Genomic DNA, 192,865 nt, shown 5'->3' on the forward strand with positions numbered 1-192,865 from the left:
GCGCACCCTGCTGGTCAACAACGCCGTGACCCAGAACCTGTCGATCCTGAAAAAACGGATCAATGAGCTCGGCATCGTCGAGGCATCGGTGGTGCGTCAGGGGCAGGATGGTATCCGTATCGAACTGCCCGGGGTGCACAACCCCAAGCAGGCGAAAGAGGTGATCGGGGCCACCGCCTCGCTGGCCTTCTACGAGGCCAAAGCCGACAGCCACTTCTATATCGCCGATCGCAACGGCCAGGCCGTCGGCATGGCACGCAAGCCGGTACTCACCGGCGAGCACATCGTCGATGCCCGCGCCAACATGGGCGAAATGGGTCAACCCCAGGTCAATATCGTGCTCGACACTCTGGGTGGCAGCAAGATGAACCAATTCAGCCGCCAGCATGTGGGCAAGCCGATGGCAACCGTCTTCACCGAGTACAAGACCAACGCCCAGGGCAAACTGCGCGCCCAGAGCGAGGTGATCAACGTCGCCACCATCCAGACAGCCCTTGGCAACCAGTTCCGCATCACCGGCATTGGCAGTCTGCCGGAAGCGCAAGAGCTGGCCATGCTGCTGCGTGCCGGCGCCCTCACCGCCCCTCTCAAGATCCTGGAAGAGCGCAGTATTGGCCCGACGCTGGGGATGCAGAATATCGAGGCGGGCTTCACCGCGCTGGCCTTCGGCATGGCGGGCATGATGCTGTTCATGATGGCCTGGTACCGCAAATTCGGCTGGGTTGCCATCACGGCGCTGGTCGCCAACCTGTTGATGCAGGTCGGCATGCTGGCGGTGCTGCCGGGCGCCGTGCTGACCCTGCCGGGGATCGCCGGTCTGGTGCTGACGGTGGGCATGGCGGTGGATACCCATGTGCTGATCTTCGAGCGGATCAGGGACCGTCTGCGAGAAGGGGGCTCACTGGCCAACGCCATCGACTTTGGCTATCGCTCCGCCTTCCACACCATTTTTGATGCCAATATCACTACGCTCATCTGCGCCGTGGTGCTCTATTCCATTGGCTCCGGGCCGCTGCAGGGCTTCTCCATCACCCTCATTCTGGGTCTGCTCTCCAGCATGATCACCGGGATCTGGGGGACGCGCGCCATCATCAACCCCCTCTGGGGACGCAGTAGCGAGCGCACGCTGAAGGTGTAACGGGACAACAGTCCCTCTGATGAGCGGCTTTGGCTGCGCCATCGGCCATGGATATGGCCGGAGCGGCCAAAGCAGAACACTATTTTCCCGGCGTGTCGCGACACGTCGTGATGGGCCAACAGCCTGATGCTGGCTGGCCAAGGAGAGAATTATGTTGAGAATGATCGTTGCCATGGGGCTGACCCGTTGGCGCTATATCGGCCTGTGGGCTTCCATCCTGCTGACCGTGGCCAGCGTCGCCATCTTGCTGGTGAACGGCCTGACATTGGGGCTCGATTTTACCGGCGGGATCCTGCTGGAGTTTCATATCCAGACCCTGAAAGAGGCCCATGAGCTCAATGCCATGCTGGTCTCCCCGCTGGCGGGAGCCGTTGAGCTGAGCTCGGCCGGTATTCCCGGCGAGTGGCTGATCAAATTGCCTCCCCACGAACTGCCCTGGCCCGCGGCAGATCTCGCCACCATGCTGACCCAACAGCTGGGGATGCCGGTCGAGTTGCTGCGCACCACCATCGTTGGCCCTCAGGTGGGTGCCGAGCTGTTCCAGCAGGGGATGCTGGCGGTGCTGGTCGCTTCGCTGGCGATGTCGGCCTATCTGGCGTTTCGCTTCGAGTGGCGTCAGGCCATCGGCATCCTGCTCTCGGTGGTCCATGACGCCATCGTGGCGCTGGGGCTGCTGTCACTCTTTCAGATCGAATTCGATCTGAACATCATCGCCGGTTTGATGGCGGTGATCGGCTACTCCCTCAACGACAGCATCGTCATCTCGGACAGGTTGCGGGATCTGCTGAGCTCGCGTACCCAGATGGGGATCCACGAGTGCTCCGATGTGGCCATCAAGGCAACCTTCAGTCGCACCATGATCACCTCGGGCACCACCCTGTTTACCGTGGGCGCCCTGCTGCTGTTTGGTGGTGACGCCCTCTACGGCTTCTCCTTCACCCTGTTTGCCGGGATCCTGGTGGGCACCGTCTCTTCCATCACCGTCGCCTCGACCGTGCAGGAGCTGCTTGGGCTCACCCCTCAGGCCTACCAGAAGAAAAGCGAGGAGCCACTGGCCAACGCGGCCTGAACCTTGTTAATCAGGCCCGGCTTACCGGGTCTCAACAAACCGGGCCCCCTGCCAACCATTGGCAGGGGCTTTTTCCATCCCTCCTCTCGGTCTCTCGCCGCCCCTTTTGTTGCTCGGCTCGCTTCAATTGACAACTGACCATTTTGAAAGCAATGACGGATCAACCCGTCATTTTTAATAACAAAAAGGTCATTTTATTACGTCGCAAACCATAAAATGTGACTGAAAGCACTTTCTTGAGGGCTCAAAGGAGGCAACATTGTAGTGATTTATCTACAAAGGGATATGAGATGTTGTTACAACCTGCCAATACAGCAAAATCCAGACAGTTGCTGAACGAGACCATGGCTTTGGTACTCGCAGGAGGGCGGGGTAGTCGCCTCAAACAGTTAACCGACAACCGTGCAAAACCTGCCGTTCATTTCGGCGGCAAATTCCGCATCATCGATTTCGTGCTCTCCAACTGCATCAACTCCGGCATCCGTCGGGTCGGTGTCGTGACCCAGTACAAATCCCACAGCCTGTTGCGCCATCTTCAATCGGGCTGGTCTTTCCTGCGCTACCAGATGAACGAGTTTATCGATCTGCTCCCTGCCCAGCAGCGGGTGGATGAGGTGAACTGGTATCGGGGGACCGCCGATGCGGTCTACCAGAATCTGGATATCATCCGCGATCACGCCCCCAAATATGTGGTGGTACTGGCAGGCGACCACATCTACAAGATGGATTACGCCGCCATGCTGCTCGACCACGTCAATATGGGCGCCAAGGTGACCGTTGCCTGCATCGAGGTGCCACGCAGTGAAGCAAGCGCCTTCGGGGTAATGGCGGTGGATGATGATCGCAAGATCAATGCCTTCGTCGAAAAGCCTGCCAACCCGCCCGCCATGCCGGGCAAGGCCGACACCGCGCTGGCCTCCATGGGCGTCTATATCTTCGATGCGGAGTATCTCTATCAGCTGCTGGAAGAGGACATTGCCAACGAGCAGTCCCATCACGATTTCGGCATGGACGTGATCCCCCGCGTGGTGAAAGAGGGCACCGCATTCGCTCACCCGTTTGGCATGTCCTGTGTCGGCTGCTGTCCGGATCGCCGCCCCTACTGGCGCGATGTGGGCACCGTGGACTCCTTCTGGGAGGCCAATATGGATCTCGCTTCCGTCACGCCTGAGCTCGATATCTACGATCAGGACTGGCCCATCTGGACCAGTCAGAACATGACTCCTCCCGCCAAGTTCGTGCAGGACCGAAACGGCCAGCACGGCATGACCATCAACTCCATGTTTGCCGGGGGCACCATCGTCAGTGGCTCTTTCATCCTGAGTTCGGTGCTCTTTACCAATGTGCGGGTCGACTCCTTCTGCACTCTGGATCAGGCCGTTATCTTCCCGGGTGTGGAGATTGGTGCCGGTTGCCGACTGCGCCGGGTGGTGATCGACAAGGGGTGCAAACTGCCGGAAGGCACGGTGATAGGTGAAAACGCCGATGAAGATGCACGTCGCTTCCACCGCTCCGAGCAGGGCATCGTGCTGGTCACCCAGGGGATGCTCACTCGCCTGAACAAAGAGCTGCAGGGAAAACAAAAGCGCTGATCCGCAGCCAGACGGGATCCCCCTTCCTACCGCAAAGGGAGCCACTATGGCTCCCTCTTTCTATGGCTGACCAGATAGCCACCTCACACCATCATTGCCATCGCGTAGCTGTGCAGCAGAGATGACATTCACTGTGCTCGAACAGCTGAACAATGCAGCCTTTACGCCTCAAACTGTAAACATTAAATTACGAAATGACCATAAACCCTCCGAAAACCTCTCTGTATTATTCCTGTTCGCACTATATAGCAGCTCCTTTATCTGACTTTTTAGCGGTAAACCCACTGGTTTCACTTGATTGTTTGTTTTTCCTTGGTAAGGTGATGGCGGTTGCGTAACAAAGCAGGTACCAGTGTAAACATATCGGCACACCTGCTTTTGGCTTAATACAGCAGAGAGAATGAAATCATGCAAAGAGACCCCCTGAACAACATCCATATCCAGTCCGAACAAGTGATGATCACGCCTGCCCAGCTCAAGGAGAAGTTACCCATCTCCGACAAGGCGCTGGCATTCGTGCAAGGGGCCCGTAATACCATCGCCGACATCATTCACCGCCGCGATCACCGGCTGCTGGTGATCTGTGGTCCCTGCTCCATCCACGATATGGATGCCGCCAAAGAGTACGCAACCAGACTCAAAGCGCTGCATGATGCCTATCAGGACTCTCTCTACATTGTCATGCGGGTCTACTTTGAGAAGCCGCGCACCACGGTCGGCTGGAAAGGCTTTATCAACGACCCCAATCTGGATGGCACCTTCGATGTGGAGCTGGGGCTGCACCGTGCCCGCGAGCTGCTCTGCTGGCTGGCGGAGCTGGAGTTGCCGCTGGCCACCGAAGCGCTCGACCCCATCAGCCCGCAATACCTGGCGGAGCTCTTCTCCTGGTCAGCCATCGGCGCCCGCACCACCGAATCCCAGACCCACAGGGAGATGGCGTCAGGTCTCTCCATGCCGGTCGGCTTCAAGAACGGCACCGACGGCAACTTGGGGACTGCCATTAATGCGTTGCAGGCGGCCTCCTCCCCTCACGCCTTTATGGGGATCAACCAGCAGGGCCAGGTTGCGCTGCTGCAGACCCAGGGCAACCCGGATAGCCACGTGATCCTGCGCGGCGGCAAACATCCCAACTACGACTCGGTCAACGTATCACTGGCGGAAGAGGCGTTGGAAAAAGCGGGCCTGCTGCCGAGCCTTGTGGTGGATTGCAGCCACGGCAACTCCAGCAAGGATCACCGTTTGCAACCCAAGGTGGCTGATAACGTCATCCATCAGATCCAGGAGGGCAACCGCTCCATCATCGGGGTGATGCTCGAATCCAACCTGTTCGAAGGAAACCAGTCCAGCGAGCAGCCCAAGGAGCAGATGCACTACGGGGTCTCCATCACAGATGCCTGTATCGACTGGGACACCACCGCCACCCTGCTGGCCCGCTGCCACAACCAGCTGGCTGACCCCCTCAAGGGCAGAACTGCACGGTAAGCCGTGGTATCTTGTCGTAACCTATTGAACAATCTGGGTATCACCGCAGGTGGCATCTGGCAGCTCATGCCGTGATACCTTGTTGCATCTTGAATTTCAGGGCGCCGCCGCTCGCGGCGCCAGCAGGGACTGGATATGGCTGAAGAGTTGAATGTACTCAGGGACAAGATAGATGCGGTGGACAAGCAGCTGATCGATCTGCTGGCCGCCCGTCTGGCCCTGGTGGGAGAAGTGGGTGAGGTAAAGAGCCGCCACGGCCTGCCCATCTATGCACCGGATCGGGAAGCGAGCATGCTGGCCCGCCGCCGCGCCGAGGCTGAGCAGTTGGGGGTGCCCGGCGATCTCATCGAAGACGTGCTGCGCCGGGTCATGCGTGAATCTTATGCCAGCGAGAAAGATACAGGCTTCAAATGCATAAAGCCGGATCTTGGCAAGGTGGCCATCATCGGCGGTCAGGGCCAGCTTGGTCGGCTGTTCGGTCATATGTTCAGCCTCTCAGGCTATCGGGTCGAGACGCTGGAACAAGCCGACTGGCCGCACGCTGACGAGATCCTCGCCGGAGCCGGTCTGGTGATGGTGGCGGTGCCCATCGATATCACCTGCCAGATCATCGACCGCCTCGGCAACCTGCCCGCCCACTGCCTGCTGGTCGATGTCACCAGCGTGAAAGCGGCGCCGCTCGAACATATGCTGGCGGTGCACCAAGGGCCGGTACTGGGACTGCACCCCATGTTCGGGCCGGATGTGGCGAGTCTCGCCAAGCAGGTGATCGTCTGCTGCCAGGGTCGTGACCCCGCCGCCAGCCAATGGCTGCTGGATCAGATGACCATCTGGGGCGCCCGCTTGCAACAGGTGGAAGCCAAGGCCCACGATGAGGCGATGACCCTCATTCAGGCACTGCGTCACTTCGCCACCTTTGCCTATGGCTGGCACCTCTCCCGGGAGCAGGCCAATCTGGATCGCCTGCTGAGTTTGAGCTCCCCCATCTACCGGCTGGAGCTCGCAATGGTGGGGCGGCTGTTCGCTCAGGATCCCCACCTCTATGCCGATATCATTTTGTCGTCACCGCAGAATCTGGCGATGATCCGTCGCTACTACCAGAACTTCGGTGAAGCGCTGGGGCTGCTGGAGCGGGGGGACAGGGACGGTTTCATCGAGGCCTTCTCGCAAGTCTCCGGTTTCTTCGGCGAGCATGCCGACCAGTTCCTGCGTGAAAGCCGCATGCTACTCGCCCAGGCCAACGACCGCCGCCAACACGGCTGATCCTGCAAAAGCCGCTACCTCATATCGCCAGAAAAGGAAGATAGCTGGGCATCTTCCTTTTTGGGTAATGCCTCCAATCAGTTGAGATGGTGCCTTTCGATAAAAGCACCAATTACTTTCTCGTGGAGCTCAATGGAACGAGAGAAGCAGATGGTTTTGCGAGCCAATCGCTTGATGCGCGTTCTGAGCGTCAGGTTGTTACGCTCGATACGCTGGGTGAATATCTTCCCGGTCAGATGCATCTCGCTCGGTACCTCTCTGGCATAGCTTCCCCAGTCATCGCTGGTGATAAAACCAATCTGGAACGGAGATAGTAGGCTCAGCAAGCGGCGGCATGTCTCATCGTTGCGCGGGCCAAAGGTATATGCCACGACTCGTTTTCTCTTGGTATCAAAGGCATACCAAAGCCAATGTCGATGCTGTTTATTGCCGATCTTGTCATTGAACACCTCAGGTCATGGTGGCGACTGTACCACCTAAAATGGTGTCCGGGATGATTAGACCACTACATGTTGAGCAGGCTTAACCCAGCTGAACCCGAGTGCCCATCTCATCGGCTCAGCGCGGGGACTTTCCCAGATAGCGCTCCACGATCACTTTCACCCCGTCACGTTTTTTGAGCTGATAGAGCTCCTTGTCAAACTGGTCGATAAAGGCCTGTTTGTAGGGGTACTCCCCCTTGCGGCTGTAGCCGAGAAACCCCTGCTCCTTGCTGAGCACCGGCCCCTGTTTGAGCAGGGACATATCGGCCACCGCCAGCTGATCGGCCTTTATCATGTTGAGTAACTCATAGAGCAGGGAGAGGCGATCATTGATGGTGCAATCGACCCGGCCGCGGACAATCTTGAGCAGGTTCTCCCGATTGCTTTTCACCTCCTCCACGTCGATCTGCTTCTCTTTTACCGCCTGCCAAAAGGCATCGCCGCCGACGGCAAAACCGGCGTTCATGCCAAAGCGTAAACCGTGATAGTCGAGCGGAAACCTGGCCTGCGGGGTATTGGCCGCCACACTGGCACCGCACATCACCACCAGCTCTTCATCCAGCATCGGCTGGGAGTAGGGCCACATGTAAGGGCGGGTATCGGGCATGTAGTAAGGTGGAAAAATGGCGAAGGCAGCCCCCTGCTCCACCATGCTCAGACCGCGCCGCCACGGCATGGGCTTGAGCACCACCTCATAGTCAGGCATGGCAGAGGTTACCTCTCGGATAATGTCGGCATAGATCCCCCTGACCTCCTCCCCCTCCTGCCAGGAGTAGGGGGGATAGGCGGCATCCGCCAGGATCTCGACCCGGGTCTTGGCGTGCGCCATCATGCACAACCCCAGCAACAAGCAACACCAGACGCGCATAAGCCAGCACCTCCTGAAAAAGCCTGCATCAAGCATAGCCATCCAGCGCGCCTTCCTCTGCTGCCGCGCCATAATTCATGCCATCTCTTCGTTGGCAGAAAAATGTTAATGTATTATTAAAGCCATCCTTTATGCTGGAGAGCAATTGCTCTGAATGGATGGCCGCATATGGATGTGCAACTGCTTCTGCTCTACCTCTCCCCGATTTTTCTGGCCTTTATCGGCTGGGAGATGCTCTACCTGCGCAAACATGGCGCGGCCTTTCCAACCGCCACCTACCAGTGGCGGGATCTGTTCGCCAACGCCGCCCTGGCCCTGATGCACCAAGGGGGCGATGCGCTGGCGGCCATCGCCATTGCTTATCTGTATGACACCCTCTGGGGCTGGCGACTGTTCGATATCGAGCTCACCTTCTGGAGCGTATTGCTGCTGTTCCTGTTGCAGGATCTCTGTTACTGGCTGTTCCACTTCACCAGCCACCATGTCCGCTGGCTGTGGGCCTCCCACGTGGTGCACCACAGCTCGGAGCGGCTCAACCTCTCCACCGCTTTTCGCCAGAGCCTGATGTATCCGATCTCCGGCATGTGGCTGTTCTGGATCCCGATGATTGTCATCGGCTTCCCGCCCGAGGCGGTGGTCGCCACCGTGCTATTGAGTCTGGGTTTCCAGTTCTTCGTCCATACCCAGGTGGTGGGCAAGCTCGGCTGGCTTGAGTGGATCTTCAACACCCCCTCCCACCACAGGGTGCACCACGCCAGCAACGCCAAATACATAGACCGCAACTTCGCCGGGGTGCTGATTATCTGGGATCGACTGTTCGGCACCTTTGTCGAGGAGGATCCTGCCGAGCCGTGTCGCTTTGGCATCACCAAGCCGCTCCACAGCTTCAATCCCCTCACCCTCACCTTCCACGAGTGGCGCGACATGCTGCGCGACGCCCGTGGCCTACCCTGGCGACAAAAACTCGCAGTGCTGTTTGGCAAACCGGCCGGACCTGCCAGCCGCTGAGCCTTCGCCCCGAATAGCAAGCCCCTGATAACCAGTCCCTGATAACAAGAGAGCGCCACGGTAGCGCTCTCTTTTATGGTCAGCCATATCTTCGGTGTCAGAGATGGGTGAACGACCAGACGGCGGGGATCAGGCTCAGCAAGGTCACTCCGGCCAACAGCCGCTCGCGACCACTCAGGCAAAGATCTGCGCCCAGCTGACGACGGCTGTAGAGAAACAGCAGCAGACCCGGCCCGTAGAGCAACAACGACAGCAGCAGATACTCCACCCCGGCAGCATAGAGCAGCCAGAAACCGTAACAACTCGATACCAGCGCTACCGCCCGCATCAGACCGCGGCCCTGCCCGCCCTCACCCTTCTTGCTGAACGAGAGCTTGAGCAAGAACAGGCCGATCAGCAGGTAGGGCACCAAAATCATCGAGGTAGAGATAAGCAGCAGGCTGGTGTAGCCCTTGCCGAGCAGCCACACCAGCAGCAGGCAAGTCTGCACCGTCAGGCTGGTGAGCCAGAGCGATGCGATAGGCGTCCCGTTGCGGTTCTGGCGCCGGAAGATGGCGGGAAACGCGCCGTGGCGGGCCGCGCTGAACGGCACCTCGGCCGAGAAGAGGGTCCAGCTCACGTAGGAGGCGAGCACCGAGACGATAAGGCCGACGCTGATGAGCAGCTTGCCCCAGGATCCGGTCATCTGGGCCATCAGCCCTGCCATGGAGGGGTTGGGCAGCGCCGCCAGCTCGGGTCGGCTCAATATTCCGAGCGCCAGCACCGAGATAAGCACATAGAGCAGCAGCGCCAATAGCACCCCAAGCACGGTGGCGGTGCCCACATCCCGTCGGTTTCGGGCGCGGGCCGACAGCACCGCTGCCCCCTCGATACCGGTGAAGACCCAGAGGGTGATCAGCATGGTGTTGCGCACCTGCTCGGAAACCGGCACCGCCAGGGTGCTGCCCTGCTGATCCGCCGCGAAGGTGACCGGATCGAACAAGTAGCAGGCGAACAGGATAAACAGCAGCAGCGGCAGGCTCTTGGCCAGGGTCGCCACCAGATTGAACAGCGCCGCCTGCTGCACGCCGCGGGCCACCAGCAGGTGCACCGCCCAAAGGATGCAGGACTCGCCGACAAACGCTGCCAGCGTGTTGCCCTCACCAAACCAGACCTGCTCCGGCGTATCGACGAAGCTGCCCAGCGCCGCAAAGGCAATGACCAGATAACCCACCACGCCGATGGTGGCGCAGAGCCAATAACCCCAGGCGGAGAAGAAGCCCACCAGATCGCCAAAACCGGCGCGGGCGTAGCTGTAGATGCCGCCGTCGAGATCCGGCCTGAGTCGCGACAGATAGAGAAAACTCATGGCGAGCGCCAGGATGCCCACACCCGTCACGCCCCAGCCGATCAGCACGGCGCGGGCGCCTGCCACCTCGGCCATGTTCTGGGGCAGGCTGAAAATCCCCGCCCCCACCATGGAGCTGAATACCAGCGCGGTGAGGGACCAGAGCCCAATCTTGTTCTCTTTCATGGGTGCTCCTTAGCGCAACCGGCTGCTCAGCGCCTGAATATGCTCGGGGCCGATACCGCAGCAACCGCCGATCAAGTTCGCCCCAGCCCCGCGCCAGCGCTCGGCCCAGCCGAGATAATCCAGCGGCCCCAGATCGGCGCGGATCTCGTCCAGTCCGTCGTTGGCGGTGGCCTCTTTGGGCTGCGGCGGGAAAGCGTTGGCATAGGCTCCGAGGCGGATGTCGCTGCGACCCTCTGCCTGCAACGCAGCACTTGCCACCTTGAGCGCTCCCTCGATCACCTCGGGCTGACAGCAGTTGAACAGGATGGCATCGACTCCAGCCGCCACCAGCGCGGTCACCGCATCGGCGACTCGCTCGCCGGAGCGCAGTCGCGGCTCGTTGCCCGGCGCCTCATCTTCCAGCGTGAAGGAGACCCAGAACGGCTTGCCATCGTCAGGCAACAGCGCTTTCAGGGTCAGTGGCTCGGCAATCAGGCTCATGGTCTCGGCCAGCCAGATATCCACATAAGGGGATAGCGCCCGAATAAGCGGCGTTGCCAGCTCGCTCACCCTGTCCGCCTTGAACAAGTCGGCACGGTAGGAGCCAAACAACGGTGGCAGAGAACCCGCCACCTGCACGGCGCCCTTCTGCTCGTCAGCCACCTCACGGGCCAGCTGACCAGCCAGGGCTGCCAGCCCCTCCCCGTCGGCAAAGAAACGCTCATCGCCGATATGAAACGGCACCAGCGCATAGCTGTTGGTGGTGATGACCCGGGCCCCGCTCGCCACATAGGCCTGATGCACATCACGCACCGTCTCTGGCGCCTCCATCAAGGCCAGCGCCGACCACTCGGGTTGACGAAACGGTGCCCCCCGCCGTGCCAACTCGCGCCCCATGCCCCCATCCAGCACCCACAATTCCCTGGTTTCCATCTGTCGTGTCTCTTTGTTATGTGCGTTGTTTATTTGCGTATTTATCTGTTTGTTTTGTTGATCTGCGGCTTCACATCGAATCGCTGCAGATCGTCCTGCTTCATCTTGGGAAGCCCTTTTATTATGCAGCCATAAAAACATATAGATGTTTAGATGGCCAAAACAAGATAAAACAAAGTGCCACGGGCGGCAATCAGTATCAGCAGAAATCAGCGTGCAAACGGCGAGGCAAACGCAGAAATGCAAGAGGCCACCCGAAGGTGGCCTCATCACTATCTTGATCCTCTGGCGACTTAACGCCCGGCCAGCACTCGCTTGATCTGTTTGACCCAGTCGGAGATCCGACCCTGCTGCGGCAAACCGCGCCAGATCTGCTCCCACTGGGCAGGGCTGAGCGGACGACCGAGGCGACGCTGTACGCCTGCATAAAGGTAGTCATGGGCCGTGGTGGCCGCATGCTCGGAGGTGAGGAATTTGGAGACCGGATCGGTCAACCGCACATCCCGCATGCCGAGCAGCGGATAGTCGTTGTGCACCGCCGCCAGCATGGTCTCGCGCATGGCGGACTCGATGTAGCCACGGGCAAACAGGGCGGTCACCGACTCCAGCGAGCCCTGATCCGGGCCGTGGTACTGCTCGTCAAAGACCGGGCTCGGCTCGGCAATGCCGCTTTGCACCACCGCATCGGGATCCGGCTGCGGCACGACCACGGCAGGCTTGGGGGTTACCGGCTTGGCTACCACTGTGGCTTTGCGCGGCGCACTCTGACTACAGGCACCCAGTGCCAGGGCGAGCGCGACACAGGCCAGCGCACGGGAATGAGACTGCATCTTCATGACTCTTATGTCGCTCCTTTTACGATTCCTGAGCTGGCTTCTCGGCCACAGCCGGTTCGACCCGGGTAACCAGCAGCTGATCAATCTTGTAACTGTCGATATCGACCACTTCGAACTTGTAACCGGCGTATTTGACCGAGTCAGTGCGCTTGGGGATCTTGCGCAGCATGTACATGATAAAGCCGGCGATGGTCTCGTAGTTCTGGTTCTCGGGGAACTCTTCGATATCGAAGGCGCGCATCACGTCGGAGATGGGGGTGACCCCGTCCACCAGCCAGGAGTTCTCGTCGCGCTGGACGATCTGCTCTTCCACCACGTGGGTGGCCCACTCGCCCATGACGGTACTCATCAGGTCGTTCATGGTGACAATCCCCACCACCAGCGCGTACTCGTTCATCACCACGGCAAAGTCGCCACGATGATTCTTGAAGTACTCCATCGCCTCATAGAGGTTCAAGGTATCGGGGATGATGATGACGTTCTGCACCAGGTTGCCACCGATCAGGTCGATGCTCTGGCCGCCGATAACGCGGATCAGCAGCTCTTTGGCATCGACAAAGCCCTTGATGCTGTCGAGGTTGTGGTCACAGACCAGAAACTTGTTGTGGGGATGCTCGGCGATCTTCGCCTTGATGCTCTCTTCACTCTCTTGCAGGGTGAAGTAGATGAGGCTCTCGCGGGCCGTCATGGCAGAGGTGACACCAAGGGACTGCAACTCGAACACGTTCTCGATGAGCTGATGCTCCTCGCGCTGGATAACCCCCGCCTCGGCACCGGCATCCATCACCGCATAGATATCGTCGGAGGTGATCTCGTCGTTACGCACCGTGGAGACGCGCATCAGACGGAACAGGGAGTTGGCCAATCCGTTGAAGACCCACACCAGCGGCATCAACACGGTGACGAAGAAGAGCATGGGGCGCACCACCACCACGGCAATCTGCTCGGGCATGGTCATGGCCAGACGCTTGGGCATCAGGTCGGCGATCAGGATAAACATGCCGGTGACGAACACGAAGGAGGCACCGGAGCTGATCTCGCCAAGCCAGGGTCCCTGGTAGAACTGGGAGACAATCCCCTTGATGGCGGGGTTGAGGGCTGACTCACCCAGGATACCGCCCAGAATGGCGACGGTATTGAGGCCAATCTGCACCACGGTGAAAAAGTTGCCCGGTTGGGCCTGCAGGGCCAGCACCTTTTCGGCCTGGCGATTACCTTCATCCGCCATCACCTGCAATTTGATTTTGCGAGACGCGGCGAGAGAGATCTCGGAGAGGGAGAAGAACACACTGCCGCCAACCAGCAGCATTAAAAAGAACAAACTATCGGCAAAACTCATGATTAACCTATTGCTACACCCGCCTTAGCACAAGACGGCAAACTGGGCCCGGGAGACCGGACCGTGAGCCCATCCGGGACTCACACAGGGGGAGTATTCTATCAGAAAACAGCCAGTTGGGGGCTTTATCTTACTCCGACCAGTTATGCAACAAAAAAGGCGCTTCACGCGCCTTTTTATTCACTTCCGGTTAGCCCTTGCCCAGCAGGGTGCCCAGATCGTCCGCCTTGGTGTGGCGCACATCCTTGCCTTTCACGTAGTAGACGATGTACTCGCAGATGTGCTGGCAGCGATCGCCGACCCGCTCGATGGCTCGCGCCGCCCACAGGACGTTGAGAACCTGGGGGATAGTGCGGGGATCTTCCATCATATAGGTCATCAGCTCGCGAATGATGGACTCGTACTCGCGGTCTACCTTGTCATCTTCCTTGTAGACCGCCAGCGCCGCATCCAGATCCATGCGGGCGAAGGCGTCGAGCACATCGTGCAGCATCTTGATGGTGCGACGGCCCATGTTCTCCAGCGACACCAACGGCGGCTGCGGCTTGTTGGCGTTGTCGGTCAGCATGCGGGCGATCTTGTCGGCCACATCGCCAATGCGCTCCAGATCGGTGATTGTCTTGATGATGGCCATCACCAGTCGCAGGTCGGATGCTGTCGGCTGACGCTTGGCGATGATGCGGGTGCACTCCTCGTCGATCGCCACTTCCATCGCGTTGACCTTGTGGTCGTTGGCCACGATTTTGCGGGCCGCATCGAGATCCTGATCGTGGATCGCCGCGATGGCGTCAGTGAGTTGCTGCTCCACCAGACCGCCCATCACCAGCACCTGGTTGCGCACGCTCTCTAGCTCGGCATTGAACTGACCGGAGATGTGTTTATTGAGGTTCATATTGTCCATACAAATAATCCTTGATTGCTCCGATTATGCCTTAGCCGTTGAACCGACTGCCAATCTGTTTGCTGAGATTCATCCTCTCCTCTCCTTAGCCGTAACGACCGGTAATGTAATCTTCGGTCTTTTTCTTGGCCGGGGTGGTGAAAATGGTGTTGGTATCCGAGTACTCGATAAGCTCGCCCATGTACATGAAGGCGGTCTGATCCGACACGCGCGCAGCCTGTTGCATGTTGTGGGTCACGATCACCACGGTGAACTGGCTCTTGAGCTCGTTGATCAGCTCCTCGATGGTGAGGGTGGAGATGGGGTCGAGCGCCGAGGTCGGTTCATCGAGCAGCAACACTTCCGGCTCGATGGCAATGGCACGGGCAATCACCAAACGCTGCTGCTGACCACCGGAGAGACCGAAGGCGTTGTCGTGCAGACGATCCTTCACCTCGTCCCACAGGGCCGCACCACGCAGGGAGCGCTCGGCCGCTTCATCCAGAGTGCGACGATCGTTGATCCCCTGCAGGCGCAGACCATAGACCACGTTTTCGTAGATGGACTTGGGGAAGGGGTTCGGGCGCTGGAACACCATGCCCACCTGACGGCGCAGGGCGGAAACATCGACGCTCTTGTCATAGATGTTGTGGCCGTGCAGCTGGATCTCCCCCTCGATGCGGCAGATCTCCACCAGATCGTTCATCCGGTTGATGCAGCGCAGCAGGGTCGATTTGCCACAGCCTGACGGGCCGATAAAGGCGGTCACCTGCCCTTTGGGGATCTTCATGTTGACGTTGAACAACGCCTGCTTGCTGCCGTAGTACAGGTTGAGATCCTTCACCTCCAGCGCGGTCTGCTCCGGGGTCAGGTTGAGCAGGTCCAGCGCGGTGTGCTGGGTAGACGTGGTCGTTACGTTGATCATCTGTTACCTCAAAATCTATCTGGAGTGGCCGGACAGCTGCCGGCGCCCCTCACGTATTGGTGCAGAGAGATGGCGGCTCGCGCTCGGTCGCCCCTCTGTTATCTCACTCTTGTATCACTCAAGCGGCGCCGAATTAATGCTCCAGCGACCGGAATTTCTCGCGCAAGTGGTTACGAATACCGATAGCTGTCAGGTTCAGACCCACGATCACCGTCACCAGCAGGAAGGAGGTGGCGTAGACCAGCGGGCGGGCCGCCTCGACGTTGGGGCTCTGGAAGCCGACGTCATAGATGTGGAAGCCCAGGTGCATGAACTTGCGCTCCACATGCAGATACGGGAAGTTACCATCCATCGGCAGGGTCGGTGCCAGTTTCACCACCCCCACCAGCATCAGCGGCGCCACTTCACCGGCTGCACGGGCAATCGCCAGAATAAGACCGGTCATGATGGCCGGGCTCGCCATCGGCAGCACGATTCGCCACAGGGTCTCGGCCTGGGTCGCGCCCAGTGCCAGCGAGCCCTGACGGATGGTGCTCGGGATCCGTGCCAGCCCCTCTTCTGTGGAGACAATCACCACCGGCAGGGTCAGGATAGCCAGGGTCAGCGCCGACCAGATCACGCCGGGTGAACCAAAGGTCGGGCTCGGCAGCGCTTCCGGGTAAAACAGCTGATCCAGCGAACCACCGAGCGTGTAGACGAAGAAGCCCAGGCCAAATACGCCGTAAACGATGGAGGGCACGCCCGCCAGGTTGATCACCGCAATGCGGATGATCTTGGTCAGGCTGTTCTTGCCCGCATATTCGTGCAGGTAGACTGCCGCCACCACCCCCAGCGGGGTCACGATGATCGCCATCAGGAACACCATGAACACAGTACCGAAGATGGCCGGGAACACCCCGCCCTCGGTGTTGGCTTCACGGGGATCGTCAGAGACGAACTTGCCGATCTGGTGGAACCAGTGACCCACCTTGGCCAGCAGGCTCATGTCGTTGGGCCATACCACGTCCAGTACCTTGGACATCGGCATGGTCACCAGCTCGCCACGCATATCCTTGACGGTGATGGCGTCGCGATCGGCTTGGCTACGCAGGGAGAAGAGCTCTTTTTCCAGCACCTGATAACGATCGTTGAGGGCCTGACGCTCGCTGGCCAGTTCGGCTTTGAGCTGATCGGTCAGCTTGTCATCCAGCTCTGCCTTGCGCTCTTTCAGGCGCAGCCGCTCCAGTTGATAGTTGATGCTGCCGATGTCCCCTTTTTGCAGATCGTTGGCCTGTTCGGAGAGGGCATTGGCTCGCGCCAGCACCCGCTGCAGGGCAGGATGCAGATCAGAGGTGAGCTCGCGGCCATCCTCTTTCACCCCGACGATATAGCCGTAGAAGTTGCCGTTGGTGGCACGCTCAACCATGGCCAGCTCAGCCGGCTGGCTCTGGGACTTGATGTCCGTCTCCAGCACCCAGCGAAAATCGAGGTCAACGAACTCGCGGTTGCCGGTCTTGACCAGATAGCGGGTCAGCAGCTCGCGCTCTTCCCCTTCCAGTGGCAGACCTGCAGCGCGCAGTCGCTCTACCGGTACCTGCTCGCGATCGTTGATCTCGCCGATCAGAACGCTCTTGTTGCCACTGGCGTCTTCCAGCTGCCACTCATAGATGGGGTGCGGCCAGAAGTAGACCAGACCACGCCAGCCGATCAGCAGCAGCAGACCCAGTACCGCCACCAGACTCAGGCTGACGGCACCGCCGGTCATCCAGATCCAGGGGGCCCCTGATTTAAACCACTTACCCATTGTCGATTCCTTGTCCATTACAGAGTCGCCCCTTACATCGAGCTGTATTTTTCACGCAACCGCTGACGGACAAACTCGGCCAGGGTGTTGAACAAAAAGGTGAACACAAACAGGACGAAGGCCGCGAGGAACAGTACCCGATAGTGGGAGCTGCCCACTTCCGATTCCGGCATCTCCACCGCGATGTTGGCGGCGAGGGTGCGCAGCCCCTGGAACATGGAGAAGTCCATGATGGGGGTGTTGCCGGTAGCCATCAGCACGATCATGGTCTCGCCCACGGCGCGGCCAAGGCCCATCATCACCGCCGAGAAGATGCCCGGGCTGGCAGTGAGGATCACCACCCGGCTCAGGGTCTGCCACGGGGTGGCCCCCAGTGCCAGCGAGCCCTGGGTCAGATGCTTGGGCACCGAGAAGACCGCATCTTCAGCAATGGAGAAGATGGTGGGGATGACCGCAAAGCCCATGGCGATACCGACCACCAGCGAGTTGCGCTGGTCAAACTTGATGCCCATTTCGTGAGTCAGCCAGATGCGCGAATCGCCGTGCATAAAGGCATTCTCGATGAGCGGGCTCAGGGCGAAGGCCCCCCAGCCAATCAGCAGCAGCACCGGGATCAGCAGGATGGCGTGCCACCCCTCCGGCAGCAAGGACTTGCCGCGCTCCGGCAGATAGTTCCAGAGCAATGCAGTCAGCAACATCCCCATCGGCAGCAATATCAGCAGCAGGATCACCCCGGGCAACGCACCCTCGATGATCGGCGCCAGCCACAGACCCGCCAGGAAGCCCAGGATAACAGTCGGCAGCGCCGCCATGATCTCGACCGTCGGCTTGACGTATTTGCGCAGCCCCGCCGACATGAAGTAGGCGGTATAGATGGCACCGGCCACGCCGAGCGGCACAGCAAACACCATGGCGTAGAAAGAGGCTTTCAGCGTACCGAATACCAGCGGCACCAAACTCAGCTTGGCTTCAAAGTCGTTGCTTGCGGAGGTGGATTGCCACACATACTGGGGCTCCGGATACCCTTCGTACCACACCTGTTGCCAGAGGGCAGACCAGGTCACTTCGGGGTGCTCGTTCTCCACCGAGAAGAGCTTGAAGCTGTTCCCTTGCTGCATCAGCAACAGGTTGTGACGGGGGGAGATGGCCAGAGCAGAGAGTTCACCCCCTTCCACCGTCTCGGTCAGCAGCTTGGTCTCGCCGGTGGCGTGGAAGAAGCTGATGATGCCGTCCTTGTCGGCACTGATGAAGCCTTTGCGAAAGTGCTCGGGAGTCAGCAGATCTACCGCGCCATCGCCCTTGAAGTCACGAATTTGGGTGAACTGGCGTTTGCCATCCTTCGCCACTTCGAACCACTGGGAGATGACGCCGTTATCATTACCCACCAGCAGTGAAGAGGCGCCGGAGAGTAGCTGAACCCGGGTCACATTGGCGTTGGGGGCATTGATCTCCAGCACGTTGCGCAGGGAGATTTCGCTCAGGTTATGAATGTCATAGACGGAGAGGCGATTGCCCTCGCGCACGAACAGGATCCGCAGATTGGGGGTCAGCAACATCTGATCCACATGGCGCGGCAGGGAGGGAATCGTGTAGTTTTCACTGCTCCACTCAATCTCCCCGGAGATGAAGTTCTCCTCACCGCTCATCACCGTCATCACACCACGACCATCTTCGGTCACGGCGGCGGTCGCCATCTTGTCCTTGGTGGCTTCGAACACCATCAGTTGCAGTGCCTTCCCTTGCGGGTCGATCACCACAGGCTCTTCGCCGAAGGGATATTGCAGGCTGGGTTCAATCACCCGCACATCGTTGGGATAGGAGACCTTGAACGCTGGCTGGACGACCTGCGCCTTACCATCGGCAAAGCCGTAGGCGATCAGCCGCTGGCCAGGTGCCGGGGTCGCTACCGTGGTGATGTCACCAGCAACCTGGGCCTGACCCAGTGACTGGCCGACCTTGATCTTCTCATCTCCCTGCACCGCAAAGAAGTTGACCTGCCCTTTATCGCTGAAGCGATAGCCGATCTCGTTCTGCTCTTCCACGCCGAGCCAGGCGGTCTTCCCTGCGGCAGGCAGGGTAAACGAGGCTGTCGGCTCCATAGAGGCGCCATTGAAGATGGGTTTCACCACATAGAGCAGATAAAAGAAGATGAGCAGCAGCGCCACCAGTACCAGGGCTCCGCCTGTGGTGACGCCATATTTGGCCAATTTATCCTTGATCCGGCGTTTTCTACTGCCCGCCATGACCAGGTTTAACGATTCCGATGACATGCAAGACCTCAATGTAAGCTAGGCTTCGCGGCATTATATGGCGGTTGCATGACAGTTTTGTTACATCGAGAACGCTTTAACAGAGGTTGTTAGCGGAAAAATGGGCGGGGATTCCTCCGAAGGCGGGCGAGCGTAATATATTGTTTATAAAGGGATATTTATGCAGATAATCAGCAAGGGCAGCCTGCGCTGCCCCCGAATGATTCAGGAAAGGGTATCGTTTGATTGTTGCAGCGCCAGTTTGGCCGCCTTTTTCTCGGCTCGACGGCGCTTGAAGAAGGCCGACAACTGAGCCGAGCAGGCATCGGCCAGCACACCACCGGTCAGCTCGACACTGTGGTTGTGGCGCGGGTCCTGCAAGATCTCGAACACCGACCCCGCGGCACCGGTCTTGAGATCTCGGGCGCCGTAAACCACCCGCTTGACCCGGCTATGGATCAGCGCACCGGCACACATACAGCAGGGCTCCAGCGTCACATAAAGAGTGGTGTCGAGCAGGCGGTAGTTCGCCAGCTGCTTACCCGCCGCCCGGATCGCCATCACCTCGGCATGGGCACAGGCATCGTGTTCGCTGATGGAGCGGTTCCACCCCTCTCCCACCACCTGACCATCAAGCACCAGTAAGGCACCGACCGGGATCTCGCCAATCCCTTCGGCCCGGGCGGCCAATGCCATGGCATGGCGCATCCACTGTTCGTCCTGCTCGGTCTGACTCGGTATTTCTGGGACCTCTGATGGTTTCACGCCCATCCCCTCTTTATATTGTTCAATTGTGCTGTTTGCATTCTCGCTATTCATACCTGTCAGGTGAATCTATAGATAGCAGGCATGATCGCTCGCAGTGACAGGGCGGCGATTATGCCAAATCTGCACGTCAGACCCAAGTCGCATCCCGACTGAGCAATAAAGAAGCAATCGGCATCTCTATGATAAAAAAGGAGTTGCACCCGTTTGGCCATGCTATTAGACTTCCTCCCCGTCAGCCGAGTCTGACTCCGTCGGTGTGTAGCGCAGCCAGGTAGCGCATCTGCATGGGGTGTAGAGGGTCGGAGGTTCGAATCCTCTCACACCGACCATTTTCCCCGAGAATAGCCCAGTCAAACGACTGGGCTATTTTTTTGGCTCCGATTTATCCTCCTGACGACCCCCGCCTATCAAGCGCAAAAAACACTCAGAACCACTTGAATCTTTTTACCGAACTCATTAAGATGCGCAAATTTCCGCCGGTAGACAACACAGGGAGGTGGAAACACGAGTGAAGGGATCACTGTCCGGCTTGCGTGCAACACAGGACCAGGCATGAACCAGAACACCGATTTCGCACCCGCCATTACGCTTTATTCCGTTCCTCACGACACCCCTTGCCACACCGAAAGCGAAAATGAACAGGTCATCCAGCTGGATGTGATCGATCTGGCCGAACCGGATGATGACTATTGAGCCCGGCCAGATGGCCGCTCAATCACTGGGGCATCGCCTGTTCAACACACTCAGTTTCACACCCTTGGCGAGAAATCTGCAAAAAACGACAAACTGCTAATTCTATCAAGGATGGCAGTATTATTGACTGATGCGTCTCCCTCTTCCCTCCCCGGCATCCCCCCCGACAATTGATACAAACCTACGTTATTGCGCTTCACTTTCCATCGTTGCAACCGCTGGTGCCAACAGAGCCTGCATCACCACGCCAAGTTTAAAACGCACGTTCACCAACTAGGTCTAGCAATAGCAAAACATTCATTGCCACATTCAAACGCACTTTATACGGCTGTTTTGGCAAAGCCTGGAGTTAGGTCGGGATTTGTTTTTGCATTTGTAATTTTATTACGTAATAACTTACAAAGCGAGGGGCAGGGTAACGGCCCAAATTAGCCGTTGTCCGATGGGAAAAAGCAGGAGCATAACCATCTGCGTAGAGCTTTTATACCAACCCAATAAAGCAATAAAAAACATCAACTTAACCATATCCAAAAAACAAGCGTTTAAAAAAAACTGTTGACGTACTCAACAATATTTCGCACCTTATCAATCGTGTTACCCCGTTGTTGCGGGAACGTTTCAGGAACAGGGATTCGACTTTAGTCGTAGTTAGTAAGTTCAAAATGTAATTCTCAAAGGAGTGAACCTTATGTCGGCACCGGCTCAGACCCACTGCAGCGCCCGCCTTCGCATCCAGGGCGAGATGCTACCCGAATACGCGCAAATTCTGACGCCGGACGCGGTGGCTCTGGTCTCCGAACTGGTGGAACGTTTTGCTCCCCAAAGAGGGGAATTGCTGAAACAACGTGTGGCACGCCAGGCCCGTATCGATGGCGGCGAGCTGCCGGACTTCCTGCCGGAAACCGCCCACATCCGTGAAGGTGACTGGACCATTCGCGGCATTCCCGCCGACCTGCAAGACCGCCGTGTGGAGATCACCGGCCCGGTCGAGCGCAAGATGGTGATCAACGCCCTCAACGCCAACGTCAAGGTGTTCATGGCAGATTTCGAGGATTCACTGGCTCCCGCCTGGAATAAGGTGATCGAGGGCCAAATCAACCTGCGAGATGCGGTCAACGGCACCATCTCTTACACCAGTCCGGAAGGAAAGGCCTACACCCTGACCCCCAATCCGGCGGTGCTCATCTGCCGGGTGCGCGGTCTGCACCTGCCGGAAAAACATGTCACCTTCGATGGCGAGCCCATCCCCGGCGGTCTGTTCGATTTTGCCCTCTACTTCCTGCACAACTACCAGGCGCTGCTGGCCAAAGGCTCGGGCCCCTACTTCTACGTGCCCAAGTTGCAGAGCCATCTGGAAGGGCGTTGGTGGAGCGAGGTGTTCGCCTGGACCGAGGACAAGTTCGGTCTGCCCCGTGGCACCATCAAGGCCACCGTGCTGATTGAAACCCTGCCAGCCGTATTCGAGATGGATGAGCTGCTCTATCAGATGAAGGATCACATCGTTGCGCTGAACTGCGGCCGTTGGGACTACATCTTCAGCTATATCAAAACCTTGAAGAACCATCCGGATCGGGTACTGCCTGATCGTCAGATGGTGACCATGGACAAGCCGTTCCTCTCCGCCTACTCGCGGCTGTTGATCAAGACCTGCCACAAGCGCGGTGCGCTGGCGATGGGCGGTATGGCCGCCTTTATTCCGGCCAAGGATGCCGCTGTCAACGAGCAGGTCTTCGCCAAGGTCAAGGCCGACAAGGAGCGCGAAGCCAACAACGGCCACGACGGTACCTGGGTCGCCCACCCTGGCCTTGCCGATACCGCCATGGCGGTGTTCAACGCCACCATTGCTGCTGGTGCCAAGAACCAGATCGGCGTGCTGCGCGAGCAGGATGCCCCCATCACTGCCGCCGACCTGCTGGCACCCTGTGAGGGCGAGCGCACCGAGGCGGGGATGCGCACCAATATCCGGGTCGCCCTGCAATATCTGGAAGCCTGGATCAACGGCAACGGCTGCGTGCCCATCTACGGTCTGATGGAAGATGCCGCCACCGCCGAGATCTCCCGCACCTCCATCTGGCAGTGGATCCGCCACGGCAAGAGCCTGTCGAACGGCAAGGTGGTGACCAAAGAGCTGTTCCGCCAGATGCTGGCCGAGGAGCTGGAGGTGGTCAAAGCCGAGGTGGGCACAGCACGCTGGCAGGCAGGACGCTTTGCCGAGGCGAGCGAACTAATGGAAGAGATCACCTGCGCCGACACCCTGATCGATTTTCTGACGCTGCCCGGTTACGAGCGGCTCTGAATCACGGGCCCCAGCGGGGCTCGCCAATAACAAGTCAATGGAAACGTGAAATCAATGAAAGAGGGAACTGATATGGCACTGACCCGTGAGCAACAGATCCAGGCTATCGAGAAAGACTGGGCGGAAAACCCCCGCTGGAAAGGGATCAAGCGCGGCTACAGCGCCGAAGACGTGGTAAACCTGCGCGGCAGCTTGCAGCCGGTGCACACCCTGGCCCAGCGTGGTGCCGACAAGCTGTGGGGTCTGATCCACGGCGACGCCAAAAAAGGCTATGTCAACTGCCTCGGCGCCCTGACCGGTGGTCAGGCGGTACAGCAGGCCAAGGCGGGGATCGAGGCGATCTACCTCTCCGGCTGGCAGGTGGCGGCGGACAACAACTTGTCCTCCACCATGTATCCGGATCAGTCCCTCTACCCGGCCAACTCCGTACCGTCCGTGGTGGAGCGCATCAACAACTCCTTTGCCCGTGCCGACCAGATCCAGTGGGCCAACAAGGTAGGACCTCAGGATGAGGGCTTTATCGACTACTTCCTGCCGATCGTGGCCGATGCTGAAGCCGGTTTCGGCGGCGTGCTGAACGCCTTCGAACTGATGAAGGGGATGATTGAAGCGGGCGCCGCTGGCGTGCACTTCGAAGATCAGCTGGCATCAGTCAAGAAGTGCGGTCATATGGGCGGCAAGGTGCTGGTACCGACTCAGGAAGCGGTGCAGAAGCTGGTTGCTGCCCGTCTGGCAGCTGATGTGTGCGGCACCACCACCCTGGTGATCGCCCGTACCGACGCCAACGCCGCTGACCTGTTAACCACCGACGCCGACCCGTACGATGCAGACTTCCTGACTGGCGAGCGCACTGCCGAAGGGTTCTACAAGGTGCGTGCCGGTATCGATCAGGCCATCGCTCGCGGTCTGGCTTACGCCCCCTACGCCGACATGGTGTGGTGTGAAACCGCCAAGCCGGATCTGGACGAAGCGCGTAAATTTGCCGAAGCAATCAAGGCCAAGTTCCCGGATCGCATCCTGGCCTACAACTGCTCCCCGAGCTTCAACTGGAAGAAAAATCTGGACGATGCCACCATCGCCCGCTTCCAGCAGGAGCTCTCCGACATGGGCTACAAGTACCAGTTCATCACCCTCGCGGGTATCCACAACATGTGGTTCCACATGTACGAACTGGCCTACCAGTACGCCCGTGGCGAAGGGATGAAGCACTACGTCGAGATGGTGCAGGAGCCGGAATTTGCTGCCGCCAGCCGTGGCTACACCTTCGTGGCCCACCAGCAGGAGGTCGGTACCGGTTACTTCGACAAGGTGACCACCGTCATTCAGGGTGGCCAATCCTCGGTGACCGCACTGACCGGCTCCACCGAAGAAGATCAGTTCCACTGATAGGCAGAACTCTTTGAGAGAGTCCTTGAGATAGCAAAACCCCGGCTTGATGCCGGGGTTTCTTTTTGAAAGGCCCTTCTCCCGAAGGGAGAAGGAACAAAGCTATAGAACCGGTTCACGGTCTGTGACGAGAGGTCGTCAGCGAGGTGAAGCGCAGCTCAGGAACCGGAGTGTATATGGATACATGAGGATTCCGAGCAGCACATGAGCCTTGCTCACGGCCTCGCAGTAAGAACGTGGCCAGGTTCTCAGAGCTCGAGGATCTCTTTGACAAAGGGAATGGTCAGCTTGCGCTTGGCGCGAAATGAGGCGTTGTCGAGCTGATTGAGAGTGGTGAGCAGGGTGCGCATATCGCGGGAGAGTCGGTTGAGCAGGAAGCGGCCCACATCGATGGGCAATTTGAAGCCCCGCAGCTCGGCACGCAGCTGCAGGGCACTGAGCTTGCCTTCATCATCCAGCTCTTCGAGATGGAAACTCACCCCCCAATCTAGGCGCGAGGCGAGATCCGGCAGTTGCAGCCCCAGTTTGCGCGGTGCGCTGCAGCCGGTGACCACCAGCGTCCCCTCGCCCTTCTCCTGCCAGCGGTTGTAGAAATCGAACAGCGCCCGCTCCCACACGGCATTGCCGGCGATCGCCTCAAGGCTGTCGAGACAGACCAGCGGCAGGCTTTCGAGGGCATCGAGCATGCTGGGATCGAGCTGTTCAAATTGATCGAGGGAGAGATAGGCCGCCGCCGCATCGCGGGCGTTGACCTCGGCACAGGTGGCGTGGAGCAGATGAGAGCGTCCGGATCCCTTGGCTCCCCAGAAATAGAGGAAAGGCGATCCCTGACCGATGGCCGCATTCTTGAGGGCGGTGATCAGATGAGCATTGGTGCCGGGATAAAAACTGACGAAGGTTTCATCATCCGGTAGTTGTACGGCTAAAGACAGTTGGGCCGGTTGCTTCACTCGTTGGGCTTTGACTGTGACATTTGTGGCTAAGTGTATCATCGCAAAGGCTGATAGAGAACCGCCCGGACAAGCCGGGCGGTCTACAAAAGCCTTATAAAATCAGGGCTGCGACCATTGGTAACGCAAACCGCTGCCATTATCGTCAACCTTGCGCAAACGACTCTCGAGCTGCAGTGCCCGCACCAGTTCTGCCTGATCCCCTTGCAGGGTAAAGTTGAAGGTGACCTGGTCCCCCTCCAGCTTGCCGATCGCCACCTTGCTGACGTTGGCCATCCCCTGCAGCATCTTCTGCACGGCGATCATGCTGTCCACTTCGGAGAGGCCATCTACCACCAGGGTCTGGCTGGTTGCCGGACCAGAAATGCGGGCACCGTAGTTTTTCACTAGCCAGGCCGCCAAGGTATCGGCAAACCCTTGCGCCACTTCGGCCTGAGTGCCGGTGCTATTGCCACGGGTCAGCTCGGTCACTTCACCGGCCGCTTTGGGGCCGTAGAGTCCCCATTCGATGCTCCACTTGTCACCTTCCGGTGTCAGCTTGCCCAACACCACCATCTCGGCGCCATAGCGCTGGCTTGCCTGCAAAATCGGGTCGGCAAAGCGTCCCCAGACGTCGGTGGCACTGACCGCCATGTTGTCATCGAGATCCATCAGCGGAATGCTGATGGGTAGCCCCAGCGTCTGGGCCTGCTCGCGCAAGGCTTGCGCCCAACCATCGCTGGATTGATCCGCCAGCAGGCGACGCTCACCCTGATCCACCACCAGCCAGATGGCCATTTGGGGACGAGCCGGGCCAAGCAGGGCAAACTGGCTCTCGGAAACCAGGCTGTTGACCTTGTCACTCTTGAACTCGGCTTTCAGATACTTGACGGAGTCCTGATCCTGATAACCATAGCTTTTGACATAGTCGCCCGGGGCCGCCAGCGCCTTGACCACCACCGGCTGGGTGAGGATGTCGCGCTTGCCGGTCACCTTGATCAGCACCTGACCCAGTGCCTGCCCCTGAGCGGCCACCATGTCACCACTGGTCGGGGCCTTGCCCTGATAGAGGTCGGTCACCTGAGCGGCCGAGGCCATGAATGACAAGCCGCAGCAGAGGGCGGTCACAACACGTTTGAACATGAACAGAGTCTCGAAATGGGAGAGTGTGCTTATGGTAGCGGCAAGGCGCGTCCTGCGGCAAGGCTGGCACAAGCGGCCACAAACAGCAGAGCCGGCGATGCGCCGGCTCCGATCACCCCTTCCACATGGGAAGCAGGTCAAGGCATAAACTTATTTGGTACCGAAGATCTTGTCGCCTGCATCGCCCAGACCCGGCACGATGTAGCCTTTCTCGTTCAGCCCCTGATCGACAGAAGCACAGTAGAGCTCTACGTCAGGGTGAGCGGCTTCCAGCGCCTTGATCCCTTCCGGCGCGGCAACCAGTACCAGCACCTTGATGGATTGGCAGCCTTTCTTCTTCAGCAGATCGATAGTGGCGATCATGGAACCACCGGTGGCCAGCATCGGATCGATGACCAGCGCCAGACGCTCTTCGATGTTGCTGACGATCTTTTCGAAATAGGGAACCGGTTGCAGGGTCTCTTCATCACGGTAGATACCGACCACGCTGACGCGGGCGCTCGGCATGTGCTCCAGCACGCCATCCATCATGCCAAGGCCGGCACGCAGGATAGGTACGACGGTTACCTTCTTGCCTTTGATCTGGTCAACTTCTACTGGCCCATTCCAGCCATCGATGATAACCTTCTCGGTTTCGAAGTCAGAGGTCGCTTCATAGGTCAACAAACTGCCCACTTCTTTGGCCAGTTCACGGAAACGCTTGGTGCTGATATCGCCTTCACGCATCAGACCGATCTTGTGTTTGACCAGGGGGTGTTTGACTTCAACGACTTTCATTATTATCTCCTCTAACCTGCCGCAAAAAAATCGCGGAATCATACAACAAAAGCCACCGCTTGTAGAGCATTTCCGCGCAAAAACGCGCAAACGATTTCCTTTCTGGTTTTTCACCGCCACTGTTAGAATACGCCCCGAATTTTACCCTCCACTTCTTTACATGACGGGGAATACTCGTGACTGACAAAACCTCACTGAGCTACAAGGATGCTGGCGTAGATATCGATGCCGGCAATGCACTGGTTGAACGTATCAAGGGCGTGTCAAAGCGCACTCGTCGTCCTGAAGTCCTTGGTGGTCTTGGCGGCTTTGGGGCCTTGTGTCAAATCCCTGCGGGCTACAAGGAGCCGGTACTGGTCTCCGGTACCGATGGTGTGGGCACCAAGCTGCGGCTGGCCATCGACCTGAAGAAGCACGACACCGTGGGCATCGATCTGGTGGCCATGTGCGTCAATGACCTGATCGTACAAGGCGCAGAGCCGCTGTTCTTCCTCGACTACTATGCAACCGGCAAGCTGGACGTGGACACCGCAGCCGCGGTAGTCACCGGGATCGGTGCCGGTTGCGAGCAATCAGGCTGTGCCCTGGTGGGCGGCGAGACCGCCGAGATGCCGGGTATGTATGAAGGGGAAGACTACGACATCGCCGGTTTCTGCGTCGGTGTGGTGGAGAAGAGCGAAATCATCGACGGCAGCAAGGTCGGTGAAGGGGATGCCCTGATCGCGCTGGCTGCCAGCGGCCCTCACTCCAACGGTTTCTCCCTGATCCGTAAAATTCTGGAAGTCTCCAAAGCCGACGTGCATCAGCCGCTGGGTGACCGCACCCTCGCAGATGCCTTGCTGGAGCCGACCCGCATCTATGTGAAACCTGTGCTCAAGCTCATCAAGGAGTGCGAGATCCACGCCCTCTCCCACATCACCGGCGGTGGCTTCTGGGAGAACATCCCCCGTGTCCTGCCCGCCAACACCCAAGCGGTGATCGACGAGCAGAGCTGGCAGTGGCCGGCAGTGTTCAGCTGGCTGCAGCAGGCTGGCAACGTCACCCGTCACGAGATGTATCGCACCTTCAACTGTGGTGTCGGCATGATCATCGCCCTGCCCGCCAACCAGCTGGAGAAGGCGCTGACCCTGCTCAAGGCGGAAGGCGAGAACGCATGGCACATCGGTCATATCGCCAAGGCAGCAGACGGTGAGGAGCAGGTCGTCATTCAATGAATGACCGGATCAACAACCAAATGACCTCCCCTATGAAACGCATCCTGGTGCTGATCTCCGGCAGCGGCAGCAACCTGCAGGCGATCCTCGACCACTGCGCCAGCGGCAAGATTGCCGGTGAAGTGGTCGGCGTCATCAGCAACAAGGCCGATGCCTATGGTCTGGTTCGCGCCAAAGAAGCTGGCGTGGCGACCTCCATTCTGGCCCAGCAGCAGTTTGCCAGCCGGGAGGAGTATGACGCCGCCCTGCTGGCACTGATGGCAGACTATCAGCCGGATCTGGTGGTGCTGGCGGGGTTTATGCGGATATTGAGCGGCGATCTGGTGCGCCATTTCGCCGGGCGGATGATCAATATCCACCCCTCCCTGCTGCCCAAGTATCAGGGACTGCACACCCACCAGCGCGCTATCGACGATGGGGAGCGCGAGCATGGCGCCAGTGTCCACTTTGTCACCGAAGAGCTGGATGGTGGCCCGGTTATCCTGCAGGCCCGCGTGCCCATCTTTGAAGGGGACACGGCGGAGGAGGTAGCGGCACGGGTACAGGCGCAGGAACACAGCATCTACCCGCTGGTGGTACGCTGGTTCTGCGAAGGCAGGCTGCAGATGGTAGATGGCGCCGTGCAACTGGATGGCGCCCTGCTGGGCCCTGCTGGTTACGCCTGCGAGTAACCGCTAACAACTGCATGTCAGATACAACAAGGGAGGCTTAAGCCTCCCTTGTCATTTCTACCTACCGCGCGATGGCTTAAGTCAGGTCCGATGACGCCGCTACGCGGCCAAGCGACCCTACACCGGATTGTCGATATCAATAAAGGTCACATCTAGCCCGTGCACGGTCGCCAGCCACTCCCCCAGCGCCTTGACGCCGTAACGCTCGGTGGCGTGATGGCCCGCGGCGTAGAAGTGCATCCCCATCTCGCGAGCGGTGTGAATGGTCTGCTCGGAGGCTTCGCCGGAGATAAAGGCATCGATGCCCTGCTCCGCCGCCAGATTGATGTAGCTCTGACCGCCGCCGGTGCACCAGGCCACGGAACGGATAAGCTCGGGGCCGGTATCGCCACAATAGAGTGGTTCACGGCCAAGGTGCTCGGCAATCAGCTTGGCAAAATCGCTACCGCTCATCGGCTCTTCCAGCTTGCCCACCATGGCGACGCTCTTGCTGTTCCACGGCTCCAGACCGCGACGCACCTTGATGTCAAGCAGCTTGGCGAGCTGGGCGTTGTTACCCACCTCGGGATGGACATCCAGCGGCAAATGGTAGGCAAACAGGTTGATATCGTGGGTCAGCAGGGTCTTGAGACGACGCTGCTTCATGCCGGTGATCTGGGCCGGTTCACCGCTCCAGAAGTAGCCGTGATGGACCAGAATGGCATCGGCTTCGGCAGCCACCGCCGCGTCGATAAGCGCCTGACTGGCGGTGACACCGGTCACCACCTTGCGAATGCGCTCGCGCCCCTCCACTTGCAAGCCGTTAGGGCAGTAATCCTTGATGGCGTGCGGTTCGAGCAGATGATTCAGTACGGTTTCGAGTTTTCGATGAGAGATCATAGGGGTCCCTTATTAAGGCTCGGTCCCCTGCTTTACCAATAAAAACAGGGCCCAGGCTCAAAGCGCCAAGGGCCCCATGATAATCGAGCCGGGCCGTCAAGACCATGACAGCCCCCACACAGTGTGGTTTCCCTCCCGGCCTCAGGCTGGCAGATCGATCCCCGCCTCCCGCATCTGGGCCAGCTTGTAGCGCAGGGTGCGCGGGCTGATGCCGAGTCGGTCGGCCACCGCCTTGCGGCTGCCGTTACAATCTTGCAGGGTGTCGAGGATGATCTGGTGCTCCTGCTGCTTGAGCTCGCTGCCGAGGCGATCGCCGCCATAGCTGCGCTCCACGCTGACAAACTCCATCTCCTGCTCGTCCAGCTCCTCCAGAATGAGGTGGTCACAATCAATGATCCCGTCGGGGCTGAGGATCAGGGCACGCTGTACCACGTTGTCCAGCTCCCGCACATTGCCGGGCCAGGGGTGGGCCAGCAGTCGCTCCCGCGAGGCATCCGTCAGCTGTGGTGTCGGCAGCCCCTGCTGACTGGCATGGAGGGCCAGCAGGTGCTCCGCTAGCGGCAGAATATCCCCAGGCCGCTCACACAGGGCAGACCAGCGCAGCGGAAAGACGTTGAGGCGATAGTAGAGATCTTCGCGAAACAGGCCATCCTGCACCGCTTTTTTCAAATCCCGGTTGCTGGTAGCGATGACCCGCACATCCAGCGGGATCATCTTGCGACTGCCGAGCCGCTCCACCTCTTTCTCCTGCAACACCCGCAGCAACTTGGCTTGCAGCCCCTGATCCATCTCGGTGATCTCGTCAAGCAGCAGGGTGCCCCCCTGTGCCTGCTCGAACTTGCCCGGGCACCCCTGTACCGCGCCGGTAAACGCCCCCTTCTCGTAGCCAAACAGGGTCGCCTCCAGCATGTTTTCCGGAATGGCGGCGCAGTTGATGGCGACGAAAGGCTGCTCGGCGCGGCTGGAGTTATCGTGAATGTAACGGGCCAGCACCTCTTTCCCCGTCCCGCTCGGGCCGGTCACCATCACGGTCGCTTCGCTTCTGGCCACCCGGGTCGCCAGCTGGAACAGCTCGGCAGTTTTGGGATCCCCGTAGACCACGGCGCGTTTCTCTACCTTCTGGGCGGGCACATAGCGGCTGACCTGATTAAGCAGCACCTCCGGCGAGAACGGCTTGGCCAGATAGTCGATGGCCCCTTCCCGCATGGCGCGCACCGCACCATCGATGTTGGCGTAGGCGGTCATCAGCAGCACAGGTATCTGCGGATATTGCTGGCGGATGGTAGCCAACAGGGTGAGACCGTCCATTCCCCCCATCTGGATATCGGAGATCACCATGTCAAACGGCTGACGGGAGAGGGCCAGCAAAGCCCGCTCGCCGCTGTCCGCTTCACGGCACTCATAACCGCCGAGCAAAAGGGTATCCACCAGCGCTTCGCGCAGGCCATTGTCATCTTCAACTACCAGGATCCTGGCCTGTGTCATGCTACACCTCCAAGCTGCACCGGTTGCTGGTGCAGGGGGAACGACAGAGTAAAGCAGGTGCCTTCACCGGGAACCGAGGCCACACCGACCTCCCCCTGATGGGCACGCACTACAGATTGCACCACCGCCAGTCCGAGACCAGTGCCTTGGGAGCGAGTGGTAAAGAAGGGTTCGAATACCTGACCGAGCTGATGGGAAGGGATCCCCTTGCCATTATCGATGACCCGCATCTCCACCCGAGCTCCGCTGCGCACCGCGCTGACCAAGAGTGACGTGGCCCCCGCCTGCTGGGCATTGGCAATCAGATTGTTGATGGCTCCCGCCAACGCGCTGCTGTTGGCCAGCAGACAGAGATCGGGCTCCGGCGCCTCCATGTGCAGCTCGCAGCCCTGTTGCTGGCAGAAGGCCTCGGCACCGGCCTGCACTTCGGCCAGCAGCCCTTGTACCGAGATGGGGGTGACCACCTGATTGTCACCGTTGCGGGCAAACAGCAGGATGTCGTTGATCTGCTTCTCCAGATCCTGCAAACGGGCCATCAGCTTTTGCTGAAACTGAGTGCGAGATTCCGGCTTGAGGGTGCGGTTCGCCAGATTGGCGGCATAGAGCATGGCAGCGGAGAGCGGTGTGCGGATCTGGTGGGCGAGCGAGGCCGCCATATTGCCCAGCGCCGACAGCCGCTTCATATGGTTGATGCGGTCTTGCAGTTTACGGGTTTCGGTCAGGTCATTGATAAAGACCAGCTGGCCGGGCTGATCCGGCAGCGGTTGGGTCGAGAGCTGGACCCGGCGCCCGTCGCGCAGGGAGATCTCGTGGCCATCATCCTCGCGCGGCTCGAAGCAGCGGGCAATGATGTGACGCCAGAGCTCCCCTTCCAGCGGCTCCCCCAGCAGGGAGATGGCCGCCGGGTTCGCGCGGGTGACCACCCCTGCCCCGTCAAGCAGCAACACCCCGGTGGGGAGCGCCTTGAAGATGGCATAGAGCTGGCTCACTTCGTGGGACTGGAGTGGCATGTCCTGCTGCTGGATTGTCATAAACCTGACCTCAAACTGGCTATTGGGTCAGGTTATTCAATTTCCATGCCACTAAATTATATGAATTAAAACAATGAATTGCGCATTAGCGTCAAGGCTTTGACCCTCAGACGTCCTTGCTCATCCCGTACTTTTTCATCTTCTCCACCAGGGTGGTACGGCGCATGCCGAGCAGATCGGCGGCGCGGGCCACCACCCCATCCTGAGACTCCAGCGCCTGACGGATCAGCTCCACTTCAAGGTCGGCCAGCATCTCTTTGAGGTTGACCCCCTCCTCCGGCAACTGCATGGTGCGGGCCGAGGCGAGGGCGTGATCCAGCTCGGGCGGATCCTGAAACACCGCCGCCAGCGCATCCCGCTCATCCATCTCGGTCAGCCGCTCATCCCGCGGCTCGCTCGGCAGCAGGCGATAACGGCTCGGCAGATCGGCCACATCGACGATCTGGTGCGGGTAGAGGATCAACAGCCGCTCCAGCAGGTTGGAGAGCTCGCGCACGTTACCGGGCCAGGGGTACTGCATCAGCGACTCCAGCGCACGCTGGGTCAACCGGATAAAGCCATGGTGCTGCTCGGCATGGCGGTTGAGCAGCTCCTGCAGCAGCAGCGGGATGTCATCGATGCGATCCCGCAGCGGCGGCGTCTCTATGGGGAAAACGTTGAGGCGGTAGTAGAGATCTTCGCGGAAACCCTGGGTGCGGATCATAGCCTCCAGATCCCGGTGGGTTGCTGCGATGATGCGCACATCGGCCTGAATGGGCTTGCCGCCACCAACCCTGTCGAACAGCCGCTCCTGCAATACCCGCAGCAATTTGACCTGCATCGGCATCGGCATGTCGCCGATCTCGTCGAGGAACAGGGTGCCCCCCTGCGCCAGCTCGAAGCGACCGCGACGAGCCGCGATGGCGCCGGTAAACGCCCCCTTCTCATGGCCAAACAGTTCGCTCTCCAGCAATTCGGCCGGAATAGCGCCGCAGTTGATGGGCACGAAGGGGCCACTGCTGCGGGAAGAGAGTTCGTGGATAGCGCGCGCCACCACCTCTTTACCGGTGCCGGACTCCCCGAGGATCAGCACGTTGGCATCGGTCTCGGCCACTTGGCTGATGAGGCGGCGTACCTCCTGGATCCCCTTCCCTTTACCCACCAGCAAACGCAGCAGGGCCTGCCCCTTGTCATGGGTCTGCTGACGGGGATGCAAGGATACAAAGGCCTGACAGAAGTGCAGATGACGGGTGAGGGATTCATAGGTAAAAGGCGAGAGCGCGACCCCGATAAAGTTACTGTTGGGCAGATCGGCCTCAACCAGCGAGAGGAAGGGGGTACGGGGGAAGGCAGCCAGCAGCTCTGACAAGGGACGGTCGGTCAGCTCACCCACCAGCACCCCTTGCAGCGGACCGGAGGATTCGATGGCCACATCCAGATCGCTTTGTGCCACCTCCTGCCACGGGATCCCCATAAACGAGAGCACGGTTCCCAACTGTTGGCGCCGCTGCGCATCGGCATCAACAATCAACACGCCCATCTCCACCATATCCATTCCTCGCGATGTCCTGAACTAACTTATTGTTTTATTTAATGATAAAACAGCTACCGACTGTCTTTTTGCTGGCACACAAAGTGCCAAAATTCCGACACATTGTCAAAAATTGTCGTATTCAGGCTAAGTGTATCGACAGAAACGGGAGATTAGATAAATTTTGCCGAGGAATTTTCTGCATTGGCGCCGTTAACAAACGCCGCCAATGGCGGAAAGAAAACTGCCCTCGTCAGAGGGCAGCATGCAACACGGTGAAGCGCACTCAGTGGCGATTATGGTGGTGCGGCGCCGCGTAACGGCACTCGGGAAAACGGCTGCAAGCCAGAAAGAGTCGACCGGCGTGGGGGCCTTTTTTCGCCTCCCGCTCCACCAGCGGCGCATCACAACGAGGGCAGTGGTGTACCTCGTGCTCTTCATCATCTTCCACATCGGCGAACAAGCCATCGACCAGCTCCCCCTCACTCTGTGGCGTCTCCACCACCCCCTTGGCCTGGATGGTGGGCTCGCGGAGCGACGCAGGCGAGATCGCCTCGGCATGGGCAGTGCGACCACGCATCCCGGCACCGACATCCACGCCGTCCAGCAGCAGAGGGTTGAATGTGGGCTCGCGGCGCGCTCCGTGCGGCAGATCGTCGATCAACGGTTCGCTGGTTTTGACCAGCAGCGGCAGGATCTGTTCGCGCAGCTCTTCCACCAGATAGCTGGCACTTGCCGGGATCTGCAGCAACGGCAGACCGGCGCTGTCGCAGGCGGTTTTCAGAAAGAAATCCCGCGCCTTGCGCTTCTGGTGACGATGGGAGCTGTCATCGAGTTCGATGGCGCAGATAAAGGAGAGATCCGCGGGGTGGCAAAGCAGATAGTCGAAATGCTTGGCGCTGATCTTGTTGAAGTACTGCTGCCATTTGCTTTTGCCGATCCCGGCCTGCGGCGTCAGCACATCGGCCACCCGCACCTTGGCAAAGACCCGGGCCTTGTCACCCACCGCCAGATCCAGCACCCCGAGGAAGGATCGCTCGGCGGGACTGAACAGGGTCTCCTGCATATCATAGGGCAGGCGCTTTTGCTGTCTGCCTCTGCTCCAGAAGATCGCCAGCACAAGCAGCGCCAGCAACAACAATCCCGATAGGACAAGGGTATTCATGAGAGCACGATCCAGTTCACGACACGAAAGGGGAATTACTTTACCACAGCCGCCACGGAGCAAGGCAGCAGACCCGTGTATAGAAAGTGAAAAGTCCCGTCTTTTTATCTATTTGTCAGCAGGCGGGGGTTCATATGACCAGCCCCAGCAGGCACAATAGGGATAGAGCACAAAATCCCATTTCAAGGAGAGCAGGATGCAAAAGCAATTGGTGGTCACCGTGATCGGTGCAGACAAACCCGGGATTGTCGAGAGTCTGGCTGCAGTCATCAGCCGCGAGCAGGGTAACTGGCTGGGCAGCGCCATGAGCGAACTGGCGGGCCAGTTTGCCGGTATCCTCCATGTCTCTGTCCCCGATGAGCACTATCGGAGCCTGTGCGAAGCACTGGCCCTGCTACCGGGTCTGACCATCAGCTTTGCCGAAGGGACACCTACCGCCGAGCCAGCTCATCAAGTCATGATGACAGTGACCGGCAACGACCGCCCCGGCATCGTCCATGAAGTAGCCAGTATCCTGCGCCAGCTCGAGATCAACGTGGCCGATCTCACCACCGGCTGTGAACCGGCTCCCCACTCCGGCGCCCCGCTCTTCTATGCCCATGCGCTGGTTGCCCTGCCCGACGGGCTCGCGATGGATACGCTTATCACCGCGCTGGAATCCCTCTCCGACGATCTGGTGGTCGACATCGACGAAGGGTTCAGCGAGCAGTAACAATACTGTCATTTATTTGTCATATATTAACGCCATAACTGCCGCGCAGACGCGACCTGAAACAGAGGCACAAGATGAGCACCGACAAGCAGTATGAAGAGAAAGAGCTGAGCTGGCTCTCATTCAATGAACGGGTGTTGCAAGAGGCAATGGACAAGACGGTGCCCCTCATCGAGCGGGTTCGTTTTCTGGGGATCTTCTCCTCCAACCAGGATGAGTTCTTCAAGGTACGGGTATCGGACGTCAAGCGTCGCATCCTCATCAATGAAGTACATGGTGGCGACGATGAAGCGAAAGTGCTGCTGCGCGCCATCCAGCAGAAGGTGATGGCGCTCGGTGAAGCGTTCGACAACACCTATAAGGAGCTGTTGATTGCGCTCGCTCGCCACAACATCTTCCTGGTAAACGAGAACCAGCTCTCCGATGCCATTCAGAAGTGGCTGCGGGTCTTCTTCAAGGAGAAGGTGCTGCGTCACATCATCCCGATCCTGCTCAACAAAGAGGTCAATCCGGTCAAATTCCTCAAGGATGAGTACACCTATCTGGCCATCGAGATGAAGAAGAACGGTCAGGTGATCCAGTACGCCCTGGTGGAAGTGCCGACCGACGACCTGCCCCGCTTCTTCCAGCTGCCGCCGGAAGGGACCCGCCGCAAGAAGCAGATCATCATTCTGGATAACGTCATCCGCTTCTGTCTCGACGAGATTTTCAAAGGCTTCTTCGACTACGACGAGATTGCCGCCTATGCGGTGAAGCTGACCCGGGATGCCGAATACGATCTCTCCGACCAGCTGGACTTGAGCCTGGTGGACAAGATGAGTGATGGCTTGAAGCAGCGCCTCACCGCCATGCCGGTGCGCTTCGTCTACGAGCGGGAGATGCCCGCTGCCATGATAAGCTTCCTGAAGCTCAAGCTGCAGATCAGCTCCTACGATGCCATCATGCCGGGTGGGCGTTACCACAACTTCAAGGATTTCATTGGCTTCCCCAACGTGGGCCGTGACTATCTGGAAAACCCCAAGCTGCCGGCGCTGGATTGCCGCGATTTTGACGGCTTCGTCAACGCCTTCGATGCGATTACCAAGCAGGATATCCTGCTCTACTACCCGTACCACAAGTTCCACCACTTCACCGAGCTGGTGCGCCAGGCGGCGTTCGATCCGGCGGTCAGCGCCATTCGCATCAACATTTATCGGGTGGCCAAGAAGTCGCGGATCATCCACTCCCTCATCGATGCCGCCAACAACGGCAAGAAGGTGACCGTGGTGGTCGAGTTGCGCGCCCGTTTCGACGAAGCGGCCAACATCGACTGGGCCAATATTCTCACCGATGCCGGGGTCAAGGTGGTGTTCGGGGTGCCGAGCCTCAAGATCCACTCCAAGCTCTGCCTCATCACCCGCCACGAAAATGGCGAGGCGGTGCGCTATGCCCATATCGGTACCGGCAACTTCAACGAGAAGACCGCCAAGATCTACACCGACTTCTCACTGCTGACCCGCAATCCGGATATCACCGCCGAAGTGGAAGGGGTGTTTGAATACATCGAGTACCCCTATAAGCGATACAAATTCAACCACCTGCTGGTCTCCCCCATCAACAGCCGCCGTCAGCTCTATCGTCTCATCGACAACGAGCTCTCCAACGCCAAGGCGGGTCAGCCGAGCGGCATCATCCTCAAGATCAACAATCTGGTGGACAAGGATCTCATCAACCGCCTCTATGCCGCCGGGCAGGCGGGAGTACCGATCCAGATGATCATCCGTGGCATGTGCGCCCTGCGTCCGGGCGTACCGGGCCTCAGTGACAACATCAAGGTGATCAGCATCATAGACCGCTTCCTCGAGCACCCGCGGGTGATGGTATTCCACAACAAGGGCAACCCCCAGCTCTATATCTCCAGCGCCGACTGGATGAGCCGCAATATCGACGGCCGGATCGAGGTGGGCACTCCCATTTATGATGAGCGCCTCAAGCAGCGCATCATGGATATTCTCGAACTACAACTGAGTGATACCTGCAAGGCGCGGGTCATTGATGCCGACCAGCAGAACGAATATGTGAAGCGGGGTAACCGCCGCAAGATCCGCTCTCAGGTGGCGATTTACGACTATCTCAAACGTATCGAGTCAAACAATGGACAATAGTCTCTATGCCGCCGTGGATCTCGGCTCCAACAGTTTTCATATGGTGATCGCCCATCTGAGCGAAGGGCGTTTTCGCATCGTCGATCGCATCAAGGAGCGAGTACGGCTGGCGGAAGGGATGGATGAGCAGAAGCGGATGAGCCCGGAGGCGATGGAACGCGGCCTCGCCTGCCTGTCACTGTTTGCCGAGCGGCTCACCAACATCAAACCGGACCAGATCCGCATCGCAGGTACCTATACCCTGCGCCGTGCCAGCAACGCGCGCGAGTTCGTCAGCGAAGCGGCCAAGGTGCTCAACCACCCCATCGAGATCATCAGCGGGCAGGAAGAAGCACGGCTCATCTATCAGGGGGTCGCCCATACCCAGCATATCGAGGGCCAGGTACTGGTGATCGATATCGGCGGCGGCAGCACTGAGCTCATCATCGGTGAAGGGTTTGAACACAAGGCCCTCACCAGTCGCAAGATGGGCTGCGTCAGCTTTACCCAGAGCTTCTTTGCCAGCGGCAAGCTGAGCGACAAGCACTTCACCAATGCCGTGCTGGAGGCGCAGCACCAGCTCGCCCCCATCGTCAACCAGTACCGCAAGCTGGGCTGGCAGAGCTGCCTTGGCAGCTCAGGCTCCATTCGTACGGTACGGGATGTACTGCAAGGCGAAGGGCTGACTGACGGCAGCATCACGCTGGAGGGGCTGGAGCGGCTCAAGGCGCTGATGATTGAGCGCAAGCGAGTCGATAACCTCAAGCTGACAGGGCTTACCGAGGAGCGCCAGGAGGTGTTTGCCGCCGCGGTCGCCATCCTGCTCGGGCTGTTTACCTCGCTGCCCATCGAGCGGCTTGACTACTCCGACGGTGCCCTGCGTGAAGGGTTGCTTTATGAATTCGAGGAGCGCTTGCAGCACCACGATATTCGCGAACGCACCGCACAGGCGCTCGGCACCCACTACCGGATGGACCGCAAACAAGCCGCCCGGGTGGAGCAGAGCGTGCTGACGCTGTTTGATGCCTTGCAAGAGCCCTGGCAGATGGAAGTAGAGCCCTATCGCGCCATTCTCGGCTGGGCGGCCCGGCTTCACGAAATTGGCCTTGCCATCAACTACAGCGGCATTCATCGCCACTCAGCTTATATCCTGCAACACACCGACCTGCCCGGCTTCAACCAGGACGATCAGGCCCTGCTGGCAGCGCTGGTACGCTTTCAGCGCAAGGGGCTCAAGCTCTCCGAGCTGCCTCCCCTGCCCAACCACGACATGCAGACGGTGCTGCGCTGCATCCGCATCCTGCGCCTCGCAGTCGCCGCTCACCACAAGCGCCAGGACAACCTGCTGCCCGAGTGGAAAGTCGCGGTACAAGGCGATCAGCTGGTCGTGACCCTGCCGATCGACTGGTGCGAGGAGAACCGTCTCCTGATGCAGAATCTGGAGAAGGAGCATCGTTATTGCCAGGAGCAGGGCTGGCCACTGTTGTTCCAGCTAGGCTAAACCGGAAAGATAAATGAAAAAGGCAGCCCACTGGCTGCCTTTTGCATCTCAATCTCCCGGTTACTGCAACTCGGGCAACAACCACTTGGCCATCTCGAAGTAGATGATAAGGCCGGTGCCATCCACCAGTGTCGCGATGAATGGCGCAGAGACCACCGCCGGATCGATGCGGAAACGACGCAGCACCATGGGAATAATGGATGCGACCGTGGCACTCCAGAGCACGATGGCGATGATGGTAAAGGTCACCACCATGCCAATCTGGGGACCGACGCCGAGACTCCATGCCCGTACCCAGGCCGCCATGGCAATGGCACCCGAGATGAGCAAACCGGTGGAGAGCTCCTTTTTCAGCACTGTGCCGAGATTGCGCAGACTCACCTCCCCGACCGCCATGGCTCGTACTATGGTGGTGGTGATCTGGGTGCCGCTGTTACCACCAGTACCGATCAGCAAGGGGATAAAGAAGGCCAGCGCGATGGCCGCTTCCAGCTGCTCCTCGAATGCCCGCAGCACGGTGCCGGTGTAGGCTTCCGCCACAAACAGGATAAGCAGCCAGCCCACCCGTTTGCGCCACAGCTGCCAGGGGGTCGCCTGCAAGTAAGCGGTATCGAGCGGTGATGATCCTCCCTGCATCTCGGCATCCTCGGTGGATTCGAGCTCCAGAATATCCGCCGCATCATCAACGTGGAAAATACCGACCAGTCGCCCCTGATCCTCGACCGGTAATACCGACAGGTCGCGGTCGATGAGCAGGCGCGCTGCCAGCTCCTGATCCGCACGGGCATTGATCCGCACCGTCTCCCGATCCATCAGGGTCGCGACACTGGCCAGCGGGTCGGCGATCAGCAAGGTCTTGAGGGAGAGGCTTCCTTGCAGACGACCATCCCCGTTGACCACATAGATATGGCGAAACAGCTGGGCATTGTCCCAGGCATCGTGGATCAGCTGTTTGGCGTGACCGACCGTGTCCTCCTCCCGTACCGCCAGATATTCGTGGCGCATGTTGGCCCCCACCGACTCGGTGGGCCAATCCAGCAGGGAGTAATACATGGCCTGCGCCTGGGTCGGGAAGCGAGCCAGCAACATGGTGCGATCCTGACGACCCAGTTTGCGCAGGATGGCGACCATCTCGCGACGGGGAATGGCCTCCTGCAACACGCTGACGATGCTGCCATGGAGCCGCAGCAACAGGCGCCCGGCACTCTCGGCCGAGAGTGAACCAAGCAGTTCGGCCCCTTGCGGGATTGGCAGGGTATCAAAGATGCAGTTGAGCTCTTCCGGACGCAGGGTCAGCAGTTGATCGGCGCGCTGAACCGGATCCAGATTATGTTCCAGCCAACCCTGCAGGGCGGCCAGATCGAGCAGTTGGTGACGGTTAAGAATGGTATGTGTTTTCTTCATCACAGATATCCTCATGTGATTTCAGGCGAGCCTGAATGCCTCCGGAAATAGCCGGAGGCAACGACAAGAAAACAGCAATTTGATTGACGAGTAATAGGCAGGAAATGACGCCGTTCGGCGTGTCATCATCCCCACGTACCAGCTTTAGCACTGTATAACGTATCCGGCATGCCGGAAGCCACTTGGGTTTACACCTTAATCCGATGAAAACTGTCCTGATCTTGGGCGTCTCTGGACGTCGTGAGATCAGTGGCCTGTGTTTATACAGGAGCCTCGCCTAACGAGATGCTGCAAATAATTCGCACAACCCTCTGTTGTGCGGGCGGCATGATTATCCAATCCCGCAGGGAGGTCAACCCCGCAGCTCCCATTAAATGGGAAACGGCAACAGCTTGTTACAATTGGCAGGAGATGACACGGAACCAATTTTCATAGTCTGGACAAAAGAAAAGGCCCCAAAGGGCCCCTTCTTTAATTAGCGAATATAGTCAAACAGTGTCAGACGGCTTATTTTGCTGAAAGAGAGTTGCGAGGCACTCAATGCCGCATCCTCTTTTGACAGCGCGGAAATCACTTCATAGAGATCCGCTTCCGACACCTTGGCTCTCGCCTCGGCGTTGAGGGTACTCAACCCCTCGTTAGAATCCATGACAGCCTCGAGACTGTTCATCCTGCCACCCAGCTCACCCAACCCATGATCGATATTCAAGCGGGCATTTTTCATATGGACGGTAGCATCGGCTACTTCCAGCGCAAAGTTGTCAGCGGTAATAGCGGGATCACGCAAAGCGGTAATAAAATCCGACATCCCGTTCAGCACGTTGTCATTTTTTGGTGGATTAAGGTCAAACTGCTGAGCCGCACCACCAGCAGGCAAATCAAGGGTCAACTCCAGACCATTGAAGGGGATCTTGGTGCCAGCAGTGTAGTTACCCGTTTGCAGGGTAGTACCACCGGCATCCTTGATATCATAGGTATCAGGCGGACCGATGGTGGTTGATACGGTATAGGTGTTGCTGGGCAGTGCCGAGTTATAATTGGACTTATAGAAATTATCAAAGTTACCCTGATCGCCGACCCCGACCTTGATATTTGCAGTGGTTGCACTGGCAGTTCTTCTGGTCGCCACGATTTCAAACAGATCCTGCCCGGAATCATTGGCAGCAATTTGTACTGTGGGTGAGACCTGAATATTTCGCTGACCAGGGTCTCCCTGATAGATATACTTTCCGTTGGCGTCTTTGATATATGGCTGGGTCTTGCTCTGATTACCGCCAAATATAAATTCACCCGAGGAGTTTTTGCTATTCATCAGGTCAAACATCTGCTGCTGCAACCCTTCCAGCTCGCTGGCTATGGCCTTGCGATCATCCATGCTGATAGCGCCATTATTTGACTTCTGGATCAGAGTCTGGGCACTAAGCATCGCATTGTTAATCGACGTTAATACCGTCTCCTCATGTCCCAGGCTGTTTTCCAGCAAGCTGCCATTGACACTGTACTGCTTGAACAGGTCAATCTCCTTGGTCAGTGCCATCTTCTGGCTCATCCCCGCAGGATCTTCGCCGGCAGTCTGAAATTTATTGCCGGTTTGCAGCTGTTGATAGGCAGTATTCAACCGCTCGTTGGCACTGTTGAGGGAATAGATATTCCGGTCGTAGATCATGTTGGTGGTGATGCGCATGACGTTACCTCACGGAAGAGAGCAGTGTATCGAAAATGGTTTTGGCCGTGCTGACGATTTGCGCCGATGCCGCATAGGATTGCTGGAAGCGGATCAGATTGGCCGCCTCCTCCTCCAGATTGACCCCAGACACGCTTTCAAAGATGCCGGTGCTCTGGATAAGCTTGGACTCATTGGCCTTGAGCAGCGTTTTTGCCTGACTGGTATTGTTACCCACTTCCATCACCAACCCGGAATAGGCCTGATTGAAGGTCATCTTGTCGTTGGTCGTCCCACCATTGGTGCTCTTGCGCACCAGATCCTTGTTTTGCAGCTCGGCCAGAACCAAGCCATTGCTGTTATCGGCAAAGCCATTGCTGTTGTAACTGAGCTTGAAGCTGTCACCGGCATCCACCGTCCCGGTGATGCTGAACTCGTAGCCTGGCGCCTGTTTCGGGTTGGCATAGACTGCAGCTCCGGCGGGGAAAGGGTTAACGATAGCCGACATCAGGTTTTGCCCCTTGCTGCTCGCGGGGGCCGTGCCAATCAAGGTAGTACCATCGGCTTGGAAAACCTGATAGTTACCACTGCCATCAATTTTGACCACCTGGGGCGCTGTCGGGCTCAGACTATTGGTACCAAAACCTGACCCTGCACCTGTATTGAATACGCCACCCAGTTTGATATCAGCCCCGCCGCCATTATTGGTGGTCTTTTCCGCTTTAAGCGGAGAAGCCAAGGCCAAATCTTCCGGTCGGGTGATCAGCTGACCCAGACCGGCGGCCGCACTTTTGGTGGGTTGCAGCAACAGTCTGTCACCCGCAGCCGGCGCACCGGTGAGATCGATGGAAATGCCGTGACCCGTGAGTTCAAACGTTGCAGGAGGGGTCGTGCCAGTCGCCACAGAGGTTCGATTACCAGACTTGTCCAGCGAGAACACCTCATAACCGGTGGCGCTGCTAAAGCGCACTTCGTAATCAAACGGGGTCACTGATGTCCCCTTGCCCGGCACGAAGCTGACATTCGCCCCGACCGTCCCCGTGTTGTCGTCGTAGGGTAATCCCTTGCTGGTTGGCAGGGTGAAGATATCACCACCAATTTCATTATCCAGATCCATCCCGAGGCGGTTCTGCTGGTTCATTGCATCGGCCATCGCCACGGCCAGCTGCCCCAGTTCGCGCTTGGTCGGTTCAAGGTCGTTACGTGCTTTGAAAAGGCCTCCCACGGCGCCACCAAAGGTCTCGTTGTCAATAAGCGCCTCATTATCACCCAAAGTTAATTGCAGCTCTAAATCTCTCGAATCAGGATCACTGGGCATCACTTTAAACTGAGCCACGCCGCCGTTTAGTACCAACGAATGGCCAGTGCTCATATTGACCAGCATGCTGCCGTTGGGTTGGGCTACGGTGCGAATATCCATCTTCTCCGACAGCTGGCGGATCGCCTCATCCCGCTGATCAAACAGCATCAGGTTCTCTTCGGGTGACCCCTGGGTGCGGATGATGGCCTGATTAAGATCATTGATGCTGGTGAGCAGGCTGTTGACCTGCTTGGTTTCATCTTCAATACGGGTGTTGAGGGTATCGCTCTGCTTGTCGAGCTGCGCCGAGAGGGTATGAAAACGGTTGACCATGCCACTCAACTCCGTCATCACCACCTTGCGCCCACCGATCTCGGCAGGCGATTCATTGGCTGAGTGAAATGACTTGAAGTAGGAGGTGATGGCCGCCCCCACGCTGTTGCTGGTATCCCCAAGCAAGCTGTCAACGCCTGCCAGCTGTTCATAATGGGTCAGGGAGGCATGATAGGCGGAGGTATCACGGCGCACCTCCCCCTGCATATAGTCGTTGATTACCCGCTGGGTCTTGATGTCACCGGTCCCCAGACCGATGGTATTGGTATACACCAGCGTACGCTCACGCACATAGCCCTGGCTATTGACGTTCACTATGTTGTTACTGGTGGTCTGCAGCAGGCGTTGCTGTGCCAGCACGCCCGATGAACCAATCCCAAGCAGGTCGCTTGCCATACGTTACAGCTCCATCTCGTTGTATTGGGCAATGGCGTCACTGCGCAATACCTGTTTCAATTTTCTGGCGTAGTGCGGGTCGGTGGCATAACCCGCCTGTTGCAGCGCCTCAAAGTAGCGATCGGGACTATCCACCTGCGCCAGGGCTCCCTTGTAGCGAGAGCCGGAAGTGAGGAAGTCCACGTAGTCATTGAAGCTCTCTTCAAACGACTTATAGGAGCGAAATGCCGCTTTCTGGCGGGATGCGACGCCTTGCTCATACTCGAGCGTGCTGACCACCGCCTTTGGCCCTTCCCAGCGCGGATCGGCCTTGATACCAAACAGGTTATGGGTCACCTGCCCCTCGCCATCCTTGATCACCCGCTTGCCCCAACCGCTCTCCAGTGCCGCCTGAGCGACCAGTACCGCTGGGCTTAACCCCAACTTGTCGGCCGCTTTCTTGGCCAGCGGCATCAGGCGATTAACGAACTCTTCCGGCGTATCGAACTCTTTGCCCCCACTACCGGTGACACTGCCCTCTTCGCTGGCCATGCGTCCCATGGGCGGAATGCTGCGGTGCGGTCGACGGGGCATAGTGAGTGTGTGACTCTCCTTTGCCCCCTCGGCCATCTCTTTTTCAGCAAAATCTTTGCCAACTTTTGATGCCGCGATCAAATCATCGGCAGCCGCCGTAGGGGGCTGATAGGGTTTGTAGGTCCTTTCGGTGCGCTGCGGCATCTTGAGCACCCGTCCATCCTGATGGGTAAAGGTCTCGGGAGAGAGCTGCTTGGCCACCATGTCAGCCAATCCCAGCCCTCCCTTGCTGGACATGTCGGCAACCCGCTGCTCATCCAGCATCCCTTCATAGAACTGGGTATAACTGCTGTTCATCGGGTTGTCCTGAGTCAACACCCCGTTGGCCTGACGCATGCTCTGAAACAGCATCTGGGTAAAGATTGACTCGAACTGGCGTGACGCACTCTTGAGCGCTTCGGCCTGTCCCTCTTTGCTTTGGCTCATCTGGCGCAGACGATCCAGGTTCTTGATGTCCTGTACCATCCCGAGATTCATGCCGCTGTTGCTGTCAAACTCCGCCATTTTGCTTACCTCATTGCCACCCGTGGCAACCACTTGCCGCTTGTTACAATATGACCAGTTGCCCCTCGATGGCGCCTGCCTGCTGCAGCGCCTCAAGGATGGCCATCAAATCACCGGGGGCAACCCCGACCTGATTGACCGCCCGGACCAGATCGTCCAGGGTCGCACCGGTATCAAACTTGAACATCCGCCCCGGCTCCTGCTGGACATTGATGGTCGAGTTGTTCGTCACCGTCGTCTCTCCTCCCGCCAGCGGGTTGGGCTGGGAGACCTGCTGGTTTTCGGCGATGGTCACCGTCAACCCGCCATGGCTGATGGCCGCCGGTTTGAGCTTGACTTGACTGCCGATCACTATGGTGCCGGTGCGGGAGTTAACGATGATCTTGGCCGCCTCGTTGGCCGGATCCACCTCCAGATTCTCGATGGTGGCGAGATAGGAGACGCGCTGACCCGGATCCCGCGGGGCATAGACCTTGACCGAGGTGGCATCGAGCGCCTGAGCGGTATTTGGCCCCACCAGATCGTTGACCACATCGGCCAGACGGCGCGCAGTGGTAAAGTCTGGGCGGTTAAGGTTGAAGGTGATGGTGTCCCCCTGACTGAAGGAGTTGGGCACCTCCCGCTCCACGGTCGCACCGTTGGCAATCCGCCCGACGGTCGGGGTATTGATCACTACCTTGGAACCATCAGCCCCCTCTGCCCCCAGACCACCGACCACCAGACTGCCCTGGGCGACCGCATAAACCCGCCCATCGAGCCCTTTCAGGAAGCTTTGCAGCAGAGTGCCGCCCCGCAGGCTCTTGGCCTCGCCGATGGCAGAGACCGTCACGTCGATGGTCTGGCCCGGCTTGGAGAAGGGGGGCAGGTCGGCATGGATCGCCACCGGCGCCACATCCTTGATCTTGGGCTTGATGTTATCCGGCACCTTGATGCCAAAATTGTTGAGCATGGTACGGAAGGTCTGCTCGGTGAAGGCGTTGTTCTTCTCGCCAGTACCGGGCAACCCCACCACCAGACCGTAACCAATCAGCTGGTTGTTACGCACCCCTTCAACCGAGCTGATGTCCTTGATCCGGGCCGCATTGGCCACACCCAAGGGCAGCAGACAGCAAAGCAGAGTGACAAGACGGAGTGACTTCATAACATCTCCTAGAGCGGCCACCAGGGACCATTGAAAAAGCTGGTAAGCCACCCTTGCTCCTGGCTATTGGCCAGATCGCCGGTACCACCGTAGTAAATGCGGGCATTGGCCACTTTCTGGGACGAAACGCTGTTATCAGACGTCACGTCCTCCGGGCGAATAAGACCGGTGATCCGGATATATTCATTGCCATTGTTGAGCATGATCCACTTCTCACCGCGCACCACCAGATTGCCGTTGGGCAGTACCTTGGCCACGCTGACCGAAATATTGCCCTGCAGGCTGTTGCTCTGATCCGCCTTGGCCTGGCCCTTGAACGCGCTGTCTTGAGCAATGGAGGCTGAGAGATCATAGGGGCTGGCGGTCACGGGCACGCCACCCAACTTGACCGGGTCCAGATTGAACTTGTTATTCTTGCCACTCTGGGTATTGGCCTTTTTCGAGGCAGAGGTCGACTCCGACAACTCGATGGTAATGATGTCACCTACCTTGTGTGCCTTGATATCCGAATAGATGCCATTGACCTGATCCGGCTGGAAAATCGCCCCTGTCGGCCGCACCGACACCGGCTCCGACTCCCCGTAGACGGGGGAAAACTCGGGATCATCAGGCTTGGGCGTATTGGGAGTGCTGCTACACCCTCCCAGCACCAACAATCCCAGCATCCATACGGCTTTCATCATGCACCTCCTAATTAGGTACGCTGGATCAGGAAGGACATCATGCCGTCCACGGCGGAGAGCACCTTGGAGTTCATCTCGTAGACCCGCTGAGCCTGAATGAGGTTCACCAGCTCTTCGGTCACGTTGACGTTGGAAGTCTCCAGCATCCCCTGCTTGATCACCCCCAAGCCATCGGCACCGGCAGTCCCCTGAGCGGCAGCACCACTGGATTGGGTCTCGACAAACATGTTCTCCCCCATCGGCTGCAAGCCGCTGGCATTAACGAAGTCGGAGATGTTGATCTGACCGACGACCTGAGAAGCGCCATCGCCCTTGAGCTGCACCGAGACCTGGCCATCTTCACCCACCGTAACGCTCTGGGCGTTTTCCGGGATCTGGATTTCCGGTTGCAGCGGGTAGCCATTACCCGGGGTCACTATGGTCCCTTCATCGTTGAGGGTGAACTGACCGTTACGGGTATAGGCCGCACTGCCATCCGGCAGCTGAATTTCAAAGTAGCCACGACCACTGATCATCAAATCGAGCGAGTTGTCAGTGGTTTGTACGTTACCCTGACTGTGGTTTTTCTGGGTCGCCACCACCTTGGCTCCCGCCCCCAGCATCAAGCCGGAGGGGAGCTCGGTATCGGCAGAAGAGCGGCCACCGGGCTGGTTGATGTTTTGATACAGCAGATCTTCAAAGATGGCCCGTGACTTTTTAAAGCCCACGGTGCTGGCGTTCGCCAGGTTGTTCGAGGTGACCGAAATATTGGTCTGCTGTGCATCCAACCCGGTCTTGCTGATCCAGAGTGCGGGATTCATAGGTAACTCCTTGATTAGCTGATTCGCAGCAGTTGGGTTTGAGCTTCATCATTCTCTTCGGCCGTCTTCATGATTTTGACCTGGGTTTCGAACTGGCGTTGCAGCCGGATCAGGTTGGTCATCTCATCCACCACATTGACGTTGCTCCCCTCAAGGGAGCCGGCAATCAGGCCAACGTTGGCAGAGGCGGGTTCATTCTGACCATCCTTGCGGCGAAACAGACCATCTTGCCCCTTCTCCACCGCATCGGCGGCCGGGTTGACCAGCTTGATCCGCTGAAAATCTTCCGGCAAGTTGGCGGCAGCCCCCTCCGGACGACCGCTGATGGTACCATCCCGATTGATCTCGAGTTTCTCCATCGGCATCGGCAACACGATTGGCTGACCGCCGTCATCCACCACATTCAGGCCAGTCGAGGTCTGTAAATTGCCGGTCGCATTGACCTGCAAATTCCCCATGCGGGTATAGGCCTCGCCGCCCTTTGGATCCTGCACGGCAATCCAGCCCGGACCATCCACAGCTACGTCCAGATCCCGTCCGGTGGTCATCAACATGCCATGCTGCAGGTTCTGACCCGGGCGCTCAGCCATGGCAAACACCCGGCTTGGCAAGCCCTCTCCGAACGCCTGCATGCTTCTGGCCTGCTCAAAATCGGACTTGAAGCCGGTGGTATTGGCATTGGCGAGGTTGTTGCCGCGAACAGCCAAGCTGTTCATGGTCTCTTTGGCCCCGGACATGGCGATATAAAGCAGGTGATCCATGGAATTCTCCGTCAAACAGATGACTCTGACAGGAGAAATGCAATTAGAGTGCCAACAGCAGAAATATGGGGGAATAAGGAGGATGGGAATGCAACATAAACAGAGAGGGGGCAAAGCCCCCTCTCGTTATCATTTATTGCGCGATTAACGGATCTGCAGGATGGTCTGCTGCAGCGAACTGTTGACCTCAAGAGAACGAGAGTTGGCCTGGAAGTTACGCTGGGCAGTGATCAGGTCAACCAGCTCGGAGGTCAAATCCACGTTGGACTGCTCCAGCGCCGATGATTTGATGGTCCCGAAAGTGCCCGAGTTTGCCATACCCGGTAACGCGTCTCCGGAAAGCAACGATTGTCTCCAGGAAGTATCCCCTACCTGAGTTAGTCCTTGCGCATTAGCAAACTTCGCCATTGCCACCATGGCAACTTTGACAGTAGTGGCATTGCTATAAGTTGCAGACACTATACCGTCGGGGGTAATTTCAACTTTGGTCAAACGGCCGACTGTCGAGCCGTCTTGCGTCAACTTATAGGCCTCGAAAGGAGAAGCGTAAGAGGTAAGATTACCTAAAGAAATTTCAATGACTTGGGTAGGGTCTGCACCATTATTGATTATCCCTGCGCCAGCTCCTAACGCTTCGGTCTTGATAACCGCCGGTGCAGTCGGTGAAATCATTTTTCCATCAGCATCAAATGTGATTCTCGCACCAGCAGGAGCCTGATCCAAACCAGGTGCCATCGTCGGAGTAACCGCACCAACACCATCGATATCAATAGGCTTATCTCCCTGGTAAAGATACATGCGCCATGCTGTAGGATTTGCTGGGTTAGCAAGATTGGCAGGATCTGCTTCTTTAACAAAATATTGGGTAATGGTATGTGGCTCACCAAGCGAATCGTAAACCGTAATTGACGTGGACGCAGAATAGGTATTTGAGTCTTTTCGATTAAATGTAGATGCATCAGGCGGGTTAGGAACAGGAACCGTTGGTGCCGTAGCACCGGCCGGAAGCGGCTTTGTATTAGCTGGCAAGTTGTAACTTGCCTCGATCTTGGTCGTTTTCACAGGCTCACCCGCCTTATCAGGGATCTGGATCGGCTTGGTAGAGTTAATACTGACCGCCTTCGGTGTGCCATCGGCGTTAATTTCATAACCTTGCAGGTAATGACCCTGATTATTAACCATATAGCTGTTTTCATTGAGCTTGAAGGCACCCGCACGGGTATAGGTGCGATCCAGGTTGGTCAGGCCATCGGAGGTCACAAAGAAGCCATTACCCTGAATCGCCAGATCCAGTGCGTTATTGGTAAATTGCAGCGCCCCCTGATGGAACTGCTGGGCAACCGCACCGGTCGCCACACCATTACCGACCTGGGTCTTGGCGTTGACAAAGATGGAGTTGGCATAGACATCCGCAAACTCGGCTCGGGACTCCTTAAAGCCCATGGTGTTAACGTTGGCAATGTTGTTGGCGGTGACGTTCAAGTCTTTTTGTGCCGCGTTGACACCGCTCAAGGCATTGTTAAATGACATATCCAGCTCCTTAGATCGATGCTGTCGACGTTGTTTTTGACTGAGTTGTTGGTTTGTTCTGATTAGATCCTGAAATTTGCAGGATACTGTTAAGCGTTGTAGTGCCTAGACCTCTCAGATTGAGTTGAGTCGGGTTGGTTCCGTTCCCCAGGACCACACTATCAACCTTGCCATAGGTCAGGGCAGAGATGCTCTCCGACTTTCCATCCATGGTGCCGTTAGCTTTAATCACGTATTTTCCAGGCTTGGCCGGATTGCCACTCTTGTCTTTACCATCCCAAGCAAATTCAACATTGCCGCGTAAATCACCTTCCAGAGGAAACTCCTTTATCACCTGACCCTTTTCATCTTCCACCGTGATTTTCACATTCGAATACTTGTTCTCGACACCGACAGCCACAACCCCGGATATGGACCCCTCTTTCTCCAAATAACCGATATTGCTAGGGAGCAGCACATTTTGTCCGACCAGTGCAGAGGCTTGCAGCGCCTGACTAGATGTCATCAGAGTATTGAGATTGCCCATCTGGGTGGACAAGCTGTTGATCCCCTCAGAAGTCGACATGGATGTCATCTGGGAGAGCATCTGGGCGTTATCAACAGGCTTGAAAGGATCCTGATACGACAGCTGCATGGTCAGCAGCTTCAGAAAAGAAGCTTGATCCAGCTCTTTCTTCGGCGTTGTAGTGGTGCCTGTCGTCTGGGTCGTGGCACGGCTGATGCCGTTCACATTACTGGTTGTATCGACCATGCTGCATCCCTCCTATCAGGATTTGCCAAGCTGGAGCGTCTGCTGCAGCATCTTCTTGGCCGAATCAGCAACCTGTACGTTGGTCTGGTAGCTGCGCGAGGCGTTGATCATGTCGGCCATCTCTTCAACCATGTTGACGTTTGGCTTGAAGATAAAGCCGTCTTTATCCGCCATCGGGTGGTTGGGGTTGTACTCCTTGAGTAGTGGCGCCTTGCTCTCGACAATCCCCTTCACCTCAACCCCGACCGAGCCCTGCTTGTCAGACATAGCCTGATCGAGCTGGGCGGCAAAGACTGGCCGCCTGGCGTGGTAAGTATTTTCCACACTGGAGCTGACGCTGTCCGCGTTGGCCATGTTGCTGGCAACTGTGTTGAGGCGCACTGACTGTGCACTCATAGCCGAGCCTGCTATGTCAAAGACCTTGAACAAACTCATCACTGCTCTCCTTTCAGTGCCTTGAGCAGGCCACTGATCTTGCTATTCATAAATTCAAGGGAGGTTTGATACTCAAGGCTATTGCGCAGAAATTCGCTGCGCTCCTGCTGCACATCGACTGTATTGCCGTCACCGGTATCCGGTTGCAGCGGGTTGCGATATTGCACGGTACCCGGGGCGTCCATATTCAAGGCAAAGTGCTTTTCGCTGGTCGTTGCCAAACCAAAACCCTGATGCGACTGGGCCTCCTGCAATGCCTGAGCAAAATTGATATCCCTGGCTTTGAAGCCCGGGGTATCTGCGTTGGCAATATTGCTGGAAAGCACCTCAGCACGCTTGGCGCGAACGCTTATAGTGTGTTGATGCACACCGAATGCCTTGTCAAATGAAAGAGCCATAGCACACCTCCTGCTTGGTTTATTTTGTTTGCAAGAGGTGTGCCATAAGCAAATCACTCAGTTCGATAGTTTGGGTATGAGCACAGTTCAGACCGAAAACGGCAGGAGCATCTCGCGCATTGAGTCAGACGGCATCATTTGGCCACCTTAAGGCTTCAACCACTTTTGCAATGGCGAGATATGGTAGGTAAATAGAAAGACTGAGCTGTAGATAAAGAAAGAGGGAAGCTCGTAGCTTCCCTCTTTGCATGAACTAGCAATATTCGGCAGACCCCGAGTATCAAGGCGGTCAGGCCTATTTGACCTTGTAGACAATCCCCGGATTGCAACGGATCATCTCGAACCGGTCGGTCAATCCGGCCAGTGACTCCGACGCACCCAACATCAGATATCCACCGGGGTTGAGACTGGCAGCAAACTGGTTGAGGATCTTCGACTTCACTTCCGGCGCAAAATAGATGAGCACGTTACGGCAAAAGATAATGTCAAACTTGCCGAGCAGACTATAACTCTCCAGCAAGTTGAGTGGCCGGAAGGTGGTCAATTTTCTGACTCGCTCGGCAACCCGCATCTTGTTGTCACCGTAGGGCTCAAAAAACATCTTCTTGCGCTCCGGTGACAAACCGCGCGCCAGAGCAAGGCTATCGTAAACGCCTTCCTTACACTGATTGAGCATGGTCGTCGAAATATCCGTCCCGACAATCTGCACGCCACCAGGCAAGGTCCCCGGCTTTTTCATCTGCTGCTCCAGTGCCGTCATGGCAATGGAATAGGGCTCCTGACCTGACGAGGATGCAGCCGACCAGATCTTGATGGGGCGGCCACTTTTCCCCAACTCGGGGAAAATCTTGTCGGTAAGAAGCTGAAACGGATAGGTATCACGAAACCAGAGGGTCTCGTTGGTCGTCATGGCATCCACCACGGCCATTTTCAGGTCACGCTCTCGCACACTCATTGCACGGGTAACCAGATCAGACAGACTCTCGATGCCAAACTGAGCCATCAAAGGTGAAAGACGGCTCTTCACCAGATACTGTTTGTTATCCCCCAGCACAATTCCGCTCTGTACCGCCAGAAAGTTGCTGAACTGTTTGTATAAGTCGTCCGAAAGTGTCTTCATGCAGCTGTTCTTCTTTATTAGAGTGCGTTTTGTACGGCCTTGGCCAATTCATCAGGCTGGAACTTGGCGATAAAATTGTTCGCACCAACTTTCTGCACCATTGCCTGGTTGAATACTCCACTGAGCGAGGTATGCAGAATAACATGCAAATCCTTGAGATTGGGATTATTCCGGATCTCGGCAGTGAAGGTATAGCCATCCATTTCCGGCATTTCGATATCCGAAATAACCAGCGCAACCTGATCCTTGATAGGACCATTTTTGGTCATTTCCAGCAGCATGTTCAATGCTTCGCGGCCATCTTTTGCCAACACGCACTCGACACCGATAGCCTCAAGCGCACGTTGTACCTGTTTGCGTGCCACTGAGGAGTCATCCGCAACAAGAACAGGACGCCCCAGAGTCGGGTGGTCGACGCTGGCCTGAACCAACTCCTCACTAACATCCGTTGCAACCGGCGAAATTTCGTTCAATATCCGCTCAACATCAAGAATCTCGACCAACTCGCCGTCGACTTCAGTCACGGCAGTCATGTAGTTGATGCGACCCGCACCTTTAGGCGGAGGCAGGATGGATTCCCAGTTCATATTGATGATGCGCTCGACCGAATGCACCAGAAAACCCTGAATAGAGCGGTTGTACTCGGAGATGATAATGAAGCATTTGCTCAGATCATCTATCGGGCGTTTGCCAACCGCCATGCTGAGGTCGATGACCGAGATAGTCTGGCCACGAATATGAGCCACCCCGCGAATGCAGGAGTTCAATTTTGGCATCACGGTCAAGGGGGGACACTGCAATACTTCACGCACTTTGAATACGTTGATGCCAAATCTTTGACGTCCATTGAGACGAAACAACAACAACTCCAGCCGGTTTTGCCCCACTAGCTGGGTACGTTGGTTGACCGAGTCCAGGATACTGGCCATAAACACTCCCTAAAAACGCTTGGCATTAATCATGCATGCGTGATGGATTGCGTCAGACTATCGATGTGACAACGAACAGATTCTGAAGCAATCATAGTTAAATATGGTGATATGCGTGAACAACTTATCGACCAACGAGCGAAAATGATTAACCGACTTTTACTCATCAGCCTCTTTTTTGGCAGCATATCTTCCAGCTACGCCTCGGACGTCACTACTTATCTGCAAGAAAAGGCACAAGAGTTCGTTTACAGCCAGCTGGATATTCCGTTGGATGCCAGAGCCGAGGTCACCTCTGCCACACTGGATGAACGGCTCCCACTGACCCGCTGCGAAGATCTGCTCACTATCAGCTTACCAGCAAAAATGGAAATTCGCCGTAATACAACAGTTTACCTTAAATGTGAGGAAGACAAACCTTGGGACATCTATCTCCCGGTGCGGGTCAGTATTCAAAAGCCCTATGTCACTGTGACCAACCCCATCGCCAAGGGGGACCTGCTGAGTGAAAGCCAGCTGGTGTTGGCCTATCAGGATCAGACCCTGATCCGCGGCGACTACCTGACTGACACCGCCCCTCTTATCGGAGTACGCAGCAAGCGGGAGCTAAAACCTGGGCAACCCATCCGTTTGAGCCAGGTTTGTGTCGTGTGCAAAGGGGATCAGGTCACCCTGACGGCAGAAAACAGCAACTTCCAGATCAAAACCATGGCCCGAGCCTTGCAAGATGGCAGCTTCGGAGAGATCATCAAACTCGTCAATATTCGCTCCGGCAAAACCGTTGAGGGTAAAGTCAGTGCGGTAGGTGCCGTATCGGTCACTTTTTAAATCCGGATCCTTGACAACTTTTTTCTAAAGTTTTGATCTGCCGCACCGATAAACAGGTAAGCAAACCTTAAAGCAGACGAAGGTAACTAAAATGGCCATCAACAATATCAACAACTTGGCGAATAATCGGTTGCAAAATACCGCTAATAGCCAGGGGACAGGCAGCAAGTCAGTCACCTCATCGCCCGAAAACAAAGCGGCTACTGTCAAGCTGGACTCCGTCTCCTTGACCAGTGAGGCGCAACAATTGCAAAAGATGCAACAAAACCTCAATACCGCCTCGACCGGCAATGAGAGCAAGGTCGAACGGCTGAAAAAAGCCGTCGCGAGTGGCGAATATCAGGTCAACAGCGACGCTGTGGCCAAGAAGATGTTCAGTTTCGAGGCCAATCTGGACAAAGTTCTGGGATGATGGATTTACCTTCGTTACTGCACACCCAAGATGATTACCTCAGCCAGATGCAAGGCATTCTGGAAGAAGAGTTCAGCTTGCTCGAACAGCATCAGGCACTGGCCCTGCCCGCACTGACCGAGCGCAAACAGCAGTTGCTTGCTGCGATAGAAACTCTGGACAAGACCCTCGCAGAGATGCCGGAACTGGCACTACAGCTGGCTGCCTATCCCGACGAGATGGCGCAGCTTCGTGCAAAACTGGATGCTTGCCAGGCACAAAATGATATCAACGGTCGATTGCTTGAATTGAGCATCGTCTCAAACCGTCGTCTGGCAACCTTTCTTAGTCAGCTGCGCGATCGCAACAGCCTGACCTATGACGCCAAGGGTAACACTCGCTCTGGCACCCGCTCCTACGGTATCAAGGCCTGACATCTCTTATCAGGCCTTGCATTTTTTGCTCTCGGTTTTAAAGCACCAGTCGCAACAACTCTCGCCCGTCCTCACACGCATTAACGCGCAGTACCCCGTCCTCATAGCTCCCGTAACTGGCAGGCAACTCGCCGCGCGGGAAACAGATCGACCCCGGGTTCATCAATACCCGCTCCCCCTGCCACTCCAGCACCGGCACATGGGTGTGGCCGCTCAGGAACAGACTGCCCACAGGCAGCTGTACCTCGTCCGGGCGATAAAGATGGCCATGGCTGACAAACCAGCGCCGCTCATCGATCAGCAACTGGTTGTAGGGGGCGGTGATGGGAAAGCGCAACAGCATCTGATCCACTTCGGAATCGCAATTGCCCCGCACCGCGATGATCTGTGGCGCCAGCTCGTTGAGCCGATCGGCCACCGCGGCCGGGTTATACCCTTCCGGCAGAGGATTGCGCGGGCCATGGTTGAGCAGATCGCCGAGCAGCAGATAGTGGTCCGGCTGCCAGGGCTCAAGTTGGGTCAGCACCCGCTCCAGCGCAATGATGCTGCCGTGGATGTCGGAAATGATGGCAAGTTTCATGAAATGCTCCTCACTGCGGGCTGAAATAGAGATCCTTGGTGGCAATCGTCCCTTTCAAATTCTGGCTGGGCAGCCCTCGCAGCGCGGGATCGACCAGTCTCATCTGATTGTAATGATACACGGGGAGGATCGGCGCCTCCTCAAGCAGCAACTGTTCGGCATGCCGGTAGAGTTCAACCCGGCTCGCGTTGTCCAGCGTATTGGCTGCCTGCTCCAGCAGCAGATCAAAGTCGGGATTGCAGTAGCCGCTCTCGTTGCGCAGATCCTGACAACGGAAGCTGCCCAGCATGGCTGACGGCTCCACGTAATCGCCAAACAGGAAGCTTCTGGCCACCTGAAAATCACCGCTATCCTTTGCCACCTGATAGGCGCCCCACTCCAGACTGTTGAGGGTGACCTGCACCCCCAGCTTCTGCCACATGGCGGCAATGGCCATCGCCATCTGCTTGTGGGTTTCGGCGCTGTTGTAGGTAATGCTCAGCTTGAGTGGATTGGCACTGTTATACCCGGCCGCTGACAGCAACGCTGCCGCTTTGGCCTGGCGGGTTGGCATATCTTCAAGCGCCACAGGCAATATCACCCGGGGGTAACCCGGCATCTCCGGCAACAGCGACCATGCCGCCTGTTCATCCTGCCCGCTCACCGATCCAATGAGCTGCTGTCGATCAACCGCCATGGAGAGCGCCTGACGCACCCGCACATCCTGCAGTTCGGGGCGCTTCAGATTGAACGCATAGAGATAGGTGCCAAACAGCGGCAAGCCCCAGAGCCGCTCCGGAGATTCGCGCTTCATCTTCTGGTAATAGCCGAGGGAGACCTTGTTGGTAAGCTGGATTTCACCAGCCTCATAACGCAGCCGTTCGGCATATTGCGAGGTGATCGGCAGGTAGGTGACCCGTCCGATACGGGTGTGAAGGTCATCCCAGTAGTGGATATTGCGCTCGGCTTCGATCTGCTCGTTCGGCGTCCAACTTGCCAGCCGATAAGCACCATTGCTCACCAGCTTGCCGGGTTCGGTCCACTGCTTGCCAAATTTGGCTATCGCCTTCTGGTTGACTGGCACAAAGGGGCGCTGACTGATGAGTTGCAGGAAATAGGGAGCCGGCCGCTCCAGGGTGATTTTCAGGATCTGATCGCTTTGCGCTTCAATGCCCAGATTGCCTAGCTCCAGCGCACCGGCATAGATGGATTGCGCATTGTTGATCCCCGTGGCCAGCAGCAATCCGGCAGAAGGAGAGTTGATGGCCGGATCGAGCAGACGGCGCCAGGCATAGACAAAATCAGCGGCCACCAGCGGCTCGCCATTGGACCACTTCAGTTGGGGGCGCAGGAAAAATCGCCACTCCAGCCCATCTTCACTCACCTCCCAGCGCTGGGCCTGAGCGGGGACGATATGCCCCTGCCCATCATCGCTGACCAGCCCTTCAAACAGATCGACCAGTACCGCCTCCCCCGGAAAACCGGATCGCACCAGCGCCGGATCCAGTGACTCCGGCTCGGCACCGTTGCCCTTGACCAGGGTTTGCCGATCGGCAAGCAGAGGCTGCTGCTCAACGGTGGTGGCATGGGCCAGGGGCCCAGCCAGCACGGCAAGCAATAGCGGGGAGAGCCAGCGTTGTGCCAGCTTGGGGAAGAAACCATACCTCATGACAAAACCTCGAATAAAACCACTGCAGGAGGGGAAGGCCGACGGCGCGCCTGATGAATGCCTGATGCCGCTCTTGTTATCCCCGAAAACGCCCCGTATTGTATCGGGCTTGCCCGGGAGATGGAGTCTTTCGGGTTAATTTTTTCAGGAGTTTTTATGGGTTATGAGTGGCTGGCCCTCGCGTCGGCCAGTTTATGGGCAGTTGCAGCGCTTATTTCGGTCAAACCGGCCCGTCATCTCGGCGCATTTGCCTACAGCCGCTGGCGCATGTTTCTGGTCAGCCTGATGCTCGGCACCATGAGTCTGCTCACCGGTGGCTGGCAAACCCTCACCGCAAGCGCCCTGCCCCTGCTCGCCATCTCGGGGCTGGTCGGCATCTTCGTGGGCGATACCGCGCTGTTTGCCTGCATGAATCGGCTGGGGCCAAGACGCAGTGCCCTGCTCTTCTCCTGCCATGCGCTGTTTTCCGCCCTGCTTGGGCTCTTGCTATTTAATGAACAGCTGACAGGCTGGCGACTGCTGGGGGCCGTGCTGGTCTTTGCCGGCGTGATGCTGGCGATCCTGTTTGGCAGACGCAGTAGCAGCAACGAGTGGGAGCAGATCCGTGGCAATCTGGCGCTGGGAATTGGCCTTGGCCTGACGGCGGCACTGTGTCAGAGCGTGGGAGCCATCATCGCCAAGCCGGTGATGATGAGTGGTGAGGTGGATGCGGTGAGTGCATCGGGTATCCGGATGGGCAGTGCCCTGCTGGCCCACTGCGTCCTGCGGCTGGGGCGCTTGCCGCTGGCCATGCCGCTCAAACCGGTCAATCGCCATATCCTCGCCATGATTGCCACCAACGGTTTTCTGGCGATGGGGCTGGGGATGACGCTGATCCTGATGGCGCTGCGGCAGGGCGAGGTGGGCATGGTGGCCATTCTCTCCTCCACCACGCCGGTACTGCTGCTGCCGCTGTTGTGGTGGCACTCGGGGGAGCGGCCATCCGTTGCCGCCTGGGCGGGTGCACTGATTGCCACCCTGGGCACGGCGCTGGTGCTGGGTTTCAGCACTCACTGACACCCGGCACCATCCCTGATCAGAACAGGGCAATCTCCTCAGCGGTCAGCTCGCGGTATTCACCGGGGGCCAGATCTTCATCCAGCGTCAGGCCACCCACCCGCTCGCGATGCAAGCCAACGACCTTGTTGCCGATGGAGGCAAACATCCGCTTGACCTGGTGGTACTTGCCTTCGTGGATGGTCAGGCGGGCCTCGCACTCGCCGAGAATTTCCAGCTGGGCAGGACGGGTTTTATCGATCTCGTTACGCAGGTAGACCCCTTCTGCGAACAGCGCGATTGCATCCGGGCTCACCGGATCGGCCAGCCAGACGTGATAGGTCTTGGCACACTCGTGGCGCGGCGAGGTGATGCGGTGGGACCATTGACCGTCGTCGGTCACCAGCACCAGACCCGTGGTATCGAGGTCGAGGCGACCCACTACGTGCAGCTTGCCCATCGCCGGTTCATCCATCAGGAAGAAGACGGTCGGGTGATCCGGATCCTCGTTGGAGCAGACGTAACCTTCCGGCTTGTGCAGCATGAAATAGCGGTTGCGCTGCTCCAGCGTCAGCAGCACGCCGTCAAACTCGATCTGACTCTGCTCATTGATATGAAAGGCGGGCTGCTTGACCACAATGCCATCCACCATGACCTCGCCCTGACGGATCAGTTTGCCTGCCAGCGAGCGGGTCAAATCGGAACAATCGCACAGAAATTTATCAAGCCGCATTCACAACCTCGGAGTCCAACAAGTAAAGGGGCGTCATTATATCGGGCGGGGGCGACAACGCCACTGTTAAGGGGTTGCCAATTATGACGAACTGGTCATCCGATGTTACACTTCTCCGGTGTGACCCATCCGAACGATACTCATAATAATAAGAGTCAGGAAGCCCTCATGAAGTCTCAAGCATCCTATCCCGTCATTCCCGTCAACCAGCTGAAACCCGGCATGTATGTGATTGCTATCGCCAGCCAGACAGGTGGGATGGAGATCGCCCAGATGGGCTTGGTGACCAGCGTGGCGCAAATTGCCAATCTGGTACGTCAGGGGGTGCTCACGGTACGCATCGATCTGGCCCGCAGCAAGCTGGGCAGTGCCGAGAGTGGCGCCGTTACCTCCCCCGACCTCAATGCCAACAGCGCCCAGGTAGGGCGCCGTGCCAGTGCCAACGGCGAAGGACGGGAGCTTAAAATTCGCCGCCTCTATCAGGAAGCGCGCGAGCTGCAAGGCAAGTTCATTCGCCATCTCAAAGCGGGTGAACCCATCGACATCACCCCGCTGGCCGAAGTCGCCGAAGAGATGGTGGACACCATGTTTACCCACGGCGATGCCATGCTCTGTCTGGCCCGTATTCGCGCCAAGGATGCCTACCTGATGGAGCACTCCATGAACGTGGCCATTCTGCTGGCCAACTTCGGTCGCTATCTGGGACTGGAGCGCAGCGTGCTCAAGGAGCTGACCCTGGGTGGCCTGCTGCACGACGTGGGCAAGATCATGACCCCGGACGAGGTGCTCCACAAACCGGGCAAGCTGACCGATGAGGAGTTCGCCATCATGCGTCAGCATGTGGTGCACAGTTACGAGATCCTCAGCAATACCCCTGGCATTACCCCCACCATGCTGGAGGTGGCCGCCAACCACCACGAGCGGCTCGATGGCTCCGGCTACCCGCAGCGACTCAAGGGGGAGCAGCTCTCCCTCTATACCCGGATGAGCGGCATCGTCGATGTCTATGATGCCATCACCGCGGATCGGGTCTACAAAGCAGGTATGCAGCCGACCCAGGCCTTCCGCATTCTGCTCAAGGGGATCAATCAGCACTTTGATGCCGAACTGGTTACCAAGTTCATCAAGTGCATGGGGGTCTATCCGGTGGGCACTCTGGTACAGCTCTCAAACCAGCGCCTGGCTATCGTGATGCAGCGCAACGAGCAACAGCCGCTCAAGCCGGTGGTCAAGGTGATCTATCACGCCACCCAGCGTCACTACCTCGAGGTACAGTGGCTGGATCTGGCCAAGTCAGGGGTGCAGGAGAGCATCGAAAACACGGTCGACCCCAAAGAGTTTGGCATCAACCTCGCCAACTTCTTCTAAATCTCTCACCTCAGATATTCATGATTGGCGCTGGCTGTCGAGCCAGTGCTGGATCAGAAACTCCTCATCCAGCGGCGAGAGATCAAAACGCAGGCTGGCCTCTTCAATGGCGGCGAGATCGTGCTGGTGATGCTCGCTGAGCCAAAGCACCGCACGACGCAAATCTTCACCATGGGGGAGCAGCAGATGGTCGCTCATGGGATACCTCCGGTAGACTGCAAGGCGGCCAGCGAATATAGCCACCTCTTTCCAGTCTAGTCGGTCAATCCCCATCACCCGCGCTTCTTCACCCTCCCCCCTCAATCACTGCAATCAGCTTGTCACCGGGATCAGCGACCGAAAGCGCGCAGCCAATCCTGATCGAACTTCACCAGCGCCGCATCCACCGCCGGCACGTTCAGCAGCTGCTCCGCCACATCGAGCGGCAAGGTGATGGATTGGCAACCGGCCAGCAGGCAGTCGAGCGCCTGACGGGGAGTGCGGAATGATGCCGCCAGCACCTTGCTGTTCGGGACGTGCAGCGCAAGCAGCTGTTGCAGCTCCTGCACGGTGGCAATGCCATCGCCGCCCTGGGCATCCAGCCGGTTAACGTAGGGCGCGACATATTCCGCCCCCGCCACCGCCGCCAACCAGCCCTGCAGCGGGGTATAGACAGCGGTGCCCAAAGTCGGCACACCGTTGGCTGTCAGGCTCTTGATGGCAGCCAGCCCCTCTGCGCATACCGGGATCTTGATCACCAGATCCGGGTCCAGCTCACGCAGAGTGAACGCCTCGCGCACCATCTCGGTTTCGGTTTTGGCCATCACCTGGGCAAACAGGCGCGCCTTGGGGCCCAGCACGTCGCGCAGGGCGGGCAGCAGCTCACAGAGCGGCAATCCCCCGGCGGCGGTAATGGAAGGATTGGTGGTGACACCGGCCAACGGCAGGATCCGTGACCAGCGACGCACTGCCGCCACATCGGCGGTATCGAGATACAGCTCCATCTCTAACTCCTTAACGGGATGTTCAATATGTCGCCATTCTAGCGATAAAACATCTGCAAATAGCTTGATCGAAATCAAATCAACTTTCGAATGAAAGCAAATAGAATGCAAATACAAAAGGAGGCGGTATGATTTTCGACCTGCAACGATATTCAACTCACGATGGCCCCGGCATTCGCACCCTGGTGTTTCTCAAGGGGTGCTCGCTGGCCTGTCGCTGGTGTCAAAACCCGGAAAGCCGCTCTCCCAAGCCGGACATACTACTCGACCGGCGCCAGTGCATCGAGGGATGCCAGCTATGCAGCCAGGCCTGTCCGGCAATCTTGCGTGACAGCGAGGGCATCCAGCTCAGCCGTTCTGCCCTCAAGGCCGGCGATATGGAACGGCTGCGCGGCCTCTGCCCAAGCGAAGCGCTGCAGGTGTGCGGCCGCGATGAAACCCTGGACACCCTGATGGACACCATCTTGCGGGATCGCCCCTTCTTCGAGCGCAGCGGCGGTGGAGTCACCCTCTCCGGTGGCGAGCCGTTTATGCAGCCCGAATTTGCTGCCAACCTGCTGGCCCGCTGCAATGCCGAAGGGCTGCACACAGCGGTTGAGAGCTGCCTCCATGTGCCCTGGCACCAGATTGAGCCAAGCCTCCCCTCACTGGATCTGGTGCTGGCGGATCTCAAACACGTGGATAAAGAACGTTTCTTCCACTGGACCCGCGGCAAGGTGGAGCTGCCCATCGCGAACCTCAAACGCCTCGCCGAGCACGGCGTGCCGATGCAGATCCGGGTGCCGCTCATTCCCGGCTTCAATGCCGACCGCGCATCGCTCGAAGCCATCACCGACACCGCCGCCAGCCTCGGCACGGTGCAGGAGATCCACTTCCTCCCCTACCACACCCTGGGGATGGGCAAATATGCCCTGCTGGATCTGCCCTATCAGGCACCGGAGACACCGCTCGACGACCCCGATTTACTCCACTTTGCCCATGCATACGCCCAACGTCAGGGGCTGACCCCTGTGACCAGAGGATAAGATCATGACCCAGCTCGACCTCAATACCCTCAGCCCGCGGATCCGCGCCCACAAAGAGAGCCTGATCCACATCGTTCAGCCACCGGTCTGCACCGAGCGTGCCCGCCACTACACCGAGGCCTATCAGGCTCATCTCGCCCGGCCGCTGCCGGTGCGCCGCGCTCTTGCGCTGGCTCATCACCTCAAGGAGCGCACCATCTGGATCAAGCACGACGAGCTTATTGTCGGCAATCAAGCCAGTCAGGTGCGGGCGGCGCCACTGTTTCCCGAATACACGGTGAGCTGGATTGAGAAGGAGATCGACGAGCTGGCAGACCGTCCCGGCGCCGGTTTTGCGGTCAGCGAAACCGACAAGGAGATCATCCACGCCCTCACCCCCTTCTGGCGCGGCCAGACGGTGCAGGATCGCTGCTTCGGCCTCTTTACCGACGAGCAGAAAGCGCTGCTGGAGAGCGGCATCATCAAGGCCGAGGGCAACATGACCTCGGGGGATGCTCACCTCGCGGTCAACTATGAGGAGCTGCTCACGCTGGGTCTCGATGGCTTCAAGGCCAAGGTGGCCGAGCGCCGCAGTCGGCTGGATTTGGCGGATTGGGCCGATCTGCAGCGCGAGCAGTTCCTGCACGCCGTCGCCATCACTCTGGATGCGGTCAGCGCTCACATCTCGCGCTACGCCGCACTTGCCCATGATATGGCAGCACAAGAATCTCGCCCCGAGCGCCGAAGCGAGCTTGAGACCATATCGCTCAACTGTGCCCACATCGCCCACCAGCCCCCCGAGACCTTCTGGCAGGCACTGCAGCTCTGCTACTTTATCCAGCTCATCCTGCAGATCGAATCCAACGGTCACTCGGTGTCGTTTGGCCGGATGGATCAGTACCTCTACCCCTGGTATCGCCGCGAGGTGGAATTGTCGGAATCCCTGCCTCGGACGCGCGCCATCGAACTGCTGCAAGGGTGCTGGCTCAAGTTGCTGGAGGTGAACAAGATCCGCTCCGGCACCCACTCCAAGGCCTCCGCCGGCAGCCCGCTCTATCAGAACGTCACCATCGGCGGCCAGAACTGGCAGGATGGCAGTGCTCATGACGCAGTCAACGGCCTCTCCTACGCGATTCTGGAGTCCTGCGGCCAGCTGCGATCCACCCAACCCAACCTCTCGGTGCGCTACCATGCCGGGATGAGCGAGGATTTCCTCGATGCCTGCATTCAGGTGATCCGCTGCGGCTTTGGCATGCCCGCCTTCAACAACGACGAGGTGGTGATCCCCGAGTTCATCAAGCTCGGGGTAAGCGTGGAGGATGCCCACCACTACGCCGCCATCGGCTGCATCGAGACCGCTGTGCCCGGCAAGTGGGGCTACCGCTGCACCGGCATGAGCTTTATCAACTTCGCCCGCATCCTGCTGGCCTCCCTCGATGGTGGCCGCGATGCCACCACCGGCAAGGTATTCCTGCCTCAGCCCCAGTCGCTGCGAGACGGGAGTTTTGGCAACTTTGACGAGGTGATGGCCCGCTGGGATGAGCAGGTGCGCTACTTCACCCGCAAATCCATCGAGATCGACTGCGTGGTCGACAGCGTGCTGGAGGCCCAAGCCCACGACATTCTCTGCAGCACTTTGGTGGATGACTGCATCGAACGCGGCAAGACAATCAAGGAGGGAGGCGCCGTCTATGACTGGGTCTCCGGTCTGCAGGTGGGAATTGCCAACCTCGGTAACAGCCTGGCTGCCCTGAAGAAACTGGTGTTCGAGCAGGGGATTGTGGATCAGCAAGAGCTGGCCGAAGCACTCGAGCAAGATTTTGCCGGACTAGCGGGGGAGCAGCTGCGCCAGCGCCTCACCAACGCCGCCCCCAAATATGGCAACGATCTGGACGAGGTTGACCTGCTGCTGGTACAGGCCTACCAGAGCTACATCGACGAGCTCAAGGGGTTGCACAACACCCGCTTCGGCCGTGGCCCCATCGGCGGCACCTACTATGCCGGCACCTCCTCCATCTCGGCCAATGTGCCCTTCGGTGCCGCCACCATGGCTACCCCGGATGGCCGCCACGCCCGCACGCCGCTGGCGGAAGGAGCCAGCCCCTCGTCGGGTTCGGATCGTCTCGGTCCGACAGCGGTATTCAACTCCATCGGCAAGCTGCCCACGGCGGCCATTCTCGGCGGGGTGCTGCTCAACCAGAAGCTGAGTCCGGCCAGCCTTGAGAACGAGCGGGACAAGGCCAAGCTGATGAGCCTGCTGCGCACCTTCTTCGAGGTGCACAAGGGGTGGCACGTGCAGTACAACATCGTCTCGCGGGAGACCCTGCTGGCAGCCAAGGCCAATCCGGATCAATACCGGGATCTGGTGGTACGGGTGGCGGGCTATTCGGCCTTTTTCACCGCCTTATCCCCGGATGCGCAAGATGATATCATCGCCCGCACCGAGCACAGTCTCTGACGGGGCGCCCCCATGGCGCCAGTGACGTCATATGATTGGCAAGCCACCCCACGGGTGGCTTGCCGCTATCCACCACCTTGCATGTGAGCGCACCATGAATCCACGCCACCAACTGATCCTCACTCTGGTCCATCAGGCTCGCAAGATGAGCGTGAGTGAACTCTCCAGACACACCGGCGTGTCTGAGGTGACGGTGCGCAACGACCTCACCGCGCTGGAGAAACAGGGACTGCTCAGACGGGTACACGGCTCGGCCATGGCGCTGGAGACCGATGACCCGGATGCCCGGATGAACATCAATTACCTGCTCAAGGAGCGCCTCGCCGAGCGGGCCGCCCAGCTGGTGGAAGATGGCGAGACGGTCTTTATCGAGGGGGGCAGCGCCAACGCCATGCTGGCGCGACATCTGGCCCTGCACAAACGGGTCACCATCATCACCATCAGCAGCTATATCGCCCATCTGCTCAAAGACACCCCGGCTCAGGTGGTGCTGCTCGGCGGGCTGTTCCAGCATCAGAGCGAGAGCGTGGTGGGGCCGCTCACGCGCCTCTGCATCGAGCAGGTGCACTTCTCCAAGGCCTTTATCGGGGTCGACGGTTTTCATCCCGAGATGGGTTTCACCGGCCGCGACATGATGCGGGCCGACGTGGTCAACAGCGTGCTGGCCAAGGGGATGACCAATGTGGTGATCACCGACAGCAGCAAATTTGGCGCCATCCACCCGAGCCAGCTTGGCGCGCCGGGCCAGATCAACGTGCTGGTTACCGACGATGCCCTGCCCGCCCCCATGCGGGCCGCCATCGCGGCCAAGGGGATCACCCTGCACTGCGTTGCGGCCTAGGCCACCCGCTAATTCACGCTATTTCATTGACCTGACAGGATAAAATTTTCATGATGAGCCAGTCCCCATCGGGACTGACATCACCAGTGCGTGATCTGCAGGAAGCAGACTTCAGGAGAGCAAGGACATGCCATCGACCATCACCGCCGGGGAGCGCCGACTCTCCCCTATCATTCGCGCCACCGCCATCACCCTGGCCCTGTGCTGGAGCCCGTTTGGCTGGAGTGCCACGCTGCCTGCCGACTTGAAGTGGGAGAGCAACAACAAGGATCCTCTCTATGCCGATCCGGCCGCCAAACGCGGCGGCACCTTTCGCACCTTTATGACCAGCTTCCCCCTGACCCTGCGCAAATATGGCCCCGACTCCAACGGCGGCTTTGCCGGTTACGTGCGGGAAACCAACCTGCCACTGCTGAGCACTCATCCCGTTACCGGCAACCCCATGCCGATGCTGGCAAACGAGTGGGCTTTCGGCGCCGACAACAAGACCCTCTATTTTCGCATCAATCCCAAGGCGCGCTGGTCAGACGGCCAGCCGGTCACCGCCGATGACTGGCTCTTTACCCTCAAGATGATGCGCAGCAAGGAGATCAACGACCCCTGGTACAACAACTACTACAGCACCCAGATAGCAGACATCACCAAGTTTGACGATCACACCCTGGCCATCACCAGCGGCACCGAAAAGAGCCGCCAGGACCTGCTCGAATCACTGCCCATCAGCCCGGAGCCGAGCCACGCCATCAAGCTCACCGCCAACTGGGTCAAGGAGTACAACTGGAAGGTGTTGCCAGTCACCGGCCCCTATCAGATCGATCAGGTGAAAAAGGGTAAATCGGTCACCTTCAAGCGGATTGAAAACTGGTGGGGGGATGACGAGCGCTACTTCCAGCATCGCTTCAATCCTGCGCGGATCGAGATCAAGGTGCTCAGGGATCTTAACATCGCTTGGCAGCACTTCCTGCGCGGCGATCTCGACACCTTCCCGCTGGTGATGCCCAACTGGTGGCACGACAAGACCAAAACCGCAGAGTTCGAGAAGGGTTATATCGCGCGTACCTGGTTCTACAACCAGACCCCGCAATCGCCAATGGGGCTCTATCTCAACACCGCCGATCCGCTGCTGAATAATCTAGATGTGCGGCTCGGGATCCAGCATGCCCTCAACCTCAACAAGATGCTCACCACCCTGCTGCGGGGGGATTACCAGCGACTCAACAGTTATGGCTCAGGTCAGGGTGAATTTACCAACAGCGAGATCAAGGCCCGTCCGTTCGATCCCAAACTGGCACGGGAATACTTTGCCAAGGCAGGCTTTAACAAAGTGGGGCCACAGGGGATTTTGCAAAACGACAAGGGGCAGTCACTGACCCTCGCCATCACCTACACCACCGCAGAGCATGCCCAGCGGCTCACGCTGTTGCGGGAAGAGGCCAAGAAGGCGGGGCTTAATCTGGAGCTCAACCTGATGGATGCCTCGGCCGGTTTCAAATCGATGCTGGAGAAAAAGCACCAGAGCGCCTGGATGGCCTGGGCGGGCAGCCGCTATCCCGCCTATTGGGAGTTCTTCCACAAGGTCAACGCCAACAAGCCCCAGACCAACAACATCATGAACATCGATGACGACGCCATCACAGCGCTGGTGGAGCAGTATGACAAGGAGTTCGACTTTGCCAAAAAGGCGGCCCTGTCACGGCAGATCCAGCAGCGGCTCTATGAGCTGGCGAGCTTCGTCCCTGCCTATCAGGTACCCTACACCCGGGAAGGGGCATGGCGCTGGATCAAACTGCCAAAAGTACCTGCAACGCCCAAGAGCGAGCAGCTCTACTGGCCCCTCGGTGGCGACAACAGCGGTTACAGCTATGGCGGTCTGCTATGGATTGATGAAGAGCTAAAATCCGAGACCAGGGCAGCCATCAAGAGCGGCAAGACTTTCCCGGCCGAGCCCATCATCGACACCACCTATCGCCAGCCCTGATAGCGACAACTCATTTGGCAAACAGACCTAAAACAAAGACCCCGCCAGATAGCAGGGTCTTTGTTGGCAACCGGTGTTGCGAATCGAGCGGTTATCAGCCGCGTTTGGCCTGCTTCTCGGCAATGGCGTCAGCCACGTCAGCCGGCTCCAGCACGATGCCTTCCTGATCCGGGGTCGGGAACACGGCAACACACAGCTCGTCCTGCTCCATACCGTCAACCCAGCGCTCCAGCCATACCTTCAGGGTGATGGACTGCGGCTTGCAATCGGCCCACTCGCCTTCGGCCCACGCCTTGGCGTACTCCGGGTGCGGCCATACCGGGATGCAATCTTCATCGTCGGTGGTCAGCATCATGACGCCATGCTCGTCAGTCAGGACGAACAGCTCTTCATGCTCGACCAGCTTGCTGATGAAGTGATCGTAACGGTAATCAGCGTTCAGTTGCAGCGCGGCATTGCGCTCGGTGTCGCTCAGTTCATAGCTCATTGGCCAAGTCTCTCTCTCGATAAAGGGCGCCATGTTCACATCTTGTCGTCAGCTTGTCCAGCTTGCAGCCCCTTGGCACCGGATGGGGAGGACAATGACGCAAATAAGGATAGAGCAGCCTCCTCGATAGCGAGACCACCAGCCATCATATTGCCCCTTTTACAGCGCAGGGGTGATCAGCTCCACATCAGGCTGCTCGCTCAGCTTTTGCCGCAGCCAGTAGGCGGACTCCACCTCGACAAAGCAGAGCAGATCCCGGCCATTGGCCGCCATCGCCATCAGCTGTTCAAAGCGAAGCTGTTGTTGCTGCTCCCAGGCGGCAGCGAGTTTGGCACCGTGGGCCTCATCCACCACTTCGCGACGCAGCTCGAACAGGTTATCGGTGATCGGGCTGTTGATCTTGGCGGCGCAGTGCCAGTACATCAGCAGGTTATCCATCATCTCGCTGTCGTAGTTGGCCAGTGCATCCAGCTCGGGTGTATCACCGCTGTCGCTGGCGGCAAAATCACACCAGCCCGCATCGAGTGACGCCAGCTCATGAGCCTCCTTGGCATGCTTGCGTAACAGCGCAATGTCGGCCCCCTTGCGTGCAGGTAACCACACCTCGCCCTGATGGGCATCCAGCAGGGAGGTCAACGAAGCAGCGGGGTAAACCGGAAAGCGGGTACAAAGTGAATGCAGCAGGGATACCAGAGTGATCTTGACCATGAGCGATACCTTGAACAGGGCGAACAGCCACCAATAGACCGTCCGATATAAAGAAGTGCCCTATCCTACCACGTTTGGTCCGGCTCGGCCCTTGGCGAAGCTGTCAGCCAACCATCTGATTACGCCGAAAAAAACAGCATTTGAGACGCAGCATCCAGCCAAAGATCAATAATTTGAGCCAGCGCCCACTAAAGTGGATCCGGGGATGCTAGTTTGCATACATCTTTAGCGTAAGGAGTAAATCCATGATTGGGATCGACCAGGTTTCTAACGAATTCGTGAACGATTTGAAAATACTGGCATGCTTTGATCCGGCCAACATGAGCCTGGGGATTAAATTACGCAGCGATATGTCTGAAGAGTTGTGCCAGGCGGCAGCACGTCTGCATCAACAGGGGCTCATCAGCGCAGAAGATGGCGGCTATCTCACCCCGTTTGGCATGACCATGGTTGAACACCTGCAACATCTGCTGGTCGCACTCAAACCGCTTTGACCGGCTGTGGTGCCCAGAGTGAAAAGTTGAGTAGCTCCCAGCGCTCCCCTTGGTGAAGATGACAGGCAAACAGCAAAGGACCTTCGGGTCCTTTTACTTTGCCATCCACCAGCCACTCCCCCTCCCTTTCAGGTACCAGTCGCGCATTTACCTCATCGGGTTGCAGCGCCGCGCCCACCCGGACCTGGACAAATTGCTGGCAGATCACCTGCGCTTCCATCGCGGATTGAACCGGTACCGGCGCATCGGACGTCGGAGTCAAGGTGGCAGCAAGCAGGAGCGATAGCAGCATGATTCAGCACATGGGAGTCAGTAGCAGAAGCCAGATAAACAAAAAGCCGTGGCACCAGAGGTACCACGGCTTTCTTAAATTCTGTAAGAATTACAGAGCGGTTACGTTCTCAGCCTGCGGGCCTTTCTGACCTTGGGTCACAGAGAACTGTACACGCTGACCTTCAGCCAGGGTACGGAAACCGTTACCTTGAATGGCGCTGAAGTGAACGAAAACGTCCGGGCCGTTTTCTTGCTGGATGAAGCCAAAACCTTTGGTTTCGTTGAAAAACTTAACGGTACCGGTGATCATGTTAGACATATCTTTTAAACCTGTATTCAAAATAATTACTTATGCTTTTCAGCGGGTAAAGCTCAAAAAACGGGATTAACTTATGAACAACAGGACAAGATGTGAAACATCGTATTCATTGACATAACTATCGCCCTTTCAAGCTGGTTTGGATTATACGTGGCTTTGTAGATTACGCAAACAAATTTGTGCCCTGCCAACGGCAGGGCACAAACCGTTATAAGGTGGCCGCTTCCAACGCTTCGACCAGCGCTCTGAGAAAACGAGCCGCCTCGCCGCCGGTGCAGGCTCTGTGGTCAAATGTCATCGACAGCGGCAATGCCCTGACGGGACGCGCTTCACCATGGATGAACACCACTTTTTCGAACAATTTGCCTGCTCCTATGATGGCTACCTGCGGCGGCGTGACAATGGGGCTGGCATAGCGGCCTGCGATGGCGCCGAAGTTGGTGAGCGTAATGGTCGCCCCCTGCAACATCTCGCGCGGCACGGCGCGCGCCTTCACATCGGCGATCATCCGATCCAGCCCCTGCCGGATATCTGCCCCCTCCCGCTCGGCCACGTTCTCCATCACCGGCACATAGAGGCCATGCTTTGAATCCACCGCGATGGCCACATTGACCTCTTTGAACAGCCGCCGTGACAGGGTGTCGCCATCAAACCAGGCGTTCATCGAGGGCTCGGCGCGGCACGCCACGCCAATGGCCTTGATAAGGCGCACCGTCACATCTTCATCAGGGCGCCAGTGACGCAAATCCACCTCATCGGTGATGCTGACCGGCACCACAGTCTGATGAGAGAGCTCCATCGCCTTGGCCATGGCCCTGCGCGACCCTTTGAGGAATTCGTTGCCACTGCTCTGCTGGGCCTCGAATACCTGCTGCACATCCAGCTCGGTCACCATGCCGCCGCTGCCACTTCCCTTGATCCGGTCGATTTCCAGACCCAGCTTCTGCGCCAACAGTCGCACCGCAGGCATGGCTTGCACCAGCGATCCCCCCGGGGCAATGGCCCCTACCACGAAGTGATCCTCGATATGTTGCTGATGGGCGCTCACCTTGCCCACTACGGTGCCATCATCTTCGCCCCCCTCGAACTCCACCAGCGGCGCACCGATATGGAGGATATCCCCCTCGGCGCCGCAGAGACGGGCAATCACCCCGGCTACCGGAGAGGGTACATCCACCAGCGCCTTGGCCGTTTCCACCGACAAGAGCACCTGATCGACCGCAACGGTATCACCGGCACTCACCTTCCACTCGACGATCTCGGCTTCGGCCAACCCTTCACCCAGATCCGGTAATTTGAAAAATTTCATAGCCACTGGTTCTCCATCAGCTGGTGAGCGGCATCGGCGATATCCTGCTCGGTGATGAGGTAATACGCTTCGTTGCGATAGTAGGGAACGGCGGCATCCACGCCGGTCAGGCGTTTGGGCGGCGCCTTGAGGCTGGGGAGTGCCTGCTCGGTCACCCGCGCCACAATTTCGGCCCCGACTCCGAAGCTACCACACGCCTCATGCACCACCAGCAACCGGCCGGTCTTGCGTACCGAGGCGAGGATGGTCTCCATATCCAGCGGCTTGATGGTGGCCAGATCCAGCACCTCGCACTGGATATCCTGCTCGGCCAGCAGGTTCGCCGCCCGCATCACCTCCTGAATGCAGGCTCCCCAGGCCACTACCGTGATATCGCGGCCAGGGCGCAGGGTGAAGCAGACATCCAGCGGCAGGCCGACACCGTCATCCACCACCTCGGATTTCATCGAGCGATAGATGCGATCCGGTTCGAAAAACATCACGGGATCCGGATCGCGGATGGCCGAGAGCAGCAGGCCATAGGCGCGTCTCGGGCTGGAGGGGATCACTACCCGTAGCCCAGGGATATGGGCAAACAGCGCCTCGACGCTCTCGCTGTGATGTTCAGGCGAGTGAATGCCAGCACCATACGGGGAGCGATAGACAAGGGGACAGGAGAGGCGGCCACGGGTGCGGTTTCGCATCCGCGCAGCCTGACAGATGATCTGCTCCATCCCGGGGAAGATGAAACCCTGAAACTGGAACTCAGCCACCGGCTTGAGCCCCTGAGTGGCCATGCCGACCGCCACCCCGGCGATTAATCCCTCGGCCAGCGGCGTGTCGATCACCCGCTTGAAACCGAACTTGTCGCGCAGGCCCACAGTGGCGCGAAACACCCCGCCGTTGACCCCCACATCCTCGCCCAGTACCACCACATCCGGATCGTGCTCCATCTCGTAGTGAAGGGCCATGTTGACCGCTTCCAGCAAACTGATCTCACTCATGGCCAACCTCCTGCTTCATCCCCTTGGCAATCACTCGCTCGCGCTGGGGCAAGAGTTCGGCGGGCAGGCTGGCGTAGTGATAATCGAGCATCGCCTCCGGCGGCTGGGGCGCCATCGCCTCATAACGGGCGACCGCCTGCTCTACCTCCCGGGTGGCTTCCGCCAGCAGGCTCTGCTCCTGCTCTTCATCCCACCACCCTTGGCTGTGCATAAACTGGCGCAGCCGCTTGACCGGCTCTTTCGCCCAGGCGGCCTCGACCTCGGCCCCATCGCGATAGCGAGTGGCATCGTCGGCCGTGGTGTGATCGCCGAGGCGATAACTGACCGCTTCTATCAGGGTCGGCCCCTTGCCGCTGCGGGCCCGTTCGACGGCACTGCGGGCAGCATCGTAGACCGCCACCACATCGTTGCCATCCACCTGCAGACTGCGCACCCCGGCGCCAATCCCCTTCTGGGCCAGCGTAGGAGCGCTCGATTGCAGCTTGCGTGGCACCGAGATGGCCCACTGGTTGTTGTTGACGATGATGACCATCGGCAGGTGCCAGACACCGGCGCAGTTGAGCCCCTCCAGAAAATCCCCCTTGGAGGTGCCGCCATCGCCGATAGTGACCACGGCAACCCGCGGTTGATTACGCAGTTTGAAGGCAGAGGCAATACCGCAGGCGTGAGTGATCTGGGTGGCGATGGGAACGCAGATGGGGAGATCTTCAGAGGGAGTCCCATCGGGTTTGAGAAAATAACTGCCCCGCTCGTCACCGCCCCAATATTGCAGGTTCTTCTCCATCGGCACGCCCCGCACATAGAGGGTGGGCATGTCCCGATAGTAGGGAACGTAGACATCCTGCGGCTGCATGGCCAGACCAATGCCAATCCCCACGGCTTCTGCGCCGAGATGGGAGGGAAAAGTACCGAGCTTGCCGGTTCGTTGCAGCGCAATCGCTTTTTTGTCATAGCTGCGCACCATCACCATATTGCGGTAGAAGGTGTGCAGTATCGCCTTGTCCAGCCAGGTCGGTAAGGTTGCGACCGGGCACCCTTCCGCATCGAGGTAACGAAGGAAAGGGATGTCGACATGGGTCATAACTGGCTCCTTGCCGTTGTAAGCGTCACCGATGCTGGTGACACCTAGATGTAAATACCTTGTTAAATAAAAAGCAAAGGGATTTACTCAGGTAAGACCAGTAGAAACTTCTTTAAAGTAGCGAAGGAGCTGAATTTTCGGCGATGAGTGGCAAGGTATGCCGTAAATGGTGCAACTTTGCAGCGCTGAATGCAGGATGCAAATGTGAAAAAGGGGAGCCTTGCTCCCCCATTGAGTTACTTCAGTCAGCCGTTACTCCAACCAGCAGTTACGCCAGCCACTGTTGCAGCTGGCGGGCCATGCCAACTGGCAGCAAGTGAGCGCGGCTTAGCAAGTGGCTACGCCAGGGCTCGGCCAGCAAGGTCGGGCAAATTCGCATCTCCCGTCCCCGGTCAGCCACGCGCACCAACCTGTCGATAAGAGTCTCCAGCGGCGGATGCGTCGGCCAGTGGGGATAGAGGTCGGCAGTCGCGATCCCGGCCAGCTCGCACACTCGCTCCTCTTTCTCATCTCCCTTTCCATCAGCTATTGGCCAAGGATGAAGCACCTGCAGCCAACCCGGCCGTGCGGCCTCCAGCAACTGGCCCAGCGTCGGCTGCGCAAAGTGGGGATCCCCTGCGACTTTGAGCAGATGGCGCGCCCCCGCCAGCACCACCACGCCGCGGGCGGGAAGTGCAAGAAGATCGTCGGCCAGCGCCTGATCCCGCCCACTGTTGTGTTGCTGCCATAGCTCCGGGCTCATCTCCTGCCACTCGAATAAGGGCTCGCAGAGATGCACCCGCAGCCGCACATGTTCGGGGCGCGCCAGATTGCTCTGGCGCAGAGCGGAAAAGAGAGCCGGAAACTCGGGGGCCATCCAGGCGGGAAAGGCGCAGGAGTCAAGCCAGACCGGATAGAGCCGTGCCAGCGTCAGCGGCTCACCCTGCCAGCTCTCCTGCCCCGTCAGCCAGGCATCGAGCAAGCCCTGATGGCGGCGGTTGCCGCACTCCAGCACCAGATCGGTCATGACTCCCCAGAGCGCCGGATCACACAGCCAGGCATGCTGGCGCCGGATAAAATCCGGGTGCCAATGCGGCTCCCCCAGCCCCACCAGCTTGCCCGCCAGCAAGGCTTCCCGGATGGCGGCAACAGGGGTCATACGTCCTCCTCCTGCCGAATGTGCGGTTGCTGCCCGACCCCATAGACCCGCTCACAAATAAGGGCGCCGATCTTCGCCAACCAGTCGGGATGCACCATCTCCTGATGCAGACAGGGGAAGCGCTCATAGCGGATCTCCCCTTTTGTCAGCGACGCCCAGCCGCGCCCATCCAGCCAGGGCTGGCGGGAGGCTGACGCCTCGATAAAGATCACCTCCCCGTGGTAGCAGTAGTCGACCGGCTCACGGATCAGCCGGTTGTTGTGGCCAACCAGCTCAATCATGGCGCTCACCACCTGCTCGTCGAGCATGGCCAGCGCACTCCCCTCCGCCCCCAGTCGGGCCACCACCTCGTCACGAGTGAGGGAATCGAGCGCATCGTCCGCAGCCGCAATGCCTCCCATCCGCAGCAGCGCATCGAGCATCCGCTGCTCGTCGGGCAACGGCTGGGTCTGCCACTGCAGGCAGGGGTAGGCGTCGAGCAGCAGCACCATGGCCACCTCTTGTCCCTGCTCTTGCAGCATGGCGGCCATCCGGTGCACCAGCATGCCCCCGAGCGACCAGCCGAGCAGCCAGTAGGGCCCCTCGCTCTGCTGACGACGCAGCTCGGTCACATAATCGAGCGCCAGCTCGTCGAAACTGGCGGGCAGCGGCGCATCCGGCTGACAGAGCGCCCGCGCCTGCAGGGCATAGACCGCCATGTCGGCCGGCAGATGGGGCACCAGCGGCGCATAACACCAGCCGAGCCCGCCGGCGGGGTGGACGCAAAAGAGAGTGGGGCCCGATGTACCCGCCTGCACACCGGGCGCCCGCAGGGGCAACAGCATGGGCATGGCCTCCCGCTCGCCGCCAAGACGGCGCGCCAGCTGGGCGGGGCTAGGTGCTTCGAACAGGCTGGCCAGAGTGAGATCCTGTCCGAGCGACTCTTCAATACGCACCACCAGCTGTGCCGCCAGCAGGGAGTGGCCGCCGAGGGCAAAGAAGTTATCGTCGGCGCCGACTCGCGCCAGCCCCAGAACCTCGGCGAAGAGGCGACAGAGCCGCTCCTCCAGCAGGGTTTTCGGCAGTGACTGACCCACCGCCGACGCCATGTCGGGCAGCGGCAACCCCTTGCGATCCAGCTTGCCATTGGGGGTGAGCGGCAGCTCGGCCAGAGTAACCAAGAGCCCCGGCACCATATAGTCGGGCAGCGCGGCGCCAAGGGCAGGTGTAAGCTCGGCCAGCGTCAGATCTCTGCTATCTGCGGCCACCACATAGGCCACCAGACGGCGATCGCCGGGGGCAAATTCGGGGGCCAGCACCACCGCCTGCGCCACTCGGGGATGGCGCAGCAGCACCTGCTCGATCTCCTCCAGCTCGATGCGCTGGCCACGGATCTTCACCTGAAAATCGAGGCGCCCAAGATACTCGATGGCGCCATCCTCGCGCCAGGCGGCCAGATCGCCGCTGCGATAGAGCCGTCCCGCCCCGAAGGGGTTGGCAATAAAGCGCTCGGCGGTGAGCTCGGGCTGGCCAAAGTAGCCATCCGCCACCTGCACGCCGCCGATCCAGAGCTCCCCCGCCACACCGGGAGGCACCGGCTGCAACCAGGGGTCGAGAATGTGGATGCTGGTATTCCAGACCGGATAGCCGATGGGCACGCTGGTCACCGCCTCGTCTGCCCGGCAGGGATACCAGGTGACATCCACCGCCGCCTCGGTCGGGCCATAGAGGTTGTGCAGGGGGGCTGAGAATGTTCCATACCAGCGCTGCACCAGATCCGCGGGCAGCGCCTCGCCGGAGCAAAATACCTGCCGCAGGGCGCGGCAACGCGCAGGCTCGGCTTGTGCAACGAAGATCTGCAGCATGGAGGGGACAAAGTGCAAGGTGGTGATCCCGGCCAGCTCAATCAGCTCGGCAAGGTAGGCGGGATCCTTGTGGCCGCCCGGTTTGGCGAGCACCAGCCGCGCCCCGGTCATAAAGGGCCAGAAAAACTCCCAGATGGAGACATCGAAACCGGCCGGGGTCTTTTGCAGCACCCGATCCGCCGGGCCGATGGGATACATGTGCTGCATCCAGAGCAGTCGGTTGACGATGGCGCCATGGCTCACCACCACCCCTTTGGGGCGACCGGTCGAGCCGGAGGTGTAGATGATGTAGGCCGCATCTTCCGGTTTGGGGGCTGGCAGATCACAAGGTGCTGTCGTTGCCAACTCTACTGCCGCCAGCTGCTCTGCCACACCGGGGGCATCGAGGCAGACAAGTGGCGCGGCCACGTCGAGCGGCATCTGAAGCGTATGACTGGTCAACACCAACGCAGGATCACTGCTGGCGAGAATGTAGCCGATCCGCTCCGCCGGGTAGTCCGGATCAACGGGTACATAGACGGCCCCCACCGCCATGATGGCCTGCTGGGCGAGAATAAGCTCGGGAGAGCGCGGGATCACCACCGCCACCCGACAACCGGGGCCCACGCCTCTTCCCGCCAGATAGCTGGCCAGCTGGCGGGTACGCTGGCGCAGCTCGGCCACACTCCAGCGCTCGGCGCCACACTCCAGCGCGATGACGCTCTGATCCGCCGCCGCCAGCCCTTCGGCCAGCAGTGCGCTCAGGGTAGTGGTCGGCAGCGGATGGTCGGTCTGGTTCCAGCGCGCCAGCTCAGCCTGCTCGCAAGGCAGCAGCAGCGGCAAACGCACTGCCTCCACCTCGTCATCCGCCTCACTCCAGGCGGCCAGATAGGCCAGCAGCCGGGCCAGATGACGTTCACTCTCCTGTTGGCTGAAGCGTCCCTGATGTGCTTCGAGGGTCAGGGTCATAGCGCCTGCCTCCTCGGCAAAGTAGAAGGCGCACTCCTCCACCGGCCCCGCCGCCAGCACCTGCACCTCGCCACGAACCTGGTTGTGCCCTTCACCAAAGCTGAGGGTGCGGGCAAAGGGCATCAAATTGACCTGAGGGCCAAACAGCGGCTGGCCCGGCTGACGCTGTTGCAACCACTCCTGACGGCAGCCCTGATGACGGCGCAGGGCGGCAAATTGCCGCTCGACCTGTGCCAGCAACGCCCCTACCCGGCTGGTGCCGCTCAGCTCGATACGCAGGGGCACCACATTGACCTTCATGCAGGGGGTATCGGCCGCCGCTGAGCCCAGCCGCCCCATCAGCGGAATACCCAGCACCACCTCGCCAGCGCCGCTCATTCGCTGCACATAGCTGGCTACCGCCGCCAGCAGCAGACTGTAGGGGTGACAGGCCGAGCGACTCGCCCGCTCTACCAATGCCTGCCACTGGCGGCCAGCCAGCCGCTGCTCAAGACGATATGTGGGGCCCGGCCCTTGCGCCGGACGGCGGGAGAGCGACGCCGGATTCTCCACCCCGGCCAGCTGCTGCACGAAGAAATCGCGATCCCGCGCGGCGCGCGGCGAATCCTGATAGGCCGCCTCTTCAGCCAGCAACTCCTGCTGGGTCGCATAACGACAGGGTGCAGGCTGCTCGCCGGCACAGAGCGCCTCATACCAATTTGCCACCCGCTGGCAGAGCAGGCTCAGGCCAAAGCCGTCGATGGCGATATGGTGCACGGCGATAAACCAGGCCCACCGCCCCTCGCCAAGGCGATAGAGGGTGGTGGCAAACAGCGGCCCCCCGGCCAGATTGAAGGGGACTGCCAGCTGCGCACGCATCTCGGCCTGCGCAGCGGCGAGCGGGTCGGCTTCGCTGCGCAGATCCCGCTCTGCCAGCTGCCAGCAAGCGGGGTTGGCCACCATCTGCGGGCCATCGGCAGTAGCCACAAAGGCGCAGTGCAGACCGGGGATCTCGTCGATAGTCTGGCGCACCGCGCGGGTGAAGTGATGGGGAGCCAGCGCCCCCTCCAGCAGCCAGTACTCGCCGGTATTGCAGGCGGGGCTCTGCGGATATTTTTGCTGGGCAAACCAGATGCCCGCCTGAGCGGTGGTAAGCGACCAGCGCGGCTGCTCCCCACGCTGGTGGATGGCACGCATCGCCATTGTCTGTTCCATGGGAATGTCCTTGCGCAAACATCGGGCGGGCAGCGGCTTGCCCCTGCCCGCATGGCTGAAAAGCGAGGAGGCCAAGCCTCCTCCATAAAGAGAGTGTCACGCCTGCCAGATCGGCGGCGCGCGGGCTAGACCCCCAGAGTGGCACCGCCATCGACCACCAGATCCTGCAAGGTGATATGACTGGCGGCATCGGAGGCGAGAAACAGCACGCAGGCTGCCACCTCGTCGGGGGTCCCAAGTTTGCCAAGGGGGATCCCCAGCTTGAACTGCCCGGGCAGACCCGCGATGGTACGCAACTCTCCCTCCTGTTGCGCCGCCTCCCCCTCCTGCCACATGCCGTACAGCATCGGGGTTCGGGTCGAGCCCGGCGACACCAGATTGCAGCGCACCCCATAGGGGGCAAGTTCCAGCCCTGCCGTTTGGGTGAGGCTGGTCAGCGCCGCCTTGGAGGCGCCATAGATGCCCATCCCCATTCGCGGCACCCGACCGGCATTGGAAGAGACATTAACGATGGCGCCCCTGCGCCGCCCCTGAAACCAGGGGGTCAGGGCCCGCATCAGGTAGAAGGGGGCGAAGGTATTGATGGCGAAGGTGCGTTGCAAGAGGGCGTCATCCACCTCATCGAGCCTGCCGGTCGCCAGTACGCCAGCGACATTGACCAGCACATCGGGCCCCAGCCCCTCGTCCAGCAGCTGTTCGCAGCAGCGGGTCACGGCCTCGCTGTCACTCACGTCGAGAGTCACCCCCTTTACGTTGCCGGGCAGCGCCTCGGCCAGTTGCAGATCGATCGCCACCACGCTGGCCCCTGCCTCGGCAAAGGTGCGGGCCACCGCATGGCCAATTCCCTGCGCAGCGCCGGTTACCCAGACGGTTCTGCCTTGCCACTCGCTCATGGGGTGCACTCCGGTTCGCTGACGTGATCTTCGTTGGCCTGATAAGCCGTGGCCTGATTGACGTGAAGCTGACGGGAGAGGAGCGCCCACCAGTGAGCCAGGGTCGGCGTGCGGGCCAGCTCGGCCAGATCCACCACCAGCTCCTGCTGACGCCACTCTTCCACCAGTCCCATCACCGCCAGCGAGTCGAGACCGTAGTCGAGCAGGTTGTCATCCTCGGTGGGCTGCTCCTGCTGCATCTCGGCAGGCAGCCGCGCCAGCACCTGAGCACGTAGTGACTCGCGAGTCAGGGGGCGTTTGCTGGCCGCCATCACCTCGGCCACGGTAATCACCCGACCTGCATTGCGGCTGACGTAGGAGAGCGCCAGCAGATGATCCTCGCGGGAGAAGTCGGCGATGGCATCTGCCACCAGAAAGGGGCGGATATCACGCATAAAGGCATCGACCGCCGTCTGCATCACCCCGATATGGCCGTAGATGCCACAGATCACCAGCTGATCCCGCCCCCATCCGGCCATCAGCTCCGCCAGCGGTGAGCGGCAAAAAGCGCTGTAGCGCCACTTGGTCAGCACCGTATCCTGCGGCTCGGGGGCCAGCGCCGAAACAATCGGCTGACGCTCCGGCGCTCGGGTCAGTCCCGGCCCCCACATGTCATTGAGCAGCGCCCGATCGGCCTGACTCTGTTCGGCTGGCTGGGCGGTATAGACCACCGGCATGCCAAGAGCTCGCGCCTGACGGATCAGGGCAGCTATATGGTCGATGACCTGATTGATCAGCGGATTGTCCGGCCCGTAGAAATCGACGAAATAGTGCTGCATATCGTGGACCAGCAAGGCGGCGCGGCCCGGTTCGAAAGGCCAGTTCACCCGCCCGGTGGGCAGCTCCTCTAAGGTAGGCAGCGGATAAGCGGCGAGGGATTGAATGGTCATGCACACTCCTTGGCGAGCTGCTCGCGCAGCGTCTGTTTGTCTATCTTACCGACCGGGGTGTGGGGCAGTTGCTCCACCAGCACCAGGCGATCGGGTAGTTTGTAATCGGCCACCCCCTGCTCACGCAGGAAACGGCGCAAGCGGGGCAGATTGAGGGGCTCGCGGCACATCAAAAAGGCGCAGCTGCGCTCACCGAGCATGGGATCGGGCATGGCGACCAGCGCCGCCTGCCGCACCTCCGGGTGGGTCAGCAGCAGCTCTTCAATCTCGAGGGCGTCGATCTTCTCCCCGCCCCGGTTGATCTGATCCTTGTTGCGCCCCACCACCATCAGATGACCGCCGGGCAAGCGGCAGACCAGATCGCCGGTACAGTAGAAACCGTCCCGATCGAAAGCGCGCTGATTGTGGGCATCAGCCTTGAAGTAGCCGCGAAAGGTGTAGGGGCCACGCGTCCAGAGTTCACCGCACTCACCATCGGGCAAGGGGCGCCCGTCGCTATCCCTCACTTCCACCTCGTCGCCCGGGCTCATCGGGCGGCCCTGGGTATTGACGATGTGCCACTGGTCATCCTCGATGCGGGTGTAGTTGACCAGCCCCTCGGCCATGCCAAACACCTGCTGCAAGCGGCAACCAAGGAGACTCGCTACCGCATCGGCATGAGCCGGGCTGAGGCGCGCACCGCCCACCTGCACACACTCCAGAGAGGTCTGCGGATAGTGGCTGGCCGCCTCCAGCCAGAGCGCCAGGGCCGGTGGCACCAGTGCCGCCCAGTTGACCCGATGGCGCTGCACCAGCGGCAGACAGGTTGCCGCAGAGGGATCCTTTGCCAGCACCACGCAGCCACCGCCATAAAACACCCCGAGTGCGCCGGGGGAGCTCAGGGGAAAGTTGTGGGGCGCTGGCAGGGCGCAGAGATAGATCACCCGCTCATCCCAGCCGCACACCTCTACGCTCTGGCGCACGCTATAGCCATAGTCATCGTGGGTACGGGGGATCAGTTTGGGAGTGCCGGTGCTGCCGCCGGAGAGCTGGAAAAAGGCGACCTGATCGGCCGGGGTAGGAGTTGGCTCGATGGCCGCCAGCGGCGAACCATCAGCACGAGCCACGGTTTCAGGCCAACGCCATGCAAATCCTGACTGAAGATCGCCCCCTTCTGCTGGCTCGAACAGCAGTGTCTGACAGGAATGCGATACCCGCTCATCAAGGGCTGCGAGACTTCCCGCTTCACCGGCAAATCCGGGATGAGAGGGGCTGAGTACCAGCAAGGCGGGCTCAATCTGGCGGGCAAAGGCCACCAGCTCGTGCCGCTGATGGCTGTAGAGGGCGTGCACTGCCACTACGCCGCAGCGGATCAGGGCAAACCAGCAGATATAGAACTCGGCGCAGTTGGGCAACTGCACCAGCGCGGTATCGCCATGGCCCAACCCGCGCGCGGCCAGCCGCGCCGCCAGCGCATCAACCTCACGCTTTAACTGGCCATAACTGAGGGTGCGCTCCCCGCAGATCAGGGCAGTGCGCTCGGGATAACGTTCGACAGAGTCATCGAGCAGGGCGGTGAGCGGTTGTCCGCGCCACCATCCTCGTGCCCGGTAGTGGGCTGCCAGCTCGGCGGGCCAGGGGGTAAAGGGCACCAGCGGCTTCATGCAGTTACCTCCGGCTCCCGGCTTTCGAGGCCGAAGGCGCGCAGCATAGTGCCAAGCTTGGCGGCGGTCTCCTGCCACTCCGCTTCCGGCGAAGAGCCCACCACCACCCCGGCGCCGGCATAGAGCCGCAGTTGCCTGCCGGCCAGCACGCCACAGCGGATGGTGACCACCCACTCGCCATTGCCGTCGGCATCCATCCAGCCGACGGCGCCACAATAGAAACGGCGATCGTACCCCTCAAGCCGGGAGATGGCCTGACGCGCAGCCAATAGCGGTGTGCCGCATACCGCCGGTGTCGGGTGTAGCGCCAACGCCAGTGCCAGCACGGGAGAGGGTTCATGGAGCCGTCCGGCGATGCGGGTCGAGAGGTGCCACATGGTAGGAGTGGCGATCACCTGCGGCTCAGGGGGGACGTCCAGCTCGCGGCAGAAGGGAGCGAGGGCGGCGGCGACCGCATCGGCCACCAGCGCATGTTCATAGCGATCCTTCTGCGCCCCCAGCAGTTCGGCACTGGCCGCCTGTTGATCGGGAAAAGCGTGGCGCGGACGGGAGCCCGCCAGCGGATTGCTCACCACCGCCATCTCGCTGCGCGATACCAGCAGCTCGGGGCTCGCGCCAAGCAGGGTCTCTCCCTCTGGCAACGGGATCTGGAACACATAGGCGCCCGGATTCTGGGCCAACAGAGAGCCAAAGGCGTGTGCGGGGGAGGTCTGCTCTGCGCTCTGCACGTCGATGGCGCGTGACAGCACCACCTTCTCAAGCTGACCCTCGCTGAACTGCTGCAGCGCCGCCCGCACCGCCCCCTGATAGTGGGCAGAGCCGGTCACTTCGCTCACCTCGCCATGGAGCTGGCAACAGCGGGCGGGCAACAGCGCATCCCTTGCGACCCACTGCGATTGCGCCGGGATCACCAGATGCCAGGGGGATTGGGTATCAAACGGAATGGCGCCGATGGCGATGGGATTGACCATCCCCTGCTGGCGCAACTGACGCAGATGGGCGAGCAGCTTCTCCGGTGGGATGCCGGTAAAACTGTCGTGGATACCGGAGGCGACCAGTACCCTGTCACCGCTGGCAAAACAGCACACTTTATCCAGCCCGACCGCTGTGGCGGGCCACTCTCCTTCCAGTGCATGGTCACACATGACGGTGCTACTCCTTGGAATGAATCACTGCCTGACACGACTTACAGTGAGTCATTTGACTCACCATATGTCAGGGTGAACGGCATCCTAACAAGGAGCGAAAAAACGATCAATACAAATGAGAATCAATTTCATTAACTTCTTTTTAGTCAAAAGAGGGTGACGAACGAAACTGAGCTTCGCCGATAAAAAAGAGTTGCGATCGGAGCAAATTCAATTTGATAATGATAACGCTTATCATTTGTATATTATGGAAGATGTAAATAATGAAATCCTCAACCTCCCGTTTTATTACTCCCAGCCTGCTGGCCACTACCATCGTCACCCTGCTGACCCAGCAAGCGATCGCCGCCAGCAACGCCCCTCAAGCCGATGAGGTGATTACCGTCACCACCACGGCGCACAATACCCGCTCGGCACCGGCCTCTATCTCTGTCATCACGGCCGAACAGATCGCCGCCGCGCCCGTCAATGACCTTGCCGACCTGCTGCGCCACGAAGTGGGCATTCAGGCAGAAGCTAACCTCAATGGTCGCAGCGAAATAGGTATTCGCGGCATGTCCGGCAAGTACACACTTGTGCTGGTGGATGGCAAACGCCTCTCCTCCTCCAATGCCATGTGGCGCGGCGGCGACTTCGACAACACCCCGGTTCCCCTTGGCATGATCCAGCGGGTCGAGGTGATCCGTGGCCCCATGTCGGCACTTTATGGCTCCGATGCCATCGGGGGTGTCATCAATATCATCACCAAGCAGCCGGGTAAAACCTGGCAAGGGGCGGCCGATGCCGACTTCAAGGCCATCGAGGGCAAGGATGGCGGCGATCAGCACAGAACCAACCTGGGCTTTACCGGCCCGCTGACCGATAACCTGCTGATCCGGATGAATGGCGAAGTGTACGACCGTCAGGCCTGGACTCCGCCGGAAGCGGCGTATGGCATCCCCCTTATCGAAGCCAAGCAGACCCGGAACTTCGCCTCTACCCTAAGCTGGCTGGTGGATGAGCAGCAGCGCTTCGAGCTGGATTACCTCTACAACCAAGATGAGCGTCCTCTCGATATCTTCCGCAAAATCGGCAACAAGGTGCACAGCCGCCAACAGCAAAACGACCGCAACCTGTTTGGGCTGACCCACAAGGGGAACTGGAACTGGGGTGACACCACCGTCATGGTCAACTACGAAAGTTCCAAGATAGATGACTTCAACGACATTTTAAAAATCCACCAGCAGCCTAAAGAAGAGAACAACTTTACTGTGAAGGGCTACACCAACCTGACGCTGGCCAACCACTACCTGACCCTGGGTGGCGAATATCTGGATCGGGAGCTGGTGGATGCGGTGAGTTACAAGGATATCGGCGGCAAGGAGAGTCACTCCCAGGAGGCGCTGTTCGCCCAGGACGAGATCGGCCTGACCGACAGCCTGAACCTGACTCTCGGTGGCCGTTACGATCACCACGGGCTCTACGGCAGCCACTTCACCCCGCGCGGCTATCTGGTCTATGAGATGAACGAGGTGGTGACCGTGAAAGGCGGCGTTAGCCAAGCTTTCAAAGCGCCAGCCTCGCATCAGTATACAAACGGCTACAGCACCGAGAGCTGTGGGGGCCGCTGCAGCATCTATGGTAATGACAAGGTCAAACCGGAAACCAGCACCAACTACGAGCTGGGGATCATCGCAGGAGAGGGGGTCTGGGAGACCAGCGCCACCCTCTTCTACTCCGACATCGACGACATGCTAATCGGCAAGGAGCCGCCTGGTTCTCAAAAGCAATATTCTGACCGCACCTGGTACAACCTGGATAAGGCTACCAATAAGGGGCTGGAGCTGACCGGCAAGCTCGATCTGACCGACGATATCAACCTTGGCGCCAACTACACCTATCTCAAAGCAGAAGATGACAAAGGTCTGCAAATCATTAATCGCCCCAAACACAAGACCAACGCAAAGCTAACCTGGCAGGCCACCGAGCGGGTCAATGCCTTTGTCGGCACCACCTACACCGGCACCCAGTTCATCGAACACAAGGTAAATAATGCAACCGTGAGAGACAAACTGCCCAGCTATCAAACCTTCGATCTCGGCACCGGCTTCAAGGTCACCGAGAACTTTGACCTGCGACTGGGGATCAACAACCTGACCGACGTGCGCCTGCAAGAGAAAGACACCCTCTTCCAGAACGTCGAACCGGGTCGCAGCTACTACGTCAGCGGCTCAGCCCGCTTCTAAAGTAGCCAAGGCCGATATAACAGAGCGCGGGCCCATGCCCGCGCTCTGTTAACCAAGAGAATAAGGGGAAGATCCCCACTGGACAGCAAAGAGCATGCAGATTTCCATTTTCATCAGGATCGCTCATGTTCACCTCACTTCTGAATGCTTCACCCCTTGCCACCCTGCCCACCCCTGACGAGATGTTAAAGGACAGACCCTGTCCGGCACGGCTCACTCGCCAGATCGCTCGCAGCCGCCAGCACGCCCGCCATATTCTGCAGGGAGAGGATGATCGCCTGCTGCTGGTGATCGGCCCCTGCTCCATTCACGATCCGGCAGCCGCCCGCGACTATGGTGGCCAGCTCGCTGAACTGCAGGGCCAATACGGGGAGCAGCTGCAACTGGTGATGCGCACCTATTTCGAAAAGCCGCGCACGACGCTCGGCTGGAAAGGATTTATCTTCGATCCCGACCTCGATGGCAGCGATCGACTGGAAAAGGGCCTATCCCAGACCCGGGAGTTACTGTTGACCCTTGGACAGGAAGGGCTCGCCTGTGCCACCGAATTTCTCGATCTCACCAGCATGCTCTATCTGGGGGATCTCATCAGCTGGGGCGCTATCGGTGCCCGCACCACCGAATCCCAGCTCCACCGCCAGCTAGCCTCCGCTCTCCCCTGCCCCATCGGTTTTAAAAACGGCACCGATGGCAATATCCGGATCGCAGTCGAGGCGATCCTCGCCAGCCGAGCGGCCCACCTCTATACCCAGCCTTCCGGTGATGGCCAGCTGGCACTGGTGCGCAGCCATGGCAACCCCGACTGTCATCTGATCCTGCGCGGTGGCCGCCAACCCAACTATCAGAGCAATCATGTTACAGAGGCTGGCGACTTGCTGCGCCAACATCATCTGTCACCCCGGCTGATGATCGATTGCAGCCACGGCAACAGCCAGAAACAACATGCCCGCCAGCTGCTGGTTGCCCGTGACATTGCCGACCAGCTGGGTGCTGGTAGCCATGCCATCGCCGCCATCATGGTGGAAAGTTTTATCTGCGAAGGGCGTCAGGAGATTGGCAGCAAACCGCTGCGCTACGGCCAGTCGATCACCGATAGTTGTATCGGCTGGGAACAGACAAGGCGGCTGCTCGATATGGTGGCAGAAGGGGTGGAGGCGCGCCGCCAGCAGCGGATCGCCCTGGCGGGATAAATAGCGGATTATTCAGATAACGCCGAAAACAAGGTGGCCCCAATGGGGCCACCTTGTGGTTCACTGTCTGACGCACGTCAGGCGACTGACTCACGCTCCACCAGCTGGGCTTCAAACTTGAGCGCCAGGCCGTCCACCGGCTTGTGATCGAGCAGGCGCAGCGCCAGCTCGGCTGCGCGGCTGCCCATCTCCTCGATGGGGTAGCGCACCGTGGTGAGCTTGGGATAGATGTAGCGGGCGTAGGGGATATCGTCGAACCCCACCACCGACACCTGCTGCGGGATCTTGTAACCCCGCTCCAGCAGGCAAGAGATCGCCCCCGCCACCATACCGTCGTTGAAACCGAGCACGGCCGTGAACTCGACACCACGGGCCAGCAGTTCACTCATCGCCACATAGCCGCCATTTTCGTCGGCATAGGCGCGGCTGACGAGAGCAGGATCAAAGGCGATCCCGGCTCTGGCCAGGGTCTGGGTGTAACCGGCCATCCGCTGCTGACCATCGACAAACTCTTCATCATCGGAGGTGATAAAGGCGATGTTGCGATGACCGGCATCCAGCAAGTGCTGGCACGCGGTGGTGATCCCCGCCTGGTTATCGAGCCAGACGCAGCGATCTTCAGCGCCCGGCACCTGACGGTTGATGAACACGATGGGGGTAGAGCCTGCCGCCAGCTCGCTCAGCTCCTCGTCCGGAAGCGCCTTGCTGTGGAGGATCAGCGCATCGCACTGGCGCTGCAGCAGCGCCTGAATGGCGTGACGCTCGCGCGCGATATCGTGGTTGCCAGACATGACGATGGTGAACTTGTTGGCCTGATCGACCATGGTTTCGATGCCACGCATCATCTGGGCAAAGAAGGGGCCGCCGCAGAGGTCGCCAACCAGCACGCCAATGCAGTTGGAACGCTTGCTGACCAGTGCCTGGGCAAAACTGTTGGGTCGAAAATTCAGTTCCTTCATGGCCGCCAGTACGGCCTCACGCTTTTCCGGTGCTACCTGTGCCGTGTTGTTGATAACCCGCGACACGGTGGAGATAGACACATTTGCCAGCTGAGAAACGTCTTTAATCGTTGCCACTATCCATTCCTTTATTGTGGGGGAACCTGTCGGTGCCGACGCCCGAGTATACCCTGCGGCCTGATGCAATTCCCGGAGCCAGGTCACCAGGCATGTTTCCTTTGGTAACAAAACCTTACCCGATGATACCCGGCAGCAGGGAAATTTGAAAACAGGGGCCGGCTGGCGGCCCCCGACTCAATAGGCGTGATTGAGCTCCCGCTCTGACATGAAGCGCAGCGGCTGCTGCAGCTTGTGCTGATAGATGAGATCGAACGACAACACGTTTTGCACGTAGTTGCGGGTCTCCTTGTAGGGGATGCTCTCGACCCACACGTCCATCGGCTTGTTGTCACTCTGCTCTCGCCAGCGTTTTACCCGTCCCGGCCCGGCGTTGTAGGCAGCGGCCGCCAGGATCCGGTTGCCATCATAGACATCCAGCAAGCGCTTGAGATAGGCACTCCCCAGACGAATATTCATCGTCGGATCAAACAGTTGCTGCTCGTTGCGATAGGGCACCCCCAGCTTGCCGGCAGTCTCTTTGGCAGTAGCAGGCATCAGCTGCATCAGACCGCGCGCCCCCACCGGCGACTGGGCCAGCGGATAGAGGGCACTCTCCTGACGGGAAATGGCATAGAGCAAACTGGTGTTCATGGTGCGCTCTTGCGCCATCTGGGAGAAGGTGCGTTTTAGCGGCAGCGGGAAGCGCAGGTCGAGGGCATCCCACGCCTCGGCGCGAATGCTGGCGAGAATGGCCAGCTCGTGCCAGCCCTGATTGAGGGCGATATGGCCAAACTCGATGCGCTGGGCCACCGGATTGCGATCCATGTTGTGGATCCACTCCGAGCGGGCCGCCGCAATCTCGTTCATCGAGAGCAATTCGCGCACCCGCAGCAGGAAGGGCCAGCGCTGACTGGCCGTACGCCAGTCCGGTACATGCTTGACGCTCTGGTTCTTGATGCGATAAGGCACACCGGTGCGCTGGGCTGCCATGAAACCGTAGAAACCGCGCAGGTTGGCAGTCTCCAGATAGAGATCCCGCGCCGGTTTTTGCTGCCCCTGCACTTCAAGGGAGCGCGCCATCCAGTAGCGCCAGCGATCCTCTTTCTGACGGGCCATCGGCATCATCTTCACCCAGCCGGAGAGGCCACGCCAATCCTGCTCCCAGATGGCCAGTCGTGCCCGCAGCTCGGTGATATCGGGATCCGCCAGCTTTTTCACCGTGCTGTCGACCCAGCTGCGCTGGGCAATGGAGCGATCCAGCAGCAGGCGGCGGGCAATGGCACGCTCTACCGGTTTCACCTCGACCTGGGTCAGGCCAAAACGGCTGCGAAACAGCGCAAGCTGGCGCAGCACCGACTCCGGCTCCTGATTGGCATAGCGGGTCAAACCGAGGGAGAGCAGCTTGCGGGAATAGGGGTTGCTGCTGAAATAGGCCGGGTTCATCGCCTTGGCTGGCTGCTCGAACAGGGTCACCATCTGATCGCCATAGCTTTGCAAGCCGCTACCCAGAGTCGCGCCAAGGTGGCGGATCAGATTGGGGTTTTCCGCCTCGAACGCCAGCGTCATCCGCTGCCAGATCTTCTCCTGGGTACGCTGACCGGATGCCTGCCACAGCTGGAACAGCGGTGAGCAGGCATCGGGACGGGATTGGCCGCTCATCCAGATCTTGCCCGCCCCCTGCAACGCCTCTTTCGGCTTGCCGGTGTAATAGAGCGCCTGATAGTGCATGCAGAGCAGGTCGGTGGAGCTCGGCTTGGCCGGATAGAAGCGCAGGAACTGCGACCACTGCTGGCTCTGGGCCAGATAGGTCAGATAGCTGCGCTCCAGCCGGTTGGACTGGGGGGTATCTCCATGCTGGCGGATAAAGCGGGTCACATCGTTGTAATCCGCCGCCCCCGGACGAAAGGCAAGCTGATAGTAATCGAGATAGGGCAACAGGGGATAATGGGTCAAACGGGCACGAATTTGCTGGAAACGGGCCTGATCATTGGCCCGTACGGCGTCATACGCCTGACGGTAGAGCGTCTGGTCGGCAGTCTGCGCCATCAGGGTCGGCACAAACAGCGCCGACAAAACAATTCCCCATACAGCTTTCACTGAACATCTCCATTGAGGGCAATACACCGCCCGGTGGCGGTGGGTCTACTGCCTCTCATTCTACCCGTTGCCGGGCAGCGCTACAGCGGGGAGCAGGGACTATTTTTCTGCCTCGCTCAGCTGCATTTCGCGCAGTTGCTCCGGTCTGGTCAACCGCTGTACATATTTCTCCAGATAGGGCACCGGCAGCGGCTTGGAAGCGAGATAGCCCTGATAGAAACTGCACCCCTGCGCCTTGAGAAACTCCAGTTGCTGACGGGACTCCACCCCTTCCGCCGTGACGTTAAAGCCCATATGGCGGGCCATGGCGATCACCGCCTCGACGATGGCCATGTTGTCGCCATCTTTCGGGATGTCCTGAATGAAGGAGCGGTCGATCTTGAGCTCATCGGCAGGCAGCCGCTTGAGGTAGCTCAGGGAGGAGTAACCGGCGCCAAAATCGTCGATGGCAAAGCTGATGCCGAGCTCCTTGAGCTCGGTCATCTTGCTGATGGTGTCCTCGGCATGACCCAGCACCACGGATTCGGTGATCTCCAGATTGAGGCAGGCCGGATCCATGCCGGTTTGCGCCAACACATCGTGGATCCGCTCGACAAAATCGGTGGCATGGAACTGCTTGGCACTGACGTTGACCGAGATCTGCGGAATGTGGATGCCGTTCTCCTCCCACAGCACATACTGGGCGCACGCCTCGTGCAGCACCCAGTTGCCGATATCGACAATCAGATCGGTCTCCTCGGCGATGGGGATAAATTCTGCCGGCGAGACCAGCGAGCGACCGGCCGGCTGCCAGCGAATGAGCGCCTCGACACCAATGATATCGCCGCCATCGACCATATGCTGAGGCTGATAGTAGAGGGTCAGCTCTTGCTGGCTGAGGGCGTTACGCAATTCGTTGTGAATGAGCAGACGGCGATCCGCCTGCTGCTGCATCGAGGCATCGAAGAAGCGACGGGTCTTGCGACCAGCGGACTTGGCCTGATACATGGCGGTGTCTGCCTGCTTGAGCAGATCATCGACCCCCTGCTCCCGATCCGGAAACAGGGTAATGCCGACACTGGCGCCGATGTGCAGCACCTGCCCCACATAGGTATAAGGAGCGGCAATCTCGGTGATAAGCCGTTCGGCAATGATATCGGCCTGCATCTCCGCCTGGGGCGGGCTGGCCGAGAGCGATGGCAGCAGCAACACAAACTCGTCACCGCCGAGGCGGGCCAGGCAATCTCCTTGCCGAACCAACCGTTTGAGACGGGCGGCGACCTCCTTGAGCAGCCAGTCACCGGTAGCGTGGCCGAGGGAGTCGTTGATGGTCTTGAAGTGATCGAGATCGATAAAGAGCAGCGCGCCAATCAAACCGTCGCGGGTCGCCTCGTTGAAGGTCTGCACCAGGGTCTCGTGGAGCTGACGGCGATTGGGCAATCCGGTCAGCTCGTCGTAATAGGCGAGATCCTGAATGCGTCGCTCGGCAGCCTTGCGCTCGGAGATATCCTCGAAGCAGATGACAAAGTGGCTGATCACCCCTTTTTCATCCTGCACCGGTGTCACTATCTCCCACTGGGGATAGGTGTGACCATCGACATGGCGACGCTGGGTCTCCCCCTGCCAGCGGCTGAGGGTATTGAGCTCGTAGCCGAGCCCCCCCAGATTGGGCCAGAGATCCTCTTCCAGATGCAGGCCCAGCACCGACTGGCTGTCAAAGCCGGTGATCTGGCTGAAGGCGTTGTTGACCCGCAGGATCTTGAACCCCGGATCCGTGATGATGATCCCTTCGTGGGTCTCGAATGCAACGGCAGAGAGCCGCATCTGGGCATCGGATTGCAGACGCTCCAGCTCGGCCACCATCCGTACCGAGAAGGTATTGAGCACCGAGGTGAGATTGCTGGTATCTGCCGGGGCCGAATAGAGCAGCGCCAGATGGCCCAGAAGTTGGCCTCTGGCATCAAACAGCGGCTGACCATAATAAGTCTGCCCGGCCGCCAGCCAGGGTTGATACTCCTGCGACTCGTCGATCACCTCGAAACAGATGGCCCCCTGCTTATAGAGCTCCTGACAGGGGGAGCCCGCCAGCTGATAGTCCTTCTGCGCCAGCCCGTCGGCGGCCAGCACTTTGACCCGGTCGGCACCGCACAACTCACCCACCCAGACCGCATCCACCTTGAGAATATGAGCCAGCTGGCTGACCAGGGTATTGAAGAAATCGAGCCCGGTGCGGGCAGAGAGCGCCTGCGCCAACTGGGTGAGCAGGGTGGTTTGCAGCAATGGCAAAGAGAGATTGAGGGAGGAGACCGCACTGTTGGCGGTATCAAGAGGGGCCAGCCATCCACAGCAGATCTGCTGGGTAGGCACAAACTGGCCGCTCCAGAGCACATGGTTGAGCTGCCCCCGATCATCTTTCAGATGACCGATGAACTGTTCAGGCAGATGTGATTCATGAAGCCGGACGAGAAAGTCGGCAAAGCCTGCCTCATCTTCCGGTAACAGGCGAGCGGCCCAGGGATGATTGCCCTCCCCTTGCCACTGCTGGTAGGCCCCCTGATCAGAGAGACTCCACTGATCATGTTGCCGATCGAAAAACCACATGACTTGCGTGGCCTGCTGCTTCATTTACCACTCCAACACAACAACCAACCACGTTTGATGTCCAATCAGGCATAGCAACGCCCCCTGCATCCGCTCATCAGATCAGAGGTTGCGAGGGAAGAGTACAAACATGCGATATCAAGCAGTGGAAACCGGACATGAGGTCGACACGAAGTGCTGCCAAGAAGGGACAGAAACGATCCTATTCCCGTCATACTGCCTGCCAGTTTCATGGAGCTCAAGCTGTTTTTGGCACGAAACCGGAAAAGATCACAATTTATAATTTGCTGAATAGCCAAGGGAAGGTTATGTGACATAGATCACATTTCAATCTTTACCAATGAGTAATCTGAAGGTGAAGACACAAGCAAGACGACCCGAAGGGGGCCAATATGAAAATCGAAATTACCAGCAAAATCATCGACATCACCCCGGCTATCCGCGAGCGCATCGAATCCCGTTTTGAAAAGCTCGAACGTCTTCAGGTGCCTCTCATCACACCCCATGTGATTGTTTCCAAAGAGCGTCTGATGTTCACTGTCGAAGCCAGTGCTGGCATCCCCAACGGCAAACTGTTTGCCCAGGCAGAGCATGAGGATCTCTACGCCGCCATCAACGAACTGGGGCAAAAACTGGAGCGCCAACTCAACCGTCACACCGAAAAGCCGATTGCCCGTCGTGCCAACGCAGCGCTCAAAGAGCAGCCGCAACCAGATGAAGCTGACGCTTGATTGCATGCCGCAAGGCTAAAAATTCCAAAGAGCATAAAGGCGGGGTCACCCGCCTTTTTGTTGCCTGTGATTTACCCCACAAGCACAGCATTACGTCAGTGAACAGGCGCCATCAACTGAGCCAGTGCAACCGGGTATCCACTCCCTGTTGCAAACGATCGAGGATCGGCAGCAATACCAGCGGATCCTCCTGGCGTGGCATATCGGCCAGCTTTCCTTGCAACCGCTCCCGCGCCAGCGGCGACAGGTTGTCGTAGACAGCCTCATCCAGCAGCGGCTGTTTGACCGCCAGCGGCGGCATTTGCAGCGCCAGCCAGAGCCGCACATCCACCATGCTTCCCCCCTGTTGCAGCCGCTCATTGATGGCACTGCAGTCACTCCCCGCCCCTTCAGCCACCAGTACCTCTGCCGGTCTCAGCGCAAAGTGCAGACGCCAGTCACGGCTCTGGAGAGTGGCCGCCGGTTTGGCATCAAACCAGGGCTGTTCCTCCACCGCGTCGGTCAGCAGGGCCAGATGCAACCGGAAATCCGCCCGATCCCCATGCTGCAGGTCACGGTTGAGGCGCTGCCCCAACTGACCCTCATCAACGAGCAGGTGATTACGGATTGAACTGGGCAGCATGAGATAACTCTCGAAAATGGCGATTTCACTGGTTATCGGCCACAAATCCAATTCTTTTAATGGAAAAATCCTGCTTGGGGGTTCACAAAACCGGAAGATCTGTTAGTATGCGCCTCGCACTTGTGGAGGGGTTCCCGAGCGGCCAAAGGGATCAGACTGTAAATCTGACGGCTCTGCCTTCGAAGGTTCGAATCCTTCTCCCTCCACCATTTCAAGTGCGACAATTTGAAAACAATACCCCGTGGAGGGGTTCCCGAGCGGCCAAAGGGATCAGACTGTAAATCTGACGGCTCTGCCTTCGAAGGTTCGAATCCTTCTCCCTCCACCATCATTCAGAAAACCCGGCCTGGTGCCGGGTTTTCGCATTTATGGCCCGCAGCAATCCATTCTCCCTCTGCCCTCCAGTCCCTTATCGCCAGTGCCTGCAGCCGATTGCGCAATAAAAAACGGGAGGCCTGCGCCTCCCGTTTTACTCTCATCTCTGCATTGTCATTCGGTGTCGCGTTACAGAGTAAAGCGATAGAAGATATCGACCGCCTGAGCCACCCCGCTCATCGCCTGCAGATAGAGCCGTGGCAATACCTCGTAGCGCAGCTTGAATTCGGCGATGGGGCTGAAAACCCCGACCCCGTACTGGAACTGCAAGCCCGGCAGCAGATAGGCCGACAGAGTCACCTGGGTGTTGTCACCACTGCCCGCGGTATCGAGGGAGACATCGCTCATCCCCAGCGACTCGCCGATGCTCGACACCACGCCATTGGCCTGATTGACCGCACCGGCCACCAGCAGACCGTTGAAACCGCCATCTTCTCCGTTGGTTTGCAGCCCTTTGCCGCGCAGCAGATAGGAGAGCTGTTCCGACTGCGCCATCTGCGGCTCGGAGTAGACCGTGATCTCCGGCTTGCTGGCGGGGCCGGTCACCCGCACCCCGACCGTCACCTGACCCTCGATGGTATCGGGATCCCGGTTGGCCTCGATGTTGAGAAACGGCCGATCCAGCGGACCGGAGAAGAGGATACGCCCCTCCTTGATGATGAGGTTCTGACCGTAAGCCTTGAAGCGGCCGTTGGTGAGCACCAGCTGGCCGTTGCCTGCCAGCGGTTTCTCGGGATCCTGACGGATATTGAGACCGCCGGAGACATCGGTCTTCAGTCCCATGGCATCAAGTTTCACATCGTTGCCAAGGCGGATCGCCACCTTCATCGCCAGCGGCAGACTTGCCTGCTTGGGAGCAGGGGGCAGATCGTCATAGACCACAGTCACATCGTCGGAGACCGCCACCGCCGAATCCGGCAGACTCTTGACCAGAATGCGCGCCCAGGGAATATCCACCTGACCGGTAATCCGGGTCTCCTCCCCCAGCGACACCGCGATATCGGGCGAGACTCTGACCCGGCCCATGCCCGGATATTGTGCCTCCAGATCCTTACCCTGAATGGTGAGGCTGCCGCTGACCGGCATCTTGGCCCAGCTGAGCCAGCCGCCCAACGCCAGCGGCCCCTTGCCCACCAGCATGGAGCCATCGAGCTCGGCGCGGTTGCCTTCAATCTTGAGGCGGGTCACCAGCTTGGTCAGGGTCACCATATCGGAGTGGGTCTGCACTTCACCGTCACGCAGGTTGAGCTGGCCAAACAGCAGGGGCGCCGCCAGGGTGCCGTCGAAACGGGCATCGGCGGAGATGATCCCTTGCAGGGAGCGCACCTCAGGGATGAGCGGCGCAAAGGTATTGAGCTTGAGATCGTCAAACTTGAGCTGACCACCGAGCAGACCGCGACCGGCGGGCTCCTTGATCAGCAGGTCGGTATCGATATTGCCGATCTGTTTGGAGGCAAAATCGAGGCGAATGGCCGCCTGCTGCCGCTCGAAATCCAGGGCCAGGGCCAGCTGCTGATAATCAGTCTTGAGACCATCTGCCACAAAAGTGCCCGGCGTGGTGCGCACCACCGCATGCAGGGTCGGCTGATTGCCACGCCAACTGGCGCGGCCATCGGCCGAGAGCATCGCCTGCCAGCGGAAGTTGTCCGGCAACCAGGGGCGCAGCCGCTTGAGATCAAACTCGCTCAGGGCAAACTCCAGAGTCCCCTGGGCAGCGGAAACCTGACTCCCCTTGACGCAGAGGCTGGCCCCCTGGGAGCCGAGGCAGAGATCCCCCATCGCCAGCCGCTGACGCGGCAGATCGAGATCCAGTGCCCAGGGGGAGCTCAAGTCCCAACGGCGCAGCGGGGTTTTCAGCTGCAACTCGGAGAGCGCCCCGCGCCAGTGATCCCCGCGCACGCCGCCACCCAGCTTGAGGTTGGCCGCAACAGAGTCCCCCTTCATGGTCAGGGTCAACAGATGCTGACTGATATCGCCGCTGAGGTTCAGGGCCAGCTGGCTGAGCTTGGTTTCGCCCTGTTTCAGCTGCGCCACCAATAACGCGAGCTCACCGGCCGGTTTGGCGCCGATCACCGCATTGCCCTTGAGGCTAATACCCTTCAGGTCGGTGCCGGCATAGTAGAGCCGGTCGGAGGCCAGATCCGCATCGATTTTTGGCGTCTGCTGATTGCCACTGACCTTCACCTGTCCCTTGATATCCCCTTTCAGGCCGGGATAGATACCCCCCAGCTGGGGAGCCTGCAGGTTGGCATCGAGCTTCCATTGGGCAGTGCTGATGCTGCCCTTGGCCTGCAACTGGTTGGGGCCACTTTGCAACGAGATCGCCGGGATCTGCCACTCCATCTTGTCGTTACCGCTGAGCTCCCCCTTGAGGGCCAGCGGGTACTGGTTGAGTTTGCCATCCACCTTGAGCTTGGGCAGTTTCAGCTCCCAGTGGCCCGCTTCGTTCATCACGAAACGGCTCTCCAGCTCACCGGCCAGCGTCCCTTTAAGCTCGGGCAGCAGCTCGGCCGGATTGATCCCCTTGAACAGGGTGGTTCCCTGCCACTCGATCCCCTTGTTCCAGGCGAGCTTGCCATCGAGCTTCAACTCCCCCTTGAGGGCGTTGAGCTGCAAGGCGATCTTGCTGAGCCGCTCCAGATCCCCCTTGCCGTCCAGCGCAAGCTTGAAGGGGGGGACATCGGTCCCCTTGCCGGAGGTATTGAGGGCAAACTGGTAGCCGGAGAGCTTGCCCTTGGCAGTCAGGCTCCCTTTGTCCAGCCGATAGCTCGGCTCATCTTTGGCTGGCTTGTGAAGAGGCCAACCGAGGCTCTTCCAGTCGAGGGCCAGATCAAAGGGCAGATCTGGGTCGAGGGCGGCCAGCGAGCCCTTGAGATTGGCGGCAACCGGCCCCTTGGCCGACAACGCCAACCCCAGCTTGCCAACCGAACCGTTCAGCGCCAGCGTGGCCTGCTCCCCTTGCAACTCGCCATCCAGCAGTCCCTTGCGGGCCTTGGCATCCAGCGTCACCGCCAGCGGGTAGTCGTCACTGAGCTGGATATGGCCCTTGAGCGCCAGATCGGCCATGGCGTGGCGTAGCGAGAACTCGCGCACCTCGATGCGATCGTCGGCAGCAGTGGCCGACAGCAGCAGCCTGTCGAGCCCTTCAATCAGCTCGCCCTGCTTATATTGCACCCGGGTCGCGCTGACCCCTTCCAGCTGGATGGGGAAAGGAAGATGAATGGCGGGCAGGAGAATGGGGGCAGCCTTTGCCGTGTTCGCAGCTGGCGTCCCTTTGCCCTGTTTGACGGTCTTGGCGCTGGCCTTGTCGTTGCGCGCCACCGCAGCACCGGCTTGCTTCTCGTTAGCGGCCGGCTGCTTGGCAGATTTGGCTGCGCTGGCGGGTGCCGCATCATCCAGCGTCACCTTCAGGTTATCGAGCACCGGGCCGCGCACAATCAGCCCCTTGCGATTGAGGGTGGCGCCGATATCGAGGGACCCCAGCGTCACAGCCACACCGGGCACCGCCAGATCGAGATCGGCCACCTTGAGGCTGTCGACCTGAATTTTGAGTGGCAGCGGGCGCCAGACAAAGGGTTCTGAAGGCTCTTCCGGTGCAGGCTCCGAGTCGGCCACCTTCACCACCGGATGAGTCACTTCAAGCGATTTGATCCAGAGTTTGCCCTGCAGCAACTTGCCGAGATCCCAGTCGAGCACGGCGCGATCCACCGTGACATCCACCAGCTCATCCTGCCAGCCCACCCCTTCCAGGGTCCAGCCATAGCCAAGCTGACCCGCCACCAGCTCCCCCTTAAGAGAAGGAAGCGCTCCCTTGGCCTGTTGCCACAACCACTTGTTGCCCTGATGGGTGAAGCCCAGCAGGCTGACGCCGATGAGCAGCAGGAACACCAGCCCCATCAGCCAGAGAAAAATACGTTTTAGCCAGATCACAATGCAGACCCCCGCGAAAGATACAGCCGCAGCGGCCAAAGAAAAAAGCGTTTAGACAAGATCATAATTCAGGCCCCAATGCGAAATGCAGCCGCAAGGGCTTGTCCTCCTCCGATACCCCGACCGCCAGATCCAGCCTGACCTGGCCGATGGGGGTGACCCAGCGCACACCGACGCCGGTACCTATTTTCCAGGGCTCGCTGTAATCGGTGGTGGAGGTGCCGCCATCCACAAACATGGCCCCCAGCCACTTCTCGCTGAAGCGGTAGTTGTATTCCAGACTGGCCACGCTGGTGTAGCGGCCACCAGTCAGCTTGCCATCCGGCCCGGTGGGGGAAATGCTCTCGTAACCAAAACCGCGCACCGTCTGATCGCCACCGGTAAAGAAACGCAAGGACGGCGGCACCAGCGAGAAGCTGTCACCTATGATGGCCCCCTGCTCGGCCCGCATCAGGAATCTGTGGTTATCGCCAAGAGTTCGCAACCACTTGCTGCGCCCCCACACCCGCATAAAGCTGATGTCGGAACCCCATCTGGGGTCGGAGAACTCCAGCGTCAGCTGCTGGCGATCCCCCCAATCGGGCACCAGGGTGCCGCGCACCCGCAGTCGGGACCAGGAGACCCCGGGGATCAGCAGCAAGCTGTTCCCCTCGTCGGCACCCTGGGTATAGATCTCGTTCTCCAGCCGGATAAAGACGTCCCGATCCCAGCTCTCCGGCCGTCGCGTCCAGCGGTGCACACCGATGGTAGTGAGATCGGAGCGGGTATCGTTGTTGTCCTTGTACTGGTAGCCGGTCTGGATGGAGTAGTAGTCCCGCAGCGGGTTGCCCACCGGGATCTGGTAGTCGAAGCTGAGCTCTGCCTCCGGCCCCGACACCTTGGCGGTGGCAAAGAGGCGGTGACCATAGCGGTTGACCCAAGGCTTCTCCCAGGTGGCACTCATCCGCGGCCCCACGTCGGTGGCGTAACCGATACCTGCCTCGATTTCGTGATCGACCCGGTTATCCAGCGTCACCGCAATGGGCACCCGATAGTTGCTCGCCTCGCTCAATACCGGCTTGATATCGACCTGACGGAACAGCTTGGTGGAGGAGACATCCTGCGACATCTCGGCCAGACGGATGGCGAGATAGGGGTCGCCGCTCTTGATGTTGATAAGCGGGCGAATAAGGTGAAGCGCTTCGGGAGTGGCATCGTAGCGGATCTCGCCAAAACGGTAGCGATGGCCCGATTCGAACAGAATAAAGATCTCCGCCGTCCCCTTGTCCGGGAACACCTTGACCTGACTCTTGCTCAGCTTGGCATCAAAGTAACCGCGGGCCAGTCCAAGGCTGCCGAGATCGGCCTTGATGGATTCATATTTGGCGTGATTGAGGGGCTCCCCCTCTTTGAGGGGCAACTTGTCCAGTAGGGCGCTGTAAAGCTCGTCGCTGTCCGCATCCCCCTCCAGCAGAATATCGAGGCGGGAGACGATGACCGGCTCCCCCTTGTCCACCTCAATCACCACTTTGGACGGGGTTTTCTTGTCGCGACTCAGAGTGATTTTCGGCTGGTAGTAGCCATAAACCTGCAGCGCCTTTTGCACGCTCTCGGTGATTTTGGCGCGGGCCGGGCGGTATTGCCGCTCCTGATAGACTGGCAGGGCATTGAGGTAGGCTTCGACGTTATCCTTGTTCTCCCCTTTCAACCCCTTGACCTGATAGGTGAGCTTGGCGGCAAACGCGGGCGAAGCCAGCAGCGACAGCAACAGGCCCACCCCCAGTACCCGCAGGCCGCGGCGAAACGCAGAGCCGGACAGTGAACGCCCTGCCAGCAGGGATGAAATGCATCCTGTCAAAGGTCAATATTCCTGAATCTGTGGTGAAGGAAACCAGCGCCCTTTCGGGCCAACCCCGAATGCGGCGCAGCACGCCATGCCGTGCATGGCCGTGACACAAAAATGCGCGCCAGAAAAATGGCGAACCTTATCCTAACATAGGCATCGGCCAGCGACAGCGCGGCGCCATTGGCAAATTCACCATATCTTTTAAGAGGTTGACCACAAATCACACATTTTGGTGACAATGACGCCGCCCGCTTTCCCGATGAGGGCGAATTGACCTGCCCTGAACAAGGTCCACTTCGTCGTCAGGCACCATTTGTCGCCTCTCCCCCTCTCATTACCACCAGAAACCCACCACGACAGAGTTTGTCGGCATCACCCCACCATCACCGTTTAACAGTCCCGGCACACCCTAAAGCCCGCCGTAGCGGGTGATTAAGAATTGTTCGTTCAGCGCAATCGAATTATCCCGCTGCCTTTGCAAGCGCCCCTCCCTCACACTTGAACCATCAACTGAAGGAGACACATCATGCATGCACGTAGCGAACAGATGGCTGACTATATTGCCGATCGTCTCGAGTTCATCACCTTCCTCGCCTGTTGCAGCGCCCTGCTGGCCCTGCTGACCGGCATGAGTGGCCAGCAGGCGCTGGCCTTTACCGCCCTGAACCTGCCGTTTGGCCTCGGCATTCTGCTGGCGATGGCGCTGCTGGCCCCCCTGCCCGCCCACTGGCGGCTGCCGGGCATCACCTTGCTGCTGGCAGGTTGCGCCCTGATGACCCTGCAACTGGGGGGTGAGTGGCTCAATCCGCTGGCCATCTGGAGCCTCTACGCCCTGCTCGGTCTGGAGATCATCTGGCAAGCGCGCCCCCGCGCCGTGCTGGCCACCCGCGCTCGCCAGTAACAGGGCTGACGAACGCCGGTAAATGGCGGGTTGTGATGGCTGACGCCGGTGGCAAATTGGGGTACTCTTGCGCCCCGATTTGCCACCACCCTTGGCGTTAACAACCTTCGCCATCACTCCCAGGAGCGCCCCGATGAAAAAAGCCTGTGCCCAGCACATTCTGGTCAAGACCGAAAAACAGTGTCTGGAGATCAAGGAAAAGATCGAGAAGGGAGCCGACTTCGGCCAGATGGCCAAGCGCTTCTCCACCTGCGCTTCTGCAAAACGCAGCGGCGATCTGGGGGAGTTCAACAAGGGGGATATGGTCAAGCCCTTTGACGATGCGGTATTCAAAGGCGAACTGCTCAAGGTGCTGGGGCCGGTGCGCACCAAGTTCGGCTTCCATCTGATCAAAGTGCTCTATCGCAACTAAGTCATCGCAATTGACCATTTTCTCGGTGAAGCTCCCGTCAGGCGGGCTTCACCGACCTCTGCATCTCCCTCGCAAAACTGACCAAAACCACGCCAAACTCTCATCAATTTACTAACGTTATCAGGCAATTAAGTTTATCCTTCTCGGCATTGTCCACATTCGACGATGGATCCCGTGCTATGCCCCGCTCTTGCTTGTGGCCCCTGCTGGCCTGGTTACTCCCGCTCGCTGGCGCCCTCGGCAGCCGCTTTCATCTCTGGCCCTGGTGGATCGGTTTTGCGATCTGTCTCATCGGAGCCCTTGTCTCCCTGATCTTGCTGGTACGCCTGCCCTGGAGCCGTAACCGCTATGCCAGCGGCCTTGGCGCCTTGCCGCTGCTGCTACCGCTGACCTTTGTGGCACAGGCGCTGCGGATGCCGCTGATCAACGATGTGAGCACAGATCCCTACAATCCCCCCCAGCTACGCTGGGCGGCAGAGCTCAGAACGGCGCAGGATCTGCCAATAAATAGCGCACCGCTGAAAGCAGTTGAGGCAAAACCCGGTCCTCTCTTTACCAGGGCCTCTCCTGCCGAAGTGGTGATTGAAGCCAACGAGCTGATGCAGGAGCTGGGCTGGCAGGTACGACCCAGCCCGGATGGTCTGGATGCGGTGGTTACCACCGGCTGGTTCGGCTTTCAGGATGATGTGGCGCTGCGGGTCTTTGCTGGCCCCAAAGAGACCCGCATCGATATGCGATCAGCCTCCCGTCAGGGGCAAAGCGATCTGGGCACCAACCGGGCGCGGATCGAGGATTTCCTGACCCGCCTGAACGAGCGACTCGGCCAGGCCTACAAACCCAATTTGAAACCGTAAGTGTGAAACGACAAGAAGGTAACTGATGCGCGTTGAGGTCAAACCCGACCGGGAATATGCCTGGTTTATCCGCCCCTTTTTCTGGCTGCAAAAGCGCAACTATGGTCAGGTGCTTATTCCGGGCAAGTGCTGGGGCCGCTCGCCGCGCCTCTTTGCCGCCGTCGCCACCCTCTACGGCGTCATCAACCGCAAGCGCTCCCCCATCGATCCCGTGCTGCGCTCGCTGGTGACGGTGCGGGTCTCCCAGCTCAACTGGTGTCGTTTTTGCGTCGACATCAACGCCATGACCCTGGTAAAGAGAGCAGGTTCCAGCGAGAAGGTGGAGGCGCTGGCCAACTGGCGCGAAAGCCCCTTGTTCGACGAGCGGGAGAAAGCAGTGCTCGACTACACCGAAGCGATGACTGGCCTCGATGGGGTCAGCGATGAACAGGCGGCCCGCCTCAAGCTCTGGTTCGATGACGATGCCATGGTGGAGTTGACCGGCCTTATCGCCTTCCAGAACATGTCGGCCAAGTTCAACGCCGCCCTCGATATCGCGCCGCAGGGCTTCTGCCAGCTGCCGGTGCAACCGGAACGCCCTGCCAAGCCTGACAGCAAGGACGCCTGATGAACCGGACCCGCCTGCTGCTTGCACTGGTCATGGGGGGCCTTATCGGCACCTTTTTTGCCCTCGATCTTGGCCGTTACCTCACTCTGGACGCCTTGCAGACCCAGCAGGCGGCAGTGGCGCAATGGGTCGACAGCCACTTTGTCTCGGCCAGCCTGCTGTTCGTGCTTATCTATGTGCTGAGCACCGCCCTCTCCCTGCCCGGCGCCAGCTTGCTCACCCTGGGTGGCAGCGCTGTGTTCGGCGTCGGCTGGGGGCTGCTGCTGGTCTCCTTCGCCAGCACCCTAGGCGCAACCCTCGCCTTTCTCAGCGCCCGCTTTCTGCTGCGCGACTGGGTCACCGCCCGCTTTGGCGACAAGCTGGCCACCTTTCAGTCCGGCATGGCGAAGGAGGGGGCCTTCTATCTGCTGAGCCTGCGCCTCATCCCCATCTTCCCCTTCTTTCTGGTCAATCTGCTGATGGGGCTCACCCCCATCAGAGTCAGCACCTACTACTGGGTCAGCCAGCTTGGCATGCTGCCCGGCACCTTCGTCTATGTGCTGGCGGGCAGCGAGCTTGGCCAGTTAACCAGCACCGGCAATATCCTCTCCCCCGGCCTGATGGCCGCGTTGACCCTGCTCGGGCTAATGCCCTGGCTGGTCAAGAAATTGACCACATACCTCGCGCAGCGGCGCCTGCTCTCCCCCTACCACAAGCCCGCTCGCTACGACTACAACCTGCTGGTGATCGGTGCCGGTGCAGGTGGGCTGGTTACCAGCTATATCGCCGCGGCGGTGAAGGCCAAGGTGGCGCTCATCGAGAAACACAAGATGGGGGGCGATTGCCTCAATAGCGGTTGCGTCCCCTCCAAGGCATTGATCCGCAGCGCCCGCTTTGCCGCAGAGCAGCGTAAAGCCGACGAGCTGGGCTTTAGCCCAAGCCACTCCCGCGCCGATTTTGCCGCCGTGATGGAGCGGGTGGCTGAGGTGATCAAGGAGGTCGAGCCACACGACTCCATCGAACGCTATCAGGGGCTTGGAGTGGAGTGCATCGAAGGAGAGGCGCGGCTGGTCTCCCCCTGGGAGGTAGAAGTGAACGGCCAGCGCCTCGCCAGCCGCCATATCGTTATCGCCACCGGCGCCCGACCGTTGGTGCCCAAGCTGCCGGGGCTGGATCAGGTGCCTTACCTCACCTCGGATAGCCTCTGGCAGCTGCGCACCCCGCCGCGCCGCCTGCTGGTGCTGGGCGGCGGCCCCATCGGCTGCGAGCTGGCCCAGAGCTTCGCCCTGCTCGGCATTCCCGTGACCTTGGTGGAACTCTCGGAGCAACTGCTGCCCCGCGAAGACCGGGAGGTAGCCGACGCCCTGGCCGGCCAGATGAGCCGCGATGGCGTGCAGCTACTCACCGGCTGGCGCGCCGAACGAGCCGACTATCTGCCCGCAGCCGAGGGGGCTCTCCCTATCCGGCTGCAACTGCGCCGGGGCGATGAGACACAAGTGGTGGAAGGGGATCAACTGCTGCTGGCACTGGGTCGGGTCGCCAATGTGAGCGGCTTCGGGCTCGAAGCGTTGGGAGTCGAGCTGGCCCCCCGCGGCACCCTAGCGGTCGATGGCTTTCTTGCCACCAACTTCCCCAGCATACTGGCTGTGGGAGACGTAGCGGGCCCTTACCAGTTCACCCACTTCGCCGCCCATCAGGCCTGGTATGCGGCGGTCAATGCCCTGTTTGGCCAGTTCAAGCGCTTTCGGGCCGACTATCGGGTCATTCCGGCGGCCACCTACACCACGCCGGAGATTGCCCGGATCGGCCTCAATCGCAAGGAGGCCGAGGCGCAAGGCATTCCCTTCGAGGCGACCCGCTTCGAGCTGGCCGAGCTGGACAGAGCCATCGCCGATGGGGAGCGCCACGGTTTTGTCGAGGTGCTGACCGTGCCGGGCAAGGATACTATCCTTGGCGCCACCATAGTGGGCACTCACGCCGGTGAGCGGATCGCCGAGTTCGTGCTCGCCATGCGTCACCGCCTCGGCCTTGGCAAGATCCTCGGCACCATTCACGCCTATCCCACCCTGATGGAGGGGAACAAATACGTGGCGGGTGAATGGAAACGGGCCCACCAGCCCACCCGGGTGCTGGCGTTGCTGGCCCGTTATCACCGCTGGCGCCGTGGCGCCTGACAATCAGGGAAACGTTTATGCTCAAGCCATTCTCACAACTCAACTCACAGCTCAAACAGCGGCTAAACGCCCTGCTGTGCGCCCTGCCACTGCTGGCCAGCGGCCCGCTGTTAGCCAGACCTGATGATAATTGGCAACAGACCCTTGAGGAGGCGAAGGGGCAGACCGTCTACTTCAACGCCTGGGGCGGCAGCCCGGAGATCAACGCCTATCTGGTGTGGGCCGGGCAGGAGCTGGCGCGCGACTATCAGGTCAAACTGGTGCAGGTGAAGGTGGATGACATCGCCCAGAGCGTCAGCCAGCTGCTGGCCAACAAGCAGGCGGGTAAGCAAGCGGGCGGCCCCATCGATCTGCTCTGGGTCAACGGCGAGAACTTCAAGGCGCTCAAGGAGCAGGGGCTGCTCGGCGCACCCTTTACCGCCGAGCTACCCAACATGGCGCTGGTAGACAGCAACCTGCCGGTGAGTGAGGACTTCACCCTGCCGGTGGAAGGGCTGGAAGCCCCCTGGGGCATCGGCCAGCTTAATCTGATGGTCGACACCGAAGAGGTCGCCAGAGCGCCCACCTCGGCTGCAGCCCTGCTGGCGTGGGCCAAGGCCCATCCCGGTCGCTTCACCTATCCCAAGCCGCCCCAGTTCCATGGCTCCAGCTTTCTCAAGCAGATCCTGCTGGAATTGACGCCAAACCCCGCCCCCCTCTATGGGGAAGCGACCGAGAGCGACTTTGCCAAGCTCACCGCCCCGCTCTGGGCCTGGCTCGATGAGCTGCATCCGGCACTCTGGCGCAAGGGCAAACTGTTCCCCACCAGCGCCGCCGAAACCCGCCAGCTGCTTGATGATGGCGAACTGGCCATGGCCATCAGCTTCAATCCGCAGGAGGCGCAAAGCGCCACCCAGATTGGCGCCCTGCCCCCCAGCGTGGAGGCGGTCGCCATGAAAAAAGGCGCGCTCACCAACAGCCATTTTCTCGCCATCCCCTTCAACGCCAGTGCCCGTGCGGGTGCCAAGGTGGTGGCCAACTTCCTGCTGAGCCCGGCGGCGCAGGCGCGAAAAGCCAATCCGGCCTTCTGGGGTGATCCCAGCGTGCTGCGGGCCGATGCGCTGCCTGACTCCGCCAAGGGGCAACCGGCACTGCGCTTCAAATCGGTAGCCGAGCCTCACCCCAGCTGGCAGCTCAAACTGGAAGCGGCATGGGCCGAGCGTTACGGCCACTGATGAGTGCTGCTGGTCACCAACTTGCCCTCTCCCGACCATGGCGCCGGTTGACACGCCACCTCAGTATGAGTACGGGGATGGCGGTCATTTATCTGGCGCTCTTCGTCATCCCTCTGCTTGCAGGGCTATGGCAACTGCTGGCGGAGGGGATGGCCGCCTCTCATCTTGCCTTGCTGCTGGCCCAGCCAGGCCTGTGGCACTCCGCTGCGCTGAGTCTGTGGATTGGCGCCGCCTCAACCCTCGGCAGCCTGCTGTTGACCGCCCTGCTGTTGGCCCACAGCGACAGCCGGGCTTTCGGGCTGCTCCGTCGCCTGCTCTCGCCCATGCTGGCCATGCCCCACGTCGCCTTTGCCATCGGTTTTGCCTTTCTGCTCGCCCCCTCCGGTTGGCTGCTGCGGCTCGTCTCGCCAGCTCTGACCGGGTTTGATCTTCCCCCCGATTGGCAGACCATTCGCGACCCTTGGGGGCTCGGGCTGATTGCACTGCTCGTTTTCAAGGAGACCCCCTTTTTGCTGCTGATGGCGATGGCCGCGCAGCAACCCATACAGCTGGCACGCCAGCAGTGGCTGGGGGAGAGCCTCGGTTTCAGCGCCCCCCAGATCTGGTGGCGCCTGCTGCTGCCTGCGCTCTGGCCCGCCCTGCGCCTACCCATCTATGCAGTGGCGGCATATGGTGTGGCGGTGGTGGATCTCGCCCAGCTGCTCGGGCCTGACACCCCCGCCCCGCTGGCGGTGCGGTTGTGGCTCTGGTATCAGGACCCGGATCTGCTCTGGCGCGGCGCCACCGCCAGCGGCGCCCTGCTGCTGCTCGCCATCACGGCGCTGCTGATCGCCCTGCTCAGATTACTGGAGTGGCTTCATCAAGAGGTGGGCAAAGGCTGCTGGCTCGATGGCAAACGGGCTGCGCCCCAATCCTTTGCCAACCGGCTCGCAGCGGGCTTTGCCTTAACCCTGATCACCCTCAATCTGGCGGTGCTGGCGGCCCTGCTGATCTGGTCGCTGGCGCGCCGCTGGCCCTTTCCCGCCCTCTGGCCCAGCCAGTGGAGCAGTCACTACTGGCTGGATCTGCTGCCAACCCTGCTGCCGCTGCTGACAACCAGCGCGCTGCTGGCCCTGACGAGCGGCTTGCTGGCACTGATGATGGCGGTGTGTAGTCTGGAGGCACAAGCCGGCAGCCGCCCCTGGCCGCTCTGGCTTATCTGCCTGCCGCTGTTGCTGCCGCAAGCGAGCCTGCTGTTTGGTATCCGGCTCGGGCTGGACTGGCTTGCACATGACTCGATAAGCAGCGGCATTGGCTGGGGCTGGGTGCTCTGGAGTCAGCTGTTGTTTGTCTTTCCATATGTCTACCTCTGCCTGCACGGCCCCTATCGCCAGTTCGATCCGCGGATCACCCAGAGCGCCCTGCTGCTGGGGGCTACGCCATGGCGAGCCTGGTGGCAGGTCAAAGCGCCGCTACTGGCGCGCCCGCTGCTGTTTGCCTTCGGCGTCGGGGCGGCGGTGAGTTTGGCCCAATATCTGCCGACCCTGCTCTTTGGCGCAGGCAGGGTAGTCACCATCACCACCGAAGCGGTGGCCATCGGCAGCGGCCTCAACCGGCGGCTGGCGGGGCTCTACGGCCTGCTGCAACTGCTGCTGCCGCTCGTTATCTACCTGCTGGCGCTCTGGCTGCCGGCGCGACTCAATCCGGCGCTCAAGGGGAGCTGCTCACGATGAACTCTCATGATGGAAACAGCCATATGCTGAGCACCACGCCTCTTCGACTTTACCTTGATGAAAGTCTGCTGCTCTCGCTGCCCGCCCTGCAGGTGGCCCCCGGCGAGGTATTGACCCTGATGGGGCCAAGCGGCTGCGGTAAAAGCTCCCTGCTGGCGGGGCTGGCAGGGGTACTGCCGGGCGCGCAGACAGATAGCGGCCCGATCCGGCTGGAGGGGGAGATAAGGCTCGGCGAGCGGCTACTCAACACCTTACCTGCGCAAGCGAGGCGCATCGGCATGCTGTTTCAGGATGACCTGCTGTTCGACCATCTGACGGTGGCGGAGAACCTGATGTTCGGCATGCCAGCGACCATCAAGGGAAAACGCGCGCGGCGGGAAAAGGCACTGACAGCGTTAACGCAGGTCGCGCTGGCGGATCAGGCTGACAAGCTGCCGCAGCTGCTGTCAGGGGGGCAGCGGGCTCGGGTCAGTCTGCTGCGGGCACTGTTGGCGGAACCCGACGCCCTGCTGCTGGACGAGCCCTTCTCCCGCCTCGACAAGCCGCTGCGGGCCGCCTTTCGCGAGCTGGTATTCGCGCAGATCAAGGCGCTGGCCATCCCCGCTATTCTGGTGACCCATGACGAAGAGGATGCACAGGGCACCATACTCAATCTCACCGAATCCTGTTTTTAACCGAGGAGTTCACCTTGTTTGACCGCCACCTGATCCCCGTGATCCGCAGCCCTCTCACCCAGCTTGCCAAACCGCTCTGCCGTGCCGGGATCAGTGCCAATCAGGTGAGCCTCACCGGCTTTGCCATCGGCATGCTGGCGCTGCCGCTGCTGGCCTTTGGCAGCTATCAGTGGGCACTCGCGACCATCCTGCTCAACCGGCTGCTGGACGGGCTCGATGGCGCCGTGGCGCGGGAAACCGGCATCACCGATTGCGGCGGCTTTCTCGACATCACGCTCGACTTTATTTTCTACGCCGCCGTGGTGCTGGGCTTTGCCCTCGCCGCCCCGGCCAATGCACTGCCCGCCGCCACCCTGCTGTTTGCCTTTATGGGTACCGGCTCGAGCTTTCTGGCGTTTGCCATCATGGCGGGCAAGCGGGGCATCGACAATCCGGTCTACCACCACAAGTCCCTCTACTATCTGGGTGGCCTCACCGAGGGGAGCGAGACCATCGCCCTCTTTGTGCTGATGTGCCTGTGGCCCGCCGCCTTCGCCCCGCTCGCCTACGGCTTTGCCCTGCTCTGCGCCATCACCACCCTGACCCGACTCTGGAGCGGCTACCACACCCTGCGTCCCCCCCAGCCCTAAACAGCACAGCCCTCACAGAAGGGCTAATCCATCGCACGATGAGTTGGCGGCAAACAAGGCGCACGGAACACTTGCACGGGGATGACAATGTTTTACCATTGCGACACTTTTATCAGTCTCTTTGAGAACCCTATGCGTCGCCTTGCCTCTCTTCTCACTCTGTCGTTATTCCCCCTGCTCGGTGGCTGCAGCAGCGCCCCAGCGCCAAAACCCGTGGTCGTCCCCCAGCCCAAGAGCGCCTTTATCAATCAGGCGCCATCGAGCAAACCCGTTTATACACAAGGGGTTAGCAAGGGGGACTTCGCCAATCGCCCCAACGTGGACCGGTTCGTCCAGAAGATGGTCGAGAAGCACGGTTTTGACAACGCCCAGCTGCATCAGGTGCTGGCACAGGCAGAGCGTTACGACTGGATCATCCGCCTGATGGATGCCCAGGCGCCGACCACCGCCAAGCCCACCGGCCCGACCGGCGCCTGGAACCGCTATCGCGCCAAGTTCATCACCCCGGACAACGTACAGAACGGCGTCAACTTCTGGCGTGAATACGCAAGCGAGCTGAACCGGGCGGAGCAGATCTACGGGGTACCACCGGAGATCATCGTCGGCATTATCGGGGTGGAGACCCGCTGGGGCCGAGTGATGGGCAAGACCCGCATTCTGGATGCGCTGGCCACCCTGGCGTTTGATTACCCCCGCCGTGCCGAGTTCTTCACGAACGAGCTGGAAGCCTTCCTGGTGATGACCCGCGACGAGGGGATGGATCCCACCGAACCCAAGGGATCCTATGCAGGCGCCATGGGCTACGGCCAGTTTATGCCCTCCAGCTTCCAGCGCTATGCGGTGGACTTTGACGGCAACGGCCACACCAACCTGTGGGATCCGGTGGATGCCATCGGCAGCGTCGCCAACTACTTCAAGGCCCACGGCTGGGAGAAAGGCCAACCGGTGGCGGTGCGCGGTCAAGGCCAACTGCCCGGCTATGAGCATGGCTTTCAGACCCGCTACCCGGTCGCCACCCTGCGCCGTGCGGGGCTGACGCCAACCAGTAGCCTGGGCAACCACAGCGAGTCGAGCCTACTACGCCTCGATGTCGGCACCGGCTACCAATACTGGTTCGGTCTGCCCAACTTCTACACCATCACCCGCTACAACCACAGCACCCACTACGCCATGGCGGTATGGCAGTTGGGTCTGGCGGTGAAAGAGGCCAAAGGCGGTTACTGAGTCAGGTACTGATTTGCCAACAAAAACGGGCCTGCTGGCCCGTTTTTGTTATTCGTTTTCCAGCAACCAGCGTTTGAGCAGTGCCGCTAACTGAGCCTGCTCCGCCTCGGTCAGTGGCGCCAACAGGCGACGCTCGTTGGCCACGTGCAGCTCAACCGCTCGGTCGATAAGCGCTTTGCCCGATTCGGTGAGGCAGACCAGCAGGCTGCGCCGATCGCTGGGCGCCGCTTGCCGCTCTATCAGTCCCCGCTCGGCCAGCTTGTCGAGCCGGGCCGTCATGGCACCCGAACTCAACATGGCCGATTGGTAGAGCACTGTCGGCGTCAGTGGCTCACCCGACCGACGCAGGGTCGCCAAAATGTCGAAGTCCGTGCCAAGCAAGCCGCACTCCTTGAGTTCTTCACTCACCTCACGACCGGCAATTGCCGCCATCCGGGCTACCCGACCCAGCACCCCCATAGGAGAACAGTCGAGATCCGGTCGCTGCCGGGCCCACTGAGCCAGCAGCAGGTCTACATGATCTGATTCCATCGCCAACTACTTATCTTTATTTCGAGATACTTGATGATAAATCAATTTGGCGCTAACTTATCTTCACTCAAAGATACTTTATGATGAGATAAATAATGCCAATGCTGATCGCCTTGCTGGCTCCACTGCTGTGGGGCAGCACCTATGCTGTCGTCAGCCTCTACCTGACTGACTACTCACCCTACTGGGTTGCCGTATGGCGGGCACTGCCTGCTGGGCTGCTCTTGTTACTGTTGCATCCGCGCATGCCGCCTCTGCCCTGGGGCAAACAGTTCCTGTTGGCGTTTTGCAACATTGCCGCCTTCTTCGCTTTGCTGTTTGTGGCGGCCTTCCGGCTGCCGGGGGCAGTAGCAGGTACACTCGGTGCCACCCTGCCGCTGGTGCTGATGCTACTGGCCTGGTTGCAAGATGGCACACGACCGAGCCTGAAATGGCTACTGCTGGGATTGATGGGGTTGGCTGGGGTATTACTGTTGCTCAACCCCTCTGCCAATCTGGATCCTGTCGGAGTTGCATGCGCCATGCTGGCCACCGTGCTGATCGGCCAATCCAGCCGCTGGATGCGCCACTGGCCGGTAAACGATCTGCTGGCGCTGACCGCCTGGCAATTGCTGCTTGGGGGCTTGATGCTGATCCCGCTCGCCTGGTGGCTAGCTGGCCCAATGCCGTTACCGGATCCGGCTAGTGCGCCGGGATTGCTCTGGTTGATCCTGCTCAATACCGCGCTGGGCTACTGGGCCTGGTTGTGGGGATTAAAGCACCACGGCCCAGAGGTGATGGGCATGCTGGCCCTCACCAATCCCATGATGGCTGTGTCGCTTGGGGTATTGATGGTGGGTGAAACCCTGGATGTCAACCAGTGGATCGGCATCGGGGTGATCCTGCTCTCCCTGTTCCTGATGAAGCTGCCAGCACGCTCCTTCTTCAAACGTTGGCAAGCCCGCCGAGCGAGTACAGGGATCTGTAACGAGGCGTAAACACCAGACCACCTCAACCCACGCATAAACAAGAGGAGCCATTTCGGCTCCTCTTTTTAGTCAGCGGTCAGTGACTTGAAGGTGGCTTATACACCAGCCTTGGCCAGTGCCGCGGAAACAATCTGCTGGGCCTCCTGCTGGATGAGGTCGAGGTGCGCGTCGCCCTTGAAGCTCTCCATGTAGATCTTGTAGATGGACTCGGTGCCGGAGGGACGCGCCGCGAACCAGCCGTTTTCGGTCACCACCTTGAGGCCGCCGATGGCGGCATCGTTGCCCGGCGCCTTGGTCAGCTTGGCGATGATGGGCTCACCCGCCAGAGTGGAGGCTTCCACCAGCGCCGGATCCAGTTTGGAGAGCACCGCTTTCTGGGCGCTGTTGGCCGGGGCGTCGATACGGCGATAGCTGGAGCGGCCAAACTTGGCCTCCAGTGCGTCGTAATGAGCCTGCGGATCCTTGCCAGTCACCGCCAGAATTTCCGCTGCCAGCAGCGCCAAAATGAAACCATCCTTGTCGGTGGTCCAGACGGTGCCATCTTTGCGCAGGAAGGAGGCGCCTGCGCTCTCCTCACCACCAAAACCGAACTCGCCGCTGTAGAGGCCATCCACGAACCACTTGAAGCCGACCGGCACCTCTTTCAGAGTGCGGCCAATCTCGCCGGCAACCCGGTCGATCATGGAAGAGGAGACCAGCGTCTTGCCGACAGCCGCATCGGCAGACCAGCCGGTGCGATGGGTAAACAGATACTGGATCGCTACCGCCAGATAGTGGTTCGGGTTCATCAGGCCAGACTTGGTAACGATACCGTGACGATCGTAGTCAGGGTCGTTGCCAAGGGCGATGTCGAACTTGTCTTTGAGGGCAATCAGGCTCGCCATGGCGAACGGGCTGGAGCAATCCATCCGGATCTTGCCGTCTTTATCCAGGGTCATGAAGGAGAAGGTCGGATCGACCTTGTAGTTCACCACCTCGATGTTCAGACCATAGGTCTTGGCGATGAAGTCCCAGTAGGCGACACCGGAGCCGCCCAGCGGATCGACACCGATCTTGATGCCCGCGTTCTTGATGGCATCCATGTCCAGCACGTTTTTCAGGTCATCCACGTAAGGGGTGACATAGTCGTGCTCGACCACGAACGGGCTCTTGAGTGCATCGCTGAACGGCATCCGTTTCACACCGGCCAGACCCGCTTCCAAAATGGCGTTGGCACGGTCCTCCACCCACTTGGTGATCTCCCCTTCGGCAGGGCCACCGTGGGGCGGGTTGTACTTGAAGCCACCATCTTCCGGTGGGTTGTGGGACGGAGTGATCACCACGCCGTCGGCGCGCGCTGCAGGCTTGCTGGCCCCTTCTTTGCCAGAGTTGTAGCGCAGGATGGCGTGGGAGATGACCGGGGTCGGGGTGAAGCCGAGGCCAGCCTGAATGCGGGTTTCAACGCCGTTGGCCGCCAGCACTTCGACGGCGCTGGCAAAGGCGGATTCGGACAGGGCGTGGGTATCCATGCCGACAAACAGCGGGCCCGTGATGCCGGCCTGCTGGCGATACTCCACCAGCGCCTGGGTCACCGCCAGAATATGGGATTCGGTAAAGGCATTGTGCAGGGCGCTGCCACGGTGGCCGGAGGTACCGAAGGCCACCCGCTGCTCGGGGCGGCTCATGTCCGGCTTGTTGAGGTAGTAGGCACTGACCAGACGGGGGATGTTGGTCAGGTCGCTTAAACGGGCCGGCTGACCGGCGTGGGAATGCTGAGCCATGGCGTTTTCCTTGCGTAATGGCGGCCTTGGCGGGCAAGGCCTGAGTCTTGAAGAATCGTTAAATGGCGCCACACACCTGCGCGATCACCTCTTCGCCATAGCCCATGCTGGCCATCAGCTGGGCCACCATATTCTGCTTGCGGCTGGTGTTGGTGTTGGTGATCACCCAGAACGGGGTCTCCGGTACCGGCTTGGGCTTGGTGGTGCTACCGCTGGCACGCAGAGCCTCGGGATCCTGCGAGAAATAGACGCGCTTGCGCCCCTTGATTTCGGTGGCCTGGGTAAAGCCTTCCGGGTTATCCCGGTAGAGGGTACTCAGCACCAGCATAAAGCGGTTGATGGACTTCTCTTCCTTTTGCAGCTCACCTGAATCGAGCAGGGCTTGCAGCCCTTGCCGGGTGGCTACCGTACTGGGCTGCGCGACGGCAACGGGCTCGGCAACCGGCACACGTTGGTGAGCAGGCTGTTCCAGCAGACGGCGCAGGATATCGGAGGCACTCTCACCAATGTGCCGGGTCTGGCTGGCGATATAGAAGTAGAGATCGTCATCAAGCTCGATGGTTTTCATAGGGATGCGCTGGACTCGTCGAAATTCGGATGCGGCGATTATACATAGGCAAACCCGACAGCCCAAGCAAGGGGCTGGCAGATGTACATGAATCTCATCGAGAATACGGCATAATAGCGGGCCAAGTGTGTGATCAGCCGCACTGATAGCCGATCCGGACGGGATTTTTTAGAAAAAAAACCACATAAAATCCCAATCCATTGGACAAAATCCTTTTCTTTCCAGTGCGTTAAATAAAACAGCGATACGCACCCACGACCGACAAGGTGTCATTTTGCAACAAAACAGCATATTGAACTTCAAGGAGCAGGGTCAGGGCCCGGCGGTCATTCTGATCCACGGCCTGTTTGGCAGCCTCGACAACCTCGGCCTGCTGGCCCGTGCCCTCTGCGAGCACTATCGGGTGATCAGCGTCGATCTGCGCAACCACGGCGCCTCCTTTCATAGCAGCGAGATGAGCTATCCGGCCCAGGCAGCCGATATCCTGGCCCTGATGGAGCGGCTGGAGATTGCCGAAGCGACCCTGATTGGCCACTCGATGGGTGGCAAGGTGGCGATGCAGGTTGCCAAGCTGGCGCCAGAGCGGGTGACCAAACTGGTGGTGGCCGACATGGCGCCGGTCGCCTATCCCCACTCCCGCCACCAGAATGTGTTCGCCGGACTCAACGCCACACTGCGCACGCCGCCGCAAAGCCGCAGTGAAGCGGAAGCCATGCTGGCGCAGCATATCGACATCGCCGGGGTACGCCAGTTCCTGCTCAAATCCTTCGCCAAAGGTGAATATGGCTGGGGTTGGCGCTTCAATGTGCCCGCCCTTGAGCAAAACTACGCCAACATCATGGGCTGGCCAGAGGATGAGCATCGCTTCGAGGGGCCAGTGCTCTTTATCAAAGGCGGGAATTCTGACTATATGCAGCCCCAATACAGCGAGACTGCACTGGCCCAATTCCCGGCGGCAAAGGTGCGAGTCATCGCGGGTACCGGCCACTGGCTGCATGCGGAAAAACCGGCTCTGTTCAACAAATTGGTTGTGGATTTCCTGTCGACAGGCGGTTAACAGTTTCAAATCCTTTGTGATATAGTGCGCCCGTCATAAGGAGTGTGCGCAATCCATGCTAAGTGAACATATCGACCTGATCGAAAGTTTGGGCCTCAAGTTATTCTTTGTGGCCATTTTCATATTGATTGGCCTGGCCATTCAGGACGTGCTCAAGCGCGGCAACGTGCCCCGTTTCGGTCGTTTTATCGTCTGGTTGGTACTGTTTCTGGGTTGTGCGGGTTTTGTCGCCAAGGGGCTGATCGAACTGGGCTGGGAAGGCTCAGGACTCGGCTAACTTATTTTCATCTGTGATGTATGGCCAAACAGCAAACTGATCGAACAACACTGGATCTGTTCGCAAATGAGAAGCGCCCCGGCAGGCCAAAGACCAATCCACTCCCCCGCGAGACCCAGCTCAAGATCAACAAGCGTAACCAGCTTAAGCGCGATCGGGAAAATGGGCTGAAGCGGGTAGAGTTAAAGGTGGAGGCCGAGTTGCTGGAGCGCCTGAACCAACTTGCGTTACAACAGAACATCAGCCGAGCCGAGCTGATCCAATCTATCCTGAAACAACAGATTGAGTCCGCCTTTGCGGTGGACATTGCAGTCTGAGCGTTGAGCATTAACACCAAATACGGGTAACTAAACACTATGGCAAGTGTAGGTCTGTTTTTTGGCAGCGATACCGGTAACACCGAAGCTGTCGCCAAGATGATCCAGAAAGAGCTGGGCAAAAACCTGATTGAAGTCCGTGACATCGCCAAGAGCAGCAAGGCCGACATCGAGAGCTTTGATCTGCTGATGTTCGGCATCCCGACTTGGTACTACGGCGAAGCCCAGGCCGACTGGGACGACTTCTTCCCCGATCTGGGCGAAATCGACTTCACCAACAAGCTGGTCGCCATCTTCGGTTGCGGTGATCAGGAAGACTATTCCGAGTACTTCCTCGACGCCATGGGCACCCTGCGTGACATCGTCGAAGCCAAAGGCGCCATCATCATCGGTCACTGGCCGACTGCCGGCTACGAGTTCGAAGCCTCCAAGGCACTGGTCGATGACAAGCACTTTGTCGGTCTGGGTATCGATGAAGATCGCCAGCCGGAGCTGACTGCCGAGCGCGTCAAGGGCTGGTGCAAGCAGCTGCACGAAGAGATGTGCCTGGGCGAGCTGGAGTAATCCGCTTCCCCTCTTCTCTCTGACAACAAGGGCCCCGACGGGGCCCTTGTTGTATCTGCAAGTGGCGATGCTTGCCTTTATTCTCCCTTGTTATTCACCTCTGTGCTCCGGTTTGGCTCGCACATAGAGGGTGCGCTTGACCTGCGCCACCAGCTCGCCGCTCTTGTCCTGTACCGTGACCTCGAATTCGGGGAAGTGTTTGTTGCCACCTTCGGTCGCCGCCACGATTTCGGCCAGCTTGCCCTCGGTCAGGTTGAACTCGGCCACCAGCTTGCCCTTGCCCGGCTTGATGTAGTTGATGCTGCCCGCCTTGTCCCAGACGTAGTAGCGATTCTTGAAGTAGCCCATCAGCATCAGCGGATAGATGGGGTCCGTCATGGCAAACATGCTGCCGCCAAACTGGGTGCGGTTGGCGTTCTTGTTCCACCAGCGGGATTTCAGGGTCACCCGGCAGTAGCGAAAGTCATCGCTCAGGGTCTCTATCTTGATACCAGCGCCCCAGAAGGGGGGCCAGGCGTTGAGTGCGCGGCGCACCCAGGCCGCATTGTCAAAAAGCCAATCCATGGATCTCATCCGACCAGAATGTGAAAGTTACATCTTATCAACATCTGCCATGCCAGCAAGTCGGACGACACGATTGATTATTTCAATCCAACCGGCCATTTATGGCTAAACCCCTTGAATTGCTGGGTTTATTTTTAGGGAGGCTACGACCTATAATGACAGGCCAAGCGAGTTCAAGGTTGCCATTCCTGCGGCAGTCCATCAGAATAACCCCACCTTCGAGAATGCGAATAAGTAGAATATGGCAGACAACAACCAAGCGTTAAAAAAGGCCGGGCTCAAGATCACCTTGCCCCGGGTCAAAATCCTGGAAATCCTGCAACAGCCGGACTGCCAGCACACCAGCGCCGAAGATCTCTATAAACGACTGATCGACCTGGGTGAAGAGATTGGTCTCGCTACCGTCTATCGCGTTCTCAACCAGTTTGATGATGCCGGTATCGTTACCCGTCACCACTTCGAAGGTGGCAAGTCGGTATTCGAGCTGGCCACTCAGGAGCACCACGACCACTTGGTTTGCCTCGACTGCGGCAAGGTGATCGAGTTCTCCGATGAAGTGATCGAACAGCGTCAGCGCGAGATCGCCAAGAAATTCAATATCCGTCTCACCAATCACAGCCTCTACCTCTACGGTCACTGTGCTACTGGTGAGTGCAAGCACGACGAATAAGTCGGCCACGACTTGCAGATAACGGACAATAAAAAAGCCAGCTGATGCTGGCTTTTTTATTGTCCGGCGCAGGCCGCTGGCATCGCACAGGGCAGGGTCTCCCCTGCCCCATCGGCTTAGCCTTCGACTTTGCCCCAGGAGTCGCGCAGGGCAACGGTGCGGTTAAACACCAGATGCTCCGGGCTGGAGAGCTTGTTGTCGGCGCAGAAGTAACCTTCACGCTCGAACTGGTAAGCCTGCTCCGGCTGGGCGTTCTTCAGGGATGCCTCGACACGGGCACCCTCGATAATCACCAGGGATTCCGGATTCAGGGCGGCTTCGAAGTCATCCTCGGCGCCCGGGTTTGGCACCTTGAACAGACGGTCGTAGAGACGCACTTCCGCTGGCAGGGAGTGAGTGGCGCTGACCCAGTGGATCACCCCTTTCACCTTGCGGCCATCGGCCGGATCCTTGCCCAGAGTCTCGGGATCGTAGGAGCAGTAGATGCAGGTGACTTTGCCATCGGCATCTTTCTCGATGCGCTCGGCCTTGATCACATAGGCATTGCGCAGACGCACTTCCTTGCCCAGCACCAGACGCTTGAACTGCTTGTTCGCCTCTTCTTTGAAGTCCGCTTCATCGATGAAGATTTCGCGGGTGAAGTTCAGCTCGCGAGTACCCATCTCGGCATTGCTCGGGTGGGCCGGGGCAGTCAGCACTTCGTCGGCAGCCAGGTTCTCGATGACCACTTTCACCGGATGCAGCACGGCCATGGCGCGCGGCGCATGCTCGTTGAGGTCTTCGCGGATGCAGGCTTCCAGCATGCTCATCTCGACAATGTTGTCCTGCTTGGTGACGCCGATGCGCTTGCAGAACTCGCGGATGGAGGCCGGGGTGTAACCACGACGACGCAGACCGGAGACGGTCAGCATGCGCGGGTCATCCCAACCATCGACGTGTTTCTCGGTCACCAGCAGGTTCAGCTTGCGCTTGGACATGACGGTGTATTCGAGGTTCAGACGAGAGAACTCGTACTGACGGGGGTGGCAGTCGATGGTGATGTTGTCCAGCACCCAGTCGTACAGACGACGGTTGTCCTGGAACTCCAGGGTACAGATGGAGTGGGTGATCCCTTCCAGCGCGTCCGAGATGCAGTGGGTGAAGTCATACATCGGGTAGATGCACCACTTGTCACCGGTCTGGTGGTGGTGGGCAAACTTGATACGGTAAATAACCGGATCACGCATCACCATGAAGGGGGATGCCATGTCAATCTTGGCGCGCAGGCAGGCGGTGCCTTCGGCGAACTCGCCGTTCTTCATCTTGGCAAACAGCGCCAGGTTCTCTTCCACGCTGCGATCGCGGAACGGGCTGTTCTTGCCAGCTTCAGTCAGGGTGCCACGGTACTCACGCATCTGCTCGGGCGTCAGCTCGTCCACATAGGCCAGACCCTTTTTAATCAGCTCGATGGCGTAGCCGTGCAGCTTGTCGAAATAGTCGGAGGAATAGCAGATCTCGCCGTTCCACTGGAAGCCGAGCCACTGTACATCCTGCTTGATGGACTCTACGTACTCGATATCTTCCTTCACCGGGTTGGTGTCATCGAAACGCAGGTTGCACTGGCCCTGATAGTCGCGGGCGATGCCGAAGTTCAGGCAGATGGATTTGGCGTGGCCGATATGGAGATAACCGTTCGGCTCGGGCGGAAAACGGGTATGCACGCTGCTGTGCTTACCGCTGGCCAGATCTTCATCAATGATCTGACGAATAAAGTTAGTTGGGCTGTTCGCCTGACTCATGGCTCACCTCAAAAAAGCGTCACTGGCGGAAGTTGTGCCGGCTGGCACCCTCATCCCCCCGCCGTCAAGCCGGGTATGATCCCTTATTACGGGCGCTGTCTCAACCTGAATTTGGCACTTCCGGGCCATTTCCCGGCCATTGCACCGCTAAAAACGGCGTGGCTTGGCACATTGCACACCAAATGCATAAAAAAGCCCCGCACTGGGCGGGGCTGAAAGTGATGAAAAACACAAAACAGACAATTACACACAACAAAGGCTCACACGCACAGTCAACCTTTCCCAAACCCGATGCGCCATCGCCCTTGGGAAAGGCGGGTCTTGCGACCCACCTCATGTTAACGGTTGACTGCTATCAGTTCAGTTCGGTGACGCGGCTGGTGCGCTTGCCATCGAAGCTGGTGGTACGCAGGTAGACCTTGCCATTCACACTCGGCTTGGCCGCGGCGTCATAGGCACTCCAGTTGGTACCGTCCAGGCTGTACTGGATGGGCAGACCCGGCAGATCCACGTTCGCCTCCAACACACCATTCACTACCTTGGCGCCCGGTACGGAGAGGCGGTATTCAACACCGGCCTGATCCAGTTTCGGCAGCACGCGCTGACCCAGTACGTTGGCAAACTGGTTCCACTCTTTGTTGAGGGTGGCCTTGTTAACGAACTTGGTCTCGCCGGAGAACTCGCGGTTCTTCACGTAATCCAGCTCGAAGCCACCTTTGTGCCAGGCACGCTCGGCCACGGAGAAGATACGCGGGTAGACCATGTACTCATACTGAGCATCGGTACGCACAGTTTCACTCCACTGCTGACCGGAGATCCCCTTGAACTTGACAGGATCCTGGTCACCCTTGGCCACGAAGGCGTTGCCGTCGCGGTCAACCGAGGTCTCGGCGTTCTGTGGCAGGTTTTCCGGGGCGAAGGCAAACACCTTGCGAGTGTCGTTGAAACGGGTAGCCCAGTAGTAGCCACGCTCGGCCGGGTGTACTTCGTTCGGGAAGTCGAAGTAGAGGTAATCCGGGTTGGACAGCACCACTTGGTAACCCTTGTGGGCCCACTTCATCGCTTCGTTGAAGCCACCCCAGTAGAGGGTTTCCCAGAAGTTGACACGGGTGTTGTCGGTGGCGAAGTCCTTGGCACCGCTGGCGTACTTCAGACCATCTTCCCACGCCTGCAGGGTAGAGAAGCCGCGGTCTTTGACCATCTGGCCCACTTCCTTGGCGAAGTAAACCGGCAGCTCGCCCACTTCCTTGATCTTGCCTTCGTCGATCATCTTCTGGCACATCGGGGACTTGCCAAACGGCTTGTCCTGCTTGCTGGAGTCGACGTTGCCTTTCCAGGCGACCAGCTCTTCTTTCTTGGTGACGGCCGGATCCTGATAGCCACCGCCCTGCATGATGTTCTTCGCCTCATCACCACCGTAGTGCCATGCGGTCAGCGGCTGACCGGCGGCCTGATGCATCTGGGCAACTTCATCCATTACCTTGGCCACGAAGGTGGCAGCACCCGGCTGGCAAGGGTTGATGAAGGACATCTTGTCGTAGAACTGGACCGAGGTGACGTTGGAGGTGTCAGCCGGATCAGTCAGACGGAACTGGTTGGCTTCCGCTTCTTTGCCTTCCGCCATCAGACGCTTGTAGCGCGCTTCCATGGAGACCACGGCAGCACGGGCGTGAGCCGGCATGTTGATCTCGGGGATCACGGTCACACCGCGGGCCTTGGCATAACGCACCAGATCCACGTAGTCAGACTTGCTGTAGAAACCGGAACCCTGGTTGTCGCTGGTCGGGCCGGAACCCAGTTGCGGCATCAGGCACTTGGTTTCGGACTCGTCGTGGCAACGCTGGCTACCGACCTGGGTCAGCTCCGGCAGACCCGGGATCTCCAGACGCCAGCCTTCATCGTTGGTCAGGCCAAGGTGCAGCACGTTGAGCTTCATGGCAGACATCTGGTCAACCAGCTTCTTCATGGTATCCAGACTGCGGAAGTGGCGGGCCACGTCGGTCTGCATGCCACGGTATTCAAAGCGCGGCGCATCCTCGACGGTCATCGGGCTCACCAGCTTGTCATCAACACCCAGCAGGGAGATCAGGGATTGTGCACCCCAGAATGCTCCGTCGATGTCGCGACCCTGGATCACTGTGCCCTTCTGACCGATGGTCATGTCATAGCCTTCAGCCTGCTTGAGCTTGCTGCCGAGCTTGATGGTCACCGGGTAGCCGGTGTCGGAGAGGGTAACACCCAGCTTGGTCAGTTGAGCCTTCAGGGCCTCGGCGCGATCGCTCGGCAGATCCAGGGCATTGAGTTTGATGGTAGAGAAGTCAACCTGCGGGCCAGCTTTGACTACCTGCTTCATCGGGGTCGGCAGGATCTGGTTGTCAATCTTGCCAGCCGGCAGCAGGGTGCTGGTCTGGTTGGCCGCGAAACGGGTCTCGCTGTTCATCAGGATGTTCTTATCATCCTTGGTACGCTTCCAGCCATCAGCCGGCATCGGCTTCTCGTAGGTGCTGGCATCATTGATGTTGCTCATGCTGGCCAGTACTTTCGGCTCGGCACCTTCGCTGGCGACATACCAGTTCGGCATGATGTCAGATTCGAACAGTACCCAGTATTCCACCACCAGCGGCACTTCGACCGTGGCATCCTTGGCAAAGCCCTGGAACTTCTCGGTTGGCGTCAAACGATAGAGATCGCCGGTCAGGTGAGTGATGGTGAACTGGTCGTTATCCACACGCTGGATACGACGGATGGAGGAGACGTAGATGCTCCAGTCTTTGGAGGTCACGTCCGCACCGGTATTGGTCAGGTGCAGCTTGGCAACGCCACAGCTCGCCCACTCGGAACCGAGCGCCTGGCAATCGAGACCGGCACCGGCACCGTCGTTGGTGACCACTTCATACTTGACCACCAGGTTGTTGGCGAGGGAGTCGACCACGGCCTGCTTGGCGGCATCGGCTGCCTGGACCTGGCTGACAAAAACGGTAGACATGGCAATGGCTAACAGAGAATGTTTCAAGTTCATAACTGCTGCTCTCATTTGAAGTAAAGGTTGGATTTTCTTGGCTTTTTTATATGGGGCCCCTGAGCGGGGCCCTTAGTTATGTCAACAATGGACTTAGACTTGAGGTGAGCGAGTCGCTCGATTAACGCAGGGCTTTCATCTCACCGGCGATGATTTCGGCCAATGGGCCCAGAATCACCTGCAGGTTCTGCTCACCAAGTTTTACCACACCGGCCGCACCCAGGGCTTTCAGCTTGCGCTCATCGACGATGCTGCGGTCTTTCAGAGTCAGACGCAGACGGGTGATGCAGGCATCGATGGAGACCAGGTTCTCTTGACCACCCAGCACTTCCAGGTATTGCTTGGCCAGCTCGGTACGGTTGGTAGATTGAGCGGCAGCCGGAGCAGTATCTTCGTCATCTTCACGACCCGGGGTTTTCAGGTTCAGCTTGGCAATCACTACGCGGAACACGGTGTAGTAGAGGCCGAAGAAGACCAGACCCTGAGGGATCAGCATGTACCAGTTGGTCGCCAGCGGGTTACGGCTGGAGAGCACCATATCCACCAGACCGGCACTGAAACCGAAACCGGCCATCCACTGCATGGAGGCAGCGATGAACACGGAGATACCGGTCAGTACGGCGTGGATGACATACAGTACCGGCGCCACGAACATGAAGGAGAACTCGAGCGGCTCGGTTACACCGGTGAAGAAGGAGGCAAAGGCAGCTGCGATCATGATGGAAGCAACTTTCTCTTTGTTCTCTTTCTTGGCGGAGTGGTAGATGGCCAGAGCGGCACCCGGCAGACCGAACATCATGATGGGGAAGAAGCCAGCCTGGTACATACCGACCACGCCTTTCACCTGCTCCAGGCTCTTGCCAGCGGCCAGAGCGGCATCGATGGTAGCCTGACCACCCAGGAAGTTCGGGATGTCGTTGATACCGGCCACGTTGAACCAGAACACGGAGTTCAGGGCGTGGTGCAGACCGATCGGGATCAGCAGACGGTTGAAGAAGGCGTAGATACCGGCACCGGTAGAGCCCAGGCTCACGATGGACTCACCGAAGGAGACCAGACCACCGTAGATTGCCGGCCATACGGCCATCAGGATGAAAGATACGACGATCATCACTACGGAGGTTACGATCGGTACCAGACGACGACCGGAGAAGAAGGAGAGTGCCTTGTGCAGCTCGACGCTGCTGAAGCGGTTGTACAGCTCAGCGGCGATAACACCACACAGGATACCCACGAACTGGTTGCTGATCTTGGCAAACGCGGCAGGAACCTGCTCCACCGGGATGCTCTTGATCTGGGCCACAGCGCCCGGGCTCAGCAGGGTGGTAACGACCAGGAAGCCGACCAGACCTGCCAGGGCAGCAGAACCGTCTTTATCCTTGGACATACCGTAGGCGACACCGACTGCGAACAGTACGGACATGTTATCGATAATGGCTGCGCCCGCTTTAATCAGGAAGGCAGCCAGCGCACTGTCACCACCCCAACCATTCGGGTCAATCCAGTAGCCAACCCCCATCAGGATCGCGGCGGCAGGCAATACCGCTACCGGCACCATCAGGGCACGGCCGATCTTTTGCAAATAACCGAGAATGTTCACGGTTCCTCTCCTTAGTTAATGTTTTTCTAGAAATTAAGTGCTTATCACGTTTGACGCATAAGCCATCAAGGCTTGATTGGCAGTCTAGGGCTTTTATTTCGCTGCGCAAATTAATAAACCGATAATCGTGATCGTTATCACCCAAACAAGATAAAGGTGGTGGATAGATGTGGCTTAGTTCGCAATCTTTATTTACGCTATAAAACAACTTGAATCCGTCTTAGCCAATTGCCACCGCCAAACCGGTCGCAACCCGACACAGAGGTATCCCATATGCGCCTGATCCCGTTGAAATCTGCCAGCCAAGTAGGCCTGTGGTCTGCTCGTTACATCGTTGACCGCATCAACGCGTTCAAGCCGACCAGCGATCGCCCTTTCGTACTGGGCCTGCCCACCGGTGGCACCCCGCTCAACACCTACAAGCGCCTGATCGAGTTGCACAAAGCCGGTGAAGTGAGCTTCCAGAACGTGGTCACCTTCAACATGGACGAGTACGTCGGCCTGCCGGAAGATCACCCGGAGAGCTACCACAGCTTCATGCACAACAACTTCTTCAGCCACATCGACATTCGTCCCGAGAACATCAACATCCTCAACGGCAATGCCGAGGATCTGGTGGCCGAGTGCAAGCGCTATGAAGACAAGATCAAGTCCTACGGCAAGATCCACCTGTTCATGGGTGGCGTGGGTAACGACGGCCACATCGCATTCAACGAGCCGGCTTCTTCCCTCTCCTCCCGCACCCGGGTCAAGACCCTGACCGAAGATACCCGCATCGCCAACTCCCGCTTCTTCGGTGGCGACATGGAGCAGGTGCCCAAACTGGCCCTGACCGTGGGTGTCGGCACCCTGATGGATGCGGAAGAGATCATGATCCTGGTCACCGGTCACGGCAAGGCACTGGCCCTGCAGGCCGCCGTGGAAGGCAGCGTCAACCACATGTGGACCATCTCCACCCTGCAACTGCATCCGAAGGGAATGATGGTGTGCGACGAGCCCTCCACCATGGAGCTCAAGGTCAAGACCGTTCGCTACTTCCAGCAACTGGAAGCCGCCAACATCGGCCGTCTGTAAGGAGTCGTCATGTACGCATTGACCAACTGCACCCTCTACACCGGCAGCTGCGTGCTGACCGGCTACGGGGTGCTTATCGAGGGCGACAAGATTGTCGCCATCTCTCACCTGGCCGAACTGCCTGCGGGCATCGAGCAGATTGACCTCAAAGGCGCCAACCTGACCGCCGGTTTTATCGATGTGCAGCTCAACGGCTGTGGCGGGGTGATGTTCAACACCGACATCACGGTCGAAACCCTGGCAACCATGCAGGCGGCCAACCTCAAATCCGGTACCACCAGCTTCCTGCCGACCCTGATCACCAGTCCGGATGCCGACATGAAGCAGGCCGTTGCGGTGACCCGTGACTACATGGCTGCCAACCCCAACGAGGTGCTGGGCGTCCATCTGGAAGGGCCTTACACCAACCTCAAGCGCAAGGGGATTCACCCTGCCGCGCAAATTCGCCAGCCAGCAGACGAGATGATCGACTTCTTCTGTGCCAACGCGGATGCCATCACCAAAATCACCCTGGCTCCGGAGCGCAACGAGCCGGCCCATATCCGCCGTCTGGTGGAAGCGGGCATTCTGGTCTCGGCCGGTCACACTGCCGCCAGTTACGATCAGGCGATGGCCGGGTTCGATAACGGTATTCGCTTTGCGACCCACCTCTACAACGCCATGACTCCGACCCTCAACGGTCGCGAGCCGGGCGTCGTGGGCGCCATCTACGATCGCAAAGATGTCTATGCGGGCATCATCGTCGATGGCCACCATGTGCACTGGGCCAACGTGCGTCTGGCTCACAAGGCGCTGGGGGAGCGACTGGTGCTGGTCACCGATGCCACCGCGGCAGCCGGTGCACCGGAAGGCTTTGAGAAATTTGATTTTTGTGGCACCACCGTCTTTTTACGCGATGGTCAGTGTGTCGACGAGAATGGTACACTCGGCGGTTCCTCCCTCACCATGATTGAGGGGGTGGAAAATCTGGTCAAGCAGGTCGGATTACCGCTCGATGAAGCACTGAGAATGGCCAGCCTCTACCCCGCTCGCGCCATTGGATGGGACTCACGTCTCGGTAGTATCCAGGTCGGTAAAGTAGCCAACCTCACTGTCTTCGATCAGGACTTCACGGTCCGTGGGACCGTGGTTAACGGACACTACACACAACAGTGACATCATGACTGGCGGACAAATAGCAAACGTAGATCTTATCAAGCAGGTCAACAGTGCAGCCGTGTATCGGCTCATCGACCTGCAAGGCCCCATCTCCCGGGTCAAGATTGCCGAGTTGAGTCAGCTGGCCCCGGCCAGCGTGACCAAAATAACCCGGCAACTGATCGAGCATGGCCTGATCAAGGAGACCTCTCCGCAAGCCTCAACCGGCGGGCGGCGTGCCATCTCCCTGACCACCATCAAACATCGCTTTCAGTTTGTCTCTGCCAAGCTGGGCCGCGGCTACCTGCAACTGAGTCTCTATGACCTCGATGGCAAGGAGCTCGACCAGCACGTCATTCAGGTGACCGAGATCGACCAGCAACCCGTGGTCGACATGCTGCTGCGGGAGATTGGCGCCTTTATCGATGCCAACCGCGAACGTTGTCGCAACCTCATCAGCATCGCGCTGACCATGCCGGGTCTGGTCAACCCGGAATCCGGTATGGTCATCTACACCCCCAAGTACCAGATCCGTAATCTGGGGTTGGCGAAGCTGCTTGAGAACCACTTCAACCTCCCCTGCTACGTGGGCAACGACACCCGCTCGCTGGCGCTGGCCGAACACTTCTTCGGCGAGTCCCGCGACTGCATGGACTCCATTCTGGTGAGTGTTCACCAGGGGACAGGCTCCGGGATCATAACCAAGGGTCAGGTGTTCCTCGGTCAGAACCGCAACGTCGGCGAGATCGGCCATATCCAGGTCGAGCCGCTCGGCAAGCGCTGTCACTGCGGCAACTTCGGCTGCCTCGAGACCATCGCCTCCAACGAAGCGATCATCGACAAAGTGAAGGAGCTCATCAGCCGAGGTCACCAGAGCGCGCTGCAGGAGAAGCACATCACCATTCAGGAGGTGTGCAAGGCGGCGCTGGCGGGGGACGAACTGGCCCGCAGCGTGATCGAGAACGTGGGTGAGCATCTGGGACGGGCGGTGGCTATTACGGTCAACCTGTTCAACCCGCAAAAGGTGCTGATCGCCGGCGAAATCACCGCCGCCGAAGAGATCCTCTTCCCGGCCATCCGTCGCTGTGTCGAGCATCAATCCCTGCCGAGCTTCCACCGTGGCCTGCCCATCGTGAAAGCCCGCTTCCAGAACCAGCCGACCTATGGCGGCTTTGCGCTGGTCAAGCGCGCCCTGCTGGAAGGGGATCTGCTGCAGATCATCATGGAGCAGAAGTAAGGCACTGACCTTGCGAGATAACAAAACGGCAGCCACTGGCTGCCGTTTTCTATTGTGTGCTTGCTAGCGGTTTAACCCGCCCGACATGGCTTGAACAGATCCAGCTTGTTGTCGTAAACACGGGTCTGCACATCCATGATCCCCAGCATGGAGTGAAAGAGGTTGTCATGGGAGAAGCGCTGGCTGCTCGCCTCCGCTGCCAGGCAACCCATATCCAGCTGGCGATCGGCCTGCAACTGAGGCGAGAACCAGGTCAGCAGCGGCACCCGGGTCTGATCATCCGGCGCGAACTTGTATGGCGTACCGTGCAGATAGAGTCCCATGGCCCCCAGGGATTCGCCGTGATCGGAGAGATAGACCAGTCCCACATCGTACTGGCTCTCCAGTGACTTGAGCTTGTCTATCAGCAGCCCCACCACCTTGTCGGTGTAGCGGATGGTGTTGTCATAGGTGTTGACCAGCTCCTCGTTGCTGCAGTTTTCAATGTCGCTGCGCGGGCAATCCGGCATAAAGACGCGCTCGCTGGCAGGGTAACGACGGAAATAGGTCGGGCCATGGCTGCCCATCAGGTGAAAGGCCACCAGCTTGTTGCCCTTCATGCCGGCAATCTGCTGATCCAGCCCCTCCAGCAGCACCTCGTCATAACAAGACTCCCCCTGACAGAGCGCAGGATAGGATTTGGGGAGGATCTCGATGGTCGGCACATTGCGGCACACCCCTTTGCAGCCGCCATCGTTCTCTTTCCACAACACCGAGACCCCGGCATGTTGCAGCACATCGAGCAGACCGTCACGGGAGCTGGCAAGCTGGTCATCGTAACCACGGCGCGTGAGGTTGGAGAACATGCAGGGCACCGAAACGGCTGTTGCTGTACCGCAGGAGCGCACATCCCTGAACGACACCACTCCCTGCTCTTTGGCCGTGAAGCTGTTGGTTGCCTTGCCATACCCGTTAAGGGAGTAGTTCTGGCTGCGCGCCGTCTCCCCCACCACCAGGAACATCAAAGTCGGCTTGCTTCCCCGGGCCACCACCCTGGCATCGGTCCCCAACTGCTGGTAGGGGATCTGCGTGGCAAACAGCACATCCCGCCCATATTTGTAGAGGCCGTGCACATAGTTGGCAGGCACAATCTCTTTGGCCAGAGACTTGTTGTTGCGCCCGACCGAGGCGTAATCCTGATAGTAAAGTGCCGCGACGCCCCCGATAAACAGCAGAGAGATAGCCAATACACCTGCCCGCAACGCCAACCCCTGATACCAGCGAGCCGGATAGCGGATCCGCAGTGACCAGAGCACCAGGACAGGCAGCAGCCCGGTCAGCAGAAACCAGAGCGCAACCGAGCCATTCAAATAGGCCCCCGCCTCACCACTGTTGGTCTCCACTATGTTCTGGATCATGCCTGCATCAAAGATGACGCCGTATTTGAGCATGGCGTAGCTGACGATGGAGCCAGTCAGAATAAGCACGGTAAAAAAGGGCTTGAGCACAAACCGGAACGTGAAGGGAATAAACACGGCATTGAGCGCCGCGATCAGCACCAGCGGGATCGAGATGGCAAATCCGACTTTGACATGGGTCAGGGCGCTGAGCACCGTATAGAAATGCATAAAGATTGGCCAGTTCAGTACCAGGGCGAAAAAGAGCACCAGCAACAGATTGGTCTGCAGTACACCGAGAGTTACACGCATAAACAACTCCTACATACCGGCCTGCAGTGCAGCGGGCCGGCCAAGCCAACAAAAACGACGGGGCCAGCGTAGGAAGTAAAACTTAAGCGCGAATTAAGAGGAGCAGCACGGCGCTCGTGCGCCCCATCACAGCACGGGGTGCTCCGCAGCCCCGAAATGGATTTTTAGTTGTCTATCCATCGGATTTTGCTAGCTTGTTGAGTAGGCATTCACGAAATGCAGGTTAACCGATGGCACTGATCCAAGCCTCGATAGAGCAATTGAGAGTAGGCCACTATATCCATCTCCCCACGGGATGGACCAACCACCCGTTTATGTTCAATACCTTCAAGATCAAGGACCAGCAGCAACTCGACATTCTCCGTCATCTTGATCTCACCCTGCTGATGGTCGACCCCGACAAGAGCGATCTGCCCATCGAGCCGCTGCTGCGCGGCGATATCCCGGATGCCGGGCCTGATCTTGATGAACTGGAAGAGCTGATTGCCTCGGGCCCGCCCCCCTTTGACGAGAAAGCCTTTCGCCGCTCCATGCGCGCCGCCGACAAAGCCTTTGGCCAATCCATGAGCGAGCTGCGCGATGCACTCGGGGCACTCAACCTCAAACCGGATGAGGGACTGGCCAATACAGCCCAGATCGTTCGTAATGCCGCCTTCACCCTCAGTCAGCATGAAGGGCCTCTCGGGCTCCACCTTATTCGCAGCCCCCACACCGATATCCTGCTGCAACACAGCCTCAATGTGGCTTTTATTGCCATGCTGATGGCGCGCGAGCTGGGGATGAATCCCATCGAACTGGAAGAGACGGGGCTTGCGGGACTTATCCACGATATCGGTGAACTGAAGATCCCTAGCCAGATCACCCAAAAACGCGGGGATCTCAGCAAGGCCGAGCAGAACTTTCTCAACATGCACCCGCAATACGGACTCGACATGCTGACCCAGCTCAATGCCTTCGAGCCCAAGATCCGTCAGGTGGCACATCTGCATCATGAACGGCTCGACGGCAGCGGCTATCCGCTGGGGATCAAGGGAGGGGAGATACCACCGCTGGCACGTCTGATTGGACTGGTGGACTTTTATGACGAGCTGCTGCATCCGCGCAGCAGCGCCAATCCGGCGGCGCCCAGCCAAGCCATCAGCCAGCTCTACAAACTTTCCCAGAAGAAGTTCGATCAGACGCTGGTCAAGCTGCTGGTCAAGGTGCTGGGGGTTTATCCACCGGGATCGCTGGTGAAACTCTCGGACGAGAGCATCGCGCTGGTGCTCTCTACCGAACCTACCATGCCCCTCAAGCCGAAGATCCTGCCCTATATCAAGGCCCAGCGGCCGGAAGCCGTCGCCATGATCGATCTGCGGGAAGATGAACGCACCATCACTGCTTTTATCAAACAGGAAGAGCTCGATGAGGGACAACGGCAGTTCTTCAACCTGACCCGCCGCTTCTGCTACTACTTTGCATTCTGAGTTATCCCCAGAAGCTGGGGATAACTCATTGGACAAACCGGAATAATTGCTCAAACCCCCATCAGAAGGTTGTCAACTGACCATGTATAAAAAACGCCCAGCCAAGGGGCCGGGCGGAGCATGCCACCTCCGTGTGGCGTATCCAGCGGATACATTCATGCTCCATCCATCAATATCAACCCGCTGCCGCTTACACAAATATCAATTTAACATGCTGATTTAATATGGTTTTATCCACTTGTTCTGGCAAACTGACGGCCCGTTGCGCCCAGTTGGGCCAACAGAACAAGATCCTGATCACACTTATTCACGGGCTGGCTATTTTTTCAGCTGGCTTATGAGGAGCGTTTTTTATGCAGTTGGTCCTCTCCTTGCTGCAACAGATGAGCGTCAGCCTGGTGATCGCCTATCTCTTCTCGAAAAGCCCGCTGCTGCGCCCGCTTGCCAACTATTCCGTGAGACTACCTCACAAGATACTGATATACATCATCTTTTCCAGCTTTTGTATCCTCGGTACCTATGTGGGCCTCGATATCGATGATGCCATCGCCAACACCCGGGCGGTCGGCGCCGTCTTGGGGGGATTATTGGGGGGGCCGCTGGTGGGCTTTCTGGTGGGGCTGACCGGCGGTCTGCACCGCTATACGCTGGGGGGATTTACCGATCTCGCCTGCGCCATCTCCACCACCTGTGAAGGGTTGCTCGGGGGCATAGTGCACTGGCGCCTGATGCGCTCGGGGAGAACAGATGCCCTGTTTGAACCGCGTATCGCCTTCTTTACCACTCTCTATGCCGAGATCATGCAGATGGTGATCATCCTGCTGGTGGCGACCCCGTTCGACAAATCCCTGCTGCTGGTGCGCACCATCGCCACCCCGATGATTCTGGCCAACTCCTGCGGCGCGGCGCTCTTTATCAGCATGATCCGCGACCAGCAGCGGATGTATGAGAAGTTCTCCCGGGTCTTCTCCGCCAAGGCGCTCAATATCGCCAACCGCACAGTGGGGATCATGAGTCAGGGCTTTACCCCACAGGCGAGCCACAAGATTGCCCGCATCATTCAGGAGGAGACAGGCGTGGGGGCGGTCGCCATCACGGACACCGAGCAGATCCTCGCCTTTATCGGCACTGGCGAAGATCACCATCTGCCGGGTACCCCCATCGCGTCAGCCATCACCATGCAGGCCATCGCCCAGAACAAGGTGCTGTTTGCCGATGGCAACAGCCAGCCCTATCGCTGCAGCCTCTCCCCCGCATGCCAGCTGGGCTCGGTGCTGGTGATCCCGCTGCAGGGGGACAAAGGAGTGATCGGTACCATCAAGCTCTACGAGCCGAAGAAGCGGCTGTTTCTCAAGATCAACCACACCTTGGGGGAAGGGATTGCCAACCTGCTGTCACAGCAGTTGCTGGCCGGTCGGCTGGAGCAACATCAGCGGCTGCTGGTGCAGTCCGAGTTGAAACTTATCCAGGCCCAGATCAACCCCCACTTTCTGTTCAACACCCTCAACACCATCAGTGCCATCACCCGGCGCGATCCGGACAAGGCGCGGGATCTGCTGCTGCACCTGTCGCTGTTCTTTCGCAAGAACCTCAAGCGACAGAGCGGCCTTGCGACCCTGCAGGAGGAGCAGGAGCACTGCCAATCCTATCTGGAGATCGAGCTGGCCCGCTTTGGCGATCGGCTGACGGTGATAAACGAGATCCCGCCCCATCTGGCCACACTGCACCTGCCCAGCTTCACCCTGCAACCGCTGATCGAGAATGCCATCAAACACGGCGTCTCGACCCTGCTGGAGCAAGGGCGCATTCGCCTCTATACCGATGAGAATCCCACCAGCGTCACTATCCATGTGGAAGATAATGCAGGCACCTGGCAAGCGCACCCCGCTGGCGACGGTCTGGGCATGACCATTGTCGATCGGCGACTGAAAAGCGCCTTTGGCGAGCGCTATGGCGTGACTATTGCCTGCGAGCCTGAGCAGTGGACCCGGGTCTCGATCACCATCCCCAAGGAGCAACCATGATCCGCACCCTGATTGTCGATGACGAACACTACGCCCGCGAAGAGCTGAGGCAGCAGCTGGCCTGCGATCCTGCCATCGAGATCGTGGGGGAAGCGGCCAACGCCATCGAGGCGCTGCCGCTTATTCAGCGCCTCAAGCCCGATGTGGTGTTCCTCGATATCCAGATGCCCAAGCTGAGCGGCATGGAGCTGGTCGCCATGCTCGACCCCCTGCCCCGCATCGTCTTTGTCACCGCCTTTGACGAATATGCCATTCAGGCATTTGAAGAGAACGCCTTCGACTACCTGCTCAAACCGGTGGAGCCCGCTCGGCTCGCCAAAACCCTCGCTCGCCTCAAGCAGGATATCTCCCCTCAGCCCATCGAGCGGCTGGCCCCCACTATAGAACATATTCCGGGCTATCTGCACAATCGGGTCAGACTGCTGCCCATCGCGCAGGTGGAGTATGCCTTCTCCGATCTGGGCGGAGTCCATGTGGCCTGTCAGGGCGAGCTGTTCCACACCCAGCTCACCCTCAAATCGCTGGAAGAAAAGAGTCCGCTGCTGCGCTGCCACCGCCAGTATCTGGTCTCCCCCAACGCCATCTTCGAGATCCGGCTGCTGGATAACCAGCTGGCAGAGATTGTCACCCCGAGCGGCGCCCGGGTGCCGGTCAGTCGTCGCTATCTAAAGGAGCTCAAAGATCAGCTGGGGCTGGACTGAGCCGCGGAGTGTGCGCCTGATCACAGCCGCCGACCGCTCGGCGCGCCAAAGCGCCGCTCGGGGAGTTTCACCTGCCAGTCAGGCGCAACCGTTTTAGACTCGCTCTGCACACTAAAAAATAACAATGCAGGAGCGTAGCAATGATCTGGTTCTTCCTCTGTGTCGGCTTACTTGTGGCCGGCTACTTCATATACGGCAAATTCATCGAACGGATATTCAGCCCGAAACCCGAGCTGAAAACCCCCGCCATCACCATGGCTGACGGGGTGGACTATGTCCCGATGTCGGACAAGAAAGTCTATCTGGTTCAACTGCTCAACATCGCAGGTGTCGGCCCCATCTTCGGCCCCATCCTGGGCGCCCTCTACGGCCCGGTCGCCATGCTCTGGATCGTCTTTGGCTGCATCTTCGCCGGTGCGGTACATGACTACTTCTCCGGCATGCTGTCGGTACGCGCCAAGGGGGCCTCGGTGCCAACCGTGGTCGGTGAGCATCTGGGCACCGCCGCCAAGCACTTCATGAACCTGTTTGCCGTGGTGCTGCTGATGCTGGTGGGCGTGGTATTCGTGCTGAGCCCGGCAGGGCTGCTCGCCAACCTCACCTCCACCGATCTGGTCTACTGGATTGTGGCAATCTTTGCCTACTACATCCTCGCGACCATAGTCCCCATCGACAAGATCATCGGTCGCTTCTATCCCATCTTCGGCGCCCTGCTGGTCTTCATGTCGGTCGGCCTCATCGTTGGCCTGATCGCCTCCGGCAAAGGCTTCTACAACACCGGGATGGACTTCTCCAACCTGCACCCGACCGAGCTGCCGCTCTGGCCGCTGCTGTTCATCACCATCGCCTGTGGCGCGGTATCAGGCTTCCACGCCACCCAGTCACCGCTGATGGCACGCTGCATGCAGAACGAAAAATCCGGCCGCTTCATCTTCTACGGTGCAATGATCGGTGAAGGGATCATCGCCCTTATCTGGTGCACCCTGGGTCTCTCCTTCTACGACAGCACCGAAGCGCTCAACGCTACCATGGCCAACGGCGGCCCGGCAGCCGTGGTACACGAAGTCTCCACCAGCCTGCTCGGCACAGTCGGCGGCATTCTGGCCATCCTCGGCGTGGTGATCCTGCCCATCACCTCCGGTGACACCGCGTTTCGCAGTGCTCGCCTGATCGTGGCGGACTTCCTGAAGATGACCCAGAAGCCGCTGGCCAAGCGTCTGCTGATCGCCATCCCCATGTTTATCCTTGGTTTCATCATCTCCAAGGCTGAATTCGGGGTGATCTGGCGCTACTTCGGCTGGGCCAACCAGACCACCGCCGTCATCATGCTGTGGGCTGCGGCTGCCTACCTCATCAAAGAGGGCAAGCTGCACTGGATCTGCACCATTCCCGCCATGTTCATGACTGCTGTGGTGATCACCTATCTGGCCAACGCCCCCATCGGGTTCGGGCTGGAGATGGGGACCTCCACCATCATCGGCCTGACTGCAACGGCGGCCATTACCGTGGCCTTCCTGATGAAGTTCCGCCAGCCGCTGGTCAGCAGTACCAGCGAAGGGTAAAAACAGCAAAAAATGCAGCGAAAGCAGCACAAAAAAGGCGCCTGATGGCGCCTTTTTTAATGACAAAAAGACTAATAATGCAACTATTGAATGGCTTCAGCTTCAATACAGCGAATAGCTTTAAGATTCCGGGCGAACTGACGATAAATGTGTGATTCTTAATTGCTTTCGTGCTTGTTGGAACCAATGATTAAGCTGTGCGTCATGCCAGTGGAGGTTATAAATGGCCCTTGATTATTTTGCACTTGGTCTGCTCGTCTTTGTCGGGCTGGTCATTTTTTATGGCGTCATCGTTATCCACGATATTCCTTACGAGATTGCCAAACATCGGAATCACCCTCATCAGGATGCCATTCACGTGGCAGGTTGGGTCAGCCTGTTTACCCTGCATGTGCTGTGGCCCTTCCTCTGGATCTGGGCAACCATCTATCGCCCCGATCGCGGCTGGGGCTTTAGCCAGCGGCTGCAAAAAGATGAAGAGGAGCTGGCGGCCCTCAAGCAGGAGTTGGCGGATCTGAAGAGCCGTATCAACACTATCGAACAGAGTGAGCAACAGGGATAAACCATGGACCTGCTACTGATCCTGACCTACACGGCGCTGTGTGTCGCCATATTCAAAATCTTCCGCATCCCGCTCAACAAGTGGACCGTCCCCACCGCAGCACTGGGCGGCGTGCTGCTCATCGGCACCCTGATCATGCTGATGAACTACAACCACCCCTACTCCGAGATGGCGCGCAACTACTACGTCTCCACCCCCATAGTGCCGCTGGTCAAGGGCCGGGTCGTTGAGGTGCCGGTACAAGCCAACCAGCCGGTGAAAAAAGGCGACGTGCTGTTTCGCCTCGATGACGAACCGTTCCGCCTGAAAGTGGATAGCCTCACCGCACGGGTCGAATCCAACCGCGAGCACCTCAAGTCCATCGAGGCGAGACTGCGCTCAGCCAGACTGGATCGAGATCGTGCCAGCGACCTGATGCGTCGTGGCGTGGGCAAGCAGCGTGACCTCGACGTCACCCAGGCCAACGTGGACGATATCGTGGCCCAGATTGACCAGCAGAAAGCCACCCTGAACGATCTGCAGGCCCAGCTGCTGGAAGCCAAATACCAGCAGTCACAAACCGTGGTCTATGCCCCGAGCGATGGTCATGTGGTGCAGCTGGCCCTGCGCCCCGGCATGATCGCCACCCCCTTCATGTATCGTCCTGTGATGACCTTCATCCACAAGGATGACACCGCCTATGTCGGCTGGTTCTGGCAGAACAGCATGCAGCGACTGGCGGTGGGTGATGAGGCCGAAGTGGTGATCGATGGCGTACCCGGCAAAATCTTCAAGGGCAAGGTGACCGCCGTGGTTCCGGCCATTGCAGCCGGTAACGTGCAGGCCAACGCCGGTCTGCTGGATCAGACCACGGCGGTGCGTCCGGGTCGCCTGCCGGTAGTCATCTCCATTACCGACCCCGAGTGGGCCAAGTATCAGATGATTGCCGGTGCCAGCGGGCAGGCTGCGGTCTACACCCAGTACTTCCACCATGTATCTGTGATGCGCAAAGTGCTGCTGCGCATGGCAAGCTGGATGAACTACATCTTCCCGTTCCATTGATCAGCAACCAAGCACCCTGCGGGTCGGCATCATGCCGGCCCGCTGTTTTTGTGGCAGCAAGCACCCTATAATGGCGCCACCCTGCGCCGCACCATGCCCAAACGCCACGCCCCCATGTTCGTTCTCAGACCCTATCAGACCGACGCCGTCAACGCCGTGATCAACCACTTTCGCAAACACCCGGATCCCGCCGTGGTGGTGCTGCCCACCGGGGCTGGCAAGAGTCTGGTGATCGCCGAACTGGCCCGCAAAGCGCGCGGTCGGGTGCTGGTGCTGGCCCACGTCAAGGAGCTGGTGGAGCAGAACCACGCCAAGTACGAGGCGTGGGGGCTCAAGGCCGACATATTTGCTGCCGGCCTGGATCGCAAGGAGGCAAACGCCCAGGTGGTGTTCGGCTCGGTGCAGTCGGTCGCCCGCAATCTGGCGGCCTTCGACGGGGCGTTTTCGCTGCTGATCATCGACGAGTGCCATCGGGTCTCGCTCGATGACGATAGCCAGTACCATCAGGTGATCGACCACCTCAAGGCCGCCAATCCCGCCCTCAAGATCCTCGGCCTCACCGCCACCCCCTATCGGCTCGGGCTGGGCTGGATCTACCGGCGCCACTACCACGGCATGGTCAAGAGCCACGGCGAGCGGCTGTTTGGCGACTGCGTGTTCGAGCTGCCCTTGCGCTTTATGGTCAAAAACGGCTACCTGACGCCGCCGCGCATGGTGGATGCCCCCATCGTTCACTACGACTTCAGCAAGCTGGTGGCGCGGGAGAATGGCCTCTTTAGCGAGGCGGATCTCAACGGCGAGCTCAAGCGGCAGGAGCGTGTTACACCCCATATCCTGAGTCAGGTGCTGGAGTATGCAGCCGACCGGCAGGGGGTGATGATCTTTGCCGCCACCGTCGAGCATGCCCGTGAAATTCACGGCCTGCTTGGCGCCAGAGGCCAGCAGGCAGCCCTTATCACCGGCGAAACGCCGGGGCCGGAGCGCGATGCCCTTATCAGCGCCTTCAAGGCGCGCGAGCTCAAGTTTCTGGTCAACGTGGCGGTGCTCACCACCGGCTTCGACGCCCCCCACGTCGATCTTATCGTGATGCTGCGCCCCACCGAGTCGGTCTCGCTCTATCAGCAGATCGTCGGGCGGGGCCTGCGCCTCTCGCCGGGCAAGGAGGATTGTCTGGTGCTCGACTATGCGGGCAACAACTTCAACCTGTTTGCCCCCGAAGTGGGGGAGCCTCGCCCCCACGCCGGTACCGAGCCGGTACAGGTGCCCTGCCCCGCCTGCGGCTTTGCCAACACCTTCTGGGGCAAAACCGACGAGGATGGCAAGGTGATCGAGCACTACGGTCGCCGCTGTCAGGGGCTGTTTGAAGATGATGAGGGCAACCGCGAGGAGTGCGACTACCGCTTTCGCGCCAAGATCTGCCCCGGCTGCGGTGCGGAGAACGACATCGCCGCCCGCCGCTGCCAGAGCTGCGATCAGCTGCTGGTGGACCCTGACGACAAGCTCAAAGAGGCGCTCAATCTCAAGGATTGCATGGTGATCCGCTGTGCGGGGCTAACCCTCACCGCAGGGCGCGGCAAACAGGGGGAGCGGCTGGAGGTGACCTACCACGATGAGGATGGATTGACCCTCAGTGAATACTTCGGATTTCACTCCCCGGGCGCACGGCGCTTGTTTCAACAGCACTTTGTGCGTCATCATTGGCCCGCCCCGGGGCTGGAGCCCGAATTTGCCACCCTGGCGAGCGTGCTGGCCGCGCAAAGCCAGTTCCGTCATCCGGATTTTGTCATCGCCCGCAAATCGGGTCGCTTCTGGCAGATAAAAGAGAAAATTTTTGATTATGAGGGCCGCTATCGTACCGCCAACTCGATGGCATGATGGCGACCGGCATACATGGCATGAATTGCATTACCCCCGTCGATCCCGCATCGGCTGGTTGAATTATCAGGGTCGGCACCACTGCCGGGCCCTTCGTCACGTTAGAGGATGTTATGCAGCGGCTGTTGATTGGTTTTTGTGCTCTCTTTTCTTCTCTGGCGGCTCATGCCGCCCCGCTGACGCCCCCTCAGGGTGGCCAGTACGCCATCATGGTGCAGGGCAATAACGGCGTCGAGTTCGCCCGCCACGCGGATCAAATGATCGCTCCAGCTTCCACCATGAAGGTGCTCACCGCGCTGGCGGCCCGCCTCGAGCTGGGTGCCGACTTCCGCTTCGCCACCGACATTCAGGCCCAACCCGGTGCCAAACAGGGTGACACCATCAACGGCGATATCTGGATCAACTTCGTCGGCGACCCCACCCTCTCCCGCATGGATCTGCTGGCCCTGTTCAAGCAACTCGGCGTCACCAGCATCAAGGGGAATGTCTACGTCAACACCGGCGCCTACAACGGCTACGAGCGCGGCAACGGCTGGTCGTGGGGGGATCAGACCCTCTGCTTCGCAGCGCCCGTCTCCTCGGTCATCATCGACAAGAACTGCGCCTACGGCACCATCAGTGCCACCCAAATTGGCAAACCGGCGGTGGGCAACGTGGCCACCGGCGTGCCCATCGGCATCGGTGCCGACAACGTGGAAGTGATGAGCTATGGCGACATGGCGCGCCAGTTCTGCGCACTGGAAGTAGACATGGCCAAGGGCAACTTCTACGAGCTCAAGGGCTGCATCACCCCGAATAAAGAGCCGCAGGGTCTGCGTTTCGCCATTCACGACGTGGAGGCTTGGGGCTGGGACAACATCCGCTGGGCGATGAACCGTGCCGGTATCAAGCATGATGGCCTGCTGCGGGTCACCCACAAGGCCCCTGAAGGGGCAGAGACCCTCGGCACCCACTATTCGGTCTCCCTGCCGGTGATGCTCGCCAAGATGCTGAAGAAATCGGACAACCTCTACGCCGATACCTTCCTCAAAACCGTGGGCCGTCACTACTACAACAAGCCGGGCAGCTATCGCAGTGGCACCATGGCGGTGCGCGCCATCCTGACCAAGAACGGGATCGATCTGGGCAACGCCACTCTGGCAGACGGCTCCGGTCTCTCCGCTCACAATCTCATCAGCGCCCGTCAGATGATGTCGGTGCTGAACTTCATCCAGAAAAATGATGCCGAACTTGGCCTGATCAAGCTGCTGCCAAGCTCCCAGGTGGATGGCACCCTGGCATGGCGCCGCAGCGTCACCGCCCCCATGATGAAGAACAAGGTGCACGCCAAGACCGGCACCATCACCGGCACCTCCAATCTGGTGGGCTTTATCGACACGGCGGGCGGCCAGCGCAAGGCGTTTGTGATGTTCCAGCGTGGCCTGTCCCAAGATCCGGCCACCCATGAGCGCTACCGTGCCAGCAAGGCGCCGTGGCCCTGGACTGTGTTCGAGAAGGGGGTGCTGGAGAGCATCTATCAGCAGCAGCCGATCCAGATCGCCGAGCCGCAGTGATGCCGCAATAGGCCCACTCGGATCAGGGTATCGATAATTTCGGCTTCAAGTCGCCACGAGGCAGGACTATGCTGTTGCCTGCCTCATATCAACGGCCATACATAAACGGCTTAAAAAACGGAGAGAAAATATGTTTGCAGTGATTTTTGGTCGCCCGGGTTGCCCCTACTGTGTCCGTGCCGTACAGATCGCCGAGCAGCTGACCGAACAGCGCGATGACTTCAAATTCCGCTACGTGGATATCCATGCCGAAGGGATCACCAAAGAAGATCTGGCCAAGAGCGCCGGCAAGCCGGTCAATACCGTGCCGCAGATCTTCCTGGATGAGCAGCACATCGGTGGCTGCACCGATTTCGAAGCCTACGCCAAAGCGAATCTGGGTCTCTACCAGTAATGCCTGCGGGTCATCCCGAGCGGGTTGACCGCCAGAGCATATAAAAAATCCGGCGCCATCAGGCGCCGGATTTTTTTATGGGCAACACGCACACATCATCCCCGATCAGGGAGTCACAGACTGGGCGGCAAAACGCGCAATGATGGGGTTGTGATCCGAGCTGTCGGTCGCCGGTGAACTCACCTCGACCAGATCCAGATTGCGGTAGTAAAGGTGATCCAGCGGGCGACCGAAGGCGGTGCGGCGCAAGTCAGGCACCGGCACGGCCTCTTGCAGCCCCAGCTCGTCCACCAGTTTGCTTAACCAGAACTGACGTTTGTCGCTCCAGGTATTGAAATCACCGGCCAGGATCACCGGCCCCTGATGGCGGCGCACCAAGGCAGTCAAATCGTTCAGCTGCTCGCGGAAGGTGGCCATCCCCAGCTCGAAATTGACCGCATGGATATTGATGACCATGACGCCGTCAGGATCGCCCTGCAGCGGATAGAGGCTCACCAGCCCGGATTTGGGAATGCGCAACAAAGGTTCGGGGGAGCGCACGCCACAGACGAACGCCTGCGGGGTCTTGGCCACAGTCATCACCCCGAACGAGACGCCGCCCTGGGTGAAGGCTTGCAGCTGTTGCCACTGGAAATCACCGGCGCGCAGCCAGTCGAGCATATCGGGACGGGTGGCCGACTCTTGCAGCAGCACCAGATCCTGCCCCTTGGCATAACTGTCCATCCCTTCACGCCAGTTTTTGCGCTGGCCCTTGTAGAGATTCCACACCGTCACCCCGAATTCACGGGGCAGCGCCGTGGTCGCCAACGCTACCAGCGGCGGACGCTGGCAGTCGAGTCCCGGCACAATCCCTTGAGCTGTGACCAGATGGTTCTGATCCGGCACCTCAAAACAGCCTACCAACCCCAGGGTCAGCAGGGAGGTGCCAAGAATGCGATAACTATTTTTCATTGGCTAACAACCGCCCGCCTTTGCTTTTTGTTGCGACCATCACAAACGTCATCCACGCCGACTAAGCTGATAGTCCCTGTTCCACCCAACCAGAAGGACCTTGTCTCATGGCGAAAGAACTTCGGTACAATGTGACGTTTTATGATCAACAAGGAAATTGTCATCAAGTGGAGCTGGCCACCGTCTATCAGATAAGACGGGACCCTCAATGCGATCTCTGCCTGTTTGACACCCTGCAATATGTGGGCTCGGAAGAGATGCTGGAACGCATGATACGGCAAAAAACCGGGCTTGAGCAGGAAATATCCATCATCAATGCCCGGCTGATTTAATCAGGCACTCACCGGAACCGGGCGGGATTTGCCCTGTTCGTCGATGGCGACATAGGTGAAGATCCCCTCGGTCACACAGTAACGCTGGGCATCGTTTTCCCGCAGTACCGGCTTGACCCACACCTCCAGCTTGAGCTTCATGGAGCTGCGGCCGATCTTCATGCAGCGGCCGTAGCAGCAGACCACATCACCCACCTTGACCGGACTGTGGAAGGTCATGCCTTCGACGGATACGGTACAAATACGTCCTTTTGCCAGCTCCTTGGCCATAATGCCCCCACCTATATCCATCTGGGACATGATCCAGCCACCAAAGATGTCGCCATTGGGGTTGGTATCGGCTGGCATTGCCAGGGTTCTCAGCAACAACTCCCCATCGGGGTGACGTTTTGTATCTACCATCATTACCGCCTCTCTCTCATGGATGGCGGCATGATAGGGGGCGATCACCCCCTTGGCAAACCTCAATTGCCCGAGGCGGCGAGCTCGGCAAACCAGTGGGCCGGATCGGGCCAGCGATAGTTGAATCCCATCTGCTGGCAAATCAGCTGACCGTCGATGGGCTGAAATTCACCAGCAGGCTCGATAAAGACCGGCACAGGCAGCCCCTGCTGGCGCGCCGCAAAGGGGTAGAACTGCTCGCGGCGCGGATGCACCGGCGCGCTCAGGTTGAAGACATCCCCGTCCTTGCCCCGCTCCAGCAGCAAGATGCAAGCCGCCACCACATCGTCCAGATGAACCAGATTGACCGACTGGGCGCCGCCATCGAGAGTCTTGCCCGCGAGGAAACGGCCGGGATGGCGATCCGGGCCATAAAGGCCGGAGGGGCGCACTATCATCACCGTCTCGAAACCGGCCGCCAGCACCGCCTGCTCCGCTGCCAGCATCCGCTCGCCACGGGCATGACGGGGTTGGGGCTCTTCCCCCTCCTGCTGTCCTGCGCCCCATACCGAGGTGGCGCTGACAAACAGCACCCGCCGGGTGCCATTCGCTTTGGCCAACGCGCAGGCCCTTGCCACCGCCTGCGGATAGTCATCGGTCTTGCTGGGAGGTACGCAGATCACCAGACTCTCGCAGGGGATGGGCCACTGCTCTTTTTGATCAGCGACGGGCATCTCGGCAGAAATCGTCAGCAGATAGGCAGCGATCCCCTCCCCCTGCAAACGGGCCGCTTTTTCGGCGCTGCTAACCGTCACCGCCACCTGCTTGCCAGCCGCCAACAGGGCTCGCGCCAGCGGCAGCCCCAGCCACCCCGCCCCCAGAATGCCGATCGTCCCGGCGATATGTTGTTCTGTCATCGTCCCTTCTCCTGCTTGACGCTATTTGCCTCGCAGCTTACCTGCCTTGGTCGGAAAAGGAAGCCTTGGCCAACTCTCCTACAGCCTACAGATAGACAAATGCCGCCAAGATGGCGGCATTTGTCTATCTGGTTCTGTGTCAGCTTCGTCAGCTTCTTATAAAGCCTTTTCTATAGCTCTTTCACCTTGCACGCTTGCTCTGAGCATCAGCAAAAAGGTAGCCACCAGAATCTCTGCTGATGGTTATGAATTCATCTTCATGTTCCCCGTCAAAAAAGGTGCATTCATACGAGGCGGATCGTTCTGCTTCAATTCTTATGCCCGTTACAGTTGCTGGGACTGCACTTCCAATGCTCATCGCAGCAAGTTCTTCCACTCTGGAAATATCAGACTCTAGCTCAGGAAGAATCGCCTCTGCATTACGCAAACAAGCTAAACGGTCTCTGCCTGAAGGGTACTCGACCCAAACAAGCAATCTCCCGATTTGAAATTCGTCACACTCTGGATATGACCCCAAGAGACTTAAAAGGCGATTAGTCATAAGCACCTAACAAATTTGTTCTGTGAAGTGAACCACTCTAACACAGACGTATTTATGAAAAACTTTCAATGCCTTAGTGCCATTCACCTTAAAATATGACCTCGATTAGAGTCGGAAATATGGATGCTTTTACTCTATAACGAGCCCGTCCCTACCCAAATGACTAAAAAAGCGGGCCATTGGCCCGCTTCGTTTTATGCCGAGTTAACCCAATCCTCACACCGGAGGATGGAAATGGCTGGCTTCGCGGGTAGCCATCTCCTCGTAGGTGGCCCACTTCTGCCACGCCACTTGTTGCGCCACCTGCATCAGCCGCTCAGCCTCCTCCGGATGGCTCTGGGCCAATACCCGATAACGGGTCTCCTCCTGCCGGTATTCAGCAAGGGGGATGGAGGGACGTAAGCTGTCGAGGCTGAAGGGGTTCTGCCCCGATCTGCGCAATACCGGGTTGTAGCGCATCAGCGGCCAGTGACCGGAGGCCACGGCCCGTTTTTGCTGGGTCAGGCCAAACTCCATGTCGATACCGTGGGCGATACAGTGGCTGTAGGCGATGATCAGCGACGGGCCCGGATAGGCCTCCGCCTCACGCAAGGCCTGCAGCGCCTGCTGCGGGTTGGCACCAAAGGCGATGCGGGCAACATAGACGTTGCCGTAGGAGATGGCTTGCAGCGCCACATCCTTCTTGGCCAGCGTCTTGCCCCCCGCCGCGAACTTGGCGACGGCACCGAGCGGGGTCGATTTCGACATCTGACCGCCAGTGTTGGAGTAGACCTCGGTATCCATCACCAGCACGTTCACATCGCGCCCGGAGGCGAGCACATGGTCGAGCCCCGATGAGCCGATGTCATAAGCCCAGCCATCGCCGCCGATGATCCAGACCGAACGGCGTACCAGCTGATCGATAAGCGACAGCAGCTCGCGGGCCTTGCCGGATTTCACCTCTTCCAGCCGCTCCCGCACTTGCGCCACCCGGGTGCGCTGGGCGCGGATCTCCGACTCCAGCCGCTGCGGGGCGCTAATCAGGGTATCGACCAGCTCGGCGCCCAGCTCCCCCTTCATCGCTTCGAGGGCCGCCACCGCCTGACCGTGATGCTGATCGGCGGTGAGACGAAAACCAAAGCCAAACTCGGCGTTGTCCTCAAACAGGGAGTTCGACCAGGCGGGCCCCTTCCCTTCGCCATTCTTGGCCCACGGCGTGGTCGGCAGGTTGCCGCCATAAATGGAGGAGCAACCGGTGGCGTTGGCCACCAGCATGCGATCGCCAAACAGCTGGGTCAGCAGCTTGAGATACGGAGTCTCGCCGCAGCCGGCGCAGGCACCGGAGAACTCGAACAGGGGTTCGAGGAACTGGGTGCCGCGCACCGTGGAGAAATCCACCCGCTCGCGGGCAGGCCACGGCAGGCTCTCGAACCAGCGCAGTGCCTGCTTCTGACCAGCCAGATGGGGGGCCTTGTCCATCATGGCGATGGCCCGCTCGCCTTCATGGCTCTCATCCGCTCCGGCCCGCACCGGACAGGCCTGCACGCACTGGCCGCAGCCGGTACAATCCTCCGGATAGAGCTGCAAGGTGTAGCGGCTGTCGGGGAAACCCTTGGCGGTGACGGGCACCGACTGCGCCGCCTCGGGGGCGGTTGCCAGCCAGTCCTGATGGTAGAACTTGGCCCGCAGCGCCGCGTGGGGGCAGACAAAGACGCAGTTGCCGCACTGGATGCAGATATCCGAATGCCAAATCGGGATCTCGCGGGCGATGTCCCGCTTCTCGAAGCGGCTGGTGGCAGTGGGGTAAGTGCCATCCACCGGCAGCATGGAGACAGGGATCAGATCGCCGCGCCCCGCCAGCATCTCGCCAGTGACCCGCTGGACAAACTCGCTGCCGCCGGGAGCCAATGGCAGCGGATAGTCGCTGATCTGCTCCTCACCGGCCGGGATGGCCACCTGATGCAGATGAGCCAGGGTGTCATCCACCGCCGCGAAGTTGCGCTCGACCACTTCGGGCCCCTTGCGGGCATAGCTCTTCTCGATGCTCTCCTTGATAAGGGCAATGGCCTCGTCCCGTGGCAGCACTCCGGCCAGGGCGAAGAAGCAGGTCTGCATAATGGTGTTGATGCGATTGCCCATGCCGTTTTGCTCGGCCACCCGATCCCCATCGATGCAGTAGAGCCGGATATTGAGGGCGCGAATACGGGCGCGCAGCCGCTCGGGCAGCTGGCCCCACACCTTGTCCGCCTCATAGGGAGCATTAAGCAGCAGGGTCGCCCCTTCGGCGGCGTGCTCCAGCAGATCGACCGACTCGACAAAACCCCACTGGTGGCAGCCGATAAAGCTCGCCTGCTCGATAAGCCAGGGGGCGTCGATGGGCTCAGGGCCAAAGCGCAGGTGGGAGACGGTGCGCGAGCCCGACTTCTTGGAGTCGTAGACGAAGTAGCCTTGGGCGTGGAACCCCTCCAGCTCGCCGATGATCTTGATGCTGTTCTTGTTGGCGCCCACCGTGCCGTCGGCGCCGAGGCCGAAGAAGAGCGCCCGCACCCGGCTGGCGGGCTCCAGATCGCCGATGGGGTGCCAGGCCAGACTGAGGCCAGACACATCATCGACAATCCCCACGGTAAAGCGCGGGCGCGGCGCATCAGAGGCGAGCTCCTCGAATACCGCCGCGCACATGGCGGGGGTGAACTCCTTGGAGGAGAGGCCATAGCGACCACCACTGAGCCAGGGCAGCCGCTTGATAAGCCCGCGCTGCAAACCGTCGATAAGGGCGCTCTGCACATCCAGCAGCAACGGCTCGCCGCCCGCCCCCGGCTCCTTGGTGCGATCCAGCACCGCCATGCGCCGCACGCTCTCGGGCAGCGCGTCGAGCAGCGCCTGTACCGGGAAGGGGCGATAGAGGCGAATGATAAGCACCCCGGTCTTGCGATCCTGTTGGTTGAGCCAATCCACGGTGGTGCGGGCGGTGGCCGCCCCCGATCCCATCAGCACGATGACGTCGGTGGCATCGGGCGCGCCGTGATATTCCACCAGCCGGTAGTGGCGGCCGGTCAGCTCGCCGAGGTTGTCCATGCACTGCTGCACCCGTGCCGGTACCGCTTCGTAGAAGGGGTTGACGCTCTCGCGGGACTGGAAATAGGTATCCGGGTTCTGGGCTGTGCCGCGCATCACCGGATGATCCGGGTTGAGCGCCCGCGCACGGTGGGCGCGTACCCAATCGTTGTCGATAAGTGCGCGAATTTCATCCCGATGCAGGGCGGTGATCTTGTTCACCTCGTGGGAAGTACGAAAGCCGTCGAAGAAGTGGATGAAGGGCACCCGGCACTGCAGGGTGACGCTGTGGGCGACCAAGGCCAGGTCCTGCGCCTCCTGCACCGAGCCGGAGGCGAGCATGGCAAATCCGGTGCTGCGCGCCGCCATCACATCCTGATGGTCACCAAAAATCGACAGCCCCTGCGCCGCCAGCGAACGGGCCGCCACATGGAACACCGCCGAAGTCAGTTCACCGGCGATCTTGTACATGTTGGGCAGCATCAGCATCAGCCCCTGACTGGCGGTGAAGGTGGTGGCCAGCGCCCCCGCCTGCAGGGCGCCGTGTACCGTACCGGCTGCTCCTCCTTCGCTTTGCATCTCCACCACTGTGGGAATGTTGCCCCACAGGTTGGTCTGCCCCTCCGCCGCCCAGGCATCGGCCAGTTCGGCCATGGTCGAGCTCGGGGTAATGGGGTAGATGGCACACACTTCACTCAGCTGGTACGCCACCCGGGCCGCGGCTTCGTTGCCATCGACCATGATCAGTTCATGTTTCATTGGGACTCCTCCGGTTGGCGCAGCTCGATGGCGTGACAAGGGCACTGGTCGTGACAGGCACCGCAGCCGGTGCAGCGCTCGGCATCCACCTGATAGCCTTTGCCCGGCCCCAGCTTGGCGATGGCCTGCTCGGGGCAACTGCCATAGCAGCCGTCGCACTCGAAGCAGTTGCCGCAGGAGTAGCAGCGCGCCGCCTCGTAGCGGGCGGCCACCTCATCCAGCCCACCGATGATCTCGCCAAAGTCATCCCGCGCCCACGCCGGTTTGACCGGCTGACTGCTGGCCGGGGCGTGGGTCTGGAACCAGAGTTGCAACTGCTCCGGCCCCACCAGCGGGTAGGAGAGCGGTTTGTGGTAGTGGCGACCGCGCAGCCAGGCATCCATGTGGCGCGCCGCCTTCTTGCCATGGCCGGTGGCGATGGTGACGGTGCGCTCGGAGGGCACCATGTCGCCGCCCGCAAACAGACCCGGCACATCCGTCATCAGGTTGCCTGCCACCTGCACCACTCCCTCCTTGTTGACCCGCACGCCGGGAATGCTCTCCAGCACGCTCAAATCAACCTCCTGACCGAGCGCCAGAATAAGGGAGTCCGCTTCGAGAGTTTCAAACTTGCCGGTGGGCACCGGCTTGCCCTCGACATCCAGCGCCATCACCTCCACTTCGATATTGGTGCTATCGAGCTGGCGGATGCTGCGCAGCCAGTTGATCTTGATCCCCTCCTCCTCGGCCTCATCGGCTTCAAAGGCGTGGGCCGGCATATGGTCCCGATCGCGGCGGTAGATGATCATTGCCTCTTCCACACCGAGGCGGCGGGCAGTGCGGGCCGCATCCATGGCGGTATTGCCACCCCCATAAATCGCTACCCGCCGTCCCAGTTTGGGTAGCGGCAAGCCCTGCTCTTCGGCCAGACTGGCCTGTTCGAGGAAGCTCACCGCATCGAGGATCTTGCCCGCTTCCCGAGCCGGAATATCGACCCGCTTGGCCAGATGGGCGCCGATGGCCATAAAGACGGCATCAAAGCCCCCCTCGTCACGCTCGCGCAGCACATCCTCCACCTTGTGGTTGAGGGTTAGCGTCACCCCGGCCGCCACGATACGGGCAACCTCCCGATCCAGCACATCGCGAGGCAGACGGTAAGCGGGAATACCGAAGCGCAGCATGCCGCCCGCCAGCGGCCCCGCTTCGCGGATCTCCACCTGATGGCCGAGCCGGTTGAGATGCCAGGCGCAGGAGAGGCCGGAGGGACCAGCGCCTATGACCAGCACCTTCTTGCCGCTGGCAGGGGCTGGTGGCGCAGGCTGCCAACCACGGGCCAGCGCCTCGTCGCCGAGGAAACGCTCTATGGCATGGATGGAGACGGATTCATCCACCTGCCCGCGGTTGCAGGCGCTCTCGCAGGGGTGATAGCAGACCCGGCCATGAATGGCGGGCAAGGGGTTCTCTTCGATCAGGGTCTGCCAGGCAGCCTCAAAACGGCCGGCCTGCGCCAAAGAGAGCCAGGCCTGGATATTTTCTCCGGCCGGGCAGGCGTGATTGCAGGGTGGCAGGGCCGGCCGCCAGACGGGTAGCCGGGTACGCACCGGGCCTGTTCCCGTTTTCAGGGAGAGATCCGGCAATGGGGTCATGTCCAGTTGTTTGCTCATACATTGCTTTCTTCTTTTTGTGTGACAGGCCCCACCCGATGGCGCTTGATACCGTGTAGCCGAGGCGGACGGTGGCCGGATGGGGAAGAAGCGAAAGCGTTAGAAACTGGGAACTGAGTCGATAATGGCCGCTTTTTTGTACTGATTAGCGAATCAGGATCAAAAAATGTTGCACTTTATGGTTCATAGAGACCAGAACGTGACTCAAGTAACATCTTCTCCAGCTGACCGCTGGCTTTCAGTTTGGCGAGCCCCCGATTGAAGGTTTTGATCAGTTCGTCAGCATTGGCGCGCTTGCGGCTGATCAACAGGTGACCTTCAACTTTCATCACGGGTTTTGAATGGGTTGCAAAGAGATCGACCGTGCTGGCCGGGTAGAACTGACGCAAGGAGTAGTAGCCAACATCTATGTTCTCCAGGGTCAGGTCGGCGCGGCCGGAGAGCAGCAGATCAAAGCTCTGGCGCAGCCGGGTGACGAACTGCACCTGCAGCGGCACCTGCGCGATGGCTGCAAAAAAATCTGCATTGTAGGTATAGCCACTGACCGCAGCCAGCTTGCGATCCGCCAGATCCTGATAGCCACGCCATTCCAGCGGATCTGACTTGAGATAGAACCAGACATAGGTCTCGCTCAGGATGGGATCGCTGTAGAGATGGGTTTTGCGCCGCTCGCTCGACTCATACCAGTGGACAGTGCCATCCACCACCCCCTCCTCCGACAAGCGAAAAGCCCGCTTCCAGGGCAAAAACTGGAACTTGACGCTCACCCCTTCACTCTTGAATGCCTCGCTCACTACATGAGGGATAAGCCCCTGATATTTCAGCGTCTCGGAGCAGTAAGGGGGATACTCTCCCGTGGTCAGGGTCAGCTCCTGCGCCCAGAGCCCGTGGCAAAAAAGGCTCCCCGCCAGCAACCAGCTTATTTTCATCCCGATGCCCTCTTGTTCTGTTTTCCCAACTATAGACCGCCCCCTTGAAAGGATTGCCGGATCGCCGGGGAACCGTTATGTTCCCCTTTTTCCAGGCGATCGCGCCGCGTCACAAGGATATGAAGATGCCCAGGCTAGACAGCATTCACCTCTACCCCATCAAATCGACTGCAGGTATGCCGCTGGCTCGCGCCCGGGTGACCGAAGAGGGACTGGCAGGGGATCGCCGCTACATGGTGGTCAAACCGGACGGCACCTTTATCACCGCCCGAACCCATCCCCAACTGCAACAGGTCGTGGCCACCCCCATCGAAGGGGGCTTGCAACTGCGCTATCCGGGCTTTGAACCCCTCACCCTGCAAGAGGTCGACTTCAGCCGCGCCCCGCAAGCTACCGGAGTCTGGAGCGACCGTTTCACCGCCCTGCACACCGACCCAAAAGCCGATGGGTGGCTAAGCCGGGTGGCAGGGGAGACGGTGCAGCTGCTCTGGCTGGGTGAAACCTCTGATCGCTTTCGCGAGAAGACCGGCACCCGGGTCAGCTTTGCCGACGGTTATCCGCTGCTGCTGATAAGCCAGGCTTCCCTTGAGGATCTCAATCTGCGCTCCGATGCGCTGCACCAGATGAGCCAATTCCGCACCAATCTGGTGGCAAGCGATACCCAGCCCTTCGAGGAGGACAGCTGGGTGCGCATCCGCATCGGTGAGGTGGAATTTAAAGTAGTCAAGCCCTGCAGCCGCTGCATCATGACCACGGTGGAAGCGGGCACCGATCGCTTCAACGCCCTGAAAGAGCCGCTGGCCACCCTCACCCGCTACCGCCGTGGCGAGGATGGCGAGGTCTACTTCGGCCAGAATCTGGTGGCGCTGAACGAGGGCTGGATTGAGGCAGGCAGCGAGATAGAAGTGCTGGAGCGCACCCGTCCGGTCGTCTATCCCGCCGCTGCGCCGAAGAAGCGGGAGCTGGTCTGCGTGGCCCGCGAACCGCTGGCGCGGGATCTGGAGACCTTCTGGTTCGAGGCGACCGATGGCGAGCCCCTGCCCGACTACCTGCCGGGCCAGCATCTGCCCATCAGCCTCGATATCAAAAATGAACGGATCCAGCGGCGCTATACCCTGAGCTCTACGCCGGACCACCCGGAGCGTTACAGCATCAGCGTCAAGAAGGTGGAGGGCGGCCGCATCTCCCACTGGCTGCACCAGCAGTTGCAGGTGGGCGACCGGCTGCTGGCCGCCAACCCCGCTGGTGAGTTTCACTTAGGGTCAGAGCGCAACCTCCTGTTGCTCTCCGCAGGCTCCGGCGTCACCCCCATGCTGGCGATAGCCCGCACCCTGGCGCTACGCGGGGAGCTGGAAGAGGTTCACTTTATGCACCTGTGCCGCAGTGAAGCGGATATTCCCGCCGCCAGCGAACTGCACGCCATGGCGCAGCAGGGGATGACCCTCACCCTGATCCTGAGCCAGCCGGACAATCACTGGCAGGGGCTGCAAGGGCGACTCAATGATGAGCATCTGCAACTGGTCAAAGGGCTGGCCGAAAAAGAGGTCTTTATCTGCGGCCCCCACGGCTTTATGGCCGATGCTGCAGCCAAAGTTGCAGCCCTCGGCGTACCGGCCGCACGGATCAGACAGGAGAGTTTTGGCGGCGCCATTCTCTCGGTGGCCCGCCCCCATCAGGCGGTGCAACTGTGTATCGGCGCCCAAGCCTTTACCGGCAACAATCAGGGCACTGTGCTGGATCAGGCCAACAAGCAAGGTGTAGAGCTGCCATGGAGCTGCCGCGCCGGGATCTGCGGCAGTTGCAAACAGACGCTGATCTCGGGCGAGGTGGATCACCCCGACGCCCCCGCCATCACCGCCGCCGAGCGGGCCGAGGGCAAGATCCTCACCTGCTGCGCCGTGCCGCTCACCGACCTTGAAATCCTATGATCGGGTGATCGGGTGATCGGGTGATCGGGCCGCATTAATTCACGCCAATCCAGATGATCGGGGAATTGACCCCGGTCATCTTTATCCACACTTGTTCACCTGATCCGCCCTTAATTTGTCCCCACCGCCTTCATCTGTGAGTTTCCCTTCCTATACTCTCAGAGCAAAAAGCCTTGCCAGCCATTGACTTGGCGATGCTCCATACGACACTCAGCCATAGGGAAAGGACGCCCATACCATGGAACAGAACAAGCCCGCCTTTCAGCTCAACCTGCTGCTATCCGTCATCACCCTGATCCTGCTGTCACTGGTGTTTTTCGCCTACAGCTGGGCTGGGAAACAACTGGAAGAGAGTTATCGACAACAATATGTCTCCTACCTGCTGGCCGACGAACTGCGCCAATCCTCCGATGACCTGACCCGACTCGGGCGCACCTACGTCATCACCAAGGATCCAGCCTACGAGCAGCAGTACATGCGGATCCTGGCCATTCGCAACGGCGAACAGCCGAGACCGGATGGCTACAACCGTATCTACTGGGACTTTGTCGCCGCCAACGGCCAGAATCCCCGCCCCGACAGCAATGTTCGCCGTGGCCTGATCGACCTGATGAAGGATGCCGGTTTCACCGACGGTGAGCTCGCCAAACTGAACGAAGCCAAAAACAACTCGGATGCGCTGGTCAACACTGAGGTCGCCGCCTTCAAGCTGGTACAGCAGACCGATGGCGATCTGGTTGCCAACCAGCAAAAAGCCATCGCCATGATGCATGATAAGGCCTATCACCAGAACAAGGGGCGCATCATGTCCCCCATCGATGACTTCTACGTGATGATGGAGCAGCGCAACCATGAGGCGGTCGAGAGTGCCATCGCCAATACCGATATGCTGCGCTATCTCTTTATCGCCCTCGGTCTGGTGTTGATGTTCTTCCTCTGGCGCACCTATCGCTCCCTGCTCGATCTGGTGGGCACCTCGGTCGAGCAGCTCAAGACCGATCTCCATATGATGGCGGAAGGGGACTTCTCGCGCCCCATCAAAGTGCCGCCAGGATCGAAAGAGAGCCTGATCGGCCTGCTCGGCGGCATGCAGACCACCCTCAAGGGGATCATCGCCAAGGTCTCCCACTCCACCGAGGAGCTGTCCCACTCTGCTGACAGCATCGCCCAAATTGCCGAGCAGACCGCCCAGTTTGCCACCGATCAGCAAACCAGCACCCAGACCATGGCCGCCGCCATCGAGGAGCTGGTGGTGAGCATCAGCCACCTCTCCGACAACGCCAGCCATGCCGACGAGCTGAGCAAGGTCTCCGCCAATACCCTGGAGGAGGGCTCCGGGGTCATTAAAGAGACGCTTGGCAGCATCGAGAATATCTCTACCACGGTGGGGGATGCGGCGTCCACCATCTCCGAGCTCAACGGCCATACCCAGCAGATTTCGGAGATCATCGGGGTGATCCGCGGCATCGCCGACCAGACCAACCTGCTGGCGCTCAACGCCGCCATCGAGGCAGCGCGGGCCGGTGAACAAGGGCGCGGCTTTGCGGTGGTTGCCGACGAGGTGCGCAATCTGGCCAGTCGCTCGGCTGCCTCGACCCAGCAGATCACCGGGATGATCAGCAAAATCCAGAGCGGAGCGGATGCTTCCATCCGCAGCATGGAGAACACAGTCAACAATGTCTCCCGCGGTGTCACCCTGGCCAACCAGACCGGACAGGCCATCGCCAGCATTCAGGATCACGCCTCCAACCTCACCGGCCTGATGGGGGAGATCAGCCACACCCTACGCGAGCAGTCCACCGCCGCCAACGAGGTGGTCTCAACCGTCGGCAACATCACCTCCCTCTCCGAACAATCGGGGGATGCCGCCCGCCATGTGTCGCAAGAGGCGGCCAAGCTCAAGCAGCTGTCCCGGGTGCTGCGCCAGGAGATGGGGCACTTCAAGCTTTAAAGACCACGGCAAAGCAAAACGGCTGCATTTGGGCAGCCGTTTTTTATTCGGGGTTATCCCCAGTTTCAGTATCTATCAACCACGCAGGGCGGCGATACGCTGCTCGATGGGCGGGTGGCTCATAAACAGCTCGCTCATGGAGCGTTTGCCGTTGATACCAAAAGCCATCATGGAGCCCTCCATCTGCGGCTCGGCACCACGGGAGAGTCGCTCAAGGGCGGCAATCATCTTGTCACGACCGGCCAGCTTGGCGGCACCGGCATCGGCACGGAACTCGCGCTGACGGCTGAACCACATGACGATGATGGAGGCCAGAATACCGAACAGCATCTCCAGCACGAACACGGTGATCATGTAGGCAAAACCGCCGGTGCTGCTGCTCTCTTCCTCGTTGTTGGAGCTGAAGAAGTTGCTGATCACGCCAGCCACGATCCGGGCGAAGAACATCACGAAGGTGTTCACTACCCCCTGGATCAGGGTCAGGGTCACCATGTCGCCGTTGGCCACGTGGCTCACCTCGTGGGCCAGTACCGCTTCCGCCTCGTCACGGCTCATGCTGTAGAGCAGGCCGGAGGAGACCGCCACCAGCGAATCATCGCGGCGGGCGCCGGTGGCAAAGGCGTTCATCTCGGGAGAGTCGTAGATCCCCACTTCCGGCATCTTGATACCCGCTTCGCGGGCCTGACGGGCCACAGTGCTCACCAACCAGTGCTCGGTCTCGTTACGGGGTTGCTCGATGACCTGGACGCCATAGCTGCGCTTGGCCATCCACTTGGACATCAGCAAGGAGATAAAGGAACCCCCAAAACCGAACACGGCACAGAACACCAACAGCCCGGAAATGCTGGACTTGTTGATCCCCAGAACCGAGAACAGGATATTGAGTACCACCCCCAGCACCAGCATGACGGCCAGGTTGGTCACCAGGAATAGCATAATTCGCTTCATATAGACTCCTTGTGAAGATAAGGGACATGACCGGGGATCACTCGGGATCCCCACCTGATCATGTTAATGTCGACATTCTAGGGAGATTCGATGAATGTTCGCTGAATATGCCGTCAAAGTAGCGGCGAGATATCGAGACGCCCCTGCAAATCGGCTTCAAGCGGATTGTTTATAAACGGAATTTCGCCGAGGAAGGGGGCAGGCAGCAAGCCCCTCAGGGTGTCCAGATTTTCCTGATAATGGCTCATGGAACCATGGAGCCGATTAATTACCCACCCCGCCACCGGCAACTGATCATTGCGAATGGCGGCAAAGGTGAGCAGCGCATGGTTGAGGCAACCCAACTTGGCCCCCACCACCATGATCACCGCCATGTTCTCCTGCTTGACCCAGTCCGACAGCAGATACTTGCGATCGAGCGGCAGATACCAGCCCCCCGCCCCTTCCACTACCGCCAGTTCGGCCCCGGCCTGTTCAATCTTGCGCAACCCCTCGCTCAACCCCTGCATGGTGATAGGCTGGCGCGCCTCGCTGGCGGCTATGTGGGGCGCAATCGGCGGCTCATAGGCGAACGGATTGACCACCTCATAGGGCAGCGGCAGACTCGCCGCCTCCTGCAACAGAACGGCATCCAGATTGCGCAGCCCGTCCGGAGTGCGGGCACATCCGGCCGAGACCGGCTTGTAGCCCGCGCACTTGATTCCCTGTGCGCTAAATTCGCGCAGCAGGGTGCGCGCCACCAGCGTCTTGCCCACATCGGTATCGGTGCCGGTGATAAAGAATGATTTCATACGGTTCTCTCCTTGGCAGGGCCCGTTGACTACCCTGCACACAATGCGATTCCCGGCGCTCAGCGAGGCTTGCTGAGATGGCCGAGGCACACCCGATAACTGGCGACCAGCCTGCCATCGGGCTGGCGAAACACCTCATACGCCTGCGCCAGCTGCTGCAATCTGGCGCGCCCGCTCAGACCGGCCGGGGCGGCACTCCCCTGATTGTCATTGACCTGATTGGCCCCAATCCCCTTGAGATCACGCAACAGCTGCGGCAATTCAAGATAGGCGAGATCCCAGGTGATACAACGCAGCTCGGGAGCAGCTACCCCGGCGCTAGCCAGCGCCTGCTCCAATTGTGGCAGGCTGAGGAAGCGATTGACATGGGCGCGACCATCAAGCTGCTGCCAGGCGGCTCGCAACTGCCAGAGCGACTCCTCGAGCAGGGTCGAGAAAAAGATCTGGCCGCCCGGTTTGACCACCCGCAGCAGCTCGCCAAATGCGTGGGCCGGACGCTCGCACCACTGCAGCGCCAGACTGGAGAAAACCCAGTCGAACGCATTATCGGCGAAAGGAAGCTGCTCGGCATCGCCGCAGAGCAGGCGAGCACCGCTGCCACGCAAGGCGGCCTGCGCCAGCATGCCGGGGGCGAGATCCAGCCCCACCAGCTGGTGACAACGGTTCGCCAGTTGGGGCAAGAAAAAGCCGGTGCCGCAGCCCAGATCCAGCCCGCTCACCGTCAGATCAGTGCCAACCAGCCTGTCTGGCATCCATTCCAACAGCGCCTGCCCCACCTCCTGCTGAAAGCGGGCGTGGGCATCGTAATGACGAGCGGCGGCGCCGAAACGGCGAGCAAGCTGCGCCTTGTCGACCGTTTGAAAGCGCTCAGTCATAGTGAGCCTCCCCTAGCGTTGTAACTGCAGGGCAGACCCCCAAGGCATCGAGCAGGCGATCCACATCCTGCTCGCTGTGGGCCGCGCTCAGGGTAATTCGCAGCCGGGCCGTACCGACTGGCACCGTGGGCGGGCGAATGGCGCCAGCCCAGATACCGCGATCCCGCAGCCGTTCAGCCAGTTGCAAAGCAGCAACGCTCTCCCCCATCAGCAGCGGCTGGATCGGGGTGTTGCTCGCGCCAAGCTGCCAACCCAACTCCTCTGTCCCTTGCCGGAAGCGAGCGATCAGCTGGCCAAGATGGGCGCGGGACTCATCAGCCGCGCGCACCAGTTCGATGCTCTTGCTCACCGCGCAAGCCTGCGCCGCCGGCATATGGGTGCTGTAGACATAGTGGCGAGCGAAGTTGACCAGATAATCAACCAGCTCGCGGCTGCCGCCGACAAAAGCGCCAGCGACGCCAAGCGCCTTGCCAAAGGTGCCCATCTGGATGTGTACGCTGACAGGTGGACCCCCCTGCGCCGCCAGGGTGCCGCGCCCCTCAGGGCCCAGCACACCGAGGCCGTGGGCATCGTCGATCATCAGCCAGTTGCCGCTCTGTGCTGCCAGGGCTGCGAGCTCGCGCCAAGGGCCCTGATCCCCGTCCATGCTGAACACCCCCTCCGAGACGATGAGCCCGCGATTTGGCTCAAGCTGCCGTTCAAGGGCCGCCATGTCGTTGTGGGCAAAGCGCTTCATCTTGCAGGGGAGCTGGCTGCCCATCTCCTGCAGGGAGGCGTGGTTGAGTTTGTCCTGCCACAGCAGATGATCCTTGCCGAGCAGGGCTTTGAGCACCGCCTGATTGGCGGAAAAACCGCAATTGAACAGCAGCACCGCCTCCACCCCGAGCCACTCGGCCAGAGTCTCCTCAAGCTGTTGGTGGGCACGGCTGTAACCGGTCACCAGCGGTGAGGCGCCGGAGCCCGTGCCATAACGCTCAATCCCCGCGTTGAAAGCGGTCTTGATGGCGGGATGATCCGCCAGCCCCAGATAGTCGTTGGCGGAAAAGTTGAGGTAGTCGCGCCCCGCGACCCTGAGCCGTCCGCCACTCGCCACGTCGGTCGTGATGCGGTTGCGCAGCAGGCCCGCCTGCTCGCGCTCGGCCAGCGCTGCGCCCAATGCAAAAGGGCCTGTTACTGCTGGGCCAGTCATGACCGCGCCGTCTCTGCACGGGGGCGGGTGGCGTCATAAAACATCTCGGCAGGCTCGCTCTGGCGACTCACCTCGGCCAGCAGCTCCTCTTCCTGAACCTGATCCGGCTTCTGGGCCCGCTGGGCGGGGCGAATGCCGAGCCGCTTGAACAGCTGCATATCGCTGTTCTCGTCCGGGTTGGGGGTGGTCAGCAACTTGCAGCCGTAGAAGATGGAGTTGGCCCCCGCCATAAAGCACATGGCCTGCATCTGCTCGTTCATCTTCTCCCGCCCGGCAGAGAGGCGCACATGGGAGGCAGGCATCATGATGCGCGCCACGGCGATGGTGCGGATAAATTCGAACGGATCGAGGTTCTCCTGATCCTCCAGCGGTGTTCCCTTCACCTTGACCAGCATGTTGATGGGCACACTCTCCGGGTGCCGCGGCAGGTTGGCCAGCGCCATTAGCAGACCCGCCCGATCTTTCGCCTGCTCACCCATGCCGACGATGCCGCCAGAGCAGACCTTCATGCCGGCGCTGCGCACATGCTCCAGGGTATCGAGCCGATCCTGATAGGTGCGGGTGGAGATGATCTCGCCGTAAAACTCCGGCGAGGTGTCGAGGTTGTGGTTGTAATAATCAAGCCCCGCGGCCCCCAGACGCGCCGCCTGATCGGCGGTGAGCATCCCTAGCGTCATGCAGGTCTCCATACCGAGCCCGCGAACCTCCTCGATCATCCGGATGATGTAGGGCATGTCTTTCTCTTTGGGGTTGCGCCAGGCGGCCCCCATGCAAAAGCGTGACGAGCCGTTGGCCTTGGCTTCGCGGGCCCGCTCCAGCACTTTCTCCACCTCCATCAGCCGCTCGGCCTCAAGCCCGGTGTGGTAACGGGCGCTCTGGGGGCAGTATTTGCAATCTTCCGGGCAGGCGCCGGTCTTGATGGAGAGCAAGGTGCTCACCTGCACTTCATTCGGGTCAAAGTGGGCGCGGTGGACGGTCTGGGCCTGAAACAGCAGATCGTTGAACGGCAGGGCAAACAGGGCCTGAACCTCGGCGAGGGTCCAGTCATGACGAAGGGCGTGACCGCCCGCGGTGAGAGCATTCATACATGGCTTCCGGTTGTTATTAGTGGGATCCTGCGCCCGCCATCTTGGGATGGACGGCCACAGAACCCGCCGCCGGGCCCGCGCGCTCAAGGTGATGCGCAGTGCCAAGTGGCTGAAATTGTTGGCTAGTGTAGAGAGCACGCGTAGACTGTCAACACCGACCAGATCAAACCAATTGACAACAGAACAACAAATGACCAACCAAGAATTTGACCTGCACCACATCTGGCACCCCTATACCTCCCTCACTCACCCCCTGCCCTGCTATGAAGTGGCCAGCGCCAAAGGGGTGAAGATCACTCTCAGCGACGGCCGTGAACTGGTGGATGGCATGAGCTCCTGGTGGGCTTGCGTGCACGGCTATCAGGTGCCGGAGTTGGACGCCGCCGCCACCGCCCAGCTCGGCAAGATGTCCCACGTGATGTTTGGCGGCCTCACCCACACCCCGGCGGTCGAGCTCTGCCGCAAGCTGGTGGAGATCACTCCGAAGGGGCTTGATCGGGTATTTCTGGCCGATTCCGGCTCGGTGGCAGTGGAAGTGGCACTCAAGATGGCCCAGCAGTACTGGCACGCCAAGGGGACGCCCAGAGCCAAATTTGTCGCCCTGCGCAGCGGCTATCACGGCGACACCTTTGGCGCCATGAGCGTCTGTGATCCGGACGGCGGCATGCATGAGCTCTACAAGGGATTCCTGCCGGAACACTATTTTGTCGATGCGCCGAGCTGTCGCTTCCACGCCGAGTGGGATGAACAGTGCGTGGTGGAGCTGGCGACGCTCATGGCGGATCATCACGAGGAGATCGCCGCCATCGTGCTTGAGCCCATAGTGCAAGGCGCTGGCGGCATGCGCTTCTATCACCCCCGCTATCTGCAGTGGGTACGCGCCCTGTGCGACGAGTTCGGCGTGCTGCTCATAGCTGACGAGATTGCCACCGGCTTTGGCCGCACCGGCCAGCTGTTTGCCTGCGACTGGGCGGGGATCAGCCCCGACATCATGTGTCTGGGCAAGGCGCTTACCGGCGGCTACCTCACCCTCTCGGCGACCCTGACCACCGAGCATGTCGCCCGCACCATCTGTGACGGCAAGGCCGGCGTCTTTATGCACGGCCCCACCTTTATGGGCAACCCGCTCGCCTGCGCGGTGGCCAACGCCTCCATCGAGTTGCTGCTGACCTCACCTTGGCAGGAGCGGGTGCGCACCATCGAGCATCAGCTGCGAACAGAACTGGTAGAGCTGACCCTGCACCCGGCGGTCGCGGATGTGCGGGTGCTCGGCGCCATCGGGGTGGTGGAGATGAAAGAGCGGGTGGATGTAGCGCGCATCCAGCGCAAGTTTGTCGAACTGGGCGCCTGGATCCGCCCCTTTGGCAAGCTGGTCTACCTGATGCCCCCCTTCGTCATCACCCCTGAAGAGTTGCGGGTATTGACCGGCGCCATCAGTCAGGCCATCACCGAAGGCGAGTTTTAATACATGCAGCGGGCGGCCATCGCTGCCGCCCGTTTGACTACCGGCATTTGATATATAAAAAGGGCAACTTTATCCACTTCAGTGCAGTTTCACTTGCCGTAATGTGAGCAAAACACCAGACCTGAGGCCCCAAGAGGGGTAAACTGCTGCGGTTTTACCATCAAGAAAGACTGCTCATGCGCCTCTCCATTGCTGCCAAAATCAACTTTTTCCTGCTCTTCATCTTCTCCATGGTACTGGTCTTCTCCGCAGCCTATCAGGCGGTGCGCGAGCGCGATCTCATCCTGACCCTCATCAAGGAGCAGAGCCGCGAGCAGACCGAAGCCTATTTCGACGGCCTCAACATGCTGATGCTGACCGGCAAGATGGATGCCCGCGATACCCTGCGCGGCAAGTTTCTCGACCACGCCCATGTGGAGGATGCCCGCATCGTCCGTGGCGATGCGGTGAGCAAACAGTTCGGGCCGGGACGGGAGACAGAGCAGGTAAAAGATGAGTTTGATGAGCTGGCTCTGGCGGGCAAAGGGAGTCTGGAGGTGGTGCACAACGGCATGCACAGCCGTCTGGTGGTCACCCGACCGCTGCTGGCCAAGAAGGATTTTCGCGGCACCGACTGCACCAGCTGTCATCTGGTGCCGGAGAACACTGTGTTAGGGGCCGTGCGCTTTGACTACTCCCTCGATTCGCTGTTTACCCGGGTCGAGCAGAACATTCTCACCTCGGCGCTCATTCTCACCGGCATCTTCGGGATGGGACTGCTGCTGACCCTCTGGGTCATCCGCACCTGGATCGTGCGCCCTCTCAACCAGTTGACCCGCTCCATGGAAGAGGCCACCGACCTGCACGACTTCGGCCACCGGCTGGAGGGGGATGACGGCGACGAGATTGGCCGGGTGGCGATGGCCTACAACCAGATGCTCGACAGTGTGGAGCGCCAGCTCGGCAAACGCACCAAGGCCAGCAGGCAGGAGCCGGATCAGCCCCGCTAAGACGAACGCTTAACCGACGTAGTAGAAGAGCAAGCTGGCGATCAGTACCAGTAGCAGGATGGCCAGATTGACATGCCGGGAGTCATCCTGACGGCGGCTGCGCTTGCGCTCCAGCAGCAACACCGCCAGCGTCAGGGCGCAGCAGCTCCAGAGCCCGTAGACCAGCCAGGGGGTAAGGGCCGGGTCCCAATAATCGCGCACCTCGATCCCGCCATAGACCAGAAAACCGTAGGCAATTTCGGGGCGGGCATAGTGGTAAAGGGAGAGCAGCACGATAAAACCGCCCCAGCAGAGCATCACCAGCCCCTGCAACACCCGTGTCAGCCAATCTGGCCCATGCCGCCGATCTTTCACCCACCTCTCCTGCGCCCGTGACACTCTTGTTGAGTGAACCATGCCGAAAACCCCACCAGAGTCCGACATTTTTGCTTGTTTATCAAACCCGCGCGGGTAAGATTGACGGCTTAGTCTGCCATGGTGGGCCATCTGTGCCCGGGCCAGACTCCCTAGTGTTGCAAATAGCGCTGCAAGAACAAGCTGGAGACAATATTTCGATGACGCACGCATCCGTAGTAGATGTGCTGGCCGGTAAGTATCCGGTCGGCACCACCCAAACTGTCAAAGGGTGGATCCGGACTCGCCGTGATTCCAAGGCGGGGATCTCATTTTTGGCCATTTCCGATGGCTCCTGTTTCCATCCGGTACAGGCAGTTGTCCCCAATACCCTGGCCAATTACGAGAATGAAGTGCTGCGTCTGACCACTGCCTGCTCCGTGGAAGTGACCGGCGTGGTTGCCGCCTCTCAGGGCAGCGGCCAGGCTTTCGAACTGCAGGCGACCGAGGTGAAGGTAGTCGGCTGGGTCGAAGATCCGGACACCTACCCGATGGCCGCCAAGCGCCACAGCATCGAATACCTGCGTGAACAGGCCCACCTGCGCCCGCGCACCAACATCGTTGGCGCCGTGACCCGCGTTCGTCACTGCCTGGCGCAAGCCATCCACCGCTTCTTCCACGAAGAGGGTTTCCTCTGGGTTGCAACCCCGCTCATCACCGCCTCTGACACCGAAGGTGCCGGCGAGATGTTCCGCGTCTCCACTCTGGACATGGAAAACCTGCCGCGCACCGACGCCGGCAAGGTGGACTACAACGAAGATTTCTTTGGCAAAGAGGCTTTCCTGACCGTATCCGGCCAGCTGAACGCCGAAACCTATGCCTGCGCCCTCTCCAAGGTTTACACCTTCGGCCCGACCTTCCGCGCTGAAAACTCCAACACCAGCCGCCACCTGGCCGAGTTCTGGATGGTTGAGCCGGAAGTGGCCTTCAACGATCTGGAAGATAACGCCGCACTGGCCGAAGCCATGCTGAAGTATGTCTTCAACGCCGTACTGACCGAGCGTCGCGATGATCTGGAGTTCTTCGCCCAGCACGTCGACAAGGATGCCATCGGCCGTCTGGAGCGTTTCGTCTCCTCCGACTTCGCCCAGATCGACTACACCGACGCCATCGAAGTGCTGCAAAACTGCGGCAAGAAGTTCGAGTTCCCGGTCTCCTGGGGTATCGATCTCTCCTCCGAGCACGAGCGCTATCTGGCCGAGGAGCACTTCAAGTCTCCGGTGGTGGTGAAGAACTACCCGAAAGATATCAAGGCCTTCTACATGCGCCTCAACGACGACGGCAAGACCGTTGCCGCGATGGACGTACTGGCACCGGGCATCGGCGAGATCATCGGTGGTTCCCAGCGTGAAGAGCGTCTGGACGTGCTGGATGCCCGTCTGGCCGAGATGGGCCTGAACAAGGAAGATTACTGGTGGTACCGTGACCTGCGTCGCTTCGGTACCGTGCCGCACTCCGGCTTCGGTCTGGGCTTCGAGCGTCTGGTTGTATACGTGACCGGCATGGGCAACGTCCGCGACGTGATCCCGTTCCCGCGTACTCCGCGTACCGCCGAGTTCTGATCAGCGGCATCTTGCCACTGCATTGCAAAAGCCGACCTGTGGGTCGGCTTTTTTATTGTCACCGTTATGGGTGATACTCAGGATCAACCGGCACAAGGAACTCGTCGCCTATGGGATATCGCCTGCTGCTTTTGCTATTGCTGTCCTGCATGCCTGTTCAACTGTGGGCCGAGCCCGTTCGTCTGACCACCCTGGAGTGGCCCCCCTACACCAGCCAGAGCCTGCCCGATGGCGGCCTCACCGGTCATATCGTCAAACGTGCCTTTGCCGAGGCGGGACTGGAGGTGACATTCGACTTCTATCCGTGGCAGCGGGCGGTGCGGCTGGCGGCCGACCCGACCCAGCCTTATAGCGGCTATTTTCCCGAGTACCTCTCCGACACCCTGCCCACCCTGTGGCGCAGCTCCCCCAGCGTGGGCGACAGCGTGCTGGGCATGGCGCAGCGCTCAGCCCCCCCCATCCCCTGGCAACAGCTCACGGATCTCGCCCCCTACCGGATCGGCGTGGTGGAGGGATACGTCAACACCCGTGAATTCGATGCCCTGATGGCTAGCAAGCGCCTCAACACTGCCGCCGTCGATGCAGACCTGCTCAACCTGCGCAAATTGCAGCGCAACCGGCTCGATCTGGCGGTGATCGACCGGGATGTCTTTCACTGGCTAATCAACCATGATCGCAAGCTGAGCAGCGCCGGATTGCAGTTTCACCCGAAGATCCTCGAACACAAGAGCCTGCACATCATGTTTCGTCCCGACCAGCAGGCGTTGCAGCAACGGGTGGCACAGGCCATTGCCAGATTGGATATTGCCAAGCTGAGCGAGGATTATCAGCGCCGCTATCTGCAGCAAGCACCTGCGGCCAAGTGAGCCAACCCGCTGAAGTTAGCCCTTGCTGGCAAAAATAGCCTGAGCGCTGGCTTTTTCACCCTCTTCTGCCGCAATCGAGCCCTTTTTATGTCCCTCCCCTGCAGCCCCGTTGCAGCTCTGTGCTGCTACCATGACCACCCGATGGCTTGGCCCCGAGTGATACCACTTGGTGACAAAAATGATGTTTTTGTTAGTACGTGGTTTTTAAGTGGTTTAATCAAAAATTCATCGAGTTATTGAAGTAACTCAATTTTTTCACTTTTTCAGGGGAGCAGAATAGCAACTAACCCTTTTGGGCTAAATAAAACAGACAATGACAATTCATGGTTCAGGCTACCCGCGGCAATATGGGTTGAATCACACGAGGTAACGGAATGATCTTGATGGAATTTTTAGTGGTACTCGGCTGCTTGCTGCTGGGTACCCGCTTTGGGGGCATGGGACTCGGTCTCATCAGTGGTATCGGTCTCTTCCTGCTGACCTTCGTCTTCGGCCTGGTGCCGGGCGAACCACCTGTTCAGGTAATGCTGACCATTCTGGCGGTGATCGGCTGTGCCGCCACCCTGCAGACTGCCGGTGGCCTCAACCTGATGATGCAAGTGGCCGAGCGTCTGCTGCGCCGTCACCCGCAATACATCACTATCCTGGCGCCGCTCACCACCTGGACCCTCACCTTCCTGTGCGGTACCGGCCACGTGGTCTACACCATGTTCCCCATCATCGCTGACATCGCGCTGCAGAAGAACATCCGTCCCGAGCGCCCGATGGCCGTAGCCTCCGTTGCCTCCCAGATGGCCATCTGCGCCTCCCCGGTCTCCGTTGCCGTGGTCTCCATGGTCTCCATTCTGGCGGCAGGTCACGGTATCGGTCAGGCTTACGGCCTGCTCGACATCCTGATGATCGCCATCCCCTCCTCCCTGACCGGTGTCATCGTGGCGGCCCTGTGGAGCCTGCGTCGCGGCAAGGATCTGGACAAGGATGAAGAGTTCCAGGCCAAGATCAAAGACCCGGAGCAGCGTGCCTTCATCTACGGTGGTGGCGAGACCCTGCTTAACACCAAGTTCCCGAAAGAGGCCTACTGGTCTACCTGGATCTTCTTCGCCGCCATCGCTGCCGTGGTATTGCTCGGCGCCAACGAAGGTCTGCGTCCAGTGTTCACCATCAAGGACAAAACCGGCCCGCTCTCCATGAACCTGGTGATCCAGATGATGATGCTGATCGCCGGAGCCATCATCCTGATGCGCTGCAAGGTCAAGCCGGGCGAGATCGCCAACGGCGCCGTCTTCAAGGCAGGCATGGTCGCCATCTTCTCCGTATTCGGGGTTGCCTGGATGAGTGAGACCTTCTTCCAGGCTCACATGCCGCTGCTCAAAGAAACCCTGGCCCACGTGGTTCAGGCCCAGCCCTGGACCTACGCGCTGGTGCTGTTCCTCATCTCCAAGCTGGTGAACAGCCAGGCCGCCGCCCTCACCGCCATCGCCCCCATGGGTCTGGCGCTGGGTGTGGAGCCGAAGCTGCTGATCGCTTTCCTGCCAGCCAGCTACGGCTACTTCGTGCTGCCGACCTACCCTAGCGACCTGGCCTGTATCGGTTTCGACCGCTCCGGCACCACCCGCATCGGCAAGTTCATCATCAACCACAGCTTCATCATTCCGGGGCTGATCGGGGTGGTGACCTCCTGCTCGCTGGGCTTTATCCTCACCAGCATCCTGCTCTAATCGCAGCGGCGTTTACCACGCTATTGCAATACAGGCCCCCGCTTCGGGGGCCTGCTTTTTTCCCGCTCTGTGACCCCAACCCTTTCCCCGCCGCCATTTCCGGACACAATACCTTTACCTCTGCCCACGCCGCTGGGTAGCATGCCCCCTCGTTCACCACCGGAATCTCATCCATGTCTCGCGTAATCCTGCTCTGGAGCGGTGGCAAAGATGCCATGCTGGCCCTCTGTCATGCTCGCCAAGCGGGCCATCAGGTGATGGCACTGGCCACCTTTGCGCCGCCAGAGCCCCGATTTCTCGCTCACCCCTTGCCACTGTTGCGCCGTCAGGCGGAAGCCCTCGGGCTGCCCCATCTGCTGGTCACCATAGAAGCGCCGTTCGATCTCGGTTATGAGCGGGCACTGGCGCGGCTCAAGGAGGAGTGGCAACTCGATGGCGTAGTCACCGGCGATATCGACAGCGTGGGCGGTGCGCCTAACTGGATCCGCGAACGCTGCCACCCGCTGGATCTCACCGTCCATACCCCGCTCTGGCAGCAATCTCGCCAAGCCTTGCTGGCGGATATGCTGGCCCGCGGCATCGTCGCCCACCTCTCCTGCGTCGATACCCGGGTACTGGCCCCCGAGTGGACTGGGCGCACCCTTGATGCCGCCACCCTCGCCGAGTTACAGCAACTGGCAGAGCGCGAGGACTTCGATGCCTGCGGCGAGCAGGGGGAGTACCACACCATGGTGACCGACGGCCCGGGCTTTGCCGCCCCGCTGCGCCTCAATGGCTGGCAGGTGGCGCGGCAGGATCATCTGGCCTATCTGGCCGAACCGCAGGGGTAACGGCCGCAAGCAAGCAGCCAACTCACTTAGCGCGCGAAAAATCGAGATAAAAAAACGGGAGGCAACAGCCTCCCGTTTGGATTTGAGCGGACCAGTTTTGAGCGGGCCATGACGACCCGAACAAGGGATAGACCGGCTTATTTTGCCAGCTTGCCCAGCACCCGCTGCAGCAGGCGGATGCGCGGCTCGATGCTCTCCAGCAGCAGGAACTCCGCCTCCGAGTGGAAGCCGCCCCCCATGGGGCCGAAACCATCGAGGGACGGCACACCTGCGGCGGCGGTGAAGTTGGCATCCGAGCCGCCACCGGCCTCCAGCCAGTTGAAGGGGATCCCCTCCTCTTTGGCTGCCGCCTCCACCAGCGCCATCAGCGCCTCGGTATCACCGCTCGGGCGCATCGCTGGCTTGAAGGTCTGGCGATCCACCTCGACCCGGCAGCCCGCGAGGAAGGGGTTGTTGGCCATAAAGGTGAGCCGATCGTGTACCGCAGCAGCCTCTTCGTTACTCCAGAAGCGCAAATCCACGATCGCCTCGGCAAAGTCCGGAACCACGTTGACACCGGTGCCGCCCTGTACCACGCCGACGTTCATGGTGGTGCCCGTGGTCATGTTGACCTGCTCGTTGATGGCCAGCACCCAGTGAGCGAGTTCGGTGATAGCAGAGACACCTTCGGTCAGGGCCGAACCGGCGTGGGAGGCCTTGCCGTGGAAGGTGATGCGGTACTTGGCATTGCCCTTGCGGGCGCTGATGAGATCCCCGTTGGGACGAGCCGCCTCGGCCACCAGCACGCAGCCGCTCTGTTTGGCCTTCTTCACCAGCCAATCTTTCGACCAAGGGGAGCCAATCTCTTCGTCGCAGTTGTAGCAGACCAGCACCTTGAGCTTGGCAAGCAATGCCGGATCCATCTCTTTGAGGGCATACCAGATAGAGAGCAGGCCGCTCTTCATGTCCGACACACCGGGGCCAAAGGCTTGATTGCCTTCGATTTTCAGCGGGCGCTTGGCCGCCGTCCCCTCGGGGAAGACGGTATCCATGTGGCCGCACAGCATCACGTCGTAGTGATCGGCACCCGGCGCATTGGTGATCTCGAGACAGGGGCCGCACTCGGCAGCAAACTGGTGGCGAGTCACCTGCCAGCCGATGGCCTCATATTTCTCGGTCATGATGTCGGCCACTTTCGCTACCCCGGCCGGGGTGCGAGTACCGCAATCGAGGTTGATGAGCGGAGCCAGATCGGCCAGATAGCTATCAAGGGAAAACGGGCTCTTTACAACTGTCATTATCTTCTCCATGCAACAATCAGCATTGATGGCCGATCGTCTATTGCAACAATGCGACACAGTGAGAAAAAGGCGGGCAGCCATGCCACCCGCCCGACCGGTAAATTCCAAACACCACTACATAACCCACATCACTACATAAACAGCAGATAGTTGAGGGTCAGCGCCGTCACCAGCGCCCCCGCCATCGGCACGCTGGTGCGTTTGACCACGGTAAAGGGCGATACCTTGGCAATCCCCGCACAGGCGATCAGCACAGCCGCGATGGGAGAGACGGTGCGGCCGATACTGGAAGCGAGCTGCATCGGCAGCAGCATGGTCACCGCAGGTACGCCAAACTTGGCCGCCACCGCCGGTGCCAGAGTCGAGAAGCTGAGGAACGCCGCGTTGCCGGAGCCCATGATGACCGCCGCCACCATGATCAGCGCCACCATCACCAGGGTCATCAGACCGCTGCCGATACCGGCATTGCTGGCAGAGTGCAGCAGGGTATCAATGGCGCCGATGGCCTTGAGGGATTCGGCAAACAGCTCGGCACAGACGATGAGCGCCACCACGGGGCCAAACACCTTGCCCATACCGTCGAGGAAGCTCGACAGCCCGGCAAAAGCGGTACGCACCGAGCGACTACGCAGCAGCTCGCACAGCATGCCGATAAAGACAGACAGCAGCATGGCCACCTCCACGCTCATCTTGATGTCGCTCACCAGCAGCTTGGAGAAGGTCATCATCAGCACGAAGGGGATGATTGGCAGCAGGGCATACCAGGTGGGCGCCTGCACGCTCTCGGTGCCCTGTTCGTCCAGCTCGGCGTGATCGCCACGATGGAGCGCAGGATCCCAGCCATCCTTGCGATCGCAGTGACGCTGCCAGAAGAAGTGCAGCACCATGGTCACCAGCAGCATGGGGGCCACCAGCCAGATCTGGTAGTCGACGAAATAGCTGGTCGGATCCATGCCGGATTGACCGGCGGAGAAGATGGCGTTGGTCTGGGTCGGGCCAATTTCAAACGCCTGTGAGGTGGCGATGACGCCACAGGCGGAGGCCGGGCTGATGCCGAGATTGCGCATCACCGGATACATGGTGACCATCAACAGCAGGCCAAGGCCGGTGGCGGAGGTGACGAACAGGGAGACAAAGACCGCCACCAGATAGCAGATGGAGAGCATCAGGTAGCTGGACTGGATGCCTGCCACCGGTTTGACCGCCACTCGCACCAGCGCCTGGGAGGCCCCGATATGGGACATGTAGGTGGCAAAACCCGCCACCGCCATGATGGTGAGGCCAAGTCCCGCCGCGCGGTAGGAGAAGATCCCCTTGAACACTTCGAACAGGTCGAACAGGGCGAAGCCGGTGCTCTTGTCAGCGGGGAGAATGGGATGCAGCCCCAGCCAGTAGGCCACTGCAAAAATGGCCATGCCCGCCAGCGCCAGCACCGCCTGCGGGTTGTAATCCTTGATAATGCCGTAGACCACGGCGACCAGAACGAGCAAGACGAATAAAAGTTCCAATATTCACTCCTGATAAATTTATCGAAGAGCGAAATCTAGTGATCTGACCACTGTTTGCCTTTGATCCCTATCAATAAAGGTGCCGTCACCGTGATTCATTAGCATAATATGTCGGCTATGTAACAATTTTTCGTTATTTCAACTGCCGGAAAACCTTTATCACCCCATATCCGGGAATTGTGTGACGCGACTCCCCTCTTTTTTGCGTTGGATCAACATATGACGGCGCCGAACTGGCGAAGATGCGCTTCGACATATAGCGACCATTTCGCGCCGGAGAGAGTTATGACAAGCCAAGCCACCGCAGGTGCTTCGACCTGCGACTACAAGCTGTGGGACATCCTCGTCGAGTCTGCAAAGGAACGCACTACCATTCGTTACTCCAAACTGGCCAAGCAGGCCGGGCTGGAGCAGTGCCAGGATGAACTGCGCACCCTGCTGCAACGCATCCGCATGTACTGCACCGAAAACAACCTGCCGATCCTCTCCGCCATCGTGGTGGACGACGTGGGCAAATACACTGGCCTCTCTTCCAGCCTGCCTGATGCACCCTGGGAACGGGCCCGGGTCTTTGACCATGAGTGGACCACCCTGCACTGATTGAGGTGCTCGATGATGCCGACCAAAACGCGCCCGCTGGCGCGTTTTGGCTATCAGGCCTTTGCCCCCTTCTATTTTTCTCCTGCAATAGTCGATCTTCTCCCGCAATACCCAACCCCATCGGGCACGCCAGCCGCACTGCTTCTGATCTTGATCTCAAAATCGCCGTTCAGGTGTGACCAGTTCCGGTAAAACCCGCGAGCCGGACCATCGGCGTTGCCATGGGATTGCCACAATGCCAGAATCGGGCCCTTGCACTCTGTTGATTCGGATTTTCGGGCACGGCCACGGCCAGCGCCCACAAGAGAAGGACTCCCCATGGCCATCACCCTCTATGGCATCAAAAACTGCGACACCATCAAGAAAGCCCGCAAGTGGCTGGATAAGGCCGGTATCGACTACCGCTTTCACGACCACCGCGCCGACGGCCTGAACCCGGACGATCTGGACAGCTGGCTGGCAAAACTCGGCTGGGAAGCCCTGCTCAACAGTCGCGGTACCACCTTCCGCGCCCTGCCGGATGAGGCCAAACAGGGGCTCGATACCGCCAAGGCGCGCGCCCTGCTGCTGGAGCACCCGGCCATGATCAAGCGCCCGCTGCTCGACCGTGACGGCGAACTGACTCTGGGTTTCAAGGCTGATCACTACCAATCCCTCTTTTCCCGTTAAGGACAACTAAGGACAACTGATGTCAGATGTCATCGCACTGGCCAAGGATCTGATCCGCCGCCCCTCCGTTACCCCCCTCGATGAAGGGTGTCAGACCCTGATGGCGGAGCGCCTCGCCAAGCTCGGATTTGTCATCGAGCCCATGGTGTTTGAGGACACCACCAACCTCTGGGCCCGCCGCGGCAGCGAGGGGCCGCTGTTCTGCTTCGCCGGCCACACCGACGTGGTGCCCGCCGGGCCGCTGGACAAATGGCACACCCCGCCGTTCGAGCCGACCATCAAGGATGGCGTGCTCTACGGGCGCGGCGCCGCCGACATGAAGGGCTCGCTGGCTTCCATGGTGGTAGCAGTCGAGCGCTTCGTGGCCGAGCATCCGGATCACACCGGGTCCATCGCCTTTCTGATCACCTCCGATGAAGAGGGGCCCTTTATCAATGGCACCACCCGGGTGATCGACACCTTGGAGGCCCGCAACGAGAAGGTCCGCTGGTGCATCGTCGGCGAGCCCTCCTCCACCGCCGTGGTGGGGGATGTGGTGAAGAACGGCCGCCGCGGCTCCATCACCGGCGATCTGCTGGTGCGCGGGGTGCAGGGCCATGTGGCCTATCCCCATCTGGCAGACAACCCCATTCACAAAGCCGCGCCAGCGCTGGCCGAGCTTGCCGCCACTGTGTGGGATGAGGGCAACGCCTACTTCCCCCCCACCAGCTTCCAGATCGCCAATATCTCGGCCGGCACCGGCGCCTCCAACGTCATTCCGGGCGAGCTGCAGGTGCAGTTCAACTTCCGCTTCAGCACCGAACTGACCGACATGGATATCCGCGAGCGGGTCGAAGCGTTGCTGGATCAACATGGCCTCGATTATCAGCTGAGCTGGACCCTCTCCGGCCAGCCGTTCCTCACCGACACCGGCGCGCTGCTCGATGCGGCTGTGGCGGCCATCGAGGCGGTGAACGGTCAGCGACCGGCCCTGCTCACCACCGGCGGCACCTCCGACGGGCGCTTTATCGCCCCCACCGGCGCCGAGGTGATTGAGCTCGGTCCCGTCAACGCCACCATTCACAAGGTGAACGAGTGCGTGAAGGCGGACGATCTGGATCTGCTGGCCGACATGTACCAAGGGGTGCTCGAGAGATTGCTGGCATGACGCAGGAACAACTGCTGGGGCTCGACGAGAGCCACCTTATTCTGGTGGGGCGCGGCCCCCATCGTCTGACTGCAGCCACCGCCGCGGCCTTCAACGACATGCAGGTGGCGGCCGCCTATGAGGGATTCAACCTGCAGGCGGCCTCCAGCTGGCGCAGCTTCGAGCGCCAGCTCGCCATCTGGAATGGCAAGTGGCGCGGCGAACGGCCTCTGCTCGATGCCAACAGTCAGCCCATCGATGCCCTGCAACTAAGCGAGGTGGAGCGGCTGTACGCCATCCTGCGCTGGAGTGCCCTGCCCGGCACCAGCCGTCACCACTGGGGGACCGATCTCGATATCTACGACCCAGACTGCCTGCCCGCCGATACCAAACTGGCACTGGAGCCGTGGGAGTATGAAGCCGGGGGCTGGTTTGCGGATCTCGGCGAGTGGCTCAGCGACCATATGAGCGACTTCGGCTTCTTCCTCCCTTATGCCAAGCCGGTCGGGGCCGCGATCGGGGTAGCCTACGAGCCCTGGCATATCAGCTTCTCGCTGGAGTCCGACGAGCAGCGACTCGATCCCGCGGCACTGGCGCTTTGCCTGCAACAGGCGGATATTGAAGGCAAGTCGACCATATTGGCCAACCTTGATGAAATTTTGGCCCGTTATGTCACCACCTGTCCTGACGAAAGGAAAATCCCATGAATCTCTGGCTGTGGATAGGGTTGCCGCTGCTGTTCCTGCTCGGGCTGTTTCTCAATGCCATCAAAGACATGAAACGGCTGGAGAAGCAGTTGCCCAACTACAAGGACAAGATCCGCGAAGTGAAGGATGACGAGGACGACTGAATCCTGCCCCATCCCGTGGGGAGCGCCCTTGTGCTCCCCTCTCCCTCTGCTGTGCCGTTTCGCTTTTCCCCGCCTTATCCTCCCTGCGCATCCTGAAATTGACGCTCCTTTGACTCCGCTTTCGTTAACCCCGTAACTGTCAGAATATGGCGCGGCCATGCTGAAAAAAGGGATGAAAAATGTAAGAAAGTGCAAATTGATGCACAAATAAGCCACACAAGGGGGGCCTAACTGCATATAATGTGCCTACTTTGCACATTACCAGGAAGGAGTTCGCCCTTGGATGCCGCTACCATCAACAGTTTCTTTTTTGTCGCTGCCCTGTTGGTGGGAGCCAGCGTACTGTTGAGCGCCCTCTCTTCCCGCCTCGGTATTCCCATTCTGGTTATCTTCCTCGCCGTCGGCATGCTGGCCGGTGAAGATGGCCCCGGTGGCATCCACTTCGCTGACTACTCCATCGCCTATCTGGTGGGCAACCTGGCGCTCGCCATCATCCTGCTCGACGGCGGCATGCGTACCCGGGTCTCCTCGTTCCGGGTGGCACTCTGGCCTGCCTTGTCGCTGGCGACGGTCGGGGTGGCTATCACCACCGGCCTGACGGGGCTCGCCGCTGCCTGGTTGTTTGACCTCAACCTGATGCAGGGGATGCTGATCGGCGCCATTGTCGGCTCCACCGATGCGGCGGCGGTTTTCTCCCTGCTTGGCGGACGCAGCCTCAACGAGCGGGTGAGCGCGACGCTTGAGATAGAGTCAGGCAGCAACGACCCCATGGCGGTGTTTCTTACCGTCACCCTGATCGAGGTGCTCGCCACCGCCCAGCAAGGGCTGGATGGGGGCTTCCTGCTGCTGCAACTGGTCAAGCAGTTTGGACTTGGCGCCGGGATTGGCCTTGGCGGCGGCTGGCTGCTGTGGCGCCTCATCAACACAGCCCGTCTGGCGCCGGGGCTCTATCCGCTGCTCACCGTCAGCGGTGGCCTGCTGATCTTCGCCCTCACCACGGCGGTCGGTGGCAGCGGCATCCTCGCCATCTATCTCACCGGTCTGTTGCTCGGTAACCTCGCCCTGCGCAGTCGCAGCACCACATTGTCGGTGCTGGACGGTCTGACCTGGCTCAGCCAAATCGGCATGTTTCTGGTGCTGGGGCTGCTCGCCTCCCCCCACAAGCTGCTGCCCATCGCCCTGCCCGCGCTGGCGCTGGCGATGTGGATGATCCTGTTTGCCCGCCCGGTGTCGGTCTGGATCGGGCTGCTGCCGTTCAAGAACTTCGCCCCCCGCGAGCGCTGGTTTATCTCCTGGGTCGGCTTGCGCGGCGCCGTGCCCATCATTCTGGCAGTGTTCCCCATGATGGCGGGACTTCCTAATGCCCAGCTCTACTTCAACGTCGCCTTCTTCGTGGTGCTGGTCTCGCTGATTTTGCAGGGCAGCTCGCTGCCGCTGGCCTCAAAACTGGCGCGGGTGGAGGTACCGGCACCACCGTCCCCCATCAACCGCTCCGGACTCGAGATCGATCTCGACAGCCAGTGGGAGACCTTCGTCTACCAGCTGGGGGAGGAGAAGTGGTGCATCGGCTCGCCACTGCGGGATCTGCAGATGCCCACCGGCACCCGGATCTGCGCCCTGTTTCGAGGCCGCGAGCTGCTCCACCCCTCGGGCAGTACCTGTCTGCAGGCCGATGACATCCTCTGCGTGATCGGTCACGAACGTGACCTCCCCGCCCTCGGTCAGCTCTTTAGCCAGGCGCCGGAGCAGGATCTCGGCCCCCGCTTCTTCGGTGACTTCCTGCTGGAAGCAGCCGCGCGGCTGGTGGATCTCGCCCCTCTCTACGGGCTGGATGTGAGCGAAGTGGCGGATCAGACACTGGGCGATTTTATTGCAAGCCAGTTGGGCGATAATCTGGTGGTCGGTGACAACATCGAATGGCAGGGCCTGATCTGGACCGTGGCCGAAATGGACGAGAGCGTGCCGGGCAAGATCGGGGTGCGCTTTCAGGAAGAGGACCCGGTCTGACCGACCGTCCCGTATCAAGTCCCCAGCAAGAAGGGAGAGTGTTATGCCATATCAAAGTTTGCTGTCCGGCCCCCTGCCCCCCGCTGCCAATCTGGGGGTCATTGAAGGCTTTTTTGGCAAGGGATGGAGCTGGCAGGCGCGCGCCCGCTACGCCCAGTGGCTGCCGCGCCACGGTTACGGCTTCTATATCTATGCACCGAAAGAGGATGGCTATCTGCGCAAGCACTGGGCCCTCCCCTGGCCCGAGCAGCAGTTGACGGATCTCGCCGAGCTGGCGCGCCAGTGCCGCGCCAACGGACTCGCCTTCGGGGTGGGCTTGAGCCCCATGGGGGCGCATCACGACTACGATCGCAAACGCTCGGCACTGCTTGAGAAAGTGCGCCTCATCGACGAAGTGCTGCAACCCGATATTCTGGCGGTGCTGTTTGACGATATGAAGGGGGATACCCCGGATCTGGCCCGTCACCAGCTCACCATCGCCCACGATATCGCGGCCCACAGCAAGGCGACCCGCCTCATCTTCTGCCCCAGCTATTACTCGACCGATCCGGTGCTGGAGAAGGTGTTTGGCGCCATGCCTCCCCGCTATCTGGAGGAGCTTGGCGAGCAGCTCGACCGCCGTTTCGAGATCTTCTGGACCGGCCCCAAGGTCTGCTCCAGCGAATATCCAGCCAGTCACCTCAAGCAGGTGACCGAACTGCTCGGCCGCAAGCCCTTCCTGTGGGACAACTACCCGGTCAACGATGGCAGCAAGGCGAGCAGCTACCTGCACCTGCGCGCCTTCGAGAACCGCCCCGCCGAGCTGGCAGAGCTGGTCTCTGGCCACGCGGTCAACCCGATGAAGCAGGCAGCGCTCTCCGCCCTGCCCCTCATTACCCTGCCAATGAGCTACCGGCTCGGCAAGCAGTACGACCCCGACAAGGCGCTGCATGCCGCCCTCAACGCCACCTGCGGCCCGCAGATCTCGGCGATGATCGAGGCCGACCTGCCGCTGTTTCAGGATCTGGGGCTGGCACAGCTCACCCCCGAGCAGATTGCCGCTCTCAAGGCGCGCTATCTGCCGTTTCGTGACCAATCCTGCGTCGACGAAATCGTGCGCTGGCTGGACGGGGAGTATGTGTTCGACCCCGACTGCCTGACCGACTAAACCACCCCTGCGGGGGGCAGAAAGGAGGTTGTATGGATGCACACCTGCTTTACCAGAATCTGGCAGTGATCGCCGCCTTCTTGCTGATCTACAGCCTGATCGCGGGGCGCTTTGAATCAAAACTGGTCAACGGCCCCCTGCTCTTTCTGCTGACCGGCTGGCTACTGGGACCCGGTGGGCTGGAGCTGCTCTCCCTCTCCATCGACAGCGCCGGCATCAAGCTACTGGCCGAGCTGACGCTGGTTATCGTGCTGTTCAACGATGCCGCCAACACCAACTGGCAGGTATTGCTGGCCAACCGCCAGCTCCCCATCCGGCTGCTGCTGATTGGCCTGCCCCTCACCCTGCTTTGTGGCGCCCTGTTTGGCCACTGGATCTTCCCCGACTTGCCACTGCTGGAGATGGCCATCCTCTCCACCATTCTTGCCCCCACCGATGCGGCGCTCGGCAAGGCGGTGGTGAGCAACCCCGCGGTGCCTGCACCTGTGCGTGAAGGGCTCAATCAGGAGAGCGGCCTCAACGACGGCATCTGCGTGCCTGTGCTGCTTCTGCTGCTGGCTCTTATCGCCCCCACAGAGCAGCACGCAGGCACGGCCACTCTTGCTATCACCCTGATGCTGGAGGAGATCGGCATTGGCCTTCTGGTCGCCTTTGTACTGACCAGCCTCACCATCCGGCTACTGAAAATCTCCTATCTCAACGGCTGGCAACTGCCGCTCTGGCGCCAACTCACCATGCCGGGGCTGGCCCTGCTCTGCTTTGCGCTGGCACAGACTCTCGGGGGGAGTGGCTTTATCGCCGCCTTCGTCGGTGGATTGCTGATGGGACGGCGCCTTGGCGAGCACAAGCACGCCTATATGGATAGCTGCGAAGGGTACGGCGACCTGCTCTCCGTGGTGATCTGGATGGTATTTGGCGCGACCCTGATGCCCATTCTGCCGGAGCTGCTGCACTGGCAATACTGGCTCTATGCCATTGCCAGCCTCACCCTGCTGCGGATGGTGCCAGTCTGGCTGAGCCTCATCGGCACCGGCCTCAAGCCCGAACTCAAGCTCTTTATCGGCTGGTTCGGGCCGCGGGGCCTTGCCAGCATCGTCTTTGCGGTGATGGTGCTGCAAAACGAGCCCTCCCTGATTGGCCAGCGCCCCATCATCGCCACCGTGCTCTGCACCATCATATTGAGCGTCATCCTGCACGGCCTCACCGCCAACCCTTGGGTCGAGCGTTTCAAGCCTCGCTGAGCCACCCTGCGCCCCATAAAAAATGCCACCTTGCGGCTGTCTCTTGATCACAACTGTTGATGCTCAAGAGACAGCGCCAGTTCATAGCCTTCAAGGAGGGTCTGTAACCTAAACCAGCCCTCCCATAACACCGCTATCGAGGCTCGACCCGTGCGCTTGGTGTCCTTCCAGCCCCCCAGTATCGCCAGGCTCTTGTACGCCCACGCCATATCGGGGGCTTCATTCGGTAGGGCCTTCTTCTCCATCTTCAACCACAGCAGCTTCCAGCTTTTCGTACCCAGCAGCCCTTGGCTGCTTTCTCCCTGCGCTGCAGGCTCCTCTTTGATAAATCGCAACTGCAGCAACCGTACCGCGATAAAGGCCAGGATGACGCTCATGCGCGTCAGGTTCTCCCGGCTCTGCATCCTCAACGCCTCGACCCGCGTGCCTGCACTCTTCCAGACCTTGTGGTAATCCTCGATGAGCCAGCGCCGCTCGTAGTAGCCGATAATCTCGCTGGCCTGCCCGGCGCAGGTCACCGCTTCACTGGTCAGCAGGTGCCACTCCAGCCGGTCATCGGCATCGCTCTGCTCGATGCATCCCACGTAGTAGAGCGGGATATCCGGCTCGCTACGCTTGTTGGCCGGAGCCTTCTGGGTGACCCTGGCAAACTTGATGTCGAGCACGGCCTCTCTGGCTTTTCTGCCACCCCGCTGGGGTATCTTGACCACCCGGGTGCCCGCGGATTGGCACTGCCTGGCATAGTCGTAGAGCTTGTTGTCGTGCTCGTTGATACAGCGGCTTTGCATCGAGCGCACCACGAAGCGCTGGGTATGTTTCTGCTTGTAGTGCAGGTATTCATAGATATCCGCTTCCCGGTCACAGACTGAGATGACGTTGGCCATGGTGCTGCCAAGCCGGGTGGCGAGTGTCTTGGCGGTTTGCTCCCACTTGTAGCTCTCTTTCTCCTGATACGGGCGGGTCGCATATTGGGCACGCTGTCCTCGTTTGCTGACATCGCGGGTCCAGATTTGCTGGGCGGCCAAGCCCACCACCTTGCGCTCGTGCGGCGCGAACAGCAGCACGGAGTGAGCCTGCAGGGCGCGACTGCTGCCCTGGTTGGTGTGGCCCTACTCGTCTCTGACACTGGCATGATTGAAGGTAAGGGCCGTGGTGTCTTCCAGCGCCAACAAGAGGGAATGGTCTCTGGCATGGGCGGCGGTGACGGCAAAGCCGGCGTTGGCAATGGCCTCGGCACTGACATGTGGGCTGCGAATGAAGCGGTATGCGCCCTCCATATCAGCAGGTGAGAGGGGAAGGTGTGACACACAATCTCATGGTTGGTGAGCAAGGGCAGTGGCGAGGGCCACCAGCCTTCTGGTGCGTCTTGGGTCGTTGAGGTTGGCGTTGCCAAACTGTGTCAGCGTCCAGTGCGCCGGTTGAGTGAAGGGCATGTTAGAACCAGGGAAGAGAGCGATGAAAGGTTCAGATCACAGAATGGGAGAGATGTTCAAAAAAATCCCCAAGCGATGCTTGGGGATTTTTGTATAAGGAACAGGCCAATTGGCCGCCCTTGTTGTGTTTCTTAGCGAATGGTCGCCATCTGCCGCACGCATCGCTGCTCCCTGTCATCCACCCGCTTGGCAAACCAGGCGGTGGTGAGGTTGCGGGTAATTTTCGGGCTCTTTAGCTGTATGCCGGGCAGGATGGCGCGGGGCAATCGCTTGCCCGCTTGCTTGTCGGCCAGGGTAAAGATGCGATGGTAGAGATCGGTCTCGGCAAATTCGGCGGTATCCCCTTTGCGAAGGCTCTGGTGGATCGCCTGTTTGCTCATATTGACCCGGTTGGCGAGGGTGTAGACGGCCAGCTCGGTGTTGCCCGGCAGATCCGAGTCATAGCGGATCAGATCCCCGTCCAGCGCCAGATTTTTGCCACTCAAACGGCTGACGGCGGCCTGAAAAGCGGCATTGCGACTGGCGTACCAGCCGGCGTTGAAATCGGCAAAGCGGTAGAGGGTATCCGGGTAGTCGGCGGGATAACCGAAGATATGTTTGGTGCCAAACCAGATGCCGCCGCGACGGGTAAAGACTTCGTGGCGAATGGAGTCCTTGATTGGATAGGGGTAGCCACGGGCGTTGGCCTCGGCAAAGGCGATGCTCACCTGCATCGGGCCACCGGTATGCACCGGGTTGAGGTTGCCAAACAGCGTCTTGCCCATCGGCAGCATGCTGATCATGTCTTCGAAGATTTCACTCATCTCCCGCTCGGTACGCAACTTGTCGATGCGCTCGGCATAGCTCTTGCCGGTGGGCGAGTTGATGGAGAGCGCGGCCCGCACCATAAATTCGGGGATCAGCAGCTTGGCTGCCCGTGAGTTGATCTCTTTCCAGGCGATCTTGCCAAGGCCCGGCACCACGGGGTCGGCCTGATAGGTGGCTTCCTGCTCCGCCACCGCCAGCACGCTACAGACATTGTGATCATTCACCGTCACCCCCTGGGTGGTGAGCGCCGTCACCACGTCGTTGGCCCACCCTTGTTTGTCAGGCACCTGACGGGGCAAGAAGCGCACGATGCGGCTCTTCATATCCGCCGGTTTGCGCGGCTGCATGGCAGGGGGCGTTTTGGGGTTGCTCACGCTCGCCTCTTTGGCAGGCGCGGAGGCGGGATCACTGGCACAACCGGCCAGCAACAAGGCAGAGCAGAAGGCAAGAAGACGACAGGAAGGCAAAGCGGTCATAAGCATGTCCATTTTTTGTTGGCCCTACAGGCAGCGCCGCTGGCACGGCACTGACAAGCAAAGTGGGGCCATTGTAGAGGATTGCCTGCTGCAGTTGAAACCCGCGCTCGCAGCATTCCCTCCCCTTGCCTGCTTTTACCACCCCACGCGCCATCCGTTGTCTGCGATACGGAACTCATGACCTTCTTCAAGGATTCACCCGCCCCGAACCGAACGGTGAGCGACAGATAAAAAGAAACCCCCGCCATCGCTGGCGGGGGTTGGTCGTCTGGCAAGTCGGGCTGATGCCCGCTGCAAACGCTTAGCGGTTTTTCACCTTCTGGTGCAACTCCTGCACCGAGTTGACGTTAGCTGTGGCATCCACACTGATGGCCATGCAGGTGGCAAACGCCTCATTCATGGTGGTGGTATACGCCACCTTGTTCTGCAAGGCGGCGCGACGCAGCTGCTTGGAGTCCTGGATCGCCACCCGCCCTTCGGCGGTGTTGACGATGTAGGTGTACTCGCCATTCTTGATGCGGTCGAGAATGTGCGGGCGACCTTCGTGCACCTTGTTGACCAGGCGCGGGTTGATGCTCGCCTCACCCAGTGCGACGGCGGTGCCGTGGGTGGCATCCAGCTCGTAGCCCAGCTCCAGCAGCTTGGCGGCCAAATCGACCACCTGCGCCTTGTCGCTGTGACGCACTGACAAGAGGGCACGACCCTCTTTCGGTACGGCGTGGTTGGCACCCAACTGCGCCTTGGCATAGGCCTCGGCAAAGCTGCTGCCCACTCCCATAACCTCACCGGTAGAGCGCATCTCTGGCCCCAGCAGCGGGTCAACCCCCGGGAACTTGGCGAACGGCAGCACCACCTCTTTCACCGAGTAGTAGGGCGGGATGATCTCTTTGGTGAAGCCCTGTTCTTGCAGCGACTGACCGGCCATCACACGGGCGGCAATCTTGGCCAGCGGGGCACCGGTCGCCTTGGAGACAAACGGCACGGTACGGGCGGCACGCGGGTTCACCTCGATGAGGTAGATGTCATCGCCCTTGACCGCGAACTGCACGTTCATCAGGCCGATAACGCCGAGCTCCAGCGCCAGCTTGCGCACCTGCTCGCGGATCTCGTCCTGAATCTTCTTGGACAAGGTATAGGGAGGCAGGGAGCAACCTGAGTCACCGGAGTGGATACCGGCCTGCTCGATGTGCTCCATGATGCCGCCGATGACTACATCGGTGCCGTCGCAGATGGCATCCACGTCCAGCTCGGTCGCATCGTCCAGGAAGCGGTCCAGCAGTACCGGCGATTCGTTGGAGACGCTCACCGCCTCGGCGAAGTAGCGACGCAGATCCTGCTCGTCATAGACGATTTCCATGGCGCGGCCACCCAGCACGTAGGAGGGGCGAACTACCAGCGGGTAGGTGATACGCTCGGCCAGCAGCACGGCCTGCTCCAGCGCGGTGACGGTGCCGTTTTCCGGCTGCTTGAGGCCGAGGCGCTCGACGGCAGACTGGAAGCGCTCGCGGTCTTCGGCGCGGTCGATGGCATCCGGGCTGGTACCGATGATCGGTACGCCGTTGGCTTCCAGTGCACGGGCCAGTTTCAGCGGGGTCTGGCCACCGTACTGGACAATCACGCCCTTGGGTTTTTCGATGCGCACGATTTCCAGCACATCTTCCAGGGTCACCGGCTCGAAGTAGAGACGATCCGAGGTGTCGTAATCGGTGGAGACGGTCTCCGGGTTGCAGTTGACCATGATGGTCTCGTAACCATCTTCGCGCAGGGCCAGCGCCGCATGCACGCAGCAGTAGTCAAACTCGATACCCTGACCGATACGGTTCGGGCCGCCGCCGATGATCATGATTTTGTCGCGGTTGCTCGGGGCCGCTTCGCACTCCTCGTCGTAGCTCGAATACATGTAGGCGGTGTTGGTGGCGAACTCGGCGGCGCAGGTATCGACCCGCTTGTAGACCGGGAAAATGTTGTGGCGGGCGCGCAGTTTGCGCACTTCCCCTTCGGCCACACCGAGGATCTTGGCCAGACGGGCATCGGCAAAGCCTTTGCGCTTGAGGGCACGCAGGAAGTCGGCATCGAGACCGGCCATGCCGCGCTCTTTCACCTCTTCTTCCAGCTTCACCAGATCTTCAATCTGTACTAGGAACCAGGGGTCAATCTTGGTCAGCTTGAAGATGCCGTCCATGGAGAGACCGGCGCGGAACGCATCGGCGATATAGAAGATACGGTCGCTACCTGCATCCTGCAGCTCGTGACGGATGCGGGTCAGGGAGTCCGGGGCATTGAGGTCAACCATGGGGTCGAAGCCGGTTTTGCCGGTTTCGAGGCTGCGCAGCGCCTTGTGCAGGGACTCCTGGAAGTTGCGGCCGATGGCCATCACTTCGCCGACCGACTTCATCTGGGTTGTCAGACGGTCGTTGGCACCGGCGAATTTTTCAAAGTTGAAGCGCGGCACCTTGGTGACCACGTAGTCGATGGCCGGCTCGAAGGAGGCCGGAGTACGGCCGCCGGTGATGTCGTTCATCAGCTCGTCGAGGGTGTAACCGATGGCGAGCTTGGCAGCGATCTTGGCGATGGGGAAACCGGTCGCCTTGGAAGCCAGCGCAGAGGAGCGCGACACCCGCGGGTTCATCTCGATGATGACCATGCGGCCATCTTTCGGGTTGATACCGAACTGGACGTTGGAGCCGCCGGTCTCGACGCCGATCTCGCGCAGCACCGCCATGGAGGCGTTGCGCATCAGCTGATACTCCTTGTCGGTCAGCGTCTGGGCTGGCGCGACCGTGATGGAGTCACCGGTGTGGATACCCATGGGGTCGAAGTTTTCGATGGCGCAGACGATGATGCAGTTGTCGTTGCGATCCCGCACCACTTCCATCTCGTACTCTTTCCAGCCGATCAGCGACTCGTCGATGAGCAGCTCTTTGGTCGGCGACAAGTCCAGACCGCGCTCGCAGATCTCGACGAACTCTTCGGTGTTGTAGGCGATGCCGCCACCCGAGCCGCCCATGGTAAAGGAGGGACGGATGATGCAGGGGAAGCCGACCATCTGCTGCACGCCCCACGCCTCTTCCATGTTGTGGGCGATGCCGGCACGCGGGCACTCGAGGCCAATGCTGCGCATCGCCTTGTCAAAACGGGAGCGGTCTTCGGCCTTGTCGATGGCGTCGGCGGTGGCACCGATCATCTCGACACCGAACTCGGCCAGCACGCCATGCTTCTCCAGTGCCAGTGCGCAGTTGAGCGCAGTCTGGCCACCCATGGTGGGCAGGATGGCGTCCGGGCGCTCTTTCTTGATGATTTCGCGCACCACTTCCCAGGTGATGGGCTCAATGTAGGTGGCGTCTGCCATCTCCGGGTCGGTCATGATGGTGGCCGGGTTGGAGTTGACCAGAATGACGCGGTAGCCCTCCTCGCGCAGGGCTTTGCACGCCTGGGCGCCGGAGTAGTCAAATTCGCAGGCTTGGCCGATGACGATGGGGCCGGCGCCGAGGATCAGGATGCTCTGAAGGTCGTTACGTTTTGGCATGAAACTCTTTCCTCTATTTCTTAGGCGCGATACTGCTTAATCAATTCAATAAAGTGGTCAAAAAGACCGGCACAGTCGTGCGGGCCCGGGCTCGCTTCGGGGTGCCCCTGGAAGCTGAAGGCCGGACGGTCGGTACGATGGATACCTTGCAGGGAACCATCGAACAGGGAGACGTGGGTGGCGCGCAGGCAATCCGGCAGGCTGTTCTCGTCTACCGCAAAGCCGTGGTTCTGAGCGGTGATCATGACGGTGTTGTCATCGAGGCTCTTCACCGGATGGTTGGCGCCGTGGTGGCCAAACTTCATCTTGACGGTCTTGGCACCGGAGGCCAGACCCAGCAGCTGGTGACCCAGACAGATGCCGAACACCGGCGTGTTGGTATTAAGGAAAGCCTTGATGGCCTCGATGGCGTAGTCGCACGGCTCGGGGTCGCCAGGGCCGTTGGAGAGGAAGATGCCATCCGGGTTCATTGCCAGTACCTCGGCGGCCGGGGTCTTGGCAGGCACCACGGTCAGGCGGCAGCCACGGTCAACCAGCATCCGCAGGATGTTGCGCTTGACGCCAAAGTCATAGGCCACAACGTGGTATTTCAGCTGGTCGGCATCCGGGGTGACATGCCCCTTGCCAAGCTGCCAGCTCCCTTCGGTCCAGTTGTACGCTTCACCAACCGTCACCTCTTTGGCCAGATCCATCCCCTTCAGACCGGGGAAGGCGCGGGCCTGTTCGAGAGCATAGGCTTCATCGACCTGTTTGCCTGCCAGAATGCAGCCAGCCTGAGCGCCTTTCTCGCGCAGGATGCGGGTCAGTTTACGGGTGTCGATGTCGGCGATGCCAACGATGTTGTGAGACTTGAGGTATTCGGAGAGGGATTGCTGATTGCGGAAATTGGAGGCAAGTATCGGAAGGTCCCGGATGATCAATCCCTGAGCATGGATCTGACTGGACTCTTCATCTTCGCTGTTGGTGCCGGTGTTGCCTATATGGGGGTAAGTGAGGGTGACTATCTGACGGGAATAAGAGGGATCGGTGAGGATTTCCTGATAGCCCGTCATCGACGTATTGAAAACCACTTCACCAACGGAACATCCCTCGGCGCCTATCGACACGCCTTTGAACACAGTTCCATCTTCCAGCACTAGCAATGCAGTGTGATTCAAGACAACCTCCAGTTATTTAGCTTTAAATTCAGCAATTTACCTGGGTGTTGCGGGCTCGGTTCCGGTCTTGGACAGGACTCGAACCCGGCAGATTTCTGGCAAATTGGGCGCATTCTACTTAAAAAAAGTGGCATTTCAACGTCTTTTCTCAGATGAAATGCATCTAAATTCAATAAAAAAGCAACATTACCCATTATCTATGCACTTAATCGCTTTGCAACCCCCTCCCGCGAAAGAAAAGGAAAAATCACCATCAAAAGATGCCACCAAGCCAGCGATAACGACAAAAACAAACAAAAAAACCAATTAAAACAATGGCATTTATTTTTACACAAAAAACATTAATGACAATTTAAACGCTTTTACGATGACAAGATTGAACATGAAAAATGGAAAACGTTTTTCTGTGTTTGAATTTTTAGTCTTTTCCATTCCGTGTAAAAAAATGGCTTTATCCGCCATAAAGATGCTCAAATCTGTTACCTGGTGATGACATTCAGGAAGGGAAATTCTGGCGGATAACGCAATAGTGTGATTTATAAGGAGTTCAGTTAAAAATTGCAGGCAGCGTGTCTTTTTACACAAAATCTGGCTGACTGACAGCAAAAACCCCGGCAAGCCGGGGTTTTTCACTGGGGTAGCAGTAGTACGAAAGTGCCGCTCAGAGGCATCACTTGAGATTGAGCACATCCTGCATGTCATAAAGACCGGCCCCCTGCTGACCAAGCCACTTGCCCGCCCGCACAGCACCGTTGGCGAAGGTCAGGCGGCTGGAGGCCTTGTGGCTGATCTCCACCCGCTCGCCGATATCGGCAAACATGACGGTATGCTCCCCCACCAGATCGCCGGCGCGAATGGTGGCAAAGCCGATAGTGTTGCGATCCCGCTCGCCAGTGATCCCCTCGCGACCATAGACGGCGCACTCCTTGAGATCCCGGCCCAGCGTTTTGGCGACCACTTCCCCCATGGAGAGGGCAGTACCGGATGGCGCATCCACCTTGTGGCGATGGTGGCCCTCGATGATCTCGATGTCGGTGTAATCCCCCATCACCTTGGCGGCCTGCTCCAGCAGCTTGAACACCAGGTTGACCCCGACCGAGTAGTTGGAGGCGAACACGATACCGATCTGCTTGCCCGCCTCTTTCAGAGCAGCCTTGCCTGCATCGTCAAAACCGGTGGTGCCGATCACCATCTGCTTGTGGTGGGCCAGTGCAAAGGCCAGATTGGCAAGGGTCACCTCGGGGCGGGTGAAGTCGATGATGAGATCAAACTCGTCACGCACCTTGTCCAGACTATCGCTGATGGCCACACCAAGATGGCCCAGCCCGCCCAGCTCACCGGCATCGAGACCTATCACCGCCGAACCCGGCCGCTCCAGTGCAGCCCCGACCACTACGCCATCGGTGTTGGTGATGGCCTCCAGCAGCACCTTGCCCATACGACCATTACAGCCCATCACGGCCACACGGATCGGATTGTCCATCTCCACCCTCTCATCTCTTTTAATTATGGAAAGAGACCGTTTTACCAGCCCGCGCCGGGTTTGAAAAGCCATGATGCCACCACTCCTTGCTGCGCTCGTCAACGGCAGCGCCCACTGGCTGGCCAAGAACTTCCTTTTGGTCACAGGCCGTTTTTCATCGTCTCACTCGATCATTTGGCAGACCGGGTGCCATCTGATAGGTTCGAACGAGTGAAATGCCAGCATAAGCAAAATCAGGGCCACGCCCGTGTCGATATCAAATGAGGTGCAAGGATGAGCGCAGGATTGCTGTTTGCTGTGGGGTTGATATCACTGACCCTGGTCATGCTGGCCGCGGCTCTGCTGTTTGGCGGGCCGAGTCCGGCACCGGCGATGGCCAGCATCAACGACCCTTTCAAGGGGAGTGGCTGGAGCAACATGCCACCCCTCTCAAGATACCCGGCGCGTGACGGCACGCAGCTGGCCTATCGGCACTATGGCGCAGAGGGCAATACGAAGAACAACAAGGTCAAGGGCAGCGTGGTACTGGTTCATGGCTCTTCTGCCAGCAGCCAGAGCATGCACAAGATGGCGGACGCCTTTTCGCAAGCGGGATATGACGCCTACGCCCTCGATATTCGCGGCCATGGCGCATCGGGCAACAAAGGCACCATTGCCTACATCGGCCAGCTTGAGGACGATCTGGAAGATTTCATCAAGTCGGTAGCCCCCGACAAGCCTGCAACACTCGTCGGCTTCTCGTCAGGGGGTGGCTTTGTGCTGCGTGTTGCTGGCAGTGCGCGACAAACCCTGTTCGAGAGCTATCTGCGGCTCTCCCCCTATCTCGGCCCCACCGCCGCCAACTACCGGCCCAACAGCGGTGGCTGGGTGCGTGTCGGCTTGCCTCGCCTCATCGCCCTGAGCATCCTCAACGGTTTCCATATTTCCGCACTCAACCATCTGACCGTGCTGAACTTTGCCCTTAATGATGAGGCGAAATCCCTGCTGACCCCCTCCTACTCCTTCAACCTTGCCTCTAACTTTCAGCCAGAGCGCGACTATCAGCAGAATTTACGCAATGTGCAACGCCCCTGCGCCGTGATCGCGGGTGCAAATGACGAAGCCTTTCAAACAGATCAACTTGAACCTGAGTTAAGACGTCTCGGCATCTCCTGGCCTGTCACCCTGCTGCCCGGAATTGGCCACATTCCGCTGACGCTGGAACAGGACGCCATCACAACAGCCGTTCAGGCGGTGGAGAAACTGACACAGTAACCACACAGCCCAGGTCTTGTGTCCACGCGTTCTGGAAATATCCGTACCATGCTCACGTAGAAATAGAGAGAGGTGCGGCTGACGTGCGGCAGCGGGAGAAATCCCCAAGATGGCATGCAGAGACCTTATCGTTTACCTCTTTCCTTATTAAAGGCACGCGATCCCCCCAGATACCCACGGACTGCGCCAGAACAGAAATGAACAATAAACAACACCAACTTCTTTTTCCGAATATTCTTTGGATATATCAATAACACCAGAATCATCAAACAAAAACACCTATCCATCTGGACGTCTATCTTGACCAAGCGAGGTTGACTCACTACTGTGGGCACCCCAATGCGGCAGGATGCCCGCCCTGTTTTCCCCCTATCCCTATCCGATACAGGTACAAAGCAGTTTATGACAGGAGGTCATTGTTCAATTTCAGAGGAACACATGATCCAGACTCAACCCAGTGCCAGGGCCTTGCTGCCACTTCTGGTTTTTCTCGCACTCTTTATCGGTACCGGTACCTGGCTGACCCTGCAGGGGGTCGAGTTCGCCTTCTATCAGCTGCCCGCTCCGGTTGCTGCCTTGCCTGCGGTGATGCTGGCCCTGCTGCTTGGCAAAGAGAGCTTCAACAGCAATCTGGAGACCTTCTTCAAGGGGGTTGGCCACAGCAATATCATGGCGATGTGCCTTATCTATCTGCTGGCGGGCGCCTTTGCCAGCGTGGCCAAGGCCACCGGCGGGGTTGATGCTACTGTGGCGCTGGGCCTGTCGCTCATCCCTGGCTGGGCGCTGTTGCCCGGGCTGTTCCTCATCTCTGCCTTTATTGCTACCGCCATGGGCACCTCCATGGGCACCATAGGTGCCGTGGCCCCCGTGGCGCTGGGCGTGGCGCAGGCGGCCGGTATCGATCCGGTGCTGATGGCTGGTACCATTCTCTCCGGCGCCATGTTTGGCGATAACCTCTCCATCATCTCCGACACCACCATAGCAGCAACCCGCAGCCAGGGGTGCGAGATGAAGGACAAGTTCCGCGAAAACTTCAAGATTGCGGCCCCAGCTGCCATCGCGGTGATCCTGCTCTATCTGACCCTGGGCTCAGTGGGTGAATCCCCAGCCAACGGCAGCGCCATCGAGCTGTTCAAGGTGATGCCTTATCTGCTGATCCTGGGGCTGGCGCTCGCCGGAGTGAATGTATTTGTGGTGCTGGGGATCGGCATTCTGGCCGCCGGAGTGGTGGGCATGATCAACGGCTACGCCATCGGTCAGTTCAGCAAGGATATCTATCAGGGCTTTACCGGCATGCAGGAGATCTTCCTGCTCTCCATGCTGATAGGCGGTCTCGGCGCCCTGATGGAGCGTCAGGGTGGTCTGGCCTGGATCAGCGAGCGCATCAGCGCCCTGATTGCCCGTTTCACTCGCGAGCACAATGGTGAACAGAACGAGAAAGCGGCCGAGCTCGGCATCGCCGGGGTGGTGAGCCTCACCAACCTCTGCACCGCCAACAACACGGTGGCTATTATCGTCGCCAGCAAGGTAGCCCGGGATCTGGCCGAACATCACGGTGTCACCCCGCGCCGCGCCGCCTCCATGCTAGATATCTTCTCCTGCGTGGTACAGGGTCTGATCCCCTGGGGCGCACAGGCGCTGCTGCTGGGCTCCATCTTCGCCCTGTCGCCGTTGGCGGTAGTAAGCATGAGTTTCTACCCGATGGCGCTCGCGGTAGCGGCACTGATTGCCGTGTTCGTGAAGCACCAGATGCGCGGCAAGGCTGACAAGTAACAAACCAGAGGCTGGCGCGCCGACATGCTGTCAACAGGGGCCACACCCTGGCCCTTGTTGACTCACCAACGGATCCGCCAGCATTTATCCCACCGTTCCGGGCATCAGCCGTCCGGGACGGGGTTTCCCTGCCCCCCTTAACGTCAAGAGTGAATGTGCTAAGGTAGAGCGCGTTCAAGCCATCGATGCGCAGCTATGCCAGAGGTTCCCCATGCATGAGTCCCAACCCGAACGTCAATCCCTGCGCCAACTGGTTCGTCAACGCCGCAAAAATCTGAGTCCGGCCGAGCAGCAGGCGGCGGCCCAACAGCTGCTGGCCCAGTTCAAGCAACACCCCGAGATCCTCGCCGCCAAACACATTGCCCTCTATCTGGCCAATGATGGGGAGATCAACCCCTTGCCCACCATCCATTGGCTGTGGGCCCAGCACAAAGAGGTCTACCTGCCGGTGCTCCACCCCTTTACCCCGGGTCACCTGCTCTTTTTGCGCTATACCGCCACCAGCCCCATGGTGCGCAACCGCTACGGCATCGAAGAGCCCGAGCTGGATATCCTGCAGGTGGTGCCCCATAGCACGCTCGATCTTATCTGCACCCCGCTGGTTGCCTTCGATGCCCAGGGTAATCGCCTTGGCATGGGGGGCGGCTACTACGATCGCACTCTCGCCATCTGGCATGAGCACAAGCTGGGCCCCAAGCCGCTCGGCATTGCCCACGACTGCCAGCAGGTGGATGCGGTCCCGCAAGAAGAGTGGGATGTGCCGCTGCCCCAGATCATCACCCCGAGCCACTGCTGGCGCTTTGAATAAGCTGTTTTTGGCAGGGAATCCCGGCTTTGTGCGCGCAAACGCAGAATAAACAGGCAAACGATTTACAAAGTCCCTCTTTTTGCCCCGGAACGTGAGCAACAAGGTCGCGACGGGGTACCGGGTTGGATATAATGCGCCCGCTTTTTTCTTAAGGAACGATCATGACTCAAGATGAAATGAAGAAGGCGGCCGGTTGGGCTGCGCTCAAGTATGTGGTTCCCGGCACCATCGTCGGGGTGGGCACCGGCTCTACCGTCAACCACTTTATCGACGCGCTGGCGACCATGAAGGACGAGATCAAGGGAGCGGTATCCAGCTCCGTTGCCTCTACCGAGCGCCTCAAGGGCTTCGGCATCACCGTATATGATCTCAACGAGATCGACGCCCTCTCCGTCTATGTGGATGGCGCCGACGAGATCAACGCAACCCGCGACATGATCAAGGGCGGTGGCGCAGCCCTGACCCGCGAGAAGATCGTTGCCGCCGTCGCTGACAAGTTCATCTGCATCATCGACAACACCAAAACCGTCGACGTGCTGGGCCAGTTCCCGCTGCCGGTGGAAGTGATCCCGATGGCCCGCGAATACGTGGCCCGTGAAATCCGCAAACTGGGTGGCAACCCGGTGTGGCGTGAAGGCGTGGTCACCGACAACGGCAACCACATTCTGGATGTAAAAGGCATGGCCATTACCGACGCCAAGGCGCTGGAAGTGCGACTGAACGCCATTGTTGGCGTGGTCACCAACGGCCTGTTCGCCGCCCGCGGCGCCGATGTTGTCCTGATCGGTACGCCGGACGGCGTGATTACCCAGTAATCCCGACACCGGCAGCACAGTGCAGCGGCATCCTCCCTCGCCCGCCAGCGCCACACTGCCAGCCCTGACGCAATAGCGGCGTTGATTGAGCCCCGGGATGGGATATGACCCAAACATTGCACTGTGAATAAATAACGGCGCCTGATGGCGCCGTTTTTATTTATCCCTCAACAAGTTGCATACGGATGTTTACAACATTCGTTGATAACTTCAAAGAATTTGACTTTCGTCACAAATATTCCCTCTCCCAAACGTTTTTGCTACTTTACGGTTTTCTTCGCACACCAAATCTGCACTTACGTTTGCACATACAGAGGGATCGTCATGACTGCCAAGTTTTCGTTGGACAAGGATAAAATCAAGGTTCTGCTGCTGGAGGGGGTTCACCCCAACACCGTAGAGACCTTTCGTGCCGCAGGTTACACCAGTGTGGAGTATCTCAAGACCTCGCTCTCCGAAGAGGAGCTGATCGAGCAGATCCGCGACGTCCATTTCATCGGGCTGCGCTCCCGCACCCAGATCACCGAGAAAGTCCTCGACGCCGCCAACAAGCTGGTCGCCATCGGCTGCTTCTGCATCGGTACCAACCAGGTCGAGCTGGAAGCGGCCCAGATCCGCGGTATTCCGGTCTTCAACGCACCCTTCTCCAACACCCGTTCGGTCGCCGAGCTGGTACTGGGCGAGATCCTGCTGCTGCTGCGCGGCATCCCCGAGAAAAACGCCAAGTGCCATCGCGGCGTGTGGGAAAAACTGGCCAACCGCTCGGTGGAAGCGCGCGGCAAGAAGCTCGGCATCATCGGCTACGGCCACATCGGTACCCAGCTTGGCATCATCGCCGAAAGCATCGGCATGAAGGTTTATTACTACGATATCGAGAACAAGCTCTCGCTGGGCAACGCCATCCAGGTGCCAAGCATGGTCGAGCTGCTCAATATGTCTGACGTCATCAGCCTGCACGTGCCGGAGACCGCCTCCACCAAGAACATGATCGGTGCCGAGCAGCTGCGGATGATGAAACCGGGCGCCATCTTCATCAACGCCGCCCGCGGTACCGTGGTGGATATCGATGCGCTGGCTGACGTCATCAAGAGCGGCCATATCGCCGGCGCCGCCATCGACGTCTTCCCGGTCGAGCCCAAGTCCAATGACGAGGAGTTCCAAAGCCCGCTGCGTGGGCTGGAGAACGTCATCCTGACCCCGCACATCGGTGGCACCACCCATGAGGCGCAGGAGAACATCGGGCTGGAAGTAGCCAACAAGCTGGTCAAATACTCCGACAACGGCTCCACTCTCTCCGCCGTCAACTTCCCGGAAGTGTCGCTGCCGGGCCACAAGGGCTCCAGCCGCCTGCTGCACATTCACCGCAACCAGCCGGGTGTGATGAACCAGATCAACCAGATCTTCGCCGAAGAGGGGATCAACATCGCCGGTCAATACCTGCAGACCAGCAGCCATATCGGTTACGTGGTGATCGACGTGGAGACCGAGCACAGCGAGAAGGCGCTCGCCAAGCTCAAGGAGATCAACGGCACCATCCGCGCCCGCATCCTCCACTGATAGACCCTTATCTGTGTCTAGTCCTGAAATAGGTTTACACATTTTCAACTAACATTTCTCTACTCAGAACCCCCTATGTACCGCATCGGGGGTTCTGTATTTCAACGCATGATGCGGCCGCTCCNCGTTGTAAATATCCACCGCTTCACGCACCATTTCCCGCGCTTGCGTCAAATCCTGCGGGCTTTGCAACAACAACTCTCCTTTCAAAATCCCGTTCACCCGCTCCGCCAACGCATTCTGGTAACAGTCAT

Annotated in this window: 161 protein-coding genes, 3 tRNA genes, 2 pseudogenes and 1 riboswitch (1 of these 167 running past the window's edge); of the genes and pseudogenes, 80 read left to right on the forward strand and 86 right to left on the reverse strand. The window is 59.5% G+C overall.

Annotation, left to right across the window (positions count from 1 at the left end):
- The 5 genes from secD to tyrA all read left to right on the forward strand — a co-directional run.
- On the forward strand, positions 1–1,138 hold the 3' portion of the coding sequence (gene secD / locus AB5Y76_RS05420; protein WP_263717666.1) for a protein translocase subunit SecD. Its footprint begins 665 nt before the window's first position; only the last 1,138 of its 1,803 coding nucleotides appear in the window; its start codon lies beyond the left edge, outside the window; it ends in the stop codon at positions 1,136–1,138.
- Between the two features lie 151 nt (positions 1,139–1,289).
- Positions 1,290–2,207, forward strand: coding sequence for a protein translocase subunit SecF (gene secF, locus AB5Y76_RS05425; protein WP_005334046.1), 918 nt, complete (start codon positions 1,290–1,292; stop codon positions 2,205–2,207).
- Between the two features lie 290 nt (positions 2,208–2,497).
- The gene (gene glgC, locus AB5Y76_RS05430) at positions 2,498–3,799 is read left to right on the forward strand and encodes a glucose-1-phosphate adenylyltransferase (RefSeq protein WP_005334047.1); all 1,302 of its coding nucleotides are present in this window, start codon (positions 2,498–2,500) and stop codon (positions 3,797–3,799) included.
- 408 nt (positions 3,800–4,207) lie between these two features.
- Positions 4,208–5,281, forward strand: coding sequence for a 3-deoxy-7-phosphoheptulonate synthase (locus tag AB5Y76_RS05435; protein ID WP_263717665.1), 1,074 nt, complete (start codon positions 4,208–4,210; stop codon positions 5,279–5,281).
- Positions 5,282–5,416: 135 nt separating this feature from the next.
- The gene (tyrA, locus tag AB5Y76_RS05440; RefSeq protein WP_263717664.1) at positions 5,417–6,544 is read left to right on the forward strand and encodes a bifunctional chorismate mutase/prephenate dehydrogenase; all 1,128 of its coding nucleotides are present in this window, start codon (positions 5,417–5,419) and stop codon (positions 6,542–6,544) included.
- A gap of 77 nt (positions 6,545–6,621) precedes the next feature.
- Here the strand turns inward: tyrA and AB5Y76_RS05445 are convergent.
- Positions 6,622–6,978: pseudogene (locus AB5Y76_RS05445) on the reverse strand (IS1 family transposase); the annotation flags it as partial.
- A gap of 124 nt (positions 6,979–7,102) precedes the next feature.
- Positions 7,103–7,894 carry an ABC transporter substrate-binding protein gene (locus tag AB5Y76_RS05450; protein ID WP_005350714.1) on the reverse strand — a complete coding sequence of 264 codons (792 nt, stop codon included), beginning with the start codon at positions 7,892–7,894 and terminating at the stop codon, positions 7,103–7,105.
- A gap of 168 nt (positions 7,895–8,062) precedes the next feature.
- On the opposite strand from AB5Y76_RS05450, the gene AB5Y76_RS05455 reads away from it, so the two are divergent.
- Positions 8,063–8,902, forward strand: coding sequence for a sterol desaturase family protein (locus AB5Y76_RS05455; protein WP_263717663.1), 840 nt, complete (start codon positions 8,063–8,065; stop codon positions 8,900–8,902).
- 97 nt (positions 8,903–8,999) lie between these two features.
- Here AB5Y76_RS05455 and AB5Y76_RS05460 read toward each other — a convergent pair whose 3' ends face one another.
- From AB5Y76_RS05460 to tadA, 9 genes are all read right to left on the reverse strand, one after another.
- Positions 9,000–10,415 (reverse strand): basic amino acid/polyamine antiporter, encoded by a 1,416-nt coding sequence (locus tag AB5Y76_RS05460; RefSeq protein WP_263717662.1) that lies wholly within the window; start codon positions 10,413–10,415, stop codon positions 9,000–9,002.
- Positions 10,416–10,424: 9 nt separating this feature from the next.
- Complete coding sequence (locus AB5Y76_RS05465) at positions 10,425–11,327, reverse strand: homocysteine S-methyltransferase family protein (RefSeq protein WP_263717661.1); 903 nt, start codon at positions 11,325–11,327, stop codon at positions 10,425–10,427.
- A gap of 293 nt (positions 11,328–11,620) precedes the next feature.
- Complete coding sequence (locus AB5Y76_RS05470) at positions 11,621–12,163, reverse strand: hypothetical protein (RefSeq protein ID WP_263717660.1); 543 nt, start codon at positions 12,161–12,163, stop codon at positions 11,621–11,623.
- Positions 12,164–12,182: 19 nt separating this feature from the next.
- Positions 12,183–13,502 carry a hemolysin family protein gene (locus AB5Y76_RS05475; RefSeq protein WP_005334094.1) on the reverse strand — a complete coding sequence of 440 codons (1,320 nt, stop codon included), beginning with the start codon at positions 13,500–13,502 and terminating at the stop codon, positions 12,183–12,185.
- Positions 13,503–13,692: 190 nt separating this feature from the next.
- A complete protein-coding gene (gene phoU / locus AB5Y76_RS05480; protein WP_005334097.1) occupies positions 13,693–14,403 on the reverse strand; it encodes a phosphate signaling complex protein PhoU in 711 nt (236 codons plus the stop codon).
- 85 nt (positions 14,404–14,488) lie between these two features.
- Complete coding sequence (gene pstB, locus AB5Y76_RS05485; protein WP_005334102.1) at positions 14,489–15,307, reverse strand: phosphate ABC transporter ATP-binding protein PstB; 819 nt, start codon at positions 15,305–15,307, stop codon at positions 14,489–14,491.
- A 133-nt stretch (positions 15,308–15,440) separates the two neighbouring features.
- A complete protein-coding gene (gene pstA, locus AB5Y76_RS05490) occupies positions 15,441–17,090 on the reverse strand; it encodes a phosphate ABC transporter permease PstA (RefSeq protein WP_019446688.1) in 1,650 nt (549 codons plus the stop codon).
- A gap of 32 nt (positions 17,091–17,122) precedes the next feature.
- Positions 17,123–19,360, reverse strand: a complete 2,238-nt coding sequence (locus AB5Y76_RS05495) for an ABC transporter permease subunit (protein ID WP_263717659.1) — start codon at positions 19,358–19,360, stop codon at positions 17,123–17,125.
- A 204-nt stretch (positions 19,361–19,564) separates the two neighbouring features.
- Complete coding sequence (tadA, locus tag AB5Y76_RS05500; protein WP_263717658.1) at positions 19,565–20,104, reverse strand: tRNA adenosine(34) deaminase TadA; 540 nt, start codon at positions 20,102–20,104, stop codon at positions 19,565–19,567.
- Positions 20,105–20,359: 255 nt separating this feature from the next.
- Here tadA and AB5Y76_RS05505 point away from each other — a divergent pair.
- The 4 genes from AB5Y76_RS05505 to aceA all read left to right on the forward strand — a co-directional run bounded on the left by AB5Y76_RS05505 (position 20,360) and on the right by aceA (position 24,482).
- Positions 20,360–20,436 (forward strand) — tRNA-Pro (locus tag AB5Y76_RS05505).
- Between the two features lie 223 nt (positions 20,437–20,659).
- Positions 20,660–20,800 (forward strand): hypothetical protein, encoded by a 141-nt coding sequence (locus AB5Y76_RS05510; RefSeq protein ID WP_005334106.1) that lies wholly within the window; start codon positions 20,660–20,662, stop codon positions 20,798–20,800.
- 688 nt (positions 20,801–21,488) lie between these two features.
- Entirely contained in the window at positions 21,489–23,096 is a 1,608-nt protein-coding gene (gene aceB / locus AB5Y76_RS05515) for a malate synthase A (protein WP_263717657.1), read from the forward strand.
- A gap of 72 nt (positions 23,097–23,168) precedes the next feature.
- Positions 23,169–24,482, forward strand: coding sequence for an isocitrate lyase (aceA, locus tag AB5Y76_RS05520; protein ID WP_005344572.1), 1,314 nt, complete (start codon positions 23,169–23,171; stop codon positions 24,480–24,482).
- A 248-nt stretch (positions 24,483–24,730) separates the two neighbouring features.
- Here the strand turns inward: aceA and hda are convergent, their stop codons facing one another.
- From hda to upp, 3 genes are all read right to left on the reverse strand, one after another.
- A complete protein-coding gene (gene hda / locus AB5Y76_RS05525; protein ID WP_021231044.1) occupies positions 24,731–25,432 on the reverse strand; it encodes a DnaA inactivator Hda in 702 nt (233 codons plus the stop codon).
- 102 nt (positions 25,433–25,534) lie between these two features.
- Positions 25,535–26,554, reverse strand: coding sequence for a DUF2066 domain-containing protein (locus AB5Y76_RS05530; RefSeq protein WP_263717656.1), 1,020 nt, complete (start codon positions 26,552–26,554; stop codon positions 25,535–25,537).
- 150 nt (positions 26,555–26,704) lie between these two features.
- Positions 26,705–27,331, reverse strand: coding sequence for a uracil phosphoribosyltransferase (gene upp, locus AB5Y76_RS05535; protein WP_005334115.1), 627 nt, complete (start codon positions 27,329–27,331; stop codon positions 26,705–26,707).
- A gap of 176 nt (positions 27,332–27,507) precedes the next feature.
- Here upp and purM point away from each other — a divergent pair, with 176 nt between their 5' ends.
- Both purM and purN read left to right on the forward strand, forming a co-directional pair.
- Positions 27,508–28,545: a phosphoribosylformylglycinamidine cyclo-ligase gene (gene purM / locus AB5Y76_RS05540; RefSeq protein ID WP_120415223.1), complete on the forward strand. Its 1,038-nt coding sequence runs from the start codon at positions 27,508–27,510 to the stop codon at positions 28,543–28,545.
- A 32-nt stretch (positions 28,546–28,577) separates the two neighbouring features.
- Positions 28,578–29,216 carry a phosphoribosylglycinamide formyltransferase gene (gene purN / locus AB5Y76_RS05545; protein ID WP_263717655.1) on the forward strand — a complete coding sequence of 213 codons (639 nt, stop codon included), beginning with the start codon at positions 28,578–28,580 and terminating at the stop codon, positions 29,214–29,216.
- 117 nt (positions 29,217–29,333) lie between these two features.
- Here purN and AB5Y76_RS05550 read toward each other — a convergent pair whose 3' ends face one another.
- The 5 genes from AB5Y76_RS05550 to AB5Y76_RS05570 all read right to left on the reverse strand — a co-directional run bounded on the left by AB5Y76_RS05550 (position 29,334) and on the right by AB5Y76_RS05570 (position 35,286).
- Complete coding sequence (locus AB5Y76_RS05550) at positions 29,334–30,095, reverse strand: Nif3-like dinuclear metal center hexameric protein (RefSeq protein WP_368177692.1); 762 nt, start codon at positions 30,093–30,095, stop codon at positions 29,334–29,336.
- A gap of 141 nt (positions 30,096–30,236) precedes the next feature.
- Complete coding sequence (locus AB5Y76_RS05555; RefSeq protein WP_108614389.1) at positions 30,237–31,580, reverse strand: sigma-54 dependent transcriptional regulator; 1,344 nt, start codon at positions 31,578–31,580, stop codon at positions 30,237–30,239.
- Positions 31,577–32,611: a PAS domain-containing sensor histidine kinase gene (locus AB5Y76_RS05560; RefSeq protein ID WP_005334126.1), complete on the reverse strand. Its 1,035-nt coding sequence runs from the start codon at positions 32,609–32,611 to the stop codon at positions 31,577–31,579. The genes AB5Y76_RS05555 and AB5Y76_RS05560 overlap by 4 nt, the downstream gene beginning before the upstream one ends.
- Before the next feature lie 106 nt (positions 32,612–32,717).
- Positions 32,718–34,139, reverse strand: coding sequence for a sigma-54 dependent transcriptional regulator (locus AB5Y76_RS05565; protein WP_031227792.1), 1,422 nt, complete (start codon positions 34,137–34,139; stop codon positions 32,718–32,720).
- A gap of 268 nt (positions 34,140–34,407) precedes the next feature.
- The gene (locus tag AB5Y76_RS05570) at positions 34,408–35,286 is read right to left on the reverse strand and encodes a DUF2726 domain-containing protein (protein WP_263717654.1); all 879 of its coding nucleotides are present in this window, start codon (positions 35,284–35,286) and stop codon (positions 34,408–34,410) included.
- 196 nt (positions 35,287–35,482) lie between these two features.
- Here AB5Y76_RS05570 and AB5Y76_RS05575 point away from each other — a divergent pair, with 196 nt between their 5' ends.
- From AB5Y76_RS05575 to ppx, 3 genes are all read left to right on the forward strand, one after another.
- Positions 35,483–35,998, forward strand: a complete 516-nt coding sequence (locus tag AB5Y76_RS05575; protein ID WP_069555282.1) for a glycine cleavage system protein R — start codon at positions 35,483–35,485, stop codon at positions 35,996–35,998.
- A 74-nt stretch (positions 35,999–36,072) separates the two neighbouring features.
- Positions 36,073–38,142, forward strand: coding sequence for a polyphosphate kinase 1 (gene ppk1, locus AB5Y76_RS05580; RefSeq protein ID WP_005350671.1), 2,070 nt, complete (start codon positions 36,073–36,075; stop codon positions 38,140–38,142).
- A complete protein-coding gene (gene ppx, locus AB5Y76_RS05585) occupies positions 38,132–39,622 on the forward strand; it encodes an exopolyphosphatase (RefSeq protein ID WP_069555280.1) in 1,491 nt (496 codons plus the stop codon). Before ppk1 ends, ppx begins: the two co-directional genes overlap by 11 nt.
- A gap of 60 nt (positions 39,623–39,682) precedes the next feature.
- Here ppx and mgtE read toward each other — a convergent pair whose 3' ends face one another.
- The 14 genes from mgtE to AB5Y76_RS05655 all read right to left on the reverse strand — a co-directional run bounded on the left by mgtE (position 39,683) and on the right by AB5Y76_RS05655 (position 54,343).
- Entirely contained in the window at positions 39,683–41,026 is a 1,344-nt protein-coding gene (gene mgtE, locus AB5Y76_RS05590; protein WP_263717653.1) for a magnesium transporter, read from the reverse strand.
- Between the two features lie 122 nt (positions 41,027–41,148).
- A riboswitch (M-box (ykoK) riboswitch) is annotated at positions 41,149–41,318 on the reverse strand.
- Between the two features lie 183 nt (positions 41,319–41,501).
- The gene (gene flgL, locus AB5Y76_RS05595) at positions 41,502–42,710 is read right to left on the reverse strand and encodes a flagellar hook-associated protein FlgL (RefSeq protein WP_047437649.1); all 1,209 of its coding nucleotides are present in this window, start codon (positions 42,708–42,710) and stop codon (positions 41,502–41,504) included.
- Positions 42,711–42,714: 4 nt separating this feature from the next.
- Complete coding sequence (gene flgK, locus AB5Y76_RS05600) at positions 42,715–44,718, reverse strand: flagellar hook-associated protein FlgK (RefSeq protein ID WP_167564993.1); 2,004 nt, start codon at positions 44,716–44,718, stop codon at positions 42,715–42,717.
- A 3-nt stretch (positions 44,719–44,721) separates the two neighbouring features.
- Complete coding sequence (gene flgJ, locus AB5Y76_RS05605) at positions 44,722–45,795, reverse strand: flagellar assembly peptidoglycan hydrolase FlgJ (RefSeq protein ID WP_263717651.1); 1,074 nt, start codon at positions 45,793–45,795, stop codon at positions 44,722–44,724.
- A gap of 43 nt (positions 45,796–45,838) precedes the next feature.
- Positions 45,839–46,936: a flagellar basal body P-ring protein FlgI gene (locus tag AB5Y76_RS05610; protein WP_005350664.1), complete on the reverse strand. Its 1,098-nt coding sequence runs from the start codon at positions 46,934–46,936 to the stop codon at positions 45,839–45,841.
- 8 nt (positions 46,937–46,944) lie between these two features.
- Positions 46,945–47,616, reverse strand: a complete 672-nt coding sequence (gene flgH / locus AB5Y76_RS05615) for a flagellar basal body L-ring protein FlgH (protein WP_005350662.1) — start codon at positions 47,614–47,616, stop codon at positions 46,945–46,947.
- Between the two features lie 14 nt (positions 47,617–47,630).
- On the reverse strand, positions 47,631–48,419 hold the full coding sequence (gene flgG, locus AB5Y76_RS05620) for a flagellar basal-body rod protein FlgG (protein ID WP_005334158.1): 789 nt from the start codon (positions 48,417–48,419) through the stop codon (positions 47,631–47,633).
- A gap of 14 nt (positions 48,420–48,433) precedes the next feature.
- Positions 48,434–49,180 carry a flagellar basal-body rod protein FlgF gene (gene flgF, locus AB5Y76_RS05625; RefSeq protein ID WP_005334159.1) on the reverse strand — a complete coding sequence of 249 codons (747 nt, stop codon included), beginning with the start codon at positions 49,178–49,180 and terminating at the stop codon, positions 48,434–48,436.
- Between the two features lie 144 nt (positions 49,181–49,324).
- Complete coding sequence (gene flgE, locus AB5Y76_RS05630; RefSeq protein WP_005334163.1) at positions 49,325–50,710, reverse strand: flagellar hook protein FlgE; 1,386 nt, start codon at positions 50,708–50,710, stop codon at positions 49,325–49,327.
- A 10-nt stretch (positions 50,711–50,720) separates the two neighbouring features.
- Entirely contained in the window at positions 50,721–51,461 is a 741-nt protein-coding gene (locus AB5Y76_RS05635) for a flagellar hook assembly protein FlgD (RefSeq protein WP_263717650.1), read from the reverse strand.
- 15 nt (positions 51,462–51,476) lie between these two features.
- Positions 51,477–51,896 (reverse strand): flagellar basal body rod protein FlgC, encoded by a 420-nt coding sequence (gene flgC / locus AB5Y76_RS05640; protein WP_005350658.1) that lies wholly within the window; start codon positions 51,894–51,896, stop codon positions 51,477–51,479.
- Entirely contained in the window at positions 51,896–52,294 is a 399-nt protein-coding gene (gene flgB, locus AB5Y76_RS05645) for a flagellar basal body rod protein FlgB (protein ID WP_005334169.1), read from the reverse strand. Before flgB ends, flgC begins: the two co-directional genes overlap by 1 nt.
- A gap of 295 nt (positions 52,295–52,589) precedes the next feature.
- The gene (locus tag AB5Y76_RS05650) at positions 52,590–53,414 is read right to left on the reverse strand and encodes a protein-glutamate O-methyltransferase CheR (protein ID WP_005350656.1); all 825 of its coding nucleotides are present in this window, start codon (positions 53,412–53,414) and stop codon (positions 52,590–52,592) included.
- Positions 53,415–53,431: 17 nt separating this feature from the next.
- On the reverse strand, positions 53,432–54,343 hold the full coding sequence (locus tag AB5Y76_RS05655) for a chemotaxis protein CheV (RefSeq protein ID WP_005334174.1): 912 nt from the start codon (positions 54,341–54,343) through the stop codon (positions 53,432–53,434).
- A 144-nt stretch (positions 54,344–54,487) separates the two neighbouring features.
- Between AB5Y76_RS05655 and flgA the strand changes: the two genes are divergently transcribed.
- The 3 genes from flgA (at position 54,488) to AB5Y76_RS05670 (ending at position 55,996) form a co-directional block, all read left to right on the forward strand.
- On the forward strand, positions 54,488–55,171 hold the full coding sequence (gene flgA, locus AB5Y76_RS05660) for a flagellar basal body P-ring formation chaperone FlgA (RefSeq protein WP_167572525.1): 684 nt from the start codon (positions 54,488–54,490) through the stop codon (positions 55,169–55,171).
- A 91-nt stretch (positions 55,172–55,262) separates the two neighbouring features.
- Complete coding sequence (gene flgM / locus AB5Y76_RS05665) at positions 55,263–55,583, forward strand: flagellar biosynthesis anti-sigma factor FlgM (RefSeq protein ID WP_005334177.1); 321 nt, start codon at positions 55,263–55,265, stop codon at positions 55,581–55,583.
- On the forward strand, positions 55,580–55,996 hold the full coding sequence (locus AB5Y76_RS05670) for a flagella synthesis protein FlgN (RefSeq protein ID WP_040066163.1): 417 nt from the start codon (positions 55,580–55,582) through the stop codon (positions 55,994–55,996). Before flgM ends, AB5Y76_RS05670 begins: the two co-directional genes overlap by 4 nt.
- Before the next feature lie 37 nt (positions 55,997–56,033).
- Here the strand turns inward: AB5Y76_RS05670 and yfcE are convergent, their stop codons facing one another.
- Together yfcE and AB5Y76_RS05680 are read right to left on the reverse strand one after the other, a co-directional pair.
- Complete coding sequence (gene yfcE, locus AB5Y76_RS05675; protein WP_158111119.1) at positions 56,034–56,576, reverse strand: phosphodiesterase; 543 nt, start codon at positions 56,574–56,576, stop codon at positions 56,034–56,036.
- A 10-nt stretch (positions 56,577–56,586) separates the two neighbouring features.
- Positions 56,587–58,224: a peptide ABC transporter substrate-binding protein gene (locus tag AB5Y76_RS05680; RefSeq protein ID WP_263717649.1), complete on the reverse strand. Its 1,638-nt coding sequence runs from the start codon at positions 58,222–58,224 to the stop codon at positions 56,587–56,589.
- Positions 58,225–58,380: 156 nt separating this feature from the next.
- Here AB5Y76_RS05680 and AB5Y76_RS05685 point away from each other — a divergent pair, with 156 nt between their 5' ends.
- On the forward strand, positions 58,381–59,280 hold the full coding sequence (locus tag AB5Y76_RS05685; protein ID WP_263717648.1) for a DMT family transporter: 900 nt from the start codon (positions 58,381–58,383) through the stop codon (positions 59,278–59,280).
- Positions 59,281–59,299: 19 nt separating this feature from the next.
- Here AB5Y76_RS05685 and rsuA read toward each other — a convergent pair whose 3' ends face one another.
- Positions 59,300–59,992: a 16S rRNA pseudouridine(516) synthase RsuA gene (rsuA, locus tag AB5Y76_RS05690; RefSeq protein ID WP_201903677.1), complete on the reverse strand. Its 693-nt coding sequence runs from the start codon at positions 59,990–59,992 to the stop codon at positions 59,300–59,302.
- Between the two features lie 168 nt (positions 59,993–60,160).
- On the opposite strand from rsuA, the gene AB5Y76_RS05695 reads away from it, so the two are divergent.
- The gene (locus tag AB5Y76_RS05695; protein ID WP_263717647.1) at positions 60,161–61,360 is read left to right on the forward strand and encodes an HD-GYP domain-containing protein; all 1,200 of its coding nucleotides are present in this window, start codon (positions 60,161–60,163) and stop codon (positions 61,358–61,360) included.
- An 18-nt stretch (positions 61,361–61,378) separates the two neighbouring features.
- Here the strand turns inward: AB5Y76_RS05695 and AB5Y76_RS05700 are convergent, their stop codons facing one another.
- Both AB5Y76_RS05700 and fsa read right to left on the reverse strand, forming a co-directional pair.
- Complete coding sequence (locus AB5Y76_RS05700; RefSeq protein WP_120415231.1) at positions 61,379–61,558, reverse strand: hypothetical protein; 180 nt, start codon at positions 61,556–61,558, stop codon at positions 61,379–61,381.
- Between the two features lie 131 nt (positions 61,559–61,689).
- Positions 61,690–62,343, reverse strand: coding sequence for a fructose-6-phosphate aldolase (fsa, locus tag AB5Y76_RS05705; protein WP_263717646.1), 654 nt, complete (start codon positions 62,341–62,343; stop codon positions 61,690–61,692).
- Between the two features lie 128 nt (positions 62,344–62,471).
- Here fsa and AB5Y76_RS05710 point away from each other — a divergent pair, with 128 nt between their 5' ends.
- The 4 genes from AB5Y76_RS05710 to AB5Y76_RS05725 all read left to right on the forward strand — a co-directional run bounded on the left by AB5Y76_RS05710 (position 62,472) and on the right by AB5Y76_RS05725 (position 68,624).
- Positions 62,472–63,368, forward strand: coding sequence for a glycyl-radical enzyme activating protein (locus AB5Y76_RS05710; RefSeq protein ID WP_263717645.1), 897 nt, complete (start codon positions 62,472–62,474; stop codon positions 63,366–63,368).
- 4 nt (positions 63,369–63,372) lie between these two features.
- The gene (locus tag AB5Y76_RS05715; protein WP_263717644.1) at positions 63,373–65,805 is read left to right on the forward strand and encodes a formate C-acetyltransferase/glycerol dehydratase family glycyl radical enzyme; all 2,433 of its coding nucleotides are present in this window, start codon (positions 63,373–63,375) and stop codon (positions 65,803–65,805) included.
- A gap of 94 nt (positions 65,806–65,899) precedes the next feature.
- Positions 65,900–66,646 carry a DNA-binding transcriptional regulator YciT gene (locus tag AB5Y76_RS05720; RefSeq protein ID WP_005350628.1) on the forward strand — a complete coding sequence of 249 codons (747 nt, stop codon included), beginning with the start codon at positions 65,900–65,902 and terminating at the stop codon, positions 66,644–66,646.
- 127 nt (positions 66,647–66,773) lie between these two features.
- A complete protein-coding gene (locus AB5Y76_RS05725; protein WP_263717643.1) occupies positions 66,774–68,624 on the forward strand; it encodes an extracellular solute-binding protein in 1,851 nt (616 codons plus the stop codon).
- A gap of 94 nt (positions 68,625–68,718) precedes the next feature.
- On the opposite strand, the gene AB5Y76_RS05730 is transcribed toward AB5Y76_RS05725, so the two are convergent.
- Positions 68,719–69,111 (reverse strand): DUF2750 domain-containing protein, encoded by a 393-nt coding sequence (locus AB5Y76_RS05730; RefSeq protein WP_005334204.1) that lies wholly within the window; start codon positions 69,109–69,111, stop codon positions 68,719–68,721.
- A gap of 159 nt (positions 69,112–69,270) precedes the next feature.
- A complete protein-coding gene (locus tag AB5Y76_RS05735) occupies positions 69,271–69,819 on the reverse strand; it encodes a hypothetical protein (protein ID WP_167570109.1) in 549 nt (182 codons plus the stop codon).
- Between the two features lie 245 nt (positions 69,820–70,064).
- Between AB5Y76_RS05735 and AB5Y76_RS05740 the strand changes: the two genes are divergently transcribed.
- The gene (locus tag AB5Y76_RS05740; protein WP_005334209.1) at positions 70,065–70,313 is read left to right on the forward strand and encodes a TIGR02647 family protein; all 249 of its coding nucleotides are present in this window, start codon (positions 70,065–70,067) and stop codon (positions 70,311–70,313) included.
- Here AB5Y76_RS05740 and AB5Y76_RS05745 read toward each other — a convergent pair.
- The 11 genes from AB5Y76_RS05745 to AB5Y76_RS05795 all read right to left on the reverse strand — a co-directional run bounded on the left by AB5Y76_RS05745 (position 70,300) and on the right by AB5Y76_RS05795 (position 84,012).
- Positions 70,300–70,605 carry a hypothetical protein gene (locus tag AB5Y76_RS05745; protein ID WP_005359485.1) on the reverse strand — a complete coding sequence of 102 codons (306 nt, stop codon included), beginning with the start codon at positions 70,603–70,605 and terminating at the stop codon, positions 70,300–70,302. The genes AB5Y76_RS05740 and AB5Y76_RS05745 overlap by 14 nt on opposite strands.
- 90 nt (positions 70,606–70,695) lie before the next feature.
- The gene (locus AB5Y76_RS05750; protein WP_005302803.1) at positions 70,696–70,905 is read right to left on the reverse strand and encodes a cold-shock protein; all 210 of its coding nucleotides are present in this window, start codon (positions 70,903–70,905) and stop codon (positions 70,696–70,698) included.
- Between the two features lie 208 nt (positions 70,906–71,113).
- Positions 71,114–72,214, reverse strand: a complete 1,101-nt coding sequence (locus AB5Y76_RS05755; RefSeq protein ID WP_263717642.1) for a dihydrolipoamide acetyltransferase family protein — start codon at positions 72,212–72,214, stop codon at positions 71,114–71,116.
- Positions 72,211–73,197, reverse strand: a complete 987-nt coding sequence (locus tag AB5Y76_RS05760) for an alpha-ketoacid dehydrogenase subunit beta (RefSeq protein ID WP_043850541.1) — start codon at positions 73,195–73,197, stop codon at positions 72,211–72,213. The genes AB5Y76_RS05755 and AB5Y76_RS05760 overlap by 4 nt, the downstream gene beginning before the upstream one ends.
- Positions 73,190–74,278 carry a pyruvate dehydrogenase (acetyl-transferring) E1 component subunit alpha gene (gene pdhA, locus AB5Y76_RS05765; RefSeq protein WP_021231078.1) on the reverse strand — a complete coding sequence of 363 codons (1,089 nt, stop codon included), beginning with the start codon at positions 74,276–74,278 and terminating at the stop codon, positions 73,190–73,192. Before pdhA ends, AB5Y76_RS05760 begins: the two co-directional genes overlap by 8 nt.
- Positions 74,279–74,546: 268 nt before the next feature.
- Positions 74,547–75,416 (reverse strand): hypothetical protein, encoded by an 870-nt coding sequence (locus tag AB5Y76_RS05770; protein WP_263717641.1) that lies wholly within the window; start codon positions 75,414–75,416, stop codon positions 74,547–74,549.
- Entirely contained in the window at positions 75,413–79,402 is a 3,990-nt protein-coding gene (locus AB5Y76_RS05775; RefSeq protein WP_263717640.1) for an amino acid adenylation domain-containing protein, read from the reverse strand. The genes AB5Y76_RS05770 and AB5Y76_RS05775 overlap by 4 nt, the downstream gene beginning before the upstream one ends.
- Before the next feature lie 125 nt (positions 79,403–79,527).
- Positions 79,528–80,295, reverse strand: coding sequence for a 2,3-dihydro-2,3-dihydroxybenzoate dehydrogenase (gene dhbA / locus AB5Y76_RS05780; RefSeq protein WP_263717639.1), 768 nt, complete (start codon positions 80,293–80,295; stop codon positions 79,528–79,530).
- Entirely contained in the window at positions 80,292–81,224 is a 933-nt protein-coding gene (locus AB5Y76_RS05785; RefSeq protein ID WP_263717638.1) for an isochorismatase family protein, read from the reverse strand. The genes dhbA and AB5Y76_RS05785 overlap by 4 nt, the downstream gene beginning before the upstream one ends.
- Positions 81,221–82,867, reverse strand: a complete 1,647-nt coding sequence (locus tag AB5Y76_RS05790; protein ID WP_263717637.1) for a (2,3-dihydroxybenzoyl)adenylate synthase — start codon at positions 82,865–82,867, stop codon at positions 81,221–81,223. The genes AB5Y76_RS05785 and AB5Y76_RS05790 overlap by 4 nt, the downstream gene beginning before the upstream one ends.
- Positions 82,864–84,012, reverse strand: coding sequence for an isochorismate synthase MenF (locus AB5Y76_RS05795; protein WP_263717636.1), 1,149 nt, complete (start codon positions 84,010–84,012; stop codon positions 82,864–82,866). Before AB5Y76_RS05795 ends, AB5Y76_RS05790 begins: the two co-directional genes overlap by 4 nt.
- A 266-nt stretch (positions 84,013–84,278) precedes the next feature.
- Here AB5Y76_RS05795 and AB5Y76_RS05800 point away from each other — a divergent pair, with 266 nt between their 5' ends.
- Positions 84,279–86,240 (forward strand): TonB-dependent receptor, encoded by a 1,962-nt coding sequence (locus tag AB5Y76_RS05800; RefSeq protein ID WP_263717635.1) that lies wholly within the window; start codon positions 84,279–84,281, stop codon positions 86,238–86,240.
- A gap of 125 nt (positions 86,241–86,365) precedes the next feature.
- On the forward strand, positions 86,366–87,430 hold the full coding sequence (locus AB5Y76_RS05805) for a 3-deoxy-7-phosphoheptulonate synthase (protein WP_263717634.1): 1,065 nt from the start codon (positions 86,366–86,368) through the stop codon (positions 87,428–87,430).
- A 77-nt stretch (positions 87,431–87,507) separates the two neighbouring features.
- Here the strand turns inward: AB5Y76_RS05805 and AB5Y76_RS05810 are convergent, their stop codons facing one another.
- The 3 genes from AB5Y76_RS05810 to AB5Y76_RS05820 all read right to left on the reverse strand — a co-directional run bounded on the left by AB5Y76_RS05810 (position 87,508) and on the right by AB5Y76_RS05820 (position 93,189).
- Positions 87,508–88,506, reverse strand: coding sequence for a LacI family DNA-binding transcriptional regulator (locus AB5Y76_RS05810; protein ID WP_005350588.1), 999 nt, complete (start codon positions 88,504–88,506; stop codon positions 87,508–87,510).
- A 177-nt stretch (positions 88,507–88,683) separates the two neighbouring features.
- Positions 88,684–90,585, reverse strand: coding sequence for a transglycosylase SLT domain-containing protein (locus AB5Y76_RS05815; protein ID WP_263717633.1), 1,902 nt, complete (start codon positions 90,583–90,585; stop codon positions 88,684–88,686).
- 99 nt (positions 90,586–90,684) lie between these two features.
- The gene (locus AB5Y76_RS05820; protein ID WP_263717632.1) at positions 90,685–93,189 is read right to left on the reverse strand and encodes a bifunctional diguanylate cyclase/phosphodiesterase; all 2,505 of its coding nucleotides are present in this window, start codon (positions 93,187–93,189) and stop codon (positions 90,685–90,687) included.
- A gap of 368 nt (positions 93,190–93,557) precedes the next feature.
- Here AB5Y76_RS05820 and raiA point away from each other — a divergent pair, with 368 nt between their 5' ends.
- Positions 93,558–93,896: a ribosome-associated translation inhibitor RaiA gene (raiA, locus tag AB5Y76_RS05825; RefSeq protein ID WP_005334257.1), complete on the forward strand. Its 339-nt coding sequence runs from the start codon at positions 93,558–93,560 to the stop codon at positions 93,894–93,896.
- Positions 93,897–94,008: 112 nt separating this feature from the next.
- On the opposite strand, the gene AB5Y76_RS05830 is transcribed toward raiA, so the two are convergent.
- On the reverse strand, positions 94,009–94,518 hold the full coding sequence (locus AB5Y76_RS05830) for a VC2046/SO_2500 family protein (protein WP_263717631.1): 510 nt from the start codon (positions 94,516–94,518) through the stop codon (positions 94,009–94,011).
- Positions 94,519–94,642: 124 nt separating this feature from the next.
- Here AB5Y76_RS05830 and AB5Y76_RS05835 point away from each other — a divergent pair.
- Both AB5Y76_RS05835 and AB5Y76_RS05840 read left to right on the forward strand, forming a co-directional pair.
- Positions 94,643–94,727: transfer RNA gene (locus AB5Y76_RS05835), tRNA-Tyr, on the forward strand.
- 34 nt (positions 94,728–94,761) lie between these two features.
- Positions 94,762–94,846, forward strand: a tRNA-Tyr gene (locus AB5Y76_RS05840).
- A 176-nt stretch (positions 94,847–95,022) separates the two neighbouring features.
- Here the strand turns inward: AB5Y76_RS05840 and AB5Y76_RS05845 are convergent.
- Together AB5Y76_RS05845 and AB5Y76_RS05850 are read right to left on the reverse strand one after the other, a co-directional pair.
- On the reverse strand, positions 95,023–98,823 hold the full coding sequence (locus AB5Y76_RS05845) for a translocation/assembly module TamB domain-containing protein (protein ID WP_263717630.1): 3,801 nt from the start codon (positions 98,821–98,823) through the stop codon (positions 95,023–95,025).
- 61 nt (positions 98,824–98,884) lie between these two features.
- A complete protein-coding gene (locus AB5Y76_RS05850) occupies positions 98,885–100,660 on the reverse strand; it encodes an autotransporter assembly complex family protein (protein ID WP_263717629.1) in 1,776 nt (591 codons plus the stop codon).
- 514 nt (positions 100,661–101,174) lie between these two features.
- Between AB5Y76_RS05850 and AB5Y76_RS05855 the strand changes: the two genes are divergently transcribed.
- From AB5Y76_RS05855 to mltB, 10 genes are all read left to right on the forward strand, one after another.
- Positions 101,175–101,549, forward strand: a complete 375-nt coding sequence (locus AB5Y76_RS05855; protein ID WP_069555247.1) for a hypothetical protein — start codon at positions 101,175–101,177, stop codon at positions 101,547–101,549.
- Positions 101,550–101,682: 133 nt separating this feature from the next.
- Positions 101,683–101,961: a peptidylprolyl isomerase gene (locus tag AB5Y76_RS05860; RefSeq protein WP_005334269.1), complete on the forward strand. Its 279-nt coding sequence runs from the start codon at positions 101,683–101,685 to the stop codon at positions 101,959–101,961.
- Positions 101,962–102,140: 179 nt separating this feature from the next.
- Positions 102,141–102,815 carry a DUF1499 domain-containing protein gene (locus tag AB5Y76_RS05865; RefSeq protein WP_042080230.1) on the forward strand — a complete coding sequence of 225 codons (675 nt, stop codon included), beginning with the start codon at positions 102,141–102,143 and terminating at the stop codon, positions 102,813–102,815.
- A gap of 25 nt (positions 102,816–102,840) precedes the next feature.
- Complete coding sequence (locus AB5Y76_RS05870) at positions 102,841–103,422, forward strand: carboxymuconolactone decarboxylase family protein (protein ID WP_263717628.1); 582 nt, start codon at positions 102,841–102,843, stop codon at positions 103,420–103,422.
- Positions 103,422–105,575: an FAD-dependent oxidoreductase gene (locus tag AB5Y76_RS05875; RefSeq protein WP_263717627.1), complete on the forward strand. Its 2,154-nt coding sequence runs from the start codon at positions 103,422–103,424 to the stop codon at positions 105,573–105,575. Before AB5Y76_RS05870 ends, AB5Y76_RS05875 begins: the two co-directional genes overlap by 1 nt.
- Before the next feature lie 17 nt (positions 105,576–105,592).
- Positions 105,593–106,789 carry an ABC transporter substrate-binding protein gene (locus AB5Y76_RS05880; RefSeq protein WP_263717626.1) on the forward strand — a complete coding sequence of 399 codons (1,197 nt, stop codon included), beginning with the start codon at positions 105,593–105,595 and terminating at the stop codon, positions 106,787–106,789.
- 77 nt (positions 106,790–106,866) lie between these two features.
- Positions 106,867–108,501 (forward strand): ABC transporter permease, encoded by a 1,635-nt coding sequence (locus tag AB5Y76_RS05885; protein ID WP_263717625.1) that lies wholly within the window; start codon positions 106,867–106,869, stop codon positions 108,499–108,501.
- Positions 108,502–108,524: 23 nt separating this feature from the next.
- Entirely contained in the window at positions 108,525–109,175 is a 651-nt protein-coding gene (locus tag AB5Y76_RS05890; protein WP_263717680.1) for an ATP-binding cassette domain-containing protein, read from the forward strand.
- 14 nt (positions 109,176–109,189) lie between these two features.
- Entirely contained in the window at positions 109,190–109,804 is a 615-nt protein-coding gene (locus AB5Y76_RS05895; RefSeq protein ID WP_106843189.1) for a CDP-alcohol phosphatidyltransferase family protein, read from the forward strand.
- A gap of 132 nt (positions 109,805–109,936) precedes the next feature.
- Complete coding sequence (gene mltB, locus AB5Y76_RS05900; RefSeq protein ID WP_263717624.1) at positions 109,937–111,028, forward strand: lytic murein transglycosylase B; 1,092 nt, start codon at positions 109,937–109,939, stop codon at positions 111,026–111,028.
- 48 nt (positions 111,029–111,076) lie between these two features.
- Here the strand turns inward: mltB and AB5Y76_RS05905 are convergent, their stop codons facing one another.
- On the reverse strand, positions 111,077–111,559 hold the full coding sequence (locus tag AB5Y76_RS05905) for a MarR family winged helix-turn-helix transcriptional regulator (protein ID WP_005334289.1): 483 nt from the start codon (positions 111,557–111,559) through the stop codon (positions 111,077–111,079).
- A 95-nt stretch (positions 111,560–111,654) separates the two neighbouring features.
- Between AB5Y76_RS05905 and AB5Y76_RS05910 the strand changes: the two genes are divergently transcribed.
- Positions 111,655–112,536 (forward strand): DMT family transporter, encoded by an 882-nt coding sequence (locus tag AB5Y76_RS05910; protein WP_263717622.1) that lies wholly within the window; start codon positions 111,655–111,657, stop codon positions 112,534–112,536.
- A gap of 86 nt (positions 112,537–112,622) precedes the next feature.
- On the opposite strand, the gene pgm is transcribed toward AB5Y76_RS05910, so the two are convergent.
- Together pgm and seqA are read right to left on the reverse strand one after the other, a co-directional pair.
- Positions 112,623–114,287, reverse strand: coding sequence for a phosphoglucomutase (alpha-D-glucose-1,6-bisphosphate-dependent) (pgm, locus tag AB5Y76_RS05915; RefSeq protein WP_263717621.1), 1,665 nt, complete (start codon positions 114,285–114,287; stop codon positions 112,623–112,625).
- Between the two features lie 58 nt (positions 114,288–114,345).
- Positions 114,346–114,855, reverse strand: coding sequence for a replication initiation negative regulator SeqA (gene seqA, locus AB5Y76_RS05920; protein ID WP_005359410.1), 510 nt, complete (start codon positions 114,853–114,855; stop codon positions 114,346–114,348).
- Between the two features lie 274 nt (positions 114,856–115,129).
- Between seqA and AB5Y76_RS05925 the strand changes: the two genes are divergently transcribed.
- From AB5Y76_RS05925 to fldA, 4 genes are read left to right on the forward strand one after another with little or no spacing between them, the layout of a single operon-like run.
- Positions 115,130–115,912 (forward strand): alpha/beta fold hydrolase, encoded by a 783-nt coding sequence (locus AB5Y76_RS05925; RefSeq protein WP_263717620.1) that lies wholly within the window; start codon positions 115,130–115,132, stop codon positions 115,910–115,912.
- Between the two features lie 55 nt (positions 115,913–115,967).
- Positions 115,968–116,189: a DUF2788 domain-containing protein gene (locus AB5Y76_RS05930; protein ID WP_005334296.1), complete on the forward strand. Its 222-nt coding sequence runs from the start codon at positions 115,968–115,970 to the stop codon at positions 116,187–116,189.
- A 20-nt stretch (positions 116,190–116,209) separates the two neighbouring features.
- Positions 116,210–116,506, forward strand: coding sequence for a LexA regulated protein (gene ybfE, locus AB5Y76_RS05935; RefSeq protein WP_005334297.1), 297 nt, complete (start codon positions 116,210–116,212; stop codon positions 116,504–116,506).
- A gap of 39 nt (positions 116,507–116,545) precedes the next feature.
- Positions 116,546–117,070, forward strand: coding sequence for a flavodoxin FldA (gene fldA / locus AB5Y76_RS05940; RefSeq protein ID WP_005334298.1), 525 nt, complete (start codon positions 116,546–116,548; stop codon positions 117,068–117,070).
- 90 nt (positions 117,071–117,160) lie between these two features.
- Here the strand turns inward: fldA and AB5Y76_RS05945 are convergent, their stop codons facing one another.
- Positions 117,161–117,634 (reverse strand): DUF4442 domain-containing protein, encoded by a 474-nt coding sequence (locus AB5Y76_RS05945; protein WP_005334300.1) that lies wholly within the window; start codon positions 117,632–117,634, stop codon positions 117,161–117,163.
- 241 nt (positions 117,635–117,875) lie between these two features.
- Here AB5Y76_RS05945 and fur point away from each other — a divergent pair, with 241 nt between their 5' ends.
- Positions 117,876–118,304 (forward strand): ferric iron uptake transcriptional regulator, encoded by a 429-nt coding sequence (fur, locus tag AB5Y76_RS05950; protein WP_005334301.1) that lies wholly within the window; start codon positions 117,876–117,878, stop codon positions 118,302–118,304.
- 116 nt (positions 118,305–118,420) lie between these two features.
- On the opposite strand, the gene glnS is transcribed toward fur, so the two are convergent.
- The 3 genes from glnS to nagE all read right to left on the reverse strand — a co-directional run bounded on the left by glnS (position 118,421) and on the right by nagE (position 124,701).
- Positions 118,421–120,082 (reverse strand): glutamine--tRNA ligase, encoded by a 1,662-nt coding sequence (gene glnS, locus AB5Y76_RS05955; RefSeq protein WP_236370224.1) that lies wholly within the window; start codon positions 120,080–120,082, stop codon positions 118,421–118,423.
- Between the two features lie 355 nt (positions 120,083–120,437).
- Complete coding sequence (locus tag AB5Y76_RS05960; RefSeq protein WP_042055544.1) at positions 120,438–123,101, reverse strand: beta-N-acetylhexosaminidase; 2,664 nt, start codon at positions 123,099–123,101, stop codon at positions 120,438–120,440.
- Between the two features lie 121 nt (positions 123,102–123,222).
- Positions 123,223–124,701, reverse strand: a complete 1,479-nt coding sequence (gene nagE / locus AB5Y76_RS05965; protein WP_021231106.1) for an N-acetylglucosamine-specific PTS transporter subunit IIBC — start codon at positions 124,699–124,701, stop codon at positions 123,223–123,225.
- A 273-nt stretch (positions 124,702–124,974) separates the two neighbouring features.
- Here nagE and nagB point away from each other — a divergent pair, with 273 nt between their 5' ends.
- Genes nagB through AB5Y76_RS05980 form a run of 3 tightly spaced genes read left to right on the forward strand, consistent with a single transcriptional unit; the run spans position 124,975 to position 128,149 of the window.
- On the forward strand, positions 124,975–125,775 hold the full coding sequence (nagB, locus tag AB5Y76_RS05970) for a glucosamine-6-phosphate deaminase (RefSeq protein WP_005334308.1): 801 nt from the start codon (positions 124,975–124,977) through the stop codon (positions 125,773–125,775).
- A 9-nt stretch (positions 125,776–125,784) separates the two neighbouring features.
- Positions 125,785–126,930: an N-acetylglucosamine-6-phosphate deacetylase gene (nagA, locus tag AB5Y76_RS05975; protein WP_040066105.1), complete on the forward strand. Its 1,146-nt coding sequence runs from the start codon at positions 125,785–125,787 to the stop codon at positions 126,928–126,930.
- Positions 126,931–126,934: 4 nt separating this feature from the next.
- Positions 126,935–128,149 carry an ROK family protein gene (locus AB5Y76_RS05980; RefSeq protein ID WP_005334312.1) on the forward strand — a complete coding sequence of 405 codons (1,215 nt, stop codon included), beginning with the start codon at positions 126,935–126,937 and terminating at the stop codon, positions 128,147–128,149.
- A gap of 71 nt (positions 128,150–128,220) precedes the next feature.
- Here AB5Y76_RS05980 and AB5Y76_RS05985 read toward each other — a convergent pair whose 3' ends face one another.
- Positions 128,221–129,837: a phosphoethanolamine transferase gene (locus tag AB5Y76_RS05985; RefSeq protein WP_263717619.1), complete on the reverse strand. Its 1,617-nt coding sequence runs from the start codon at positions 129,835–129,837 to the stop codon at positions 128,221–128,223.
- Positions 129,838–130,067: 230 nt separating this feature from the next.
- On the opposite strand from AB5Y76_RS05985, the gene AB5Y76_RS05990 reads away from it, so the two are divergent.
- The 9 genes from AB5Y76_RS05990 (at position 130,068) to AB5Y76_RS06030 (ending at position 141,015) form a co-directional block, all read left to right on the forward strand.
- Positions 130,068–131,303 (forward strand): HD-GYP domain-containing protein, encoded by a 1,236-nt coding sequence (locus AB5Y76_RS05990; protein ID WP_263717618.1) that lies wholly within the window; start codon positions 130,068–130,070, stop codon positions 131,301–131,303.
- 353 nt (positions 131,304–131,656) lie between these two features.
- The gene (locus AB5Y76_RS05995) at positions 131,657–133,327 is read left to right on the forward strand and encodes a sensor histidine kinase (RefSeq protein WP_263717617.1); all 1,671 of its coding nucleotides are present in this window, start codon (positions 131,657–131,659) and stop codon (positions 133,325–133,327) included.
- Complete coding sequence (gene btsR, locus AB5Y76_RS06000; RefSeq protein WP_005350523.1) at positions 133,324–134,028, forward strand: two-component system response regulator BtsR; 705 nt, start codon at positions 133,324–133,326, stop codon at positions 134,026–134,028. Before AB5Y76_RS05995 ends, btsR begins: the two co-directional genes overlap by 4 nt.
- Positions 134,029–134,168: 140 nt before the next feature.
- A complete protein-coding gene (locus tag AB5Y76_RS06005; RefSeq protein WP_005350521.1) occupies positions 134,169–135,590 on the forward strand; it encodes a carbon starvation protein A in 1,422 nt (473 codons plus the stop codon).
- Between the two features lie 223 nt (positions 135,591–135,813).
- A complete protein-coding gene (locus AB5Y76_RS06010) occupies positions 135,814–136,152 on the forward strand; it encodes a DUF3302 domain-containing protein (RefSeq protein ID WP_005337862.1) in 339 nt (112 codons plus the stop codon).
- 3 nt (positions 136,153–136,155) lie between these two features.
- The gene (locus AB5Y76_RS06015; protein ID WP_258720992.1) at positions 136,156–137,193 is read left to right on the forward strand and encodes an HlyD family secretion protein; all 1,038 of its coding nucleotides are present in this window, start codon (positions 136,156–136,158) and stop codon (positions 137,191–137,193) included.
- A 114-nt stretch (positions 137,194–137,307) separates the two neighbouring features.
- Positions 137,308–139,068: a DEAD/DEAH box helicase gene (locus AB5Y76_RS06020; RefSeq protein WP_263717679.1), complete on the forward strand. Its 1,761-nt coding sequence runs from the start codon at positions 137,308–137,310 to the stop codon at positions 139,066–139,068.
- 113 nt (positions 139,069–139,181) lie between these two features.
- Entirely contained in the window at positions 139,182–140,621 is a 1,440-nt protein-coding gene (gene dacB, locus AB5Y76_RS06025; RefSeq protein WP_263717616.1) for a D-alanyl-D-alanine carboxypeptidase/D-alanyl-D-alanine-endopeptidase, read from the forward strand.
- 97 nt (positions 140,622–140,718) lie between these two features.
- Complete coding sequence (locus AB5Y76_RS06030; RefSeq protein WP_223849348.1) at positions 140,719–141,015, forward strand: GrxA family glutaredoxin; 297 nt, start codon at positions 140,719–140,721, stop codon at positions 141,013–141,015.
- A gap of 105 nt (positions 141,016–141,120) precedes the next feature.
- Here AB5Y76_RS06030 and AB5Y76_RS06035 read toward each other — a convergent pair whose 3' ends face one another.
- Positions 141,121–141,966: an endonuclease/exonuclease/phosphatase family protein gene (locus AB5Y76_RS06035; protein WP_005350508.1), complete on the reverse strand. Its 846-nt coding sequence runs from the start codon at positions 141,964–141,966 to the stop codon at positions 141,121–141,123.
- 107 nt (positions 141,967–142,073) lie between these two features.
- On the opposite strand from AB5Y76_RS06035, the gene AB5Y76_RS06040 reads away from it, so the two are divergent.
- Positions 142,074–142,298 (forward strand): hypothetical protein, encoded by a 225-nt coding sequence (locus AB5Y76_RS06040; RefSeq protein WP_005337874.1) that lies wholly within the window; start codon positions 142,074–142,076, stop codon positions 142,296–142,298.
- Here AB5Y76_RS06040 and yciA read toward each other — a convergent pair whose 3' ends face one another.
- The 6 genes from yciA to AB5Y76_RS06070 all read right to left on the reverse strand — a co-directional run bounded on the left by yciA (position 142,299) and on the right by AB5Y76_RS06070 (position 150,501).
- Complete coding sequence (gene yciA / locus AB5Y76_RS06045) at positions 142,299–142,703, reverse strand: acyl-CoA thioester hydrolase YciA (protein WP_005337875.1); 405 nt, start codon at positions 142,701–142,703, stop codon at positions 142,299–142,301.
- Between the two features lie 59 nt (positions 142,704–142,762).
- Positions 142,763–143,596 (reverse strand): NAD-dependent epimerase/dehydratase family protein, encoded by an 834-nt coding sequence (locus AB5Y76_RS06050; protein WP_263717615.1) that lies wholly within the window; start codon positions 143,594–143,596, stop codon positions 142,763–142,765.
- A gap of 181 nt (positions 143,597–143,777) precedes the next feature.
- Positions 143,778–144,137, reverse strand: coding sequence for a hypothetical protein (locus AB5Y76_RS06055; RefSeq protein ID WP_156128786.1), 360 nt, complete (start codon positions 144,135–144,137; stop codon positions 143,778–143,780).
- 216 nt (positions 144,138–144,353) lie between these two features.
- Positions 144,354–147,929: a pyruvate:ferredoxin (flavodoxin) oxidoreductase gene (gene nifJ / locus AB5Y76_RS06060; protein WP_263717614.1), complete on the reverse strand. Its 3,576-nt coding sequence runs from the start codon at positions 147,927–147,929 to the stop codon at positions 144,354–144,356.
- Positions 147,926–149,572 carry an NAD(P)-binding protein gene (locus tag AB5Y76_RS06065; protein WP_263717613.1) on the reverse strand — a complete coding sequence of 549 codons (1,647 nt, stop codon included), beginning with the start codon at positions 149,570–149,572 and terminating at the stop codon, positions 147,926–147,928. The genes nifJ and AB5Y76_RS06065 overlap by 4 nt, the downstream gene beginning before the upstream one ends.
- Before the next feature lie 176 nt (positions 149,573–149,748).
- On the reverse strand, positions 149,749–150,501 hold the full coding sequence (locus AB5Y76_RS06070; protein ID WP_005337880.1) for an ABC transporter substrate-binding protein: 753 nt from the start codon (positions 150,499–150,501) through the stop codon (positions 149,749–149,751).
- 77 nt (positions 150,502–150,578) lie between these two features.
- Between AB5Y76_RS06070 and AB5Y76_RS06075 the strand changes: the two genes are divergently transcribed.
- A complete protein-coding gene (locus AB5Y76_RS06075; RefSeq protein WP_368177693.1) occupies positions 150,579–152,429 on the forward strand; it encodes an MOSC N-terminal beta barrel domain-containing protein in 1,851 nt (616 codons plus the stop codon).
- Between the two features lie 238 nt (positions 152,430–152,667).
- Positions 152,668–154,380 (forward strand): methyl-accepting chemotaxis protein, encoded by a 1,713-nt coding sequence (locus AB5Y76_RS06080; RefSeq protein WP_263717611.1) that lies wholly within the window; start codon positions 152,668–152,670, stop codon positions 154,378–154,380.
- Between the two features lie 75 nt (positions 154,381–154,455).
- Here AB5Y76_RS06080 and htpX read toward each other — a convergent pair whose 3' ends face one another.
- From htpX to bioB, 5 genes are all read right to left on the reverse strand, one after another.
- Positions 154,456–155,328, reverse strand: a complete 873-nt coding sequence (gene htpX / locus AB5Y76_RS06085; RefSeq protein WP_202001195.1) for a protease HtpX — start codon at positions 155,326–155,328, stop codon at positions 154,456–154,458.
- 113 nt (positions 155,329–155,441) lie between these two features.
- Positions 155,442–156,119 carry a dethiobiotin synthase gene (bioD, locus tag AB5Y76_RS06090; RefSeq protein ID WP_263717610.1) on the reverse strand — a complete coding sequence of 226 codons (678 nt, stop codon included), beginning with the start codon at positions 156,117–156,119 and terminating at the stop codon, positions 155,442–155,444.
- A 59-nt stretch (positions 156,120–156,178) separates the two neighbouring features.
- Complete coding sequence (gene bioC, locus AB5Y76_RS06095; protein ID WP_263717609.1) at positions 156,179–156,994, reverse strand: malonyl-ACP O-methyltransferase BioC; 816 nt, start codon at positions 156,992–156,994, stop codon at positions 156,179–156,181.
- The gene (gene bioF / locus AB5Y76_RS06100; protein ID WP_263717608.1) at positions 156,987–158,183 is read right to left on the reverse strand and encodes an 8-amino-7-oxononanoate synthase; all 1,197 of its coding nucleotides are present in this window, start codon (positions 158,181–158,183) and stop codon (positions 156,987–156,989) included. The genes bioC and bioF overlap by 8 nt, the downstream gene beginning before the upstream one ends.
- Positions 158,180–159,268, reverse strand: coding sequence for a biotin synthase BioB (gene bioB / locus AB5Y76_RS06105; RefSeq protein WP_263717607.1), 1,089 nt, complete (start codon positions 159,266–159,268; stop codon positions 158,180–158,182). The genes bioF and bioB overlap by 4 nt, the downstream gene beginning before the upstream one ends.
- 193 nt (positions 159,269–159,461) lie before the next feature.
- Between bioB and bioA the strand changes: the two genes are divergently transcribed.
- Together bioA and AB5Y76_RS06115 are read left to right on the forward strand one after the other, a co-directional pair.
- Positions 159,462–160,736 carry an adenosylmethionine--8-amino-7-oxononanoate transaminase gene (gene bioA / locus AB5Y76_RS06110; RefSeq protein WP_263717606.1) on the forward strand — a complete coding sequence of 425 codons (1,275 nt, stop codon included), beginning with the start codon at positions 159,462–159,464 and terminating at the stop codon, positions 160,734–160,736.
- A 176-nt stretch (positions 160,737–160,912) separates the two neighbouring features.
- Positions 160,913–161,725, forward strand: a complete 813-nt coding sequence (locus AB5Y76_RS06115; protein WP_159163242.1) for a HAMP domain-containing protein — start codon at positions 160,913–160,915, stop codon at positions 161,723–161,725.
- A 9-nt stretch (positions 161,726–161,734) separates the two neighbouring features.
- On the opposite strand, the gene AB5Y76_RS06120 is transcribed toward AB5Y76_RS06115, so the two are convergent.
- Positions 161,735–162,079 (reverse strand): hypothetical protein, encoded by a 345-nt coding sequence (locus AB5Y76_RS06120; protein WP_005359354.1) that lies wholly within the window; start codon positions 162,077–162,079, stop codon positions 161,735–161,737.
- A 200-nt stretch (positions 162,080–162,279) separates the two neighbouring features.
- Between AB5Y76_RS06120 and asnS the strand changes: the two genes are divergently transcribed.
- The 4 genes from asnS to AB5Y76_RS06140 all read left to right on the forward strand — a co-directional run bounded on the left by asnS (position 162,280) and on the right by AB5Y76_RS06140 (position 167,094).
- Positions 162,280–163,680 (forward strand): asparagine--tRNA ligase, encoded by a 1,401-nt coding sequence (gene asnS / locus AB5Y76_RS06125; protein WP_005337914.1) that lies wholly within the window; start codon positions 162,280–162,282, stop codon positions 163,678–163,680.
- 149 nt (positions 163,681–163,829) lie between these two features.
- Positions 163,830–164,546, forward strand: coding sequence for an ABC transporter substrate-binding protein (locus AB5Y76_RS06130; RefSeq protein ID WP_263717604.1), 717 nt, complete (start codon positions 163,830–163,832; stop codon positions 164,544–164,546).
- 374 nt (positions 164,547–164,920) lie between these two features.
- The gene (locus AB5Y76_RS06135) at positions 164,921–166,264 is read left to right on the forward strand and encodes an anaerobic C4-dicarboxylate transporter (RefSeq protein ID WP_005337916.1); all 1,344 of its coding nucleotides are present in this window, start codon (positions 164,921–164,923) and stop codon (positions 166,262–166,264) included.
- 173 nt (positions 166,265–166,437) lie between these two features.
- Positions 166,438–167,094, forward strand: coding sequence for an adenine nucleotide alpha hydrolase (locus AB5Y76_RS06140; protein WP_263717603.1), 657 nt, complete (start codon positions 166,438–166,440; stop codon positions 167,092–167,094).
- Positions 167,095–167,231: 137 nt separating this feature from the next.
- On the opposite strand, the gene AB5Y76_RS06145 is transcribed toward AB5Y76_RS06140, so the two are convergent.
- Entirely contained in the window at positions 167,232–168,371 is a 1,140-nt protein-coding gene (locus tag AB5Y76_RS06145; protein WP_236288615.1) for a M20 family metallopeptidase, read from the reverse strand.
- A 134-nt stretch (positions 168,372–168,505) separates the two neighbouring features.
- Positions 168,506–169,882: a C4-dicarboxylate transporter DcuC gene (gene dcuC, locus AB5Y76_RS06150; protein WP_005350454.1), complete on the reverse strand. Its 1,377-nt coding sequence runs from the start codon at positions 169,880–169,882 to the stop codon at positions 168,506–168,508.
- A 285-nt stretch (positions 169,883–170,167) separates the two neighbouring features.
- Here dcuC and AB5Y76_RS06155 point away from each other — a divergent pair, with 285 nt between their 5' ends.
- The 8 genes from AB5Y76_RS06155 to AB5Y76_RS06190 all read left to right on the forward strand — a co-directional run bounded on the left by AB5Y76_RS06155 (position 170,168) and on the right by AB5Y76_RS06190 (position 177,522).
- A complete protein-coding gene (locus tag AB5Y76_RS06155; protein WP_005337929.1) occupies positions 170,168–170,482 on the forward strand; it encodes a hypothetical protein in 315 nt (104 codons plus the stop codon).
- Positions 170,483–170,800: 318 nt separating this feature from the next.
- Positions 170,801–171,151, forward strand: coding sequence for an ArsC family reductase (locus tag AB5Y76_RS06160; RefSeq protein ID WP_263717602.1), 351 nt, complete (start codon positions 170,801–170,803; stop codon positions 171,149–171,151).
- A gap of 19 nt (positions 171,152–171,170) precedes the next feature.
- A complete protein-coding gene (gene dapE / locus AB5Y76_RS06165; RefSeq protein ID WP_263717601.1) occupies positions 171,171–172,298 on the forward strand; it encodes a succinyl-diaminopimelate desuccinylase in 1,128 nt (375 codons plus the stop codon).
- Complete coding sequence (locus AB5Y76_RS06170) at positions 172,295–172,984, forward strand: M15 family metallopeptidase (RefSeq protein ID WP_263717600.1); 690 nt, start codon at positions 172,295–172,297, stop codon at positions 172,982–172,984. Before dapE ends, AB5Y76_RS06170 begins: the two co-directional genes overlap by 4 nt.
- The gene (locus tag AB5Y76_RS06175) at positions 172,981–173,127 is read left to right on the forward strand and encodes a hypothetical protein (protein WP_005337933.1); all 147 of its coding nucleotides are present in this window, start codon (positions 172,981–172,983) and stop codon (positions 173,125–173,127) included. The genes AB5Y76_RS06170 and AB5Y76_RS06175 overlap by 4 nt, the downstream gene beginning before the upstream one ends.
- 279 nt (positions 173,128–173,406) lie before the next feature.
- Positions 173,407–175,134 (forward strand): potassium/proton antiporter, encoded by a 1,728-nt coding sequence (locus AB5Y76_RS06180; protein WP_005337934.1) that lies wholly within the window; start codon positions 173,407–173,409, stop codon positions 175,132–175,134.
- 43 nt (positions 175,135–175,177) lie between these two features.
- Positions 175,178–176,281 carry a protein O-GlcNAcase gene (locus AB5Y76_RS06185; RefSeq protein WP_263717598.1) on the forward strand — a complete coding sequence of 368 codons (1,104 nt, stop codon included), beginning with the start codon at positions 175,178–175,180 and terminating at the stop codon, positions 176,279–176,281.
- Positions 176,282–176,313: 32 nt separating this feature from the next.
- Positions 176,314–177,522, forward strand: coding sequence for a sodium:proton antiporter (locus AB5Y76_RS06190; protein WP_263717597.1), 1,209 nt, complete (start codon positions 176,314–176,316; stop codon positions 177,520–177,522).
- A gap of 47 nt (positions 177,523–177,569) precedes the next feature.
- On the opposite strand, the pseudogene AB5Y76_RS06195 reads toward AB5Y76_RS06190, so the two are convergent.
- The 5 genes and pseudogenes from AB5Y76_RS06195 to dapB form a co-directional block, all read right to left on the reverse strand.
- A pseudogene (locus tag AB5Y76_RS06195) lies at positions 177,570–178,955 on the reverse strand (IS4 family transposase).
- A 131-nt stretch (positions 178,956–179,086) separates the two neighbouring features.
- Positions 179,087–180,238 carry a DUF1615 domain-containing protein gene (locus AB5Y76_RS06200; RefSeq protein WP_088869315.1) on the reverse strand — a complete coding sequence of 384 codons (1,152 nt, stop codon included), beginning with the start codon at positions 180,236–180,238 and terminating at the stop codon, positions 179,087–179,089.
- A gap of 301 nt (positions 180,239–180,539) precedes the next feature.
- Positions 180,540–183,764, reverse strand: a complete 3,225-nt coding sequence (carB, locus tag AB5Y76_RS06205) for a carbamoyl-phosphate synthase large subunit (RefSeq protein WP_005337626.1) — start codon at positions 183,762–183,764, stop codon at positions 180,540–180,542.
- A 20-nt stretch (positions 183,765–183,784) separates the two neighbouring features.
- Positions 183,785–184,921, reverse strand: coding sequence for a glutamine-hydrolyzing carbamoyl-phosphate synthase small subunit (gene carA / locus AB5Y76_RS06210; RefSeq protein ID WP_005337628.1), 1,137 nt, complete (start codon positions 184,919–184,921; stop codon positions 183,785–183,787).
- Positions 184,922–185,591: 670 nt separating this feature from the next.
- Entirely contained in the window at positions 185,592–186,404 is an 813-nt protein-coding gene (gene dapB / locus AB5Y76_RS06215) for a 4-hydroxy-tetrahydrodipicolinate reductase (protein WP_216948885.1), read from the reverse strand.
- A gap of 273 nt (positions 186,405–186,677) precedes the next feature.
- On the opposite strand from dapB, the gene AB5Y76_RS06220 reads away from it, so the two are divergent.
- The 5 genes from AB5Y76_RS06220 to serA all read left to right on the forward strand — a co-directional run bounded on the left by AB5Y76_RS06220 (position 186,678) and on the right by serA (position 192,611).
- On the forward strand, positions 186,678–187,658 hold the full coding sequence (locus AB5Y76_RS06220; protein WP_263717595.1) for an alpha/beta hydrolase: 981 nt from the start codon (positions 186,678–186,680) through the stop codon (positions 187,656–187,658).
- 438 nt (positions 187,659–188,096) lie between these two features.
- Positions 188,097–189,431 (forward strand): Na+/H+ antiporter NhaC family protein, encoded by a 1,335-nt coding sequence (locus tag AB5Y76_RS06225; RefSeq protein ID WP_005361588.1) that lies wholly within the window; start codon positions 188,097–188,099, stop codon positions 189,429–189,431.
- Between the two features lie 211 nt (positions 189,432–189,642).
- Positions 189,643–190,239, forward strand: a complete 597-nt coding sequence (locus AB5Y76_RS06230) for a 5-formyltetrahydrofolate cyclo-ligase (protein ID WP_263717594.1) — start codon at positions 189,643–189,645, stop codon at positions 190,237–190,239.
- A 161-nt stretch (positions 190,240–190,400) separates the two neighbouring features.
- On the forward strand, positions 190,401–191,054 hold the full coding sequence (rpiA, locus tag AB5Y76_RS06235) for a ribose-5-phosphate isomerase RpiA (protein ID WP_005353106.1): 654 nt from the start codon (positions 190,401–190,403) through the stop codon (positions 191,052–191,054).
- 324 nt (positions 191,055–191,378) lie between these two features.
- Positions 191,379–192,611 carry a phosphoglycerate dehydrogenase gene (serA, locus tag AB5Y76_RS06240; protein ID WP_005337639.1) on the forward strand — a complete coding sequence of 411 codons (1,233 nt, stop codon included), beginning with the start codon at positions 191,379–191,381 and terminating at the stop codon, positions 192,609–192,611.
- Between the two features lie 63 nt (positions 192,612–192,674).
- Here the strand turns inward: serA and AB5Y76_RS06245 are convergent.
- Positions 192,675–192,865, reverse strand: a 191-nt coding sequence (locus AB5Y76_RS06245; RefSeq protein ID WP_368177694.1) for an integrase core domain-containing protein, incomplete at its 5' end; no start/stop codon positions are given.

Origin of the sequence: Aeromonas sp. R1-2, from assembly GCF_040908505.1 — a bacterium.
GTDB lineage: Bacteria > Pseudomonadota > Gammaproteobacteria > Enterobacterales > Aeromonadaceae > Aeromonas > Aeromonas veronii.

Bases quoted from the DNA above. Each gene is read 5' to 3' on its own strand.
- secF (WP_005334046.1), top strand. From the start codon at position 1,290: ATGTTGAGAATGATCGTTGCCATGGGGCTGACCCGTTGGCGCTATATC.
- glgC (WP_005334047.1), top strand. From the start codon at position 2,498: ATGTTGTTACAACCTGCCAATACAGCAAAATCCAGACAGTTGCTGAAC.
- AB5Y76_RS05435 (WP_263717665.1), top strand. From the start codon at position 4,208: ATGCAAAGAGACCCCCTGAACAACATCCATATCCAGTCCGAACAAGTG.
- tyrA (WP_263717664.1), top strand. From the start codon at position 5,417: ATGGCTGAAGAGTTGAATGTACTCAGGGACAAGATAGATGCGGTGGAC.
- AB5Y76_RS05450 (WP_005350714.1), bottom strand. From the start codon at position 7,894: ATGCGCGTCTGGTGTTGCTTGTTGCTGGGGTTGTGCATGATGGCGCAC.
- AB5Y76_RS05455 (WP_263717663.1), top strand. From the start codon at position 8,063: ATGGATGTGCAACTGCTTCTGCTCTACCTCTCCCCGATTTTTCTGGCC.
- AB5Y76_RS05460 (WP_263717662.1), bottom strand. From the start codon at position 10,415: ATGAAAGAGAACAAGATTGGGCTCTGGTCCCTCACCGCGCTGGTATTC.
- AB5Y76_RS05465 (WP_263717661.1), bottom strand. From the start codon at position 11,327: ATGGAAACCAGGGAATTGTGGGTGCTGGATGGGGGCATGGGGCGCGAG.
- AB5Y76_RS05470 (WP_263717660.1), bottom strand. From the start codon at position 12,163: ATGAAGATGCAGTCTCATTCCCGTGCGCTGGCCTGTGTCGCGCTCGCC.
- AB5Y76_RS05475 (WP_005334094.1), bottom strand. From the start codon at position 13,502: ATGAGTTTTGCCGATAGTTTGTTCTTTTTAATGCTGCTGGTTGGCGGC.
- phoU (WP_005334097.1), bottom strand. From the start codon at position 14,403: ATGGACAATATGAACCTCAATAAACACATCTCCGGTCAGTTCAATGCC.
- pstB (WP_005334102.1), bottom strand. From the start codon at position 15,307: ATGATCAACGTAACGACCACGTCTACCCAGCACACCGCGCTGGACCTG.
- pstA (WP_019446688.1), bottom strand. From the start codon at position 17,090: ATGGGTAAGTGGTTTAAATCAGGGGCCCCCTGGATCTGGATGACCGGC.
- AB5Y76_RS05495 (WP_263717659.1), bottom strand. From the start codon at position 19,360: ATGTCATCGGAATCGTTAAACCTGGTCATGGCGGGCAGTAGAAAACGC.
- AB5Y76_RS05510 (WP_005334106.1), top strand. From the start codon at position 20,660: ATGAACCAGAACACCGATTTCGCACCCGCCATTACGCTTTATTCCGTT.
- aceB (WP_263717657.1), top strand. From the start codon at position 21,489: ATGTCGGCACCGGCTCAGACCCACTGCAGCGCCCGCCTTCGCATCCAG.
- aceA (WP_005344572.1), top strand. From the start codon at position 23,169: ATGGCACTGACCCGTGAGCAACAGATCCAGGCTATCGAGAAAGACTGG.
- AB5Y76_RS05530 (WP_263717656.1), bottom strand. From the start codon at position 26,554: ATGTTCAAACGTGTTGTGACCGCCCTCTGCTGCGGCTTGTCATTCATG.
- upp (WP_005334115.1), bottom strand. From the start codon at position 27,331: ATGAAAGTCGTTGAAGTCAAACACCCCCTGGTCAAACACAAGATCGGT.
- purN (WP_263717655.1), top strand. From the start codon at position 28,578: ATGAAACGCATCCTGGTGCTGATCTCCGGCAGCGGCAGCAACCTGCAG.
- AB5Y76_RS05550 (WP_368177692.1), bottom strand. From the start codon at position 30,095: ATGATCTCTCATCGAAAACTCGAAACCGTACTGAATCATCTGCTCGAA.
- AB5Y76_RS05555 (WP_108614389.1), bottom strand. From the start codon at position 31,580: ATGACACAGGCCAGGATCCTGGTAGTTGAAGATGACAATGGCCTGCGC.
- AB5Y76_RS05560 (WP_005334126.1), bottom strand. From the start codon at position 32,611: ATGACAATCCAGCAGCAGGACATGCCACTCCAGTCCCACGAAGTGAGC.
- AB5Y76_RS05565 (WP_031227792.1), bottom strand. From the start codon at position 34,139: ATGGTGGAGATGGGCGTGTTGATTGTTGATGCCGATGCGCAGCGGCGC.
- AB5Y76_RS05570 (WP_263717654.1), bottom strand. From the start codon at position 35,286: ATGAATACCCTTGTCCTATCGGGATTGTTGTTGCTGGCGCTGCTTGTG.
- AB5Y76_RS05575 (WP_069555282.1), top strand. From the start codon at position 35,483: ATGCAAAAGCAATTGGTGGTCACCGTGATCGGTGCAGACAAACCCGGG.
- ppk1 (WP_005350671.1), top strand. From the start codon at position 36,073: ATGAGCACCGACAAGCAGTATGAAGAGAAAGAGCTGAGCTGGCTCTCA.
- ppx (WP_069555280.1), top strand. From the start codon at position 38,132: ATGGACAATAGTCTCTATGCCGCCGTGGATCTCGGCTCCAACAGTTTT.
- mgtE (WP_263717653.1), bottom strand. From the start codon at position 41,026: ATGAAGAAAACACATACCATTCTTAACCGTCACCAACTGCTCGATCTG.
- flgL (WP_047437649.1), bottom strand. From the start codon at position 42,710: ATGCGCATCACCACCAACATGATCTACGACCGGAATATCTATTCCCTC.
- flgK (WP_167564993.1), bottom strand. From the start codon at position 44,718: ATGGCAAGCGACCTGCTTGGGATTGGTTCATCGGGCGTGCTGGCACAG.
- flgJ (WP_263717651.1), bottom strand. From the start codon at position 45,795: ATGGCGGAGTTTGACAGCAACAGCGGCATGAATCTCGGGATGGTACAG.
- AB5Y76_RS05610 (WP_005350664.1), bottom strand. From the start codon at position 46,936: ATGAAGTCACTCCGTCTTGTCACTCTGCTTTGCTGTCTGCTGCCCTTG.
- flgH (WP_005350662.1), bottom strand. From the start codon at position 47,616: ATGAAAGCCGTATGGATGCTGGGATTGTTGGTGCTGGGAGGGTGTAGC.
- flgG (WP_005334158.1), bottom strand. From the start codon at position 48,419: ATGAATCCCGCACTCTGGATCAGCAAGACCGGGTTGGATGCACAGCAG.
- flgF (WP_005334159.1), bottom strand. From the start codon at position 49,180: ATGGATCACCTGCTTTATATCGCCATGTCCGGGGCCAAAGAGACCATG.
- flgE (WP_005334163.1), bottom strand. From the start codon at position 50,710: ATGTCATTTAACAATGCCTTGAGCGGTGTCAACGCGGCACAAAAAGAC.
- AB5Y76_RS05635 (WP_263717650.1), bottom strand. From the start codon at position 51,461: ATGGTCGATACAACCAGTAATGTGAACGGCATCAGCCGTGCCACGACC.
- flgC (WP_005350658.1), bottom strand. From the start codon at position 51,896: ATGAGTTTGTTCAAGGTCTTTGACATAGCAGGCTCGGCTATGAGTGCA.
- flgB (WP_005334169.1), bottom strand. From the start codon at position 52,294: ATGGCTCTTTCATTTGACAAGGCATTCGGTGTGCATCAACACACTATA.
- AB5Y76_RS05650 (WP_005350656.1), bottom strand. From the start codon at position 53,414: ATGAAGACACTTTCGGACGACTTATACAAACAGTTCAGCAACTTTCTG.
- AB5Y76_RS05655 (WP_005334174.1), bottom strand. From the start codon at position 54,343: ATGGCCAGTATCCTGGACTCGGTCAACCAACGTACCCAGCTAGTGGGG.
- flgA (WP_167572525.1), top strand. From the start codon at position 54,488: ATGATTAACCGACTTTTACTCATCAGCCTCTTTTTTGGCAGCATATCT.
- flgM (WP_005334177.1), top strand. From the start codon at position 55,263: ATGGCCATCAACAATATCAACAACTTGGCGAATAATCGGTTGCAAAAT.
- AB5Y76_RS05670 (WP_040066163.1), top strand. From the start codon at position 55,580: ATGATGGATTTACCTTCGTTACTGCACACCCAAGATGATTACCTCAGC.
- yfcE (WP_158111119.1), bottom strand. From the start codon at position 56,576: ATGAAACTTGCCATCATTTCCGACATCCACGGCAGCATCATTGCGCTG.
- AB5Y76_RS05680 (WP_263717649.1), bottom strand. From the start codon at position 58,224: ATGAGGTATGGTTTCTTCCCCAAGCTGGCACAACGCTGGCTCTCCCCG.
- AB5Y76_RS05685 (WP_263717648.1), top strand. From the start codon at position 58,381: ATGGGTTATGAGTGGCTGGCCCTCGCGTCGGCCAGTTTATGGGCAGTT.
- rsuA (WP_201903677.1), bottom strand. From the start codon at position 59,992: ATGCGGCTTGATAAATTTCTGTGCGATTGTTCCGATTTGACCCGCTCG.
- AB5Y76_RS05695 (WP_263717647.1), top strand. From the start codon at position 60,161: ATGAAGTCTCAAGCATCCTATCCCGTCATTCCCGTCAACCAGCTGAAA.
- AB5Y76_RS05700 (WP_120415231.1), bottom strand. From the start codon at position 61,558: ATGAGCGACCATCTGCTGCTCCCCCATGGTGAAGATTTGCGTCGTGCG.
- fsa (WP_263717646.1), bottom strand. From the start codon at position 62,343: ATGGAGCTGTATCTCGATACCGCCGATGTGGCGGCAGTGCGTCGCTGG.
- AB5Y76_RS05710 (WP_263717645.1), top strand. From the start codon at position 62,472: ATGATTTTCGACCTGCAACGATATTCAACTCACGATGGCCCCGGCATT.
- AB5Y76_RS05715 (WP_263717644.1), top strand. From the start codon at position 63,373: ATGACCCAGCTCGACCTCAATACCCTCAGCCCGCGGATCCGCGCCCAC.
- AB5Y76_RS05720 (WP_005350628.1), top strand. From the start codon at position 65,900: ATGAATCCACGCCACCAACTGATCCTCACTCTGGTCCATCAGGCTCGC.
- AB5Y76_RS05725 (WP_263717643.1), top strand. From the start codon at position 66,774: ATGCCATCGACCATCACCGCCGGGGAGCGCCGACTCTCCCCTATCATT.
- AB5Y76_RS05730 (WP_005334204.1), bottom strand. From the start codon at position 69,111: ATGAGCTATGAACTGAGCGACACCGAGCGCAATGCCGCGCTGCAACTG.
- AB5Y76_RS05735 (WP_167570109.1), bottom strand. From the start codon at position 69,819: ATGGTCAAGATCACTCTGGTATCCCTGCTGCATTCACTTTGTACCCGC.
- AB5Y76_RS05740 (WP_005334209.1), top strand. From the start codon at position 70,065: ATGATTGGGATCGACCAGGTTTCTAACGAATTCGTGAACGATTTGAAA.
- AB5Y76_RS05745 (WP_005359485.1), bottom strand. From the start codon at position 70,605: ATGCTGCTATCGCTCCTGCTTGCTGCCACCTTGACTCCGACGTCCGAT.
- AB5Y76_RS05750 (WP_005302803.1), bottom strand. From the start codon at position 70,905: ATGTCTAACATGATCACCGGTACCGTTAAGTTTTTCAACGAAACCAAA.
- AB5Y76_RS05755 (WP_263717642.1), bottom strand. From the start codon at position 72,214: ATGAAATTTTTCAAATTACCGGATCTGGGTGAAGGGTTGGCCGAAGCC.
- AB5Y76_RS05760 (WP_043850541.1), bottom strand. From the start codon at position 73,197: ATGAGTGAGATCAGTTTGCTGGAAGCGGTCAACATGGCCCTTCACTAC.
- pdhA (WP_021231078.1), bottom strand. From the start codon at position 74,278: ATGACCCATGTCGACATCCCTTTCCTTCGTTACCTCGATGCGGAAGGG.
- AB5Y76_RS05770 (WP_263717641.1), bottom strand. From the start codon at position 75,416: ATGACCCCTGTTGCCGCCATCCGGGAAGCCTTGCTGGCGGGCAAGCTG.
- AB5Y76_RS05775 (WP_263717640.1), bottom strand. From the start codon at position 79,402: ATGGAACAGACAATGGCGATGCGTGCCATCCACCAGCGTGGGGAGCAG.
- dhbA (WP_263717639.1), bottom strand. From the start codon at position 80,295: ATGAGCGAGTGGCAAGGCAGAACCGTCTGGGTAACCGGCGCTGCGCAG.
- AB5Y76_RS05785 (WP_263717638.1), bottom strand. From the start codon at position 81,224: ATGACCATTCAATCCCTCGCCGCTTATCCGCTGCCTACCTTAGAGGAG.
- AB5Y76_RS05790 (WP_263717637.1), bottom strand. From the start codon at position 82,867: ATGAAGCCGCTGGTGCCCTTTACCCCCTGGCCCGCCGAGCTGGCAGCC.
- AB5Y76_RS05795 (WP_263717636.1), bottom strand. From the start codon at position 84,012: ATGTGTGACCATGCACTGGAAGGAGAGTGGCCCGCCACAGCGGTCGGG.
- AB5Y76_RS05800 (WP_263717635.1), top strand. From the start codon at position 84,279: ATGAAATCCTCAACCTCCCGTTTTATTACTCCCAGCCTGCTGGCCACT.
- AB5Y76_RS05805 (WP_263717634.1), top strand. From the start codon at position 86,366: ATGTTCACCTCACTTCTGAATGCTTCACCCCTTGCCACCCTGCCCACC.
- AB5Y76_RS05820 (WP_263717632.1), bottom strand. From the start codon at position 93,189: ATGAAGCAGCAGGCCACGCAAGTCATGTGGTTTTTCGATCGGCAACAT.
- raiA (WP_005334257.1), top strand. From the start codon at position 93,558: ATGAAAATCGAAATTACCAGCAAAATCATCGACATCACCCCGGCTATC.
- AB5Y76_RS05830 (WP_263717631.1), bottom strand. From the start codon at position 94,518: ATGCTGCCCAGTTCAATCCGTAATCACCTGCTCGTTGATGAGGGTCAG.
- AB5Y76_RS05855 (WP_069555247.1), top strand. From the start codon at position 101,175: ATGCATGCACGTAGCGAACAGATGGCTGACTATATTGCCGATCGTCTC.
- AB5Y76_RS05860 (WP_005334269.1), top strand. From the start codon at position 101,683: ATGAAAAAAGCCTGTGCCCAGCACATTCTGGTCAAGACCGAAAAACAG.
- AB5Y76_RS05865 (WP_042080230.1), top strand. From the start codon at position 102,141: ATGCCCCGCTCTTGCTTGTGGCCCCTGCTGGCCTGGTTACTCCCGCTC.
- AB5Y76_RS05870 (WP_263717628.1), top strand. From the start codon at position 102,841: ATGCGCGTTGAGGTCAAACCCGACCGGGAATATGCCTGGTTTATCCGC.
- AB5Y76_RS05875 (WP_263717627.1), top strand. From the start codon at position 103,422: ATGAACCGGACCCGCCTGCTGCTTGCACTGGTCATGGGGGGCCTTATC.
- AB5Y76_RS05880 (WP_263717626.1), top strand. From the start codon at position 105,593: ATGCTCAAGCCATTCTCACAACTCAACTCACAGCTCAAACAGCGGCTA.
- AB5Y76_RS05885 (WP_263717625.1), top strand. From the start codon at position 106,867: ATGGCGGTCATTTATCTGGCGCTCTTCGTCATCCCTCTGCTTGCAGGG.
- AB5Y76_RS05890 (WP_263717680.1), top strand. From the start codon at position 108,525: ATGCTGAGCACCACGCCTCTTCGACTTTACCTTGATGAAAGTCTGCTG.
- mltB (WP_263717624.1), top strand. From the start codon at position 109,937: ATGCGTCGCCTTGCCTCTCTTCTCACTCTGTCGTTATTCCCCCTGCTC.
- AB5Y76_RS05905 (WP_005334289.1), bottom strand. From the start codon at position 111,559: ATGGAATCAGATCATGTAGACCTGCTGCTGGCTCAGTGGGCCCGGCAG.
- AB5Y76_RS05910 (WP_263717622.1), top strand. From the start codon at position 111,655: ATGCCAATGCTGATCGCCTTGCTGGCTCCACTGCTGTGGGGCAGCACC.
- pgm (WP_263717621.1), bottom strand. From the start codon at position 114,287: ATGGCTCAGCATTCCCACGCCGGTCAGCCGGCCCGTTTAAGCGACCTG.
- seqA (WP_005359410.1), bottom strand. From the start codon at position 114,855: ATGAAAACCATCGAGCTTGATGACGATCTCTACTTCTATATCGCCAGC.
- AB5Y76_RS05930 (WP_005334296.1), top strand. From the start codon at position 115,968: ATGCTAAGTGAACATATCGACCTGATCGAAAGTTTGGGCCTCAAGTTA.
- ybfE (WP_005334297.1), top strand. From the start codon at position 116,210: ATGGCCAAACAGCAAACTGATCGAACAACACTGGATCTGTTCGCAAAT.
- fldA (WP_005334298.1), top strand. From the start codon at position 116,546: ATGGCAAGTGTAGGTCTGTTTTTTGGCAGCGATACCGGTAACACCGAA.
- AB5Y76_RS05945 (WP_005334300.1), bottom strand. From the start codon at position 117,634: ATGGATTGGCTTTTTGACAATGCGGCCTGGGTGCGCCGCGCACTCAAC.
- fur (WP_005334301.1), top strand. From the start codon at position 117,876: ATGGCAGACAACAACCAAGCGTTAAAAAAGGCCGGGCTCAAGATCACC.
- glnS (WP_236370224.1), bottom strand. From the start codon at position 120,082: ATGAGTCAGGCGAACAGCCCAACTAACTTTATTCGTCAGATCATTGAT.
- AB5Y76_RS05960 (WP_042055544.1), bottom strand. From the start codon at position 123,101: ATGAACTTGAAACATTCTCTGTTAGCCATTGCCATGTCTACCGTTTTT.
- nagB (WP_005334308.1), top strand. From the start codon at position 124,975: ATGCGCCTGATCCCGTTGAAATCTGCCAGCCAAGTAGGCCTGTGGTCT.
- nagA (WP_040066105.1), top strand. From the start codon at position 125,785: ATGTACGCATTGACCAACTGCACCCTCTACACCGGCAGCTGCGTGCTG.
- AB5Y76_RS05980 (WP_005334312.1), top strand. From the start codon at position 126,935: ATGACTGGCGGACAAATAGCAAACGTAGATCTTATCAAGCAGGTCAAC.
- AB5Y76_RS05985 (WP_263717619.1), bottom strand. From the start codon at position 129,837: ATGCGTGTAACTCTCGGTGTACTGCAGACCAATCTGTTGCTGGTGCTC.
- AB5Y76_RS05990 (WP_263717618.1), top strand. From the start codon at position 130,068: ATGGCACTGATCCAAGCCTCGATAGAGCAATTGAGAGTAGGCCACTAT.
- AB5Y76_RS05995 (WP_263717617.1), top strand. From the start codon at position 131,657: ATGCAGTTGGTCCTCTCCTTGCTGCAACAGATGAGCGTCAGCCTGGTG.
- btsR (WP_005350523.1), top strand. From the start codon at position 133,324: ATGATCCGCACCCTGATTGTCGATGACGAACACTACGCCCGCGAAGAG.
- AB5Y76_RS06005 (WP_005350521.1), top strand. From the start codon at position 134,169: ATGATCTGGTTCTTCCTCTGTGTCGGCTTACTTGTGGCCGGCTACTTC.
- AB5Y76_RS06010 (WP_005337862.1), top strand. From the start codon at position 135,814: ATGGCCCTTGATTATTTTGCACTTGGTCTGCTCGTCTTTGTCGGGCTG.
- AB5Y76_RS06015 (WP_258720992.1), top strand. From the start codon at position 136,156: ATGGACCTGCTACTGATCCTGACCTACACGGCGCTGTGTGTCGCCATA.
- AB5Y76_RS06020 (WP_263717679.1), top strand. From the start codon at position 137,308: ATGTTCGTTCTCAGACCCTATCAGACCGACGCCGTCAACGCCGTGATC.
- dacB (WP_263717616.1), top strand. From the start codon at position 139,182: ATGCAGCGGCTGTTGATTGGTTTTTGTGCTCTCTTTTCTTCTCTGGCG.
- AB5Y76_RS06035 (WP_005350508.1), bottom strand. From the start codon at position 141,966: ATGAAAAATAGTTATCGCATTCTTGGCACCTCCCTGCTGACCCTGGGG.
- AB5Y76_RS06040 (WP_005337874.1), top strand. From the start codon at position 142,074: ATGGCGAAAGAACTTCGGTACAATGTGACGTTTTATGATCAACAAGGA.
- yciA (WP_005337875.1), bottom strand. From the start codon at position 142,703: ATGATGGTAGATACAAAACGTCACCCCGATGGGGAGTTGTTGCTGAGA.
- AB5Y76_RS06050 (WP_263717615.1), bottom strand. From the start codon at position 143,596: ATGACAGAACAACATATCGCCGGGACGATCGGCATTCTGGGGGCGGGG.
- AB5Y76_RS06055 (WP_156128786.1), bottom strand. From the start codon at position 144,137: ATGACTAATCGCCTTTTAAGTCTCTTGGGGTCATATCCAGAGTGTGAC.
- nifJ (WP_263717614.1), bottom strand. From the start codon at position 147,929: ATGAAACATGAACTGATCATGGTCGATGGCAACGAAGCCGCGGCCCGG.
- AB5Y76_RS06065 (WP_263717613.1), bottom strand. From the start codon at position 149,572: ATGAGCAAACAACTGGACATGACCCCATTGCCGGATCTCTCCCTGAAA.
- AB5Y76_RS06070 (WP_005337880.1), bottom strand. From the start codon at position 150,501: ATGAAAATAAGCTGGTTGCTGGCGGGGAGCCTTTTTTGCCACGGGCTC.
- AB5Y76_RS06075 (WP_368177693.1), top strand. From the start codon at position 150,579: ATGTTCCCCTTTTTCCAGGCGATCGCGCCGCGTCACAAGGATATGAAG.
- AB5Y76_RS06080 (WP_263717611.1), top strand. From the start codon at position 152,668: ATGGAACAGAACAAGCCCGCCTTTCAGCTCAACCTGCTGCTATCCGTC.
- htpX (WP_202001195.1), bottom strand. From the start codon at position 155,328: ATGAAGCGAATTATGCTATTCCTGGTGACCAACCTGGCCGTCATGCTG.
- bioD (WP_263717610.1), bottom strand. From the start codon at position 156,119: ATGAAATCATTCTTTATCACCGGCACCGATACCGATGTGGGCAAGACG.
- bioC (WP_263717609.1), bottom strand. From the start codon at position 156,994: ATGACTGAGCGCTTTCAAACGGTCGACAAGGCGCAGCTTGCTCGCCGT.
- bioF (WP_263717608.1), bottom strand. From the start codon at position 158,183: ATGACTGGCCCAGCAGTAACAGGCCCTTTTGCATTGGGCGCAGCGCTG.
- bioB (WP_263717607.1), bottom strand. From the start codon at position 159,268: ATGAATGCTCTCACCGCGGGCGGTCACGCCCTTCGTCATGACTGGACC.
- bioA (WP_263717606.1), top strand. From the start codon at position 159,462: ATGACCAACCAAGAATTTGACCTGCACCACATCTGGCACCCCTATACC.
- AB5Y76_RS06115 (WP_159163242.1), top strand. From the start codon at position 160,913: ATGCGCCTCTCCATTGCTGCCAAAATCAACTTTTTCCTGCTCTTCATC.
- asnS (WP_005337914.1), top strand. From the start codon at position 162,280: ATGACGCACGCATCCGTAGTAGATGTGCTGGCCGGTAAGTATCCGGTC.
- AB5Y76_RS06130 (WP_263717604.1), top strand. From the start codon at position 163,830: ATGCCTGTTCAACTGTGGGCCGAGCCCGTTCGTCTGACCACCCTGGAG.
- AB5Y76_RS06135 (WP_005337916.1), top strand. From the start codon at position 164,921: ATGATCTTGATGGAATTTTTAGTGGTACTCGGCTGCTTGCTGCTGGGT.
- AB5Y76_RS06140 (WP_263717603.1), top strand. From the start codon at position 166,438: ATGTCTCGCGTAATCCTGCTCTGGAGCGGTGGCAAAGATGCCATGCTG.
- AB5Y76_RS06145 (WP_236288615.1), bottom strand. From the start codon at position 168,371: ATGACAGTTGTAAAGAGCCCGTTTTCCCTTGATAGCTATCTGGCCGAT.
- AB5Y76_RS06155 (WP_005337929.1), top strand. From the start codon at position 170,168: ATGACAAGCCAAGCCACCGCAGGTGCTTCGACCTGCGACTACAAGCTG.
- AB5Y76_RS06160 (WP_263717602.1), top strand. From the start codon at position 170,801: ATGGCCATCACCCTCTATGGCATCAAAAACTGCGACACCATCAAGAAA.
- dapE (WP_263717601.1), top strand. From the start codon at position 171,171: ATGTCAGATGTCATCGCACTGGCCAAGGATCTGATCCGCCGCCCCTCC.
- AB5Y76_RS06170 (WP_263717600.1), top strand. From the start codon at position 172,295: ATGACGCAGGAACAACTGCTGGGGCTCGACGAGAGCCACCTTATTCTG.
- AB5Y76_RS06175 (WP_005337933.1), top strand. From the start codon at position 172,981: ATGAATCTCTGGCTGTGGATAGGGTTGCCGCTGCTGTTCCTGCTCGGG.
- AB5Y76_RS06185 (WP_263717598.1), top strand. From the start codon at position 175,178: ATGCCATATCAAAGTTTGCTGTCCGGCCCCCTGCCCCCCGCTGCCAAT.
- AB5Y76_RS06190 (WP_263717597.1), top strand. From the start codon at position 176,314: ATGGATGCACACCTGCTTTACCAGAATCTGGCAGTGATCGCCGCCTTC.
- AB5Y76_RS06200 (WP_088869315.1), bottom strand. From the start codon at position 180,238: ATGACCGCTTTGCCTTCCTGTCGTCTTCTTGCCTTCTGCTCTGCCTTG.
- carB (WP_005337626.1), bottom strand. From the start codon at position 183,764: ATGCCAAAACGTAACGACCTTCAGAGCATCCTGATCCTCGGCGCCGGC.
- dapB (WP_216948885.1), bottom strand. From the start codon at position 186,404: ATGGACAATCCGATCCGTGTGGCCGTGATGGGCTGTAATGGTCGTATG.
- AB5Y76_RS06220 (WP_263717595.1), top strand. From the start codon at position 186,678: ATGAGCGCAGGATTGCTGTTTGCTGTGGGGTTGATATCACTGACCCTG.
- AB5Y76_RS06225 (WP_005361588.1), top strand. From the start codon at position 188,097: ATGATCCAGACTCAACCCAGTGCCAGGGCCTTGCTGCCACTTCTGGTT.
- AB5Y76_RS06230 (WP_263717594.1), top strand. From the start codon at position 189,643: ATGCATGAGTCCCAACCCGAACGTCAATCCCTGCGCCAACTGGTTCGT.
- rpiA (WP_005353106.1), top strand. From the start codon at position 190,401: ATGACTCAAGATGAAATGAAGAAGGCGGCCGGTTGGGCTGCGCTCAAG.
- serA (WP_005337639.1), top strand. From the start codon at position 191,379: ATGACTGCCAAGTTTTCGTTGGACAAGGATAAAATCAAGGTTCTGCTG.